Source organism: Bradyrhizobium sp. 2S1 (genome assembly GCF_011516625.5).
GTDB lineage: Bacteria > Pseudomonadota > Alphaproteobacteria > Rhizobiales > Xanthobacteraceae > Bradyrhizobium > Bradyrhizobium septentrionale.
In genome coordinates this window covers 3,950,482-4,180,628 of the sequence record NZ_CP147717.1, presented here as the reverse complement: position 1 = coordinate 4,180,628, position 230,147 = coordinate 3,950,482, and the positions used below count along the sequence as shown (strand labels likewise).

General features: G+C 63.8%; 194 protein-coding genes, 1 tRNA gene and 13 pseudogenes (1 of these 208 running past the window's edge). 72 read left to right on the top strand and 136 right to left on the bottom strand.

The features are described from left to right. Both HAP54_RS19710 and HAP54_RS19705 read right to left on the bottom strand, forming a co-directional pair. Positions 1–1,053 carry the 5' portion of a mucoidy inhibitor MuiA family protein gene (locus HAP54_RS19710; RefSeq protein WP_166302932.1) on the bottom strand. 627 nt of this gene lie to the left of the window's left edge, so the window shows 1,053 of its 1,680 coding nt (coding positions 1–1,053); the start codon lies at positions 1,051–1,053; its stop codon lies off the left edge, out of view. 177 nt (positions 1,054–1,230) lie between these two features. Then, positions 1,231–2,664, bottom strand: a complete 1,434-nt coding sequence (locus HAP54_RS19705) for an MFS transporter (RefSeq protein ID WP_166302929.1) — start codon at positions 2,662–2,664, stop codon at positions 1,231–1,233. 82 nt (positions 2,665–2,746) lie between these two features. On the opposite strand from HAP54_RS19705, the gene HAP54_RS19700 reads away from it, so the two are divergent. Then, positions 2,747–3,205: a MarR family winged helix-turn-helix transcriptional regulator gene (locus tag HAP54_RS19700; protein ID WP_166302926.1), complete on the top strand. Its 459-nt coding sequence runs from the start codon at positions 2,747–2,749 to the stop codon at positions 3,203–3,205. A 72-nt stretch (positions 3,206–3,277) separates the two neighbouring features. Here HAP54_RS19700 and HAP54_RS19695 read toward each other — a convergent pair whose 3' ends face one another. Together HAP54_RS19695 and HAP54_RS19690 are read right to left on the bottom strand one after the other, a co-directional pair. After that, positions 3,278–4,450, bottom strand: coding sequence for a thiolase family protein (locus tag HAP54_RS19695; protein ID WP_166302923.1), 1,173 nt, complete (start codon positions 4,448–4,450; stop codon positions 3,278–3,280). Between the two features lie 193 nt (positions 4,451–4,643). Further along, complete coding sequence (locus tag HAP54_RS19690) at positions 4,644–5,582, bottom strand: acetamidase/formamidase family protein (RefSeq protein WP_166302920.1); 939 nt, start codon at positions 5,580–5,582, stop codon at positions 4,644–4,646. A 130-nt stretch (positions 5,583–5,712) separates the two neighbouring features. On the opposite strand from HAP54_RS19690, the gene HAP54_RS52535 reads away from it, so the two are divergent. Next, on the top strand, positions 5,713–5,946 hold the full coding sequence (locus tag HAP54_RS52535) for a helix-turn-helix domain-containing protein (protein WP_414646205.1): 234 nt from the start codon (positions 5,713–5,715) through the stop codon (positions 5,944–5,946). Positions 5,947–6,081: 135 nt separating this feature from the next. Here the strand turns inward: HAP54_RS52535 and HAP54_RS19685 are convergent, their stop codons facing one another. After that, positions 6,082–7,425, bottom strand: coding sequence for an IS1380-like element ISBdi2 family transposase (locus tag HAP54_RS19685; protein ID WP_166302914.1), 1,344 nt, complete (start codon positions 7,423–7,425; stop codon positions 6,082–6,084). Between the two features lie 137 nt (positions 7,426–7,562). Here HAP54_RS19685 and HAP54_RS19680 point away from each other — a divergent pair, with 137 nt between their 5' ends. From HAP54_RS19680 to HAP54_RS19660, 5 genes are all read left to right on the top strand, one after another. Further along, a complete protein-coding gene (locus tag HAP54_RS19680) occupies positions 7,563–7,796 on the top strand; it encodes a hypothetical protein (RefSeq protein ID WP_166302912.1) in 234 nt (77 codons plus the stop codon). Between the two features lie 267 nt (positions 7,797–8,063). Then, complete coding sequence (locus HAP54_RS19675) at positions 8,064–9,107, top strand: ABC transporter substrate-binding protein (protein ID WP_166302909.1); 1,044 nt, start codon at positions 8,064–8,066, stop codon at positions 9,105–9,107. Beyond that, positions 9,104–9,925 carry an ABC transporter ATP-binding protein gene (locus HAP54_RS19670; RefSeq protein ID WP_166302906.1) on the top strand — a complete coding sequence of 274 codons (822 nt, stop codon included), beginning with the start codon at positions 9,104–9,106 and terminating at the stop codon, positions 9,923–9,925. Before HAP54_RS19675 ends, HAP54_RS19670 begins: the two co-directional genes overlap by 4 nt. After that, positions 9,922–10,761, top strand: coding sequence for an ABC transporter permease (locus HAP54_RS19665; RefSeq protein ID WP_175619459.1), 840 nt, complete (start codon positions 9,922–9,924; stop codon positions 10,759–10,761). The genes HAP54_RS19670 and HAP54_RS19665 overlap by 4 nt, the downstream gene beginning before the upstream one ends. Before the next feature lie 40 nt (positions 10,762–10,801). Further along, a complete protein-coding gene (locus HAP54_RS19660; RefSeq protein ID WP_166302900.1) occupies positions 10,802–11,725 on the top strand; it encodes an acetamidase/formamidase family protein in 924 nt (307 codons plus the stop codon). Between the two features lie 155 nt (positions 11,726–11,880). Here the strand turns inward: HAP54_RS19660 and serA are convergent, their stop codons facing one another. From serA to HAP54_RS19615, 9 genes are all read right to left on the bottom strand, one after another. Next, positions 11,881–13,470: a phosphoglycerate dehydrogenase gene (gene serA / locus HAP54_RS19655; RefSeq protein ID WP_166308073.1), complete on the bottom strand. Its 1,590-nt coding sequence runs from the start codon at positions 13,468–13,470 to the stop codon at positions 11,881–11,883. Positions 13,471–13,547: 77 nt separating this feature from the next. Then, positions 13,548–14,030, bottom strand: coding sequence for a hypothetical protein (locus HAP54_RS19650; RefSeq protein WP_166302897.1), 483 nt, complete (start codon positions 14,028–14,030; stop codon positions 13,548–13,550). Between the two features lie 2 nt (positions 14,031–14,032). Continuing rightward, a complete protein-coding gene (locus tag HAP54_RS19645) occupies positions 14,033–15,205 on the bottom strand; it encodes a phosphoserine transaminase (RefSeq protein ID WP_166302894.1) in 1,173 nt (390 codons plus the stop codon). Between the two features lie 78 nt (positions 15,206–15,283). Then, the gene (locus HAP54_RS19640) at positions 15,284–15,496 is read right to left on the bottom strand and encodes a hypothetical protein (protein ID WP_166302891.1); all 213 of its coding nucleotides are present in this window, start codon (positions 15,494–15,496) and stop codon (positions 15,284–15,286) included. Positions 15,497–15,680: 184 nt separating this feature from the next. Continuing rightward, on the bottom strand, positions 15,681–16,151 hold the full coding sequence (locus HAP54_RS19635; RefSeq protein WP_166302888.1) for a GNAT family N-acetyltransferase: 471 nt from the start codon (positions 16,149–16,151) through the stop codon (positions 15,681–15,683). Between the two features lie 18 nt (positions 16,152–16,169). After that, positions 16,170–16,760, bottom strand: a complete 591-nt coding sequence (locus HAP54_RS19630; RefSeq protein ID WP_166302885.1) for a glutathione S-transferase family protein — start codon at positions 16,758–16,760, stop codon at positions 16,170–16,172. A 72-nt stretch (positions 16,761–16,832) separates the two neighbouring features. Continuing rightward, on the bottom strand, positions 16,833–17,654 hold the full coding sequence (locus tag HAP54_RS19625; RefSeq protein WP_175619457.1) for an outer membrane protein: 822 nt from the start codon (positions 17,652–17,654) through the stop codon (positions 16,833–16,835). A gap of 180 nt (positions 17,655–17,834) precedes the next feature. Continuing rightward, positions 17,835–18,686: an outer membrane beta-barrel protein gene (locus tag HAP54_RS19620; protein ID WP_166302882.1), complete on the bottom strand. Its 852-nt coding sequence runs from the start codon at positions 18,684–18,686 to the stop codon at positions 17,835–17,837. A 295-nt stretch (positions 18,687–18,981) separates the two neighbouring features. Then, complete coding sequence (locus HAP54_RS19615) at positions 18,982–20,238, bottom strand: MFS transporter (RefSeq protein WP_312022828.1); 1,257 nt, start codon at positions 20,236–20,238, stop codon at positions 18,982–18,984. A gap of 352 nt (positions 20,239–20,590) precedes the next feature. Between HAP54_RS19615 and HAP54_RS19610 the strand changes: the two genes are divergently transcribed. After that, a complete protein-coding gene (locus HAP54_RS19610) occupies positions 20,591–21,925 on the top strand; it encodes an IS1182 family transposase (protein ID WP_166202952.1) in 1,335 nt (444 codons plus the stop codon). Positions 21,926–22,147: 222 nt separating this feature from the next. Here the strand turns inward: HAP54_RS19610 and HAP54_RS19605 are convergent, their stop codons facing one another. The 3 genes from HAP54_RS19605 to HAP54_RS19595 all read right to left on the bottom strand — a co-directional run bounded on the left by HAP54_RS19605 (position 22,148) and on the right by HAP54_RS19595 (position 25,362). Next, positions 22,148–23,491 carry an IS1380-like element ISBdi2 family transposase gene (locus tag HAP54_RS19605; RefSeq protein ID WP_166296351.1) on the bottom strand — a complete coding sequence of 448 codons (1,344 nt, stop codon included), beginning with the start codon at positions 23,489–23,491 and terminating at the stop codon, positions 22,148–22,150. A 122-nt stretch (positions 23,492–23,613) separates the two neighbouring features. Next, positions 23,614–24,960, bottom strand: a complete 1,347-nt coding sequence (glmM, locus tag HAP54_RS19600) for a phosphoglucosamine mutase (protein WP_166302879.1) — start codon at positions 24,958–24,960, stop codon at positions 23,614–23,616. A gap of 216 nt (positions 24,961–25,176) precedes the next feature. After that, positions 25,177–25,362, bottom strand: a complete 186-nt coding sequence (locus HAP54_RS19595; protein WP_166302876.1) for a hypothetical protein — start codon at positions 25,360–25,362, stop codon at positions 25,177–25,179. A 176-nt stretch (positions 25,363–25,538) separates the two neighbouring features. Between HAP54_RS19595 and HAP54_RS19590 the strand changes: the two genes are divergently transcribed. Both HAP54_RS19590 and HAP54_RS19585 read left to right on the top strand, forming a co-directional pair. Further along, positions 25,539–26,675 carry an alpha-hydroxy acid oxidase gene (locus HAP54_RS19590; protein ID WP_166302873.1) on the top strand — a complete coding sequence of 379 codons (1,137 nt, stop codon included), beginning with the start codon at positions 25,539–25,541 and terminating at the stop codon, positions 26,673–26,675. 198 nt (positions 26,676–26,873) lie between these two features. Continuing rightward, positions 26,874–27,938, top strand: a complete 1,065-nt coding sequence (locus tag HAP54_RS19585; RefSeq protein WP_166204319.1) for an IS630 family transposase — start codon at positions 26,874–26,876, stop codon at positions 27,936–27,938. 89 nt (positions 27,939–28,027) lie between these two features. Here HAP54_RS19585 and HAP54_RS19580 read toward each other — a convergent pair whose 3' ends face one another. The 7 genes from HAP54_RS19580 to HAP54_RS19550 form a co-directional block, all read right to left on the bottom strand. Further along, on the bottom strand, positions 28,028–28,636 hold the full coding sequence (locus HAP54_RS19580) for a hypothetical protein (protein ID WP_166302870.1): 609 nt from the start codon (positions 28,634–28,636) through the stop codon (positions 28,028–28,030). Positions 28,637–28,941: 305 nt separating this feature from the next. Then, positions 28,942–29,520, bottom strand: a complete 579-nt coding sequence (locus HAP54_RS19575; protein WP_414646224.1) for a hypothetical protein — start codon at positions 29,518–29,520, stop codon at positions 28,942–28,944. Between the two features lie 116 nt (positions 29,521–29,636). Beyond that, on the bottom strand, positions 29,637–30,479 hold the full coding sequence (locus HAP54_RS19570) for a shikimate dehydrogenase (protein WP_166302864.1): 843 nt from the start codon (positions 30,477–30,479) through the stop codon (positions 29,637–29,639). Positions 30,480–30,510: 31 nt separating this feature from the next. Further along, entirely contained in the window at positions 30,511–31,152 is a 642-nt protein-coding gene (locus HAP54_RS19565) for a YoaK family protein (protein ID WP_166302861.1), read from the bottom strand. Positions 31,153–31,236: 84 nt separating this feature from the next. Further along, the gene (locus tag HAP54_RS19560) at positions 31,237–33,279 is read right to left on the bottom strand and encodes a WG repeat-containing protein (protein ID WP_166302858.1); all 2,043 of its coding nucleotides are present in this window, start codon (positions 33,277–33,279) and stop codon (positions 31,237–31,239) included. A 127-nt stretch (positions 33,280–33,406) separates the two neighbouring features. Further along, positions 33,407–35,455: an elongation factor G gene (locus tag HAP54_RS19555; RefSeq protein WP_166302855.1), complete on the bottom strand. Its 2,049-nt coding sequence runs from the start codon at positions 35,453–35,455 to the stop codon at positions 33,407–33,409. A 179-nt stretch (positions 35,456–35,634) separates the two neighbouring features. Next, entirely contained in the window at positions 35,635–36,540 is a 906-nt protein-coding gene (locus HAP54_RS19550) for a LysR substrate-binding domain-containing protein (RefSeq protein ID WP_166302852.1), read from the bottom strand. A gap of 124 nt (positions 36,541–36,664) precedes the next feature. Here HAP54_RS19550 and HAP54_RS19545 point away from each other — a divergent pair, with 124 nt between their 5' ends. After that, entirely contained in the window at positions 36,665–37,591 is a 927-nt protein-coding gene (locus HAP54_RS19545; protein WP_166302849.1) for an alpha/beta fold hydrolase, read from the top strand. A gap of 1 nt (position 37,592) precedes the next feature. Here the strand turns inward: HAP54_RS19545 and HAP54_RS19540 are convergent, their stop codons facing one another. The 3 genes from HAP54_RS19540 to HAP54_RS19530 all read right to left on the bottom strand — a co-directional run bounded on the left by HAP54_RS19540 (position 37,593) and on the right by HAP54_RS19530 (position 40,305). Beyond that, a complete protein-coding gene (locus HAP54_RS19540) occupies positions 37,593–38,072 on the bottom strand; it encodes a DUF992 domain-containing protein (RefSeq protein WP_166302846.1) in 480 nt (159 codons plus the stop codon). A gap of 259 nt (positions 38,073–38,331) precedes the next feature. Further along, complete coding sequence (locus tag HAP54_RS19535; protein WP_166302843.1) at positions 38,332–38,856, bottom strand: DUF992 domain-containing protein; 525 nt, start codon at positions 38,854–38,856, stop codon at positions 38,332–38,334. Between the two features lie 246 nt (positions 38,857–39,102). Further along, positions 39,103–40,305 (bottom strand): pyridoxal phosphate-dependent aminotransferase, encoded by a 1,203-nt coding sequence (locus tag HAP54_RS19530; RefSeq protein ID WP_166302840.1) that lies wholly within the window; start codon positions 40,303–40,305, stop codon positions 39,103–39,105. A gap of 602 nt (positions 40,306–40,907) precedes the next feature. On the opposite strand from HAP54_RS19530, the gene HAP54_RS19525 reads away from it, so the two are divergent. Beyond that, entirely contained in the window at positions 40,908–41,558 is a 651-nt protein-coding gene (locus tag HAP54_RS19525) for a glutathione S-transferase family protein (protein WP_029083466.1), read from the top strand. Between the two features lie 417 nt (positions 41,559–41,975). Continuing rightward, the gene (locus HAP54_RS19520; RefSeq protein ID WP_165127744.1) at positions 41,976–42,131 is read left to right on the top strand and encodes a hypothetical protein; all 156 of its coding nucleotides are present in this window, start codon (positions 41,976–41,978) and stop codon (positions 42,129–42,131) included. Here HAP54_RS19520 and HAP54_RS19515 read toward each other — a convergent pair. After that, on the bottom strand, positions 42,128–42,481 hold the full coding sequence (locus HAP54_RS19515; RefSeq protein ID WP_166302837.1) for a DMT family protein: 354 nt from the start codon (positions 42,479–42,481) through the stop codon (positions 42,128–42,130). The two genes, HAP54_RS19520 and HAP54_RS19515, sit on opposite strands and share 4 nt — an antisense overlap. A gap of 208 nt (positions 42,482–42,689) precedes the next feature. On the opposite strand from HAP54_RS19515, the gene HAP54_RS19510 reads away from it, so the two are divergent. The 3 genes from HAP54_RS19510 to HAP54_RS19500 all read left to right on the top strand — a co-directional run bounded on the left by HAP54_RS19510 (position 42,690) and on the right by HAP54_RS19500 (position 45,210). Continuing rightward, the gene (locus HAP54_RS19510) at positions 42,690–43,505 is read left to right on the top strand and encodes a PAS-domain containing protein (protein ID WP_166302834.1); all 816 of its coding nucleotides are present in this window, start codon (positions 42,690–42,692) and stop codon (positions 43,503–43,505) included. 90 nt (positions 43,506–43,595) lie between these two features. Further along, positions 43,596–44,057, top strand: a complete 462-nt coding sequence (locus HAP54_RS19505; protein WP_166302831.1) for a GNAT family N-acetyltransferase — start codon at positions 43,596–43,598, stop codon at positions 44,055–44,057. A gap of 277 nt (positions 44,058–44,334) precedes the next feature. Continuing rightward, on the top strand, positions 44,335–45,210 hold the full coding sequence (locus tag HAP54_RS19500) for an aldo/keto reductase (protein WP_166302828.1): 876 nt from the start codon (positions 44,335–44,337) through the stop codon (positions 45,208–45,210). A 29-nt stretch (positions 45,211–45,239) separates the two neighbouring features. Here the strand turns inward: HAP54_RS19500 and HAP54_RS19495 are convergent. The 3 genes and pseudogenes from HAP54_RS19495 to HAP54_RS19485 all read right to left on the bottom strand — a co-directional run. Next, positions 45,240–46,226: pseudogene (locus HAP54_RS19495) on the bottom strand (IS30 family transposase); the annotation flags it as partial. A 169-nt stretch (positions 46,227–46,395) separates the two neighbouring features. Next, positions 46,396–47,625: a DUF1501 domain-containing protein gene (locus HAP54_RS19490; protein WP_166302825.1), complete on the bottom strand. Its 1,230-nt coding sequence runs from the start codon at positions 47,623–47,625 to the stop codon at positions 46,396–46,398. 41 nt (positions 47,626–47,666) lie between these two features. Continuing rightward, positions 47,667–49,169, bottom strand: coding sequence for a DUF1800 domain-containing protein (locus HAP54_RS19485; protein WP_224742058.1), 1,503 nt, complete (start codon positions 49,167–49,169; stop codon positions 47,667–47,669). A 351-nt stretch (positions 49,170–49,520) separates the two neighbouring features. Between HAP54_RS19485 and HAP54_RS19475 the strand changes: the two genes are divergently transcribed. Continuing rightward, positions 49,521–50,195 carry an HAD family hydrolase gene (locus tag HAP54_RS19475; RefSeq protein WP_166302822.1) on the top strand — a complete coding sequence of 225 codons (675 nt, stop codon included), beginning with the start codon at positions 49,521–49,523 and terminating at the stop codon, positions 50,193–50,195. A gap of 86 nt (positions 50,196–50,281) precedes the next feature. Here HAP54_RS19475 and HAP54_RS19470 read toward each other — a convergent pair whose 3' ends face one another. The 4 genes and pseudogenes from HAP54_RS19470 to HAP54_RS19455 form a co-directional block, all read right to left on the bottom strand. Continuing rightward, positions 50,282–50,815, bottom strand: coding sequence for a VOC family protein (locus HAP54_RS19470; RefSeq protein WP_248114481.1), 534 nt, complete (start codon positions 50,813–50,815; stop codon positions 50,282–50,284). Positions 50,816–50,923: 108 nt separating this feature from the next. Then, positions 50,924–51,662, bottom strand: a pseudogene (locus tag HAP54_RS19465) (sensor histidine kinase); the annotation flags it as partial. 84 nt (positions 51,663–51,746) lie between these two features. Continuing rightward, positions 51,747–52,427, bottom strand: a pseudogene (locus HAP54_RS19460) (CHASE3 domain-containing protein); the annotation flags it as partial. 876 nt (positions 52,428–53,303) lie between these two features. Then, on the bottom strand, positions 53,304–54,647 hold the full coding sequence (locus tag HAP54_RS19455) for an IS1380-like element ISBdi2 family transposase (RefSeq protein ID WP_166204320.1): 1,344 nt from the start codon (positions 54,645–54,647) through the stop codon (positions 53,304–53,306). Positions 54,648–55,055: 408 nt separating this feature from the next. Between HAP54_RS19455 and HAP54_RS19450 the strand changes: the two genes are divergently transcribed. Then, positions 55,056–57,320, top strand: a complete 2,265-nt coding sequence (locus HAP54_RS19450) for a helicase-related protein (protein ID WP_339156846.1) — start codon at positions 55,056–55,058, stop codon at positions 57,318–57,320. Between the two features lie 794 nt (positions 57,321–58,114). Next, positions 58,115–59,032, top strand: coding sequence for a hypothetical protein (locus HAP54_RS19445; protein ID WP_224741864.1), 918 nt, complete (start codon positions 58,115–58,117; stop codon positions 59,030–59,032). 426 nt (positions 59,033–59,458) lie between these two features. On the opposite strand, the pseudogene tnpC (HAP54_RS19440) reads toward HAP54_RS19445, so the two are convergent. Continuing rightward, positions 59,459–60,199, bottom strand: a pseudogene (tnpC, locus tag HAP54_RS19440) (IS66 family transposase); the annotation flags it as partial. A 57-nt stretch (positions 60,200–60,256) separates the two neighbouring features. On the opposite strand from tnpC (HAP54_RS19440), the gene tnpA (HAP54_RS19435) reads away from it, so the two are divergent. From tnpA (HAP54_RS19435) to tnpC (HAP54_RS19405), 7 genes and pseudogenes are all read left to right on the top strand, one after another. Next, positions 60,257–60,652, top strand: a complete 396-nt coding sequence (tnpA, locus tag HAP54_RS19435; RefSeq protein WP_166202956.1) for an IS66-like element accessory protein TnpA — start codon at positions 60,257–60,259, stop codon at positions 60,650–60,652. After that, positions 60,649–60,996: an IS66 family insertion sequence element accessory protein TnpB gene (gene tnpB / locus HAP54_RS19430; RefSeq protein ID WP_063676425.1), complete on the top strand. Its 348-nt coding sequence runs from the start codon at positions 60,649–60,651 to the stop codon at positions 60,994–60,996. Before tnpA (HAP54_RS19435) ends, tnpB (HAP54_RS19430) begins: the two co-directional genes overlap by 4 nt. A gap of 46 nt (positions 60,997–61,042) precedes the next feature. After that, positions 61,043–61,210: pseudogene (locus HAP54_RS19425) on the top strand (IS66 family transposase); the annotation flags it as partial. A gap of 114 nt (positions 61,211–61,324) precedes the next feature. After that, positions 61,325–62,815 (top strand): annotated as a pseudogene (gene istA / locus HAP54_RS19420) (IS21 family transposase); the annotation flags it as partial. Positions 62,816–62,823: 8 nt separating this feature from the next. Beyond that, positions 62,824–63,666, top strand: a pseudogene (gene istB / locus HAP54_RS19415) (IS21-like element helper ATPase IstB); the annotation flags it as partial. 329 nt (positions 63,667–63,995) lie between these two features. Further along, the gene (locus tag HAP54_RS19410) at positions 63,996–65,405 is read left to right on the top strand and encodes an integrase catalytic domain-containing protein (RefSeq protein ID WP_166293515.1); all 1,410 of its coding nucleotides are present in this window, start codon (positions 63,996–63,998) and stop codon (positions 65,403–65,405) included. A 51-nt stretch (positions 65,406–65,456) separates the two neighbouring features. After that, positions 65,457–66,236 (top strand): annotated as a pseudogene (tnpC, locus tag HAP54_RS19405) (IS66 family transposase); the annotation flags it as partial. Between the two features lie 84 nt (positions 66,237–66,320). On the opposite strand, the gene tnpC (HAP54_RS19400) reads toward tnpC (HAP54_RS19405), so the two are convergent. The 10 genes and pseudogenes from tnpC (HAP54_RS19400) to HAP54_RS19355 all read right to left on the bottom strand — a co-directional run bounded on the left by tnpC (HAP54_RS19400) (position 66,321) and on the right by HAP54_RS19355 (position 74,014). Then, on the bottom strand, positions 66,321–67,994 hold the full coding sequence (tnpC, locus tag HAP54_RS19400; protein WP_166205228.1) for an IS66 family transposase: 1,674 nt from the start codon (positions 67,992–67,994) through the stop codon (positions 66,321–66,323). A gap of 46 nt (positions 67,995–68,040) precedes the next feature. Continuing rightward, positions 68,041–68,235, bottom strand: coding sequence for an IS66 family insertion sequence element accessory protein TnpB (gene tnpB / locus HAP54_RS19395; RefSeq protein WP_166293650.1), 195 nt, complete (start codon positions 68,233–68,235; stop codon positions 68,041–68,043). Positions 68,236–68,268: 33 nt separating this feature from the next. Continuing rightward, the gene (gene ltrA / locus HAP54_RS19390) at positions 68,269–69,495 is read right to left on the bottom strand and encodes a group II intron reverse transcriptase/maturase (protein ID WP_166306448.1); all 1,227 of its coding nucleotides are present in this window, start codon (positions 69,493–69,495) and stop codon (positions 68,269–68,271) included. Positions 69,496–70,056: 561 nt separating this feature from the next. Continuing rightward, entirely contained in the window at positions 70,057–70,275 is a 219-nt protein-coding gene (gene tnpB / locus HAP54_RS19385; protein ID WP_166294299.1) for an IS66 family insertion sequence element accessory protein TnpB, read from the bottom strand. Further along, entirely contained in the window at positions 70,272–70,667 is a 396-nt protein-coding gene (tnpA, locus tag HAP54_RS19380) for an IS66-like element accessory protein TnpA (protein ID WP_166202956.1), read from the bottom strand. The genes tnpB (HAP54_RS19385) and tnpA (HAP54_RS19380) overlap by 4 nt, the downstream gene beginning before the upstream one ends. A 62-nt stretch (positions 70,668–70,729) precedes the next feature. Further along, a pseudogene (locus tag HAP54_RS19375) lies at positions 70,730–71,134 on the bottom strand (transposase); the annotation flags it as partial. Beyond that, positions 71,080–72,543, bottom strand: coding sequence for a hypothetical protein (locus HAP54_RS19370; RefSeq protein WP_166302813.1), 1,464 nt, complete (start codon positions 72,541–72,543; stop codon positions 71,080–71,082). The gene HAP54_RS19370 and the pseudogene HAP54_RS19375, both read right to left, overlap by 55 nt. Before the next feature lie 85 nt (positions 72,544–72,628). Continuing rightward, a tRNA-His gene (locus HAP54_RS19365) sits at positions 72,629–72,705 on the bottom strand. A 193-nt stretch (positions 72,706–72,898) separates the two neighbouring features. Next, positions 72,899–73,333: a phasin gene (locus tag HAP54_RS19360; RefSeq protein WP_166302810.1), complete on the bottom strand. Its 435-nt coding sequence runs from the start codon at positions 73,331–73,333 to the stop codon at positions 72,899–72,901. 282 nt (positions 73,334–73,615) lie between these two features. Then, a complete protein-coding gene (locus HAP54_RS19355; RefSeq protein ID WP_166302807.1) occupies positions 73,616–74,014 on the bottom strand; it encodes a phasin family protein in 399 nt (132 codons plus the stop codon). A gap of 338 nt (positions 74,015–74,352) precedes the next feature. Between HAP54_RS19355 and HAP54_RS19350 the strand changes: the two genes are divergently transcribed. Together HAP54_RS19350 and HAP54_RS19345 are read left to right on the top strand one after the other, a co-directional pair. Beyond that, the gene (locus tag HAP54_RS19350; protein ID WP_166308055.1) at positions 74,353–78,426 is read left to right on the top strand and encodes a PAS domain-containing protein; all 4,074 of its coding nucleotides are present in this window, start codon (positions 74,353–74,355) and stop codon (positions 78,424–78,426) included. A gap of 476 nt (positions 78,427–78,902) precedes the next feature. Next, positions 78,903–79,730, top strand: a complete 828-nt coding sequence (locus HAP54_RS19345) for a metallophosphoesterase family protein (protein ID WP_166302804.1) — start codon at positions 78,903–78,905, stop codon at positions 79,728–79,730. Here HAP54_RS19345 and HAP54_RS19340 read toward each other — a convergent pair. Further along, positions 79,669–80,154 carry a Crp/Fnr family transcriptional regulator gene (locus HAP54_RS19340; RefSeq protein WP_166302801.1) on the bottom strand — a complete coding sequence of 162 codons (486 nt, stop codon included), beginning with the start codon at positions 80,152–80,154 and terminating at the stop codon, positions 79,669–79,671. The genes HAP54_RS19345 and HAP54_RS19340 overlap by 62 nt on opposite strands. Before the next feature lie 119 nt (positions 80,155–80,273). Continuing rightward, positions 80,274–81,071, bottom strand: a complete 798-nt coding sequence (locus tag HAP54_RS19335) for an alpha/beta fold hydrolase (protein ID WP_166302798.1) — start codon at positions 81,069–81,071, stop codon at positions 80,274–80,276. A 143-nt stretch (positions 81,072–81,214) separates the two neighbouring features. Between HAP54_RS19335 and HAP54_RS19330 the strand changes: the two genes are divergently transcribed. Together HAP54_RS19330 and HAP54_RS19325 are read left to right on the top strand one after the other, a co-directional pair. Then, positions 81,215–81,868, top strand: a complete 654-nt coding sequence (locus tag HAP54_RS19330) for a GntR family transcriptional regulator (protein WP_166302795.1) — start codon at positions 81,215–81,217, stop codon at positions 81,866–81,868. Further along, positions 81,865–83,394: an aldehyde dehydrogenase gene (locus tag HAP54_RS19325; protein WP_166302792.1), complete on the top strand. Its 1,530-nt coding sequence runs from the start codon at positions 81,865–81,867 to the stop codon at positions 83,392–83,394. The genes HAP54_RS19330 and HAP54_RS19325 overlap by 4 nt, the downstream gene beginning before the upstream one ends. Before the next feature lie 9 nt (positions 83,395–83,403). Here the strand turns inward: HAP54_RS19325 and HAP54_RS19320 are convergent, their stop codons facing one another. Beyond that, a complete protein-coding gene (locus HAP54_RS19320) occupies positions 83,404–84,468 on the bottom strand; it encodes an IS630 family transposase (RefSeq protein WP_166302789.1) in 1,065 nt (354 codons plus the stop codon). A 122-nt stretch (positions 84,469–84,590) separates the two neighbouring features. Here HAP54_RS19320 and HAP54_RS19315 point away from each other — a divergent pair. Next, a pseudogene (locus HAP54_RS19315) lies at positions 84,591–85,951 on the top strand (MFS transporter). A 205-nt stretch (positions 85,952–86,156) separates the two neighbouring features. Here HAP54_RS19315 and HAP54_RS19310 read toward each other — a convergent pair. From HAP54_RS19310 to HAP54_RS19295, 4 genes are all read right to left on the bottom strand, one after another. Further along, positions 86,157–86,357 (bottom strand): hypothetical protein, encoded by a 201-nt coding sequence (locus HAP54_RS19310; protein WP_166302786.1) that lies wholly within the window; start codon positions 86,355–86,357, stop codon positions 86,157–86,159. Positions 86,358–86,560: 203 nt separating this feature from the next. Then, entirely contained in the window at positions 86,561–87,205 is a 645-nt protein-coding gene (locus HAP54_RS19305; protein ID WP_166302783.1) for a GNAT family N-acetyltransferase, read from the bottom strand. A gap of 1 nt (position 87,206) precedes the next feature. Further along, positions 87,207–87,857 carry a 3-oxoacid CoA-transferase subunit B gene (locus tag HAP54_RS19300; RefSeq protein ID WP_029085538.1) on the bottom strand — a complete coding sequence of 217 codons (651 nt, stop codon included), beginning with the start codon at positions 87,855–87,857 and terminating at the stop codon, positions 87,207–87,209. A 78-nt stretch (positions 87,858–87,935) separates the two neighbouring features. Beyond that, positions 87,936–88,643: a CoA transferase subunit A gene (locus tag HAP54_RS19295; RefSeq protein WP_166302780.1), complete on the bottom strand. Its 708-nt coding sequence runs from the start codon at positions 88,641–88,643 to the stop codon at positions 87,936–87,938. Positions 88,644–88,886: 243 nt separating this feature from the next. Here HAP54_RS19295 and HAP54_RS19290 point away from each other — a divergent pair, with 243 nt between their 5' ends. The 5 genes from HAP54_RS19290 (at position 88,887) to HAP54_RS19270 (ending at position 95,767) form a co-directional block, all read left to right on the top strand. Continuing rightward, on the top strand, positions 88,887–90,848 hold the full coding sequence (locus HAP54_RS19290; RefSeq protein WP_224741865.1) for an AsmA family protein: 1,962 nt from the start codon (positions 88,887–88,889) through the stop codon (positions 90,846–90,848). A gap of 159 nt (positions 90,849–91,007) precedes the next feature. Beyond that, positions 91,008–92,393 (top strand): ABC transporter substrate-binding protein, encoded by a 1,386-nt coding sequence (locus HAP54_RS19285; protein WP_166302777.1) that lies wholly within the window; start codon positions 91,008–91,010, stop codon positions 92,391–92,393. A 220-nt stretch (positions 92,394–92,613) separates the two neighbouring features. Beyond that, a complete protein-coding gene (locus HAP54_RS19280) occupies positions 92,614–93,948 on the top strand; it encodes an IS1182 family transposase (protein ID WP_166202952.1) in 1,335 nt (444 codons plus the stop codon). Positions 93,949–94,049: 101 nt separating this feature from the next. Then, the gene (locus HAP54_RS19275) at positions 94,050–94,919 is read left to right on the top strand and encodes a carbohydrate ABC transporter permease (RefSeq protein ID WP_166302774.1); all 870 of its coding nucleotides are present in this window, start codon (positions 94,050–94,052) and stop codon (positions 94,917–94,919) included. Then, entirely contained in the window at positions 94,916–95,767 is an 852-nt protein-coding gene (locus HAP54_RS19270) for a carbohydrate ABC transporter permease (protein WP_029085533.1), read from the top strand. The genes HAP54_RS19275 and HAP54_RS19270 overlap by 4 nt, the downstream gene beginning before the upstream one ends. A 4-nt stretch (positions 95,768–95,771) precedes the next feature. Here the strand turns inward: HAP54_RS19270 and HAP54_RS19265 are convergent, their stop codons facing one another. Genes HAP54_RS19265 through HAP54_RS19255 form a run of 3 tightly spaced genes read right to left on the bottom strand, consistent with a single transcriptional unit; the run spans position 95,772 to position 98,598 of the window. Continuing rightward, on the bottom strand, positions 95,772–96,587 hold the full coding sequence (locus tag HAP54_RS19265) for an ABC transporter permease (RefSeq protein ID WP_166302771.1): 816 nt from the start codon (positions 96,585–96,587) through the stop codon (positions 95,772–95,774). Beyond that, positions 96,587–97,501 (bottom strand): ABC transporter permease, encoded by a 915-nt coding sequence (locus tag HAP54_RS19260; protein WP_166302768.1) that lies wholly within the window; start codon positions 97,499–97,501, stop codon positions 96,587–96,589. The genes HAP54_RS19265 and HAP54_RS19260 overlap by 1 nt, the downstream gene beginning before the upstream one ends. Then, complete coding sequence (locus tag HAP54_RS19255; protein ID WP_224742060.1) at positions 97,498–98,598, bottom strand: ABC transporter ATP-binding protein; 1,101 nt, start codon at positions 98,596–98,598, stop codon at positions 97,498–97,500. Before HAP54_RS19255 ends, HAP54_RS19260 begins: the two co-directional genes overlap by 4 nt. 296 nt (positions 98,599–98,894) lie before the next feature. On the opposite strand from HAP54_RS19255, the gene HAP54_RS19250 reads away from it, so the two are divergent. Next, positions 98,895–100,124, top strand: a complete 1,230-nt coding sequence (locus HAP54_RS19250; protein WP_166308046.1) for a tetratricopeptide repeat protein — start codon at positions 98,895–98,897, stop codon at positions 100,122–100,124. Positions 100,125–100,357: 233 nt separating this feature from the next. Here the strand turns inward: HAP54_RS19250 and HAP54_RS19245 are convergent, their stop codons facing one another. The 3 genes from HAP54_RS19245 to HAP54_RS19235 form a co-directional block, all read right to left on the bottom strand. Next, positions 100,358–101,824: a glycerol-3-phosphate dehydrogenase gene (locus tag HAP54_RS19245; RefSeq protein WP_166302765.1), complete on the bottom strand. Its 1,467-nt coding sequence runs from the start codon at positions 101,822–101,824 to the stop codon at positions 100,358–100,360. Between the two features lie 57 nt (positions 101,825–101,881). Continuing rightward, positions 101,882–103,450, bottom strand: coding sequence for an ABC-F family ATP-binding cassette domain-containing protein (locus HAP54_RS19240; RefSeq protein ID WP_175619453.1), 1,569 nt, complete (start codon positions 103,448–103,450; stop codon positions 101,882–101,884). A gap of 302 nt (positions 103,451–103,752) precedes the next feature. After that, a complete protein-coding gene (locus HAP54_RS19235) occupies positions 103,753–106,440 on the bottom strand; it encodes a sensor domain-containing protein (protein ID WP_166302762.1) in 2,688 nt (895 codons plus the stop codon). Positions 106,441–106,551: 111 nt separating this feature from the next. Here HAP54_RS19235 and HAP54_RS19230 point away from each other — a divergent pair, with 111 nt between their 5' ends. Then, the gene (locus tag HAP54_RS19230; protein ID WP_283843201.1) at positions 106,552–107,802 is read left to right on the top strand and encodes an NAD(P)/FAD-dependent oxidoreductase; all 1,251 of its coding nucleotides are present in this window, start codon (positions 106,552–106,554) and stop codon (positions 107,800–107,802) included. An 85-nt stretch (positions 107,803–107,887) separates the two neighbouring features. Here HAP54_RS19230 and HAP54_RS19225 read toward each other — a convergent pair whose 3' ends face one another. Next, on the bottom strand, positions 107,888–108,073 hold the full coding sequence (locus HAP54_RS19225; protein WP_029085524.1) for a YdcH family protein: 186 nt from the start codon (positions 108,071–108,073) through the stop codon (positions 107,888–107,890). A 240-nt stretch (positions 108,074–108,313) separates the two neighbouring features. Between HAP54_RS19225 and HAP54_RS19220 the strand changes: the two genes are divergently transcribed. Then, positions 108,314–108,520 carry a YdcH family protein gene (locus HAP54_RS19220; protein ID WP_029085523.1) on the top strand — a complete coding sequence of 69 codons (207 nt, stop codon included), beginning with the start codon at positions 108,314–108,316 and terminating at the stop codon, positions 108,518–108,520. Positions 108,521–108,970: 450 nt separating this feature from the next. Further along, positions 108,971–109,093: a hypothetical protein gene (locus HAP54_RS19215; protein ID WP_283843276.1), complete on the top strand. Its 123-nt coding sequence runs from the start codon at positions 108,971–108,973 to the stop codon at positions 109,091–109,093. A gap of 59 nt (positions 109,094–109,152) precedes the next feature. Here the strand turns inward: HAP54_RS19215 and HAP54_RS19210 are convergent, their stop codons facing one another. Together HAP54_RS19210 and HAP54_RS19205 are read right to left on the bottom strand one after the other, a co-directional pair. Further along, positions 109,153–110,487, bottom strand: coding sequence for an IS1182 family transposase (locus HAP54_RS19210; RefSeq protein WP_166202952.1), 1,335 nt, complete (start codon positions 110,485–110,487; stop codon positions 109,153–109,155). A gap of 57 nt (positions 110,488–110,544) precedes the next feature. After that, on the bottom strand, positions 110,545–111,276 hold the full coding sequence (locus tag HAP54_RS19205; RefSeq protein WP_166302757.1) for a GGDEF domain-containing protein: 732 nt from the start codon (positions 111,274–111,276) through the stop codon (positions 110,545–110,547). 145 nt (positions 111,277–111,421) lie between these two features. On the opposite strand from HAP54_RS19205, the gene purE reads away from it, so the two are divergent. Both purE and HAP54_RS19195 read left to right on the top strand, forming a co-directional pair. Further along, positions 111,422–111,910: a 5-(carboxyamino)imidazole ribonucleotide mutase gene (gene purE / locus HAP54_RS19200; protein WP_166302755.1), complete on the top strand. Its 489-nt coding sequence runs from the start codon at positions 111,422–111,424 to the stop codon at positions 111,908–111,910. Next, a complete protein-coding gene (locus HAP54_RS19195) occupies positions 111,907–113,010 on the top strand; it encodes a 5-(carboxyamino)imidazole ribonucleotide synthase (protein ID WP_166302752.1) in 1,104 nt (367 codons plus the stop codon). Before purE ends, HAP54_RS19195 begins: the two co-directional genes overlap by 4 nt. A gap of 77 nt (positions 113,011–113,087) precedes the next feature. On the opposite strand, the gene aqpZ is transcribed toward HAP54_RS19195, so the two are convergent. Further along, positions 113,088–113,807 carry an aquaporin Z gene (gene aqpZ / locus HAP54_RS19190; protein ID WP_166214015.1) on the bottom strand — a complete coding sequence of 240 codons (720 nt, stop codon included), beginning with the start codon at positions 113,805–113,807 and terminating at the stop codon, positions 113,088–113,090. A gap of 264 nt (positions 113,808–114,071) precedes the next feature. Between aqpZ and rpsU the strand changes: the two genes are divergently transcribed. After that, positions 114,072–114,368 carry a 30S ribosomal protein S21 gene (gene rpsU, locus HAP54_RS19185; protein WP_029085516.1) on the top strand — a complete coding sequence of 99 codons (297 nt, stop codon included), beginning with the start codon at positions 114,072–114,074 and terminating at the stop codon, positions 114,366–114,368. 209 nt (positions 114,369–114,577) lie between these two features. Next, entirely contained in the window at positions 114,578–115,156 is a 579-nt protein-coding gene (locus tag HAP54_RS19180; protein ID WP_224741867.1) for a tetratricopeptide repeat protein, read from the top strand. Between the two features lie 33 nt (positions 115,157–115,189). Here HAP54_RS19180 and HAP54_RS19175 read toward each other — a convergent pair whose 3' ends face one another. The 10 genes from HAP54_RS19175 to HAP54_RS19130 form a co-directional block, all read right to left on the bottom strand. Next, on the bottom strand, positions 115,190–116,116 hold the full coding sequence (locus HAP54_RS19175; RefSeq protein ID WP_166302746.1) for a hypothetical protein: 927 nt from the start codon (positions 116,114–116,116) through the stop codon (positions 115,190–115,192). Between the two features lie 252 nt (positions 116,117–116,368). Further along, complete coding sequence (locus tag HAP54_RS19170) at positions 116,369–116,653, bottom strand: cupin domain-containing protein (RefSeq protein WP_166308040.1); 285 nt, start codon at positions 116,651–116,653, stop codon at positions 116,369–116,371. A 14-nt stretch (positions 116,654–116,667) separates the two neighbouring features. After that, positions 116,668–117,765 carry a calcium:proton antiporter gene (locus HAP54_RS19165; protein WP_166302743.1) on the bottom strand — a complete coding sequence of 366 codons (1,098 nt, stop codon included), beginning with the start codon at positions 117,763–117,765 and terminating at the stop codon, positions 116,668–116,670. A gap of 55 nt (positions 117,766–117,820) precedes the next feature. Next, complete coding sequence (locus HAP54_RS19160; protein WP_166308037.1) at positions 117,821–118,639, bottom strand: alpha/beta hydrolase; 819 nt, start codon at positions 118,637–118,639, stop codon at positions 117,821–117,823. Between the two features lie 14 nt (positions 118,640–118,653). Continuing rightward, entirely contained in the window at positions 118,654–118,788 is a 135-nt protein-coding gene (locus tag HAP54_RS19155) for a hypothetical protein (RefSeq protein ID WP_283843202.1), read from the bottom strand. Between the two features lie 46 nt (positions 118,789–118,834). Continuing rightward, on the bottom strand, positions 118,835–120,232 hold the full coding sequence (locus HAP54_RS19150; RefSeq protein WP_166214012.1) for an NAD(P)(+) transhydrogenase (Re/Si-specific) subunit beta: 1,398 nt from the start codon (positions 120,230–120,232) through the stop codon (positions 118,835–118,837). A 43-nt stretch (positions 120,233–120,275) separates the two neighbouring features. Next, on the bottom strand, positions 120,276–120,593 hold the full coding sequence (locus tag HAP54_RS19145; protein ID WP_016841609.1) for a proton-translocating transhydrogenase family protein: 318 nt from the start codon (positions 120,591–120,593) through the stop codon (positions 120,276–120,278). Between the two features lie 11 nt (positions 120,594–120,604). Then, positions 120,605–121,729 carry a Re/Si-specific NAD(P)(+) transhydrogenase subunit alpha gene (locus HAP54_RS19140; protein WP_029085509.1) on the bottom strand — a complete coding sequence of 375 codons (1,125 nt, stop codon included), beginning with the start codon at positions 121,727–121,729 and terminating at the stop codon, positions 120,605–120,607. A 142-nt stretch (positions 121,730–121,871) separates the two neighbouring features. Next, positions 121,872–122,024, bottom strand: coding sequence for an aa3-type cytochrome c oxidase subunit IV (locus HAP54_RS19135; protein ID WP_029085508.1), 153 nt, complete (start codon positions 122,022–122,024; stop codon positions 121,872–121,874). Between the two features lie 260 nt (positions 122,025–122,284). Beyond that, complete coding sequence (locus HAP54_RS19130) at positions 122,285–124,201, bottom strand: M3 family oligoendopeptidase (protein WP_166302740.1); 1,917 nt, start codon at positions 124,199–124,201, stop codon at positions 122,285–122,287. Between the two features lie 139 nt (positions 124,202–124,340). On the opposite strand from HAP54_RS19130, the gene HAP54_RS19125 reads away from it, so the two are divergent. The 3 genes from HAP54_RS19125 (at position 124,341) to HAP54_RS19115 (ending at position 130,294) form a co-directional block, all read left to right on the top strand. Further along, the gene (locus HAP54_RS19125) at positions 124,341–125,831 is read left to right on the top strand and encodes a sigma-54-dependent transcriptional regulator (RefSeq protein ID WP_166302737.1); all 1,491 of its coding nucleotides are present in this window, start codon (positions 124,341–124,343) and stop codon (positions 125,829–125,831) included. Positions 125,832–126,138: 307 nt separating this feature from the next. Beyond that, the gene (locus tag HAP54_RS19120; protein ID WP_166302734.1) at positions 126,139–128,415 is read left to right on the top strand and encodes a L,D-transpeptidase family protein; all 2,277 of its coding nucleotides are present in this window, start codon (positions 126,139–126,141) and stop codon (positions 128,413–128,415) included. Between the two features lie 268 nt (positions 128,416–128,683). Then, positions 128,684–130,294: a DUF882 domain-containing protein gene (locus HAP54_RS19115; protein WP_224741868.1), complete on the top strand. Its 1,611-nt coding sequence runs from the start codon at positions 128,684–128,686 to the stop codon at positions 130,292–130,294. Between the two features lie 32 nt (positions 130,295–130,326). Here HAP54_RS19115 and HAP54_RS19110 read toward each other — a convergent pair whose 3' ends face one another. The 3 genes from HAP54_RS19110 to HAP54_RS19100 form a co-directional block, all read right to left on the bottom strand. Continuing rightward, entirely contained in the window at positions 130,327–132,087 is a 1,761-nt protein-coding gene (locus HAP54_RS19110) for an adenylate/guanylate cyclase domain-containing protein (RefSeq protein ID WP_166302729.1), read from the bottom strand. A gap of 159 nt (positions 132,088–132,246) precedes the next feature. Then, positions 132,247–132,519 carry a DUF2312 domain-containing protein gene (locus HAP54_RS19105; protein WP_029085502.1) on the bottom strand — a complete coding sequence of 91 codons (273 nt, stop codon included), beginning with the start codon at positions 132,517–132,519 and terminating at the stop codon, positions 132,247–132,249. A gap of 174 nt (positions 132,520–132,693) precedes the next feature. Continuing rightward, on the bottom strand, positions 132,694–132,996 hold the full coding sequence (locus HAP54_RS19100) for a DUF1244 domain-containing protein (RefSeq protein WP_166302726.1): 303 nt from the start codon (positions 132,994–132,996) through the stop codon (positions 132,694–132,696). Positions 132,997–133,193: 197 nt separating this feature from the next. Here HAP54_RS19100 and HAP54_RS19095 point away from each other — a divergent pair, with 197 nt between their 5' ends. Together HAP54_RS19095 and pyk are read left to right on the top strand one after the other, a co-directional pair. Then, positions 133,194–133,802, top strand: a complete 609-nt coding sequence (locus tag HAP54_RS19095; RefSeq protein ID WP_166302723.1) for a DUF1036 domain-containing protein — start codon at positions 133,194–133,196, stop codon at positions 133,800–133,802. Continuing rightward, complete coding sequence (gene pyk, locus HAP54_RS19090; protein WP_166302720.1) at positions 133,799–135,235, top strand: pyruvate kinase; 1,437 nt, start codon at positions 133,799–133,801, stop codon at positions 135,233–135,235. Before HAP54_RS19095 ends, pyk begins: the two co-directional genes overlap by 4 nt. 29 nt (positions 135,236–135,264) lie before the next feature. Here the strand turns inward: pyk and HAP54_RS19085 are convergent, their stop codons facing one another. Then, the gene (locus tag HAP54_RS19085) at positions 135,265–135,693 is read right to left on the bottom strand and encodes an OsmC family protein (protein ID WP_166302717.1); all 429 of its coding nucleotides are present in this window, start codon (positions 135,691–135,693) and stop codon (positions 135,265–135,267) included. A 174-nt stretch (positions 135,694–135,867) separates the two neighbouring features. Further along, positions 135,868–136,542 (bottom strand): TetR/AcrR family transcriptional regulator, encoded by a 675-nt coding sequence (locus HAP54_RS19080; RefSeq protein ID WP_029085497.1) that lies wholly within the window; start codon positions 136,540–136,542, stop codon positions 135,868–135,870. Positions 136,543–136,985: 443 nt separating this feature from the next. Here HAP54_RS19080 and HAP54_RS19075 point away from each other — a divergent pair, with 443 nt between their 5' ends. Beyond that, positions 136,986–138,488: a hypothetical protein gene (locus HAP54_RS19075; protein ID WP_166302714.1), complete on the top strand. Its 1,503-nt coding sequence runs from the start codon at positions 136,986–136,988 to the stop codon at positions 138,486–138,488. 179 nt (positions 138,489–138,667) lie between these two features. Here the strand turns inward: HAP54_RS19075 and HAP54_RS19070 are convergent. From HAP54_RS19070 to HAP54_RS19005, 14 genes and pseudogenes are all read right to left on the bottom strand, one after another. Then, positions 138,668–139,866, bottom strand: a pseudogene (locus tag HAP54_RS19070) (ABC transporter substrate-binding protein). A gap of 121 nt (positions 139,867–139,987) precedes the next feature. After that, entirely contained in the window at positions 139,988–140,401 is a 414-nt protein-coding gene (locus HAP54_RS19065; RefSeq protein WP_166302711.1) for a DUF3052 family protein, read from the bottom strand. Between the two features lie 13 nt (positions 140,402–140,414). Beyond that, positions 140,415–142,337, bottom strand: a complete 1,923-nt coding sequence (gene ftsH, locus HAP54_RS19060; RefSeq protein WP_029085493.1) for an ATP-dependent zinc metalloprotease FtsH — start codon at positions 142,335–142,337, stop codon at positions 140,415–140,417. 258 nt (positions 142,338–142,595) lie between these two features. Further along, entirely contained in the window at positions 142,596–143,618 is a 1,023-nt protein-coding gene (gene tilS, locus HAP54_RS19055) for a tRNA lysidine(34) synthetase TilS (RefSeq protein WP_166302708.1), read from the bottom strand. Between the two features lie 51 nt (positions 143,619–143,669). Next, the gene (ybgF, locus tag HAP54_RS19050; protein WP_166302706.1) at positions 143,670–144,713 is read right to left on the bottom strand and encodes a tol-pal system protein YbgF; all 1,044 of its coding nucleotides are present in this window, start codon (positions 144,711–144,713) and stop codon (positions 143,670–143,672) included. A 249-nt stretch (positions 144,714–144,962) separates the two neighbouring features. Further along, a complete protein-coding gene (pal, locus tag HAP54_RS19045; protein WP_029085490.1) occupies positions 144,963–145,457 on the bottom strand; it encodes a peptidoglycan-associated lipoprotein Pal in 495 nt (164 codons plus the stop codon). 271 nt (positions 145,458–145,728) lie between these two features. Next, the gene (locus HAP54_RS19040; RefSeq protein WP_166302703.1) at positions 145,729–146,463 is read right to left on the bottom strand and encodes an N-acyl amino acid synthase FeeM domain-containing protein; all 735 of its coding nucleotides are present in this window, start codon (positions 146,461–146,463) and stop codon (positions 145,729–145,731) included. A gap of 173 nt (positions 146,464–146,636) precedes the next feature. Next, the gene (locus HAP54_RS19035; protein ID WP_166302700.1) at positions 146,637–148,961 is read right to left on the bottom strand and encodes an EAL domain-containing protein; all 2,325 of its coding nucleotides are present in this window, start codon (positions 148,959–148,961) and stop codon (positions 146,637–146,639) included. A gap of 184 nt (positions 148,962–149,145) precedes the next feature. After that, a complete protein-coding gene (gene tolB / locus HAP54_RS19030; RefSeq protein WP_029085487.1) occupies positions 149,146–150,489 on the bottom strand; it encodes a Tol-Pal system beta propeller repeat protein TolB in 1,344 nt (447 codons plus the stop codon). Between the two features lie 72 nt (positions 150,490–150,561). Further along, complete coding sequence (locus HAP54_RS19025) at positions 150,562–151,533, bottom strand: protein TolA (protein ID WP_166308034.1); 972 nt, start codon at positions 151,531–151,533, stop codon at positions 150,562–150,564. 56 nt (positions 151,534–151,589) lie between these two features. Next, a complete protein-coding gene (locus HAP54_RS19020) occupies positions 151,590–152,060 on the bottom strand; it encodes a biopolymer transporter ExbD (RefSeq protein ID WP_029085485.1) in 471 nt (156 codons plus the stop codon). A gap of 34 nt (positions 152,061–152,094) precedes the next feature. Continuing rightward, positions 152,095–152,808, bottom strand: a complete 714-nt coding sequence (gene tolQ, locus HAP54_RS19015) for a protein TolQ (protein ID WP_029085484.1) — start codon at positions 152,806–152,808, stop codon at positions 152,095–152,097. Between the two features lie 1,127 nt (positions 152,809–153,935). Further along, positions 153,936–154,361: a fluoride efflux transporter CrcB gene (gene crcB, locus HAP54_RS19010; RefSeq protein WP_166302698.1), complete on the bottom strand. Its 426-nt coding sequence runs from the start codon at positions 154,359–154,361 to the stop codon at positions 153,936–153,938. Positions 154,362–154,568: 207 nt separating this feature from the next. Continuing rightward, on the bottom strand, positions 154,569–155,168 hold the full coding sequence (locus HAP54_RS19005; RefSeq protein ID WP_166302696.1) for a superoxide dismutase: 600 nt from the start codon (positions 155,166–155,168) through the stop codon (positions 154,569–154,571). A gap of 142 nt (positions 155,169–155,310) precedes the next feature. Between HAP54_RS19005 and HAP54_RS19000 the strand changes: the two genes are divergently transcribed. Continuing rightward, the gene (locus tag HAP54_RS19000; protein WP_166302693.1) at positions 155,311–155,841 is read left to right on the top strand and encodes a GNAT family N-acetyltransferase; all 531 of its coding nucleotides are present in this window, start codon (positions 155,311–155,313) and stop codon (positions 155,839–155,841) included. A 331-nt stretch (positions 155,842–156,172) separates the two neighbouring features. On the opposite strand, the gene HAP54_RS18995 is transcribed toward HAP54_RS19000, so the two are convergent. Further along, positions 156,173–157,302, bottom strand: a protein-coding gene (locus HAP54_RS18995) for an IS3-like element ISRj2 family transposase (protein WP_166204126.1) whose coding sequence is annotated in 2 segments (ribosomal slippage) — positions 156,173–157,050 and positions 157,050–157,302 — 1,131 coding nt in all. Because the reading frame shifts where the segments join, the coding sequence is not laid out codon by codon here. A gap of 168 nt (positions 157,303–157,470) precedes the next feature. On the opposite strand from HAP54_RS18995, the pseudogene HAP54_RS18990 reads away from it, so the two are divergent. Both HAP54_RS18990 and HAP54_RS18985 read left to right on the top strand, forming a co-directional pair. After that, a pseudogene (locus tag HAP54_RS18990) lies at positions 157,471–158,855 on the top strand (MATE family efflux transporter). Positions 158,856–159,003: 148 nt separating this feature from the next. Beyond that, positions 159,004–159,447: a DUF2147 domain-containing protein gene (locus HAP54_RS18985; protein WP_166302690.1), complete on the top strand. Its 444-nt coding sequence runs from the start codon at positions 159,004–159,006 to the stop codon at positions 159,445–159,447. A 69-nt stretch (positions 159,448–159,516) separates the two neighbouring features. On the opposite strand, the gene HAP54_RS18980 is transcribed toward HAP54_RS18985, so the two are convergent. From HAP54_RS18980 to HAP54_RS18955, 6 genes are all read right to left on the bottom strand, one after another. After that, positions 159,517–159,861, bottom strand: coding sequence for an endonuclease domain-containing protein (locus HAP54_RS18980; protein ID WP_166302688.1), 345 nt, complete (start codon positions 159,859–159,861; stop codon positions 159,517–159,519). A gap of 83 nt (positions 159,862–159,944) precedes the next feature. Then, complete coding sequence (locus HAP54_RS18975) at positions 159,945–161,093, bottom strand: DUF3095 domain-containing protein (RefSeq protein ID WP_166302685.1); 1,149 nt, start codon at positions 161,091–161,093, stop codon at positions 159,945–159,947. Between the two features lie 311 nt (positions 161,094–161,404). Next, entirely contained in the window at positions 161,405–162,610 is a 1,206-nt protein-coding gene (gene zigA / locus HAP54_RS18970) for a zinc metallochaperone GTPase ZigA (RefSeq protein WP_166302682.1), read from the bottom strand. A 349-nt stretch (positions 162,611–162,959) separates the two neighbouring features. After that, positions 162,960–164,822, bottom strand: a complete 1,863-nt coding sequence (htpG, locus tag HAP54_RS18965; protein ID WP_166302679.1) for a molecular chaperone HtpG — start codon at positions 164,820–164,822, stop codon at positions 162,960–162,962. Between the two features lie 84 nt (positions 164,823–164,906). Next, positions 164,907–165,713: an MBL fold metallo-hydrolase gene (locus HAP54_RS18960; RefSeq protein WP_166302676.1), complete on the bottom strand. Its 807-nt coding sequence runs from the start codon at positions 165,711–165,713 to the stop codon at positions 164,907–164,909. Between the two features lie 60 nt (positions 165,714–165,773). Next, complete coding sequence (locus HAP54_RS18955) at positions 165,774–166,754, bottom strand: AraC family transcriptional regulator (RefSeq protein ID WP_224741871.1); 981 nt, start codon at positions 166,752–166,754, stop codon at positions 165,774–165,776. Positions 166,755–166,941: 187 nt separating this feature from the next. Between HAP54_RS18955 and HAP54_RS18950 the strand changes: the two genes are divergently transcribed. Continuing rightward, positions 166,942–167,505 (top strand): sigma factor-like helix-turn-helix DNA-binding protein, encoded by a 564-nt coding sequence (locus HAP54_RS18950; protein ID WP_166302673.1) that lies wholly within the window; start codon positions 166,942–166,944, stop codon positions 167,503–167,505. Here the strand turns inward: HAP54_RS18950 and HAP54_RS18945 are convergent. Continuing rightward, a complete protein-coding gene (locus tag HAP54_RS18945; protein ID WP_224741872.1) occupies positions 167,484–168,578 on the bottom strand; it encodes an asparaginase in 1,095 nt (364 codons plus the stop codon). The genes HAP54_RS18950 and HAP54_RS18945 overlap by 22 nt on opposite strands. Positions 168,579–168,775: 197 nt before the next feature. On the opposite strand from HAP54_RS18945, the gene HAP54_RS18940 reads away from it, so the two are divergent. The 6 genes from HAP54_RS18940 (at position 168,776) to HAP54_RS18915 (ending at position 176,451) form a co-directional block, all read left to right on the top strand. Then, positions 168,776–169,948, top strand: coding sequence for an acyl-CoA dehydrogenase family protein (locus tag HAP54_RS18940; protein WP_166302667.1), 1,173 nt, complete (start codon positions 168,776–168,778; stop codon positions 169,946–169,948). Between the two features lie 175 nt (positions 169,949–170,123). Further along, positions 170,124–170,738: a TetR/AcrR family transcriptional regulator gene (locus tag HAP54_RS18935; RefSeq protein WP_166302664.1), complete on the top strand. Its 615-nt coding sequence runs from the start codon at positions 170,124–170,126 to the stop codon at positions 170,736–170,738. Between the two features lie 249 nt (positions 170,739–170,987). Next, entirely contained in the window at positions 170,988–172,142 is a 1,155-nt protein-coding gene (locus HAP54_RS18930) for an OpgC domain-containing protein (RefSeq protein ID WP_166302662.1), read from the top strand. Positions 172,143–172,461: 319 nt separating this feature from the next. Further along, on the top strand, positions 172,462–174,519 hold the full coding sequence (locus HAP54_RS18925; RefSeq protein ID WP_166302659.1) for a hypothetical protein: 2,058 nt from the start codon (positions 172,462–172,464) through the stop codon (positions 174,517–174,519). A gap of 93 nt (positions 174,520–174,612) precedes the next feature. Continuing rightward, positions 174,613–175,956, top strand: coding sequence for an IS1380-like element ISBdi2 family transposase (locus tag HAP54_RS18920; protein ID WP_166204320.1), 1,344 nt, complete (start codon positions 174,613–174,615; stop codon positions 175,954–175,956). 174 nt (positions 175,957–176,130) lie between these two features. Then, positions 176,131–176,451: a tetratricopeptide repeat protein gene (locus HAP54_RS18915; protein WP_166302656.1), complete on the top strand. Its 321-nt coding sequence runs from the start codon at positions 176,131–176,133 to the stop codon at positions 176,449–176,451. A 31-nt stretch (positions 176,452–176,482) separates the two neighbouring features. Here HAP54_RS18915 and HAP54_RS18910 read toward each other — a convergent pair whose 3' ends face one another. Continuing rightward, a complete protein-coding gene (locus HAP54_RS18910) occupies positions 176,483–179,146 on the bottom strand; it encodes a formylglycine-generating enzyme family protein (protein WP_166302653.1) in 2,664 nt (887 codons plus the stop codon). Between the two features lie 446 nt (positions 179,147–179,592). Here HAP54_RS18910 and HAP54_RS18905 point away from each other — a divergent pair, with 446 nt between their 5' ends. Next, positions 179,593–181,107 carry an ATP-binding protein gene (locus HAP54_RS18905; protein ID WP_166302651.1) on the top strand — a complete coding sequence of 505 codons (1,515 nt, stop codon included), beginning with the start codon at positions 179,593–179,595 and terminating at the stop codon, positions 181,105–181,107. Positions 181,108–181,231: 124 nt separating this feature from the next. Here the strand turns inward: HAP54_RS18905 and HAP54_RS18900 are convergent, their stop codons facing one another. The 4 genes from HAP54_RS18900 to HAP54_RS18885 form a co-directional block, all read right to left on the bottom strand. Continuing rightward, positions 181,232–182,437, bottom strand: coding sequence for an MFS transporter (locus HAP54_RS18900; protein ID WP_166302648.1), 1,206 nt, complete (start codon positions 182,435–182,437; stop codon positions 181,232–181,234). A gap of 109 nt (positions 182,438–182,546) precedes the next feature. Next, positions 182,547–183,038, bottom strand: coding sequence for a cupin domain-containing protein (locus HAP54_RS18895; RefSeq protein WP_166302646.1), 492 nt, complete (start codon positions 183,036–183,038; stop codon positions 182,547–182,549). A gap of 126 nt (positions 183,039–183,164) precedes the next feature. After that, on the bottom strand, positions 183,165–184,526 hold the full coding sequence (locus tag HAP54_RS18890; RefSeq protein WP_166302643.1) for a dihydrolipoyl dehydrogenase family protein: 1,362 nt from the start codon (positions 184,524–184,526) through the stop codon (positions 183,165–183,167). A 40-nt stretch (positions 184,527–184,566) separates the two neighbouring features. Next, entirely contained in the window at positions 184,567–185,061 is a 495-nt protein-coding gene (locus tag HAP54_RS18885; RefSeq protein ID WP_166302641.1) for a DUF302 domain-containing protein, read from the bottom strand. Positions 185,062–185,258: 197 nt separating this feature from the next. Here HAP54_RS18885 and HAP54_RS18880 point away from each other — a divergent pair, with 197 nt between their 5' ends. Beyond that, on the top strand, positions 185,259–185,966 hold the full coding sequence (locus tag HAP54_RS18880; protein WP_166308028.1) for a peroxiredoxin-like family protein: 708 nt from the start codon (positions 185,259–185,261) through the stop codon (positions 185,964–185,966). 34 nt (positions 185,967–186,000) lie between these two features. Here HAP54_RS18880 and HAP54_RS18875 read toward each other — a convergent pair whose 3' ends face one another. Next, on the bottom strand, positions 186,001–186,900 hold the full coding sequence (locus tag HAP54_RS18875; RefSeq protein ID WP_166302638.1) for a LysR family transcriptional regulator: 900 nt from the start codon (positions 186,898–186,900) through the stop codon (positions 186,001–186,003). 168 nt (positions 186,901–187,068) lie between these two features. Here HAP54_RS18875 and HAP54_RS18870 point away from each other — a divergent pair. Continuing rightward, positions 187,069–187,242, top strand: a pseudogene (locus HAP54_RS18870) (3-hydroxybutyrate dehydrogenase); the annotation flags it as partial. A gap of 88 nt (positions 187,243–187,330) precedes the next feature. Next, on the top strand, positions 187,331–188,485 hold the full coding sequence (locus HAP54_RS18865) for a patatin-like phospholipase family protein (RefSeq protein WP_166302635.1): 1,155 nt from the start codon (positions 187,331–187,333) through the stop codon (positions 188,483–188,485). A 239-nt stretch (positions 188,486–188,724) separates the two neighbouring features. On the opposite strand, the gene HAP54_RS18860 is transcribed toward HAP54_RS18865, so the two are convergent. The 19 genes from HAP54_RS18860 to HAP54_RS18770 form a co-directional block, all read right to left on the bottom strand. Beyond that, positions 188,725–190,038 carry an alpha-amylase family glycosyl hydrolase gene (locus tag HAP54_RS18860; protein ID WP_166302633.1) on the bottom strand — a complete coding sequence of 438 codons (1,314 nt, stop codon included), beginning with the start codon at positions 190,036–190,038 and terminating at the stop codon, positions 188,725–188,727. Positions 190,039–190,057: 19 nt separating this feature from the next. Continuing rightward, a complete protein-coding gene (locus HAP54_RS18855) occupies positions 190,058–191,488 on the bottom strand; it encodes an MFS transporter (RefSeq protein WP_166302630.1) in 1,431 nt (476 codons plus the stop codon). A gap of 212 nt (positions 191,489–191,700) precedes the next feature. Continuing rightward, positions 191,701–192,786, bottom strand: coding sequence for an FUSC family protein (locus HAP54_RS18850; protein ID WP_166302627.1), 1,086 nt, complete (start codon positions 192,784–192,786; stop codon positions 191,701–191,703). A gap of 44 nt (positions 192,787–192,830) precedes the next feature. Further along, a complete protein-coding gene (locus HAP54_RS18845) occupies positions 192,831–194,114 on the bottom strand; it encodes a 3-hydroxyacyl-CoA dehydrogenase (protein ID WP_166302624.1) in 1,284 nt (427 codons plus the stop codon). Further along, positions 194,111–195,328, bottom strand: a complete 1,218-nt coding sequence (locus HAP54_RS18840; RefSeq protein WP_166302621.1) for an acetyl-CoA C-acyltransferase — start codon at positions 195,326–195,328, stop codon at positions 194,111–194,113. Before HAP54_RS18840 ends, HAP54_RS18845 begins: the two co-directional genes overlap by 4 nt. 66 nt (positions 195,329–195,394) lie before the next feature. Then, entirely contained in the window at positions 195,395–196,573 is a 1,179-nt protein-coding gene (locus tag HAP54_RS18835) for an acyl-CoA dehydrogenase family protein (RefSeq protein WP_166302618.1), read from the bottom strand. 11 nt (positions 196,574–196,584) lie between these two features. Next, on the bottom strand, positions 196,585–197,694 hold the full coding sequence (locus HAP54_RS18830) for an acyl-CoA dehydrogenase family protein (RefSeq protein ID WP_166302615.1): 1,110 nt from the start codon (positions 197,692–197,694) through the stop codon (positions 196,585–196,587). Beyond that, positions 197,691–199,148 carry a CoA-binding protein gene (locus HAP54_RS18825; RefSeq protein ID WP_166302613.1) on the bottom strand — a complete coding sequence of 486 codons (1,458 nt, stop codon included), beginning with the start codon at positions 199,146–199,148 and terminating at the stop codon, positions 197,691–197,693. The genes HAP54_RS18830 and HAP54_RS18825 overlap by 4 nt, the downstream gene beginning before the upstream one ends. 31 nt (positions 199,149–199,179) lie before the next feature. After that, the gene (locus tag HAP54_RS18820) at positions 199,180–199,758 is read right to left on the bottom strand and encodes an acyl-CoA dehydrogenase family protein (RefSeq protein ID WP_210297532.1); all 579 of its coding nucleotides are present in this window, start codon (positions 199,756–199,758) and stop codon (positions 199,180–199,182) included. Beyond that, complete coding sequence (locus tag HAP54_RS18815) at positions 199,755–200,342, bottom strand: acyl-CoA dehydrogenase (RefSeq protein WP_210297533.1); 588 nt, start codon at positions 200,340–200,342, stop codon at positions 199,755–199,757. Before HAP54_RS18815 ends, HAP54_RS18820 begins: the two co-directional genes overlap by 4 nt. Beyond that, positions 200,339–201,400 carry an acyl-CoA dehydrogenase family protein gene (locus tag HAP54_RS18810; RefSeq protein WP_166302610.1) on the bottom strand — a complete coding sequence of 354 codons (1,062 nt, stop codon included), beginning with the start codon at positions 201,398–201,400 and terminating at the stop codon, positions 200,339–200,341. Before HAP54_RS18810 ends, HAP54_RS18815 begins: the two co-directional genes overlap by 4 nt. Positions 201,401–201,542: 142 nt before the next feature. Continuing rightward, the gene (locus HAP54_RS18805) at positions 201,543–202,301 is read right to left on the bottom strand and encodes an IclR family transcriptional regulator (RefSeq protein ID WP_166302607.1); all 759 of its coding nucleotides are present in this window, start codon (positions 202,299–202,301) and stop codon (positions 201,543–201,545) included. A 289-nt stretch (positions 202,302–202,590) separates the two neighbouring features. Then, positions 202,591–203,013: a hypothetical protein gene (locus HAP54_RS18800; protein ID WP_224741873.1), complete on the bottom strand. Its 423-nt coding sequence runs from the start codon at positions 203,011–203,013 to the stop codon at positions 202,591–202,593. 29 nt (positions 203,014–203,042) lie between these two features. Next, positions 203,043–203,975: a DUF2950 domain-containing protein gene (locus HAP54_RS18795; RefSeq protein ID WP_224741874.1), complete on the bottom strand. Its 933-nt coding sequence runs from the start codon at positions 203,973–203,975 to the stop codon at positions 203,043–203,045. Continuing rightward, the gene (locus HAP54_RS18790; RefSeq protein ID WP_166302604.1) at positions 203,972–205,705 is read right to left on the bottom strand and encodes a DUF3300 domain-containing protein; all 1,734 of its coding nucleotides are present in this window, start codon (positions 205,703–205,705) and stop codon (positions 203,972–203,974) included. Before HAP54_RS18790 ends, HAP54_RS18795 begins: the two co-directional genes overlap by 4 nt. An 82-nt stretch (positions 205,706–205,787) precedes the next feature. Further along, entirely contained in the window at positions 205,788–207,086 is a 1,299-nt protein-coding gene (locus tag HAP54_RS18785; protein ID WP_175619450.1) for a TAXI family TRAP transporter solute-binding subunit, read from the bottom strand. A 120-nt stretch (positions 207,087–207,206) separates the two neighbouring features. Further along, the gene (locus HAP54_RS18780; protein ID WP_224741875.1) at positions 207,207–207,620 is read right to left on the bottom strand and encodes a hypothetical protein; all 414 of its coding nucleotides are present in this window, start codon (positions 207,618–207,620) and stop codon (positions 207,207–207,209) included. Between the two features lie 24 nt (positions 207,621–207,644). Beyond that, positions 207,645–208,877: an HlyD family secretion protein gene (locus HAP54_RS18775; protein WP_166302602.1), complete on the bottom strand. Its 1,233-nt coding sequence runs from the start codon at positions 208,875–208,877 to the stop codon at positions 207,645–207,647. Beyond that, on the bottom strand, positions 208,870–209,313 hold the full coding sequence (locus HAP54_RS18770; protein WP_175619449.1) for a hypothetical protein: 444 nt from the start codon (positions 209,311–209,313) through the stop codon (positions 208,870–208,872). The genes HAP54_RS18775 and HAP54_RS18770 overlap by 8 nt, the downstream gene beginning before the upstream one ends. Positions 209,314–209,468: 155 nt before the next feature. Here HAP54_RS18770 and HAP54_RS18765 point away from each other — a divergent pair, with 155 nt between their 5' ends. After that, the gene (locus HAP54_RS18765; RefSeq protein ID WP_166302599.1) at positions 209,469–209,921 is read left to right on the top strand and encodes a hypothetical protein; all 453 of its coding nucleotides are present in this window, start codon (positions 209,469–209,471) and stop codon (positions 209,919–209,921) included. A 25-nt stretch (positions 209,922–209,946) separates the two neighbouring features. Then, positions 209,947–210,747 (top strand): polyphosphate kinase 2, encoded by an 801-nt coding sequence (gene ppk2 / locus HAP54_RS18760; protein WP_166302597.1) that lies wholly within the window; start codon positions 209,947–209,949, stop codon positions 210,745–210,747. A 42-nt stretch (positions 210,748–210,789) separates the two neighbouring features. Here the strand turns inward: ppk2 and HAP54_RS18755 are convergent, their stop codons facing one another. The 3 genes from HAP54_RS18755 to HAP54_RS18745 form a co-directional block, all read right to left on the bottom strand. Then, positions 210,790–211,224, bottom strand: a complete 435-nt coding sequence (locus tag HAP54_RS18755; protein WP_166302594.1) for a hypothetical protein — start codon at positions 211,222–211,224, stop codon at positions 210,790–210,792. Between the two features lie 34 nt (positions 211,225–211,258). Next, complete coding sequence (locus tag HAP54_RS18750; RefSeq protein WP_166302591.1) at positions 211,259–214,009, bottom strand: decarboxylase; 2,751 nt, start codon at positions 214,007–214,009, stop codon at positions 211,259–211,261. Between the two features lie 196 nt (positions 214,010–214,205). Further along, positions 214,206–215,900: a SulP family inorganic anion transporter gene (locus HAP54_RS18745; RefSeq protein ID WP_166302588.1), complete on the bottom strand. Its 1,695-nt coding sequence runs from the start codon at positions 215,898–215,900 to the stop codon at positions 214,206–214,208. 150 nt (positions 215,901–216,050) lie between these two features. Here HAP54_RS18745 and HAP54_RS18740 point away from each other — a divergent pair, with 150 nt between their 5' ends. Continuing rightward, positions 216,051–216,938 (top strand): alpha/beta hydrolase family protein, encoded by an 888-nt coding sequence (locus HAP54_RS18740; protein WP_166302585.1) that lies wholly within the window; start codon positions 216,051–216,053, stop codon positions 216,936–216,938. 49 nt (positions 216,939–216,987) lie between these two features. After that, entirely contained in the window at positions 216,988–217,542 is a 555-nt protein-coding gene (locus HAP54_RS18735) for an invasion associated locus B family protein (RefSeq protein WP_248114484.1), read from the top strand. 16 nt (positions 217,543–217,558) lie between these two features. Here the strand turns inward: HAP54_RS18735 and HAP54_RS18730 are convergent, their stop codons facing one another. The 3 genes from HAP54_RS18730 to HAP54_RS18720 form a co-directional block, all read right to left on the bottom strand. Further along, positions 217,559–217,906 (bottom strand): response regulator transcription factor, encoded by a 348-nt coding sequence (locus HAP54_RS18730; protein WP_312022829.1) that lies wholly within the window; start codon positions 217,904–217,906, stop codon positions 217,559–217,561. A gap of 216 nt (positions 217,907–218,122) precedes the next feature. After that, positions 218,123–218,755: a response regulator transcription factor gene (locus HAP54_RS18725; protein ID WP_166302576.1), complete on the bottom strand. Its 633-nt coding sequence runs from the start codon at positions 218,753–218,755 to the stop codon at positions 218,123–218,125. Positions 218,756–218,838: 83 nt separating this feature from the next. Continuing rightward, positions 218,839–220,587: an ABC transporter substrate binding protein gene (locus tag HAP54_RS18720; RefSeq protein WP_175619448.1), complete on the bottom strand. Its 1,749-nt coding sequence runs from the start codon at positions 220,585–220,587 to the stop codon at positions 218,839–218,841. A 345-nt stretch (positions 220,588–220,932) separates the two neighbouring features. Between HAP54_RS18720 and HAP54_RS18715 the strand changes: the two genes are divergently transcribed. Then, entirely contained in the window at positions 220,933–221,601 is a 669-nt protein-coding gene (locus tag HAP54_RS18715; protein WP_166302573.1) for a helix-turn-helix domain-containing protein, read from the top strand. An 8-nt stretch (positions 221,602–221,609) separates the two neighbouring features. Here HAP54_RS18715 and HAP54_RS18710 read toward each other — a convergent pair whose 3' ends face one another. Both HAP54_RS18710 and HAP54_RS18705 read right to left on the bottom strand, forming a co-directional pair. Further along, complete coding sequence (locus tag HAP54_RS18710) at positions 221,610–222,050, bottom strand: potassium channel family protein (protein ID WP_166302571.1); 441 nt, start codon at positions 222,048–222,050, stop codon at positions 221,610–221,612. Then, positions 222,047–223,126 (bottom strand): AI-2E family transporter, encoded by a 1,080-nt coding sequence (locus tag HAP54_RS18705; RefSeq protein WP_166302568.1) that lies wholly within the window; start codon positions 223,124–223,126, stop codon positions 222,047–222,049. The genes HAP54_RS18710 and HAP54_RS18705 overlap by 4 nt, the downstream gene beginning before the upstream one ends. Positions 223,127–223,373: 247 nt before the next feature. Between HAP54_RS18705 and HAP54_RS18700 the strand changes: the two genes are divergently transcribed. Next, on the top strand, positions 223,374–223,787 hold the full coding sequence (locus tag HAP54_RS18700) for a hypothetical protein (protein WP_166302566.1): 414 nt from the start codon (positions 223,374–223,376) through the stop codon (positions 223,785–223,787). Between the two features lie 29 nt (positions 223,788–223,816). On the opposite strand, the gene HAP54_RS18695 is transcribed toward HAP54_RS18700, so the two are convergent. From HAP54_RS18695 to aspD, 3 genes are all read right to left on the bottom strand, one after another. Beyond that, positions 223,817–224,134: a hypothetical protein gene (locus HAP54_RS18695; RefSeq protein ID WP_166302563.1), complete on the bottom strand. Its 318-nt coding sequence runs from the start codon at positions 224,132–224,134 to the stop codon at positions 223,817–223,819. Positions 224,135–224,222: 88 nt separating this feature from the next. Continuing rightward, the gene (locus HAP54_RS18690) at positions 224,223–224,366 is read right to left on the bottom strand and encodes a hypothetical protein (protein WP_166302560.1); all 144 of its coding nucleotides are present in this window, start codon (positions 224,364–224,366) and stop codon (positions 224,223–224,225) included. Positions 224,367–224,570: 204 nt separating this feature from the next. Next, on the bottom strand, positions 224,571–226,202 hold the full coding sequence (aspD, locus tag HAP54_RS18685; RefSeq protein ID WP_166302557.1) for an aspartate 4-decarboxylase: 1,632 nt from the start codon (positions 226,200–226,202) through the stop codon (positions 224,571–224,573). 364 nt (positions 226,203–226,566) lie between these two features. On the opposite strand from aspD, the gene aspT (HAP54_RS18680) reads away from it, so the two are divergent. Next, positions 226,567–228,258, top strand: a complete 1,692-nt coding sequence (gene aspT / locus HAP54_RS18680) for an aspartate-alanine antiporter (RefSeq protein ID WP_166302555.1) — start codon at positions 226,567–226,569, stop codon at positions 228,256–228,258. 26 nt (positions 228,259–228,284) lie between these two features. Continuing rightward, complete coding sequence (gene aspT / locus HAP54_RS18675) at positions 228,285–229,979, top strand: aspartate-alanine antiporter (RefSeq protein WP_166302552.1); 1,695 nt, start codon at positions 228,285–228,287, stop codon at positions 229,977–229,979. The last annotated feature ends 168 nt before the right edge of the window (positions 229,980–230,147 follow it).

Below are 230,147 nucleotides of genomic sequence, written 5' to 3'. Positions count from 1 at the left end.
CTGGAACGCGCCGATCTCTGGGGTCGCCTCCAGTTCCCCAAAGGTTGTCCCCCCACCAAAGCGGAATTCCTTGAGCGCGTCCGCGGCCGGAGCGGGTGCCAGGGTCGCCGCGCGCTGTTGCACGCCGTCCTCTCTGCTTCGCGATGCCAGCGGCCGCGGCGGCTGCGGATATTGCACGATCAGCGAATTGAGATCGGGCGCATTGCCGCCGCGGGCGACGCGCACGGTGGAGACGACGAGCGCCACGTTCGACCAGTCCTCGCCGGTCGACTGGGTGATCTCGGCGCGGCGCACCAGTTCGATCGCGGGCTTGCGGTCCTTGGCGCCGGTATCGAGACGGGCATCGTAGAGCGGCGTCCAGCGCGCGTTGCGCACCGCATAGGTCACCCGCAGCGTCGCGCGGGTGGCGGCGGCGGAGGCAAGCTCGATCCGCACCTCGAGCTTGCTCGGCGGCTTGGCGGCGCGATCGGCTTCAAGCAGCGCGATATCGCGGTCGATATCGCGCTGCTTGCGCGTGGCGTCGCGGATCGCGGTGTCGGCCGTTGCGACTTCATCCCCGACCGCCGAGAACGCGGTGCGCCACTCGCTCACCGGGCGCGCCTCGCCCTTCTCGCCGATGCCGACCGGTGCGGCCTCTGCGAAGTGCTCGGCGAATTTGCGCCGCGCCTCGGCGGAAGTGATGATCCCCTGCAGATCCTCGCGCTGATCCCTGAGCGCCTCGATCCGCTTGTCGATCTCGGGCAGGTTGGCCGGCGGCAGCGGGCGCGGCGGCCGGGCGTCGATCGCCCCGATCGTCAGCCTGCCGCCCGCCTCGCCCTCGACCCGCAGCGAGGACGGATCGAGCCCCATCGGGAAGTCGTTGGCAATGAGCGTGTTGTCACCTGCGGGCAGGTCCAGCGTGATGACGCGGGTGACGCTCGCGCCATCGGGATAGACGGTGACGGCGTCGACCTGCGAGGCCGCATCGAGATTGGCCGCATGCAGCGGCTCGGCAACCAGCGCTCCCGCCAGCACCAGGCTGGTGGTCACAAGACAATTCGCAATCTTTCGCATGACATCCCTCCGGGAAAACGTCGCATCGCACGAGCCGAACGGCACGCCGGGCTCGCAGGCGCGCCGTTTCTCGTGGTGAGACGCAGCGAGGAAGGGACTGGTTCGATTGAGGTTTCGGTGCGGCGCCACAATGGCGCCGTCGCGGCTGCGGTATGGCGCGGCCGGGGCTTTCCGCCGTTAGCGATCCGTTTTGCGCCGGATGAACAGGTAATTCGGCACGAAAGCGGCCATGGTGATGGCGATCATGATCCACCATCCGCGCTGAAACGCCGCGATCCGCTCGGCCATCGAGACCGGCGTTGCGAGGATCGCGACGAAGATCGCGACGCCGATCGCTAGCGCCGCCTGCCGGATCATGTTGATGACGGCGGAGCCGGTGGCGAATGACGACGGCGGCAGAGAACCGGCGCCGACGCCCATCAGGGTCGGAAAGGTCAGCCCGACACCGATACCGGTGAACATCATGCCGACCACAGCGGCAGGCACGTTGGCCTCAGGACCCATGCAGGTCGCCCAGATCGCGAGAGCGCCCGCGAAGGACAGGATTCCGGCGGACACGACCGCTGCCGCGCCAAAGCGCGCGATCAGGCGGCCGGCGAACAACAGTGAGGTGAACGGAACAAGCAACGGACCCGGCGCGATCGCAAGTCCGGTCTGCAATGCCGACCAGCCCCATACGGTCTGGTCCCACAGCGCGACCGACAGCAGCATCGCGCCAAACGCCGCCGAGTAAGGCGCCATCACTAGCGTGGCTCCGGTGAAAGGCCTGACCCCGAACAGCGCGGGATCGACGAACGGGTTCTTCGATCTGAGACAGTGCCACGCGAAGGCGGCAAGCGAGACCGCTGCGACGGCAAAGCCGAGGACGACACCGCGCGAACTCCATCCCCAGTCATTGGCCTTCACGATCGCAAATGTCAGCGCGCCGATGCCAGAGGTCGCCAGCAGCGCCGCCCGGAAACTGGGACGCGGCACGTCGTGGCCGGGCACCTCGGGCAATTTCAGCCAGCCGATGATGAGCGCAACCACGCCGATCGGGACGTTGACGATGAAGATCCAGCGCCAGTCGAAGGTCACAAGGACGCCGCCCGCCAGCGGCCCGAGCGCGGCGGCAAGGCCACCGATCGCCGTCCAGGTGCGCACCGCGCCAGGGCGTTGCTCGGGCGGAAACGACGCCAGCAGCAGGCCGATCGAGGTCGGGGTCATCAACGCCGCACCGGCGGCCTGCGCGATGCGGGCGGCGACCAGCAATTCGACGTTGGGCGCAAGCGCGCACGCCGCCGACGCCGCGGTGAACAGCGCAACGCCGAGCAGAAAGCTCAGATTGCGGCTGTGCCGCTCGGCCAGCCGGCCGAAGAACACCAGCAACGCTGCATAAGCGATCGCATAGCCGTTGAGGATCCAGGACAGGTCCTCGAGCGAAGCGCCGCGGAATTCCTGCGCGATGTTCGGCAGCCCGACATTGACGATGAACAGGTCGAGATTGGCGAGGCAGATCCCGACCGATACGATTGCCAGCACCTGGCGTGGGGATGCCGTCGCCGCGCGCGGCCGCGGCTGCGCGTCAGTCCCGACGGCCAGCCCGATCGTCTCCACTTCCACCTCCGACATCATACCCTCCAGATACGTGCATATACATCTATTGCCATTAGGTGCATATGCATGTATATGTCAAGTCCAGTCTGGAGGCAGCATGGCGAAAATCGATACCAGCCGGTGCAATCTCACGGCGTTGCGCAAGGCGACGCGGCGCGTGTCGCAGCTCTACGATTCGATCCTCGCGACGTCAGGCCTGCGCGGCACGCAACGGGCTATCCTGGTCTATGTCAGACGATCGGGCTCGCCGACGATGGGTGAGCTCGCAGCCGCGCTGGTGCTCGACCGCACCGCGCTGAACCACAACCTCAAGCCGCTCGAGCGCGACGGCCTCCTGACCATCACCGTCGACAAGAACGACCGCCGCAGCCGACTGGTGCGGCTGACCAAACGCGGCGAAGCCCGGCTTGACGAGTCGCAGGCCGCCTGGCGTGAGGCACAGGACCGTTTCGAGGCCGCCTTTGGCGCGAAGCAGGCGGCCGATCTCCGGCAGACGCTCGAACTGGTGGCCGCGCTCGAATTTGGCGAACGCGCGGCCGATTTGCCGGCGTCATAGCCTGCTTCAACGAAAAGCAGCCCGGCGTTGCCGCCGGGCCGCTCGTTCTCACGCAATCAGTGTTGATCGCGCTTAGCTGTAGATCTCGAACAGGCCGGCGCCGCCCTGACCACCGCCGATGCACATGGTCACGACGCCCCACTTGGCCTTGCGGCGGCGGCCTTCCTGCAGCAGGTGGCCGGTGAGCCGGGCACCCGTCATGCCGAACGGATGGCCGATCGCGATCGAGCCGCCATTGACGTTGTACTTCTCGGGATCGATGCCGAGCTGGTCGCGCGAATAGAGGCACTGGCTGGCGAAGGCCTCGTTGAGCTCCCAGAGATCGATGTCGTCGATCTTCAGGCCGTGGCGCTTCAAGAGCTTCGGCACGGCGAAGACCGGACCGATGCCCATCTCATCGGGCTCGCAGCCGGCCGAGGCCCAGGCCACGAAACGGCCCAGCGGGTTGAGGCCGCGCTTCTCGGCATCCTTGGCTTCCATCAGCACCACGGCGGCGGCGCCGTCGGACAGCTGGCTGGCATTGCCGGCGGTGACGAACTTGCCCGGGCCCTTGACCGGCTCGAGCTTGGCAAGGCCCTCCAACGTCGTCTCGGGGCGGTTGCACTCGTCGCGATCGACGACGTAATCGACGATCGACTCGGCCTTGGTCGCCTTGTCGACCACCTTCATCCTGGTCTTCATCGGGACGATTTCGTCCTTGAACTTGTTGGCCTGCTGCGCGGCCGCCATGCGGCGCTGCGACTCCAGCGAATACTCGTCCTGGTATTCGCGGCTGAGCTTGTAGCGCTCGGCGACGATGTCGGCGGTATCGATCATCGCCATGAAGATGTCGGGCGCGGTCTTGAGCAGGTCCGGATCGATCGATTCCTTCGGCGAGCCGCCGCCGGGGATCGAGATGCTTTCGACGCCGCCGGCGACGATGCAATCGGAGCCGTCGGAGCGGATCGAGTTGGCGGCCATCGCGATGGTCTGCAGGCCCGACGAGCAGAAGCGGTTCACCGAGACACCCGCGGTGGTCTTCGGCAGGCCGGCGAGCAGCGCCGCTTGACGGCCGATGTTCGGCGCGCCATGCGCGCAATTGCCGAGATAGCAATCCTCGACATAATCCTTGTCGACGCCGGCGCGCTCGACCGCGTGCTTGATGGCGTGCCCAGCCAGCGACATCGGCGGGGTGATGTTGAATCCGCCACGGCCGGACTTCGCCAGGCCGGTGCGCGCGTAGGAAACGATTACGGCTTCACGCATTGTTTTCTCCCTCTGAGTGGATGATTTCAGCTTGGATGCTGTCTTCGTACACATGGGGCGTCAAGGCAACAGAAATAAGCGCCATCAAAATACCGCTCTGCGGAACGGAAGCGGCCCGACGCAACCGACGAAGCAGGATCACGTGGCGGCGCGGATGAAGCCTACAAACGTGCCTGGAATTCCAAGGTGCTCCTCACAGGGCCGATTTCGCGAGCATCATGTGAATTCCCTTATTGCCGTCGACCAATTGCGTTACGCGCAGATTGCCTGCGAGAGAGCACAGCATATACGCCTCGTTGCGCGTGAGATTCGTGCGCGCGCAGATGTGGTTGACCATCTCGCGGACGGCTTGTTTGGCGGCGTCGTCCAGGTCTTCGTCCAGTCCGATCGAGATGAGGTGGGTTGCATTTTCTGCAAACGGCCATTTGACCCGCATGTCCTTCCGCACGGTCAGGCGGACCGTGCCTGTGACTCCGGTCTCCAGGGCCGTGATGCAGACTTCGCCATCACCCTGAACGGCGTGCCCATCGCCGGCGAAAAACAGAGCGCCCTCATTGAATACGGGCAGATACAGCGTGGTGCCCGCGCGAAGCTCCTTGTTGTCCATGTTGCCACCGAACGCGCGCGGGACCGGCGATCCGCACCGGCCCCACGCCGGCGGTGGCGCGGTTGCCAAGATTCCGAAAAACGGACTGAGCTCGATCCTGCTTCCCCAGGGCATCGTACAAAAATTCCCATCGCGGTCGATGGTCGGATGAATGGTTTCGTAGTCGGTGAATTCGTCCGGCAGCGTGCCGAGCAAAGGCAGGATCGAAACAAATCCCCAGTCCTGTCTGACCTTCACGTCGAGAATGTCGACCTGAAGCGTGTCGCCGACCTGGGCACCCTTCACGTAGACCGGCCCGGTGATGAAATGCGGTCCGGGTCCCGGCGGCAGCGTATTCAGCGCATGGAGATAATCGGCAGGGACACGACTGAAATCGTCCGGCAAGGTTTCTTTCCCACCCGCCGGGAAACTATGCAGCGTGACCGCGTCACCGGACTCCACGGTAAGAACCGGTGGACTGGCACTGTCTAGGTACCCCCATACCATGTTCTCAGGAGTGGCGGGAATTTCATGGCGGCGCGGCATCGCTCCTCCAAAGCAGTTGCCCTCGGGAAATGTCGGCCATCATCCTAGGCAAGACTTGGTGTCAAAAACAGCCACAGGCTTGGGCCCTTTGAGCATTCCTGGTCCATGGTAGGGTGGCCCTGGTAACCCGATGCGCGGACGCCATGCGCCACCTTTCCGTGCGGCCGCGCGACAAATGGAGACTCTGATGAGGCGGTCTCAATTCACGGAAAATGAGATCCGGCATCTCCTATACGAGGCGAATACCGGCGTCTCGGTGGCCGAGATTTGCACGACATCCGGCATCTCGCTTCGAACATTCTACCGATGGAGGCGGCGGTATGGCGGTCTAGCCCGTCCTATTCGTGAGAGTGCGTTTTTTTAGTCCGATTGATGTGGCCGCACATCTGCTCTGACGAGGCGCGCGGGATTGCCTTCGGCTTTTCACCGCCTGACGACCGGTACTTTGCAACGCGCTTGAGGTGTAGGTTGGGCGAACGGGGGGCGGACGCCCCGCCGGTCAAGGACCGAGCGGCAGCAGCGCGCTTGGCAAGCCGCGGATCAGGTCGGCTTCGGGACATGCCGCGGCAAACGCAAGGCGAATGCGGCTCGTGGTCTCGACGACACGGGCAGCGAGTTTCAAGAGACGAAGACGCAGCGTCGCGAACTCGGCTGTGGCCAATTCCCGGGCTTTGGGAATCGCGTCGCGCACGGTCAGCATCAGCCAATAAGCGGCGGTGTGGAGAACGAGGCGGACTTGATTGGCGAGCGCCGAACGGCAGCTGGTGCGATCGGAGGCGAGCTGTGTCTTATGCAGCTTGATCAGATTCTCGGCTTGGCCGCGCGCGCAATACAGGCTGTCGTAGATCCACTCGGCCGAGCCGACATCGAGGCTGGTGACGACGAAACGGATGTCGAGGCCGAGCATCGTCGCCTCAATACGGGCGACGGTACGCCGTTCGCGATCCCAGGACTTGGCCTTGTGGCGCGTCTCGGTATAGCCACGCAGAACCGGCAGGTTCTCGATGGCGCGTCGCGTGCGGATGTCGTCGGCGGCCTCGTCGACTTTTCTGGCGAGCGGCTTGGTGCCGGACAGACCGAAGATGTAGTCGATGCCGTTGGTCTCGCACCACGTCATGGCCTCCGGCCGAGCATAGTGCCCGTCGCCACGGAACGTAATTCGCGTGTTGTGCCACCGCGTCCGGATATGCCGTATTAGGCGGCGCAGATGGGCACGCACCTCGACGCCGCCCGGCGTCTTGCCGGGCCGCAGCACGACCGCCACGGGCCGGCTCTTCTCCGTGTCGTAGACGTGGATCGGCAGGAAGCAGCGTTCGTCATAATGAGCGTTGAACAGCGAGAGCTGCTGATGGCCGTGGACGACATCGCAGGTATCATCGATGTCGAGCGTGACGGATGCCGGCTCGCGCGGGTAGCTATCCATCCATGCGTCGACCAAAGTGTAGGTCAGTCGGATCACGTCGCGCAGGCGCGGAGCATTCTCCAGCCGCGACAGCGTCGGTTGGGAACACAGATCGCGACCCGTGTCCGGCAGCCGTCCGCAGGCCAGCTTGAATGCCGGATCGGACCGCAGATGATCGAGGTCGTCGGCGTCCTCGTAGCCGCAGCAGATCGCGAACATGCGCGCGCGGAACATATCGACAAGGCTGTGCACGACCCGCGTCGGATCGCGCCGATCCGGGAACACCCGGGCCAAATTGTCGGCCAAGCCGAGACGCCGCTCGGCCATCGCCAGAAGCATCACGCCCCCGTTCGAGGTCAGCCGACCGCCATCGAAGGCAGCTGTGACTTTCTTGGCGTGAACGGCTGGAAACGAGAAGGGCAGAATCGTATCATCGGTCATGGCGGGCCTGGTGTTCGCGGCTGAAGGTGATGGGGTTGGCTTTGCAACCGAATCCTACGCCGCATCAGCGCTTTACACCACGCTCGCCAGCCTCTCAGGCGCACTCTGACGAATAAGACGGGCTAGACCACCCAGCCGTGCTCGACATGCGCGGACTTGCCGTCGAGAATGTCAGGCTGCGAAACGTCATCGACAATCTATCTGCCTGCCTGAAGGCGACGCCGGCCGGCGAAATAGCAAGCGGCAGCACGCCGCAAACGAACGCGCCGAAGGACGTCGACGGCCGGGGCCGTCGTGCGATCAGCATCGCCGCGGAAAAGTGCGGAGGCGCTGTGACGGGCCGCTTCGCATCAATCCGTGTCAATCGCTGATCTCGACGAGAACAATTCAGGCAGCCATTCTGGCAAAAGTGACATAATGCGCTGCACCGTGGCGGGGATTTGATCAAGCTGCCCCTGCATCGAGCGCAATTTTTCGATCCGGGGGCACACTCCCGGCAAGAACTGGCACGCCGCTGACGCAAATCCAAATCTTGCACAAAACCCGGCAGCAGCTGTCTGTACTTTCTTCTTGTCGCAAATCCGAACGACCGATTACCCTCGCCGCGGACGCCAACGGTCCTGCAGGGAGTTGAGATCATGACTGGCCTTGTCCGCGATTTTACCGACGTCAAGACCGGCGTCAGCCGCCGCAACATCCTGACCACTTCCGCTGGTCTTGCTTGTGGTTTCGCGCTCGGCGGACCGATCGCGATCAGGACGGCCGCGGCGGCCGGCTTGAAAGAAGTTCGTTTCAGCGAAGCAGTCCACAACCTCGGTTACATCAATCTCTACGTCGGCATGCATGCAAAGATCTTCGAAAAGAACGGTCTCGACATGAAGGTCAGCGCCGCTGGAGGCGACACGCAAACGTTCGCTGCAGTGCTTGGCGGATCGGCTGACTTCGCCATCGGCGATGCGACCATGGCGCAGATCTCGCGGGAGAACGGTGGTCCGGGCGTCGTCGTCGGCACGGTCGTCCAGCGCGCACACTATTTCGGCGTCTCAAAGACGTTAAAGCCCATCACCGACCCGAAAGAGTTCAAGGGCCTGAAGATCGTAACCTCGCCGGAACCGAATACGAATTTCAGCGTGGCGAAGCGCCTGCTTGAAAAAGCCGGCCTCAAGGTCGGCGTGGATGCCACCATCGTGCCGGTGAATCCTGGAACCGAAATTGCTGCGATGCTGGCCGGTCAGGCGGATATTGCCATCGCGTATCAGCCCAGCGTGGCCGCGGCCGAGGCCCAGGGAGCCAAGGTGGTGTTCGACTTCTCCACCTACATCGGCCCGTTCTGCAATACGGGAATCATGGTCCTTCCATCGACGATCCAGAAAGACCCCGCGATGGTTCAAGCCCTGGTGACATCGTTCGAGGAGGCCTCGCGCAAGACCTACGCAGACCCCGCCTTCGCAAAGGAAGTCGCCCGCAAGGAATTTCCGGATCTGCCGGGCGAGGTTGTCGACAAGGCGATCGATGCCGAATTGCAGTATCTGATCCCGGCACAGTCCGTGGTGACCAAGCCGGATCAATGGAAGAATCTAATGGAGATGCAGGTCTACCTCGGCAACGCCAAGGGCACGATCCCGTTCGACCAGATCATCGACAATTCCTTTGCCGACAAGGCCGTCGCCAGTCTGAAATGACAGTTGCGATCACCACCGGCCACGGCGGCACCGGAACATCCACAGCGTCCTTGGTGCCGTTGACCGTGGAAGGCGTCGCCAAAGGCTACGATGTTGCGGGGCGATTTGTCCCGGTGATCGGCAATCTTAGCTTGACGCTGAAGAAGGGCGAGATTGTCAGCATCGTTGGTCCATCGGGATGCGGAAAGACGACACTGCTCAATACGCTGTGCGGACTGATACCGGCTGACTCCGGGCGTATCCGCTGGTACGGGCACGAGATCGTCGGCCAGCCGCAGAACGTAGGCTACATGCTGCAGAAGGATCTGCTGTTTCCCTGGCGCACTGCATTGAGCAACGTCAAGCTGGGACTGGAAATCCGCGGCCTTGCGGCGAGCGAAGCGCATGACCGCAGCCGCGCGATGCTGGATCAACTCGGATTGCACGGCTTCTCCGATCACTATCCGTCGACATTGTCAGGCGGCATGCGCCAACGGGTGGCACTCGCCCGCACATTGGTCAATGATCCGGAGGTGCTGCTTCTCGACGAGCCGTTTGCCGCGTTGGACTTTCAGAACAAGCTGCTGATCGAAAGTGACACGGCAAAGCTGGTTCGCGAGCGCGGGCGCTCCTTGTTGCTGATTACCCACGATATCGAGGAGGCCGTCTCTCTGGCGGACAGGGTCATCGTGCTGTCGAAGAGGCCGACAACCGTCAAGGCGACGTACGACATAGATCTGGACGGTGAACGAACTGACATGATCGCCGCTCGCGAAAGCCGGCAATTCAGCGCCTACGTTCGGGAGATATGGGCCGATCTCGACGTCGTACTCCAATGACCGCGAATGCACAGGACGATTTTGGGAACGTTGTGCAAGGATCACCGCCTCCGCCGGCGCACCGCTGGAAGCGTTGGCGCGTAGCCGGACTCGTCCTGCTCACTCAGGTCGCGCTCTTGGCTGCGCTGCTTGTGTTGTGGGAGCGCGCGACAGGGCAGGACAAGCAGGCAGCCTTCATGTTCGGGTCGCCCTCGGCGATCTTCGGCTTTCTGGGCCAGTCGGCGCGCGATGGCTCGCTGTGGCGCGATATCTATGTCACCGGCTTCGAAACCCTGCTCGGCTTCGTGGTCGGTAATTTCTTCGGAACGCTGATCGGGCTTCTGCTCTGGTACTCGCGTTTCGTATCGCGCGTTGTCGAACCCTTCATCATCGCCTTGGGATCGATTCCCATCATCGCGCTTGCGCCGATCATCATCATTTGGTTCGGCACAGGCCTGATCTCGAAAGTCGCGATGTCGACGTTGTCGGTCGTGATCGTGGCGCTCGTGACGTCCTACAAGGGCGCGACGGGCGTTGACGCCGACCAGGTCAACCTGATGCGGACACTGGGAGCCTCGAAGTTCCAGATATTCCGCAAATTGGTGGTGCCCGCATCGCTCACCGATATTTTTGCAGGATTGAAGCTCACCGTCGGATTTGCGCTGATCGGTGCGATCGTCGGCGAATTCATGTCGTCGTCAGAAGGTCTGGGACACGCAATCTTCAAGGCCGGCTCGCTCTACATCATTCCCAAGGTGTTTGCAGCGCTGATTGCAACGATCGGCCTGGCATTGCTGCTGACGTTCGTGGTGGGCCGCCTTGAACGGCTGCTCATGCCCTGGCGCAAGGTTCAATAGATCCCCCTATTTCGGCAACAGCAAGAAAAGGAACGTGGAGATGTCGCAGCGCGTCGCCAAAGAAGGCAATATCAAGTATGCCCTGTCGGGCCTGGACCGTTTCATTGCCAGCGTCTCTCCCGGCGAAACGTTCGTCGTCGAATGCGCGATCAATGCCAACGACGGAACGATCCGTCATCTCGGGCAGCAACTGATCGAAGCCGACATCACCATGCCGTTCGTCAACGGGGCGACGGGGCCCATCGAGGTTCGCGGCGCCAAGGCCGGCGACATGCTGAAGGTCGAGATCGTCAACATGGAGGTTGGGGGGCTTGGATTTACGGCGCTGTGGCCCGGCATCGGTATGTTCCCGGACTGGGTGCGCCGCAGGGAGTTCGGCATCCAGACGCGTGTTGTCGAGGTCAAGGATGGCCTTGTGCACTGGAACGAGCATCTAAAACTTCCGGTCAAACCGATGATAGGCGTGATCGGAGTCGCACCGCTTCATGGCGCGGTTCTCACCGTGGACAACGGCACGCACGGTGGAAACCTGGATGTTCAGGAAATCACCACCGGCAACACCGTCATGCTCCGGGTCCATGCCGACGGTGCACATCTGTTCCTCGGCGACTGCCACGCAATCCAGGGGGACGGGGAATGCAACGGCATGGGCGCCATCGAGATCGCAGCCACCCTCACTGTCAAAGTGTCGCTCGAAAAAGCTCCGGCGCGCCTGAACCATCCCCGGATCGAAACGCCAACCCACATCTGCACGCTCGGCTGTGCGCGTCCGCTCGAAGACGCCATGCGGCTTGCATTCGAAGAAATGGTTTACTGGCTTGAAGACGAATGGAAGATACCCGCAGCCGAAAGCTACATGCTGCTCGGTCAAATCGCGGAGGCGCGATGCACGCAGGTGGTCAATCCGAAATACACCTATATCTGCAAGGTGAATAAGAACATCGTCCGAAAATACTTCGGGTGACCTCATGGAGCGCGCGTAGCCTCGCCGCTGAAATCGATACCGTCGGGCCTGCTCACGCAACCCGATGGAAGGGCGAAACCATCTCGGGACAAGCAAACGTCCATGCAGACCGTCCGCCGACGCCGGACCTGTGGCCCGGCGTCGCCCGAACCGGGTTAAAACGTCAGCGCCTTGGCCTGCTTCACCTGCGGCAGCGCCTGCACCTTGGCAAGCAGCTCGGCCGGCACCGCACCGTCGACCTCGACCAGCGCGATGGCGTCGCCGCCCTGCTTGACGCGGCCGAGATGGAAGGTCGCGATGTTGATCTTGGCATCGCCGAGGAGGCTCGCGAACGCGCCGATGAAGCCCGGCTTGTCCTCGTTGGTCACGTAGATCATCGACTTGCCGAACTCGGCGTCGACGCGGATGCCCTTGATGTCGACGAGGCGCGGCTTGCCGTCGGCGTACACGGTGCCGGACACCGAACGCTCCTGGCGCTCGGTGGTGACGGTGACCGTGATCAGGCTTTCATAGTCGCTCTGCGCGGCGCGGACCACCTCGTCCACCACCATGCCGCGCTCCTTGGCGACAACAGGCGCCGAGACCACGTTGACCTCGCCCAGCATCGGCCGCAGCAGGCCCGAGAGCACCGCCGAGGTGATCGCCTTGATCTTCATCTCGGCGACGTGGCCCTCATAGGTGATCTGGGTCTTGAGGATGCCGCTCTCGGTGAGCTGGCCGGCGAACGAGCCGAGCTTCTCGGCGAGCTCGATGAACGGCTTCAGCTTCGGCGCCTCTTCCGCGGTGATCGACGGGAAGTTGACCGCGTTCGAGATCGCGCCCGACAGCAGGTAATCCGACATCTGCTCGGCGACCTGCAGCGCGACGTTCTCCTGCGCCTCGGTGGTGGACGCGCCGAGATGCGGGGTGCAGATCACGTTGGGATGACCGAACAGCACGTTCGAGGTCGCCGGCTCCTCGACGAACACGTCGAAGGCGGCGCCCGCGACATGCTTGGAATTTAGCGCATCGACCAGCGCCTGCTCGTCGACCAGGCCGCCGCGGGCGCAGTTGATGATGCGCACGCCCTTCTTCATCTTGGCGATCGCGGCCGCGTCGATGACGTTGCGGGTCTTCTCGGTCAGCGGCGTGTGCAGCGTGATGAAATCGGCGCGCTTCAACAGGTCGTCGAGCTCGACCTTCTCGACGCCGATGTCCTTGGCGCGCTCCGGCGACAGGAACGGGTCGAACGCGATCACCTTCATGCGCAGGCCGAGCGCGCGGTCGGCGACGATCGTGCCGATATTGCCGCAGCCGATCACCCCTAACGTCTTGGCGGTGATCTCGACGCCCATGAAGCGGTTCTTCTCCCACTTGCCGGCCTGGGTCGAAGCGTCGGCCTGCGGGATCTCGCGCGCCAGCGCCAGCATCAGGGTGATGGCATGCTCGGCGGTCGTGATCGAATTGCCGAACGGCGTGTTCATCACGATGATGCCCTTGGCGGTCGCGGCCGGAATCTCGACATTATCAACGCCGATGCCGGCGCGGCCGATCACCTTGAGCCTGGTCGCCTTCTCGAGGATTTTTGCGGTCGCCTTGGTGGCCGAGCGGATCGCCAAACCGTCGTAATTGCCGATGATCTCGGCGAGCTTTTCCTTGTCCTTGCCGAGGTTGGGCTGGAAGTCGACCTCGACGCCGCGATCCTTGAAGATCTGCACGGCGGCGGGAGACAGCGCGTCGGAAATCAGAACTTTGGGTGCCATGATTGCAATCCTTGTGATCAGTCCGGTTAAGCCGCGAGCCGCGGCCCTTGAATGGTTGCTTGCAACGAATGCACGGGCGGTCAGCGCAGCCAGCGCACCATGAACGGAAATGGCGGGACGCCGTTCTCGGCGGCCTGCCGCTTTTCGAAGGTCATGCCGTAGTACTGCAACAGCGGCTGACCGAAGGTGCGTTCGGCGTCGAAGTCCGCGACCAGGGCCTTCGAGCTGCCTCGATAGCCGTGCTCGTGGAAGACGATCGCCGGATCGATATCGAGGTGCTTCGCCGCCGCGTAGGACCAGGCAATGGCCGCGATCTCGTCGCCGTCCGACGGCGTTGCCACCTCCGGTGTGTTCCGCATCGACGGATCGGTCACCGCGAGATGACCGGCCTCGTGCAGGAGATCGCCGGGATGAGCGAGCTTCTCCTCATCGACGAAAATGACGCCGCCACTGATGCGAAGTCCGGGCAGGAACGTCGCGTCCGGCAAGTGCGCCGGACGCACGTCGATCCCGATGCCGCAGATGAAATCCGCGAGCCTTTCGGTCAGCGGATTGGCGAACATCGTCAGGCCGCCTTGGGCAACGCTGCCTTGGTTTCGGCGAAGGCCCAGTCGATCCACTGCGTCAGCAGCTCGACGTCCTTTGCCTCGACGGTGGCGCCGCACCAGATCCGCAGGCCGGCCGGCGCATCGCGGTAATACGCGAAGTCGAAGCCGGCGTTCTCCTTCTCCACCAGCGCGACCAGCTTCTTGCAGAAGTCGGCCTGCGCATCTGATGGAAGCGAGGTGATCGCGGGATCGGTGAACTTCAGGCACACCGAGGTGTTGGAGCGTATCGCGGGATCCTTGGCCAGGAAGTCGATCCAGGGCGTCTTCGCCTTCCAGTCGGCGAGCGCCTGGGTGTTGGCGTCGGCGCGCGCGATCAGCGCCTTCAGGCCGCCGATCGACTTCGCCCAGTTCAACGCATCGAGATAATCCTCGACGCAGAGCATCGACGGCGTGTTGATGGTCTCGCCCTCGAAGATGCCCTGGTTGAGCTTGCCGCCCTTGGTGAGGCGGAAGATCTTCGGCAGCGGCCAGGCCGGCTTGTAGGTCTCGAGCCGCTCCACCGCGCGCGGCGACAGGATCAGCATGCCGTGCGCCGCCTCGCCGCCGAGCGCCTTCTGCCAGGAGAAGGTGACGACGTCGAGCTTGGCGAAATCGAGCGGCTGCGCGAAGGCGGCCGAGGTCGCGTCGCAAATCGTCAGGCCTTCACGGGTTGCGCTGATCCAGTCGGCGTTCGGAACGCGCACACCGGAGGTGGTGCCGTTCCAGGTGAAGACGACGTCCGACGCGGGATCGACCTTGGCGAGATCGGGGATTTCACCGTAAGCCGCGTTCAGCTTGGTGACGTCCTTCAGCTTCAATTCCTTGACAATATCGCTGACCCAGCCCTCGCCGAAGGATTCCCAGGCGAGCGTGGTGACGGGCCGCGCACCGAGCAGCGACCACAGCGCCATCTCGACCGCGCCGGTGTCCGACGCCGGCACGATGCCGATCTTGTAATCGGCAGGCACTTCAAGCACTTCACGCGTCAGTTCGATCGCGAGCTTGAGCTTGGCCTTGCCGACCTTCGCACGATGCGAGCGGCCGAGCGCGGCGTCCTTCAGATTGTTGGGGTTCCAGCCGGGGCGCTTGGCACAGGGGCCGGAGGAGAAATGCGGCACATCAGGCCGCGAAGCGGGCTTCGCTGCAGTCATAATCTACCCTTCCAGATAGCTGCCTCTCGGTGGGGAGAGGTTTCCCGCTGCCGGAGATAGTGGACGGGCGCCCAAACGTCAAGGAAGTTCAGAAGGGTCCGGAACGATGGGGGGATCACGGCTGATTGATGGGGAGTCCTCGACCTGCTGCACCGTCTCCTGATCGAGCAAATCTGCCGCGAGAGTCATGATCTTAACCGCCCTGCGCCGGCTCGATATTTTCAAAATGCTCTTCTCGCCGGCCTGCACGATGTACTCGTTGCCGACCCGCACGATCGAATAATCCGACATCGAAATCCCCAGTTGCCCGCGCCCCCGTGGGAGACGTCCGACATAGCGGACTCGTTCCGACCCGTAAATTCGCGGAGGCCGGCTTAGTTTATTGGCTGTTAACCGGATAGCGGAGCAACAGCTACCGCAGGCATTGCCATGTGGATGGCACAACTTCGCGCACACATTTCAGAAGTGCAACGTCTCAGAAGCGCAACGTCATGCCGACATGGCTGCGCGCGAATCCGAGTCGCTCATAGAAGCGCTGCGCATCGACGCGTGTGTGATGCGTCAAGAGCTCGACGAGCATGCAACCTCGCGCACGCGCTTCCGCGACCGCCCACTGCACCAGCTGCTCGCCGATGCCGCGGCTGCGGCAATGGGTTGCGACGCGGACATCCTCGAGCAAGCCGCGCGAGCCGCCCTGCGAGCTGATGCCCGGCAGCACCGCGAGCTGCAGGCAGCCGACCACGGTGCCCTCGCCGTCGACGGCGACCACGAGCTGAAGGTTGGGATCGCGCTCGACCCGCGCGAAGGCCTCGTAATAGCTTTGCGGCAGCGGATCCTCGATCCGCTCGCGCGCGCGGCCGAGCGGATCGTCCGCCAGCATGCCGACGATGACCGCGACATCCTCGCGGCGGGCACGGCGGATCGTGATGGATGAGGCTTCAGTCATATCGATCTTCACCAGAGGTCAGCGGGCCGGCGGCAGGCCGAGCACGCGCTCGGCATCGGAGATCCAGCGGCGGATGACGGGATAGCGTTCGAGCGCGAGGCCGCCATCCTCCGCGACCCGCGTATAGGCAAGCAGCGAAACGTCGGCGAGCGAGAACGCATCACCGACCAAAAATTGCGTCGCCGCAAGATGCCGTTCCAGATGATCGAGCGCCACATAGCCGCGCTTCAACAGGTTCGGATCGATCTCGGAAACGGCCTTGCCGAGATACACGGTCTGAAACCGGCAGACCGCGACATAGGGCTCGTGGCTGTTCTGCTCCCAGAACATCCAGGCATCCATCTGCGCCGCGCGATAGGGATCGCCGGGGATCAGGTCGCTGCCGCGCGCGAGGTAGCGGATGATGGCGTTGGATTGCGCGAGCGTGCGGCCGTCATCCAGCTCCACCGTCGGCACCTGCCCCCAACCGTTGAGCTTGAGGAATTCCGCCGTCCGGCTGCCGCCCTTCATGGTGTCGATCTCGACCCATGTGTAGGGCAGCGCCAGTTTGTCGCACACCCATTTCACCTTCAGGCAATTGCCTGAATTGGAATCGCCGAGGATTTTCATGTGAGGTCGCTCCGCTTGCGGAGCGATATCCGACCAGTCACGCCATGCACTGTCAAGCCGCGCGGCTTGGCCTCAGAACTTGTAACCGAGACCGGCGCGCACTGTATTGATGGTGGTGTCGACGGTCGACGTGAAGCGAACGTATTCCCACTCCGCGCGCATGAACAGCCCGCCCGTGATATTGACGTCGAAGCCGAGACCGCCGGTGTAGCCGTACACCAGGTGATTATGCTGGACGTCGTTCGCGTTCAACGTCGCCAGCGGCGTGAACGGCCCCGAGATGGTGGCACTGACGGCGTCGTGAACCGTGACCGAGCGCGAGATGTCGGCATTGCCGAACGCAACGCCGCCGAAGATATACGGCAGGAAGCAACCCCAGGCGTAGCCGGCGCGGCCGCGGATCGTCGCCATGTCGTTGATCTGGATCGCCGCTGACGAATCGACGCGCACGTCGTGGAACAGGGTGTCGGTCAGCGCGGTGCCGCTGACCAATTCCTTGCTCGCGGTGGACGAGCCGCCGAACTTGCCGTGCATGTAGCTCGCATCGATGCCGACCACGACGTCGTCGTATTGCCAGTTGTAGCCGGCGAACGCACCATAGGCCGCCGAGCGTTGGGACGCCTTGCCGAGCCCGAGATTCCAGTTCGAGACGTCCATCTGCTGGATCACGTTGTGATCGAGCAGGGCCGCGAGCATGTTGGCATTCGTGCCGCTGAAATTCTCATCGGACGAACCGTAGCCGCCCTGGCCCCCGATGTAGAAGCCCCGCCAGTTGACGGGTGCGCTGGGTGCATCGCTGAAGCCGCCGCGCAGAACCGGGAAGTCCGGCAGATCGGCCGCGTGCGCAGCCGTCACCGCGCCCATCATCATCGCCGCCAGCAAGAACCTACGCATCGCAACGCTCCATCCCACTCATCGAATGCGCGCTGATCATCGCCTGTTAACCTTAACCAATCGTTGTCGTCGCACGCTTTCGACCACCCAAGTTGCAGAAGCTCGTGACGTCGCGCGGCAAAGAAAAACGGCGCGGGATGGTCCCGCGCCGTTGCAATCGTTAACCGTGAAGGCTCGAAATTAACCCTTGCGGATCAGCGGGGGCGGCGGCGGCGGGGGCAGCGCGTCGCAGCAGGGCAAGGCGAAGCGCACGCCGAGCTTCACGTCCTGCGAGGTGATGTCGCGGTACTGGAAGCTCGAGGGACCGGCCGGCGTGCCGTCGAAGAAGTGACCCTGGCCCTGGCCGGCGGTGCCCATGTCGAGGTAGCGATAGGCCAGTTCGACCGTGAAGTTGTTGGTGACCCTGTAGGCGACACCGGCATGCACGGCCCAGGCGAAGTTGGTCTTCGTGGCGCCGTCGGCGATGAAGGAGCTGGTCAGGCCAGACCCGCTCGGGAACGTGGCGATGTCCGAGAAGGCCGAGGTCTTGATCGTCGCGGCACCGACACCGGCACCGATGAACGGGGTCAAGCATCCCCAAGTGCCGAGATCAGCGTAGACGTTCACGAGGCCGACCCAGCTCTGCATGCCGCCATGATAGGTGTCGCCCAGCGAGCTCGGCCCGGGGAACGTGAAGAAGTCGGTGCCGTTGAAGCTGACCTTCGAGCGGTACTCACCGGTGATGTCCGCGCGGAACCAGCTGTTGAACTGATAGCCGACGCCGATGCCGAACAGCATGCCGCTGTCGAAGCCGGTGCCGTACTGATTGAACACGGTGCCGGCCGGCAGCGTGTCGTACGCGTTGACGTGCAGCCTGGCCTTGGTGTTGGTCACGCCGATGTCGCCGCGCAGATACCAGCCGCCGAAATCCTGGACCGGCGGGGGAGCATACGCCATCGGGGGCGGCGGCATGATCGGCATGTCGGCAGCGAACGCCACCGACGACAGCAGGGATGCCGCGCCTGCGGCAATCAGGGTCTTTACGCTACGCATTGGCTTCGTCCTTTTGGGCCAAGTGAGGCGACACGAAAGCCCCACGTCTGAAACTCACGGCGGACGATGCCAGCAAATGTTTAAGCGGCACTTAACCCTAATTTTTAAGGTTGATTTTCTCTGACCTTTTTCTGCGGCTGGTGCTTATGGGTCCATCAATACGCGCGTGCAGCAGCGAAAGATGGCGATCCTGCCACAAGTGCTAATGAAGCGTTGATGATTGCGCGCCGTTAGCGGCGCACGCAGGCCGCGTGCGTCAGCGAACGCTTTAATGCGGGGGCCTCGCGACAGAGGTTCAGCGAGCAGCCTTCGGCATCTTCGGCAGGAGCACCGCGAGCAGGCCGATCGCCGGCAGGAATGCGCACAGCTGATAGACGAAGGCGATTGAGGTGTGGTCGGCGAGCTTGCCGAGCACCGCGGCGCCAAGACCGCCGATGCCGAACGCGACGCCGAAGAACACGCCGGAGATCATGCCGAAGCGGTGCGGCATCAGTTCCTGCGCGAACACGATGATCGCCGAGGTCGCCGACGAGATGATCAGGCCGATCACGACCGTCAGCACGGCGCTTGCGAACAGGCCGGCATAGGGCAGCGCCAGCGTGAACGGCAGCGCGCCGAGGATCGAGAACCAGATCACGTATTTGCGGCCGAAGCGGTCGCCGAGCGGGCCGCCGATGAACGCGCCCACGGCGTTGGCGGCAAGGAAGATGAACAGATAGAGCTGCGCCGCCTGCGTCGAGACGCCGAACCTGTCGATCAGATAGAAGATGTAGTAGCTCGACAGGCTCGAGACATAGAGCTGCTTGGAGATTAGCAGCGCGACCAGCACAATCAGCGCAAGCATCACGCGGCGCTGATCTGGATGGTCAGGATGCCGCGCGATGGTGGCCGCCTTCTTGCCTGATATCTGCGGCTTGTACCAGACGCCGATGCGCCAGAGGATCACGATGGCGAGGAACGCGATCGAGGAGAACCAGGCGATCGAGGGCTGGCCGAACGGCACCACGATCAACGCGGCCAGTACCGGTCCCATCGAGGTGCCGAAACTGCCGCCGAGTTGGAACACCGATTGCGCGAAGCCGTAACGACCGCCTGACGCCAGCCGCGCGATGCGCGACGATTCCGGATGAAACACCGCGGAGCCCAATCCGACCAGCGAGGCGGCGATCAGGATGATCCCGTAACTATGCGCGACGCTGAGCAGCAACAGCCCGAAGAAGGTGAAGCCCATGCCGATCGAAAGCGAGAACGGCTGCGCCTTCTTGTCGGTGAAATGACCGACCAGCGGCTGCAGCAGCGAGGCGGTGAACTGGAACGCCAGCGTGATCATGCCGATCTGCGCGAAGTCGAGCGCGTAATTGTCCTTCAGGATCGGATAGACCGAGGCGATCAGCGACTGCATCGTGTCGTTGAGGAAGTGCGAGAAGCTGATGCCGGCGAGCACGACATAGGCCGGTCCCGCGGCAGCCGCCTTCGCGGCCAGCGAGCGCGGCAACTCGGGCACCAGCACCGGTTCGCCCAGTGCCTGTTCGCTCACGACGGGCTTGTTCACGGATTTTTCCCGGACGGATTCGCAGAAATACCTCCGTGTCGTACGACGCGGAGGTCAGGCGGACCAGTTGCATTAGCCGATAGCAGCGATGCGCTGTGTGAACCGCGACGAAAGCCTGCTCCCTCTCCCCGTTCTTCACGGGGAGAGGGTTGGGGTGAGGGGCTGTTTCAGGACGGACGGTGAAAGCTGGATTCGCGGAGAGCCCCCTCACCCGAAATTCAAGCGCAGCTTGAATTCCGGCCTCTCCCCGCACGCGGGGCGAGGCTGGAGCGGCGTTCGTCGATCGATTGACTAGGAGCTTGTCTGGATAGTCGCTGTTCAAATCTGGTCGGGTCTGATTCAACATTGGGCGATGAGCAAGTATTTTCGGCCTTGGAACATCGATCAGACGCTGCTTCTGCCGCCGAATGTGCAGGACTTCGTGCCGAAAGGCCATGTCTCGCGGTTTATGGTTGATCTGGTGCGGGAGAGCCTCGATCTCAGGGAGATCATGGGCAGCTATGTGAGCGGGCTTGGGCAGCCGCCGTTTGATCCGCGGATGATGGTGGCGCTGCTGCTGCATAGCTATGCGAGTGGGCTGTATTCGTCGCGTCGGATTGCCAAGGCCTGCCGGGAGCGGAACGATTTTGTGATGATCGTGGCGCTGGATGCGCCGGATTTTCGGACGATCAGCGACTTTCGCAAGCGACATTTGAAGGCGCTCGGCGCGCTATTCGTGCAGGTTCTGAAGTTGTGCGAGACGGCCGGGCTGGTCAAGCTCGGTCATGTCGCGCTGGATGGTACGAAGATCAAGGCGAACGCGTCGAAACACAAGGCGATGAGTTATGAGCGCATGAAGAAGCGCGAGGCGGAATTGAAGGCCGAGGTCGCTCGCATGCTGGCGGCCGCCGAGGCGGCGGATGCCTCGGAGGATGAGACTTTCGGCAACAGCGACGAACTGCCGGACTGGACCGTCGACAAGCAGAAACGGCTGGCGAAGATCCAGCAAGCGATGGCGGCGCTGGAAGCGGACGCCAAACTGGCGGCGGAGGAAGAGCGCCGCATCGAGGCCGAAAAGGAACAGCAGCGCCAGGCCGAAGGCCGCAAGAAGCCGGGCAAACCGGCGGCGCTGCCATCGGAGGAACCCAATCCCAAGGCGCAACGCAACTTCACCGATCCGGAAAGCCGCATCATGAAGTCGAAGGATGGCTTCGTTCAGGCCTATAATGCCCAGGCGGCCGTCGATGCACATGCCCAGATCATTGTCGCGCAAGAACTGACCCAGCACGGCAGCGATCAGGGCCAGTTGGTGCCCCTGATCGAGGCCATCGAGAGCAATCTTGGCCGCAAGCCGCGGCAGGCCTCAGCGGATTCCGGCTACTGCAGCGAAGCCAATCTCGAAGCGCTCGACACACGCAGCATCGATGGCTATGTCGCGCCCGGACGCGCCAAGCACCCGACAGTAGCGAACGGAAAAGTCGGCGGCCCGCTGACACAGGCCATGCGAAAGAAGATCGACGATGGCGGCTTCGAAACACCCTACCGATTGCGAAAGCAAGTGGTGGAGCCGGTGTTCGGGCAGATCAAACAGGCAAGAGGCTTCCGCCAGTTCCTGTTGCGGGGCATCGAGAAAGTGCGCGCCGAGTGGACAATGATCTGCACCGTCCATAACCTCCTCAAGCTGTTCAACCTCGCAAACGCAGCCTGAGCCTGCTACTCTACAACAAATGCCCGTCACGAAAACATATCTGGACGGGCTCCTAGCCCGTCCTATTCGTGAGAGTGCTTTTTTTAGTCCGATTGATGTGGCCGCACATCTGCTCTGACGAGGCGCGCGGGATTGCCTTCGGCTTTTCACCGCCTGACGACCCGTACTTTGCAACGCGCTTGAGGGATGGGTTGGGCGAACGGGGGGCGGACGCCCCGCCGGTCAAGGACCGAGCGGCAGCAGCGCGCCTGGCAAGCCGCGGATCAGGTCGGCTTCGGGACATGCCGCGGCAAACGCAAGGCGAATGCGGCTCGTGGTCTCGACCACACGGGCAGCGAGTTTCAAGAGACGAAGACGCAGCGTCGCGAACTCGGCTGTGGCCAATTCCCGGGCTTTGGGAATCGCGTCGCGCACGGTCAGCATCAGCCAATAAGCGGCGGTGTGGAGAACGAGGCGGACTTGATTGGCGAGCGCCGAACGGCAGCTGGTGCGATCGGAGGCGAGCTGTGTCTTATGCAGCTTGATCAGATTCTCGGCTTGGCCGCGCGCGCAATACAGGCTGTCGTAGATCCACTCGGCCGAGCCGACATCGAGGCTGGTGACGACGAAACGGATGTCGAGGCCGAGCATCGTCGCCTCAATACGGGCGACGGTACGCCGTTCGCGATCCCAGGACTTGGCCTTGTGGCGCGTCTCGGTATAGCCACGCAGAACCGGCAGGTTCTCGATGGCGCGTCGCGTGCGGATGTCGTCGGCGGCCTCGTCGACTTTTCTGGCGAGCGGCTTGGTGCCGGACAGACCGAAGATGTAGTCGATGCCGTTGGTCTCGCACCACGTCATGGCCTCCGGCCGAGCATAGTGCCCGTCGCCACGGAACGTAATTCGCGTGTTGTGCCACCGCGTCCGGATATGCCGTATCAGGCGGCGCAGATGGGCACGCACCTCGACGCCGCCCGGCGTCTTGCCGGGCCGCAGCACGACCGCCACGGGCCGGCTCTTCTCCGTGTCGTAGACGTGGATCGGCAGGAAGCAGCGTTCGTCATAATGAGCGTTGAACAGCGAGAGCTGCTGATGGCCGTGGACGACATCGCAGGTATCATCGATGTCGAGCGTGACGGATGCCGGCTCGCGCGGGTAGCTATCCATCCATGCGTCGACCAAAGTGTAGGTCAGTCGGATCACGTCGCGCAGGCGCGGAGCATTCTCCAGCCGCGACAGCGTCGGTTGGGAACACAGATCGCGACCCGTGTCCGGCAGCCGTCCGCAGGCCAGCTTGAATGCGGGATCGGACCGCAGATGATCGAGGTCGTCGGCGTCCTCGTAGCCGCAGCAGATCGCGAACATGCGCGCGCGGAACATATCGACAAGGCTGTGCACGACCCGCGTCGGATCGCGCCGATCCGGGAACACCCGGGCCAAATTGTCGGCCAAGCCGAGACGCCGCTCGGCCATCGCCAGAAGCATCACGCCCCCGTTCGAGGTCAGCCGACCGCCATCGAAGGCAGCTGTGACTTTCTTGGCGTGAACGGCTGGAAACGAGAAGGGCAGAATCGTATCATCGGTCATGGCGGGCCTGGTGTTCGCGGCTGAAGGTGATGGGGTTGGCTTTGCAACCGAATCCTACGCCGCATCAGCGCTTTACACCACGCTCGCCAGCCTCTCAGGCGCACTCTGACGAATAAGACGGGCTAGGCCGCCGCGGCGTGGCCGAGCGCGCTGACGATGTTGTCGACGACCTCTTCCACCAGGATGCGATCGTCACCCTCGCCCATGACGCGGATCACCGGCTCGGTGCCGGAGGGACGGATCAGCAGGCGGCCATGGCCGTTGAGACGCTTCTCGCCGTCGGTGATCGCGGACTTGACCTCGGCGTCGTCGAGCGGCTTGCCGCTGCGATAGCGCACGTTCTTCAGGATCTGCGGCAATGGGTCAAAACGCCGGCAGATCTCCGACACCGGGCGGCGCAGCTTCTGCACCACGGCCAGCACCTGCAGCGCGGCGACGAAGCCGTCGCCGGTCGTCGAATAATCCGACATGATGATATGGCCGGACGGCTCGCCGCCGAGATTGTAGCCGCCGCTCAGCATCTGCTCGAGCACGTAGCGGTCGCCGACCGGGGTGCGGACCATCTGCAGCCCGAGGCCCTGCAGGAAGCGCTCCAGCCCGAGATTGGACATCACGGTGGTGACGATACCGGGCTTGGAGAGGCGTCCCTCTTCCTTCCAGCTCTGCGCGATCACCGCGAGCAGCTGGTCGCCGTCGACGATGTGGCCGCGCTCGTCGACCAGGATGACGCGATCGGCGTCGCCGTCGAGCGCGATGCCGATGTCGGCGCGCATCTCGCGCACCTTCCGCGACAGCGCTTCCGGCGAGGTGGAGCCGCATTCCTTGTTGATGTTGAAGCCGTCGGGCTCGACGCCCATCGGCACCACGTCGGCGCCGAGCTCCCACAGCGCTTCCGGCACCACCTTGTAGGCGGCGCCATTGGCGCAATCGACCACGACGCGCAGGCCGTCGAGCGAGAGATCGCGCGGCAGCGTGCGCTTGGCGAATTCGATGTAGCGGTCATGGACGCCGTCAATGCGGCGGGCGCGGCCGAGGCTTGCGCTCTGCGCCAGGCGACGGTCGAGCGATTCGTCGAGCAGCTGCTCGATCTGCTTCTCGACATCGTCGGAGAGCTTGAAGCCCTGCGGGCCGAACAGCTTGATGCCGTTGTCCTCGAAGAGATTGTGCGACGCCGAGATCATGACGCCGAGATCGGCGCGCATCGACTTGGTGAGCATCGCGATCGCCGGCGTCGGCATCGGGCCGACCAGCAGCACGTCCATGCCGACCGAGGTGAAGCCTGCGACCATGGCGTATTCGATCATGTAGCCGGACAGCCGCGTGTCCTTGCCGATCACGACGCGATGGCGATGGTCGCCACGCTGAAACACCAATCCTGCGGCCTGCCCCACCTTGAGCGCGAGCTCCGGCGTGATCAGCCCATTGGCGCGGCCCCGAATTCCATCGGTCCCGAAATATTTGCGGCTCATGGTACCCCCAACACGGACCTCTCGAACCACCCGGCGAGAGAGTCCCGAACGCCCACCAGTCTAGCGTGCATCGGCCTTATAGACTGTCAGGCGCTAAGATGACTTCAAAAAATATGATGAATCATTACCGCCATCGAACCCTATGGTTCGAGCTTAAGACACTAAAAAATATAACATTCTCTCCTTAACCGCAATCCCGTAAAACGCGGGCCGGCCCTAACCCTTGCCGCCTCGCTTGACGTGCTGGTCGCCCTTGCTGGGGGCCGGCTGGGTGACATTGACGGGGTCGGAACCGGGAAACGTCTCCTCCAGCCCCTCTTCCAGGGCCTCGTCGAGCCGGCGCTTCTCGGCGTTGTCGTCTGCTTTCGGCTTGGAGTTCGGCTTAGAGCCTGATTGCGTCATCGTGCTCTCCCATCCGTCTTGGCATTCATCCTGGCATTCGTCTTGGCATTCGTCTTGGATTTGGCAGGCCATCCAACCATGCTAGATGACGGCAAGCGCGAACAGCCGCAAGAGTTCGCTGGATCAAGACTTCGCTGCATACAACTTGCGACATAGAAGAAGGGCCGGGAACGTCCATGAAGCACATTACCTGCATCGAAGATCTGCGCCAGCTGCACAAGCGCCGGGTGCCGAAGGCGTTTTTCGATTATGCGGACCGCGGCTCCTACACCGAGGACACGCTGCGCGCCAATTCCGAGGACCTGCAGCAGATCAAGTTCCGCCAGCGCATCCTGGTCGATGTCTCGAAGCGGACCCTGGCGACCACGATCCTGGGCGAGCCGGCCGCGATGCCGCTGATCCTGGCGCCGGTCGGCCTGCTCGGCATGCAACATGGCGACGGCGAGATCTACGCCTGCCGCGCGGCGCAGGCGGCCGGCATTCCCTTCACCCAGAGCACGATGTCGATCTGCTCGATCGAGGACATCGCGGCTGCCGTCGACAAGCCGTTCTGGTTCCAGCTCTACGTCATGAAGGACCGCGGCTTCATCAAGTCGCTGATCGAGCGCGCGATCGCGGCGAAATGCTCGGCGCTGGTGCTGACCGTCGACCTGCAGGTGATCGGCCAGCGCCACCAGGACATCAAGAACGGCCTGACGGTGCCGCCGGAATGGTCGCTGTCGAAGCTCTTGGACTTCGCGAGCAAGCCGTCATGGGTCGCCGGCGTGCTGCGCGGCAAGCGCCGCAGCTTCGGCAACATCGTCGGTCACGTCAAAGGCACCGAGGATCTGACCAAGCTGTCGGAATGGACGGCATCGCAGTTCGACACCACGCTGAACTGGAAGGACATCGACTGGATCCGCTCGATCTGGCCGGGCAAGCTGATCCTCAAAGGCATCCTCGATGTCGAGGACGCCGAGCTCGCCGCCAAGACCGGCGCACAGGCGATCGTGGTGTCCAACCATGGCGGCCGCCAACTCGACGGCGCACCGTCCTCGATCGAGGTGCTGCCGGAGATCGTCGACGAGGTCGGCTCGAAGCTCGAGATCATGTTCGACGGCGGCATCCGCACCGGCATGGACGTGATGCGCGCGCTGGCGCTCGGCGCCAAGTCCTGCATGATCGGCCGCGCCTATGCCTACGGCCTCGGCGCCGGCGGCCAGGAAGGTGTCGCCAAGGCGCTCGACATCCTGGGCAAGGAGCTCACCACCACGATGGGGCTGTGCGGCGTCAACACCATCGCCGAGATCGACGATCACGTGCTGGCGGTGTGAGGCAATCGCCATCCGGCCCACAAGCGTCGTCCCGGCGCAGGCCGGGACCCATAACCACAGCCGTGCAAGATTAGAACACGACTGTGGCCACAGCTTATCTCAACAAAAACCATCGGTGGTTATGGGTCCCGGCTCCCGTGCGCAATCGCGCACTAGTACCTACTGTTCTTAAAGCGTGAGTCGTGATTCAAGGTCGGGATGATACCCGAAGCAAGAGAAGTCCACCTTTCGAGGAAAGATCGCAAGGTGCTTGAGGCGTGTTGCCGCTCCCCGGTGACGTTGCAGCGCGATTTGAAGCGGGCGCGGATAGTTCTGTTGGCGGCGGATGGACGCAGCACTCGGTCGATCGCCAAGGAAGTTGGGGTCCAGCCGCGGATTGTCAGCCTTTGGCGGCATCGCTATGCCGACCAAGGCCTTGAAGGGCTGCAAGACAAGCCGCGACCGGGCAAGCAGCCAATCTATACGAAGGCCACCGACAAGCGGATTCTGAAGCTGCTGGACAAGCCGCCGCCGGACGGGTTCGCACGCTGGACCGGGCCCCTGCTGGCCGGGGCGCTGGGCGATGTTGACGTCCAATATGTCTGGCGGTTCCTGCGCAGCCACAAGATTGACCTCGCGGCTCGTAAGTCCTGGTGTGAGAGCAACGACCCGAACTTTACGGCCAAAGCCGCCGATGTTGTCGGCCTCTATGTCGCCCCGCCCGCGAAGGCCATTGTGCTGTGCGTGGACGAGAAGCCCTCGATCCAGGCTTTGGAGCGAGCGCAGGGTTATCTGAAGTTGCCCAATGGCCGCGCCTTGACCGGCCAGAGCCACGATTACAAGCGGCATGGCACCACAACATTGTTTGCGGCGCTCGAAGTCGCCACCGGAAAGATCATCGCGGCGCATTCAAAACGCCGACGCCGCGTCGAGTTTCTCGACTTCATGAACAGCGTCACCGCGGCTTTTCCGAACCGGAAGCTTCACGTCATCCTCGACAACCTCAACACCCACAAGAAGAACGAGCATTGGCTCAAGGCCCACCCCAACGTGCAATTTCATTTCACGCCGACAAGTGCGTCTTGGCTCAATCAGGTCGAGGTATGGTTTTCGATCTTGCAGGGGCAGTCGCTCAGCGGCACCTCCTTCACAAGCCTCACGCAGCTTCAGGAGCACATCGATGCCTACGTCAACGCATACAACGACAGAGCCGAGCCCTTCGTCTGGACCAAGAAAAAGGTCCGTCAACGCCGTTTCAAAGGCCGCCGTATCACTCAGCTCTGATTCTGGGTACTAGACCGAGACGACAACGGAGTTTGTCGCTCGATATCCCGGGCTCGATGCTGCGCATCGCCCCGGGATGACGCTTCGCGTCACATCGGCGGTGCGATTCCGTCGCGGCCGACATTGACGCGGTTGGCTTCCAGGGTGCCGTCCTCCTTCTTCGCCGCGCCGAAGATGATGATCTTGGCGCCCGGCTTCAGCTCCGCTTTGTCGCCGGCGACGAAAGTGACGACCGGGGTGCCCGGCGGCACCACGACCTTCTTCTCACCGTCCTTGTATTTCACCGTGATGTTCTGGCCGTCGGTGCCCTCCACCGTTTCGGCGACGGTGGCGTTGGTCATGGTCGAGTTGGCACGCAGGTCCCAGGGACGAAAGCCTTCGGCGGCGCCACGCTGGTTTTCCGGGAAGATGTGAACCGCGATCGCCTTCTGCGTTCCGTCGGGCTCGGGCATCGCGGTGACGCCGATATAGGAACCGGGCTTGATCTGCGACAGATCGGTCTTGGCGACGCCGAACACCGCGACGTTGTCGGTCGTCCGCACCTTCATGTCGGCGCCGTCGCGCGACTTGATCGACAGCATGGCGCCGTCGACGGCCTCGATGGTGCCGCGAATGCGCACCGTCGGCGACTGCTGCGCCGATGCGGTCGAGGCAAAGGCAACGAGAAGCAATGCGGCGAATAGCGTCGATTTCGGCATGATGTCCCTCATGGGTTTGGCTGGCGGAGTCAGGAACACCGGGGAAATGATGGTATTCCGCGCGTCTCGAGTCACCCTCCCTTTGCGGGAGAGGTGCCTCGTTCGACAACTACGTACCGGATAAGGAGTCTGTTACTTCGATCACGAACATGTTCACGCGCGCTCTTCCCTTCTCCCCTTGTGGGAGAAGGTGGCGCGGACGCAGTCCGCGACGGATGAGGGGTCTCTATCCGCGGAGACAGAACCCTCACCCCGCTTCGCTGCGCGAAGCGACCCTCTCCCACAGGGGGAGAGGGTTCTTAAGGTCACATTGGCGGCGTCAGGCCGTCGCGGCCGACGCTGACGCGGTCGGTTTCGAGCGAGCCATCGGGCAGCTTCTTCATGAAGGCGATGATCTTGGCGCCGGCCTTGAGGTCCGCCTTGTCGCCGGGAACATAGGTCACGACAGGCGTATCGGGCGCGACCTCCACCGTCTTCTCGCCGTCCTTGTACTTGACCATCAGGGTATGACCGTCATTGCTGACCACGGATTGCGCGACGGTCGCGTTGGTCATGCTGCTGTTCGGCTTCAGATCATAGGGCCGCGAGCCTTCGCCGGTGCCGCGCATGTGCTCCGGGAAGACATGCACCTCGACCGCCTTCGGCACGCCATCGGGCCCGGGCACCGTGGTCGTGCCGATGAAGGAACCGACCTTGATGTCGGACAGCGCGATCCTGGTGAGGCCGAGCACCAGCATATTGCTCGCCATGTGGAGCTTGACGTCTTCGCCGCTGCGCGACTTCACCTCGAGCGTATCGCCATCGACGCTTTCGACGGTTCCACGCACCCGCGTCGGCGTCGGCGGCTGCTGCGCGAGTGCGTAGAGCGTGGACGCCGTCACCATCGCGAATGCAATGAACGGGCGAATGAGCGAGGAACGGCTGGCAGACATTGGGGGATCTCCGGGAGGGGCGCAGGTGATGTAACACTGACCCCAGCCGTATCACGCTATTCCAGGCCTCAAGTCTTTGTGAGATCGGCTTCAACGAGCGCACGCAGTTCCGGCGTCACTTGCGGACGCTGCCCGAACCACAATTCGAAACCGCGCACCGCCTGGTGCAGCAGCATGCCGAGGCCATCGGCGGTCTTCAGGCCGCGCGCCTGAGCCGCCGCAAGCAATGGCGTCACCAGCGGCACATAGACAAGATCGGTCACAACCGCGCCTTGCGGCAACAGGCCGACATCGATCTCGAGCGCGGGCTGGCCGTGCATGCCGAGCGACGTCGTGTTGACGAGCAGCCCGGCTCGCGGCAGCAGATCGCCGACCGTGTCCCACGTCGCGGGATGAACGCGCGCACCGAACTGATCGGCCAGCGCGCGAGCGCGGTCGATGGTGCGGTTGACCAGATGCACGCGCTTGATGCCGCGCTCGATCAGGCCGAACACCACCGCACGCGCCGCGCCGCCGGCGCCGAGCACCAGCGCATCCTCGGTGTTGTCCCAGCCGGGCGCGCAGGCGTCGAGATTGTTGATGAAGCCTTCGACATCGGTATTGGTCGAGCGCAGCTCGCCATCGGCAAACCACAGCGTGTTGGCGGCGCCGACGGCGCGGGCGCGCTCGTCCGGCGCCGACAGCGCCAGCGCCTGCTCCTTGTGCGGGATGGTGACGTTGGCGCCGACGAAGCCGCGCAGCGACAGGCGGAACAGGAAATCCTTGAAATCCTCCGGCGGCACCGCCTCGATCACATAGCCGCCCTCGATGCCGAGCGTACGCAGCCAGTAGCGATGGATCAGCGGCGAGCGGGAATGCGCCGCCGGCCAGCCGATCAGGCACGCGGCGCGGGTTTTGCTTGATGATGTCATGGCCGTGACATCGGCCAAGGCAGCCGCGCTGTCAATCCGTCCGCTTCGCGGTTGCGGCAACCAGCACGCTGAGCCCGAGCGCCGTGCCCGCGGCAAACCAGATCGCGGCAAGGTTGATCCAGTGGTAGGCCAATGCGCCGGCAAGCGCGCCTGCGACCAGCGCCGCCCACAGCAGGAGGTTCGGCAGCCAGGCCCAGCCGGCTCCGCCGGTCAGCGCGGCGGCGATCAGCTGGCCGGCCTTGACCAGCGCGCCGGTGACATAGGTGAGGCCGAGCCCGGCGCCGCCTTCGAGCTGGAATACGGCGTTCTCGAGCCCCATCGCCAGCACGATGGCGGCGACCGCGGCGTTCGGCAGGCCATAGGCATAGGCATAGGCGGCCGCCGTCAACAACAAGGCCTCGCCGAGCAGGATCAGCGGCTGGCGATGGCCGATGCGGCTGAGCACGATCAGGCTGCCGGCCGCGGCACCCACGACGAACAGCACGATCAGCTCCAGCGCCTCCAGGGCGTGCTGCCAATGCCCCGCGGCCAGCGTCACGCCAAGCCGCGTCGAGTTGCCGCTCATGAAGGAGACGAACAGCCCGCCGAGATGCAGGTAGCCGATGCCGTCGACATAGCCGGCCAGCGCGCTGAGCGCGCAGGCCAGCGCCAGGTTACGGCGGGATTCAAGCATGATGTCCTTGCGCCCCCATCAGGGACGCAAGGCTAGCGGCCTCGGGCCATCTGCCAACGATCACGCCCCCTTGGGGCGTGATCGTTAGCGCTCGACCTTGCACGCGAAGCGGTCATCTCGACCCAGGGGGTTGGTGTCGGCGCAGGCGATGCCCGGGACCGGGTGACCGTGCCGGTCGATGGCGCACCATCTGCCGTCGTGCTTGGCCCACGCCACGCCGCGCTGGCGCGGCATGAAATAAACCGGCTCGTCGTACTGCGGCTCGACCATGACCTGCCCAGCGGTGTCGACCAGCCCCCATTTGCCGTTCCTGAGAAAGGTCACAAGGCCGAAATCGAGGTTGGCCCCAACCCGCTCGGCACCAACATCGATCCAGGTCTCCCCGGTTTGCGACAGGATCGCGCGCTTGCCCGCGGCTTCGGACATGATCACGTGGCTGATACTGACATCGCACAGAACGCCCGGCCGCGGCGGAATGGCCCAGGATTGATCCGCAAGCCGCAGCACGCCGGTCGCGCCGGCAAGCGTCACGAAAGCAGTAGCATTGTCGCGACGCAGCGCGGCAGCATCGAATTTCGACGCGATCAGCCATGATCCGTCCGAGCGCATGAAGCCGCGCTTGCCATCGATCGATGCAACGAAGAGATCGGTGCCGGTTGAGAGGTAGTCGAATTTGGGTTCGAGCACCCAACGTCCATCGGGACCAAGGCGTCCCCATTTGCCATCGAGCTTGGCATTCTTGACGTCTCGTCCAGCTCCGAAGATCGCGTCGTAGAGCACGGGCGTCACAGGGCTTGAGTCAGCATCCACCAAACGGAATTTGTCGCCGATTTTCAGAACGTACGGGGGCGGCGCGCCGCATGACGCGTCGATAATCCTTCCGTCCGGCGGCTGCAGCGGGCTGCCATCCGCTTTGAAGTAGAGCCATTCCTTGTTCTTGTAGGCGTCGAGCCGGCCATCGGCACATTGCTGGATCGGCTGATCGAATTCGGCGCCGATGACCACGTGGCCATCAAGGTCCAGAAGCCCCCACCGGTCGGCCGTCCTGAAGTGCCAGCCGAACACAGTGGCGGGGTGATCGTAGTTGATAGCAAAATGAATCTGCTGATAGTGCGTTTGAAATATCCATGTGCCGGATTTGTCGATCACGCCGAAGCTGCCGTCGCGCTCGGCCGACGTGCGATCGAAACCCGGTACGAACCACCAGGCCTTATCAAACACCGGTTCGATGGCGAAGCTCCCGGTACGGTCGATAAAGCCGATCTTGCCGTTGAGCGTCACCCGCGCGAGCCCGTTCTTCAACGCATCCACCTGCTGGAATTTCGGCTCGACGAGCCAGCTTCCATCGGCCCGTGCCAGCCCCCAAAGCTTCTCCTTTTGCACCCAGCGGAGTGACGGATCGTCCTTGTCGAACCAAGGAATCGGCAGCTTGCGCGACTCGATCAGTCGGCCCTGGATGTCGATGACGTCGGTCAGCATCGGTTCGAAGATAGCGTCGCTCAGTCCGCCGAAGCCGATCCTGCTATTGGAAAAATCCTCCCCGCCAGGCATTCCGCCAAGCCGTCGATCTTCTGATACGGCAAAACGGTCCGGACCGATCGCGCGGATGAACCCATATTTCGGCTCGACCACCATCCTGCCGTCCTCGTCGATCAGGCCGGACTTTCCGTCCACATCGACCTGCGCGAAGCCGAATTTGTAATCGTCGACGATGCGGTATTGCGGCCTGACGATTTCGCGGCCGTCCTCGTCGATGATGCCGTAGAGACCGCCGATGCGGACAGCGGCCCGATGATCCGAGAATGTGCCGACCCAGTCGTACCGCGGAAAGACCGCGACCGTGCCGTCGCGGTGGACCGCACCACACAGGCCGCCAGGAAACATGCACGTCGCGAGAGGGAAAGTCATCGGCTGGCTAGGCCCGGAGCGGCCCAAGAGTGGCCGGCCATCCTGCGCGATCGTGGCCTGCAAATTGGCTTTGCCGGCGGGCGTCAATTCCATCGGCCTGTCTTGCGCAAGTGCGCCGTGCACCAGCATCACGCTAGCCAACCCGGCAAATTTCCAGCACACCCGCACTGCCTTGCCCTCACCGTCCAAACGGCGACCGAGGACGTAGGCGCAATCCATGGCAAGACAGTGTCGGCCGCTTTACAATGTGTAATTGCACATCGTAGCAGGCCGATTTTCAGCAGGATCGAACGTTGACCTTGGGTCCCGGGCGCGCGTTTGGCGCGCCCGGGATGAGATCACATCATCACGCCGCGTCGCGATGCGCGGCGATGATCTGGTCGGCGGCGCGGCCCGTCACTTCGGCCATGCGGTCGAACTGGCGGGTGAACGTGCCGGCGCCGGCGGTGGCCGAGCGCAGCTCGACGATGAGGTCGCCGATCTCGGATTCCGGCATCGTGGCGCGAACGCAATCCCAGCCGCTCCAGCCTTCGCGGGTGTCGAAGCCGAGGATCTGGCCGCGGCGCGCCGACAGGATCGCGTTGACCTTGGCAGTCGCCTCGTTCGGACAGAATATCTCGACCAGATGGATCGGCTCCAGCAGCACCGGCTGGCACTGCGGCAACCCTTCGCTGACCCCGACCCGCGCCGCGGTGCGGAAAGCGAGATCGGACGAGTCGACGCTGTGATAGGAGCCGTCGGTCAGCGTGACATCGAGGTCGATCACGGGGAAGCCGAGCGGTCCACGCGCCAGCGCGTCGACGACGCCCTCTTCCACCGCACCGATATAGTTGCGCGGCACCGCGCCGCCGACCACCTTCTCGTGGAATTCGAAGCCTGAGCCGCGCGGCTTCGGCTTGATGTCGAGCACCACATCGCCGAACTGGCCGTGGCCGCCGGACTGCTTCTTGTGCCGGCCGCGCTGGGTAATGGCTTTGCGGATGGTCTCCTGGTAGCCGATCGCCGGTGGATGCGATTTGACGTTGACGCCGTAGCGGTCCTTGAGCCGCTCCTGCGCCACCCGCAGATGCATCTCGCCCTGCCCCCACAGCACGGTGTCGTGGGTGCGCGGGTTCTGGATCATCGTCAGCGAGGGATCCTCCTCGTTGAGCCGCAGCAGCGCCTGGCCGAGTTTGACGTCGTCCTTGCGGTCGGTCGCGGCGATCGAGATCGACAGCACCGCCGCCACCGGCTCGACCTTGACCAGCGAGGCCGGGGCTGTCTTGCCGCTCGAGACCGTATCGCCGGTCTTGATCGCGTCGAGCTTGCCGAGCGCGACGGTCTCGCCGGCCTCGGCCTGCGGCCGCTTGCTGTCATGCGTGCCCGAGACCGCGAGGATGCCGGAGATGCGCCCGGTCTCGCCGCTTGAGGATTGCAGCGTCGCGCCGTCGTCGAGCCGGCCCGCAAGCACGCGCGCCAGCGACAGCTTGCCGCCGTGCTGCAGATGAACGGTCTTGAACACATAGGCCAGCGCGTCCTTCTGATCCTTGACGCCGAGCCGGCTAGCGGTCTCGGTGACGCCGGGCGCCTCATGGCGCAACGCCTTCATCAGGCGCAGCACGCCGTTCTCGCGGCTCGCCGCGCCAAGCAGCACCGGACAGATCAGCCCTTCGCGCAATTCGCGGGCGAGATCGTCGAACACCGCGTCGCGCGGCGGCTGGATATCCTCCAGCAACTGCTCCATCAGCGCATCGTCATGATCGGCGAGCTTCTCCAGCATCGAGAAGCGCGCTTCCTTCTCGCGGTCGAGATTGCCGCCTTCCAGCGCGACCACCTCCGACGGCTTGTGCTCGCGATAGACGAAGGCGCGCTCCAGCGCGAGATCGACAAAACCTTCGATCAGATCGCCGTTCCAGATCGGGATCTGGCGCAGCACCAGCGGCACGCGCGAGGCCGGCTGCAGCGTCGCAAGCGTCTCGCGGACCCGCTTGTTGGCGCGGTCGATCTTGTTCAGGAACAGGAAACGGGGAATGCCGAGCTCCTCGAGCTCGCGCAGGATGATCTGCAGCTGCGGCAGCTTCTTCTCATCGGCTTCGCAGAGCACGACCGCGGCATCGACGGCCGGCAGCGCGGCACGCATGTCGTGCGCGAATTCGATCGAGCCGGGACAATCGATGAAGGTGTAGCTGTCGCCCATGAAGGTGGTGGTGGCGGCGGTCAGGCCTACGCCCATCTTGTGCTGACGCGCCTCGGGGCTGGCATCGCCGACGGAAGTTCCGGCGTCGACGCTGCCGGCAGTCTTTATGGCGCTTGTACGCGCCAGGATCGCTTCCAGAAGTGTGGTTTTACCGCTTTGGAAAGGGCCCACCAGTGCGATGCACCGTGGACCTCGGGGACTTCTGACGTCTTGTCCCATTGCCGCCTCCTCGTTTTGGAGCTCGGCCCATGATTGGGTCGGCGACCATTCATGCTCTGCCTGCGTTTCGCGTTTGGCAAGCGGGAAAACGTCGCTGCGGTGCGGCGTCGTTTAACCATGGCCACGACGGCGGGAATTACCACTATTGTCCGGACGAACGTATCCGGTGCGCCAGTTCCTTAGGCCGGTGCCGCCGCTGTCTCGCGCCAGCGCGTCGCGATGTCGAGCAGGCGCTGCACGGCAGGCGAGACGTCTTCATCACGCCATGCGATCGTGAGCGGTGCCATCACCGCCGGTGCGGCAAGCGGAACGTAAGCCACGCCGCGACCGGTCTGCGCGCGTGCCGCGGCCTCCGGAACGAGCGACACGCCGACGCCGGCTGCGATCAGACCGATCGCGGTCTGCAGATGAAGCACCTCCTGCGCCAGACGCGGCGTGAATCCCGCAGCCTGGCAGGCGGTCACGATCAGGCCGGTGACCGACGGCTCCGGCCGCGCCGGATAGAGCACGAAGGCATCGTCGGACAATTCGGCGAGCGCGATGTCATCCCGCGCCGCGAGCGGATGCGCGCGCGGCAGCGCTGCGACATAGGGCTCATCGAGGATGAGACGCTGGGCGAGCCCCGCCTCGGCCAGCAGCGCCGGGCGTGCGAAGCCGACGTCGATCCGGCGCCGCCGCAGCGCCTCGGCAATCTCGGCCGCCAGCATCTCGTCAAGCACGAGCTCGACATCGGGAAACGCGTCGCGATAGCTACTGATAATATCGGGAAGGCCGGCAAACATTGCGGAGCCGACGAATCCGATCGCGAGCTTTCCAGCCTGACCGCGGCCGACGCGCCTGGTATCGGCAACCGCGTCCTCGAAATTGGCGAGCAACACACGGGCGCGCGCAAGAAACAGCTCGCCGGCCTCGGTGAGCCTGATAGGACGGTTATTCCGCTGCAGCAGCGTCACGCCGAGTTCGTCCTCGAGCTGGCGAATCTGCTGGCTCAGCGGCGGTTGCGCGATGTGCAGCCGCTCGGCTGCGCGCGTGAAATTCAATTCCTCGCCGAGCGCCACGAAATATCTGAGGTGTCGCAATTCCATGCCGGCGGTATAGCACGGCGGCCGGCGCCTACGGTCATACGCAATAGCTCTGCTACCGTATCGAACGAATATTGGACCGGAGAAGCGAACGCGGACAGCCTGCGGCGAACCACAGGAGGTCTTAATGACGGCGCTGGAAAAGGCTTTCGCGGAAGCGGCCGCGGCAGGCATCGCGCAGGAGAAGATCGATATCGGCGATATCAGCGTCAACGTCGCGCGCTTCGGCAAGGGCCCGCCGCTGCTCCTGCTGCACGGCTGGCCGGAATTCTGGCTGGTGTGGCGTCCGGTGATGCTGCGTCTCAGCGACAGTTTCGAATTGATCGCGCCGGACCTGCGCGGCTGCGGCGACACCGGCAAGCCGGCGGCTGGCCCGGATGCGTCCGCCACCGCGGAGCGCCACGCGCTGGATATGTTCGCGGTGATGGATGCGCTCGGTCACGACAGCTTCGGCGTGATCGGCGGCGATCTCGGCGCCTATGTCATGCAGGCGATGTCGCATCGTCAGCCGCAGCGGCTGACGGGTACGCTCTATCTGTGCACGCCCTATCCGGGCCTCGGCAACCGCTACGGCCAGCCCAGTCACCTGATCGAAGTCTGGTATCAATACTTCCAGCAGCTGCCATGGGCGGCGCAACTGGTCGGAAGCTCGCGCGAGTCATGCCGACTCTATTTCCGCCACTTCCTCGATCACTGGTCGGGCGACAATTCCGCCGTGTTCGGCGACCTGCTGGAAGCCTATGTCGATAACTTCATGAAGCCCGGCAACATCCAGGGCGGCTTCGACTGGTATCTCTCGTCGGCACCCAATCGCCGGCGCTGGCTGGAAGGCAGGCTGCCGGCGCAGCCGCGCATCGAAATCCCGTCGCGCTTTCTCTGGGGCCGCCGCGATCCGCTGATCGCGCCGGAATGGTCGGACCGGCTGGATCAATACTGGACCGAACCTTCGATCAGGTTCGTCGAGGCCGGGCACTATGTCCACGCCGAGGCGCCCGAGGTGGTTGCCGAGGAAGCCCGCAGCTTCTTCGGCGGAATACAAAACGGTGCAGCTTGAGTTAGCGCCCCGGACGCAGCTCCAGGCTCTCGAGCCCGGCGGCGATGTTGACGCCGACCTGACCCTGCACGCTGAGCGGCTGCAAGGCGATGGTGTTGTCGGAACCGCCGACCAGCACGTTACCGCCGACGCCAACGCCGAGCGTCGCGCTGCCCTGCGCGCCGGCGTAGTTGCCGGAGAGCGCGCCAGGCCCAAGCTGGGCCACCGGCGCGTAGACGCCCCAGGCCAGCGCTGACTCCTGGGTGATGCCGAGATCGATGCCGACCTTGCGAATGGTCGCGATGTAACGGTCCTCAGGCGCGCCATCGACGCGCAGCACGCAGCCGAGATTGGTCACGGAGCCGACGATGAATCCGACGCTCGCGCCGCCGCGGCATTCCAGGATACCGACCTGCACGCGCTGGATCGGCTGTTGGGCGTTGGCGCCAACGATCGCCAGCGAGGCGAGGGCGGCACCGGCGAGGAGGATGAAGCGACGCATGTTGGAGGTCTCCGGCTGAAAGGCGTGACGCGAGCAGAGAACAGAACGGCGCCGTGTCTGCGGCGCCTGTCGCTTCCTATGCCATAACATCGGATGCACAGCCAGAATTTGCGGTGTCCGGCCACCGATTGTTACGGGATGTGGCGATGTTGCTATGATCCCGCTGCCGTGCAGAACCTGCCGCGCAAAACACAACAAACGACAGACGCAAAAAAAGAGGCCCGCTTTCGCGGGCCCCTTTGATCAAACACCGACCGGCTTAGTGGTGGTGGTGATGACGGTGGTGATGATGATGACGGCGCGGACCAGCGAGGCTGACCGGCCCGAGATCGATGCCGGCGATGCCCGCCGCGACGTTGAGGCCGGTCTGGCCCTGCACGCTGATCGGCTGCAGCGCGTATGCGTTGTTCGGGCCGCCGAACAGGAAGTTACCGCCGGCGCCGAGGCCGACCGAAGCGTTGACGCCGACGCCGCCGTAGCTGCCGGCGAGCGCACCGCGCGGGAGCTGCGTGGTCGGCGCGCTGACGGCCCAGGCGAGCTGCGTCGTCGCGGTGACGCCGAGGTCGAGACCGATCCGCTTCACGGTCGCAACATACGGCTCCGGCCGGCGGGCGTTGGCGCTCTGGAACACGCATTCGAGGCGGGCGACGGAGCCGACGACGAAGCCGACATTCTCGCCGCCCTGGCATTGCAGGACCCCGGCCTGAACCTCGGGCGCCGCATTGGCGGTGGCGAACGGCGCCAGCAACGCAAGCGCTGCAAGGGTGAGAGTCGAAAGTCGCATTTGGTCTGTCTCCGCAAGATGAACTGAATTAGCGCGGCGGACAGAAGGGAAGGCTCGTGTCCAAAACAAGGCAGTCCGCAAAGACGCCCTAAAAACTTCGCGCGTGTGGCATCGTTGTTCGCGCACACGCGCGTGAGATGAGCGGGATGTGATTTGACTCGTCGAATTTACCGGCGCGCGATCTGCGCACACAAATAGAAACGCTCCCACACCTGGTGCAGGAGCGTTTCCTGAGTTTCGTAACGACTAGCGCAGATTGCCGCAGAAGCGCTGGATGCGCTTGCAGGCGTCCTCGAGATCGGACGTCTTGGTGGCGTAGGAGATGCGGAACGCCGGTCCGAGACCGAACGCCGAACCCTGCACCACGGCGACACCCTCGCTCTCGAGCAGCTCGGTGACGAAGGTCTCGTCGTTGTCGATCACCTTGCCCGACGGCGCCGTCTTGCCGATCGTGCCGGCGCAGGACGGATAGACGTAGAACGCGCCTTCCGGCCGCGGGCACTCGATGCCGCTGGCCTGGTTGAGCATCGACACCACGAGGTCGCGGCGCTCCTTGAACACCTTGTTGTTCGCAGCGATGAAGTCCTGCGGTCCGTTGAGCGCCTCGACCGAAGCCCATTGCGCGATCGACGACGGGTTCGAGGTCGACTGCGACTGGATCGTCGCCATCGCCTTGATCAGTTGCGCCGGGCCGCCGGCGTAGCCGATGCGCCAGCCGGTCATGCAGTAGGCCTTCGACACGCCATTCACGGTCAGCGTGCGATCGTAGAGGCTCGGCTCGACCTGCGCCGCCGTGGTGAAGACGAAGTCGTCATAGACGAGGTGCTCGTACATGTCGTCGGTCATCACCCAGACATGCGGGTGCCTGACCAGCACGTCGGTGATCGCCTTGAGCTCGCTCTTGGTGTAGGCCGAACCGGTCGGGTTCGACGGCGAGCACAGGATCACCCACTTGGTCTTCGGCGTGATCGCCTTCTCGAGATCCTGCGGGCGCAGCTTGAAGCCGCTCGACGCCGGACAGATCACCGGCACCGACTCGCCGCCGGCGAGCGCCACCATCTCGGGGTAGCTGACCCAGTACGGCGCCGGGATGATCACCTCGTCGCCCGGATTGATGGTCGCCATCAGCGCATTGTAGAGCACCTGCTTGCCGCCGGTGCCGACGATGATCTGGTTCGGCTTGTAGCTCAGGCCGTTCTCGCGCGAGAACTTGTTGATGATGGCTTCCTTGAGCTCCGGAATGCCGCCGACATCGGTGTACTTGGTCTTGCCGGCCTCGATGGCGTGGATCGCAGCCAGCTTGATGTTGGCGGGCGTGTCGAAGTCCGGCTCGCCGGCACCGAGGCCGATGACGTTGCGGCCCGCGGCTTTCAGCGCGCGTGCTTTGTCCGTGACCGCGATCGTCGCGGACGGCTTCACACGGTCGAGCGCAGCGGACAGGAAGGCCATAATCATCTCCTGGCAAACGTCGTGAGCCGTTCGGCCACGACTTGATTTGAATGGGATCGCGGCACCCTAGGCCTGTCGCCGCTGCATCGCAAGAAGCTTGGCGGCAAAGCACGAAAACTTTCGCGCTTGGCCCGCAACGCGCGCAACATTCCGCAAGTTCCGGAGCCAAATGGCTCATATCCGGCAAGCCCGACGGCGGCCGCTGCAGCCTCGCCGGCAAGGCTTCCGGCGGCCTGCGCCCGCGCGGATTGCTCCGAGGACAAGGTGCCGCGTGGCGCCCACCTCGCAGAGCTGACGGCGCGCAGTCCGGCGGCCCTGTCGCGCGTTAACGGTTGTGAATTGCCGCGCGTCCGCGACGGCATCGACCGGCACCGTGCACAGCGTCGCGCAGCCGTGATCCGAGTTGTTGCGCCGTGTTGATGGAATCGTTCTGAACGCGTGCAGTGCGGTAGACGTTTCGACTTTTTCCACTGTGCAGGGCTTGCGACGCACCGCTGTCGGCATCATTGTTTAAGCGCGTTGCGGTGTGACAGGCCGCGCAATTTTTCAAGCGTACCGTCTCAGACCAAGTGAACCCGACGCACCGAGTGAACACCGACGCAATGTACAAGCTCTATTCGATGCAGCGCTCCGGCAACAGCTACAAGGTCCGGCTGGCGCTCGCCGTGTTGAACACGCCGTACGAGGCGATCGAGATCGACATCCTGCGCGGCGAGAGCCGCACCCCGGAATTCCTGGCCAAGAATCCGAGCGGCCAGGTGCCGCTGCTGGAAGTCGACGGCCGCCATCTCGCCGAGTCCAATGCCATCCTCTGGTACGTTGCGATCGGCACGCCGCTGGCGCCGGAGTCGCGGATCGAGCGCGCCGAGGCGCTGCAGTGGATGTTCTTCGAACAGCACGCGCTGGAGCCGAACATCGGCGCCGCCTATTTCTGGCTGTCGCTGGTCAAGGGCGGGCGCGACCTGCAGACGCACGCGCTGGAGGACTGGATGGAGCGCGGCTACGCCGCGTTGCAGGTGATGGAAAATCACCTCAAGGGGCACGCCTATTTCGCCGCCGACCAGTTCACGGTCGCCGACATCGCGCTGTACGGCTACACCCATGTCGCCGACCGCTGCGACTTCGACCTCGCGACCTTTCCGTCGGTCCGCGCCTGGCTGAAACGGGTCGAGCAGACCCCCGGATTTGTCTCGATGGATTGGCGGCCCGGGACCGATGCCGAGCCTGAGGCCCGCCTCGCGGCAGGCGTCTGAACAACCGGGTCTGAATATCGGGAATAGCGGGGAAACTGCCCAAATAGCGGGCAAACCCCTCGTCGTTGCCGTATTTCTGCCGTTTTCGGGGGGCGTCACCGCCGCAATCTTGCCGGTGACAACGGGCAGATTTGCTCGGATGTCGCGAGTGATTCGCTCGCGGCCTGAGGGATTTACACCATGACACGGTGGTCCGGCACGGCAGGCTTCCATGGCCGCCCTGCCCCAGTGGCATCGTCCCGGCTGACCCACGCGATCGCGGCGTTGCCGCGCTTGGCGCGCTGACGCTGTGCCTGGTCGTCGCCGTCACGGTGCTGTCGAGCAACATCAGCATGGCAACGGCGTTCCCGGCGTAATCAAGCAATTCCACTTGGCACCTTGATCCGCGGCAAGGCGCGGGAGAGACAGCGGCGCGACATGTTGAAGACCCCCGTCGGACTGGTGACCGTGACGCTGTCGGCGGCGATCCTGCTGGCCGCTTCGCTGTTGATCGTGACCGGCACCCAGGGCGAGGACCGCGCGCACCCTGCGCAGCTCACGGCGCCTGCCGCCAAGCCGGCCCCGCACAACTAACCCCATTTGTGGAAGATAAGGAACGCGCCGGCGGCGATGAAGGCAAAGCCGAGCGCGTGATTCCAGCCCAGCGGCTCCTTCAAATACAGCACCGAGAAGCCGGCGAACACGACCAGCGTGATCACCTCCTGCATGGTCTTGAGCTGCGCCGCCGAGTAGACCGCGCTGCCCCAGCGATTGGCCGGCACCGCAAGCCAGTATTCGAAGAAGGCGATGCCCCAGCTCACCATGATGACGATCGGGAGCGAGTGATCCTTGAACTTGAGATGGCCGTACCAGGCGAAGGTCATGAAGACGTTCGAGGCGAACAGCATCAGGATCGGCAGCAGCGAAGGCGAAATGGTGGGCATCGATGTCCTCTTGAGCAAAGCAGGCGGTAACCCGCAGGCACGAAACCGGGTTCCATGCCGATCTGCATATCATTTGATTTGAAAGCAGCGAAAGCTGGTTCGGATGGGACAAGGCCACCTTAACGGTCGGGGGCAAAATCCCGGCACCATTGCGGCTCTGTCGTCAAACTACGGCTTTATCGTTCGTTTGAGAGACATGAGAACGAGCATGCGGTTCGACTGGCGTGCAATTTCAGGACCGGCCTTGACGGCGATCACGGCGCTCGCCGCCTTCCTGATCGATCGCCTGATCGTCGCCGTCCCCAATCCCGCGCCGCTGTTCGTCTGCATCGTGGCACTGGCGAGCTCCGTCAGCGGCATCACCTCCGGGCTGATCTCCGCCGCGATCGCGGTCGTCGCCTCGGCGCTGTTCTTCCTCGATCATCGTGCGCTGCCCGGTTATGACACCGCCGACGTCGCGCGGATGCTGATGCTGGTCGCGACGACGGCCGGCACCGCCTTGATCACCGGGATGCTGCGGCAGAAATGGATCGATGCCTTTGCCGCGGAGCAGCAGCATCACGCCACCGCGGCCCGGCTCGCCGCCGCGCTCGACCAGGTCGACATCGGCATCGTGCTGCTCGACGTCGACACCCGCGCCGAGTTCATCAACCGCGCCTTCCGCGATTATTTCGCGCTGTCGGATGCGCAGGCCGAGAGCAAGCCGCCCTTCGTCGCGCTGATGTATCACGGCCGCGACACCGGCGCCTATGAATTGCCGGAAGACGAACTGAGTGCATTCGTTGCCAAGCGCATCGAGATGATGCGCGCAGGCGATTCCACGCCGATCAACCTCAATCTCGCCGACGGCCAGGTGCTGCGCTTCAGCTGCACGGCGTTGCCCGACGGCGGCCGCATGCTGAGCTACACGCCGGTGACGGACCTGGTGCGCCACACCGACGATCCCGCCAAGGCCGACGAATACCGGGCGCAGCGCGCCGGGCGCGAACGCCATCTGGCGCGGCTGCTCCGCGCCGCCGAGTGAAGCGCGACTTCCTCCGCAATTGATCCGGCTCCACAGCGACGGTAGAACGTGCCAAGCGATGCGCACGCATCGCGCAACGCGGGATCATTCATGTCCGACGACGTCACCATCCGCTTCGTCACGCGCGACGATTACGCCCAATGGCTTCCTCTGTGGGACGGCTACAATGCCTTCCACGAGCGGTCCGGACCGACGGCGCTCGCGCCCGAGATCACCGCGATGACCTGGGAGCGCTTCTTCGACGCCTATGAGCCGGTGCATGCGCTGGTTGCCGACGCCGGCGGAAAACTGCTAGGGCTGACGCATTATCTGTTTCACCGCTCGACCACGGCGATCGCGCCGACCTGCTATTTGCAGGATCTCTTCACCAGCGAGGCCGCGCGCGGTAAGGGCGTTGGCCGCGCCTTGATCAACGGCGTCTACACGCAGGCGAAGCTGGTGGGTTCGCCGCGCGTCTACTGGCAGACGCATGAGACCAACCACACCGCGATGCAGCTTTATGACAAGGTCGCCGACAGGCCGGGCTTCGTGATCTACCGCAAGATTCTCTGAGCACCGTTGCGCAACCTGTGGATTAACCGGGATGTCACCGGCGCGTTACAAAGCCCGGCTAGGCTTCGCTCGCGTAAGATCAGGCCCCCCGTCTCAGATCCTGCGCCCCGAGCGGTCCCCGTCAGTCGCCGCGTCTGACCGGGACCGCTTTTTTTTTGCGATATTGCCGTGCGTGATAGGTGCCATGCGTCACCCGCGGTAGGTCGGCACCTTGCCGCGCTCCGGCGTGCACGCCACTATGCGCGCCGTCCCCTCGCCTATCCCACAGGATTATCTCATGGAAATTCGTAATCTCGGCGGCTCCGGCCTGCGCGTGTCCGCGGTCGGCATCGGCTGCAACAATTTCGGCCAGCGCACCGATCTGGAAACTTCGCGCAAGGTGATCCACAAGGCGATCGACCTCGGCATCACCCTGTTCGACACCGCCGACATCTATGCCGGCATGGGCGGCTCGGAAACCGTGCTCGGCACCGTGCTGGGCGACCGCCGCAAGGACATCGTGCTCGCCACCAAATACTCGAAGCCGATGGCGACCGACGGCACCAGGCAGGGCGCCTCGCGGCGCTACATCATGGCGGCGGTCGAAGCGAGCCTCACCCGCCTGAAGACCGATTACATCGATCTCTACCAGCAGCACGACTACGATCCGCTGACGCCGATCGACGAGACGCTGCGCGCGCGGATCGCGGAAGCGGAATACGTCGCGCGCCAGATGAACGTGAACCGCTTCGTCTCCTGCCAGGACGAATACAGCCTCGTGGTGCGCGGCATCGAGAAGGATCTGTTGCCCGCGGCGCAGCAGTACAATCTCGGCCTGCTGCCGTTCTTCCCGCTCGCCAGCGGTCTGTTGACCGGAAAGTACCAGCGCGGCACTGCTGCGCCCGCCGACACCCGCTTCGCCAAGGCGCCGGCCCTGAAGGATCGCTACGTCACGCCGCGCAACGAGGACATCGTCGAGCAGCTGCAGGTCTTCGCCAAAGAGCGCGGCCACACCATGCTGGAGCTCGCCTTCTCCTGGCTCGCCGCGCGCCCCCAAGTCGCAAGCGTGATCGCCGGCGCGACGCGTCCCGAGCAGATCGAGCAGAACGTGAAAGCGATCAGCTGGAAGCTGAGCGCGGACGAGATGGCGGAGATCGATAGGATTACGAAGTAATTTCGTCGTCGTCCCGGCGAAGGCCGGGAGGTGGATTCACACTCGAAGTGCAACACTTGGGAGAAGGCCTCGGCGGGAGTTTGGAAGTCAAGAGATTTGCGCGGGGTGTTGTTGTAGGCGTTGAAGGACTGATGGAAGCGGCGGGTCGGGAGGGTTGCGAGGTCGGTTTTGCGCGGGATGAAGCGCCGCATTCGACCGATCGCATTCTCGATGCCGCCCTTCTGCCAGGGCGCGTGCGGATCGCAGAAGAAGGTCTCGATCGCGAGGCGGTGCAGCGCCGTGTGGCAGGCGAACTCGGTGCCATTGTCGAAGGTGACGGTCTGGCACAGGTCCTGTGGCAGGGATGCGAACAAGCGAACGAGATGACGGGCGACCCCGCGCGCAACCTTGCTGGCGAGGCGGATGCCGAGCAGCAGGCGCGAGGTGCGCTCATGCACAGTCAGGACGGCCTGACCGTATTTGGAGAACATCATCAGGTCGGCTTCCCAATGACCGGGAGTGCTGCGATCGGCGGCCTCGATAGGCCGTTGATCCAAGGAAACACGGCCTTCGATGAAGCTTGCGGGGCTGCCGCCCTTCTTGCCGCGGTAACCGCGCTTGCTCTTGCCGCGCGGCAGATAACGCCGCCAGCTGAAGTCCGAGGTGCGTCGGATCTGGGCGTAGATGAAGCGGTAGATGGTCTCGTGGGAGATCACCTTGCGGCCGTGTTCGCGGGCCAGCCGGCCGGCGACCTGCTCGGGCGACCAGCCCCGACCCAGGCGTTCCAACACCGCACGGCGCAGGCCGGGCTCCCGTTCGAGGCGTACGCCCGTCCAGCGCCGTGCTCGCATCTGTTGCTGGGCATAGCTGGGTTTGTAGCCGACCTGGACGCCTCGATTGCGGGTCAGCTCCCGAGAGATCGTTGATGGCGAGCGATCCAGAGCTGCCGCGATTTGCCGGACCGAGCTGCCATTGGCCGAAAGCCGGGCAATCTCGCATCGCTCGTCCAGGGATAGCTGCTCGTAACTCCGCCCCATCGCAACACCTCCTCAAGGAAGTGTTGCACTTCGTTTGTGAACTCAGGGGACCCATAACCACAAATGCGCGTGGTTATGGCGCGCTGTGGCCCCAGCGTGCTCGAAAAATTGCAACGGTGGTTATGGGTCCCGGCCTTCGCCGGGACGACACCGTTGCTGAGGTCAGCCCTTACACCACCAATCCCTTCATCGGCTTCGCCGGTGCGCTGTCGGGAAACACCGTCTCCGCCAGCACCCGCTCGCTGAGGCCGAACTGGTCGTGCAGCACGCCCTTGATCACGGCGCGCAGGTCGGTGGTCGGGGCGAGGTCGCGGGCCTGGTAGAGATTGGCCGGCTTGAGGCCCGGCCAGTCGGTGATCATCCGGCCGCCGTTCACCGCGCCGCCGGCGAGCAGTGCGATGGTGCCGGTGCCGTGATCGGTGCCCTCGGTGCCGTTGATGCGCGCGGTACGGCCGAACTCGGTGGCGACCAGGATCACGGTGTCGCGCCAGCGCGCGCCGAGGCCGCTCTGGAATTCCGCCAGCGCGCCGTCGAGCCCGCCGAGCAGCTGCGCGAGCCGGCCGACCGGCCCGCCTTCGTTGGCATGCGTGTCCCAGCCGTCGAAGGCGAGCGCGCCGATCCGCGGGCCGTCATCGGCCGCCATCAGCTTGGCGGCGCCGCGCGCCACCAGCCGCATCGCCGCCACGCCGCCCGCGCCGGGCTTCGGCTTCATCTCGTCGCCCTGCGCCTGCTTCTCGAGCTGCAGACCTTGCGTCAGCGCGTTCGCCAGCGTCGGATCGCGGTGCTGGTAGAGATCGAGCAGCCGCATCGCGGTGTCGTCGGCGGCCTGTGGCAGCGCGGTCGGCGCCCAGCCGACGGTCGGCGCCGCGCCGCGCAACACCAGCGGCGTGGTCGGGCCGACCGCGAGCGCACTCGTCACCCGCTCGCCTTTCGGCAGCGCCTCCAGCGCGCGATTGAGCCAGCCGGACTGCACCCGGCCGGGCCCGGGGAAACCGCTCTCCAGCACATCCTGGCCATCGAAATGCGAACGGTCGCGATAGGAAGTCGCCACCGCATGGACCACTGCCGCCTGCTTGGCGCGATACATCCGCGCGAATTCCGGCATCGCCGGGTGCAGGCCGAAGAACGGATCCAGCATCACGGCCGCGTTCGGCCCATCGGCCTTCAGCGCGATCGCACCGTGCAGGGCGGCGTAGTCGGGATCGCCAATCGGCGCGACGGTGGCAAGGCCGTCGAGCGCGCCGCGCAGGATCACGACGATGAAGCGGGGATCGCGGCCATCGGCAGCGCGCGCGAATTTCGGCAAATAGGCCCAGGCAGCGAAGGAAGCGCCGCCGAGCAGCAGCGCGCGCCGCGACGTCGCCTGCAGCATCAGGCTCTCGGAGCAATCCATCGTCATCTCCTCTGGAATTCGGGCGACATCAACAGCAGCGCCAGCGCCTACTGCCGCGATTCCGCGCGCTCGATGGTGCGCCGCGTCTCCGGCGAGGCGGCATCCGCCACCACCAGCTCGAGCAGATCGCGCGGATCGAACCGGTCGGCGAGTTGCGAGGCGAGCTGCGCCGAAATATCGAGCCTGAGCTTGAGGCCCTCAGGCGCCGCCCAGGCCGCGCTCGTGTCTGGGAAACCGTTCGGCCCGGCGGGCGACCACAGCGGCTGGCCGAGCACATTGAGCCCGTTGAGATAGCGGCCGGGATCCTCCGGATTGCGCGCCAGCAGGCGGCCGGAGGCGACCAGGAATTCGTAGGGCGAGCGCATCTTCGTCAGCGGCGCCTGCCACGCTTCATTCGACCCGACCAGCGCGGTGGCGAGCGCCCTGAGATCGCCGTCGGTCTTGCTGAACGTATCCTGCAGCTTCGCCACCAGCGCCGGCGGCGGATCATCCGTGACAAAGTGGCGGGCGAACTTGGTCGCGATGTATTTTGCCGTCGACGGATGCCGCGCGATATCGGACAGCACCGCCTCGCCCTGCGCGACGCCGGCCTGCGCATAGGTCTTGCCGAGCACCTGCTGCGGACCGGGCTGGTGCGCATTGGCATTGAACACAAAACTGCCGGGCGTGCCGAGCTGGCCCTGCCGGCCGGCAAAGGTCCAGCCGGTGATGACCCGCGCCAGCGAAGTCACATCGTCCTGGGTGTAGCCGCCGCCGACACCGAGCGTATGCAGCTCCATGATCTCGCGGGCGAGGTTTTCGTTGAGGCCGCGGTTGCGGTTGATGCCGGCGCGCGACTCCGGCCCCAGCGATTGCTGATTGTCGAGGAAGAACAGCATCGCCGGATGCTGCTCGACGGCCTTCAGCATGTCGCCGAAGCGGCCAAGCACATGCGGGCGGATCGCCTCGCGTTCGAACGAACCGGCCCACATCCGCGCCAGCGCGCCCTTGTTGGCGGAGATGCAGAAGTGATTGGACCAGAACACCACGAGCCGCTCGACGAAGCCGCAATCGGCCACCACGCCGCGCTGCAGCCGCGCCAGCGCCTCGGCGCGGAACGTCTTCTGGATGATGTTGAGCGGCTGCCCCGGCGGCTTGGGTGGAGCTGCCGATGGCTGCATCGTCGGAGGCTGCATCGTCGGCGACGGCGTCATCGCCGCATTGGCGTTGTCGACAGCCTGCGCCTGCATCGCAGGATCGATCTCCTTGGCGGCGGAAGAGAGCGACAGATTGCGCCGCTGCTGCGGCTTTGGGTCCGGCCCCTGCGGCGTCTCGCTGGCGCCGGATTGCGCGGCCTTCGCGGCGTTGCGCGCCTGCTGGATCTCGAACTGATAGTCGAACACCTGCTTGCCGAGTTCCGGCGTCGAGAGCAGGCCGGGCACTTCGAGCAGCGCACCGTTCGGACGCGCGAGCTCCGCCAGCACGAATCCGCGCGGATCGGAGGCCGCGTTGATGAAGTCGCCGGCCGCCCCGCCGCGGGCGCCAAATCCAAACCGGTTGAGGGCAACCAGCGCGGCGTGCTAATCACGGGCCATCACAGTGTCCTCAGCAATTCCCTTGGCGGCCGATCCCGGCTATATCAGTGCACGGCATCATTGCGCGGTTCGGGATGAACCCGAGATTAATTCGCGCATTAAATCGCGGTTAGAAATGGACCTCTCGTCGAACGATCGTTCCGAACAAACGTCGCCGCGCCGGCTAGCCTGCACGGCATGTGGCAGCGACTTCTCCTGCTCGCTCGGCGGACCGTGCTGGTGTTCCGACGAAGACTTTCGCCTGCCGTTGCCGACCGACGGCGGCGACTGCCTGTGCCCTTCATGCTTACGGAAACTGGCGAAGCAGCAGGCAACGGTGGGCGCAACGTGAACGCACGCTGGGCCGTCGACGCCGTCCTGCTCGACATGGACGGCACGCTGCTCGACACCGAGAAGGTTTACTTCGACAGCCTGGTCGCGGCGCTGAACGCATGCGGCTACACCGATGACGTCGTTGCGCTGTGCCATTCCATGGTCGGACTGCCCGGCCCGGTCTGCGAGGCGATGCTGCGCGGCCACTACGGCGCGGCGTTTCCGCTCGACGACGTCAATCGCGCCTTCCTCGAACATCGCGATCGGATGATGCGGTCAGGCCTGCCGCTCAAGCCCGGCACGCTCGATCTGCTGGATGCAATCGCCACCGCGGGACGCCCGATGGCGATCGTCACCTCGTCCTCGCGCCGCTCGGCCGAGCGCAACCTGGCGCTTGCCGGCATTCGCGACCGTTTCGAGACGCTGCTGACGCTTGACGACGTCGCCGAAGGCAAGCCGGACCCCGAGCTTTATCTCAAGGCAGCGGCGCGGCTCGGCGTAACGCCACAGGCCTGCATCGCCGTGGAAGATTCCAACCACGGCGTCACTGCCGCCCACGCCGCCGGCGCCATCACGCTGATGGTGCCGGACATGGCGCCGCCGACCGAAGCGACGCGGGCGAAATGCGCAGCCGTGCTGCCGGACCTCAATGCGGTGCTGGTGTTGCTGCAGGAGCGCGGCGCGCTTTAGCCGTCATTGCGAGCGAAGCGAAGCAATCCACCTATCCACTGGATACATGAATTGCTTCGTCGCTTCGCTGCTCGTAATGACGGAGGCTATTCAGCGGGCCCGGCAAACAGCAGCAGATTGCCGTCCGGATCATTGACGATAAAATCCCGCGCGCCCCATGGCTGCCGCTTCAGCGTCTGGAACAAGTTCACATCAGCCGCCTGAAACTCCAGGAACAGCGCCTTGATCTCGTTGGCGCTGGCGACCGTCAGCGACGCCGCCAGCAACTGCTCGCGATCGCGCAGCGCGCCGTCAATCAGCGGCGCCGCGACGCAGCGCAGATTGAGTTTTGCTCCGTCGCGCACGACCTGCGCGTAGAACGGCGGCTCGCCATAGGTGAAGGCGACGGTGAAGCCGAGCTTGCCGACGAAGAAGTCGCACGCCGCATTGATATCGGCCACGAACAGCTGCGGCTCGGCAGCGGTGATGAAGGGTCTGGTCGATTGAACGTCTGCACGATCGGTCATGGTCAAGGATCCTGTCTTGAGCGCCTGCCAGCTCTCGAACCCGTGCTGCCGCGCGACCAATTCCTGCGCATCGCCCAGCTTGAAGCTGTGCGCGAGGATTTCGGAATCTGTCATCTGGCTGAAACGGGACAAGCCCGACCTGATCTGGGCGGCCGAGCGCAAGGCGACCGCAGCAGACATTGCCGTCGCTAACAACGCTTTCGCTCCCCCAGATCCGCAACCTCACCCCACCGGCATTTGGCCATCGTGCTCGGCGGAAGCAGTCCCGGCCTGCTTCGGAGGTAGGGTGAACTGAAATATGGCGCCCCGAGGTTTATTTGCGCATCCGTCCCCCGTGCGCCGCGACGATCGACTGACAGATGGCCAAGCCCATGCCTATGCCATGGGGCTTGGTTGTGTAGAAGGCTTCGAAGATGTGGTCCACGCTCGACGCTTCGAATCCCATGCCGGAATCCAGCGCGCTGACGAGCACGCCGCCAACGGCGTCCGCTTCGGTTCTGATCTGCAGCTCCCGCTCCCCCTCGTCGAGGCTGGCCATGGCTTCGACGGCATTGACGATCAGGTTGAGGATCACCTGCTGCAGCTGAATGCGATCACCTTCGATCTGCGGCAAGTCCCCGGCGAGTTGCGTCTGCAGCGAGACGCGATGCCTCAGCACTTCGTTCCGGACCAGGGCAATGACGTCGAGGACGGCTTCGTTGAGGTCGAAACGGCTCCTGGGCGGTGGCGCCTTCCTGATCAGGGCTCGGATCCGGCTGATGATGTCCCCGGCCCGTTTCCCGTCCGCGGCGATCCAGGTGAGGGCCTGACGGACCTCGTCGAGGTTGGGCGGGTGGGCACCCAACCAGCGCAGAGCCGCCTCGGCGTTGGTGACCGCCGCGGAAATCGGCTGATTGACCTCATGGGCAATCGAGGCCGTCAGCTGCCCCACCGTCGCGATGCGATTGAAGTGCGCGAGCTCTGCCTGGGTCCGCTCGCGTTCGATGATGCGCTCTTTAAACACTTGAACCGCCGCCGCCATCGCACCGATTTCATCGCCCCGGCCAACCCCGGGGACGGCGATGCTGGTGTCGCCCCTGGCCAGTGCTGCCATGGCGCTGGTCATGCGGGTGATCGGCATCGTGATGGTGCGCGTGAGTAGAACGCCCATCAGCACTGCGGTCATGAGCGAGGCTGCGCCGCCGAGAATGGTCATTGCGTATGCAGTCGCGTACGCCTGTTTCTGCACGACGTCGCGTTTTGCCAATAAGTCGCGCTCAACCGTGTCGATTTCGTCCAGCTTGCCGCGGACGAGGTCCATTGCGGTTTTGCTGACCTCCGAGGCCGTCACCGAGTGTGCCTCCTCGCGAGTCTTTGGGTTCGCCATCAGCGCGACCTTCCGCTCGGCGACCTCCGAGCGCCACTTCGTCGCCAGCTCGTTTAATTCATCAAGCCGGCTCTGCTGAGCGCGGTTGTCCGAGGTGAGGTCCCTTAGCCTCCGGATCGCCACGCCGAAGACTTGGCCGCCCTTATGATAGGGCTCCAAAAATTTCTGGTCGCCGGTGAGCAAATAGCCGAGCACACCGATTTCCTGATCCAACATTGCCTCCAGTGCCATGTCTAGCGTGTCCAACACGTCAGTGGTGTGAACCCGCAAAATTTTGGCCGCTTCGATCACGCGAAGCCTGTCGTATACGATCGCGCTGCTCACAAATATGATCGCAACTACTGCGGCAAACGCGACCATGAGCTTGTGTGAGATCTGCAAATTCGGAAAAGCGGACACATGATCCTCGAAAGCCGAAATCCACCGAATGACCAGCTTTTTAGTCGAGATTGTCCCCGAGCGAGGGCATTAGCAATGGAGTGGCCATAGGGCAAAGTGGCGCGTCCGCAAGTTCCGCGCCAGTGGGACGCTTGATGCGATGCGCTCGTTCGGTCTTGGCGACGGGGGCCGTCGTCGTTGGAACTATAGCTTTGCCCATATCTGAGGGGGTGCTGGCGAATCGGCGAGGTGAACACTCCCGTGCCGTTGACCTCATGAAACCGATCCTCGACAGGATGCACCGTCTCGGAGGAAGTCCCGCGCAACAGGACGTTCTGGAGCAAGTCTTTGGCGACGACGTGCGCCTGATACTCGCTCGGGGTACGGCGCGATATCCAATTCCGCCCGAACGCCGGACTGGATATGCCCAAGCAGCACGGCAGTTTCGGCACTAAGTTTGGGCTAAGCCCAACCCGCCTTCGCTGCTTCGACACCACGTAATCGAACGAAGCAGCTATTTGCTGCGGTGCATGAGTCCGGATGTGCCCAAAGTAGACCCGCCCGCATGAGCCGCGAACGTCCGCTTTGGGAAGCAAGGCAGACGAAACTCAGGAACGTCCCATCGGCCCCTACCCCGAAGCGGATATGCCGTGATGGTCATCGCCCGCTTGGGCTTGGGCGGGTGATCTAGCCCGTCCTATTCGTGAGAGTGCTTTTTTTAGTCCGATTGATGTGGCCGCACATCTGCTCTGACGAGGCGCGCGGGATTGCCTTCGGCTTTTCACCGCCTGACCGACCCGTACTTTGCAACGCGCTTGAGGTGTAGGTTGGGCGAACGGGGGGCGGACGCCCCGCCGGTCAAGGACCGAGAGGCAGCAGCGCGCCTGGCAAGCCGCGGATCAGGTCGGCTTCGGGACATGCCGCGGCAAACGCAAGGCGAATGCGGCTCGTGGTCTCGACGACACGGGCAGCGAGTTTCAAGAGACGAAGACGCAGCGTCGCGAACTCGGCTGTGGCCAATTCCCGGGCTTTGGGAATCGCGTCGCGCACGGTCAGCATCAGCCAATAAGCGGCGGTGTGGAGAACGAGGCGGACTTGATTGGCGAGCGCCGAACGGCAGCTGGTGCGATCGGAGGCGAGCTGTGTCTTATGCAGCTTGATCAGATTCTCGGCTTGGCCGCGCGCGCAATACAGGCTGTCGTAGATCCACTCGGCCGAGCCGACATCGAGGCTGGTGACGACGAAACGGATGTCGAGGCCGAGCATCGTCGCCTCAATACGGGCGACGGTACGCCGTTCGCGATCCCAGGACTTGGCCTTGTGGCGCGTCTCGGTATAGCCACGCAGAACCGGCAGGTTCTCGATGGCGCGTCGCGTGCGGATGTCGTCGGCGGCCTCGTCGAGTTTTCTGGCGAGCGGCTTGGTGCCGGACAGACCGAAGATGTAGTCGATGCCGTTGGTCTCGCACCACGCCATTGCCTCCGGCCGGGCATAGTGCCCGTCGCCACGGAACGTAATTCGCGTGTTGTGCCACCGCGTCCGGATATGCCGTATCAGGCGGCGCAGATGGGCACGCACCTCGACGCCGCCCGGCGTCTTGCCGGGCCGCAACACGACCGCCACGGGCCGGCTCTTCTCCGTGTCGTAGACGTGGATCGGCAGGAAGCAGCGTTCGTCATAATGAGCGTTGAACAGCGAGAGCTGCTGATGGCCGTGGACGACATCGCAGGTATCATCGATGTCGAGCGTGACGGATGCCGGCTCGCGCGGGTAGCTATCCATCCATGCGTCGACCAAAGTGTAGGTCAGTCGGATCACGTCGCGCAGGCGCGGAGCATTCTCCAGCCGCGACAGCGTCGGTTGGGAACACAGATCGCGACCCGTGTCCGGCAGCCGTCCGCAGGCCAGCTTGAATGCGGGATCGGACCGCAGATGATCGAGGTCGTCGGCGTCCTCGTAGCCGCAGCAGATCGCGAACATGCGCGCGCGGAACATATCGACAAGGCTGTGCACGACCCGCGTCGGATCGCGCCGATCCGGGAACACCCGGGCCAAATTGTCGGCCAAGCCGAGACGCCGCTCGGCCATCGCCAGAAGCATCACGCCCCCGTTCGAGGTCAGCCGACCGCCATCGAAGGCAGCTGTGACTTTCTTGGCGTGAACGGCTGGAAACGAGAAGGGCAGAATCGTATCATCGGTCATGGCGGGCCTGGCGTTCGCGGTTGAGGTGATGGGGTTGGCTTTGCAACCGAATCCTACGCCGCATCAGCGCTTTACACCACGCTCGCCAGCCTCTCAGGCGCACTCTGACGAATAAGACGGGCTAGTGGCGTCGCTAACGGACGTCTTTTTCAGTGCTCTCTGGCAGTCGAAGGGCTCGATTATGAACCATTTGAACTCGACTCATTGCCTGACAGCTTTCGGTATGACCGACGCGTCTTGGCTTTTGGCATCAACTGCGGGGTTGAAGCTATTGAAAGCGGACTTAGGACCTCTGATGCACCGAACACATCAAGAATGCGCCCATCTTACTGGACCCCTGCTTCACAACCGCCCGACTTAAAGTTCGAAACACTTTCAATTGATCCTATTGGGTCCTGCGAACTGCTCGTGTCCGAGTTCGAAACGTGGGCGATTGGTTCTTGGGCGACTAACGTACTTGAGGCGCGAGCGAACTCCGAAGGCTGGTCCGAGGGCATGCGGAATGAGGCGACAAGAGCGGCTTCTGACTTCGAGAAAGAGATGTCTCGTGTTCAAGAGGGGCTCAGCCTCTTGAAGGGCGATTCCCAACTCCAGCTAGCATTCCGCCTTATGAATCGAGCGATGCAAATCTCCGCAAGAGGTAAGTACGAGAGTTGGCGACCTTTCCAGATTGCATTTTTGCTCGCGAACATACGATGTCTCGTCGAGCCGTCGCAGGAAGCTGATATCGTCGATATCGTTTGGTTTGCCACTGGCGGCGGCAAGACCGAAACTTACCTCGGATTGCTGATTACGGCTGCACTTCTTGATCGCTTACGCGGCAAATCATCCGGAATAACCGCTTGGTCACGGTTTCCCCTAAGGCTTCTCTCCCTGCAACAAACCCAACGTTTTGCAAATGCCCTCGCAGCCGCCGAAACCGTTCGACGCGAAGAGAACATCGATGGCGATCCATTCTCGCTGGGCTTTTTGGTTGGGGGGACGGCAACCCCAAACAGGGTTAGGAAGGAGGCTCTTCGCGAAGGGGAGTGGGATGCAGATAAAATAGACGATACACCCAATGCCTTTCGAATTATTGAGACCTGCCCCTTTTGCCGCTTACGGACGGTGACCACGAGTTTTGATCGAAAGTTCTGGCGATTAGTGCACGTGTGCTCAAACCAACAGTGTGACTCCAAAGAGGAACCGCTTCCTCTCTATGTCGTGGATGATGAGATTTGGCGCTTTCTCCCTACTGTTGTTGTAGGAACACTTGATAAAGCCGCGAATATCGCTCGTCAGTCGGGCATGCGGGGTCTCATTGGGCCACCTTGGGGTCTCTGCACGAAGCCCGGCCACGGTTACACCTATGCCAAAAGGTCTGACCGCAAGAACGGGTGCCTTGTACCCGATTGCGTTGGTGGCGATCCGATAGAACCGCCACTAAATCCAACGCTTTTTGCACCGACCTTCCGGCTTCAAGACGAGCTTCATTTGCTTCGAGACAGCTTGGGAGCGGTCGACGCGCACTACGAAGCTGCACTTGACAGCATGCAGGAAGAGTTGACTGGGACGAGAGCAAAAATTCTCGCGTCTTCTGCGACGTTGACGGGATACGAGAAGCAAGTTTCGGTGCTGTACCGTCGCGCTGCTAGAGTATTTCCGCAACCTGCGCCTCAGGATGGAAAGGGATTCTGGACATCCGATTCTGCGGAACTGATGCGTCGATACATTGCTCTTGCTCCAAGGCAGCTAACCGTGGAGTTCGTGGTCGACCGGCTCATCGTGACGTTGCAGTCTGCCATTCGCAGATTACTGACCGAGCCGGAGACGGTTTGCTCGGAACTTCAGATTGATCCGGCATATCGCGAGTTCCTTGTCAGCACATACGGAACCAACGTCGTTTATGGGAACACTCTACAAGACCTGGACGCGGTAGTTCGTTCTTCCGAAACTCAGTATGCGGGCCTTGAGCCTCCGCCCAACATTGAGTCGCTGACCGGGCGAACAGGTTTTGAGAATGTGAGAGAAATCCTTGATCGATTGGAAAATCCTGAGCAAGAATTCGATAAGCGGCTGCATTTGATCGCTGCCTCGTCAATGATGTCGCACGGTGTCGATATCGATCGACTAAATGTGATGATCATGATGGCTCTGCCGTTAGGCGTTGCTGAATTCATACAAGCAACTGCGCGCGTCGGCCGTCGATGGCCGGCCCTTGTCATCGTTGTGCCAAAAATGACACGCGAACGAGACGCAAGCGTATATCGATCATTTGCGGAATTTGTTTCGCACGGTGACCGATTCGTAGAGGCGATACCGATCACGCGCAAGAGCCGGCGCGTCTTGGAGCGCACGTTGGCAGGCTTGGAACTGGCTCGCCTTCAGCTCATACATGAGCCCAGTTCTTCATCGTCGTTAACGACTCCACGTCATCTAAACGCTTTGGTTAGAGAACGGCCCACTCTCTTAGAAGAAGACTGCGACGCCATAAAGCGGGCGCTGGGATTAGGCGAACTTGACGAATTCTTGAATGATCAGGTGGACATCTGGTTCGAAGGCTTTAGCAGGAACCTTCGAGAGCCCCCTGCCGATACCCGCTTTATTTCCGACTTGTCTCCTACCGGCCAAGCGATGCTGTCTTTACGAGACGTCGAAGAACAATCGCCCGTTTCTGGGGATAGCAGCCAATGAGGGAAACAAGAAGCAATTCACAAATTCTGTTTGGTCATTTACCGGAGCAAACCGTAGACGCCGCCGGCGGGATTTGGAAAGTACGGCGATGGACCGACGCACGCGTCGAGAGCGCAATAGATCCGCAAGCTCTACGCGAGGAACTCATTCGGGCGGCCTATCCTTGGTCGGCCGAGGATGAGGATGGTGGCTTCGTGGCAGACCTGCTCAGGAATCGAGCGGTACGCGTGAAGTCAGTGAACAAGGAGCGTGGAATTTGGTGCGAGCCGTTCCCACGCCTATATCTTTGCCGACGTTGCAAGCGGCTTCACAATACGCCAACCGGCCGGTGCCAATGCGGTTCTACCACACGACGCGGGCAACTGCCTTTCGTCGGCTATCATCAGGCATGCGGCGCGTTGAAGACGCCGTACGTTAGAAGGTGCCCGAAACACGGTGAACGCGCGGTCAGGCTGCCGGGCACAGCTTTGGCAACGGAATTGGTTTTCTATTGCCCGGTTTGCAATGACACGATTCACCGTGGATTTGGGGCAGCATGTGATTGTGATCAGGGCGGCGCCCTCTCATTCACGGTCCACCGTTCCGGCAACGTGTTCAAACCTCGCGGTGTAGTACTTATCAATCCGCCTAAACGAGAGGTCTTACAGCGTGTTGAAGCCGCAGGAGGTGGCGAAAGAGCGTTAGAATGGATTCTGGATGGGATGCGGGGCCGAAGTCTCGTAGATGCGCCCGCCGCTACAGATTCGGACTCTCTGCGTCGAATGCTGAGGGAGCGTGGCTTCGACGAAGCAACAGTGGCCGCCATGGTAGCCGCTATGCCCGCACAGGCTAGGCAGCCGGCATTAGCCGCGAATTTGGCACCACTTGCTAAGGAACGCGCCCAACGCGAAGCGCGTCAAATAGCGTTGGCTAATTTTGAGAGCAGGATCACTGTCTCCGACATGATAGAAGCTGCGGTAGGAGACCAAACAAAGCAGCTCTATGAACGGACCTATCCGGCCATCCTCAGGCGTGCGGGTATCGAACGAGTAGAATTGGTTGATCGATTCCCTGTGCTAACAGGGCAGTTTGGATACACGCGTGGAGAAGCCACTCCTGGAAAAAGCAGATTACGAACCTACCGAGAAACCAACGGCGATTACACCGTCTACGGTGAACTGGTACAAACGGAGGCCCTCTTTGTTCGTTTGGATCCGTTGTACATCCACAAGTGGATGGTTCAACGTGGACGGCAACTGACGACAGCCACCAACTCGAAGGAAGCTGCCATAGCTGTTTTGGAAGATTTGGCAGGGCCTTCCGGTGAATACACCATAACCAATGAGTCGGATCGCCTATTGGTGACATTGGTCCACTCGTTCGCTCACGCTTTCATCAAGAGAGCGGCGGTGTTCTCCGGTATCGAAAGAAGCGCCCTTTCCGAGCTAGTGCTACCTTACTGCTTTGGCTTTTTCGTGTACTCGGCTGCAAAGGGCGATTTCATCTTGGGAGGACTTCAGGCGCTATTTGAAAGCGACTTGCACACATTACTGGACGGGTTGGTCGAAGATGAGCAAAGATGCGCTCTTGATCCTGGCTGCTCCGACAACGGAGGCGCCTGTGCCGTTTGCCTCCACCTTGGAGAGCCTTCTTGCCGCATGTTCAACACGATGCTTGAACGTTCCGTGCTCGCGGGGGGCACCGGCTACTTTGATTTAACAGCGGCCACATGAGTCCAATTCAGGCGTTCCGCTGTTTGCCATGTCCAATAACAACAAGGACAGTTCGAGCACGGCTCATCCCAACATAGGCCAACATCTTCTCTGAGTTAGCGCCTTCGGAGGAATCGAGTAGCAAAACAACTGCCTCTGAATCGAGCCCTTTGAATCGCGCAATAGTTTCAACCGCGATGCCTCGACTGCCCCATTGGCCAAATGAGTAAGGCCCCACTGTGAAGCTTCTTAGCCGGGCGGCCGTATTCGCCGAGGCGCACAGAACCAACAGGTTAGCCGGACCAAATCCTTCGTCTATAAGCCGCTCAACGACGGTGATGACGTCTATTTCTGGGTTCTTGGGTACGCATACGACGGAGGCCGCCTGATTGACGCATGCGCGCGGGCACGGCGAGGTCTATGATGGCATTGGGTGAAGGGTGAAGGTCAGGCGGCCTGCTGATTGGCTGGCTTGTCGGCCTGGCGCAGGAGCTTCCATTCCCAGGGCAAGAGCTCGTGCAGACGCGATGCGGGATGATCGGCGATACGGGCCAGGACGTCGGCGAGCCAGGCCTTGGGATCGACGTCGTTGAGGCGACAGGTCGTGATCATCGTCAGCATGATGGCGGCACGGTCGGCGCCGCGCTGGCTGCCGGCGAAGGTCCAGTTGCGCCTTCCCAAGGCGATGCCCCTCAATGCGCGCTCAGCGCAATTGTTGGTCAAGCAGATCCTGCCGTCGTCGAGGAAGCGGGCGAAGCCGTCCCAGCGCCTGAGCATGTAGTTAATCGGCTTCAGGACCTCGGAGGAACGCGAGAGGGTTTCGCGCTCGCGGAGCAGCCAGGCATGCATGTCCTCGAGAAGTGACTTACTCTGTTCCTGGCGAGCGGCACGCCGCTCGCCGGCACCGCGGCCGTTGATGGCGCGCTCGATCTCGAACAACGTATCGAGGCGTCTGACAGCCTCCAGCGCGATCGGGGAGACCGGTTTGCCTTTCTTGCCTTCCCGAGCATTTTTCTCGATATCAGCCAGCTCGAAGAAGCCCCGCCGCGCATGGGCCACGCAAAACGCCGGCGTAATCGGCAGCGCCTTCTTCTGCGGGTCGAACAGCGGCTCGAAGCCGCTGTAGCAATCCGCCTGCAAGATGCCGGCGAAGGCGGCCAGATGTCTCTGTGGATGCTCGCCTCGTCGTATCCGTCCGAGGGCGGCCGTCTTGCGAGTTTTTCCGATCTGTAGCTGACTGTCCTTATGGACGGACATAAGGACAGTGCGGTGCTGAGCCGCATGGATTTGGTGGAGACCGGTCGGCGGCGACGCTGGACGCGTGCGGAGAAGCTCAGAATCGTAGAGGAGAGCTTCTCGGGGCCACGACTGGTGTCGGCGACGGCTCGCCGGTATGGGATATCACGTCAGCTTCTGCTGAGCTGGCGCAAGGCTTGGACCTGTCATGATCCGGCCGAAGAGGATTCGATCGGCCCGACATTCGTCCCTGCGATAGTTGCGGCAAGTACGCCGCCAACGACGGAAGCTGTCGAGACAGGTCAGATCGAAATCGTGAGCCCTCAGGGGCTGCGCGTGGTCTTCGGCCCCGGTGCGGATATCGAGGCGGTCGTTCGAATTGCTCGGGGCCTGGCGCGCCGATGATCCCGATCCCGACGGGCGTGCGGGTGTGGCTGGCGACGGGCCATACCGACATGCGGTGCGGCTTTCCGAGCCTGGCTCTGCGCGTGCAGGAAGTGCTCAAGCGCGACGCCATGGGCGGCGGTCTTTTCTGCTTCCGGGGCAAACGCGGTGATCTATTGAAGGTCATTTGGCACGATGGCCAGGGCGCCTGCTTGTTCACCAAAAGACTCGAGAGAGGCAGGTTCATCTGGCCATCGGTTGCTGGTGAATCGGTAACGATCTCTCCGGCGCAGTTGAGCTATCTGTTGTCCGGGATCGATTGGCGCAACCCTCAAGAAACCCAGCGTCCGACGCGGGTCGGATAGTCGTTTTACGGTTTGAATCTGCTGCTCGATCTGATTCAATGGCTCCATGATATCGAAGCCGGATGATCTTCCATCGGACCTTGTCAGTGCCCTGGCGGCGCTGCAGGCCGAGCGTGAGGCGCGACAGAAAGCCGAGGCGAAGGCCGCCAACTGGCAGGCGCAAGCCGCGAATGCGCAGGCGAAACTGTCGGATACCGAGGCGCTGATCGCTCATTGTCATTCGGCCTGCAATATTGACCCCCTAAGCCGGGGGATCGGCGTCCAAAATTGACCCCCTACAGATTGATCTGTTGCGCTGCCTGCTTTGGAACGAAGCAGGTGGTGGGGGATGCTGATCGTGGAGACAATTGCCCGGATCCGGCGCGAGCACTTCATCAAGGGCAAGACGATCAAGGAGATCGCCCGTGACCTGAAGGTGTCGCGGAACACGGTCCGGAAGGTGCTGAGGTCGGGAGAGACCTCCTTCGAGTACGAGCGGCAGGTGCAGCCGCGGCCAAAGCTGGGACGATGGGCAGTAGAGCTTGACGGATTGCTGGCGGCGAACGCGGCCAAATCGGCTCGTGAACAGCTGACGTTGATCCGGATCTTCGAAGAGCTGCGCGGCCGCGGCTACGACGGCGGTTACGATGCCGTGCGGCGTTACGCCAGGCGGTGGAGCAAAGAACGCGGGCAATCGACCGCGGCGGCTTATGTCCCGCTGAGCTTTGCCCCAGGCGAAGCCTACCAGTTCGACTGGAGCCACGAGGTGGTCTTGCTGAGCGGGACCACGGTGATGGTGAAGGCCGCCCATGTCCGGCTCTGTCACAGCCGCATGCTGTTCGTGCGGGCCTATCCGCGGGAGACGCAGGAGATGGTGTTCGACGCCCACGACCGGGCGTTCGCTCTGTTCAAAGGCACCTGCACCCGCGGCATCTACGACAACATGAAGACCGCCGTAGAGACGATCTTCGTCGGTAAAGGGCGTCTCTACAATCGCCGCTTCCTGCAGATGTGCAGCCACTATCTGGTCGATCCGGTCGCCTGCACGCCGGCGTCGGGCTGGGAGAAGGGGCAGGTCGAGAACCAGGTCGGGCTGGTCCGGGAGCGCTTCTTCACGCCGCGGCTGCGGTTCAAAAACCTCGACGAGTTAAACGCCTGGCTGCTCGACAAATGCATCGCCTACGCCAAGGCTCATCGCCACCCGGAGCTGGTCGATCAGACGATCTGGGAAGTGTTCGAAGCCGAGCGTCCCAAGCTCGTTCCCTATGCCGGCCGCTTCGACGGCTTCCATGCGGTGACGGCATCGGTCTCGAAGACCTGCCTGGTGCGCTTCGACAACAACAAGTACTCGGTCGCAGCCAGCGCAGTCGGACGGCCGGTCGAAGTCCAGGCTTATGCCGACCGCATCGTGATCCGTCAGGATGGACGCATCGTTGCCGAGCACCCGCGATCCTTTGGCCGCGGCGAGACGACCTATGATCCCTGGCACTATGTGCCGGTGCTGGCTCGCAAACCCGGTGCCTTGCGCAACGGCGCTCCCTTCAAAGACTGGGTGCTGCCGGCCGCGATCGAGCGGATCCGGCGCAAGCTTGCCAGCACCGACGATGGCAATCGGCAGATGGTCGACATCCTCACCGCGGTGCTGACTGACGGTCTGTCCGCGGTGGAAGCGGCCTGTGCCGAAGCGCTCGGTCATGGCGTCCATTCCGCCGATGTCGTGCTCAACATCCTGGCCCGTCAACGTGAACCCGCCCCACCGGCCAACATCATGACGCCGGCCGCACTGACGCTCCGTCATGCACCGATCGCCGATTGTGCCCGCTACGACAACCTCCGGAGGACCATCTGATGGAACGAACCCAAATCTTCGACCTCATGGGCGAGCTCAAGCTCTACGGCATGAAGGCTGCCTTCGACGAGATCATGGCAACTGCCGTCAAGCGCCAGCACGAACCTCAGCGCATTGTCGGCGACCTGCTTAACGCCGAGATCAACGAGAAGCAGGCCCGCTCGATCAAATACCAGCTGACCATTGCCAAGCTGCCGCTTGCCAAGGACATCGCCGACTTCCAGTTCGACGGCACGCCGATCAATCAGACTCTCGTCAATGATCTCGCCAGCGGCGGCTTCATCGCCCAGCAACGCAATGTCGTGCTGGTTGGCGGCACCGGCACAGGCAAGACCCACCTGGCCATTGCCATCGCCAGAAGCTGCATCCGATCCGGTGCCCGCGGCCGCTTCTTCAACGTAGTCGACCTCGTCAATCGCCTCGAGACCGAGACCCGCAACGGACGGCAAGGACGGCTCGCCGAGCATCTGACCCGGATGGACTTCATCGTGCTGGATGAACTCGGCTATTTGCCCTTCGCCCAGTCCGGTGGCCAGCTCCTCTTCCACCTCGTCAGCCGGCTCTATGAGCGCGCCTCCGTCATCGTGACGACCAATCTCGCCTTCGGCGAATGGCCGAGCGTGTTCGGCGACGCCAAAATGACCACAGCGCTGCTCGACCGATTGACCCATCACTGCGACATTGTCGAGACCGGCAACGATAGCTGGCGGTTCAAGAGCCGAGACGACGATCACGCCACCCGCGCTCGTCTCGCCTCCGCTATCCCGGCCAGCTCCGACGAGACGAGCGCTACCAGCAAAGCCCGCCGCACGAAGGGGTCAAAATTGGACGCCGATGAGGGGCGCATTGCCTCATCGAAAATGTTACCGAACAATTCCGCTGATGACTGGGGCGGCGTTACCGAATCAGGTCGGTGGCGCCAATGGCGAGCGGGATCAGCATGGGCGCAAGGCGCGAGGTGTTGGCCGTGGTGGCGAGGCGCTACCGTGCGGCTGGACGAGTTGAGAAGGGACGGATCCTTGACGAGTTGACAGCAACGACGGGTTGGCACCGCAAGCACGCGGTGCGAGCACTGTCGGTTGCCGGAAGGGACAGGCCCAGACCACCACTGGACGAAGGGGCAACGAGCCCAACCGAACCAGCGACAAGTCGGCGACGCAAATACGCCAGCGTGCGCGACGCGCTGATCGCGCTGTGGGAAGCCTCCGATCGCGTCTGCGGTAAGCGCCTCGTATCGATGATCCCAGTGCTGTTGCCCGCACTCGAGCGGCATGGCCGGCTGAAGCCAACGAGCGCAGAGCGTGCGCTGCTGACAACTCTGAGCGCGGCGACGATCGATCGGATGTTGATCGACGTTAAAATTGCGGCTGCTGGGGGGCGCCGGCGGCGAGTCGGATTCTACTCGGCGATTCGACGCGAGGTGCCGATCCGCACTTTCAATGACTGGGCAAACCCGCCGCCAGGCTTTTGCGAGATCGACATGGTCGCGCACGGTGGGACCAGCGTCGCCGGCTCGTTTATCCAGACTTTGACCATGGTGGACATCGCAACAGGATGGACGGAATGCCTGCCCCTGGTGACACGCGATGGCAGCCTCGTCGTGGAAGCGATGACGCGAGCACAGGGCCTGTTCCCGTGGGTGATCTGTGGCGCCGACTTCGATAACGACAGCGCGTTCATGAACGACGTCGTCGTTCCATGGTGCCGAGCACAGAAGATCGAGGTAACGCGGTCACGTGCCTACAAAAAGAACGATCAGGCTTTCGTGGAGCAGAAGAACGGTGCGGTGGTCCGGCGGCTCGTCGGATACGGGCGCTTCGACGGGGTCGAGACGGCCCGCGTGATGGCACGTCTCTACGCGGCGGCGCGCCTGCTGGTGAACTTCTTCCAGCCGTCATTCAAGCTCAAAGAGAAGCGCCGCGAGGGTGCCAAGATCATCAAACGCTATCATCCGCCTGCCACACCATACGAACGTGCACTGGGGCACCCGAAACTCCCATCAGCGGTCAAGCGCCGTCTGCGCCAGACGTATCGGACTCTCGATCCCATACAATTGCTTGCCACGATCCGCACGGCGCAGGAAGAGCTCGGCGAACGGATCGGCAAGCGCGGTCTTGCGAAGGTTCCCACCGTATCGCCGGCTGATCCGCTCTCGTTTGCCCGATCGCTCGGCACGGCGGCAAACACCGCCGAAGTGCGGGCCACGCACCGCCGGCCGAAACGGCGATACAAAAAGCGTATTCGCATGCCCTCGAAGCTCGATCCCCATCTCGCGATCATCGAGAACTGGCTCGCCGTCGAGCCACAGCTCACTGCACTGGCCATCGTGGGCAGGCTCGCCACGATCGATCCTTCGATGTTCAGCGACAAGCAGCATTCGATCGTTCAGCGCCTGCTTCGGTCCCTCCGGCGGAAGGTGGCGGAGACAGCCATCGTATCCATGCCCGTGGATGAAATACGGCCCGAGGCTGTGGACGGCGCTGCGTGTGATGAGCACTCCGCCCCGCCCACAGCCTCTCCACCGAGCTGGCCGCGGCTCGAGACCGGTCTGGGGCAGTTCGTAGACCTTCATCCCGGGTAACATTACTTCCTGAGGCAATACGAGGGGTCAAATTTGCAGGCCGATTGACACGCTCATCTCGAGTTGCGCATCGAGAAGCTGAAACGCGAACTGCACGGGCAGCGATCCGAGCGCTCGGCACGGCTGCTCGAGCAGTTGGAGTTGGAGCTCGAAGAACTCGTCACCACGGCGAGCGAGGATGAGCTTGCCGCACAGGCCGCAGCGGCGAAGACGCAGAACGTCCGCCCCTTCATGCGCAAGCGGCCGGTGCGCAAGCCATGGCCTGACGATATCGAACGCGAGCGCGTCGTCATTGAGACTCCAACGACCTGCGCCTGCTGCGGTGGATCGCGGCTGGCGAAGATCGGTGAGGATGTGACCAAGACGCTGGAGGAGATCCCGCGCCGCTTCAAGCTGATCGAGACGGTACGCGAGAAGTTCACCTGCCGCGATTGCGAGAAGATCAGCCAGCCGCCCGCGCCGTTCCATGCCACGCCGCGCGGCTTCATCGGCCCACAATTGCTGGCGACGATCCTGTTCGACAAGTTCGGCATGCATATCCCGCTCAACCGCCAGAGTGCGCGCTTTAAGGCCGAGGGGATCGACCTGCCGTTGTCGACGCTGGCCGACCAGGTCGGCCACGGGACCTTCGCCGTCATGCCGCTCTTCCACTTGATCGAACGCCACGTGCTCGCTGCCGAGCGCCTTCATGGCGACGACACCACCATCCGTATTCTGGCGAAGGGCAAGTGCACGACCGGGCGGATCTGGACTTATGTGCGGGATGACCGGCCGTTCGCCGGGCCTGCGCCGCCGGCAGCGGTCTATTACGCCTCGAGCGACCGACGAGGCGTACGCATACGACGGAGGCCGCCTGATTGACGCATGCGCGCGGGCACGGCGAGGTCTATGATGGCATTGGGTGAAGGGTGAAGGTCAGGCGGCCTGCTGATTGGCTGGCTTGTCGGCCTGGCGCAGGAGCTTCCATTCCCAGGGCAAGAGCTCGTGCAGACGCGATGCGGGATGATCGGCGATACGGGCCAGGACGTCGGCGAGCCAGGCCTTGGGATCGACGTCGTTGAGGCGACAGGTCGTGATCATCGTCAGCATGATGGCGGCACGGTCGGCGCCGCGCTGGCTGCCGGCGAAGGTCCAGTTGCGCCTTCCCAAGGCGATGCCCCTCAATGCGCGCTCAGCGCAATTGTTGGTCAAGCAGATCCTGCCGTCGTCGAGGAAGCGGGCGAAGCCGTCCCAGCGCCTGAGCATGTAGTTAATCGGCTTCAGGACCTCGGAGGAACGCGAGAGGGTTTCGCGCTCGCGGAGCAGCCAGGCATGCATGTCCTCGAGAAGTGACTTACTCTGTTCCTGGCGAGCGGCACGCCGCTCGCCGGCACCGCGGCCGTTGATGGCGCGCTCGATCTCGAACAACGTATCGAGGCGTCTGACAGCCTCCAGCGCGATCGGGGAGACCGGTTTGCCTTTCTTGCCTTCCCGAGCATTTTTCTCGATATCAGCCAGCTCGAAGAAGCCCCGCCGCGCATGGGCCACGCAAAACGCCGGCGTAATCGGCAGCGCCTTCTTCTGCGGGTCGAACAGCGGCTCGAAGCCGCTGTAGCAATCCGCCTGCAAGATGCCGGCGAAGGCGGCCAGATGTCTCTGTGGATGCTCGCCTCGTCGGTCGCTCGAGGCGTAATAGACCGCTGCCGGCGGCGCAGGCCCGGCGAACGGCCGGTCATCCCGCACATAAGTCCAGATCCGCCCGGTCGTGCACTTGCCCTTCGCCAGAATACGGATGGTGGTGTCGTCGCCATGAAGGCGCTCGGCAGCGAGCACGTGGCGTTCGATCAAGTGGAAGAGCGGCATGACGGCGAAGGTCCCGTGGCCGACCTGGTCGGCCAGCGTCGACAACGGCAGGTCGATCCCCTCGGCCTTAAAGCGCGCACTCTGGCGGTTGAGCGGGATATGCATGCCGAACTTGTCGAACAGGATCGTCGCCAGCAATTGTGGGCCGATGAAGCCGCGCGGCGTGGCATGGAACGGCGCGGGCGGCTGGCTGATCTTCTCGCAATCGCGGCAGGTGAACTTCTCGCGTACCGTCTCGATCAGCTTGAAGCGGCGCGGGATCTCCTCCAGCGTCTTGGTCACATCCTCACCGATCTTCGCCAGCCGCGATCCACCGCAGCAGGCGCAGGTCGTTGGAGTCTCAATGACGACGCGCTCGCGTTCGATATCGTCAGGCCATGGCTTGCGCACCGGCCGCTTGCGCATGAAGGGGCGGACGTTCTGCGTCTTCGCCGCTGCGGCCTGTGCGGCAAGCTCATCCTCGCTCGCCGTGGTGACGAGTTCTTCGAGCTCCAACTCCAACTGCTCGAGCAGCCGTGCCGAGCGCTCGGATCGCTGCCCGTGCAGTTCGCGTTTCAGCTTCTCGATGCGCAACTCGAGATGAGCGATCAGCGCCTCGGTATCCGACAGTTTCGCCTGCGCATTCGCGGCTTGCGCCTGCCAGTTGGCGGCCTTCGCCTCGGCTTTCTGTCGCGCCTCACGCTCGGCCTGCAGCGCCGCCAGGGCACTGACAAGGTCCGATGGAAGATCATCCGGCTTCGATATCATGGAGCCATTGAATCAGATCAAGCCGCAGATTCAAACCGTAAAACGACTATCCGACCCGCGTCGGACGCTGGGTTTCTTGAGGGTTGCGCCAATCGATCCCGGACAACAGATAGCTCAACTGCGCCGGAGAGATCGTTACCGATTCACCAGCAACCGATGGCCAGATGAACCTGCCTCTCTCGAGTCTTTTGGTGAACAAGCAGGCGCCCTGGCCATGGTGAGTCGGCCCCGGGGGTTGCACCCGGAGCCGCTCTCCGAACCGTACGTGACGCTCTCACGTCATACGGCTCTCAACAAGTAACGAGGCAGAACTCAACATCGCCCAATGAGCGAACAGCTTCGGCCTGCGGCAGCGGATCAATCTGAGCCAGGTGGAGGCTCTGACTTTTCCATTCTTCAGCCCTTTGTATTTGCGTCGCGCCCAGCGGTTAAGAGATTCGTCGACATATCGATACAGGTTGTGCATTTCTGACCGCCCATATCTGCCGTAGTACTGCCTCCATCCACGAAGGACGGGGTTCAGTTCCAAGGCAATTGCGTCGACTTCCGTCTGCGAGCGAAGCCTGAGGCGGAGCTGCCGGATCGTCATACGCATAGACGTCATCGCCGCCCTGCTGACCGCTGGCGAGAACGTACAGAAGTTTTCTTTCTTCTGATGGTTTCTTGCCCTGCGCGGTCGAAAGGTAAATCCCAGAAAGTCAAATGACTGACTGGCATGGCTACCCGGGCGATTGCTGTCTTTGCAGTAGACGATCTTGGTCTTGTCGGGATGCATTTCGAGTTCGCATTCCTTAAACCTTGCTTGCAGCGCCGCCTTGATGGCTTCCGCTTCAGCCTTGGTTCGGCAATGAACGAGCCCGTCGTCCGCGTATCGACACCACGGCGACTGCGGGAAGTTCCGCGCCATCCATGTATCGAACGCATAATGCAAGAACAAATTGGCAAGGACGGGACTGATCACGCCGCCTTGGGGTGTGCCCCGGTCGCGAGCGGTGATCGCTCCGTCTCTGTCTTGCATCGGCGCTGTTAGCCAGCGTTCGATGTAGAGCAGAGCCCATTCGTCTTGCACATGCTTCCTGACGGCCTTCATAAGCAACTTGTGGCTGATATTGTCGAACAGGCCTTTGATGTCGAACTCCAGCACCCAGTCCATCCTCCAGCACCGTTGCCGGGTGACGCCGACGGCGTCCAGCGCGGATTTTCCGGGCCGGTAGCCGTAGGAATCGGGAAGGAAGATTTCCTCGAGTGCTTGTTCAATCTGCAGCTTGACGACCGTTTGCGCCACGCGATCTGCTACTGTCGGCACACCTAGAATGCGTTGCCCGCCGTTCTTCTTGGGAATGGAGACAGCCCGAACGGCAGGTGGAAAGTAGCTGCCAGAAGACATTCGATTCCAGACCTTGTAAAGGTTGCCCTTCAAGTCCTTCTCAAAAGCTTCGAGCGACACCTTATCCACGCCGGCCGAGCCCGCATTGGCTTTGACCAATCGGTAGGCCTTCATCACTGTCTGCTTGTCGATATCGTACTGCTTACGTCCGGTTACACTCACATGTCCTCCTGCTCATCACAGTTGCATATGGGAGCAACCCACTTGTTTCGGCCCCTTCGCTCCAGTCCCATTACAGCACCTTCATCACTACTACGAGCCGATCCGCCCCAGTGTTGTGCTTCGGTACTCTCGTCTCGCGGTGTGCGCCGCTTGAACTTCTCCCTTGGCATCACAACGACTGGTTCCTGCAGTTCTCTACAAGAGCCTGTATCCAGATCGCGTCCCCTAAACGCCGGTCGCCATCCGCGCAGTAATCCAGGCGCCTCACGGATTGATCTCAGGGATGGCACGCGCCCCTGATTTTGGCGACGCCTTAGTAATTTTCGACGCGTCATCGGAAGATTCGCTTTCGCTCGCCTTCTGGATACTTACCTGCCCCGTACACCCGGGACTTTTGCAACACTTGCTCATGACCGCGCCTTTTAAGCGAAGCCACAGTGTCGTGGTTTTGCATCTGCGCCTGAAACGCCGATGCAGGAGGGCCATCCTCCATCTCTCATAAAGCTGTACGCATTAAATTCGGTTATTCACCTCCTTCATGCTCTGCAGCACACCGTGCCAAATGACCTTCAATAGATCACCGCGTTTGCCCCGGAAGCAGAAAAGACCGCCGCCCATGGCGTCGCGCTTGAGCACTTCCTGCACGCGCAGAGCCAGGCTCGGAAAGCCGCACCGCATGTCGGTATGGCCCGTCGCCAGCCACACCCGCACGCCCGTCGGGATCGGGATCATCGGCGCGCCAGGCCCCGAGCAATTCGAACGACCGCCTCGATATCCGCACCGGGGCCGAAGACCACGCGCAGCCCCTGAGGGCTCACGATTTCGATCTGACCTGTCTCGACAGCTTCCGTCGTTGGCGGCGTACTTGCCGCAACTATCGCAGGGACGAATGTCGGGCCGATCGAATCCTCTTCGGCCGGATCATGACAGGTCCAAGCCTTGCGCCAGCTCAGCAGAAGCTGACGTGATATCCCATACCGGCGAGCCGTCGCCGACACCAGTCGTGGCCCCGAGAAGCTCTCCTCTACGATTCTGAGCTTCTCCGCACGCGTCCAGCGTCGCCGCCGACCGGTCTCCACCAAATCCATGCGGCTCAGCACCGCACTGTCCTTATGTCCGTCCATAAGGACAGTCAGCTACAGATCGGAAAAACTCGCAAGACGGCCGCCCTCGGACGGATACCCTTCAATTCCGCCTCGCGCTTCTTCATGCGCTCATAACTCATCGCCTTGTGTTTCGACGCGTTCGCCTTGATCTTCGTACCATCCAGCGCGACATGACCGAGCTTGACCAGCCCGGCCGTCTCGCACAACTTCAGAACCTGCACGAATAGCGCGCCGAGCGCCTTCAAATGTCGCTTGCGAAAGTCGCTGATCGTCCGAAAATCCGGCGCATCCAGCGCCACGATCATCACAAAATCGTTCCGCTCCCGGCAGGCCTTGGCAATCCGACGCGACGAATACAGCCCACTCGCATAGCTATGCAGCAGCAGCGCCACCATCATCCGCGGATCAAACGGCGGCTGCCCAAGCCCGCTCACATCCACGCATGGGTTGGGCTCAGTTCTGGGTCGGTGACGCCTTGCGCCCGGACCCATTCCGCCAAGTCTCCGCGCACGTTGCCCGCTCTGCTCCGACTGGGGTTCATCGGATCGCTGCTCGCGCGAGGCGGTGTTTTGTCATCGTAGAATAGTGCGCCCTTCCCGACGGAGCGGACCATTTCGAGAAAGCCCTGAGCGATCAAATGCTCATGGATCGGCACAACTCGGGTTTTCCGCGTCTTGATCGTGCCCGCATCCGGCATGAGCTTCATGTAATGGAAGCTGCCACGCTTCTCGATGTCGTCGCCACGGAGCTGCGTAACCTCGCCCGCACGCGCACCAGAATAAGCGCACAGCCAAGGCACCCACCGCTTCGCCCGATCCAAAGGTGTCTTGGGGTTCTTGATGGCTAATGCAGCCCTCAGGATCGTGCGCGCTTCTTCTTCGGTGAAAGCCTTCGTTTCGCGGCTGCGGGATTGCCTTGGTACATCCACCTTGATGTCGGCGAACGGGTTCCTTCTGACGTGCTTGTGCTCCGCGCCCCAACCGAATACCCGACGCGACGACGAAAGCCACACTTCACGCACGGTGGTCGCGGATCGCTCCTCGGTAACCAAGCCTCTCACCCATGCACGCGCGGCATCCTCGGTGATCCCATCGGCTCCGACATCCGCAAAATGACGCTGCATCTCAAGAAACACGGCACGCCAACGCTGCACTGTGTTGTCTGCGGGTTTGAGGGCTTTCACGAATGCCTCGAACAAATCCCAACAGCTGATGCCCGCACTTCGCGTCGGCCCATCGGTGAATGCCGGGAAGCTGTCCGGGGTATCGTCGCGGGAGTAGTCGCCGTTCGCCCGCCGTTCAAGGAGCGTTATGGCGGGCAAGAGATTGTCGCTAACGGCATCGACAAAGAGCGCGTAGGCGTTGGCGTTCAGCGCCTTACCCTCGCTGGCGAGAAATGTCGCCACACGCGCCAACTCGGCAACCTGCGGCCTTACTGCTTCGCGGACCTCGGGCTCCCTTTGCCATTCCCAGTGAGGATCGGCCTTGGGGTCCTCGTGGTAGCTTTCAGGCGCCTCAGGGTAAATCACGTCCCAGACGAGATGATCGCTCATCTCCCGCCAACGCTTTGGTGGCCCCGGATCGCCTTCGTACTGTCCGACGAACCATGTGTACCACCGTCCAGCAAGAGCTATCGCATTGAGCTTGGTGAGCGGCTGGCCTTCGCCGTTTCGTTCGGCTCGCAACGTGGCGATTTGAGTTTCAACCTCAGAAATCCATTCGGCTAGACGAACCTTGGCCTCGTGTTTGGGCGTGTCCGCAGGCAGCTTTAGATGAACTTCGCGCTTCACCTTGTACAGCCGCGCGTACTCCTCTCGGACATCCTGCGGGATGACCTTCCGAGCAATCCATCTGTTATCAGCAAGTCGATTTAGCGCGACCATCCGCAACGCCATTTGTGCGCCCTTTTGTATTTTGCAAGGCGCAAATCCGTTTGGCTTATCAGTAAGATGCTGAGAGTGCGGGGCATTTGTACTGTTGTGGTACAGTTGGGTGGGCTCGAACCACCGACCTCCTGTTCCACAGACAGGCGCTCTAACCAACTGAGCTACAACTGCATCCTGACGCAACGCCCCAACCCGAAGGGGGGCGGCGATTTCGGGCGGAAACTAGGTGCAACGCCGCGCTTTGGCAAGGCTTTAACGCGGGCTTTCGGCCCGCATTTCGCGCCGTTGGATAACCGATTTTCAAGCAAAAGGGCCCGGACCGCTGCGGGCCCGGGCCTTTCGCTGGTCTCTTGCAGGCTTAGGATCAGGCGGCCGGCTTGTAGAACTTCGAGGCGTTGGCCTTGATCGGCTCGGCGGCCTCGGTGGCGACCTTCTGGCCGAGCTCGGCCAGTTCCTTGGCCTGCGCGGTGTAGGTCTCGAACTGCTTGCGGGCTTGCGACGTCCACAGCTCGACCGCTTCGGTCGGCGACTTCACGCTGAACAGTTCCTGGGCGAAGTCGAGCGACGAGGTGGTGTTGGCCTTGAAGAACTCGATCAGCTTGGCCGAATACTCGCTGGCGCCCTTGCTCACCGAGGTGAACACGGCCTCGACGGTCGAATTGTGGGTCTCGGCGGCGTCCTTGAATTTGGCGTAGCTGTCGCGGGCCTGCAGCACGCCCTTTTCAGCGAACGCACGCATCTGCTCGGGGACCTCGAACGGGATGATCGAGGCGGAAAACGGATCGGACGGGTTGGTCATACGTGTAATCCTTCGCAACGGGTGAGTAGATGTGACCATTGCGGACGCCCCGGAGCCAAAGAGGCCGGGAGCGCAGAAATGGATCACGCTGCCTTCGATTCACGGGAGTGCCCTTTTTGTTGGGCCCGCCTAATAAACACCCATATCATGTCAATTTTGTGCAACGCAACGTAAGATCGTGTGCGACGCGTTATTTTTATGTGGCGGAATATAGGGGTACCGCGGCCGACCGAGGCTGGGTGCACCAAGGTCGGCTGCGGTCCAGCCGCCGTCAGTTCTCCGTCAGTTCTTGGGCTTGACAGCATCCATCGCGGCGCGGCTGACGGCCTGCCCCATCTCGCTGGCCTGCTCGGCGAGCGAGCGCATCTGGCCCTGCACATATTCGCTGTGCAGCCTCATGACCTCGTTGAGGTCGTTGGCCTTGAGCAGCGACTGGGCGTAGTCCAGCGACGACTGCACGTTCCTTTCCGCATAGGACAGCGCCTTGGCGGAAAGGTCCTTGGCGCCGGCCCGCATCTCCGCGTTGCGCTCCTCGATCTTGCCAGCGGTGTCCCTGGCGTTGGTCACGAACTGCTCGAACGCCTTGCGCGCCTGATCAAAGCTCGCCTCGGCCATCGATCGCATGTCCTTGGGGATTTCGAATTTGGGAATCTCGAAATGGTCACGCGCGTTGTCGCTCATGGTCGTTCTCCCTCGCTTGGTGATCGGCCCGCCGGTTGGCTCCGATGGCCTGCGGCAGGTTATATCGTGGACTGCAATCGCAGGTGTGACGCGGAGCCGCCCTGGTTCCGCAATCACCCGCCTCGCAGCAGCCTATTCCGACAACGCCAAACGGCGGTGGATCGTTCAGCCAAGTTAACGTTATCCCGGCTTTGGCTGGCGCACTCTCGCCGCGGACATGGACCTGCCGCCCCCCAGTTGCGATACTAACCTTCTGTTAAGGCTGTCGTCCTGCGGCTGCCGGCCCCTTCGGCAAAGCTAAGGAAGTAAGCCCAACCCATGCGGTCAAATCTGGCGTGATCAGCGACGCGGAATTCCAGATCCAGGCACTCGGCGATGTGAGGCTGATGGATCATGCGACGAGCGCCCAGCCGGCATGGCTGTGGTCGGCTGACGGCGCACGGATCCTGTGGGCCAATCCGGTCGGTGCGCAGGTATTCGGTGCCGCCAATGGCGCCGAATTGGCGAAGCGCGCCTTCGGCCCGGCCGATCCGCATCGCCGCCAGGTCGCCCGCCTTGGCCGCAGCCTCGCCGCGACCGGCGCCATCAGGCTGGAGCGGCTGCCCGGGTTCGGCGCAGCGCCTGGAATGCTTGCGACCTGCGGCTGCGCGCGGCTCGAGCTATCAGACGGCAGCCACGGCATCCTGGTTTCGGCGCTCAATGCCAGCGGCCGCGGCATGCCGCTCGCCGAGCGATTGCTGCGGCTGGTGCAGGGGCTCGACCGGCCGGCGGCCGCCTTCAACGGCGACGGATTGTTGATCGCAGCCAACGAGGCGGCGCGGCCTCTGCACGATCTCACCGAGGCCGGCCTCGATGCCGCGCGCGGCGAGGCGCTGGCGCAGGGCCGCGCGTCGGCCAGCGTCGCGATCGGCCGCGTCGTGCTGCAGCGGATCGGCCGCGGCGCGGATCGCGCATTGGTCGCGCTGATCAAGCCGGCGCCGCATCTCGCCGCAAAACCGGCGGCGCCGATCGTGCCTGAGCCGGTTGCGCCGGTGACAGCAGCACCCGAAACGCCAGCGCCCGCGGCGGCGACGGCGCAAGAGGCAGCGGCAGTGGAGCCGCCGCCAGCGTCGGCCGTTGTCGAACAACCTGTTGCGCAGGACGAAGTCCCCGCGCCGGCCAGCGAAGCGCCGGCCACCATCACGCTGTTCGATGCGCTGGATCCGCCGCCCGACGAAGCAGCCACAGCCGAGCCGATCATCAGCGTGGCTGAAGCCGAACCAGCGGCGACTGCGCCCACTCTCGCATCAGCAGAACAGGCGCAGGCGGAAACACCACCCGTCGATACGGTGGCCTTCGACACCACGCCTGACGCAACTCCTGCGGTAGAGGAGCCGCTGTCGGAAGCGCTCATCGAGATGCCCGCTGAGGCGCAGGCCGAACAGCCCGCGGATGTTGCGACGTCTCCCGCGCCAGCAGAACAGGCGCACGCAGAGCCCGCGCCCGTCGAGACCGCGCATCCCGAGACCGCGCCGGACGAAACTCCCGCCATCGAGGAGCCGCTGTCGGAAGCGCTGATCGAGGTGCCCACTGAGGCGCAGGTCGAACAGCCTGCGGACGTTCCGGCGTCACCCGTGGTGGCAGAACAGGCGCACGCAGAGGAGCCGGCGCTCGTTGTCGAACCTGCGCATCTCGACACCGCGTCAGCCGACACTCGCACCATCGAAGAGCCGCTGTCGGAAGCGCTTATCGAGGTGCCCGCTGAGGCGCAGGTCGAACCGCCTGCGCCTGCCCCCCCGCGCGATCTCGAGGGGACGGCAACCGCGCCGGCCGCCGCGATATCATCCCCGCCGGCCGATCACGCGCCCTCGCCCTATGCGATCGCGGATGCGCCCCTTCCGCCGCCCGCCGCCGAGCCGGAGCCCGCGACGCAGGCGGCGGTGAAGCCATCATGGCTCGACGAACCCTTGCCGGTACGGCGGCATCCGCTGCGCTTCATGTGGCAGATGGACCATGAGGCGCGCTTCTCGCTCGGCTCCGACGAATTCACCCGCCTGATCGGCCTGCACACTGCCGCCGGCTTCGGCCGGCTGTGGAGCGACATCGCCGCGAGCTTTGGCCTCGATCCCGAGGGCCGCGTCATGCAGGCGTTCGCCAGCCACGACACCTGGAGCGGCATTACGCTGCATTGGCCGGTCGACGGCGGCGGCCGGCTGCCGGTGGAACTGTCCGGCCTGCCGGTGTTCGACCGCAACCGGAATTTCGCCGGCTATCGCGGCTTTGGTGTGTGTCGCGACCTCGACGGGCTTGCGCGACTCGCAGCAATGCGCCGCTATGAGTTCTTCAGCGGCGCGATCGCGCCGCAATCCTTGTCGGCCGATGTCGCGCCTGCGCCGCGCACCGATGCGCCGCCCGGGCCCGCCGCCCCGCCGCATGACAATCCTCCGCCGCACGCGGAGCCGCCGCCCGACACGACCGCAGCCGCACCACCCGAGGAATTGACCGAGCCGACAGCAACAAAGACTTCACACCAAGCCGATCCGGATCACGCCGTGGAAACGAACGAGGAAACGCGCGAAGTGCGTCACGACCCGCCACCGAACGTGGTGCAGTTCCGCCCCGCCGGCGACACCCGGCCGCCGTCGCTGACGCCGGTCGAGAACAACGCCTTCAACGAGCTCGCCCGCCAATTGTCGGCGCGGCTCGAGAGCGAGGCGGGGCTCACCGCGACAACGAATGAGAGCGCCGCCGCGGAGCCGGTTCCCGAGGAGCCCGACCCGACCGAGCCGCCACAGGAGGCGACGCCGCAGCAAGAGACGGTCGCGCAGCAAGCGCCGCCGACCGACCCGCAAAAGGCCAGCTGGCTCGCTGCGGCCGAGCCGGCGCCGCGCGCCGACTCCCGGCGCGACCGCGCGCTGCTCGATCTTTTGCCGGTCGGCATCCTGATCTACCGGCTCGACCGCCTGCTCTATGCCAACCACGCCTTCCTCACCCGCGTGGGCTATGACAGCCTGCACGGGCTGGAAGCTGCTGGCGGGCTCGACGCGCTCTATGTCGAGCCAGGCGTCTCGCAGGCGAGCAGCACCTCCGGGACCGGCACGCCGGTCACGATCTCGGCGAACCAGAACGGCGGCAGCGACGCAGAGTCGGTATCTGCGGAAGCGCGGCTGCACACCATCACCTGGGACGATGATTCCGCGCTGGCGCTGATCTTCTCGCGCACGCTCGAGGAAGATGCCGCGGTCGCCGCCGCGCTGTCCGATCCCGAGCCTGCGGCCGCGATCGCGGAGCCGGTGCTTGCGCCACCTGAGCCGCAGGCCGGCCACGCCGACGCCGAGGAACTCGGCGCGATCCTCGACACCGCAGCCGAGGGCATCATCATGTTCGATGCCGAGGGCAACATCCATTCCTGCAACCGAAGCGCCGAGGCGCTGTTCGGCTATGACGGCGACGAGTTCATCGCGCACAACCTCGCCGATTTGTTTGCGCCGGAGAGCCAGCACGGCATCCTCGACTATCTCGCCAGCGTGAAATCGGCCGGCGTCGCCAGCCTGCTCGACCACGACCGTGAGACGCTCGGCCGCGTCCGCCAGGGCGGCATCATCCCGCTGTCGGTGACGATGGGCCGCACCCGCGCCGACGGGCCGAACTTCTTCGCGGTGTTCCGCGATCTCTCGCAGGCGAAGCGAAGCGAGGTCGAGCTGCGCGAGGCGCGACGGCTCGCCGAACGCGCGGGGAACGCCAAGACCGACATGCTGGCGCGGATCAGCCATGAGCTCCGCACCCCGCTCAACGCCATCATCGGCTTTTCCGAGGTGATGATCGGCGAACGGTTCGGCGTGCTCGGCAACGAGCGCTATGTCGAATACATGAAGGACATCCGCGCCTCCGGCGAGCGGGTGATCGCGATCGTCAACGACCTGCTCGACCTGTCGCGGATCGAGACCGGCAAGCTCGACCTCGCCTTCACCAACCAGAACCTCAACGAGATGGTGGAGAGCTGCGTCGCGGTGATGCAGCCGCAGGCCAACCGCGAGCGCATCATCATCCGCACCTCGCTCGCGCACACGCTGCCGCCTGTGGTCGCCGACGCCCGCGCGCTGCGCCAGATTACGCTGAACCTGATCGGCAACTCGATCCATCTCGCCAATGCCGGCGGCCAGGTGATCGTCTCGACCGCGCTGTCGGATTTCGGCGAAGTGATGCTGCGCGTGCGCGACACCGGGCAGAGCCTCAACGACAACGAGGTCGCCGCCGCGCTCGAACCGTTCCGCGCGCCGACGCCGTCGGATCAGGCCGGCTCCGGCGGCGTCAGCCTGTCGCTGACCAAAGCACTGGTCGAAGCCAACCGCGCCAAATTCCAGATCAAGACCGGCGGCCGCACCGGCACGCTGATCGAGATCGTGTTCTCCCACGCCACCGCAAGGGCGTGAGGGGGCAAGTGCGTGCTGCTGAGGTCTTCAGCGCGCGCGTGACACTTATCGTCTCCCGCCAGTTACGTGAGGGACGCACCGGCGGAAGGGTTCCCTCTCCCCTTGTGGGAGAGGGTTAGGGAGAGGGGTGCCACACGGCGTGCTCTCTCAGTTGGCAATTCAACGACACGAGCAGATTTGCGCGCGCGACGCTTCCGTCAAGCATCTCTCCCGGGGCCACCCCTCCCTCTCCCGCAAGGGGAGAGGGAGCCTGACAAGCGTGCCCTCCTTACTTGGCCGAGCGGCGCATCCGCGTGAATTCAAATCACGCTCCAGTTCGAGCCCCTCCACCCAAGTAGGACCAATGCACGACACTGCGAAGATTTGTCGCGCTTAATCCGCGCCGAACGGCATAAATCTTGCTGCAATTCAGATTGTTTGAAATTCATTGCCTTACCAATTCACCGCCGTTGTCCCCAAGCATTTGGATTTGCCGGATGCGCTGCCTCGTCGTCGCCGACTTGCATTACTCGTTGCCGCAGTTCGACTGGCTGCTGGCGGCCGCGCCGCAATTCGATCTGGTGATCTTCGCGGGCGATGCGCTCAACCTCGGCTCGGCGGTCGATTTCCGCGCCCAGATCGTGGTCGTCACGAAATACCTGTCGCGCCTCGCCGGCCTCACGCGCGTGATCTTCTGCTCGGGCAATCATGACCTCGACGAGCGCAACGCAGAGGGCGAGAAGATCGCGCGATGGGTCGCCGGCATCAGGGAATCCGGCGTGGCCTGCGACGGCGACAATCTGACCATCGGCGACACGCTGTTCACGGTGTGCCCGTGGTGGGACGGCCCGCTGGTCAAGGCGCGGATCGACGACCAGCTGCGCGAGGCGGCCGCCGTCCCGCACCGCCGCTGGGTCTGGGTGCATCACGCCCCGCCGGCGGATTCCCCGATCAGCTGGGGCGGCAAGCGCTTCTTCGGCGACGTCGAGCTGCTGCGCTGGATCGAGCGCCACCATCCGGCGATGGTGATCTCCGGCCATGTGCATCAATCGCCGTTCATCCCGAGCGGCTCGTGGTTCGACCGCATCGGCACCACCTGGGTGTTCAATACCGGCCTGCAGCCCGGCCGGCCGCCGGTCTACATCGTGCTCGATCTCACCCAGGACAAGGCGTTCTGGCTCGCCGCCGGCGATGCGCAGATCGTCGATCTCAACGCCCCCCTGCATCGGCCGGCAACGCCGCTCAGCGAGGCGCCGGACTGGCTCACATCCTTGGATCGGATTGCCGATCCGAGCCTGGCGCGACCTGCATCGGCGGCAGGTTGATCATGCTCTGCAGCACCTCGCCGACCATCGCCAGATGGGTGCCGTGGTCAGCATATTGGTGCATCAGGTCGGCCAGATAGGTCGTGGCGACGTGCAGCCGCTGCGCCAGGAGCTGCGCGATCAGCAGCGCGACCGCAGGCTGCTCGCGCAGGAACGACGCCGCGTCGTCGAATTCATACAGCACGCAATCGGACACCGTGCGCACCTTCGCGCTGTGCGGCCGGTCGAGCAGGACACTCATCTCGCCGAACACCGCGCCGGGCTCGTCGATCACGGCCACCAGACTGTCGCCCTTCACAACCTCCACCTTGCCCTCGAGCAGCACGAACAAATGACCTGTCTTGCCGCCCTCCTCGATGAAATCCGTGCCGGCCGGCAGGCTCCGTTGCGTTGCTCCGCTGCAGTGATCAAGGATCGCGCGCATCTGGCTTCGTCTCCGTGTCCGCCAGACTAGGCAGAGATGCCGTCGAGGTGAAACGGATTAGCTGGGCGTTCTGCCCAAATTGTCGGCAGGCCGCGGTGCGGGCGCGAGGGGCGGCGCCGTCACGCAGTGGGCGCGGCATGCTTGATCGACAGGAAATCGCCGATCGTATCGAGGAACAGTTTTGGCGATTGCAGCTGCGGGACGTGCGCACATCCCGGAACGACCCTGAGTTCGGCCCGCGGCAGTCCGGCGGCCAATTCGTATGACATCGGTGGCGGCGTCGCCTCGTCGTATTCGCCGACCACCACAAGTGCCGGGACGGTCACGCGGCCGAGTTCGGCACGAAGATCGAGGCTCGCCAGCGCATCGCAGGCCGCGCAGAACACGTCGGGATCGGTGCGCAGGAAAGCTTCGCGGCGATCCTGCATCAGCGCCGGATGCTGTGCCTGGAAATCCGGTGCGAACAGCCGGCGCATCGCAACGTCGGTGATCGCGGCGAGCCCCTTCTCGCGGGAGACCCTTGCCATGGTGCGGAACGCCTCGCGGCCCGGCTCGGAGAACGCAGCTCCGGTGTCGGCGAGGATCAGCCGGCTCGCGAGCGCCGGGTGGCGGATCGCCATCTGCAGCGCGACGAACCCGCCATAGCCGTTGCCAAGCACGATCGCCGGCATGCCGTCAGCCGCATCATGCACCGCCTTCGCCATCCGGTCGGCGATGGCAGCAAGGCCGCCTTCGACGGCGGCCGATCGGCCAAATCCCGGGAGTTCCGGCACGATGGTCCGAAACGACCGGGCAAGCTCCGGCACGATCGCATCGAAGCTCGCGCGGTCCGACAGCAGGGAGTGAAACAGGAGCAGCGGCGGCCCCTCGCCCGACTGGGCTGCGTTGACGGTGCGGTTGGCGAAAAGCCTGTCCATTGCCGGTCTCTTTCCAAATCGGGCCGAGGGCTCCGAGGCCCCTTTCGCGACGATTGATAAATCAAATCGGGCTGATTTCAAGCATTTTGGACTTGATGTGATATTTCACAGACTGCAATTTAATAGCAGGAGTCTTGAGAAGAATGATCCTTTTGCGCGACAATATCTACGAAAACCTGCGGTCTGATATTTTATCATGCCACTTCGCGCCAGGTGATGAAATGCGGGAGCAGGAACTGGCGGAGCGCTATGCGGTCAGCCGCCAGCCCGTCCGGGACGCCCTGCTGCGGCTCGAACGCGAGCATCTGGTGACGGTGCAGCCCCGCCAGGGCTACCGGGTAAATCCGATCTCGCTGTCCGACGCGCGTGACCTGCTGCGCTTTCGGCTGGCGCTCGAGCCGGCCTGCGTCGCCGAGGCGATCGAGAGCGCGCCCGACAGAATCCTGAAATCACTCGATGAATTCCGCCGCTTCTCCGGCAGCCATGAGGACTTCATCGCCTACAATCGCGGCTTCCACTCCGCGCTGGCGCACGCATCGGGCAACCGCCGGATGGCGGCGACGCTCTGCGACCTGATCGGTCAGGCCGACCGGCTGGTGCGCGTCAGCGTCTCCAACCTGAAGGGCCACGATCCGGCGAAGCTCGTGGCCGAACACGTCGCCCTGATCGACGCCATGCAGCAGCGCGAGGCCCGCACCGCGGCCCGCATCATCAAGGCGCACATCGCCGCCACCGAAAAGCGGGTCCTGCCGGCGCTCAAGCGCAACGCCATCATCGTCGAAGAGAGGTCATCATGAATATTTCGTCGAAGCCCGCGACGATCGAGGTCGAGATCCACGGCAATTTCATCGACGGACGCGAGGTCGAGGCCGGAAGCGGCGAGCTGCTGGACGTCCGCAATCCCGCGACCGGCGACGTCATCGCCCGGATCCCGAATTCGACCGCTGAAGACATCGACCGCGCGATGAAGAGCGCGCGCGCGGCGTTCGAAGGCAAGGCATGGGGCGGAATGGATACCCGCGCGCGTGCCCGGCTCGTCAACAGGCTCGCCGACGCGTTCGTAGCCAATCTCGATACGCTGTACCGGCTGGAGACGTTGAACAACGGACGGCCCGTCAACGAGACCCGCGCGCAGCTGTCGCGGCTGCCGGATTTCTTCCGCTATTTCGCTGGCGTGGCGCTGTCGCGTCGCGATTCCGTGATCCCGGTCGAAGGCTCCTATCTGAACTACACGCTGCGCACGCCGATCGGAATCGTCGCCAACTGCACGCCGTTCAATCATCCGCTGATGATCCTGTGCAAGTCGCTTGCCGTGGTGCTGGCGACCGGCTGCGTCACCGTGGTCAAACCGTCGGAATACACGCCACTGACGACGCTGAAGCTCGCCCAGATCTTCAGCGAGGCGGGCTTGCCTCCCGGCGTCTTCAACATCGTGCTTGGGTTGGGCCATAGCGCGGGCAAGATGCTGGCCGAGCACGGCGACATCAACAAGCTCGTGCTGACCGGCGGCACCGAGGCGGGCCGCATCGCGGGCAGCGCCGCGGCGAAGGTGTTCGCGCACCAGACCATGGAGCTCGGCGGCAAGACGCCGGTGATGATATTCGATGATTTCGACGTCGATCGCGCCGTCAACTACGCCGCATTCGGCGCCTTCATCGGCGCCGGACAGACCTGCGTTTGCGCGTCGCGCCACATCGTGCAGGCCTCGATCTACGACGAGTTCGTCGAAAAGCTGAAGGCCAAGACCCGCACCATCCGCATTGGCGATCCCTTCGATCCGAACACCCAGCTTGGGCCCGTGATCTCGGCGCGGCAGCGCGACCGCGTGCTCACCTATACGCGCTATGGCCATGAAGACGGCGCGCGGCTGCTCACCGGCGGCGTCGCCGCCAAGGTCGCGGGTCACGACAACGGCTATTTCGTCGAGCCGACGGTGTTCGCAGACGTCAAATCCGACATGCGGATTTTCCAGGAGGAGGTGTTCGGTCCCTTCACCTCGGTGACGCCGTTCGAGGACGAGGCCGACGCGCTCCGGCTCGCCAACGACTCGCCGTTTGGCCTCGCCGCCGCGATTCGCACCCGCGACGTCGCGCGCGCCCATCGCGTCGCCGCCGCGGTCAAGGCCGGCATCGTCTGGATCAACGACCACCACCGGCTCGATCCGGCCTCGCCCTGGGGCGGCGTCGACGATTCCGGCATTGGCCGCGAATGCGGCACCGAGAGTTTTGACGACCATTTCAACACCAAGAGCGTGATGGTCGCGACCCACGAACAGCCGTTCGATTGGTACCGCGACACGGCCAGCCAGCGCCGTTTGAACTAGTACCCAGAATCAGAGCTGAGTGATACGGCGGCCTTTGAAACGGCGTTGACGGACCTTTTTCTTGGTCCAGACGAAGGGCTCGGCTCTGTCGTTGTATGCGTTGACGTAGGCATCGATGTGCTCCTGAAGCTGCGTGAGGCTTGTGAAGGAGGTGCCGCTGAGCGACTGCCCCTGCAAGATCGAAAACCATACCTCGACCTGATTGAGCCAAGACGCACTTGTCGGCGTGAAATGAAATTGCACGTTGGGGTGGGCCTTGAGCCAATGCTCGTTCTTCTTGTGGGTGTTGAGGTTGTCGAGGATGACGTGAAGCTTCCGGTTCGGAAAAGCCGCGGTGACGCTGTTCATGAAGTCGAGAAACTCGACGCGGCGTCGGCGTTTTGAATGCGCCGCGATGATCTTTCCGGTGGCGACTTCGAGCGCCGCAAACAATGTTGTGGTGCCATGCCGCTTGTAATCGTGGCTCTGGCCGGTCAAGGCGCGGCCATTGGGCAACTTCAGATAACCCTGCGCTCGCTCCAAAGCCTGGATCGAGGGCTTCTCGTCCACGCACAGCACAATGGCCTTCGCGGGCGGGGCGACATAGAGGCCGACAACATCGGCGGCTTTGGCCGTAAAGTTCGGGTCGTTGCTCTCACACCAGGACTTACGAGCCGCGAGGTCAATCTTGTGGCTGCGCAGGAACCGCCAGACATTTTGGACGTCAACATCGCCCAGCGCCCCGGCCAGCAGGGGCCCGGTCCAGCGTGCGAACCCGTCCGGCGGCGGCTTGTCCAGCAGCTTCAGAATCCGCTTGTCGGTGGCCTTCGTATAGATTGGCTGCTTGCCCGGTCGCGGCTTGTCTTGCAGCCCTTCAAGGCCTTGGTCGGCATAGCGATGCCGCCAAAGGCTGACAATCCGCGGCTGGACCCCAACTTCCTTGGCGATCGACCGAGTGCTGCGTCCATCCGCCGCCAACAGAACTATCCGCGCCCGCTTCAAATCGCGCTGCAACGTCACCGGGGAGCGGCAACACGCCTCAAGCACCTTGCGATCTTTCCTCGAAAGGTGGACTTCTCTTGCTTCGGGTATCATCCCGACCTTGAATCACGACTCACGCTTTAAGAACAGTAGGTACTAGCCACAGTCAGGCAAGCGGCAATCGCCCACAGATGGCGGGCCGCATCCACGAGGAAACAGTCAAGGGGAGAGCGTACATGTCCACATCGGTCAACGCGGGGAGCCGTCTCGATCGGCTGCCGATCGGACCATTCCATCGCCGCATCATGATCCTGATCGGGATCGGGATGTTCTTCGACGGCTTCGACATCTACATCGCCGGCACCGTGCTCGGCGTAACGCTGAAGACCGGGTTCTCGACGCTCGCCGAGAACGCCGCGTTCATCTCCGCAACCTTTGTCGGCATGATGCTCGGATCATTCGGCACCGGCTTCCTCGGCGACCGTTACGGCCGGCGCTTCACCTACCAGTTCAATTTGCTCCTTTTCGGCATCGCGTCTCTGGCGGCGGCGTTTGCGCCGAGCATGGCTTTCCTGATTGCCTGCCGTTTCGTGATGGGCGTCGGTCTCGGCGCCGAGAACGTCGTCGGCTATTCCACGATGACCGAGTTCGTGCCGGCGCGCAGCCGCGGCAAATGGCTCGGCTTCACCGCCGTCTGCGTCGTGACCGGCCTGCCGGTGGCGCTGTTGGTGGCGTCCGTCGTCGTCCCGCTGTTTGGCTGGCGCGCGATGTTCGTGATGGGCGGCGTTGGCGCCTTGATCGTGTGGTACCTGCGCAAGTCGCTGCCGGAATCGCCGCGCTGGCTTGAGGCGGTGGGACGCACCGCCGAGGCCGAGGCGCTGATGCAGTCGATCGAGAAGGAGGCAGCCCAAGGCCGCCCCTTGCCGGCCCCGGCCGCGGCAACGAAGGCGCCGGTGTCGCCCGATCTCGCCACCCTGTTCACCGCGCCGCTGCTGTCGCGCATGATCGTCGGCTCGATCTGCCTGATCACCATCAATACGCTGCTCTACGGCTTCGTGACCTGGCTGCCGGTGTTCTTCATCAAGCAGGGCCTCTCGGTCGCGACCTCGTTCGGCTACTCGCTGCTGATGGCGCTCGGCGCGCCGATCGGCTCGGCGATCGGCGCCCTCACCGCCGACCGCTGGGGCCGCAAGCCCACGATCATCGGCGCGTCGCTGATCACGATCATCCTCGGCGTGATCTATCCGATGATCTCGGATCCATTCCTGCGGTCGGCTTCGCGCTGACCGTGCCTATCTATGTTTTGGTCGCGCTGTTGTTCGGCATCTATATTCCCGAACTGTTCCCGACCGAGGTGCGGCTGCGGGCGTCCGGTATCGTCAATACGCTCGGCCGCGGCGCCACCATCGTGACGCCGTTCCTGGTCGTGATGCTGTTCGAAGCGCGCGGCGTCGCCGGTGTGATGGCTCTGATGATCGGGCTGCTCGTCGTGCAGATCATCACGGTGTGGGCGCTCGGCATCGAGCCGCGGCACCGCAGCCTCGAGGAGCTCAAGGGCGAGGAAGCGCCATCCGCGGTCCCGCAGGAAGCGTCGTGAAACGGTGGGTGCTCCTGCAGCCCACCGCCTGATCGTCAAGCATTCCGGCGCCAGACCATGATCCGGAAAAGTGCGAAGCGGTTTTCCGAAAAGATCATGCTCAGACAAAGAGCGAAAGCGCGATGACGATTCAACCCAATCTCATCGCGCTTTAGGCCGGAATGCTTGAACCGAGATTACGCGCGACGAGCAACGCCGTATCGCTCTACGGCTTGATCTCCAGCGTTTGGCGTTTGCCGGCAGCGACGGAGAACGGCTTTTTCTGGCCGTCGGCATAGGTCGCGACCGCGACGTTATCGCCGGCGCCGAGCGCGACATTGACGGCTGCGTCATAGGTCACCGAGACGCGCTTGCGCTCGTCATTGATGTCACGCTCGGTCGCGAGAATGCGAAGTTGCGTCCTCATCAACACCTGTCATCGCCCGGTTCGACCGGGCGATCCAGTACGCCGCGGCCTCTCGGCTCATGCAGCGGCGTCTCTGGAATACTGGATCACCCGCTTTCGCGGGTGATGACACTGAACAGGCTGTTTGACATGTGAATCGGAATCCCATTGTCGTCCTGGCGAAAGCCAGGACGACGGCGGTGTGTGTGGCCGCGCGCCGCCCCTCACATCCCGCGCGCAAATCTGCGGAAGCCCGGCGCGCCGGTCAGTGCCTCGAATGCGGTGTCGCGCTTCTCTTCGGCGAAGGAAAAACCGGCCTGGGCGTAGCAGCGCTCGGCCGCTTCGTTGCCGATCACGAACGAGATCGACGCCTGCCCAAAGCCCGCGGCCTTGCCGTCGGCGAGTGCGCGCCCGATCAAGGCCTGCACCAGGCCGCCGCCACGATGCGACGCTTCGGTTGCGACATGCTCGATCAGCCAGTCGCCCTCGCCGCCCTGAACCCAGCAATTGCGGGCATAACCGCCGCGCGCGACGATGGCGGCCGGATCGGCCCCGATCTGTGGCGCCACCTCCTCGATCGCGGCGCGGGCTGCGACGACGGTGCCGGAGGCGGGCAGCGCGCACAGCGCGGCGGCCGGCACGCCATCGACCTCGGCGATCAGGAAATGGGCGACGTGGTACCATGACCGCACCCGCGCAATGGCGAGCCGCGCCATGAAGTCGAGGCATTCCGGTTCGGGACGATCCAGCGCGATGTCGGTCCAGCCGCGCGACAACGGGCCGCGCTGCGCGGCCAGCACGATACGGGCGATGAAGCCGGCGTCGGCGGATCGTGCGGGACGGATCGAGGATCGTCCCGCGCCGATCATCTCAGGTGTTCTTCAACGCGACGCGGAATTCGGCCTCGGTCTTGGCCTTGACCTCGTCGAGCGTGACGCCGTCGGCGAGCTCGATCAGCGCCATGCCGTCCTTGCCGTGCTTGTCGATGGTGAACACCGCAAGATCGGTGACCACCATGTCGACCACGCGCTCGCCGGTCAGCGGCAGGTTGCACTGCTTGAGCAGCTTCGCGCCGTCCTTGGCGGAATGCTCCATCACGACGACGACGCGCTTGACGCCGGCGACGAGGTCCATGGCACCGCCCATGCCCTTCACCATCTTGCCGGGGATCATCCAGTTGGCAAGGTCGCCATTCTGCGCCACCTGCATGGCGCCGAGGATCGACAAGTCGATATGGCCGCCGCGCACCATGCCGAAGGATTCGGCCGAGGAGAAATAGCTGGTCGAGGGCAGCTCGCTCACCGTCTGCTTGCCGGCGTTGATGAGGTCGGCGTCAACCTCGTCCTCATAGGGGAACGGGCCCATGCCGAGCATGCCGTTCTCGCTCTGCAGGCTGACGTCGATGCCGTCGGGGATGAAGTTCGAGACCAGCGTCGGAATGCCGATGCCGAGATTGACGTAATAGCCGTCGCGCAACTCCTTGGCGGCGCGGGCGGCCATCTGTTCACGGGTCCAGGCCATGAGGCTCTCCTGAAGAGTTATGTCTTAGTTGCGCATGATCTTGTCGGAAAACCGGTTCCCGCTTTTCCGGATCATGCGTTAAGCGGCGGGACGCGGGCGGGTGTTGCGGAATTCGATCCGCTTCTTGCCGGTCACGACCTCGATGATGCGTTTGACGAAGATGCCGGGGGTGTGGATGTGGTCCGGGTCAATCTCGCCGGCCGGCACCAGATGCTCGACCTCGGCGACGGTGACCTTGGCGGCGGTGGCCATCATCGGGTTAAAGTTACGCGCGGTCTTGCGGTAGACCAAATTGCCGGCGGTGTCGCCCTTCCAGGCGTGGACGATGGCGACGTCGGCGAACAGGCCGCGTTCCATGATGTACTTCTCGCCGTCGAATTCCTTCACTTCCTTGCCTTCAGCGATCAGCGTGCCGACGCCGGTCTTGGTGTAGAAGGCCGGGATGCCGGCGCCGCCGGCGCGGATGCGCTCGGCCAGCGTGCCCTGCGGGTTGAACTCGAGCTCGAGCTCGCCGGCGAGATATTGCTGGGCGAACAGCTTGTTCTCGCCGACATAGGACGAGATCATCTTCTTGATCTGGCGCGTTTCCAGCAGCCGGCTGAGGCCGATGCCATCGACGCCGGCATTGTTGGAGACGACCGTCAGCCCCTTCACGCCGGAGTCGCGGATCGCGTCCGACAGGGTTTCGGCAATGCCGCAGAGGCCGAAGCCCCCCGACATGATCATGATGCCGTCCTTGAGGAGACCATCGAGTGCCGATTTGGCGTCGGGATAAACCTTGTTCATGCAGCAAATACCTGATGGAGGGCGCGGAACGGCTGTGACCAGCGGATTATTAGGCGGAATCTTCGCAGCGCGTCAATCACGGCCCGTACGGCGACCGGCGGCGGCCCGCGGCAGCAACATGGCCTTGAAAGCGACAAGAAAACCCTTCAAGTTGCGTGGGTTGGCACCGGCTACCATTGCGCAGCCGGCAGTGTTCGACGACGACCCCACAAAACTCAATCCGACCCGGATATGTCATTGACGATGGCCCAAGGAATTAAGCGCCTGGGGATGCCGATCGCGGCTCTTTTAGGCTTGGTGCTCGTCGGGCTGGTGGGAACGTCGTGGTTCCTCAACCGGGACGCGCTGCAGCGCGCGGTGGAAGCGCAGATTCGAGCCGTGACCGGGCTTGAGCTGGTGGTCAACGGCCCGATCGATGTTTCGGTCTTTCCCGGCAGTTATGTCTCCTTTCATAATGTCGGGCTGAAGGGCGCCGACACCATCGGTCCCGCCCTGCAGGTCGATGTGCTGACCGCCAATCTGCGCCTGCTGCCGCTGTTGCTGCGGCGGTTTGAGATTGCCGACGTCATGATGCTGCGCCCGCATATCCGTGTGGTCCGCGACGGCGCCGGCGAGAGCAACTGGACACCGTTCGTCGAGACCATCGCCAAGGCGATGACGCCCGGCGCCGAGAACCAGGTGTCGTTCTCCGAAATCCGGATCCAGGACGGCGAGCTGAATTACCAGGATGGGACCAACAACATCTCCGAGCAACTCGGCGATATCGATCTTTCGTTGGCTTGGTCCTCCATATCGCGATCCTTTGCCGCAACCGGCCAGTTCGACTGGCGCGGCGAGCGCGTCGACGGCTCGATCAGCGCTAGCGATTTCGTCGCGCTGCTGTCGGGCGACCGTTCCGGCCTCAAGGCCCGGCTCGCCAGCGCACCGCTGAAGGTCGCATTCGACGGAACCGTCGCCAACCGTACCAGCCTGATGATGGAAGGCGTCGCCACCATGGACTCACCGTCGCTGCGCAACGCGTTGCGCTGGATGGGGCAGGCGCCGCCCGGCGGCGGTGGCGGGTTCGGCCGCTTCGCCCTGAAGGCCCGCGCCAATGTGGTCGGCGGCTCGGTCGCGCTCACCAATGTCAATGTCGAGCTCGACGGCAATGTCGCCGAGGGCGTGATGACCTATGCCAATAACGGCCGCCAGACGCTGCAGGCGACGCTTGCCGCCGGCAATCTCGATTTCACGCCCTACATCTCGACGTTCCGCCTGCTCGCCAGCGGCCAGCGCGACTGGAACAGGCAGCTGTTCGACCTGACCTCGCTGTCGTCGACCGATCTCGACATGCGCCTGTCGGCCGCCAAGGTGACGGTCGGCCCGTCGAAGCTCGGCCGCACCGCGTTCGGCGCCAATCTGCGCGGCGGCGCGCTCGCACTCAGCGTCGGCGAGGCGCAGATGTATGGCGGCATCGCCAAGGGCTCGTTCGCGATCGCGCGCTCGGATGCGGTCGCCGACGTCAGGGCCCAGTTCCAGTTCACCGATGTCGATTTGCAGGCCTGCGCCAGCGAATTGTTCGGCATCAACAAGCTGTCCGGCCGCGGCAACCTCAACGTCTCGCTGACGGCCTCCGGCTCGAGCCCGTTCGGGCTCGCGTCGTCGCTGGACGGCACCGCCACGCTGAACGGGCATGACGGCGCCATCGCCGGCTTCAATGTCGAGCAGCTGTTGAAGCGGCTGGAGAAGCGGCCGCTGTCCGGCGGCGGCAATTTCCGCTCCGGCTCGACGCCCTATGACAATCTCAGCATCTCGGTGAAATTCGCCGACGGCGTCGCCACCGCTGATGACATCCGGGTCGAGAGCCCCACCGCGAAGATCACGCTGACCGGCACCGCATCGGTGCCGTCGCGCGAATACGATCTCAAGGGCGTCGCCAGCCTGACCTCGACATCCGCCGGCGGCAACGCATTCGATCTGCCGTTCGTGATCCAGGGCCCGTGGGACGATCCGCTGATCTTCCCCGATCCGGAAAGCCTGATCCGCCGCTCGCCTGCATCCGCCCCGCTGCTCGATGCGGTGAAGGATCGCAAGACCCGCGACGCGGTGCGCTCGGTGATCGAGCGCTTCACCGGCGGAGCCGCGCGGCAGCCGGCAGCGGATGCAGCGACCGGCGCGCCCGCCGGCGCACCGGCGACAGCAGCCGACAATGCGAAGTCGAACTGATCGATCCATTCACTTTCCGCATCGATGCACCGGGACTGATCCACGCCCTGCCGCGAGCCCCCTACAGAAGTCGTCGGTGCGACATCTTTATCAGGTCACGGGCATGCGCTAGTGTTTTATCCAACCGGTTAAAAAACCGGCGCCATGAGGGAGAACAACGTGAGATCCAAGGTTATCGGTGCGCTATCACTCGCGGTCGCTGCGGTCGGTCTGTTCGCGGCCACGGCACCTGCTTTGGCCCAGGGCAAGACCATCACGGTCTGGTGGGGCAAGGGATTCTACAAGTCCGAAGACGACGCGCTGCTCGAGACGATCAAGACATTCGAAGCCAAGACCGGCATCAAGGTCGAACTGTCGCAATACGCGATTCAGGACATGATTCCGAAGACGGTCGCCGCGCTCGATTCCGGCACCGTGCCCGACGTCGCCTATTCCGACACTTACGATGTGCAGGCGCAGGGCAAGTGGGCCTTCGAGGGCAAGCTCGAGGACCTCTCCGACATCATGCTGCCGATGAAGGACGCGTTCGCGCCGAACACGCTGGAAGCGGCCCTGCTCTACAATGACGTCACCAAGAAGAAATCCTATTACGGCTTCCCGCTGAAGCAGCAGAGCATGCACGTGCAGATCTGGGGCGACATGCTGGACAAGGCCGGCTTCAAGGCCGCCGACATCCCGACCAAGTGGGAGGATTACTGGACGTTCTGGTGCGACAAGGTGCAGCCGGCGATCCGCAAGGCGACCGGCCAGCGCACCTACGGCGTCGGCCAGCCGATGGGCGTGGAATCCACCGACTCGTTCCAGTCGTTCTACACCTTCATGGACGCCTATCACGTCAAGCTGGTCGACGACGACGGCAAGCTCCTGGTCGACGATCCCAAGGTGCGCGACGGTCTGATCCACGCGCTGAAGGATTACACCGACACCTACATCAAGGGCTGCACGCCACCCTCCTCGACGACCTGGAAGGACCCCGACAACAACGTCGCGTTCCACAACAAGACGATCGTGATGACCCACAATTTCACGATCTCGATCGCGGCGAAGTGGTTCGAGGATTCCACCAACCCGGCGCTGACCGACGCGCAGCGCGCGGCCGGCAAGCAGGCCTATGAGCAGGACATCATCACGGCGTCCTTCCCGAAGGCACCGGACGGCTCGACCATCAAGTACCGCTCCGACGTCAAGACCGGGCTGATCTTCGCCAACGCCAAGAACAAGGCCGAGGGCAAGCAGTTCATCGCGTTCCTGATGCAGGAAGACAATGTGCGGCCCTATGTCGAGGGCGCGCTCGGCCGCTGGTTCCCGGTGACCAAGGCAAGCCAGGCGAGCCCGTTCTGGCAGGCCGACCGGCATCGCAAGGCGGTGTGGAATCAGTTCACCGGCGGCACCGCGCCGTTCGACTTTACCAAGAACTGGAAGTTCACCATCCTGAACAACGAGAACGTCTGGGCCAAGGCCATGAACCGCGTGGTCAGCGAGAAGGTGCCGGTCGACAAGGCCGTCGACGAACTGATCGCCCGCATCAAGCAGGTCGCGGGTTGAGGCAGTGACGCCAACCGCTACCAAGCTGTCTCCGCGTCGTCCCGGCGAAAGCCGGGACCCATACGCCGAGGCAGTCATTTGGGAGCAGGCTGGTCGACGGCTTTCGCGCAACGGCTGGGCCCTGTGATTATGGGTCCCGGCTCCGTGCGCAACTGCGCACTAGGAGCTTGTCTGGATAGTCGCTGTTCAAATCTGGTCGGGTCTGATTCAACATTGGGCGATGAGCAAGTATTTTCGGCCTTGGAACATCGATCAGACGCTGCTTCTGCCGCCGAATGTGCAGGACTTCGTGCCGAAAGGCCATGTCTCGCGGTTTATGGTTGATCTGGTGCGGGAGAGCCTCGATCTCAGGGAGATCATGGGCAGCTATGTGAGCGGGCTTGGGCAGCCGCCGTTTGATCCGCGGATGATGGTGGCGCTGCTGCTGCATAGCTATGCGAGTGGGCTGTATTCGTCGCGTCGGATTGCCAAGGCCTGCCGGGAGCGGAACGATTTTGTGATGATCGTGGCGCTGGATGCGCCGGATTTTCGGACGATCAGCGACTTTCGCAAGCGACATTTGAAGGCGCTCGGCGCGCTATTCGTGCAGGTTCTGAAGTTGTGCGAGACGGCCGGGCTGGTCAAGCTCGGTCATGTCGCGCTGGATGGTACGAAGATCAAGGCGAACGCGTCGAAACACAAGGCGATGAGTTATGAGCGCATGAAGAAGCGCGAGGCGGAATTGAAGGCCGAGGTCGCTCGCATGCTGGCGGCCGCCGAGGCGGCGGATGCCTCGGAGGATGAGACTTTCGGCAACAGCGACGAACTGCCGGACTGGACCGTCGACAAGCAGAAACGGCTGGCGAAGATCCAGCAAGCGATGGCGGCGCTGGAAGCGGACGCCAAACTGGCGGCGGAGGAAGAGCGCCGCATCGAGGCCGAAAAGGAACAGCAGCGCCAGGCCGAAGGCCGCAAGAAGCCGGGCAAACCGGCGGCGCTGCCATCGGAGGAACCCAATCCCAAGGCGCAACGCAACTTCACCGATCCGGAAAGCCGCATCATGAAGTCGAAGGATGGCTTCGTTCAGGCCTATAATGCCCAGGCGGCCGTCGATGCACATGCCCAGATCATTGTCGCGCAAGAACTGACCCAGCACGGCAGCGATCAGGGCCAGTTGGTGCCCCTGATCGAGGCCATCGAGAGCAATCTTGGCCGCAAGCCGCGGCAGGCCTCAGCGGATTCCGGCTACTGCAGCGAAGCCAATCTCGAAGCGCTCGACACACGCAGCATCGATGGCTATGTCGCGCCCGGACGCGCCAAGCACCCGACAGTAGCGAACGGAAAAGTCGGCGGCCCGCTGACACAGGCCATGCGAAAGAAGATCGACGATGGCGGCTTCGAAACACCCTACCGATTGCGAAAGCAAGTGGTGGAGCCGGTGTTCGGGCAGATCAAACAGGCAAGAGGCTTCCGCCAGTTCCTGTTGCGGGGCATCGAGAAAGTGCGCGCCGAGTGGACAATGATCTGCACCGTCCATAACCTCCTCAAGCTGTTCAACCTCGCAAACGCAGCCTGAGCCTGCTACTCTACAACAAATGCCCGTCACGAAAACATATCTGGACGGGCTCCTAGGCCGGGACGACGACGTAGGCGATATCTCGTTCTTAGAGTAACCATATGGCGATCACACTCTCCGCATCCGACGTCCCCTCGCCGCCACTGTCGGCGCGGCTGTCGCCGCCGCAGATCTGGGGCATCGCGCTGCTCGCGCCCTATCTGCTCGTCTTCCTCGCCTTCGTGGTCTATCCGGTCTGCTACGGCCTGTGGCTGGCGCGCCATCCGTCGAGCTATGTCGCGCTCTATCACGACCCGATCTTCGCGCGTGCCGCCGTCAATACGCTGATCTTCCTGGTCATCGGCATCAACATCAAGATGCTGATCGCGCTGTTCCTGTCCGGTTTCTTCGCCCAGCAGCGGCCGTGGATCAGGTGGCTGTCGGTGATCTTCATCCTGCCCTGGGCGGTGCCGTCGATCCCGACCATTCTCTCCGTGCGCTTCATGCTCAATCCGGAATGGGGCGTGGTCAACCAGTTGATCTTCAAGTTCACCGGCGACGACGGCCCGAACTGGCTGAACGATCCAGCGGTCGCGCTCGCGATGGCGATCGGGGTGCACATCTGGAAGTCGCTGCCGTTCTGGACGCTGATCCTGCTGACCGGCCGGCTCGCCATCTCGCACGATCTGTACGAGGCATCCGACGTCGACGGCGCCAATTGGTGGCAGAAATTCCGCTACATCACCTGGCCCTCGATGCAGACGCTCTACATCACCTGCACGCTGCTCTCGATGATCTGGACGCTGGGCGACTTCAACAGCGTCTATCTGCTCACCGGCGGCGGGCCCGCCGACCTCACCCACGTGCTGTCGACGCTCGGCATCCGCTATCTCAGGCTCGACCAGCTCTCGCTGGCGATGGCCTCGATCGTCTGCGCGATGCCGTTCGTGCTGCCGCTGGTCTATTTCATGATGAAACGGTTGTCGCGATGAAGCTGCCCACCCTCCGCGAAGTCGGCACCGAGGCCAAGCTGCTGTTGATCGGCATCCCGGTCTTCATCTGGACCATGATCCCGATCTACCACATGTTCGTGTTCGCGATCTCGCCGAAGGAGGACGCGTTCGCCGGCAAGCTGTGGCCGGCGCATCCGACGTTCCACAATTTCTCGATCGTGTTCCACCAGCAGCATTACTTCCTGCGCGACTTCTGGATCCAGTTCTGGAATTCGACCGTGATTGCGCTCGCGGTCGGCGCACTGACGCTGTTCGTCGCCACCGCCGCCGCCTTCTCGATTTCGCGGCTGCGCGTGCCGGGCGGCCGCGCGGTGATGAACCTGGCGCTGTTCACCTATTTCATCCCGGCGGCGTTCCTCGCCGTGCCGATGTACCGCACCATGGGCACCTACGGCCTGCTCAACAATCACTGGTCGCTGATTCTGGCGATGGTGACGATCGCCGCGCCCTACGCGATCTGGGTCCTGAAACAGGCCTCCGACAAGCTGCCGGTCGAGCTCGACGAGGCCGCGACGATGGACGGCGCCACCACGCTGCAGCTGTTCCGCCTGGTCTACGTGCCCTTGATGATGCCCTCGCTGGTCGCGGTCGGCACCTATGCGATCCTGCTCGCCTGGAACGAATATCTCTACGCGTTCCTCTTGCTGTCGAAGGACACCGACATCACCCTGCCGGTCGCGCTCGGCAACTTCCTCGCCGCCGACGATTCGCCGTGGGAGCTTCTGATGACCACCGGCTTCATCTACGCGCTGCCGCCGGCCGCGGTGTATTACGCCTTCAAGCGCTACATGGTGGGCGGGCTGACGGCAGGCGCCGTCAAGTCGTGACGGCTCACAGCGGCGCAGCGCTCTCGCCGCGCGCGCTCGACAGTTTCGAGGCGAACGAGGCGATCACGATGATGACCGCAATCAGCGCGATCACCAGCGTGCAGATCGCGTTGATCTCGGGCTTCACGCCGAGCCGCACTTCCGAATAGATCCGGATCGGCAGCGTCGCAGAGCCGGGGCCGGTGGTGAAGCTCGCGATCACGACGTCGTCGAGCGACAGCGTGAAGGCGAGCATCCAGCCGGCGACGATCGCCGGCACGATCAGCGGCAGCGTCACCAGCAGGAACGCGCGTACCGGATCGCAGCCGAGGTCCATCGCGGCTTCCTCGAAGCTGCGGTCGAGCGCGGTCAGGCGCGACTGCACCACCACGGCGACGAAGCACATCGTCAGCGTGGTGTGGGCGATCGTCACGGTCCAGAAGCCGCGCTCGGCGTTGAGCGCCACGAACAGCAACAGCAGCGACAGGCCGGAGATCACCTCCGGCATGACCAGCGGCGAATACAGCATGCCGGAGAACAGCGCCCGCCCCCGGAACCGTTCGCCGCGCGCCAGCCCGATCGCCGCCAGCGTGCCCAGCAGTGTCGCCAGCGTCGCCGACACCGCGGCGACCGACAGGCTCATCCAGGCCGCCTCCAGCATGGCGCGGTCGTTGAAGAACTCGTGGTACCAGCGCAGCGACCAGCCGCCCCACACCGTCACCAGCCGCGAGGCGTTGAACGAGTAGATCACGAGGATGACGATCGGCAGATAGAGGAACGCCAGCCCGAGCGCCAGCGACGTCATGTTGAAGCGCGTCAGCCTGGTGACGGTGCGCGCCATCAGCGATTACTCTCGAGCTGACGGCGTTGCAGGCGGTCGTAGAGCACGAGCGGCGGCACCAGCAAAAGCAGCAGCGCGACCGCCGCGGCGGAGGCCACCGGCCAGTCCTTGTTGGTGAAGAACTCGAGCCACAGCGTCTGCCCGATCATCAGCGAATTGGAACCGGCGAGCAGATCGGGGATCACGAACTCCCCAATAATGGGAATGAAGCAGAGCAGCGCGCCGGCGCCGACGCCCGGCAGCGACAGCGGGAACGTCACCAGCCAGAACGCCTGCCGCGGCGAGGCGCCGAGATCACCGGCGGCCTCCAGCAGCGACGCATCCATCTTCGACAGCGTGGCATAGAGCGGCAGGATCATGAACGGCAGATAGGAATAGACGATGCCGAGATACATCGCGCTGTCGGTCGACAGCCAGACCACCGGCGCGGACACGATATGCAGCGCCAGCAGGATCTGGTTGAGCAGACCGTCATGCTGCAGGATGTTGATCCAGGCATAGATGCGGATCAAAAACGAGGTCCAGAACGGCACGATGACCAGCATCATCGCCACGCCCTGCCAGCGCTGCGGCAGCCGCGCCATGCCATACGCGATGGGGTAGCCGATCACGAGCAGGATCAGCGTCGAGGTCACTGCGACGACGAGGCTGCGCAAATAGGACAGGATGTACAGATTGTCCTGCAGCAGCAGGCGGAAATTGTCGAACGACAATTGCGCGAACGCGGCGGCCAGCGCCGCGGGGCCCTCGGTGAAATCGAACACCGGCGTATAGGGCGGCTGCGCGATCGCGGTCTGCGACAGGCTGATCTTCAGCACGAAGCCGAACGGCACCAGGAAGAACAGCACCATCCAGAGATAGGGCGCGATTGCGGCAAGCCGCGCCGGCCGGGCGAAGATGCGGCGCGCGCTCATTGCTCGAGCACCAGGCAATCGTCGGCGGTGAACCACGCCACCACGCGCTGGCCGGCGAGATAGGCATCGACATCGAGCCGCGCTGTATTGGCCATCGACGAGCGCACCACCGCGCCCGTCTCCAGCTTCACCCGATAGCTCGTCACGCCACCGAGATAGTTGACGTCAACGACGACGCCCTCCAGCCGGTTGATCGCGTGAGAGCCGCCCTCATCCGTTGCTGGCGCGCGGCGCGACAGCTTCACCTTCTCGGGACGGATCGCGACGCTGACGGCCTCCTTGGTCACCGGCGGCCACAGCTCGCTGACCACGAGCCGGCCCGCCTCCGCGGTCGAGACCGTCAGGCGGCCATGCTCGCGGGCGGCGACCTGGCCGTCGAACAAATTGATGTCGCCGACGAACTCGGCGATCCAGCGCGAGGCCGGCGCCTCATAGAGATTGCGCGGGGTGGCGACCTGGACCAGACGGCCGGCATCCATCACGCCGATCCGGCCCGCCATCGTCATCGCCTCTTCCTGATCGTGGGTGACGATGATGAAGGTCATGCCGAGCCTGCGCTGCAGCTCCATCAGCTCTCCTTGCGTGCTTTCGCGCAGCTTCTTGTCGAGCGCGGCGAGCGGTTCGTCGAGCAGCAGCACCTGAGGGCGCCGCGCCAGCGAGCGCGCCAGCGCGACGCGCTGCCGCTGTCCGCCGGAGAGCTGGTCCGGCTTGCGCCTCTCGAGCCCCTCGAGCTTGACGAGCGCCATCATCTCCGCAACACGGGCCGCGATGTCGCGACGCGCCATGCCGGCGCGCTTCAGCCCGAACGCGATATTGTCGCGCACCGACAGATGCGGGAACAGCGCATAGTTCTGGAACATCATGTTGACGGGCCGCTCGTGCGGCAGCACCTGGGCGATGTCATTGCCGCCGAGCAGGATACGGCCCTCGTCCGGCGTCTCGAAGCCCGCGAGCATGCGGAGCAGCGTGGTCTTGCCGCAGCCGCTCGGGCCGAGCAGCGCGAAGAACTCGCCGGCGCGGATATCGAGCGAGAGCTGGTCGACCGCACGGAAATTGCCGAACGATTTGGCGACGCCCTCGATCCGCAGCAGCGGCATGTCCGAGACGGCCGGTTCAGGCAACGGCTTTGCCGCCTCCGCACTCGCTTCGCCTGATGTCACGTCCACCAGCCCCGATTCCCCGTAGGGTCCAATCCCGGCCGCAAGCTAGCGGCGGATCGCTGCCGGCTCAACCGCCTCACGGACATCTCCCGCAATATTGTCGGCTCCCATGCCTCTGCTAAACTTCGTAGTCAAATTCGGGAGGACAACCGATGATTCACGACCGTTATGGCCTGCCATTGACCACCGCTTCGGACCGCGCCGCCGCATATTATGTCGACGGCGTCGATCGCATGCTGGCGGCACTGCACGGCGCCGATGCGGCGTTCGATGCGGCGATCGCCGAGGACCCCGACTTCGCGTCGGCCGATATCGGGCGCGCCCGCGTGCACCAGCTGAACATGGAGGGGACCGCGGCCCGCGCCAAGGCCGCCGATGCAAGGCAGCTGGCCGCGGCCGCGAGCCCGCGCGAGCGCCGGCATATCGACATCATCGCCTCCGTGATCGAGGGCCAGGGTAAGAAGGCGATGACATCAGCCGAGCAGCATCTCACCGAATATCCGCGCGATGCGCAGGTGCTGTCTCTGCTGCTCGGCGCCTTCGGCCTCTATGCCTTCTCCGGCCGGCCCGACCACGACGCCGCGCGGCTTGCCATCTGCGAACGCTACGTCAGCGACTATGGCAATGACTGGTGGTTCCTGACCTATCTCGGCTGGTCGAAGACCGAGGCCGGCGATGTCGTCTCGGGCCGCGCCGTCACCGAGCGCGGCTATGCGCTGAAGCCGGAAAACGCCGGCGCCGCGCACGCCGTGGCCCATGCGCTGTTCGAACAGGGGGACGCAGCGGAAGGCCGTAGCTTCCTCTCCAGCTGGCTGCCGGCGAATGATCGCACCAGCTTCCTGCAGGGCCATCTCGCCTGGCACCTTGCCCTGATCGCGATCGAGGAAGGCGACGCCGACGGTGCGCTCGCCATCTACGAGCAGCACATCAAGCCGGCGGGCCGGCCCTATCCGCCGCTCAATATCTACACCGACACGGCCTCGCTGCTGTGGCGGCTGTCGGTCGCCGGCAAGACCGGCCTCGAGTCGCACTGGAAGGATGTCGCCGCCTATGGCGACGGCTATTTCCCGAAGGCCGGCGCGCATTTCGCCGATGTGCACCACGCGCTGGTCTCGGCCACGACCAACAATGACGCGCTCGAGGCGCGGCTGGCCGAGATGGCGGCGCGCGACGCCGACGGCAAACTGGCGCCCGGGCCTGCCGCGATCGGGCTCGGCCGGGGCGTTGCGGCCTTCGCCGCCGGCGACCACGAAAACGCCGTGCGCATCCTTGCCCCGCTGATGCCCGAGCTGGTGCGGATCGGCGGCAGCCATGCGCAACGCGAATTGTGGGAGGACACCTTCATCGTCGCGTGCCTGCGTGCCGGTCAGGGCCGGCAAGCGACAGGCCTGATCTCGGAGCGGCTGCATCGCCGTCCGTCCCGGCGCGACTTCGCCTGGTCGCAGGAGGCAGCAAGGCAATAGCCGCTGTTGCGGTTGGTGACTGTCTGGTCGCCTGTTCCCGGATTTCGCTGCGCTCCATTCGGGCTACGCTGTCGCGCGGCCGGGAGCTGTTCTCCTTCCCCCCGAAAGGGGGAAGGTCGGGATGGGGGTCGGCCACAAGCGACACCGGTTGTCACTGAGGCAGGATTCCCACCCGCTTTGCTCTGGCGAGCAAAGCGACCTCCCCTTTGCAAGGGGAGGTTTGAGAGTTGCGCTCAATCCACCTTCGCCATGAACGCCGCGAGCGCGTCGCGATCGGCTGGCGCCATGGTCAGCCCTCGCTTCGAGCGCCGCCACAGCACATCGTCGGGAAAGCGCGCCCATTCCTTGCGCATGAGGTAGCGCACCTCCGCGCCGGTGAGCTCAGCACCGAAGGCCGGGCCGAGATCGGCCTTGTCCCTGGCATCTCCGAGAACGTCCTTGACGTTCAACCCATAGGCGGCCACCAGCCGCCGCGCCTGTGCCTCGCCGAGAGAGCGCCAGCGGTCGCGGGCGATGTCGACCTCGGTCTCAAACCGTTGCCAGACGAATTCGCCGCCCGGCAGCGGCGCGGTCGCGCTCCAGCGCGGCGTCATCGGATAGAACCGCGTGAACTCGGAGACCGCCCGCTCGGCGCGGCGCCGCGAGGTGGTGACGTCGCCGCCGAAGATCGTGAGCAGCGGCGCCTTGCCGCGCCTGAGATCGAGCGACGCGGCCCCGTCGCTGGCGCGCCGGTGCGCTGACGCGACAACGGAGTTGGCGCCGGAGACCGTTCGCAGCACATCGACCGGCGCGATCTGTTCGCGAAAGTAGCGATTGGCTGCGTCGCAGAGATAGGCCACCTCTCGCACGCCCATCGCGACAATAGCCGGATCCCCCTTGAAGGGATGGCTGACGCTGCCGATCAGGGTGAAGTCGCGCTCATAGGGACTGGCGAAGATCAGTTGCCCGTCGCTGTTCTGGAACGCATAGACGTTGTCGCAGTCGAACAGGCGGCGCACCACGATCTGGCTGATCTGCACCGTCGCAAGCGGTGGCGCCGGCACGCGCAACACGGTGTCGGCGACGGAAGCGGTCCAGGCGCCGGTCGCGTTGACCAGCGACCGCGCCGTGATCACCCGGCGATAGCCGCGGTCGATCGCGACCAGCCGCCAGGTCTCGCCACGCTCGGCCCGGGTCAGGCGCGCGCCGGTGCGGATATCGGCGCCGCGCGCCGCGGCATCGACGGCGGTGAGCACGACGAGCCGGGAATCGTCGACGATGCAATCGGAATATTCAAACGCGGTTCCGAACGGCCGCTTCAACGCATTGCCAACCGGATGATGGGTGACGTCGAGCGTCGCCGAGCGCGGCAGGCCGCTGCGCGAGGCGAGACGCTCGTAGAGCAGCAGCAACGACCGCAATTGCCATGGCGGCCGCTCCTCGGCATGCGCCGGGATTGCGAAGCGCGCCGGCCGCACCAGATGCGGCGCAATGCGCAGCAACACGTCGCGTTCCCTGAGCGCGCGACGGACGCGGAAGAACTCGCGCCGCTCCAGCCCCGCCAGATCGCCGTGGACCAGTCGCGGCGACGCCTGCGACGCGCCGGAGCCGAGATCGCCCTGCTCCAGCAGGATCACGCGCAAGCCGCGGCCGGCCGCATCACGCGCAATGCTCGTGCCGTTCAGGCCACCGCCGATGATCGCGACGTCGTAGTCCGCCATGCGCAACGCCTATCGCATTTCCATGCGAACGGAATATGTGCTCGTACAAAAAAGGCGTCAGCTTGCGCCGACCGAGGCGAAGAAGTGTTCGGGGCCATCGACCTCGATCAGCTTCTTGCCTTCGATCACCCAGAACCGGTTGGCGACCGTCCGCACGAACTGGCGGTCGTGCGACACCAACAGGCAGCTGGCCTGCTGTTCCATCAGTTCGTCCTCCAGCGTCTCCTGGCCCTCGATGTCGAGGTGGTTGGTCGGCTCGTCGAGCAGATAGAAGTTGGGCTGCGTGAGCCGCAGCACCAGCATGCCGAGGCGCGCCTTCTGCCCGCCCGACAGCCGCCCGATGGGACGGCCCTGCATCTCGATCGAGAGCCCGGCGCCGGCGAGCAGGCCGCGCGCACGCTGGTCGCCGACCTCGAAGCGCCGGGTCAGCATGCGCATCGGCGTGTCGCTATCGACGAGATCGGCCAGCGCCTGATCGCAATAGCCGAGCACGAACGACTCCGTGGCGCGAATCTCGGCGATTGCAGCCTCAGGACTCTCGATCACCAGCCGCAGCGCCGCGACGAACCTGGTCTTGCCCGCGCCGTTCGGTCCAAGCAGCGCGATGCGATCGCCTTTGCAGATGAACTGCTGCCCGGTCCGGAACAGCGGCCTGCCGTCGGGCGCGGCGATCATGGCGTTATTCAGCCTGATCAGCACCTTGGCATGGGTGTCGCGGTTGGCGAGCCGGATGGTTCCGGCCGACCGTTCCAGATGCGCCGGCTTCGCCGTCTCCTCCAGTCTCTCGGCGCGCTGCTTCAGTTGCTTGGTCTTTGACAGCAGAAGGTCGCTGCCCGAATTGATGCCGAGGTTGTTCAGCTTCGCGGCCTGCTGCCGGAGCTGCCGGACGGTCTTCATGTCGCGCTGAAAGCGCCGCTCGTCCGCTGCATCGAATTCGTCGAGCGCCGCGCGCGCCGGCGTGTAGGGCAACGAGAACAGCTGCGACCGCTCCGGGCGCAGGAACAGCGTCCGGTTGGTGGTCGCATCGAGAAAGGCGCGGTCGTGGCTTGCGATCACCACCGGCATCTCGCGCGGCAGCGTGTTCAGCCAAGCCTCGAGCCGGCCGATCTTGGCGAGGTCGAGATGGTTGGTCGGCTCGTCGAGCAGCAGCACATCCGGCTCGGTCACCAGCACGCGGGCGAGCAGCGCAAGCCGCAGCCAGCCGCCGCTCAGTTGCTTCAGCGGCCTCGCCCACAGCTCCTCGGGCACGTCGAGCGACTGCAAGGCGACATCGACCCGCCAGCCCTCGCCCGCGCGTTGCTCGGCGGGCAGCGCCCCAAGCACTGCGGCATGGAACGGCGCATCCAATAACCTTGCCGGCGCATCCTGCTCGACATGGCCGATGGTCAGTCCGCGCGCGCGGGCGATATCGCCCTCGTTGAGCTCCATCGTGTCAGCGATACAGCGCAGCAGCGTGGATTTGCCGCGGCCGTTGGCGGCCACCAGCCCGATCCGGTCACCGGCATTGACGACAAAATTCAGTTCGGAAAACAGCGGCGCGTTCAGCGTCACGCCGAGATTGCGTACATTGATGATGGTCACGGTCAATTCTCTGGTCTTGCCGGCAATCACGACATCCGGAGGCATCCAGCCATCATCGGATGTGCGTGTCGAAGCGCGGCGAGGGATTCAAGTGCAGGCGCAAACGTTCAAACGTTCGACGCCGCACGGCCACGAAGGGCAGACCAGAGATTTTACGCGAGTTTCCGGTCAGCCCTGCAAACGCATTTGCAGGGCGTTGACGGGGCCACGCTTGAGGTGGGGATCGGTGAATCTCGCCATGACGCAGCCCTCCTTTCTCGGCTGAAATGATGCGGTGTGTCGACGGTAGCCGGAGGTGCAATGAATGGCAAGCCAGCCGGCAACCGGCTCCAAAGGTTCAGGCCCGGCTACCCGGCTTTGCGCACGGATTCCGCAAGATGGTCGCCGCCGACCAGCGCGGCAAATTGACCGATCGGGGCCGGCCTGCCGATCAGATAGCCCTGCACCGCGTCGCAGCCTTCTTCCGACAGGAAGAGGAGCTGCGCCTCGGTCTCGACGCCTTCGGCGACGATCGACATTTCGAGGCCGTGGCCGAGATCGATGACCGCGCGGACGATCGCGGCCGATTGCGGATTGCGGCCGAGATTGATGACGAAGGCGCGGTCGATCTTGATCTTGTCGAACGGGAACGCCTGCAGGTAGCTCAGCGAGGAGTAGCCGCTGCCGAAATCGTCCATCGAGATGCGGACGCCGAGCGCCTTCAGCCGCCGCAGCAGCGACAGGCCGCGGTCGAAATCCTCGATCAGCACGCCTTCCGTGATTTCGAGCTCGAGCCGGTCGGGCGTCAGCCCGGTCTCGAGCAGGATCGAATGGACGAGGCCGACGAGGTCGCCATGGGTGAATTGTGCCGGCGACAGGTTGACCGCGACCTGCAGCGGAGCCGCCCAGGAGGCCGCTTCCCGGCAGGCTTCGCGCAGGATCCATTCGCCCATCTCGACGATCAGGCCGCTTTCTTCCGCGAGCGGAATGAAGTCGCTGGGCGGCACGAAGCCGCGCACCGGATGGTGCCAGCGCGCCAGCGCCTCAAAGCCGATGATCTCGCTGCCCGCAACGCTCGCGCCAGTAGCCGCTTGCGGCTGGTAGTAGAGCGACAATTCGCCGTTCTTGATCGCGACCGACAGCTCCTGGTGCAACACCCGGCGATCGCGAATCTGCTGATCCATCTCCGGCTCGAAGATCGAGATCGTACCGCGCGATTTCGCCTTGGCGCGGAACAGCGCCGCGCCGGAATTGGCCAGCAGCGAGGCAGCGTCGGATCCGTTGTGCGGAAACACCGCGATGCCGGTGGTGAGGCCGGTGCGCACCGACTTGCTATCGATCGCAAAATCCTCCGCGAGGGCCTCGGCGGCCTGCTCGGCCAGCGCAATGCCGGCGGCAGGCTGCTTGCCGTCGATGATGAGGCCGAATTCGTCGCCGGACAGGCGTGCGACCACGCCGCCGCGCGCCGCGCTTTGCAGGCGTTGCGCGACCTCGATCAGCACCTTGTCGCCCATCGCATGGCCGTAGACGTCGTTGATCTCCTTCAGCCCGTCGAGGTCGACGCAGAGCACCGCGAACTCCTCGTCGGTGCCGGCGCAGGCCTCGATCATCTGGGTCAGCGCCTGCAGGAAGGCGGCGCGATTCGGCAGATCGGTCAGGCCGTCGTGATAGGCCATATGCGCCATGCGCGACTCGGTCTGGCGCCGATCGGTGACGTCCTCATGGGTCTTGATCAGATATTGCGGCTCACCGACATCGTCGAGCACGGTCATGCGGCGGGTCAGGAACAGCCGCAGGCCGTCCTTGGTCGAGATCGGGTGCTCCTCGGCGATCATGCTGCGCTTCCTGATCGCGGCCTCGTCGCGGGCGACGATCAGCTTGGCTTCGCGCGCGTTGAAGATGTCGGACGCGGTCAGGCCGGCGGCGTCCTCGCGGCGGCGATTGAGGATCGTCTCGGCGCTGCGGTTGGCAAGCAGATAGCGGCCGTCGCTGACGCGCTGGACGATCAGCGAGACCGGGATGTTGTCGACCACGAGCTCGAGGAATTTCTTGTTGTTCTCGAGCTCGCGCGACAGCGAGCGGCGGTCGGTGACGTCCTCGAACAGCGCGATCAGGAATTCCGGTTCGCCGGCCTCGTTGCGGGCGATCACCCGGTTCGAGGCCAGGATGCGCTTCTCCGAACCGCGTTCCACGAAGAATTCGCTGCGGTGATAGCCTTCCGGCGCGTTCAGCGCCGCACGGTCGGCGGTGTCGATGCTGACCGCGGTCTCGGGACGGAAGATCTCGTCGGCGCGCTTGCCCACGATGTGCTCGCGCGAGAAACGCGAGAAGCGCTCGAATGCGCGGTTGGCGAAGATGTAGCGGCCGTCCTCGATGTTCTTGGCCGCAACGCAGACCGGAACGTTGTCGAGCACCGATTCCAGGAATTGCGTGGTCGAGGCGAGCTTGCGCGACAGCTTGCGCTGGTCGGTGCAATCGAGATCCGTTGCGACCGAGCCGCCGTTCGGCAGCGGAAAATATCTCACCAGCACCGACCTGCCGCCGGGCAGTTCGGTGACCAGCCCCTCCGGTGCGGCTGCCCTGGCGAAGAAATCCCCGGAGCTGATGTCGAGCACGCCGCGGCTGCGGCGCAGCTCCAGCAGCTCGGTGCCGGTCATGTTGCGGCGGATATCGGCGCGCGACAGGCCATAGATTTCCAGATAGCGGTCGTTGCAGAACACGATGCGCGCGCGCGCATCCGTCATCACGACGCCCTGGTTCAGATGGTTGAGCGCCGACGAGACGAAGGCGTTGCGCCGCAGCTGCGCGCGCTTGGCCTTGCGCAGGGCCGAGAGGATCCAGAGCCCGACCGCACCGAAGAAGGACGCGAGCACCACGCTGCCGATCAAAAGCTCCCAGACCACGCCGGGGTCGAGGTCACCGAGATAGGTCAACGGCGCGAATGCGCCGGTGCCGGCTCGGGCTGAAGCGCACGGCGCGACGGCGGCAATCAGGCAAAGCACGGCCGTTGCCGGAATCGAATTCTTCCCGCCCGCCTGCCACTTCCTGTGAGCCATCATTCACCCGCGGATTTCCGGTGCGAGTGTCCGGCTCCGGCGGTTTGGATCGGGTAAACGCGTAGGGATGCAACCGGAAAATGCGACTTAATATGCGGCAATTGCCCTGACATGATTAATGCTCCACTAACAGGGCATGGCTCCCCAACTATTCGAGATGGCCCAAGCACTTGCTCAAATGCGCGGGATCGGCTGAACGATGCTGGCGCGGGGCGGCAAGCCTGCAATGCGCAGAAATATTCGGACCTGAAGGACGAGATGGACAGGGTTGATTGCGTGATCGTCGGTGCGGGGGTGATCGGCCTCGCCGTGGCGCGCCGGCTGGCACAGGCCGGCCGCGAAGTGATTGTGATCGAGGAGGCCGAGGCGATCGGCACCGTGACCTCGTCGCGAAACAGCGAGGTGATCCACGCCGGCATCTACTACCGCGCCGGCAGCCTGATGGCGCGGATGTGCGTCAGCGGCAAGCGGGCGCTTTATCGCTACTGCGCCGAGCACGGCGTGCCGCACAAGAATTGCGGCAAGCTGATCGTCGCCACCACAGCTGCGGAGACCGAGAAGCTGCAGTCGATCCGCTCGCATGCCGAGGCCAACGGCGTCGACGACATGCAGCTGTTGTCAGGCGAAGCCGCGCGTGCGCTGGAGCCGGCGCTGAATTGCGACGCCGCGCTGTTGTCGCCCTCGACCGGGATCATCGACAGCCATGCCTATATGCTGGCGCTGCGTGGCGACGCCGAGGCCGCCGGCGCGGCATTCGCGTTCCACACGCCGCTGCTGCACGCCCGGGCCACCGCCAACGGGTTCGAGATCGAGGCCGGCGGCGCAGCGCCGATGACGCTCGCCTGCGACCTCCTGGTCAATGCCGCCGGCCTCGGCGCCACGGCGGTCGCCCGCGGTGTCGAGGGCATGCCGATCGAATTGATTCCAACGGCATATTTGGCCAAGGGCAATTACTTCAGCTGCAGCGCCCGTGCGCCGTTCTCGCGCCTGATCTATCCGGTGCCGGAGCCCGGCGGGCTCGGCGTGCACCTGACGCTCGACATGGCCGGACAGGCAAGGTTCGGCCCTGACGTCGAATGGATCGATCACATTGACTACGCCGTCGATCCGGCGCGGGCCGAGCGGTTCTATCCGGCGATCCGGAAATACTGGCCGACCCTGCCGGATGGCGCGCTGATGCCGAGCTATTCGGGAATCCGGCCCAAGATCGTGCCGCCCGCGGTGGCGACCCAGGATTTCCTGATCCAGGGGCCGGCCGACCACGGCGTCGCCGGCCTGATCAACCTGTTCGGGATTGAATCACCCGGACTAACGTCATCGCTCGCGGTCGCCGATCATGTCGGCGACCTGGCCGAGCTCTGAGCATACGCAGCATAGCCTGCCGGGGGATGGTCGCGCTCAAGCGTCCATCCGGCGGCAGATAAGCTTGGTTGATGTTGGTGGGGAACTAGTGGACCGTATCGTCCGCGGAACTCTTCAACCGCTCGATTTGATCCTTGACCATCAACTTGCGGCGCTTCAGCTCGCAAATATGCAGGTCGTCGACTGAGGGGTGCACGAGCGCTTCGTGCAGTTCGTTTTCGAGTATTTTGTGCTTACGCTCCAACTCAACGAGATGGGCCTGTATTGCCATTGCGAACACTCCTCGGTGCGTTAAACCTCAGGTTCGATCCGGACTCCCGAGTGTACACAAGTGGACGGCGCTGTCGACGGGGAAAGCGAAATGCCGCATGCACGTGTTTCGGTTTATCTGTAACCAATCGTGACTATGGAACCGGTTCGGCTTGCGCGGCGCGCGCGCAGGGAGGATATTCCAGCAAGCGGCTGCTTCGGCCGCAGCAATCTCATCGTGCTTATCAGTTAATACACAACCATGAACGATCAGGATGAGCGCGAACTCCACGCCGAGCTCGCGCGTCTGCAACAAGAGCACCGCGACCTCGATGCCGCGATCGACGCGCTGCATCAGTCTCCGGCGCCGGATCTCCTGATGCTGCAACGCTTGAAGAAGCGGAAGCTGCAATTGCGCGATCGCATCGCCTTCATCGAAGACCAGATCACGCCCGACATCATCGCCTGATGCGCGCGGCGCGCGGTTCGGCGACCCGATTCAAAATCAGACGGCAGTTTTCCCCGTCATCCACAGTTCGCGTGCCGGCTTCACATTCGTGGCACCGGCGGGGAATGAGGATAGATCAGGACGGGCCGCTTCGCGGTCGCTTCGGCCGTGGCACCACGAGCCGCAGGATCGACTTGCACCCCGGGCACTGGAGGGCCATCGCCTCGTAGTCGCTGTTCAGCATCTCGGCGCCGATCCAGCGCCTCGTGAGATCGCAGGACTCGCAGCGTTGCTCTAAGTCGTCCATACGCCGTGCTTCCGAACTGTGCGGGCGGTGTGCACGCTATCGTGCATATGAAGTCTACATCGTTAAGAAGCGATTAGGAAAGCGGCTGTCCGGGCCGTTGCGGGCGATCACTCGCGAAGGCGGAAGCATGCTTGACTCTGCGCCGTGCGGAGACGATGTCGCGAATGCCCGGCAGCATCGGCGCGGTCGCATTCAGCCGCACCGGCGATCCTGCGATCGGCGAATTCGGCGACGCCAAGCTGTTACGGGCCTACGGCAACGTGCCGGAGGATCTGAGCGCGCTCTAATCCCTAGGAGCCCGTCCAGATATGTTTTCGTGACGGGCATTTGTTGTAGAGTAGCAGGCTCAGGCTGCGTTTGCGAGGTTGAACAGCTTGAGGAGGTTATGGACGGTGCAGATCATTGTCCACTCGGCGCGCACTTTCTCGATGCCCCGCAACAGGAACTGGCGGAAGCCTCTTGCCTGTTTGATCTGCCCGAACACCGGCTCCACCACTTGCTTTCGCAATCGGTAGGGTGTTTCGAAGCCGCCATCGTCGATCTTCTTTCGCATGGCCTGTGTCAGCGGGCCGCCGACTTTTCCGTTCGCTACTGTCGGGTGCTTGGCGCGTCCGGGCGCGACATAGCCATCGATGCTGCGTGTGTCGAGCGCTTCGAGATTGGCTTCGCTGCAGTAGCCGGAATCCGCTGAGGCCTGCCGCGGCTTGCGGCCAAGATTGCTCTCGATGGCCTCGATCAGGGGCACCAACTGGCCCTGATCGCTGCCGTGCTGGGTCAGTTCTTGCGCGACAATGATCTGGGCATGTGCATCGACGGCCGCCTGGGCATTATAGGCCTGAACGAAGCCATCCTTCGACTTCATGATGCGGCTTTCCGGATCGGTGAAGTTGCGTTGCGCCTTGGGATTGGGTTCCTCCGATGGCAGCGCCGCCGGTTTGCCCGGCTTCTTGCGGCCTTCGGCCTGGCGCTGCTGTTCCTTTTCGGCCTCGATGCGGCGCTCTTCCTCCGCCGCCAGTTTGGCGTCCGCTTCCAGCGCCGCCATCGCTTGCTGGATCTTCGCCAGCCGTTTCTGCTTGTCGACGGTCCAGTCCGGCAGTTCGTCGCTGTTGCCGAAAGTCTCATCCTCCGAGGCATCCGCCGCCTCGGCGGCCGCCAGCATGCGAGCGACCTCGGCCTTCAATTCCGCCTCGCGCTTCTTCATGCGCTCATAACTCATCGCCTTGTGTTTCGACGCGTTCGCCTTGATCTTCGTACCATCCAGCGCGACATGACCGAGCTTGACCAGCCCGGCCGTCTCGCACAACTTCAGAACCTGCACGAATAGCGCGCCGAGCGCCTTCAAATGTCGCTTGCGAAAGTCGCTGATCGTCCGAAAATCCGGCGCATCCAGCGCCACGATCATCACAAAATCGTTCCGCTCCCGGCAGGCCTTGGCAATCCGACGCGACGAATACAGCCCACTCGCATAGCTATGCAGCAGCAGCGCCACCATCATCCGCGGATCAAACGGCGGCTGCCCAAGCCCGCTCACATAGCTGCCCATGATCTCCCTGAGATCGAGGCTCTCCCGCACCAGATCAACCATAAACCGCGAGACATGGCCTTTCGGCACGAAGTCCTGCACATTCGGCGGCAGAAGCAGCGTCTGATCGATGTTCCAAGGCCGAAAATACTTGCTCATCGCCCAATGTTGAATCAGACCCGACCAGATTTGAACAGCGACTATCCAGACAAGCTCCTAGGATTCGTGGCGCCGCTGCGCCTTGCGCACATACATCGCCCGGTCGGCCTCATCGAGGACGCGCTCGACATCCGAATGTGTGGTGAGGATCGCCACCCCTGCGGAGGCGCCAGCAGAAACGTGGTTGCCACGGAACATGAAGGTCAGGCGGTCGATCGCCTCCTCCAGCGCCGCGGCCTTGGCCCTCGCATCGGTCTCGCTGAGATTCCACAGCAGCACGGCAAACTCGTCGCCGCCGAGACGGCCGACCACGTCGGACGCACGCACCTGATCCGATATCGCGGCAACGATCGCCTTCAGCACCTCGTCGCCCGCTGCATGCCCGAAGCTGTCGTTGATCGGCTTGAGACGGTCGACGTCGAGCACGATCAGCGCGCCGGAGGCGTGATAGCGCTTGATGAAGGAGAGCGAACGGGCGAGCTCGCGCTCGAAGCCGCGCCGGTTCAGGATGTCGAGCAGGAAGTCGGTCTCGGACGAGGCCTGCAGCTCCTCGATCCGGGCCTGGGCCCGCGCCAGCTGTGCCCTCAGCCTGCGGATCGTCGATTTGTCGCCGGATGCGACCGCCCCGCGCGTGGACGCTTCGGTTCCAGCCCGTTTTGTTCCAGCCTGTTCGCTTCCAGCCTGCTTGCTTCCAGCCCTGCCCGGCCCGGATTTGCGCGCGGCCGTCGTGCCTTTGCGTCGTTTCGATGCCCCCGAGGCGGCCGCCGTCGTCTTCTTCTTCATGCGCATCCTTGTTGAGGCCTGCTTATGAAGGCTTGCCGGGATTCACCAAGACAGGATAGTCCATTCTAACTCCCTTGCCACGCCTTGGATGACGCCCGGGCCGCCCCTATAATCGGCCTATGCTTTTGGATTCCTGCACAGAATTGAAGAGATGACCGCTCCGATCGCCATCATCATGGGAAGTCAGTCCGACTGGGGGACCATGCGCCACGCCGCCGACACGCTGGCTGCGCTCGGCATTGCCTGCGAAACGCGCATTGTTTCGGCCCACCGCACCCCCGATCGGCTCTATGCCTTCGCCAAGGGCGCCAAGGCTGCCGGCCACAAGGTGATCATCGCCGGCGCCGGCGGCGCGGCCCATCTGCCGGGCATGGCGGCCGCGCTGACGGAGCTGCCGGTGTTCGGGGTTCCCGTCGAGTCGAAGGCGCTGTCCGGTGTCGATTCGCTCTATTCGATCGTACAGATGCCGGCCGGGATCCCGGTCGGAACGCTCGCGATCGGCAAGGCCGGCGCGATCAATGCCGCCTTGCTCGCGGCAAGCGTGCTCGCGCTCAACGATGCTGCTTTGGCCGGCCGGCTTGCGGCCTGGCGACAGCTGCAGACCGACGCGGTCAAGGACCATCCGGAGGGCACGGCGTGACGGCTTCAAACGCAGTGAAGCTGAAGCCGGGCGACACCATTGGAATCCTCGGCGGCGGACAATTGGGCCGGATGCTGGCGATGGCCGCAGCGCGCCTCGGGCTCCGCTGCCAGGTGTTTTCGCCGGACCCGGACTCGCCCGCCTTCGACGTGGTGCAGAACGCGACTTGCGCGGAATATGCCGACGTCGAGGCGCTCGAACTGTTCGCCAACGACGTCGACGTCGTCACCTATGAGTTCGAGAACGTCCCGGCCGCGACCGCGATGGTGCTCGCCGCGCGACGCCCTGTGCTGCCGGCGCAGAAGATCCTCGAGACCACGCAGGACCGGCTGATCGAGAAGGATTTCGTCAGCAAGCTCGGCATCGGCACCGCTGATTATGCCGACGTCTCCTCGGTCGCGACGCTGCGCGCGGCGATCGAAGGGATCGGCCTGCCCGCGGTGATCAAGACCCGCCGCTTCGGCTATGACGGCAAGGGCCAGGCGATCATCCGCGACGGCGACGACCTCGAACAGGTCTGGCAGGACCTCGGCACCAAGTCGGCGATCCTCGAGGCCTTTGTGCCGTTCGAGCGCGAGATCTCGGTGATCGCGGCGCGCTCCGCTTCCGGCGAGGTCGAGTGCTTCGACGTCACCGAGAACGAGCATCGCGACCACATCCTGAAAATTTCCCGCGCGCCCGCCGCAATCCCCAAGGAGCTTGCTGCACAGGCGCGGGCGATCGCCGAAAAGATCGCCACGGCACTCGACTATGTCGGCGTGCTTGCAGTGGAGATGTTTGTCGTGCCTGGCAATGGCGCGGCGACGGTGCTGGTCAACGAGATCGCGCCACGCGTGCACAATTCCGGCCACTGGACGCTCGACGGCGCCTCGATCTCACAGTTCGAGCAGCACATCCGCGCGATTGCCGGCTGGCCGCTCGGCAAGCCGGTGCGCCATGGCGAGGTCACCATGACCAACCTGATCGGCGACGATATCCTGAGCTACGAGCAGTGGCTCACCGTCCCCGGCGCCACCGTGCATCTCTATGGCAAGGGCACGCCGCGCCCCGGCCGCAAGATGGGGCACGTCATCGAAGTGACGCCGCCCCGCAAGCCTTGATCCGCCACGCTTCGCAGCGGCATTCGCGACAGATCGATGGAACCGGGATCGTGGCAGCCACGATCCCGTTTTGCCGGTCAGGTCTTGACGCCGGCGACGACACCGGTCGGCTCGTCGCTGAGCCAGCGATAGATCACGCCGCCCAAGGCACCGCCGATCAGCGGTGCGACCCAGAACATCCAGAGCTGCGCCACCGCCCAGCCGCCGACGAACAGTGCCGGCCCGGTGCTGCGCGCCGGGTTCACCGAGGTGTTGGTGACGGGAATGCTGACCAGATGGATCATCACCAGCGCAAGGCCGATCGCGAGCGGCGCGAAGCCGGCAGGCGCCTTGCCATGGGTCGATCCCATGATGATGAACAGGAACATCATGGTCATCACCACTTCGGTGATGAAGCACACCACCATGCTGTACTGGCCGGGTGAATGCGCGTCATAGCCGTTGGAGGCGAAGCCCTTGCTGACGTCGAAGCCGGGCGCGCCGCTGGCGATCACATAGAGCAGCCAGGCCGCGATGATGGCACCCACGACCTGCGCGATGATGTAGGGCAGCACCTGGCCGCCCGGAAAACGCCCGCCCGCAGCCAGCCCGACCGTGACAGCCGGGTTGAGGTGGCAGCCCGAGATATGGCCAATCGCATAGGCCATGGTGACCACGCTGAGCCCGAACGCCAGTGACACGCCGACCAGGCCGATGCCGACCTGCGGAAAGCCGGCCGCGATCACCGCGCTGCCGCAGCCGGCAAATGTGAGCCAGAACGTACCGATGGCCTCGGCCGCGTATTTCTTCATCGCCATGTGGCATCTCCCCTATTTCCAATGTCCGAAGTTCTCAAAACTCCGGGAACGGCCCCCATCCCGGCGCCAAATCACCCAAATCAGGGCCGCACAAAGGCATTTTCGCCCCATTTCGTGGCTTTACTAGGCCCGAAAGTCACTCGACCGGTGGACATCTGCGCGTTTGTCTGATACATGCGCGCGCCTAGGGTTAAGAGGCAGGCCTTTTGCCGCCCCTTCACCTCGCCAGAATTCCGAACCGATCAATTCAAAAGAGGATGCCGCGTGCAGGTTCTCGTCCGCGATAACAATGTCGACCAAGCTCTCAAGGCGCTGAAGAAGAAGATGCAGCGCGAGGGCATTTTCCGCGAGATGAAGCTCCGCGGTCACTACGAAAAGCCCTCTGAGAAGAAGGCTCGCGAAAAGGCCGAAGCCGTGCGCCGTGCACGCAAGCTGGCGCGCAAGAAGCTGCAGCGCGAAGGCCTGCTGCCGATGAAGCCGAAGCCGGTGTTTGGCGCTGGTCCGGGTGGCGATCGCGGTGGCCGTCCTGGTGGTCCGGGCGCTGGTCGCGGCCCCCGCTGAACCGTTTTGCAGATTTGGAAGTCTAACAGCGCGGGCCCCGGGCCCGCGTTGTCGTTTTGAAGCGAGCCTCGTTCCGGGGTACCAATGCAAAATTACCGGCAGGAGCGTTTTGCATAATGGCTGCTTCGGCGCTCCGCCCCCTTCCCCCAGGACCAGTACATCCAGGGACTGCGCACCGCCGTCGCGCATCGCAACTCATCATCGTTGCAGTGGCTCTCGGCCTGCCGCTCGGAGGCTGCTCCTTCGGCTTGGGATCATGGGGCTCGAACGACAAGCCGAAACCGGCTGCCACCGCCGACAAGCCGGCTGCCGACAAGATCACGCCGCAGGACATCAACAGCGCCAAGGATCACGCCACGCGCGGCCAGATGCTGGCGCATTCCGGCAAGCTCGACGAGGCGCAGGCCGAATTTGAGCAAGCGCTGACGACCGATCCCTACAACATCCAGGCTCTGTACGGCCGTGGCCTGATCTATCAGGGCCGCGGGCAACATCAGCAGGCGATCGACGATTTCACGGCGGCCAGCGGGCTGTCGCCGCAGAAGGCCGAGCCTCTGGTCAGCCGCGCCACCAGCTACCTCGCGCTCGACAAGGCCAACCAGGCCGTCGCCGATCTCGACGAGGCCGTGCAGGCTGATCCCAACAATGTTGCGGCGTGGAGCGCGCGCGGCCAAGCCTATGAGCGTCTCGGCGACAAGGCCAAGGCGGCGGTGTCCTATAATCGCGCGCTGGCGCTGCGGCCAAGGGACGAGACCGCGCGCAGCGGGCTGGCGCGCACCGGCGGATAATTGAATTGTTCGGCTTACTTCGGCGAGTTCGGCTTACTTCGGCAAGACGGCGTGGAACATCGACTTCATGCCGGAGAACATGTCGTCGGTCACCGAGGTGCGCTCGTTGGTCCGCTCGTTCTTGGGCGCCGGCATGGCGGCGTCGGCACGCAGGTCGAGCGGGGCCTGCAGCACCGGAACAGGAATATCGGCCGGCGGCGTCAGCCGGTTCGAATCCCGGTTCGAATCTCGGTTAGAATCTTGGGCGCTGGCGGCGTAGGGCGGACGCGGCTGCGAGGATTGATCGGCATTCTCGCCGGACGGGTTCGACACCATGATCGGCGGCGGCAACGGCCGGATCGCCGACGCGGCGGCCGGACGCTGCTGGTCAGGCAGCCGGGCAAGATCGGTGCGTGCAGCGTCCTGCGGACGCTCCTTGCGCAACCGCTCGATGGCGGCGCGGGCAAGATCGTTGGCGTCGCGGTTTTCCTCAGGCGTGACCGCGGCCTCGGCCGGCGCGGCTGACGTCGCAGGAGCGGAAGGCTGCGGCGCGGCAGCTGGCGCCGCCTTCGCGACCGCCTTCGGCGCCACTGGATGATGGCGCGTATCGGCAGGGATGCTGGCGGTATCGGCCGGCGCATCAGGCTTTACGTCAGCAGCCTTGGGGTCAGCAGATTTGGGGTCGGCCGGCTTCTCGGTGACGGTGGCCTTCTCGGACGCGGAGCGCTCGATCAGCGTGCGCTCGGACATGCCCTTGGCCTTCACGCCGGCTTCCGGGAGACTGCTGACCACGGTGGACTTTTCGGCGGGCTTGGCGGCGGCCTTCGGATCGGCTTTGGGATCCACGGCGGCGGTCACGGCTGCGGCCGCCGGCGCTTCCGGCCTGGCCACGATGTAGTGATTAACGATGTACGCCCCGATGATGGTCGCTGCCACCGAGGGTAAGATGTCCATCACGAATTTCTTCAGGTAACTCAGCATGACCTGCCACTCCCCGCCCCGGTATTTCATGCTGGAACTTTGAGGCACATTCAGGGATCAACTGCGACGGATCGGTGGCCCCCCCCCGTTCCGCCGTCACCTTTGGTGTCATCTTGGTTTCAGCCGGAGGCGCCCCCTGCGCAGGCCGCATCCACCTGCTAGATCATCGTGCAGCCGTTAACGGGTTATGAATTTCCACAGCCCCGCAGGCTCGGACCTGCCATTCGGCGCGCGCAGGGTTAAGGCGCCGCGTCAGGGCTTGAGTTCGACCTCGAGGAACACGATCTCGCTGGCCGTCTCGTTGAGCACGTCGTGCTGGACCCCGGCCTTGCGGAAATAGGACTTGCCGGCGGCGAGCTGCGCCTTGGAGCGCTCGCCGTTCGGCGCCACGATCGTCATCTCGCCCGCCGTGATCGGAACGATGACGTAGTCCATCTCATGGGTGTGGTGGCCAGTGGCGCTGCCCGGCGCGAGCCGCCACTCGGTCACGCGGACCTCCACCGTATCCACCTGAACGTCCGATTTGGCGCTGAGCATCGTCATTCTCTCCACTACGGTACGAAAACCATGAACACGAACACGGCGAACACCACCATGTGAACGAGCCCGAACAGGATGTTGGTGCGGCCGGTTCCGAAGGTGAGCATGCTGACCATGAAGGTGAGCAGCAGGATCAGCATATGCTGGTTGCTGAGCCCGAGCACCAACTGCTTGTCGAGCGCATAGGCGGCAACGGCCACGGCGGGAACGGTGAGCCCGATGGTGGCGATCGACGAGCCGAGCGCGAGGTTGATGCTCTTCTGCAGGTCGTTCTTGCGCGCCGCCGCCACCGCGGCAACGCTTTCCGGCAACAGGATCAGCGCCGCCACGACCAGGCCGGCAAAGGCCGGCGGCGCCCCGATCTTGACGGTGACGACATCGACCACCAGCGAGAACTTCTTGGCCAGCAGCACCACCGCCAGCAGGGAAGCCAGCAGCAGGACAACGCTGATCACCGTCATGCGGTCCGACATCACCTCGCCATGCGCCGCCGCCTCATTGGCGCCGCTGACGAAGTAGTCGCGGTGGCGGATGGTCTGGGTGTACAGGAACACCGCATAGAGCAGCAGGGTCACGACGCTGATGACGGCGAGCTGGGCCGTGGAATAGACCGGCCCCGGCGCCGTGAGCGTGAAGTTCGGCATATCCAGCGTGATGGTCGCGAGCACGAACAGCACGCTGAGGTAAAGGTTGGCGCCGGTGATCTGGAAATCCTGCTCGCGGTAGCGCAAGCCGCCGATGAAGATGCAGAGCCCGACCAGGCCGTTGCAGACGATCATCACGACCGCGAACACGGTGTCGCGCGCCAGGGTCGGGGCCGGCGTGTCGCCCAGCATGATGGTCGAGATCAGCGCCACCTCGATGATCGTCACCGCAAGCGTCAGCAGCAGCGTGCCGAACGGCTCGCCGATCCGTTCGGCAATCATCTCGGCGTGGTGGACGGCCGCAAACACGGTGCCGAACAGGATCACGAGCAGCACGGCCGCGAACAGCCAGCCAGCCGCGGACGGCGCGAAGGCGTAGCCCGACGCTGTGACCGCGACGAACAACAGCATCGCCAGAACGGGATACAGCCAGGACGACCGTGGCATCGGTGCGTGTGCGCTCATGTCGTCAGCCCCCTCAATTCGACCGGCCCGATTATGCGACAGACGATCGCCGCCGTCAGCCTTTTGCGGCGTCGATAAACCGCCTCGCCGTCTCCATCGCACCGAAATCGTCGAGATTGTCGTGCCCGCCCCCGGGTAAACGCACGAACTGCTTGGGCTCACGGGCGAGACCGAACAGGCGCTCGCCGAAGCGGATCGGGATCACCGGATCGCTGCTGCCGTGCATGATCAGGAGCGGCGCGGTGACGCCGGTGATTCGCCGGTCGGAATGGAATTGATCGCGCATCAACAGACTGACCGGCACATACCAGAAGTGCGCGCCGGCGACGTCGGCGGTCGATGTGTAGGGCGCCTCCAGGATCAGGCTGCCGATCGGATGTTCGGCGGCGAGCGCGACCGCGACACCGGTGCCGAGCGAGAATCCCCAGGCCACGATCTGCTCGGCGCGGTAGCGCGCGGTGGTGAACGCGTAGGCCGCCGCGGCGTCCTGCAGCAACCCCTGCTCGCTCGGAGATCCGCTCGACCCGGCGTAGCCGCGAAACGACAGCGCCACCAGCCCGGTGCCGTCGGCCGTGACGGCCTTGAAGCGCGCCACGCGGCCGGCAAGGAAATCGCCATTGCCATGAAAGAACAGCACCACAGGCCGGCCCGGCTTCGCCGGCACATGCCAGACGATGACCTTCTCGCCGTCGGCCGTGGTCAGGACATGCTCTTCCGCCTCGGGAAACCCTGCGGCTGCCGGCGCAGTGCGCCCGACCGGTGGGATCGGAAACAGCAATTCGCGCTGCTTGACGAACAGCACCAAGAGCCCGCCGAGATAGACGACGACCGCGGCGATCACGAGCCATTTCAGGATTGCGAGTGCCAGCGCCATCACGGTGGCCGCTTCTATGTCTTGCCGCGGCGCTTGCGCAGTTTCTCGACGTCCACCTTGATGCTGTCGGGCACCGGCCGGCATGAACACGCCGCCGCATGCGCGACATGCCACTTGATGCGCTGCTCGCGCGTGGCCCGGGGCGGCATGCGATGGGTTCGATGCCACTCCCGGTTCAGCACCATTGCGCCCGCCCTACATCGCCTTGACGATGTTCTCGGTGACCTTCTTGGCGTCGCCGAGCAACATCATGGTGTTGTCGCGGTAGAACAGCGGGTTGTCGATGCCGGCATAGCCGGATGCCAGCGAGCGCTTGATGAACATCACGGTGCCGGCCTTCCAGACCTGCAGCACCGGCATGCCGTAGATCGGCGAGGTCTTGTCCTCTTCCGCCGCCGGGTTGGTGACGTCGTTGGCGCCGATCACGAAGGCGATGTCGGCCTGGGCGAACTCGGAGTTGATGTCCTCGAGCTCGAACACCTCGTCATAGGGCACGTTGGCCTCGGCCAGCAGCACGTTCATGTGGCCGGGCATGCGCCCCGCCACCGGGTGAATGGCGTATTTCACCTCGACGCCTTCCTTCTTCAGGATGTCGCCCATCTCGCGCAGCGCGTGCTGGGCCTGCGCCACCGCCATGCCGTAGCCGGGCACGATGATGACCTTGGAGGCGTTCTTCATGATGAAGGCGGCATCGTCAGCCGAGCCGAGCTTGGCGGGCTTCTGCTCGCCCGAGCCGCCGCCCGCGGCCGCGGTCTCGCCGCCGAAGCCGCCGAGGATCACCGAGATGAACGAGCGGTTCATCGCGTGGCACATGATGTAGGACAGGATCGCGCCGGAGGAGCCGACCAGCGCGCCGGTGATGATCAGCGCCGAGTTGCCGAGCGTGAAGCCGATGCCGGCCGCGGCCCAGCCGGAATAGGAGTTCAGCATCGAGATCACGACCGGCATGTCGGCGCCGCCGATCGGGATGATCATCAGCACGCCGAGCGCCAGCGCGATGATGGTGATCAGCCAGAAGTCGAGCGCGCTGCCCGACAACACGAGGCCGACGATGAAGAACACCAGCGCCAGCGCCAGCACGATGTTGATGACGTGGCGGAACGGCAGGATGATCGGCGCGCCGCTCATCCGGGCCGACAGCTTCAGGAATGCGATCACCGAGCCGGTGAAGGTCAGCGCGCCGATCGCGACGCCGAGCGACATCTCGACCAGGCTCTGCGGATGGATGTTGCCGGGCGTGCCGATGTCGAAGGCTTCAGGCGCATAGAACGCGCCGGCGGCGACCAGCACCGCGGCCATGCCGACCAGCGAGTGGAACGCGGCGACGAGCTCGGGCATCGAGGTCATCGGCACGCGGCGCGCGATCACCGCGCCGATGCCGCCGCCGATCGCGATCGCGACGATGACCAGCAGCCAGGCCACGCCGTCGGCCGGCGGATGGCTGGCCAGCGTGGTGGCGACGGCGATCGCCATGCCGATCATGCCGAACATGTTGCCCTGGCGCGACGACGCCGGGCTCGACAGGCCGCGCAGCGACAGGATGAACAGCACCCCCGCCACGAGATACAGAGCAGCAGCCAGATTGGCGTTCATCTCAGGTCCCCCTTTGTCTTCGTCACCCCGAGGTGCACGCCGCTCACTTTGCTTTCTTCTTGTACATCGCCAGCATGCGCTGGGTGACAAGGAAGCCGCCGAAGATGTTCACGCAGGCGAAGATCAGCGCGACAAAGCCGAAGCCGCGGGCCCAGCCCGAGCCGCTCGACACCATGCCGACGCCGACCGCGAGCAGCGCACCGACCACGATCACCGACGAGATCGCATTGGTCACGCTCATCAGCGGCGTGTGCAGCGCAGGCGTCACCGACCACACCACGAAATAGCCGACGAACACGGCGAGAACGAAAATCGACAGCCGGAACACGAACGGATCGACGGCCTGCGCGAGATGCTCCATGGCTTCTCTCCTTACTTCGGCTGGAAGTTGGGATGGATGACGGCGCCGTCTTTGGTCAGCGCGGTGGCCTTCACCAGCTCGTCGTCCCAGTTGACCGCGAGCGCCTTGTTGGCCTTGTCGACCATCGTCTCGATGAACGAGAACAGATTGCGCGCGTACAGGCTCGAGGCCGAAGCGGCGACGCGGCCGGCGACATTGGTGTAGCCGACGATCTTGATGCCATCCGTCTCGACGACCTCGCCGGGCCTGGCGCCCTCGACATTGCCGCCGCGCTCGACCGCGAGATCGACCAGCACCGAGCCCGGCTTCATCGATTTCACCATCTCACCGGTGACCAGCTTCGGCGCCGGACGGCCCGGGATCAGCGCGGTCGTGATGACGATATCCTGCTTCTTGATGTGCTCGGCGGTCAGCGCGGCCTGCTTGGCCTGGTACTCCTTGGACATTTCCTTGGCGTAGCCGCCGGCGGTCTGCGCGTTCTTGAACTCCTCGTCCTCGACGGCGAGGAATTTGGCGCCGAGCGATTCGACCTGCTCCTTGGTGGCGGGGCGCACGTCGGTCGCGGTGACGACGGCACCGAGCCGCCGCGCGGTCGCGATCGCCTGCAGGCCGGCAACGCCGACGCCCATCACGAACACTTTCGCGGCCGGAATGGTTCCGGCGGCGGTCATCATCATCGGGAAGGCACGGCCGAAGGCTTCGGCGCCCTCGATCACAGCCCGGTAGCCGGCCAGGTTGGCCTGCGAGGACAAGACGTCCATCACCTGGGCGCGGGTGATGCGCGGCATCAATTCCATCGCGAAGGCGGCAATGCCGGCATCGGCCATCGCCTTCAGCGCGGCATCATTGCCGTAGGGATCCATGATCGCGATGACCAGCGCACCGCGCCTGTACTTCGACAGTTCGGAGGCCTCGGGCCGCTTCACCTTGATGATGATGTCGGCGTCCTTGAGCGCATCGGCGCTGACGGTGGCGCCAACCGCGGTGAACTCCGAATCGGGTAGGCCGGACTTGATGCCCGCGCCCGGCTCGACCGCGACCTCGGCGCCGATCGCCTTGAACTTCTTGATGGTGTCAGGCGAGACCGCAACCCGCGGCTCGGACGGATCAATTTCCTTGGCAACGGCAATCTTCATGGGCCCTCCGGCGGCGCGAGCCGCGCACGCGTCTTCAAACTAGCGTTATTTTCGCCAGATTGGATACCCGGTTTTTACATCCGGGTTCGATCAGGAATTCTGGCACCGCCGCGGGACGGCGATGCCGGTAGCCGATCAGGGATCAAACCAGGAAATACGCCATCAGGGCGAGAATGATGGCGACGGTGATGCTGCCGTATTTGACCAGGATGAGAAACCCCTCATAGGTCTGCTCATGCGCCACGTAGTCGTTGCCGTCGGCCGTCGTGTAGGCCACTTCGCTATGGTCTGCCATCGCTGTCCCCAGTCAGAAATTCGCGTTCTGCGAGCCATTACCGCAAACGGGTTGGCAGGGCAACGGCGCGGTCCCGATCGGGTGATTTGAAGCGCAAATCGTCCCCGGCCCGGACGGTCGAGCGACGGCCAGCGCCGCCGCGGGGGCAGGACTGATCTCCCAAACGCGGGCGTCATGGAAAGATCATGCCGTCAGGCGCAAAAACGCCGAATGACCCTGCCCGAAGCACGGCCAACCGTGCGGCGGAAGGCCGTTTGGCTTCATCCCATCGCCTCCAGCTCGTCGATCATGCCGGCGATGACGGACAGGCCGCCGTCCCAGAATTTGGGGTCCTTGGCGTCGAGCCCGAACGGCCTCAGCAGCTCGGAATAATGCTTGGTGCCGCCGGCCGCGAGCATGTCGAGATAGCGCTCGGCGAATCCGTCGGACGCATGCTCGTAGACCGCATAGAGCGAGTTCACCAGGCAATCGCCGAACGCGTAGGCATAGACGTAGAACGGCGAGTGGATGAAATGCGGGATGTACATCCAGAACGTCTCGTAGCCCGGCTTGATCTCGATCGCCGGCCCCAGGCTCTCGCCCTGCACGCTGAGCCAGATCTGGCCGATCCGCTCGGCGGTGAGCTCGCCGTTCTTGCGCTCGGTATGAACCGCGCGCTCGAATGAATAGAACGCGATCTGCCGCACCACCGTGTTGATCATGTCCTCGACCTTGCCCGCGAGCAGCGCCTGGCGCTGCTTCGCGTTCCTGGTCTGGGACAACAGCCGCCTGAAGGTCAGCATCTCGCCGAACACGCTCGCGGTTTCCGCCAGCGTCAGCGGCGTCGGCGCCATCAGCGCGCCGTTCTTCGCCGCCAGCACCTGATGCACGCCATGGCCGAGCTCATGCGCCAGCGTCATCACGTCGCGCGGCTTGCCCTGATAATTCATCAGCACATAGGGATGCGCCGACGGCGTGGTCGGATGCGAGAACGCGCCGGGCGCCTTGCCGGGACGGACCGGCGCATCGATCCAGCGATCGGCGAAGAAGCGCTCCGCGATCTCGGCCATCCGGGGCGAGAAGCCGTTATAGGCCGACAGCACCATGTTGCGCGCCTCGGGCCAGGCGATGGTGCCGGTCGCGGCAAACGGCAGCGGCGCGTTGCGGTCCCAATGCGGCAGCTTCTTCTTTTTGAACCAGCCGGCCTTCAACGCGTAATAGCGGTGCGACAGTTTCGGATAGGCCGCGCGCACCGAGGCGACCAGCGCATCGACCACCTCGCGCTCGACGCGATTGTTGAGATGGCGGGAGTCCGCGACGTCCTGGAAGCCGCGCCAGCGGTCGGAAATTTCCTTGTCCTTGGCGAGCGTGTTGGTGATCAGCGCGAAGGTGCGCTCATTGTCCTTGAAGGTCTTGGCGAGCGCCTGCGCGGCGGACTTGCGCTTGTCCCCCGCCTTGTCCTGCAACAGGTTCAGCGTCGGCTCGATCGCGAGCTCCTTGCCTGAGACCTTGAAACGCAGGCCGGAGATGGTCTGGTCGAACAGCCGGTTCCAGGCGGCGTAGCCGCTCTGCGCCTTTTCGTGGAACAGCTGCTCGACGCGATCCTCGAGCTGGTACGGCTTGTCCTTGCGCAGATCCTCGATCCACGGCCGGTAATGGCCGAGCGCGGGTTCGGCCATCGCGCGCTCGATCACGTCATCGTCAACGCGATTGAGCTCCAGCGCGAAGAACAAGAGATGCACCGACGCCGCCGTCAGCCGCTCGGACACATCGCCATAGAATTTCGAAATCGCGGGATCGACGCTGTCGCCGGCATGGACGAGGCCGGCATAGGAGCCGAGACGGCCAGCCAGGTCGTCGATCGCCTCGTAGCGCCTGACTGCCTCGGCAAGCCACCTCCCGCCGCCCTCTTTGGCGGTATTTTCGGCAAGCTTGCCCTTGTAATCGGTCTCAAACGCGACGCAATCTGCATCCATTTTCTGCAGGTCGCGGGCGACTTCAGGCGCGTCGATACCGGAGTAGAGATCTGCCAGATTCCATTCCGGCAGCTTGCCGGTCTTGCCGGCCGGCTGTTTCGCCGCCGGTCCGGTTGCGGCCGGCTTGCGTTGCGCGACCGTCTTGCGCAACGCGGATTCCTTGCGGAGGGCTGCCTTGCTGAGAGCAGACTTGTTCGGAGCAGATTTGGAGCGCGAGGTCATCTTGTTCGAAACCTTAGTTCAGTCGGAAAGATGTCGGCGGCGGAATGAAAGCGGGTTTGCAACGTTTAAGAGTGCGTTAATCGGCATCGGCGACAGTGCCCCGATTCGAGACAAATAAACGTAGCGTGCGGGGAAAACCATGACTGCCACCATTTTGATCGCCGATGATGACGCCGTACAGCGTCGTTTGGTAGAAAACATGGTGCAGAAGTGCGGCTATGAGCCCCTCGTCGTGGACAGTGGCGACGCGGCGATAGCGGCACTGACCGCATCCGAGACGCAGGCGATCGACGCCGTCGTGCTCGACCTCGTGATGCCGGGCCTTGACGGTCTCGGAGTCCTCGCAAAAATTCGTGAAGCTGGTTTGACCATCCCGGTCATCGTGCAGACCGCGCATGGCGGGATCGACAATGTGGTATCGGCGATGCGCGCCGGCGCCCAGGATTTCGTCGTCAAGCCGGTCGGCTTCGAGCGGCTGCAGGTATCCCTGCGCAACGCGCTCAACGCCTCCGCCCTGAAGGGCGAATTGCAGCGCATCCGCCACAGCCGCGAGGGCCGGCTGACCTTTTCCGACATCATCACCCGCAGCGAGGCCATGGCCGGGGTGCTGCGCACCGCGCAGAAGGCCGCCTCCTCGACGATCCCGGTGCTGATCGAGGGTGAGTCCGGCGTCGGCAAGGAACTGTTCGCGCGCGCCATCCACGGCAGCAGCGAACGCAAGGCCAGGCCGTTCGTCGCGGTGAACTGCGGTGCGATCCCGGACAATCTCGTCGAATCGATCCTGTTCGGCCATGAGAAGGGCGCCTTCACCGGCGCCACCGAGCGCCACCAGGGCAAGTTCGTCGAAGCCCATGGCGGCACGCTGTTCCTCGACGAGGTCGGCGAATTGCCGCTGGCGACGCAGGTGAAACTGCTGCGCGCGCTGCAGGAAGGCACCGTCGAGGCGGTCGGCGGCCGCAAGCCGGTCAAGGTCGATGTCCGCATCATCTCGGCGACCAACCGCAAGCTGCTCGATCTCGTGAAGGGCGGCCAGTTCCGCGAGGACCTGTTCTATCGGCTGCACGTGCTGCCGCTGACCATTCCCGCGCTGCGGCAGCGCCGCGAGGACATTCCGCATCTGCTGCGGCATTTCCTGGCGCGGTTCTGCGCCGAGGAAAACCGCAACATCACCGGCATCAGCGGCGAGGCGATGGCGCATCTCGCCCAGCTCGATTGGCCGGGCAACATCCGCCAGCTCGAGAACACGGTGTACCGCGCCGTGGTGATGAGCGATGCCGACCAACTCGGGCTCGCCGATTTCCCGCAGGGGTCGGCGCATCCGGTACCGGAGGGCAAATCCTTGCAGGGCGAGCCGCTGGTGGTGTCGCCGTCCACGGCACCCGCCATGATATCCGGTAGCGAAATACCGGTCGCGCTCCCCCTCCCGACCGCGGGTGGCCTCCCGATGCTCAATGCCGCGGGCGAGGTGCGTCCCTTGGAAGATCTCGAGAACGAGATCATCCGCTTCGCGATTTCGCATTATCGCGGACAGATGTCGGAGGTCGCGCGCCGCCTCAAGATCGGCCGCTCGACCCTCTACCGCAAGCTCGACGAAGCCGCGGCCGGCACGCGCGCAAGCGACGTCACCTAGGCCTTGAGGCCGGCAGGGCCTTACCAGGGAACCTTTTGAACCGTGTCGTGGCGGTGACAGACAAAGGCTGTGCCGCGTGGCAAAAACGCACGGCCCGAGCGAAATCAGCTGCTTCGAGGTCAGTTTGTCGTGAGTTGCCCCGCATGGCGCTGGCTGCATAAGAGGGGCAAATGTATCGTCTGCGTCAATTGCGTTGCAGGCGTGCGAGTCGATCGAAGAGCCGGCGCTTTCGCGCAAGCTATGAAACCAAATACTGACTTGAACTGTTCCAGAGAGCGAGGGGCAGTTCCACCCAGGGGGTGCGATAATGCGTGACTGTTCGAACCACCGTCGAGGATTTGACCGCGTATTGATGGCCGTCGCGGCGACCTTCCTCACGGTGTCCGCGACCTCAGCCTTCGCGCAGGACACGCCTCGCTCCAGCGCCTCGGAACTCGCGATCGACGCCGCGATCCCGCGCCCCGAACCGGCCAATGTGCCGCCGCCCACCGCAAGCGATTTCAAGGCCGACACCACCGCCGCGCTGCCCGACGCAGCCAAGCCGGCAGATGTGAAACCGGCCGGCGTGCAGGCCACCGAGGCCAAACCTGCCGATGCCAAGCCGGTTGACGCCAAACCGGCAGAGCCCAGCACGGCCAAGGCCGCCGAGCCGAAGCCCGCCGATGTCGCCACGACGCCGGCGACGACGCCCGCCGAAGCGCCCAAGACGGATACTGCGAAGACCGATCCTGCGGTCGCGCCGCCTGCGGCAGCACCCGCCCCTGCAACCGCAACAGCGCCTTCGGCAAGCCCCGCGCCGGCGACGGCCGCGGCTCCGGCTGCCGAGCCCGCGAAGGCTGCGAGCAACGTTGCCGCCGAGGATCAGCCGGTTGCCGACAGACTGCGCGAACAGCTCGCCAGCAAGTCGCTGCGCACCTTCGATCGCAAGAACGAGCGCGCGGCGGCCGAGAAATTCTATTCGGCCCGCGACTACGCGCCGGTCTTCACCAAAGCCGGCAAGCTGACCGAAGCTGGCAAGGGCGTGATCGCTCGCCTCAAGGACGCGGCCGCCGACGGCCTCGATGTTTCAGACTATCCGGTGCCGGATTTGGCCGCGGCCACGACATCAGATGCGCTGGCCGACGCCGAGCTGAAGCTCGCGGCCAGCATGCTGGACTATGCACGCCAGGCCCAAAGCGGTCGCATGCACTGGTCGCAGGTGTCGGCTGATATCCTTTATCCGGAGCACCCGATCGATCCGGCGGAAGTTTTCGCGCATGTGACCTCCGCCAAGGACGCCTCCGCCGCGCTCGACAGCTACAATCCGCCGCAGAAGCTCTACAAGGAGCTGAAGCAGAAGCTCGCCGAGCTGCGCGGCCAGAGCGACGGCCCGGTCATCACGATCGCCGACGGCCCCGCGCTGAAGTACGTGCCGGCGCGCAAGAAGCAGGCCGCGGTCGAGGTGGACGATCCGCGCGTGCCTGACCTGCGCAGCAAGCTCGGCGTCACCGAGAATGCCGACAGCACCAAGTATGACGCGACGGTCGCGCGTGCCGTGGAGAAGTTCCAGAACAGCGTCGACCTCAAGCCATCAGGCGTGCTCGACGAGCGCACGGTCAAGGCGCTGAACAGTCCGAAGCGTGACCGCCAGATCGACACCGTGATCGTCAACATGGAGCGCTGGCGCTGGCTGCCGCGCCAGCTTGGCGCCGCCAATGTCGGCAACGCCTATGTGATCCTCAACATCCCCGACTACACGCTGAAGGTGATGCAGAACGGCGCGCAGGTCTGGACCACGCGCGTCGTGACCGGCAAGCCCGGCCAGCACGCGACGCCGCTTCTGACCGAGACGATGAAGTACATCACGGTCAACCCGACCTGGAACGTGCCGCCGTCGATCATCTACAACGAGTATCTGCCGGCCCTGCAGCAGGATCCGACGGTGCTGCAGCGCATGGGCCTGAAGCTCGAGCGCAACCGCGACGGCTCGATCCACATCTCGCAGCCGCCGGGTGAAGCCAACGCGCTCGGCCGCATCCGCTTCAACTTCCCGAACAAGTTCCTGGTCTATCAGCACGACACGCCGGACAAGAACCTGTTCGCCAGGGACGAGCGCGCCTTCAGCCACGGCTGCATGCGCGTGCAGAACCCGGATCAGTACGCTTCGGTGCTGCTCAACATCGCGATGCCGAACGACCATTACACGCCGGAGAAGATCCGCAGCATGTACGGCTCGAGCGAGATCGACCTGAAATTCGCGACGCCGATCCCGGTCAACATCACCTACCAGACCGCGTTCGTGGACGACGCCGGCAAGCTGCAAATCCGCCGGGACGTCTACGGCCGCGACGCCACCATGCTGTCGCTGCTCAAGAACAGCCGCGGCAAGGATCTCGAGACGGTGGTGGCGCACGCCCAGCCGAGCTATTCGCGTCCGCCGAGCAGCAGCCTGCCCCCGGGCGTCAATGTCGCCGGCGACAACAGCGGCTTTAATTCCTCTGGACCGAACTTTTTCGAGCGCCTGTTCGGGGGATTCGGACAGCCGGAGCCGCAGCCGGTCCGCCGCGGCCAGGCCCAGCAGCAGCGCCGGGTGATCACCCGCTAAGCTGTTTCTCTGGCCAGATTGAGATAAATTTTGAAGTAAAATCAACGATCTCGCTCAAAAAGCGGGATCGTTTATGTTAACCATTACCCACCTCTGCCGCGGAACTGGGCTATCTTTTGCCACAGTCGCCCAGTTAGTTAAGCCTAACTTGGGGGCGGGTCGGTAAACCTCGGTTAACCGTCCCGCTTTAAGAAAGCGTTCACCGTCTTTCGCGGGGGGTCTGCGAAAGGTGCCGACCGAACGCTCGTCGACTTGGGTGGGCTCATTAGTGCTGGCTGTCTTCGCACGCCGCTGCAATCTGCTGTCGCTGCCTAAGGCCGGGTACCAAGTCGGCCTGAGCGCGCTATTGCTATTGGCGGGCGCGGGATCGGTGCACGACGCGACGGCGCTGAACCAGACCCGCACCCTCTCGTTCCACCACACCCATTCCGGCGAAGACCTCACCGTCACCTTCAAGCGCGACGGCCGCTACGACGAAGCCGCGCTGAAGCAGCTCAATCACTTCCTGCGCGACTGGCGCTCCCAGGATGAGACGGTGATGGACCGTCACTTGTTCGACATTCTCTGGGAAGTCTATAGCGACGTCGGCGGCAAGCAGCCGATCCAGATCATCTCCGCCTACCGTGCCCCCGCCACCAACGCCATGCTCCGCCGCCGCTCCTCGGGCGTTGCGCGCCACAGCCAGCACATGCTGGGCCATGCGATGGACTTCTTCATCCCGGGCGTACCGCTGGAGCAGATTCGCTTCGCCGGCCTCCGCCTGCAGCGTGGCGGCGTCGGCTTTTATCCGACCTCGGGCTCGCCGTTCGTCCATCTCGACACCGGCAGCATTCGCCACTGGCCCCGCATGACCCGCGAGCAGCTGGTCCGGGTGTTCCCCGATGGCCGCACCGTCCATGTCCCGACCGACGGCACGCCGCTGAAGGGCTATGAGCTCGCCAGGGCCGACATCGAGCGCCGCGGCGATGGTGACAATGCAGCGACCGTTAGCAAACCGAACCTGTTCGCGAAACTGTTCGGCGCCGGCAAGTCGGGCGACGACGAGGACGAAGGTTCGTCTGCTGTGAACGACAAGCCCGCGGCCAATACCGTGGTCGCGGCCGCAGCGCCTGCCAAGTCTGCAGATACCAAGGCCGCCGATCCGATTCCTCTGCCGCGCTCCAAGCCGCAGCAGTTCGCCGCCGCCATCCAGCTTGCCGCCGCCGACGCGCAGCTGGTCCCGATGCCGAAGGCCAAGCCCGCGGTGCAAGTGGTGCAGACGGCCGAGAGCACCGCGCCGCAATCGCCCGCCGACATCATCAACGCCCGCGGCTTTTGGGGTGACGATTCAGCGGCGCCGAAGCAGGCATCGGCGGCGCAGATCGCCGCGCTGAAGGCCCGTGAAGCCGTCGGTGCCGCCGATCCGCAGACCACCGCCAGCGCGACCGAGAACTTCAACAAGGCGCTGGCCTACGTTCCGACCAGCTCGCCGGTCGATCGCGCCAACATCGTCGCGGCGACAGCGCCGATCCCGCGCAATGTACGCCCGACCCGCAATGCGGCAGCGCCAACCACCGAAATCAACACCGTCGTTGCGAAGGGCGCGCCCGGCCAGGGCGTGATCACCACGTCGGCGCGGATCTCGGCCGCCAAAGGCAACGACGTCTGGATGCGCGTGGTGATGCTGGCGCCGAGCGCGAGCACCGGCATGCTGACGACGGTGCTCGGCGATACCGACATGAGCCTGATGCGCGCGCACTTCGTGAAGCCGCAGGCCGCCGTCGCCATGACCTTCTCGGAAGATCCGATGATGGGCATGACCTGCGACCGCTTCTCGGGCTCGGCGACAAGTCTGCTGACGACCCAGTCGTTCGTGCTGCGCACCGCCTCGCTGCGGTAGGCTCTACCCACAATATCCCTTCATCAAGCCGGTCAGGCCGGCAGTCCCGCCTTGAGCAGGCCGGCCTCGTAGCGCGCCCGGTCGGGTTCGCGCTTGTAGTGCTGGGTTGTCAGATGGGCGGCGACCGTGAAGGCCGGCTCGCGCTTCATCACCTCGGCGGCGTGCGCCGAGGCCGCCACCGGGTTGCCCATCTGCGCCAGGGTCGCTGCGAGGAAGGCGTGATGGGTGTGGTCGGGCCGCGTGATCCGCGAGAACGCCTCGGCCGCATCGGCGTATTTCTCGGCACAATAGCAGGCGCGGCCGAGATGGCTCCAGAAGCGCTCCGGATGGAACGGATTGAGGCGCATCGCCCGCTTGATCCAGTCAATGCCCTCCTCCGGCCGCCCGAGCCAGGTCAGGAGTTCGCCCTGCTGCACCACAACGAGGTCGTAGTTCGGGTTGAGCGCGAGCGCGCGCTCCTGATGGAAGGTTGCCTTGTCATGGTCGTCGCGGTTGAGGTTCAGCGCGGCGAGGATCCGGTGCACGTCGCTGTCGTTGTCGTCGAGCTTGAGAGCGATCTCGAGCTCGGCGGCCACCTGCGCGAAGGTCGCGTCGCGATCCTCGCACCAGTTGTAGACCCAGGTCTGCCCGAGCACGCAAGCCCGCCAGGCGTGCGCGTGCGCATAGTTGGGATCCAGCACGATGGCGCGCTCGAGCAGGCGCTGCGCCTCCGCATTGTCGTCGCGCGCCGAACGATGATGCAGCACCTTGGCGGCCAGCACGCACTCATAGGCCGCCATGTTGTCGGTCGGCTTGCGCTTGACGCGGTCATGCGCGGCGGCCTCGACGCGCCCCGGCAGCGTCGCCACGATCGCGCGCGTCATCTCGTCCTGGATGGCGAAGATATCGGCCAGCTCGCGGTCGTAGCGCTCGGCCCAGACGTGCCTGTCCGCCTCGGCATCGATCAGCTGCACCGTGACGCGGATCCGGCCACCCGCCTTGCGCACGCTGCCCTCCAGCACATAGTCGACGGCGAATTCCTTCGCGACGTCCTGCACCTTCACGGCCTTGCCCTTGTACACAAAGGCCGAGTTGCGCGAGATCACGAGCAAATCGTGGAAGCGCGACAGCTCGGTGATGATGTCCTCGGTGAGCCCGTCGGCGAAGAATTCCTGCTCCGGATCGCCGCTCATGTTGACCAGCGGCAGCACCGCAATCGACGGCTTCCTGGCGATGACGGGCGCGGCCGCCGCCCCCTTCGACTGCTCGGCCCTGGCATCTGCTCGGAGATGGACGCGGAAGACCCGGATCGGGCGCGCGATGTTCTTGACGGTCTGATCGCCGAGATCCTCGAAGCTCAAATCTTCCAGGCGATCGCCGACCTGATCGCGTACCGCGCCGGAAATGCAGATGCCGCCGGGCTCGGCCAGCACCTCGAGGCGGGACGCGACATTGACGCCGTCGCCGAAGATGTCGGCGCCGTCAACGATCACATCGCCGAGATTGATGCCGATGCGAAACTGCATCCACCGCGCCGGCGCGACGTCGGCGTTGCGTTTGGCCATCCGGCGCTGCACCTCGGCCGCGCACAGCACCGCATCGACGACGCTGTGGAACTCGACCAGCAGGCCGTCGCCGGTGGTCTTGATGATGCGGCCGCGATTCTTGGTGATGGCCGGATCGATCAGTTCGATCCGATGGGTCTTGAGGCGCGCAAGGGTGCCCGTCTCGTCAGCCTCCATGAGCCGACTAAAGCCGACCATATCGGCGGCGAGCACCGCAGCGAGCCGGCGCTCTGGTCCTGGCACGTCCATTTGAACGATCTGCCCGGTTACCTCGCCGGGCAGTCTAGCAGTTCACGGGATTTCACCCAAGCCTTGTTCATCCAAGCCATGTTCGCCGAAGCCATGAACGCGCCTCGGGCGCCCGAAGGGCCGCCCGGCGCCGCTTGCCGGCCGAAAACGCCGGCCGCCTCAGAGCATCCCAAGCGCCTGCATGTAGGTCTCCAGGATGGTCTCCTGCTCCTGGCGCTCGTTGGCGTCCTGCTTGCGCAGGCGCACGATGGTGCGCAGCGCCTTGACGTCGAAGCCGTTGCCCTTGGCCTCGGCATAGACGTCACGGATGTCGTCCGAGATCGTCTTCTTTTCTTCTTCCAGCCGCTCGATGCGCTCGATGATGGACTTGAGCTGGTCCTTGGCAAATCGCGTTGCGGGCTCATCCTGAACGGCGGCAGACGTGGTGGCCATCGCGTACTCCTGAAATGGCAATGAAATGTCGCGCGAATACGCGCCACGCGCACCGCTTGCTGCGGGCGACCCTCGATTTTGGCGCACGTTCCGTCAAGGAAACATCGCGCTCATCCACAGCGCGCCCACAGGAGATGCAGGCGGCCACGGAACTGACGCCACACAGGCTGAGATTTAATGCCCGCTTTGGGCCTTCTTCATCGCCGCGAGCTGCTCCGGCGTCGCGTTGCCCTGATACTTCGCCTTCCATTCCTCATAGGGCATGCCGTAGACCGCTTCGCGGCTCTCGTCCTTGCTCACGGCAAGGCCCTTGGCGTCGGCCTCTTCCTTCATCCAGTTGGACAGGCAGTTGCGGCAGAAGCCGGCCAGGTTCATCAGGTCGATGTTCTGGACATCGGTCCGGTTGCGCAGATGATCGACGAGGCGCCGGAAGACCGCGGCCTCGAGTTCTGTTCTGGTTTTGTCGTCAATGCTCATCTTCGTGATCCCGGTGTGTCGCGCTCACCATATTGATATCAAGTGGGAATTGTCACAGATTTTGCCATATCGGCGCGCAAAACGGACCTCGCCGGCCGGATTTGCCATGGTCCCGCAGCATGGCAGACGGGCGCCCGCCCGTTGACAGCGCCCGCCGGGCACGCGAAATCGATAATGATTTGATATAGCTTCGCCGCATGAGCCCAATAGATTCTCCCGCCTCAGCTCCCCGCACCATCCGCCTGATCCTGGCCGGCATCCTGCCGGTGCTGGCGCTTGTCGCGACATGCCTGTGGACGAGCCCGGCGGCCGCCGATTTCCGGCTCTGCAACAACACGTCGAGCCGGGTCGGGATCGCGCTCGGCTACAAGGACGCCGAGGGCTGGACCACCGAAGGCTGGTGGAACGTGTCCTCGCGGACCTGCGAGACCTTGCTGCGCGGCAACCTTGTGGCGCGCTACTACTACATCTACGCTCTCGACTATGATCGCGGCGGCGAATGGTCCGGCCAGGCCTTCATGTGCTCGCGCGACAAGGAATTCACCATCAAGGGTACCGAGAATTGCCTAGCGCGCGGCTTTGACCGCACCGGCTTCTTCGAGGTCGACACCGGCGAGCAGCGTGCATGGACCGTCCAACTGACCGAAGCCAACGAGCAACAGCCGCAGAAAGTACCGGGAATGCCGGGCGGCGTGGGCCCAGGAAGCCCCGGAGCGATGCCGGGCCTGCCGAACCCGCCGCCGGGCGCAGCGCCTCCGGGCGCGTCTGGTCTGCCGCCAGCCGCACCACCCGGAAACAAACAATGAGACGACTGCGTCGAATCAAGATCCTCGCAACGCTCGGCCCGGCCTCCTCAGACAGTGCGATGATCCGCAAGCTGTTCGAGGCGGGCGCCGACGTCTTCCGCATCAACATGAGCCACACCCCGCATGACAAGATGCGGGAGCTGGTCAAGACCATCCGCAATGTCGAATCGAGCTACGGCCGGCCGATCGGCATCCTGGTCGACCTGCAAGGGCCGAAGCTGCGGGTCGGCGCGTTCGCGGAAGGGTCGACCCAGCTGAAGAACGGCCAGAGCTTCATTCTGGATTCCGACAAGTCGCCGGGCGACAACAGCCGCGTCCAGCTCCCGCATCCGGAAATCCTCGCCGCGCTCCGGCCCGGGCATGCGCTGCTGCTCGACGACGGCAAGGTACGGCTGATCGCCGAGGAAACCTCGCCCGACCGCGCGGTGACGCGCGTCGTGATCGGCGGCAAGATGTCGGACCGCAAGGGCGTCAGCCTGCCCGACACTGATCTGCCCGTCTCCGCGATGACCGCAAAGGACCGCGCCGATCTGGAGGCCGCGCTGCCGGAGGGGATCGACTGGGTCGCGCTGTCCTTCGTGCAGCGTGCCGAGGACGTGATCGAGGCCAAGAAGATGATCCGCGGCCGTGCCGCCGTGATGGCCAAGATCGAGAAGCCGCAGGCGATCGACCGCCTCGCCGACATCATCGATGCGGCGGACGCGCTGATGGTGGCGCGCGGCGATCTCGGTGTCGAGCTGCCGCTGGAGCGGGTGCCGAGCCTGCAGAAGCAGATGATCCGGATGGCGCGGCGCGCCGGCCGGCCGGTGGTGGTCGCGACCCAGATGCTGGAATCGATGATCCAGGCGCCGGTGCCGACGCGCGCCGAAGTCTCCGACGTCGCCACCGCCGTCTACGAGGGCGCCGACGCCATCATGCTGTCGGCGGAATCGGCCGCCGGCAAATTCCCGGTCGAGGCGGTCTCGACCATGAACCGCATCGGCGAGGAAGTGGAGCGCGACCCGACCTATCGCAGCGTGCTCAACGCGCAGCGCGTCGATCCGGAGCCGACGGTGGGCGACGCCATTGCCGACGCCGCGCGGCAGATCGCCGAGACGCTCGATCTGTCGGCGATCATCTGCTGGACCTCTTCGGGTTCGACCGCGATCCGTGTGGCGCGCGAGCGGCCGAAGGTCCCGGTGGTCGCGATCACGCCGAACCTCGTCACCGGCCGAAAGCTGGCGGTGGTGTGGGGCGTGCATTGCGTGGTCGCCGAGGACGCCCATGATCTCGACGACATGGTCGACCGCGCCGGCTCGATTGCGTTCCGCGACGGCTTTGCCAAGGCCGGCCAGCGCGTCATCATCGTCGCCGGGGTGCCGCTGCGCGCGCCCGGTACCACCAACATGCTGCGCATCGCCTCGGTCGGCCCGAACGGCGACGCGCAGCTCTAACGTGCTCCGCCGTGCTTGGGGCGCGGCGCTCAGCCCTGCAACGACGCGTCGAGCGTGATCTTGGTGTTGAGCAGTTTCGACACCGGACATCCGGCCTTCGCCTTGCCGGCGAGTTCCTGGAACGCCGCGTTGTCGGTGCCCGGAATCTTCGCCGACAGCGTCAGGTGCACCGCGGTGATGGCAAAGCCGTCGCCGACCTTCTCCAGCGTCACATCGGCCCTGGTCTCCATGTGCTCGGCCGTGAGCTTGGCTTCGCCCAGGATCAGCGACAGCGCCATCGTGAAGCAGGCGGCGTGCGCCGCGCCGATCAGCTCCTCGGGGTTCGAACCGGGCTTGCCCTCGAAGCGGCTGGCGAAGCCATAGGGGTAATCCGAGAGCGCGCCGCTCTTGGTCGAGATCGCGCCCTTGCCGTCCTTGATGCCGCCCTGCCATTTGGCCGAGCCGTGGGTCGTCGTCATGCGTTGCTCCGTGAGGTGGTTGTGCCCAGCCCCGAAACTACAACGCCAATGCGACAGAAGCGTTCGCTGTGCTCCCGGCGCCAGAGCGTTTTCGAGCGCAGTGGACGCCGGTTCGCGTGAAGAAAACGCGTCAAAATAACAATCCAGAGCTTCGGTTCGATCAGAACCGAAGTGCTAGGCGCCGACCAGCGCCTTCGCCGGGGTTGTCGCCTGCACCACGAGGCCGCGGGCGCGCGCATCCATGACGCCGACCGCGCGCAGCGCGAGCAGCGTCACGGTTTGCACCGCATCGCGCAGCTTGATCGGATCGTCGAGATTGGCCGGCGCCAGCGGGCCGAGCAGCGCTTCGTGCAGCGCGCCGAGCAAGGCCGTGGCGGCCAGCGCCGTATCCTGTGCCGGCAGATGCCCGGCACGCACGGCGGCGTCGATGCGCATGGCAAGCTCGCCGGAAATATCGCGGCGGCTGGCGAGGCGCGAGGCGGTGACGTCGACATCGACAGGCTCGGCCAGGATGCCCCAGGCGAGCTTGCGCTGCGACAGCACGTGGACCGCAATCGTCGTCACCGCGGTGGCCAGCGCCGACGACGGTCCGGGCGCGGCATCAGCGGCGCGCCGGATCGCGGACAATTCGTCGCGCGAGACTTCCGTGATCAACTCCGAGATCAGCTCGGCCTTCGACGGGAAATAGCGATAGACCGTCCCGGCCGCGACGTTAGCCCGCACCGCAACGGGTGCGATCTGGACCGCCGCCATGCCGCCCGCTGCCGCCGCGTCCCGCGCCGCCGACAGGATGGCGCTGCGCCGGGCGGCCAGCCGTTTCACGACCTGATGAGTTCGCCGGTAGACCATGGCGTTCCGTCCCCCCACCGTGCGCTTGGCCGGCGCCCACCGGCAGAACACACGCGTCTTCAATGTTTTGAACGATTGATCCCGCAATCGTCTGAAGAAGTGAACAACTATTCAGACTGGTTGACAAGCTGGAATTGTAGGGATTTTTTACAACCGCCGATGCCACCTCTGATTGAGCCGGCGGCACTACGGCCGGCAGGCCAGCGTCGGCCACGGGATGTGGTGACCCGCTGCTCGCGGTTGGCGGCTGCGATCACGTCGGAGCATGATCGAGATGGTAAATCGCGCGCTAACATGATCGCTCGAAATCGAGACGTCTGATCGCGCTGGTCCACGATGTCGTGGCCGCATTTACCCGAATTTATCGGTAGCCATGGTCGAGTGCGCATAAGCGCCACGCGTGGCGTTGTCTCTCGATGCATCGGGCCGAAACCAGAAAGCGCATGTCACTCTCCATCACCAGCAGCGTGATCAGCCGCAATGCGGCGCGAGGACTGGTGCCGCTATGCGCCGCCGTGGGCGCCTATCTGTTTTACCTCTCGGCCGGCGAAATCCTGCTGCGCGATTCCGATACGATGTGGCAGATCAGGATCGGGCAGTGGATCCTCGAACACGGCGCGATGCCGACCACTGACGTGTTCTCGTTCACCCGCTATGGCGAGGCCTGGATCTCGAGTTCGTGGCTGTCGCAAGTGGTGTTTGCGCTGGTGTACGGCGGAGATTGGGCCGGGCCAGAGATCCTGACGTCGATCGCGATCGGCGCGACGGTCGCGATCTTTCTCAATCTCCTGAGCCCGTATTTCGATCCGGCACGTGCAGTCCTGATCACGGCGCTGGCGCTGCTGCTGTCGACGATCCACTTCTTCGCGCGGCCCCACGTACTGGCGCTGCCGGTGCTGCTGGCGTTCATCGGCGGCCTGATGGCGGCCGCCGACCGCCGCACCTCACCGTCATGGTGGCTGCTGCCGCTGATGGCGCTGTGGGCCAATCTGCATGGCGGCTTCGTTCTCGGCCTGGCGCTGATCGGACCGATCGGGCTGGAGGCCATCTGGAACGTGGAGCCCAGCCGCCGCCGTCAGCTCATCGTGCGATGGGGACTGTTCGGCCTCGCCGCGCTGGTCGCGAGCTGCGTGACGCCCTACGGCTGGAATAGCCTCCTGGGTGCGACCAAGATCCTCAGCCTCGGCAAGCTGCTGACCCTGATCGGGGAGTGGAAGCCCGCGGATTTCAGCAAGCCCAGCTTCTTCGAAGCCACGCTGCTCGGCCTGATCGGCCTGATCTGCTATCGCAGGCTGACCCTGTCGGTGCCGCGAATCCTGCTGCTGCTCGGCCTGATCTGGATGGCGCTGAGCCATGTCCGCAACATCGAGGTGTTCGCGTTCATCGCCCCCTTGGTGCTCGCCAAGCCGATCGCCGAACAATGGGGAACGGCGGGCGCTGCCGCGTCCCGCTTCGAGGAGACCCGCGCGATCCCCGTCGTCACGATCCTGGCTGCGATCGCGATGGTGATCGGAGCATGGGTGACGACGACGATGTTCGTCGCGCAGCATCAGTTCAAGTTCCTGCCGCAGTTCTCGCCCGTGGCCGCGGTCGATGTCCTTCAGCAGCACAAGGCGCAGCGCGTCTTCAGCACCGCGCCGTTCGGCGGCTACATGGTGAGCCGCGACATGAAGGTGTTCATCGACGGCCGCGCCGAGCTCTATGGCGAGCAATTCGTGCTCGACTATTACGACGCGCTGGATGCCCGCGACGTCGGCCAGCTGCTTGGCCTGCTCGACAAATACCGGATCGACACCACGCTGCTGAGCTCGGACTCTCCCGCCGGAAACGTGCTGGACCACCTCAAGGGCTGGAAGCGGCTCTACAAGGACGACATCGCCGTCATCCATGTGCGATCGGACGAGACGAAGGCTGGCGCGGTCCCGGCAGGCGAGAGCGCCAAGTAGGCTGCGCTGTCGCGTTCTCCTGAAGCGCAGTTCCGTCACCCTGAGGAGCGCGAAGCGCGTCTCGAAGGGTCGACGGCCACCGGCCGGGCCGTGCATCCTTCGAGACGCGCGCAAGAGCGCGCTCCTCAGGATGACGGGGATGGTGTGGAGCGCGAGTTCACGTGTATTCGACTCAGCCCTCAATTCCCCGTCTGAAGCTCGCCGAAGCGATCCCAGGTCTTGCCGTTGAAGCGCATCAGCTGCATCTGGTCGACCGGCACGTGGTCGGACGGCGACGTGTTGACCTTGATGCCCGGCAGCAGCATCGGCAATTGCAAGTCCTTGATCGCAAACGCCTGGCGCAGGATGTTCTCGGTCGAGAGATCGTCGCCGCAGGCCTTCAGCACCGCCTCCAGCACCATCGCGCTGTTGTAGGCGTTGACATAGTTGGTGTCGTGCTGATCGCCATCGGGCAAATATCTGGTCATGAATTCGCCCCAGCCCTTCACCCCGGAATCGTCCTTCCACGCCGGATCGTCCGGGTCCTTGACATAGGCCGTCGAGATAATGCCGGTGCCGGCTTCGACGCCGGCCGGCTGCATCACGGTCGAAATCCACACCGCGGTGTTGGAGAGGAAGGCCATCGGCCGCCAGCCGATCTCATAGGCCTTGCGGATCGACTGCGCCGCGAATTTCGGCGTCGCGGCGATCACGAAGACATCGGCGTTGGTCGCCTTCAGCTGAACGATCTGCGAGTCGATGGTTGGCTCAGTGATCTCGTATTTCGCAACGGTGACGACGGAATCATATTTCTCGCCGAGCACGTCCTTCAGGCCGGCGAGATAGTCGCCGCCGTAATCGTCGTTCTGCGAGATCACCGCAAATCTCGCATTCGGATTCTTCGCCAGCGCATAGCGCGCGTAGAGCCGCGCCTCGTAGCGGAACGGCGCCTGCACGCCCATCGTCGCCTGCGGGAATTGCGTGATGTCGCCGAATTTCGAGGCGTGGAGGCCAGGAACAGCTGCGGGATGTTCTTGCCCTGCAGGTACTTTGCGATCGCGGTGTTGTGCGCGGTGCCGATCGAGGAGAAGATCAGCGCGACCACGTCGCTCTCGACGAGGCGGCGGGTCTGCTCCACCGTCTTCGGCGGCGCGTAGGAATCGTCGAGCGAGATGAAGTTGATCTTGCGGCCATTGATGCCGCCGCGCTCGTTCAGCATCCTGAAATAGCCGGCTTCGCCCTTGCCCAGCGCACCGAACGCCGACACCGGCCCGCTATAGGGCATAGTCTGGCCGATCCTGATTTCGGTCGATGTGACGCCGCGCATCTCGGCGGCGAATGAAACGGTGGGCAGCAGCAGGAATGAAATGGCGCCAAGCGCGCCGAATGCCTTGCGCATCAGCCTCCCTTCCCCTTTTTGTTGCCGCGCGTCTCGGAGGACGCGGACGTGCCGTTGAACGGCTTGGCGCGAAGATGCCACGGCGCCCCGACGGAGGCCAAGCATATTCGCCGCGACGATCTCAGCGCTTGCCGCGCTCCTTGAGGGGGATCACGAATTTCAGTCCCGACCAAACCGCATCGACGGCGCAGACCTTGACGTCGACCAGGCCGGATGCGAGCCCCGCTTCGCGTACGACCGTATCGTTGAGGTCTGTCACGACGCCGGACGCCTTCTTCGGCCACGACACCCAGATCATGCCGCGAGGTGCGATCGCCTCGCGGTAGCGCCGCAGCTTGGCGGCGAGCCCTTTGGCCTCGGCGGCGAACAGATGCACGGCATCGAGCGGCGCCCGCGCGGTCTTCGCGATCCGCATATCGGCCGGCAGTTCGCCGACGATGTCGCTGTAGGGGACGGACAACCCGTCGACAAAAATACAAAAGCCCGGCTTGAGGCCGAGCTTTTGCACAATCGGTTTGCCGGAGTAGCCGGCCATCGCTGGCTAAGGCTTATGCCTGCGGCTGCGGCTCCATGCCAGTGTCCGGATCGGGACGCGGGCGCGGCTTGCCGGCCGGCGGCACGGCGGAGGCGCGCGGCGTCGAGGGCTCCAGCACCGACTCGCGGTTGGGCTTCTTGCCCTTCAGCAGGTCGATGATTTCGTCGCCGGTTAGCGTCTCGAACTCGAGCAGGCCCTTGGCGAGCGCCTCGAGATCTTGCCGCTTCTCGGTGAGGATCTTGGTCGCCTCGTTGTAGCCTTCCTCGACCAGACGCCTGATCTCGGAGTCGATCTTCTGGACGGTCGCCTCGGACGCATTCTGGGTGCGCGAGACCGACATGCCCAGGAACACCTCGTCCTGGTTCTCGCCGTAGGAGACGGTGCCGAGCTCTTCCGACAGGCCCCAGCGCGTCACCATCATGCGGGCCAGGCGGGTCGCCTGCTCGATGTCGGAGGCGGCGCCCGAGGTCACCTTCTCGCGGCCGAAGATCAGCTCTTCCGCGACACGGCCACCCATCATGATGGCGAGGCGCGAGGTCATCTGCTCCAGCGACATCGACAGCTTGTCGCGCTCCGGCAGCTGCATCACCATGCCGAGCGCACGGCCGCGCGGAATGATGGTCGCCTTGTGGATCGGATCGGTCGCGACGACGTTGAGGCCGACGATGGCATGGCCGCCCTCGTGATAGGCCGTCAGCAACTTCTCTTCCTCGGTCATGACGAGCGACTTGCGCTCGGCACCCATCATCACCTTGTCCTTGGCCTCTTCGAACTCGGCCTGCGTCACCATCCGCTTGTTGCGGCGGGCGGCGGTCAGCGCAGCCTCGTTGACGAGGTTCATCAGGTCGGCGCCCGAGAAGCCCGGTGTGCCGCGCGCGATGGTCTTGAGGTTGATATCCGGCGCCAGCGGCACCTTGCGGACGTGAACCTTGAGGATCTGCTCGCGGCCGACGACGTCCGGATTCGGCACCACGACCTGGCGGTCGAAGCGGCCGGGGCGCAGCAGCGCGGGATCGAGCACGTCGGGACGGTTGGTCGCCGCGATCAGGATCACGCCCTCGTTGGCCTCGAAGCCGTCCATCTCGACCAGCAACTGGTTCAGCGTCTGCTCGCGCTCGTCATTGCCGCCGCCGAGACCGGCGCCGCGATGACGGCCGACCGCGTCGATTTCGTCGATGAAGATGATGCAAGGCGCGTTCTTCTTGGCCTGCTCGAACATGTCGCGGACACGGCTCGCGCCGACGCCGACGAACATCTCGACGAAGTCAGAACCGGAGATGGTGAAGAACGGCACATTGGCTTCGCCCGCGACCGCGCGCGCGATCAGCGTCTTGCCGGTGCCGGGAGGGCCGACCAAGAGCACGCCGCGCGGAATGCGTCCGCCGAGCCGCTGGAACTTGCCGGGGTCGCGGAGGAATTCGACGATCTCCTGCAGATCCTGCTTGGCCTCGTCGACACCCGCGACGTCCTCGAAGGTGACGCGGCCATGCGCCTCGGTCAGCATCTTGGCGCGCGACTTGCCGAAGCCCATCGCCTTGCCGGCGCCGCCCTGCATCTGCCGCGACAGGAAGATCCAGACGCCGATCAGCGCGATGAACGGCAACCATGAGACGAGCAGCGAGACGAACCACGGCACGTTGTCGCCGGGCGCCTTCGCGGTGATCTGCACCTTGGCGTCATAGAGGCGCTTCACGAGCGTCGGATCGCTCGGCGCGTAGGTCTGGAAGCTCGTGCCATTGTTGAAGGTGCCGTGAATATCGGGCCCCTGGATCACGACATCACGGACATGGCCCTGATCGACTTCAGTCAGAAGTTGCGAGAACGAGATGTCCGAGGACGACGAGCGCTGGCCAGGATTCTGGAAAAGCGTGAACAACGCCAGCAACAGCAGGACAATGATGACCCAGAGGGCGAAATTCCGCAGATTGGCGTTCATGGTCTTCCTTCGTGGTCGCGCGGATCGCGGCCTCTCTCTATCCTTGGGCAGGCTCTGTTGGAATCCCCAGGGAATCCATCCCGTCGATGGCATACAATCTAGGTGCCGCTGGGGTCGATGCCAAGGGAACCACGCATGACTATTTACCGCATCCTAGCGCGATTCCCGGTCAAAAAATGGCGCTAAATCCCGTGTTTTCCGGGGGTGGTTAAGCCTCTTTGCCGGATTATGACAGCGATTGAAACAATCGAACCCGGCTCAGCGGGAACGCGCCCGGCGCGGCGGCGCCGGCCCGATCCTGATACGACCGCCGCCGACGCTGATAACGGCTCCGGCAAGCGTCTGTTTCAGCTTCGGTTCGCGCTTCCCGAGGGCCTCATCGACGGCGGCGAGCAGGGTTTCGACCTTGCCGAGTTCGGCCGGGCCCTCATGTCCGATCCGGTCGATCGCGCGCTTGAGGAGGCGAAGCCGGATTTCCTCAGGCATCGCCGCGAACAGCGCCGCGTCGAAGCCATTGCGCGGGTTATCCTCGCTTTTCAATGCAAGATTGTGCTCGGCGTCGTCGACCAGCACCTCCAGGGCGGTGTTGGCGCGCGCGATCCGCGCGGCAAGCCGCGCCAGGCTCCGCGCATCGCCGCCCTCCTCCGCCAGCATCGGCATCAACGCGCGCAGCCGCGGACGCGTGAAAGCGGGATCGCGATTGGTCGGATCGTCGGCAAAGCCGATGCGCGCCTTCTTCAGCGTTGCGATCAGCTCTGCCTTGGAGATTTCGAGTAGTGGCCGCGTCAGCCAAACGCCGTCGCGCGCGGTCTCGCGCGCCATCGCCGAGAGGCCTGCGATGCCGCTGCCGCGCAGCAGCCGCATCAACAGCGTCTCGGCCTGATCGTCGCGGGTGTGTGCGGTCAGGATGTGCGTGGCGCCATGCTTGCGCGCAGCCTGCGCGAGCAGGCGGTAGCGGGCCTCGCGCGCGGCCGCCGGCAGGCCGGTCCCGGGTTTGGGCCCGCTCCAGCGCAGCGTTTGATGTGGCAGGTCGAGGCTGTGCGCCAGCCGCTTGACGTCGCGCGCCTCGCGCGCCGCTTCAGGACGCAGGCCGTGATCGACAGTGACCGCCACCAGCCGCGGTCCCCGCGCGAGCGCGCGGCGCCAGCGCGCGGCCAGCCACATCAGCGCAACTGAATCGGGACCGCCTGATACCGCGAGCACGATCGCCGGCGCGGACGAAAGCCCTGCGAACAGGCGCTTGGCGTCCCTTGCCGGGATGGCGGATTGATCGTCGGGCATCGCAAAACCAGCATGTCACGAGGAGGCCGGACGTGGCCTCCCGCATCTGGTTTAGCACTTCACGCGCTTCTGCTCGCGGTCAACCGCGGCTTTAACCCCGCCGGATGCGCGCGGATACTTCCGCGTCACCTCGCCGAACGCGGCGCAGGCAGCTTCCTTCTCCTTCAGCGCCGCCAGCGACTGCCCGAGCCGCAACAGGGCGTCGGGCGCCTTCGCGGACTTGTCGAACTTGGTGGTCACGCCGAGGAAGGTTTCGGCAGCGTCGCGATACTGCTGGCGCTGGAAATAGCTTTCGCCGAGCCAGTATTGCGAGTCCGCCACCAAGGGATCGCTCGGATACTTCGTGGCGAAGTTCTTCATCGTCTCTTCGGCGAGCGCATAGTCCTTGCGCTGCATGTAGCCGATGCCGAGGTCGAAATCGTCCTTCGACGTGGCCGACGGCGGCAATGTGGTCAGGGCCGCGCTCGCGCCGGGCGCCCGCGGCGGGCTGGTGTTGCCGAGATCGAGCGGCTCGCCCGCCCCGCGGCCGCCGGGAGCACCGACCGCCGCTTCGCCTTGCATTGGCATCTGACCACCGCCAAGCGCGCGCGGGGCGCCCGGGGCGTTCGGGTTCTGGCTCGGATCAAAGGCGTCACCGCGACCGCGTCGGCCCGCCGCCGCCGACGGCGCAGCCTCCTGCACGATCGGCGCGGGTGCCGCGATCTGCTGCTGGTCGTAGCCGCCCTGCGGCTGCCGGCCATAGCCTGGCTGCGGCTGGCCATATCCCTGCCGCGGCTGGGCGTAGCCAGGCTGAGCTTGCGGATAGGCCTGCGGCTGCTGCGCCGGCGGCACCGCCGCGACGCCGGGCTGGGCCGCCGGAGGCTGTCCGCCCGGGCCGGGCGGCTGGCCGCCGAGCTGGCGCAGCCGCTCCTCGAGCTGGCGGTTGCGGTACTGCAACTCCTCGTTCTGCCCGGTCAGCTGCCGCAGCTGATTCTCGAGCCGCTCGATCCGCATTTCGGCATCGGAATCGTCGGATTGGGCAAACACTGGCGAGGAAACGGCGAACAGCGCCGCGATCGCCGTGGCGGTGGAAAGGAAATGAAGCCTGGATGACATTTTGCCCTGACGACGAGATCGACGTGAAAAGCGAGCGACATTGAGGGACGGAGTACGCCAGAATTGTGACTGGCACTTCAAATCCGGGACAGCGCCGCGGACACCGGTTTAGTACGGACGCCGGAACAAGCAAGCGGCCAATTGCGCGCAGCTTCGTTCATCAAGATGACGGCGCCTCAGTGTTTCCTGCGGCCAAAACAAAACCGGCGCCCGAAGGCGCCGGCTTGGAAGAATTCATTCAGACTCGCGTCAGGAGCTGGCGTTCAGCACGGTGACGGCGCGGCGGTTCTGCGACCAGCAAGAGATGTCGTTGCAGACCGCGACCGGGCGCTCCTTGCCGTAGGAGATGGTGCGCATGCGGCTCGGATCGATGCCGCGCGAAGCGAGATAGGAGCGGACCGACTGGGCCCGGCGGGCACCGAGCGCGATGTTGTATTCGCGCGTGCCGCGTTCGTCGGCGTGACCTTCGATGGTGAAGGAATAGCGGTTATAGGTCTGCAGCCACTGCGCCTGCTTGTCCAGCGTCGCGGTCGCCTGCGGGCTCAGATCGGTCTGATCGCTCTCGAAAAACACGCGGTCGCCGACATTGACCACAAAATCCTGCTGGCTGCCCGGGGTCGCGGCGCCCCCAATTGCGCCATTGGCGTCCAGCGGGTTCTTGTTGGCGCAGGCACCCATCGACAGCGCCACCGCCAGAACCGCGGCCAGCTTCATACCCTGGAGGATACGCATCTGATATTTCATTCGGGAGCCTCCACGCTCACGCTCTTCGTACTGGTCCATTGGGTCTACAGGGCGATGGTTAAGCGAACGTTCCGTCAACCTTGACGAGACCTTGCTGGACCCCATCAAATGCCGCGCAATGCCGAAAAGCGCCCCCGATGGTTAATGGGTGGCAAATGTGGCGCGATGGTGAAGGGAAGGCAAGGTTCGCGGGAACCGGCCGCTTTTGCAGGACAATTTGGCCTGCGCGCAACAGTCGATGGACGCCAGATCGATCAGATCGCCGGTGTGCTCAGGGATTCGGCACGATCGAGGCGCGCTCGAACGGCCGGACGATGCCGTCGGGCTGCAACTGGCCTTCCCGGTCGAACAGCATCCGCCGCTCGAACGCGCTGGAGCGCAGAAACGGATAGCGGGCGAGCACACGCTCTCGCACCGACGGCAGATGCGAGGCCATCAAGCCGACGGGCTTCACGAGCCCGGGATAGAGCCGCGCCTCCGACCAGGTTTCGTGCAGGAACACCCGCCGGTAGAACGCCATGTGCTCGGGCCGGACCGGCGCCAGGCCGTAATCGGCATTGAAATGCACGCCGGCGGTCGAGCCGAGACGCACCGTGACGTAGGGCAGTTCCGGATTGTTCCGCGCCTTCTCGGGATCGGCAACGAAGCGTGTCGAATCGATGAAGACCAGACCCTGATCGAGCTTCGGTTGCAATATATCGCCGAACACGTCGAGCGTCGGCGAGGCGCGCCACTCCGGCGTCACCACGGTGATGCGAATCGAGCTGCAGAGTTCGCCGTGAAGATAGACACCGAACACCCAGGCGTTCGGGGCCTCATCGAACCGATCGACCACGCGCTCGTCCGCCGACGGCCGGATCGCGCCTTCGCGCAGATAGGCGCGATAGCGGAGGCGGTAGATCTCGTCTTTCTGTTCCGGGGTCTGAGCGAGACGGTAGTCGACTTGATCCAGAGGGTCCGCAAGCCTTCCTGTCGCGGGCTTGATGGCTTCGGCCGCGGACCTCATTTAGTACTCCCCTGAACAACCCAACAACTTCAACGCGAGCCAAAAGATTAACAGCTTCTTAATTTTCGTCAAAGCAATCGCGGCAATACAGTTAACCCCTGACCGCAAGGGTGCACTTCGAATCGTGCAGTCGAAGGTTCTCACAACTATCGATTGAAGGCCTTGGCGCCGGATCAAGCGATCGAGCGCGACGGAACCACGTGCAACTGCTCGTCGGGGCGGCGGCCGTGCGAAGCGTTGAGCAGCTGGCGGATGCGCACCGCGGGAACCGGCCGGCTGAACAGGTAGCCCTGTGCTTCGGTCACCGCGCCGTCGGCACTGATCAGTTCCAGCTGCTCGTTGGTCTCGATGCCCTCGACCACGACCGACATGCCGAGATCCGCCGACAGCCGCGCCACGCCGCGCAGCAAGGTGAGCGGGCGATCGCTGTCGATGCCTTCGAGGAAGGAGCGGTCGATCTTGACCTTCTGCAGCGGGAAATTGTGCAGGTAGCTGAGCGACGAGTAGCCGGTGCCGAAATCATCCAGCGAGATCCGCACGCCGAGCGAACGCAGCTGCGACAGCACGTCGTGGGTCAGCTCGGTGTTGTGCAGCAGCGAAGATTCGGTGATCTCGATCTCGAGACGGTGCGCCGGCAGGCCGGAGACCTCGAGCGCGTAGCGCACCTCGCTCAGCACATCGCGCTGATGGAACTGCTGCGGCGAGAAATTGACCGCGACGCTGACCGCCTCGGGCCACTTCATGCACTCCATGCAGGCCTTGCGCAGGATCCAGCGGCCGAGATCGACGATCAGGCCCATGTCCTCGGCGACCGGGATGATGTCGACGGGAGAGACGGTGCCGCGCGCCGGATGGTTCCAGCGCAACAGCGCCTCGCAGGTCGAGACCTTGCCGGACTTGAGGTTGATCAGCGGCTGGTAGAACAGCTCGAATTCCTCGTTGGCGAGCGCCTTGCGCAGATCGAGCTCGAGGATGCGGCGGGCCTCGACGGTTTGCGCCATCTCGTCGCGGAAGAAGCAGAAGGTGCCGCGGCCGTCGGCCTTGGCGCGGTAGAGCGCCATGTCGGCGTTCTTCAGCAGCGTATCGGCGCCGACGCCGGGCGCGGTCATCGCGATGCCGACGCTGGCGCCGATCTCGACCAGATGGTTGTCGATCTTGTAGCGCTCGCTGAGGCGGTCGACGATGCGCCGCGCCAATGCGGCGGCGTCCTCGTGCGAGTGGATGTTCTGCTGGAACACGACGAACTCGTCGCCGCCGAACCGCGCCACGAAATCCTCCGGCCGCAGCATCTCGCGCAGCCGTTCGGCAACCGCGCAGAGCAGCTGGTCGCCGCAGGGATGGCCGAGCGTATCGTTGACCTGCTTGAACTGGTCGAGGTCGACGAACAGCAGCGCGGAGCGGTGCTCGCCGTGCTGCATGGTGAGCAGCCGGCCGATCTCGTCGCGGAAATTGACGCGGTTGGGCAGTGCGGTCAGCTCGTCGTAGCGCGCGAGGTGGCTGATCCGGGCCTCGGCGTCCTTGCGCTCGGTGATGTCCTCGACCAGCACGACGGTGCCGCCGCCGGCCATCGGCTGGAAGGTCCAGTCCAGCGAGCGGTTCTTGGCGGAATCGGGGTCGCTGATGACGATATCGCCGCGCTGCGAACTCTCGATCTCGTACAGGATCTGCTGCGCGGCCGCGGCCGAGATCGAGCCGGACAGGACGCAGGCATTGCAGATGTCGGTCGCGCTGGCGCCGCGCTGCACGAAGTCGTCCGACAGCTGCATCATCTCGATGAAGCGGTGGTTCATCACCGCAAGGCGGCCGTCGGCGCTGAACATGCACAGGCCGTGCGGCATGTTGTTCAGCGCGGTATCGAACTGGCCCGCCAGCGCGGCCTCGCGCTCCTTGGCGATCCAGGCGTTGACGTAGATCCGCTGCAGGCTGGTCGTGAGGTGGCGAATGGCGCTGAAGAACACCAGGCTGAGCAGCGCAAGCGCGATGTGATAGGGACCGCCGACATACATCAGCGCCGCGATCAGGGGACCGATCGACATCAATAGATGCAGGTGGAATATCTGCGGCCGGCCGAAGGTCCGTCCGACCCCCGCCGAGGTGTAGGCGACCACCGTGGTCACGCACAGCATGTGGGCGGCGGCATCCTTGGTCGTGAGCAGCACGGCGGAGCCCCACAGGCCGAGCGCAATGCCGTAGGCGAGGCTGCCGATCCGGTAGCGCTTCTCCCACGCCTCGGACTCTTCGACCGTGAGCCGGGAATTGCGCTGCTGGTAGCGGTACATCTGCCACGCGCGCGCCAGACCGACCACGATGAACAGCGGCACGCACAGCCAGGACAAGAGATTGCCGGTGACAAACGCAATCACGGCGCCCGCAATGGCGGGGCCGAAGGCGCCGAAGATCATGGGCGCGGGGTTCATGAACAGGGAATCGACCAGCGCCGCGGAGATCGTCGGCGACATCGATCGGTCCGGTTCTCCCGTCTGACTTGCAAACTGCATTGTGAGAGCGCGCGTCCTTTTCAGCTCGCACTCTTACTGATCGCAGGTGAAGTCTTTCTGAGGGAATATCGTTAGCAAGTCCTTGCCGTGCCCCATTGACGATCGAAATTCGGCATAGGATTCAGTGCGCTAGGTGAGAACCGCCGACCAGCCCCGGGGTTCCGCGGAGCAGGTCTGCGCCGGCTCACGACAACAGCGGCGACCAGGCGGGATCGGAGGCAAATCCGGGCGTCGGCACCCGCAGCTCGTTGCGGCCGGAAACGTCGATCGTGTACAGCGACGGCCCGCTGTTGCCGCCGGGATCGCGGAAGAACATCACGACGCGCCCGTTCGGCGCAAAGGTCGGGCCTTCATTGTGGAAGCCCGAGGTCAGGATGCGCTCGCCCGAGCCGTCCGGCTTCATGATGCCGATCGCGAACTGCCCGCCGCCCTGCTTGGTGAAGGCGATGTAGTCGCCGCGCGGCGACCACACCGGCGTCGAATAGGTGCCGTCGCCGAACGAGATGCGCTGGGCCGCGCCGCCGGTCGCCGGCATCACATAAATCTGTGGCTTGCCGCCGCGATCGGATTCGAAACAGAGCCGCGTGCCATCTGGCGCATAAGACGGAGAAGTGTCGATCGCCGGCGTGTCGGTCAGCCGCGTCATCGACTTCGAGCGCAGATCCATCACGAACAGGTTGGAATTGCCGCCCTGCTGCAGGCTCATGATGACGCGCTGGCCGTCGGGCGAGAAGCGTGGCGAGAACGACATGCCCGGGAAGTTGCCGACGATCTCGCGCTGGCCGGTCTCGATGTTGAGCAGATAGACCCGCGGGTCGCCCTGCCCAAACTCCATATAGGTGATTTCCTGGGTCGACGGCGAGAAACGCGGCGTCAGCACCAGATCCGTGCCGCGGGTCAGATAGCGCACATTGGCGCCGTCCTGATCCATCAGCGCCAGCCGCTTGACGCGGCGATCCGCCGAGCCGCTCTCGTCGACGAACACGACGCGGGTGTCGAAATAGCCCTTCTCGCCGGTCATCCGCTCATAGATCTGGTCGGAGATGATGTGGGCGATGCGGCGCCAGTATTCCGCCGAGGTGTCGTATGACTGGCCGGCGAGCTGCTGGCCGGTGCCGACGTCCCAGAGCCGGAATTCGGCTTTCACGCGGCCGTTGCCCTGGCGGGTCATGCGGCCGACCACCAGCGCCTGTGCCTTGATGCTCGTCCAGTTATTCAGGTTCGGCGGCGCGTCGATGTTGACCTGCTTCTCGAGAAAAGCCGCTTGGTCGATCGGCGCGAACAATCCGCTGCGCTTCAAGTTGTTGGTGATGACTTGCGCAACACCGACGCCGACTTCGGTATCGCCGGGCGTGCCGGCCGAAAAATTCGGAATCGCGATCGGCACCGGCGCGAACTCGCCCCCCGGGACGGGAATCTGCTTGCGGCCGCCTTCCTGCCCGATGGCTTGACGGAAGGGTGCACCCGCAAGCGCGCCAAAGGCGGCCATTCCGGAAATCATCTGTCGGCGGTTGAGGCGAAACATCATTTCACGCAAATCATTGTTGTCGGTCATTGTCGGTAGACTTTGTCTGCTATTGGCCAAACGTCGCAGCTGATCTCACGTATTATTCTCTTTGAACACCGGTGCGAATGCCTTCCATTCGTCGAACCAGCCCACGGGCAGATTATAGGGCTGACATGCGATAATCGCGCGCAAGGCACTCTCCTGATAGACGCGCATGTAGGGCGTGCTTGGCGAGCCTTCCGCCACCGGCATGCGCGCGAGCGTGCCATCGCGCTTCAGATCGACATCGATCACCACCTGGGTCCGCTGCTCCTCGATGCTACCGTAGGGCTTGTTCTTCCAGCAGCGTTCGACTTGCTGCCTGAACATCGCGCCCCAGGTCGCGGAGTTGTCGGCGGCCTTGCCCTTCGCCGTGCCGAGCGCAGCGTTGGCGTTGAGCGTATCGCCGGTCGCCGCGGCGCGCGTCGGGTCTCGCTTGTCGAGCAGCGCTGCGATCTTGCTCTGGTCGAACACGCGATCCTTCGGCTTCTGCTCCGGCGGCGGCTTGGCGGCCTGCTCAACCGGCTTCTGCGGCTTCTTCTCTTCCTTCTTGATCGCTTCCGCGATCGGGTCGGGCTTCGTCGGATCGGGTTTCTTTTCGACCGGCTTCGGCTCTTCCTTCGGCTTGTTCTCGACCTTCTTCGGCGGATCCGGCTTCTTGTCTTCCGGCTTCTCCACCTTCGGCGTCGGCTGCGGCGCGGTTTCCGTCACCACCGGCGGCTTCTTATCTTCGACCTTACCGACCATGTCGTCGACCGGCTTGGCTTCGGCGACCTTGTCGACCAGCGGCTTGGGATTTTCCTTCTTGCCGTCCTTCTGGCCGGTCATGACATGGGACAGCTGATCGGCCGAAATGACGTCAACAGCGACGGACTCTTCTTCCGGCATCACGTACGCCCTGGTCGAAAACGACACGAGGCCCCACCCGATCACGAGGACGTGCAGGACAATCGATGCCGCCAGAGTCTTGTCGACCTTGACCTTCAATTCAGGCTTCCTCGTGCCGCTTGCCGCACATGGACTCATCATGTTGGAGCATGATCTGGCCGGAAAACCGGTTTCCACTTTTCCGGATCATGCTCCTAGCCACCTTCAGGGATGATGACGATATTCGCCTTGAACCCCGCGGTCCTGATCTCCCCGAGCAATTTCATCATATCCGTGTAACAGACGTCCTTGTCGCCACGCAGATAGACCACTCGTTCGGCCTCCGACCGGGCCTCGCCGATGGCCTTGATCTTGGGCAGAAGATCGGCCGCCGCGATCGACGCGTCACCCAGATAGAGCTCGATGTTCGAGTTGCAGCCGCCACCGGTGCGCTTGACCGACAGCGTCAAGGGCGGCGCGTTAGACGACATCGACTTGCCGCCGCTCGCGACCGGCAGATCGATGTCGATGTTCGAGGTCATCAGCGGCGCCGCCACCATGAAGATGATCAAGAGCACCAGCATCACGTCGACCATCGGCGTGACGTTGATCTCGGCCATGACAGGCTTGCGCCCGCCGCGACGACGCCCACCGCCACCGCCGGACCCTGCCATGCTCATCGCCATGATCGCACACTCGCCAAAGTGACTATCATCTGTCTCAGCCCCGCTCGTCGATCTGACGCGACAGGATGGCGGAGAACTCGTCGGCGAACCCCTCCAGGCGCTGGGCCTGCCGGTTCACCTCCGAAGTGAACTTATTGTAGAAAATAGTCGCCGGAATTGCGGCAATCAGGCCGATTGCGGTGGCAAATAGCGCCTCCGCGATGCCCGGCGCCACCACCGCCAGGGAGGTGTTTTTCGAGGCCGCGATCGACTGGAAGCTCGACATGATGCCCCAGACGGTGCCGAACAGGCCGACAAAGGGGCCGGCCGAGCCCACGGTGGCGAGCACCAAAAGCCGCCGTTCCAGCCGCTCCACCTCCCGGGCGATCGAGACGTTCATGACCTTGTCGATCCGGGCCTGCAGGCCGGCAAAGGACCGCGACTGGCTCTCGAAGGAGCGCTTCCACTCCCGCATCGCCGCCACGAAACAGGCCGCCATCGACTGGGTCGGCTTGGCCGACAGCGCCCGGTAGAGTTCCTCGATCGACTGGCCGGACCAGAAGGCCTGCTCGAACTTGTCCATCGCCCGTTTGGTGCGGGCATAGAGCAGGATCTTGTCGATCGCGATCGCCCAGACCCAGACCGAGCAGGACAGAAGTCCCAACATCACGCATTTGACGACCCAATGGGCCTGCCAAAACAATGCGATCAGCGACACATCGCTCGATGCCAGTGGCAGCGTTGACTGAGCCACGTCGGCGGGATTCATCGGCAATATCCTCTCAACGCAAGTGTCCCTATCAGGCGGGCCGCCAATCGGCACCGGTTCCACGGCCGCGTATCAGGCGCGGCAAAACTGCGCGAGAGCCTCTTACATCTGTCGCATGGGGGGCCCGTCCAAAAGCCGGGCCCTGCTTCCCCTGCCAACATGTCAAAACGAGGGCTTTTCGCGCGGCATTCCGACCCTAACCAAACGCTAATCATGGTTAAGGCGAGGTTACCAAAGGGAAATTTGGAGGCGGGAAATGCCGCCGGCCGAGCGGGTTGGCGGGTTCCCGGGATGAACGGTTTCCGCTGGAGGGGATGACCCCTTCCCCATGTCGTCCCGGCGCAGGCCGGGACCCATAACCCAGCATTGGGCTGGTGAGGAAAGCTGTGGCCCCAGCGTCGCGCAACAATCACCTTCAGTGGTTATGGGTCCCGGCCTGCGCCGGGACGACACTGAGTTTGTTGCGTCACTTGTGAGTCAGACATCCGCGTTCTCGCGACATGATCCGCCCGAGCTTTGCTCTTCGTTCCGCCCGCCTCGATCAGAGGGCGCAGGGAAAGCCGGGTGCCGATTGCACCCATGGGCCCCGAGCAAAGGTAGAAAGCTCGGGGGTAGGACCACAGGTGTAACCGGAGCAGTCCGGCTTTCCCTGCGCGATGGGTTACGGCTTACTTCGTGCTCTCCCCGGCGAGACTGGGCTTTTTTGTCACCGCCCTCGCAAAACGCCTTCGCGTCTTGCGACGAGACACCTGCCGCTAGGGCGTCAGGACCACACGACTTCACCGTCCGCTTCGCGTGCTCTCGTCAGTTCCACGCTCGGCGTCCACCGCATCCCACACCGCGTTCGTGACGATCGCGAAGCGCCCCTCAATCGGGTGAGACGGACGAACCATACAACTATTCCGATAAACCGAAATATTTTTGCGCCTGGGGCTTGCGCCGTCGGGCAACTCAGTGGCACGCGCGCGTGAGGGAGCCACCGGCGGCAGGGTTCCCTCCCCCCTCTTGTCCGCCGAAGCCTCTTGACGAAGGCGGATGCGGGGGAGGGAGCCTGAGAAGCGTGCTCACCTCACCGTCATTTCTGACTCACACTGTACGCGCCCCGGAATGACGGAGATATGCGCGCCTCAGCTCAAATGCCTGATGATCGCGAGGCCGGCGAACAGGCCCGCGATCGACAACACGACCGAGCCCGCGACATACAGCGCCGCAAGTCCGAGCTCGCCGCGTTCATAGAGCACCGCGGTGTCGAGCGAGAAGGCCGAGAAGGTGGTGTAGCCGCCGAGGATGCCGGTCATCAGGAACAGCCGCCAGGGCTGCGAGGCCTCGCCCTTGAAGGCGAGATAGCCGGCGATCAGGCCCATCACGGTCGAGCCCGTGATGTTGATGATGAAAGTGCCGTAGGGAAACGCGGTGCCGATGCAGCGCGCGCAGGTGACGTTGATCAACTGGCGCAAGGTTGCGCCGAGACCGCCACCGAAGAAGACCAGGAGATAGCTTGCCGCGTTACCCACCAATGCCCCCGCTGGTGTGTGGTCAGGGTGGCGGCGCATTTACCGCACACTCGAATCACCCACCCCTGAAAGGGGAGGGGCGACGCGAATGAAATGAGTGGCGGGGCGGGGTCACAGTCTCTCCGGTGAGAGACCGCGTGTTGAGAGAGTTGACCCCTCCCCGTTTCGCATTTCGCTTCGCTTCATGCGAAACGACCCTCCCCTTTCCGGGGAGGGTGAAGAGTCGTGCGACGACCGAATCCGCGCTTAGCCAGCCTTGCCGAACAGCTCGTCGACGTAGTCCCAGTTGACGAGGCTGTCGACGAACGCCTTCAGATAGTCCGGACGGCGGTTGCGGTAGTCGATGTAGTAGGAGTGCTCCCAAACGTCGACGCCGAGGATCGGCACCGCGCCGTGGACCAGCGGGTTCTCGCCGTTCGGGGTCTTGGCGATCTCGAGCTTGCCGCCCTTGACCTGCAGCCAGGCCCAGCCGGAGCCGAACTGACCGACGCCGGCAGCGGCGAAGTCGGTCTTGAACTTCTCGAAGCCGCCGAAATCCTCGTTGATCTTCTTCTCGAGCCGGCCGGGCAGCTTGCTGCCGCCGCCATTCGGCTTCATCCACTTCCAGAAGTGGATGTGGTTGTAGTGCTGGCCGGCATTGTTGAAGACGGCCGCGTTCTTACCGAACGAGCCCTTCACGATCTCCTCGAGGGACTTGCCTTCGAATTCGGTCCCCTTGATCGCGTTGTTGCCGTTGGTGACGTAGGCTTGGTGATGCTTGTCGTGGTGAAACTCCAGCGTTTCCTTGGACATGTAGGGCGCAAGGGCGTCGTGGGCGTAGGGCAGATCGGGTAGCGTGAAGGTCATGGGGTAATGTCCAACAGAGGGTGGGAGACTACACTTAACGGGTCCCCCTTATAGAAGGTTCCATCGCGGAGAAACACCGCATTTTCGGATCGTGTATGACAGATCGGCACAGCCGAGTCACCCAAGGCCCAGGACCCCCGCGATGAGCATCGAAATCGACATTCTCAACGGAGATGCGTCATGGCGGCGCGCCGAGCCGCTGCTCCGGTCGGTGTGGAGCCCAGATATCGTCGAGAAACAGCCCTGGGCCGACATCAAATGGGCTCACGCGGATTTGCGCGTGCTGCTCGACGCGCCCGACGACAGCGGGCTGGCCTGCCATGTCGGTATCTACTTCCGGACCATCACCTGGAACGGCCACAAGGTGCATGTCGGCGGCATCGGCGGGGTCTCGACCCGCGAGGACTGCCGGCGGCGCGGCTATGCGTCGCTCGCGCTCGACGCCGCTGTGCACACCATTCGTGCCAATGATGCGGTGAAATTTGCAATCTTATTCTGCGAGCCGCACAATTTCGCGTTCTACCAGGCGCGCGGCTGGCATCCCTTCACCGGCGAGGTCACTTGCGAACAGCCGTCGGGGCAGATCCGCTTCGAGGCGATGGCGCCGTTCGTCAACGACATCGTCCGCGCGCCGCGCCAAGGCAAGATCGACCTATGCGGCCTGCCGTGGTGACCCCTGCGCGCGCGGCGGTGGCGAGAGGTGCCTGCGCGCCTTAACATGTCACTCATCATTTATTGATTGCAGGCTTTCACAAGGTGACCTCGAACTACGGCCGCAAGCATACTGCGCCCCCTCTCCCGCTTGCGGGGGAGGGTTGGGGTGGGGGCTCTCTCCACGAGTCGCACCGTGGAGAGAACAGAGCTGGCGCCGGTTGTTTGGACAGCGCCCCGCGGGATTTAAGTGGATTCCTGCCGGGTTATGCTGAACGCGGGGCCTTACGATTTTGTCGTTGCGTCGGGAGGGCGTAGCCCGACCAGAGCGACGACAAAATCGTCGGCGACGGTCATGCGGCCATCACCATAGCTTGCGTGCCGAAGTAAGCCTCGTCGGGCGTGCGCCCGTCAAGGCTCGAGTGAGGGCGTCCCTGATTGTAGAAGGCCAGATACTTGGCAATTGACGCTCGCGCCTCGGACACGCTGTCGTAGGCGCGGAGATAAACTTCTTCGTATTTGACCGTGCGCCAGAGCCGCTCGACAAACACGTTGTCGCGCCAGGCGCCCTTGCCGTCCATGCTGATGGCGATCTTCGCGTCCAGCAGCACATCGGTGAACTCGAGGCTGGTGAACTGGCTGCCCTGGTCCGTGTTGAAAATCTCGGGCCTGCCGTGCTTCGCCAACGCCTCCTGGACCGCTTCGACGCAGAAGGCCGCCTCCATTGTGATCGAGACGCGATGGGCCAGGACCCGTCGGCTGAACACATCGACGACCGCCGCGAGATAGACGAAGCCACGCCGCATCGGAATGTAGGTGATGTCCATTGCCCACGCCTGGTCGGGCCGCTCGATCTTCAATCCGCGCAACAGGTACGGGTAGATCTTGTGACCCGGTGCCGGCTTACTCGTGTTCGGGCGACGATAGACCGCCTCGATCCCCATGCGCTTCATCAGCGTCGCGATGTGGCGGCGACCGGCGTATACGCCCTCCCGCCGCAGCAACGATCGCTGCATACGCGCTCCCGCGAAGGGATAATCGAGATGCAGCTCATCGAGCCGACGCATCAAGGCAAGGTCCTCGGCCGAAACTGGCCGAGGTTCATAGTAGACCGTGCTGCGAGCCAGCTTCAGGACCTTCGCCTGGCGCACGATAGAAAGATCATGACCGCGGTCGATCATCGCTTTGCGCTCAGCAGGCCCGCCTTGGTGAGCGCGCCGGACAAAAAATCGTTTTCCAACGCCAGCTCGCCGATCTTGGCATGTAACGCCTTCAAATCGACCGGCGTCTCGGCCGACGCCTTGTCATGCCCAAACACGCCGGCGGCGCCTTCCAGGAGCTGGTTTTTCCAGATCGTGATCTGGTTCGGATGAACATCAAACAGTTGCGCCAGCTCCGCCAGCGTCTTGTCGCCTTTGACCGCAGCCAAAGCAACCTTCGCCTTGAATGCCGGAGAATGCATCCGGCGGCTCTTCTTCGTCATCTTCGCTCCTGATTCGCAGCAAGAATCCTCGCCGCTGTCAGGCAGAAAATCCACTCAAGCTACTGTCCGAATTTGCGGAGCCAGCTCTAACCCCCACCCGCCCCGCGCTGCGCGCGTGTCGGCCTCCCCCGCAAGCGGGAGAGGCGAAGCAAGGCAAAGCCTCTTCGCATGACCATTGACGCCTCGATCGACGACGTCAGGCCCGCCGCAGTCGCGCCTGCGGTACCGGTCGATCATTTGCTGACGGCGCCGATCCTGCCGACGCTGCTGACGCTCGCGATCCCCAACACCATCGCGATGTTCGGCTCGACCCTGGTCGCGGTTGCCGAGACCTCCTATATCGGCCGGCTCGGCACCGAGCCGCTGGCGGGCATTGCGCTGGTGTTTCCGTTCGCGATGCTGACGCAGATGATGTCGGCGGGCGCGATGGGCGGCGGCGTCTCGTCGGCGATCAGCCGCGCGCTCGGCGCCGGCGACCGCGACCGTGCCGCCGATCTGGCGCTGCATGCGGCGATCATCGGCGCCTGCGCCGGACTGTTCTTCACCGTGATGATGCTCGGCTTCGGCCAAAGCTTCTACGCGTTGCTCGGCGGACGCGGCGGCGTGCTCGAGCAATCGATGCATTACTCGCAGGTGCTGTTCTCCGGCGCGATCTCGATCTGGCTGGTCAACACGCTGGCGTCCGTGGTGCGCGGCACCGGCGACATGCGGATTCCGTCGATGACGCTGATCACCGTCTCGATCATCCAGATCGCGGTCGGCGGCGTGCTCGGTCTCGGCCTGTTCGGCATGCCCGGTCTCGGCATGCGTGGCGTCGCCGCGGGCCAGCTCACGGCCTTCACGTGTGGTGCGATCTTCCTCGCCTGGTATCTCGCCAGCGGCCACAGCCCCTCAAACTCGACTTCGCCGCGTTCAGCTTTCAGCGCGCGATGTTTCTCGACATCCTCAAGGTCGGCGCGATCTCCTGCCTGTCGCCGCTGCAGAGCGTGCTGACCATCCTGATCTTCACCAAAATCCTGGCAGGCTTCGGCACCGAGACGCTGGCCGGATACGGCATGGGCTCGCGGCTGGAATTCCTGCTGATCCCGATTGCATTCGCGGTCGGCGTCGCCTCGGTGCCGATGGTCGGCATGGCGATCGGCGCGGGCCTCGTGACGCGCGCGCGCAAGGTGGCGTGGACCGCCGGCACCGTCGCTGGCCTCGTCGTCGGGCTGGTCGGGCTTGTGGTCGCAGTCAAACCGACGCTGTGGATCGCGCTGTTCACCCGCGATCCCGGCGTGACCGCGGCCGCCTCCTCCTACTTCGCGCTGGCCGGCCCGGCCTTCGGCTTCTTCGGCGTCGGCGTCTGCCTTTATTTCTCGTCGCAAGGCGCGGCCAAGGTCGGCGGGCCGGTGCTGGCCGGGACCATCCGCCTGCTGCTGGTCGGCATCGGCGGCTGGTGGTTCGCTACCGTGAGCGCGCCGGCCTGGACGCTGTTTGCGCTGGTCGGCGGTGCCATGGTGGCGTTCGGCGTCGCCACCATCATATCGATCAAGGTCACCCGCTGGGGATAAACAACCACGCATCTGCGCGTTGCCTGAGCATGACCGTCCCGGAAAAGAGCAAGAAAATTTTCCAGACGGCGCGCGCCTGATCGCGCGAAAATGACATTGCAGAAATCTTTCGACTTGTTATGCAGGCCGGCCTTCTGGGGGATCAATCATGGCCTGCCGATTCGGATTCGTGATCGCACTCGTCGCGACGGCGCTTGCCGTGCCTGCCGCGCATGCGCAGAGCGCGCCTGAGCCGGCCGGCGTCTGGCAGACCCAGGCGGGCGATGCCCGCGTCAAGATCAGCAAATGCGGCGGCGGCATCTGCGGCGTGGTGGTGAGCCTGCGCGACCCGATCGATCCGATGACCGGCAAGCCGCAGGTCGACAACAAGAATCCCAATCCGTCGCTGGCCAACCGGCCGATCATCGGGCTGCCGCTGTTCGCCGGCATGCATCCGGTCGCGGCGGGCAAATGGTCGGGCCAGATCTACAACGCCGACGATGGCGGCACCTATGCAAGCAGCGTCACGGTGACCGGCGAGAGCACGCTGCGCGTCGAAGGCTGCGTCGGCGCGCTGTGCGGCGGCGAGACCTGGACCCGGGTCGGACGGTAAAGAGCAAGAGTTGGTCTCTCCGCTCCCTCTCCCCGCTCTTTCGCGGGGAGAGGGTTGGGGTGAGGGGCTCTATCCGCGTAGCCCGGCCTGAATTGTCGTCAACACACCCTCGATGTTACCGAGAACGTCGTTGTTCCAGAAGCGAAGCACGCGATATCCCTCATCAGCGAGATATCGGTCACGAATTGCATCTGCTGCCGACTCCGCATGCTGACCGCCATCGACCTCGATGACGAGTTGCTTCTCGCGGCAGGCGAAATCGCAGATGTAGTTTCCAATAGGGACCTGCCGCGCGAACTTGTGGCCATCGATCTGACGATTGCGGAGGCGCTTCCAAAGAGCGGTTTCTGCATCCGTTTGATTGGCGCGCAATCGTCTCGCGAGTCGGATGGATACTTCCTTGCGGCCACGCATTGCCCTGCCCCTCACCCGGAAGCCACGCGATGCGTGGCTTCCGACCTCTCCCCGCAGAAGAGCGGGGAGAGGTTAGAAAATAGCTACGCCGCCCGCGTCTTCAGCACGGTGGCCGCCGAGGCGTAGCCGCCGCGGGCGCCGTCGATGAAGTGGACGTGGTCGGCGCGCATCACCGACGGCGTGAAGCAGGTCATCATCGCGGCATCCTGTTCGTGCAGGCCGTAGCGCACGACGCCCTGCGCGGCCGCGGCGACCAGGCGCTGTTCGAGCTCGGCGGCGAGCTCCGGCGTGCAATCCAGGATCATGCGCAGGCCGTCGTCGAACTTGCGGAAGTCGGAATTCTCGACCACCTGCTGCACATAGTTTTTCGGCACGAACTTGCCGACCGGGATATTGAACCGCATCAGCGTGTAGGCCCACAGCGTGAACGCGAGCACCGTGGCACGGCGCAGCGCGAGCGAGCCGCCGCGCCGCGCGCGGGCCTCGTATTCAATCCCCTGCGGCGGCCAGCGCAGCGGCGGGCCGCTTGCAGGCACCGGCCGTCCGGCCTCCGGGCTCTTCTCGACCAGCACGACGATGTCCTCGATCACCTTGCGGAAGGCTGCGGGATCGGCGTCCCTCGCCGGCAGCACCAGGACCGAGAGGATGACGCCGCGCACTGAAGGCATCACCTCGAAGCGGCAGGACAGGCCGGACAGATCGGGCTGCGTGCCCGACGGCGCCGGATCGACCGCGAACTCGCCGCGCTTCATTGCGGCATCGGCGTAAGCCAACCCACCGCCGGAGAACATCGCATAGGACAGATTGGCCGACGGCCCGAAGCGCGCAATGCGGACATCGACGCCCGCGGCGCGGATCGCCGCCATCGGCACCAGCGCCACCCGCAGCACCAGATCGAGGTCGTCCTGAACCCAGCGCGCGGTCGCGGCCAGCGCCTCGCGCGCTTTGTCCAGATCGGCGGGGGAGATCGCGAAGCTCGCGCCGTCGCCGCCGAACACGAAGGGGAATTCGCGGCCATCGAGCGCATTGGTGACGGAGGCGACCACCGCGGCGCCGGCCATGTTGACCGCCTTGTAGCGCTGCGCCGCGATCGCCTTGGTCGACTCGACGATATCCGCGACGCCGACCGTCCAGTCACCGGGCAGCCGCGCATATAGCGCCGGATCCATCAGGCGCGCGAAGCCGCGAAACACCGGAATGCCGCCGTAAAAGATCTCGCTGCCGCCCGCCATCGCAACGCCGCGCCGTTGTTCGCCACCGTAGGACTCTCTAGCAGATACGTGGCGGTTTGGGATCGGGTTTTGCCTCGCAGCCCCCGCCCTCCGTGACCGTCACCCTGAGGAGCGCGCCTTGGCGCGCGTCTCGAAGGGTCGACGGCCGGCTGTCGGCACGAGCGGATGGTGCCCCGTGAAAACATTCGGGGCCGATTCATCCTTCGAGGCTCGCGCAGCGGCGCAAGTGCGCCGCAAGGCTCGCACCTCCAGCGACAAAGGCGGAGCCTTTGCGCGGGGATGACGGGGATAGAGGGCGCGTCCCTATCACTTCACGCCGCCTCGCCTGCCCTTCTCCACGGCGGAAACGGATCGCGCAGTTTTTTCCAGGCCTGCGGGTCCATGCCCGGCCGGCCGGTGACCAGGCAGGCATCGAGCCGGCGGCGGATGTCGTCGTCGTTCATATCAGCGCCGATGAACACCAGCTCCTGGCGGCGATCGCCATAGAGGTCATTCCAGCTCCGCTGCATCATCAGCTGCCAATCCGGATGATCCGGCCAGCGCTCGCGCGGGATCGCCGCCCACCACGAGCCGAGGCCTTCGGTGCGGACGATCGCGCCGGCCTGGCTCATCTCGCCGCACCAATCCGGGCGCGTCGCGATCCAGAAATGGCCCTTGGCGCGGATCACACCGCCCCAACTCTCGCACAGGAAGCCGTGGAAGCGCACCGGATCGAACGGGCGCCGCGCGCGATAAACGAAGCTCGTGATGCCGTATTCCTCGGTCTCCGGCACATGCTCGGCAAAGCCGTAGAGCTCCTTGTGCCAGAGCGGATGCTGCTGCGCGCGCTCATAGGCGAAGCGGCCGGTGTCGAGCACGCGGTCGAACGGGACTTTTGCAAAACTCGCCTCGACGATATCGGCGTCGGGATTGAGCGCGCGCACGATGGTCGCCGCGGCCTCGCGCTCGGCCGGTGTCGCGGCGTCGATCTTGTTCAGCACGACGACGTCGGCGAACTCGATCTGCTCGACCAGCAAATCGACCAGCGTGCGCTTGTCGCCGTCGAGCGCCTCGCCGCGCTGGCTCAGGAAATCGGTCGAGGCATAGTCCTTCAGGAGATTGGCGGCGTCGACCACCGTGACCATGGTGTCGAGCCGCGCGACGTCGGACAGGCTTTGGCCATCTTCATCGCGAAACTCGAAGGTCGCGGCGACCGGCAGCGGCTCGGAAATGCCGGTCGATTCGATCAAGAGATAGTCGAACCGGCCACTCTCGGCCAGCGCGCGCACCTCCTTCAACAGATCGTCGCGCAGCGTGCAGCAGATGCAGCCATTGCTCATCTCGACCAGTTTTTCGTCAGTCCGGGACAGGTTCGCACCGCCATCGCGAACCAGGTCGGCGTCGATGTTCAGCTCGCTCATGTCGTTCACAATCACCGCAACCTTCAGGCCGTGGCGGTTGTTCAGCACGTGGTTCAGCAAAGTGGTCTTTCCAGCCCCGAGGAAGCCGGACAAGATGGTGACGGGGAGTTTTTGCATCGAGATCAAACAGTTGCTGAAGGGATGGGCGGCGGCGGGACATGGGTCACAGGGTATGTAATGTTATAACATAACATAATTGAGGCAACGACCTGTCAAGCGCGGGATGCGGGGCAGTCGGTTTATGTCTCCATGAAAGCGAAGCCCGGATGAACGGAGCGATATCCGGGGTCAACTCGCGCCTACGGCGATGCTCCTGGTCCCGTCATGCTGAGGAGCCGCGAAGCGGCATCTCGAAGCACGACGGCCCGGCTCTTTCCGCGTTGATGCATCGAGGCCGTGCATCCTTCGAGACGCGCGCAAGTGCGCGCTCCTCAGGATGACGGGGATAGAGAGCTACGAACCTTCCCTACTTCGCCACACCGCGCAGCACGAGCTGGTTCATGCGGCTCGCGAAAGCGGCCGGATCGTCGGGTATCTCGCCGTCGAGGATCTGCGCCTGCTCGAACAGCAACAGCGACAGGTCCTTGGCCTGCGCGGTGTCGGTCGCGAGCGCTGCGACCAATGGGTGGCGCAGATTGATCTCGAGGATCGGTTTAGTGATCGCGCCGCGGTTCTGCTGGGCGAGCAGCCGCTCCAGCGCGCGGTCGCGCGCGTCACCGCCGGCGACCAGACACGACGCGCTCGCGGTCAGCCGCTGCGAGGCGCGGACGTCAGAGACGCGCTCGCCGAGCGCATCCTTGATGACAGCGATCGTGGTCGCGGCATCGGCTGCGGGCTCGTCCTTGTTGTCGTCCGTGTCATCGGCCAGCGGAATCAGGCCGAAATCGACGTCGCCCTGGCTCAGCGACTTCAGCGGCTTGCCGCCGAAATCGAGCGGCGCCGAGGTCCAGAACGCGTCAACCGGATCGGTCAAAAGCAGCACCTCGATGCCGCGGGCGCGCGCCGATTCCAGCTTCGGGTTCGACTTCAGGCGCTCGACGCTGTCGCCGACCAGATAATAGATCTCGGTCTGGTTCGGCTTGAGATCGTCGACATACTGCTTCAGCGAGCGGTTCTCGCCCGACGTCGTGGTGAAGCGCGCCAGCGCCAGCAGTTTTTCGCGGCGCTCGAAATCCTCGTAGAGGCCTTCCTTGATGACCGGGCCGAACGCATCCCAGATCTTGGCAAACGTCTCCGGCTCCTTCTCGCCTATCGTTTCCAACTCGCCGATCACGCGGCCGGTGATTGCCTTGCGGATCTGCGCGAGCTGCGGATTGTTCTGCAGCATCTCGCGCGAGATGTTGAGCGGCAGGTCCTCGCTGTCGATCACGCCGCGGATGAAGCGGAGATAAGCCGGCAACAGCTCGGCATCGTCGGCGATGAAGACGCGGCGGACATAGAGCTTGACCTTGCCCTTGCGCTCGACCTGGAACAGGTCGAACGGCTTTGTCGATGGCGCAAACAGCAGCACGGCGTAGGACTGCCGGCCTTCGGCACGGTAGTGCAGCGTCATCGCCGGCTCGTCGAAGGCGCCTGCGATCTGCTTGTAGGCCTGCGCATAGTCTTCCGGCGAAAGCTCCGACTTCGAGCGCTGCCACAGCGCGCTCGCCGAGTTGATCTGGCGCGGCTCGCCCTCCTCCGGCACCAAAAGAATCGGAAACTGGATGTTGTCGGAATATTCGCGGACGATGCGCTCGATCTCGTAAGCCTCGAGATATTTGGCGGCGTCCTTTTTCAGATGCAGCACGATCTCGGTGCCGCGCACGACGCGCTTTGCCGCCTCCTCGCTGGCCGGCGCGATCTCGAAGCCGCTGCCGCCTTCCGACGACCACACCCACACTTCATCCGAGCCGGCGCGGCGGCTGGTGACGACGATCTTGTCGGCGACCATGAAGGCGGCGTAGAAGCCGACGCCGAACTGGCCGATCAGATTGGCGCCGTCCTTGGCCTCGGTCAGCTTCGACAGGAACGATTTGGTGCCGGAGCGCGCGATGGTGCCGAGATTATCGATCAGCTCCGCACGCTCCATGCCTATGCCGGTATCGACCACGGCGAGCGTATCGGCCGCCTTGTTCGGGATGATCCTGATCTCCGGCGGCGTGCCGTCGGTGATCAGGCCGGGATTGGCGATCGCCTCGTAGCGCAGCTTGTCGCAGGCATCGGATGCGTTCGAGATCAGTTCGCGCAGGAAGATATCGGTCTCGGAATAGACCGAATGCACCATCAGGTGCAGCAATTCGGCAACCTCGGCCTGGAACGGCTGGGATTCGGCGGCAGCAGTTGATGTCATGCGGAAACTCGGACAATCGCAGGTGGCGGGAAAGCCCTGATATAGCGCGATCGCACCGCCTGGCAAGCCAAGCGGCCGGAACCGTCAGTCCGAGATCGCCGCGAGATAGCGCTCGACCGAACGGTCGAACGCCGCTTTGGCGTCGGAAGCGATGTTCTTGCCCCACCAGGCGCCGTAGATCCGCTCAAAGGCCAGCGGCGCGACCGCGTGCGCGACGCGGCGGACCGCGGATGCATTGAGCGGGATGTAGTTCGGGTAGGAATACATGAAGCTGACCGAACGGCGGTCCATCGCGACCATCGCGATGTCGCCGGTCAGCAGCGCGCCGCGCCCGTCCGCCCCCTTGCGCCAATGCAGCATGGTGGCGCCGGCAAAATGGCCGCCGGCCCGCACCAAAAGGATATCGTCGGAGATGCGATGGCTGTCGCCCTGCCATGGCACGATCGACGGATGAGGCCGCGTCACCCATTGCGCATCGTCGCCATGCAGATAGACCGGCGCATTGTCGAACGCCACGCTCCAGTCGGCGACCGCGCCATAGTAATGCGGATGCGAGATCGCGATCGCCTTCAGCCCGCCGAGCGACCTGACATGTGCGATCGCCTCGTCCGTCGCCAGCGGCACGCAATCCCACATCACGCAGCCGCCGCGGTCAGGCACCAGGAGCGCGCGCTGCCCGATCGCAAATGCCGGCTCGAGCGCTATCCCGACCAGATCGAGATCGTCGCGCCAGACCAGCCGATGCCGCGCGGCGAGCTCCGCGCGCGTCAGCCACGTCTGCCCCTTCCAGTTCACATATTGCCGCTCGTCCTCACAGATCGGGCAGGACGGCGGCGGCCCCGCGGTTTCAGGAAATTGCGCGCCGCATTGTTCGCAGGTCCAGATAGGCATTGGGAGAAGCCACGTGTTGGAATGAAGCCGGTCTCGCTCTACGTCAGCAGCGCGAGGCGTTCAATGCCGGCGCCCCAGTTCCATCTGCATCTCTGCCGGAGCTGTGCCGAACTTCCGGCGGAACGCGCGATGGAAATAGGACAGGTCGTTGAAGCCGGCCGTATAGGCGATGTCGCTGACCTTGCGGCCGGCGCCCTGCTCCTGCAGCAGCAGCCGGCGCGCCAATAGCAGACGCTGCTCGAGCACGAATTCCGAGAACGTGGTCCCGGCGGAGGCAAACAGGCGCTGCGCCTGCCGCGTGCTCAGCGCATTCGCCCGCGCGACCACCTGGATCGTGAGGTTGCCGTTGTCGAGATTCTTCAGCACGTCGGCCTTCATCAGATCGAGCCGCGTCTTCGCCACGCCGTCGCCTGCGGCCAGTTCCTTGTGCTCGGCACTGCTGCCGAGCACGAGACCGACCAGATCGGCCAAATGATGCGCCGCCGCCTGCTGGCCCGGCACGTCGAGATCGCCGGCAAGGTCGGTGCAGAGCGCAGAATAGCGTTCGATCATCGCGCTCAGGGCCGGGTCGCGCCCGAGCGTCCGCGCCAGCTGCGTCTCCACGGACGGCGTCACCTGGAGCAGGAGGCGGCGCGGAAACCTTGTCGTCGTGAAGCTGCCAGACTGGGTGAGATCGGCCGTGCCGACGATATTCATTTCGGTCAGGCACATCTGGCCGCGCGCCAGCTCGATCGCCTTGCTGCCCTGTGTGACCTGCACCTTGCCGCGCGTCGCGAAGATCAGGACGAGGTCGTCACAGCCGTCGTCCAGCAGGGCGCGGGTGCGGGCAAAGCGGGCCGAACCGCCGTGTGGCGTCGCGATCGCGACCGTATGCAGCAGCGTGAACTCGTTGTGGCAATCGATGCGATTGTCGTCGGTCGGTCCGACATCGAGCCGGCAGAAGCCGCGGCAAATGCCCTCGCGCCACGCCTCATAGGCCGGCCCCCTGGCCAGCCCGTGATGGAAAATCGAGAACCGGTTGGGCACCTGCGTCTCGGACATGATCCGTGCTCCGAAAGCGCGATCGATCGAAACGAGGCGATGAACGATCGCGTTCTACCAGATATGCGCAGGTCGGGTGCGCTTGTCGTTCCTGTCCCTACGCTTGGCGCGACGGTCCACGACTCCGGCGGGGAGCCTGATACCACTCCGCCGATTGCTGGTAAAGCTATTCACGAGATGCAACCCTATGATGCGAAGTGCGGAAGCCGGGAATAAAACCGCGCAGCAGTTTCGTGACGCGGCACTGCCGTGCCTCGACGATGCCTATGCGTTCGCCCAGGTCCTGATGCGAACCCCGGCGGAGGCCGAACAGGCCGTGCAGGAATGCTATCAGCGCGCACTGCGCCAGTTCGACGGCTTGCGTGGACCGGCCGTGCGGCCGTGGCTGCTCGCGATCCTCAAAGCTGTCTGTCAGGAGAAGCTCGGCGAGAAACCCGGCCGCCGCGGCACGCCGGCGGATGCTGCCGGCACGAATGGAACTCCCGCCCCGCGTGGCACCCCGACCATCCAACAACTCGTCGACGAACTGCCCGCGCCGCTCGGCGAGGTCATCGCGCTGCGCGAAGTTATCGATCTCTCCTACAAGGAGATAGCCGAGGTCACCGGCGTTCCGGTGACCACCGTGATGTCGCGCCTCGCAGAGGCCCGCGCACGGCTGCTCGCGGCGCGCCGCGCCGCAAAGGCAGCGCCGGAGGCGAGACCCGCAGGCGGCGCGTCAAAGCTGACGGTCTACCGCGCGAACGCCTGTTGAACCGCCGAGGACTCAGTGACGCCGTTGGCGATCAGGAGCTGAAGCAGTACGCGGGCCTTCTGCGGATTGAGATCGAGCGCGACCGCAAAGCCGAGCTTGTCGTCCTCGACCTCGACGTTGCGGTTCACGAAGCCGGAGCCGACGCGGCTCGAGCGCACGACCACGACGCCCTGCTTCGCCGCGGCCGCCAGCGCATCGATCGCGCCCTTCGATGAATTGCCGTCGCCGACGCCGGCGAGCACGATGCCCTTGGCGCCGCGCTTGACCGCGTCCTCGATCTCGGCGGCATCCATGTTGGCATGCGAATAGATGATGTCGACCCGCGGCAGCGGCGGCGCATCCGGCAGCTTCAGCTTGGCACCCTTGGCTGGAACGGCCGGCTGCAGGAAGCGCAGCGAGCCGGTGTCGACATAGCCGACCGGCCCGGCATCGGGCGAGCGGAACGTCTCGACGCTGGTCGTGTTGGTCTTCTGCACCCAGCGCGCCGCATGGACGGTGTCGTTGAGCACCACGAGCACGCCGCGGCCGCGGGATTCCGGCGCCGAGGCGACCCGCATCGCCTCATAGAGATTGGCCGGACCGTCGGCACCGATCGCAGTCGAGGGCCGCATCGACCCGACCAGCACAACCGGGATGTCGGTGTCCAGCACGTTCTGCAGGAAGAACGCCGTCTCCTCCATCGTGTCGGTACCATGGGTGATGACGACGCCATCGACCTCCTTGTTGTCGATCGCGGCGCGGATCCGCTTGACCAGATCGAACCAGACCTTGTCGTTCATGTCCTGCGAGCCGATCGACGAAATCTGCTCGGCCGAGATCTGGGCAAGATTCTCGATGCCCGGAATGGCCGCGACCAGATTCGCCGAGCTGACCTTGCCCGAGTCGTAGGCATTGCCGGCGCGTGCGCTGGCCTGGCCCGCGATGGTGCCGCCGGTGCCGAGCACGAGCACCCGGGCGAGCGTGGTGTCGGTGGCCCTTTGAGCGGCCGCCGGCGACGCGAGCCCGATGACAAGGGCGGCGGCAAGGCCGGCGATCCATCGTGCGGAATAGTTCGATTGACCCGAGTGCAGCATCATTTTCTTTCCCCAGTGACAATTTTCCTACCCACAACTCGTGGTTTATCCCGCAACAAATCGACGAAGTTGCGGCGGAAAATGTCGTGGACGAAATCCCGGCTCTCGCCGTGTTTCTCCGCCACTCCCGCAAAATCTTGACATCTCCTGGATGACGGCGCACATTTTTCGAAGATTATTCGAATTTTGGTGAGGCCATGCATTTCGAGCTTCCCGACGATCTCCGCGTTCTGCAGAGCCGCCTGCGCGAATTCGTGTGCAGCGAGCTTAAGCCCCACGATGCCGCGATCGAGGCGACCGGCGAGGTGCCCGAGAGCGCCATGGCCGGCCTGCGCAGGATGGGACTGTTCGGAACCAACACGCCAAAACAATTCGGCGGCCTCGGCCTCTCGATGCTGGGCAGCTGCATCGCGATCGAGGAGCTCGCGAAGGCCCACACCGCCTTCTACTATCTGAGCGGGGTGAACGTTCATATCGGCTCGAAGGCGATCGAGTTCTACGCACAGCCCGCCGTTCGCGACCGATGGTTGCCCGAGCTTGCCAGCGGACGCGTGATCGGCGCCTTCGCGCTGACCGAGCCGAACGCCGGATCCGACGCCGCCCGCATCCAGACCCGGGCGCGGCGGGACGGCGATTATTACGTGCTCAACGGAAGCAAGACCTACATCACCAATGCGCCGGTCGCCGGCGTCTTCACCGTGTTCGCCACGCTCGACCCGTCCGCCGGCGCGAAGGGCATCGCTGCCTTTGTCGTCGATGCGAGGACGCCGGGCCTGAGCATCGGCCGCCTGGTCGAGATGGCCGCCGGGCGCGGCTCCGATCATGCCGAGGTGATCTTCGAGGGCTGCCGCGTGCCGCGCGAGAATCTGCTTGGCCAGGAGGGCGAAGGCTTTGCCATCGCGATGCGGTGCCTGGATGCCGGACGCACGCATTGGGGCGCCTATTGCGTCGGCGCGGCGAGCCAGCTGCTGGACTATGCGCTCGATCATGTTTCCGAGCGGGAAACATTCGGACGCAAACTGCGCGACCATCAGGGCATCGAGTGGCAGATCGCCGACATGGCGAGTTCGCTGCACGCCGCGCGCCTCGTCGCCTATGAGGCGGCCTGGCGTTACGACCAGGGCGACGCGGCCGCGCGCACCGCCGCCGCGGCGCTCTCCAAATATACCGGCGCCGACATGGTGCAGCGCGTCGCCGACACAACCATGCAGCTGTTCGGCGGTGCCGGTTATTCCAAGGACCTGCCGCTCGAACGTATCTGGCGGGAAACACGGGTGGTGCGGATTCTGGATGGCACATCCGAGATCATGCGCCAGATCATCGCCCGCAATGCGTTCCGCAGCCATGAACGGCGCAACACAACCATCTGACAACGGCCTCTTCCACTTTATGTTGCAATTGTCCTTGGTGATCCGCTTCCGCTGTCTTAGTGTTTTGCGGGGGATGGGAGATTCTTGTTCTGACGCGTTTTCTTTGCGCGAACCGGTATCCATCCCGGATCAAGTCCGGGACAGGCTTCGCTCGAAAGCGCTCTTGGAGAAGGAAGTGGCTTCGGGGACGACACTCAAGCTCAAGCAACAACGCAGCCGCGACCGGCGCGAGCAGATTCTCTCGGCAGCCACCAGGCTGTTTGGCGAGAGAGGCATTGACGGCACCTCGCTCACCGACATCGCCGCGGCGGCCAAGGTGCCGCTCTCCAGCCTCTATGATTATTTCGAGGACAAGCGCGCGCTGGTGCTCGATGTGCCCGCGGGCAATTTCGAGGCGCTGTATCAGAAGACCGAACCGCTGCTGGTCAAGGGTGGCGACCCGGTCGAGCAGCTCCGCATCATCTTCCTGACCAACTTCCAGTACATCAAGGACAACCCGGGCTGGGGCCGCGTGTTCTTCCTGGAGATATGGCCGAGCGTGCTTGCCGCCGAGCCGCGGGTGAAGAAGGCCGTCGACAAATACGCGCTGCTCTATGTGCAGCTGCTGAAGCAGGCGAGCCGCGCCGGCACCTATCGCAGGAATCTCGACCCCTACACGGCGATGTCGCTGATGATGGGCGGGATGTGCCACCTCACCGCGGTCTGGCTGCTCTACGGCCACAAATACGATCTGGTGAAGAAGGGCAAGGCACTGTTCACCACGCTGCACAACGGGTTCGTTCGGCGTTAGCGGCTGCCCTGTCCCGGCTCTCGTAGGATGGGTGGAGCGAAGCGATACCCATCGAACTGGTGGCGAAATGATGGGTATCGCTGCGCTCCACCCATCCTACGCACTACGCACAGAACGAACCGGCATGGCGGTTCTCATCCGAGCATGATCTTTCTAAAACCGTTACACAACTATGCTGATCCTGCTCTACTATGACGCTGTGTGCGCGCGCTGTGCGGAATGCGCGGGGTTGGGGAAGGGAACGAACCGATGGACGTCAAGGCTGTCCTGCCGCCGCGTGGCCGCGACTATCGCCTGGATCTCTTGCGTGGCTTCGCCAACTGGGCGATCTATCTCGATCATATCCCGAACAACGCGGTGAACTGGGTCACCCAGAAGAATTTCGGCTTCAGCGACGCGGCCGATCTGTTCGTGTTCATCTCCGGCTACACTGCGTCATTCGTCTACGCGCGGATGATGCTCGAGCGCGGCACCGTGATCGGCGCCACCCGCCTGATCAAGCGGGCCTGGCAGATCTACGTCGCGCACGTCCTCTTGTTCGTGATCTATATCGCCGAGATCGGCTATCTCGCCCAGCGCTACCACGACCCCAACCTGGAGAACGAATTCAACGTCGCGGGCTTCATGCACAACCCGGCCGAGACGCTCTATCAGGGCCTGCTGCTGGCGTTCAAGCCGGTCAACATGGACGTGCTGCCGCTCTACATCGCCCTGATGGTTTGCTATCCGCTGGTGCTGTGGGCAATGCTGCGCAAGCTCAATCTGACGCTGCTGGCCTCGTTCCTGCTCTATCTCGCCGCACGGCATTTCGGCTGGAACCTGCCGGCCTATCCGTCCGGTACATGGTATTTCAACCCGTTCTGCTGGCAGTTCCTGTTCGTGTTCGGCGGATGGTTCGCGCTCGGCGGCGCCAGCGAGTCGATCTCGTTCATCCGCTCGCGCGCCTTCCTTTGGCTCGGCGGCGCCTATCTGTTGTTCGCGCTCGTGATGACGCTGGCGGGCCGCTTCCCGGAGCTCGGGCAGGCGATGCCGGCCTGGCTCTATGATGCGTTCAACCCGAACGACAAGACCAACCTCGCGCCCTATCGCGTGCTGCACTTCGTCGTGCTCGCCTTCTTCGTCACGCGCTTCCTGCCGCGCGAGTGGCCCGGATACGAATGGCCGATGTTCCAGCCGTTGCTCAAATGCGGCCAGCAATCGCTCGAGGTGTTCTGCTCCGGCGTCTTCCTCGCCGTCATCGCGCATGTCTTGCTGGTCGAGGTCTCCGGCAGCATCTGGATGCAGATCCTGGTCAGCATTGTCGGCATCGTGCTGATGACCGCGCTGGCCTACTACCGCTCGTGGTCGAAGAAGGTCGACAAGGCGCCGGCGAAAGCGCCGGCCGCCGCTAAGCCGGCGGAATAGCCCCTTCGGGTGTTACAGAGCTCAGCCGAGCTGGCCGCGTCCGAGATCCGACGCGTTCGCCAGGCGATGCCGATGACAGCTGGCTGAGTTGCTGACGTCGATTTTGCGAGCGCCCTCGCGCTGGGAGAAACGCGAAGCAATTGACAGCAAAAGACCTCGCCGCTGGCGCGTCTGGCGCGACAACGGATTCGCATCTGCGCTGCGAGACTGCCCATCCGGAATATTCAGGTCGCGAGACCATTGAAATGGGCACTCGCAAGAGTAGTATCACTATTATTAATCGCCCTTCTTTGCAATTATTTTCGATTGGGAGATTTCAATGCTTCGCGTCTTCAGAGCTTGCGTCATAGCAATACTGCTGACGGTCTGCGTTCAAGGCGGCGAAGCGGCACCGGATTTCCTGGTCGATGGATGGACGCTTGGGACGCCCGTTTCGGCCACAGATTCCAGGCTGAAATCATTCACCTGCAATTCGAGTCCGGACTTTGCGCGTCTTACATCCTGCAATCGCACTCAGACCAGAAACAGAGGCTACAGTTACACTGCTGACAGCATATTGCTGTTCGGCGAAGATCGGAATCTTCTGCTCGTCGCAATCAAGGTAGCTCCTGTCCAACTGACCAAGAAGGAGATCGCACGAGAGATTGAAGAGCTCTCGTGCGAACGCGGCGGCGCACCGGAGTCAACGGAGTGGACTAACGATGGTCAATCCGTAATCGTAAAATGGGGAGATCTGAAGTTCGAGCAACTCACGCTTGCCTCTCTTGAATACGGCGCGCTGGGAGAAGGACGAGACATACACTCCGGCGTACTCGTCGACCCTCTCGGCGACGCTCAGGCGTCTGCAAACAAGGGCCTATCTGTCTATCGTGCGGGCGGCGGCAAAGGCTATGTTTATACGGCGAGCTTCGACAAGAAGGGACAAGGACACCGGCAATATATCGCGATCAACGGCACGGAAATCAGCCAAAGGCTGCTGGAAACAGCCGTATCTTCGGCGCTCGACAAGGACCGGCGCCTATCAGGCAACGACTATTCTCTTTGGCCTGAGGTCGCGTTGGCATTCCGACGATTTGCGCGGGATACTTCGGTGGAAACAGCCATTGCGAGCGTCGACACCGTTTTCGATCGATATCCGTCAAAAAAGTATCGCACGCACGTTTGGCCGATGCTTCCGTCCGGTGCCATCGGGCACCTTGCCGATCATATGCACTATGCGTTGGACATCTACGGACCGAAAACCGATTTCCCGGAAGTCCGGAAATCGATCGAAGCCTTTCTTGCGAAAAATCCTTCAGATCGCTTCGTCGAGTGTCTTCACTATGTGGTCGGCGATCTCGACGAAGCACTCAAGAAGAGCTCCGACGACTCTCCGATAAGAGCGGTTTTGCACTATGCAATCGGCTTGAGAGAATTGGGCAATGTACTGCACGATGTTTATGCGACCCTGAAGAAAAAGCAGACCGATATTGAGGAGCCGGATACGGTGGTCGAGCGGGTAAGCGATCTGATACGAGATACCGATCTCATGAACGGCAAGTACATAGTCGACGTATTACCTGACTACTCCGCGCGCGTCAGCCGGATCTACCCCCATTTTGAAGCCGTTCTCGCCGATCCAAAAACACCTCACGCCGATGATTCCGCCTTCATGCTGGGTTGGCTGAAAATCAACGAAGGGAAGCTCGATCAAGCACTGCCCTATCTATCCAAGGCGATGATTGTCGGAAACGGAGACTATAAGGATCCGGGCGCAAGGAGGACGGTCCTTCGCGCCGTCTCGGGTCTTCCAACGACCGAAATGCGATCAATCGTCGACAAGGATGCCAACTTCCCGAAGCAGCCGATCCTCGCTTACGTCGCCGCCAGATCGGCATATCGAGAGTACCTGAAGCTGATGGGCATCACGCCTGAAAGCTTACCGTCAACGACAAGCCCGGAACGGATAGACGCGGCCCTTCAGAAGTTCGACACCGAGGAGCGAGACGATCCGAATCTTGTTGAATTGCCATACTTGCTTCAGGCGTCGAGAGAATTTATCGACTTCATCAATTTCACCACGACGATTCAGAGCAAACAACCGGCCGAGGTAATACGGCGGACCCGAACCATAGTCATAAAGTACTCAACGATCATCGACGATGAGAATCCCAAGCGGAAGAATCTGAAGAAGTATGGCTTGTTGGAATTCACGCATCGCGACCTGCGGCAAGCAATCCATATGGCCGATATTGCTCTCTCCATCACACCGAAGGCTCCTTCATACAACAAGCTGCGCGAATGGCTTTACTATCGGAAGGTGCGCTTGTCGGCCACTTTTGCCCCGGACAGCGTCGCGGCGACCGTTAACCCGTCTTATTCGTCAGAGTGCGCCTGAGAGGCTGGCGAGCGTGGTGTAAAGCGCTGATGCGGCGTAGGATTCGGTTGCAAAGCCAACCCCATCACCTCAACCGCGAACGCCAGGCCCGCCATGACCGATGATACGATTCTGCCCTTCTCGTTTCCAGCCGTTCACGCCAAGAAAGTCACAGCTGCCTTCGATGGCGGTCGGCTGACCTCGAACGGGGGCGTGATGCTTCTGGCGATGGCCGAGCGGCGTCTCGGCTTGGCCGACAATTTGGCCCGGGTGTTCCCGGATCGGCGCGATCCGACGCGGGTCGTGCACAGCCTTGTCGATATGTTCCGCGCGCGCATGTTCGCGATCTGCTGCGGCTACGAGGACGCCGACGACCTCGATCATCTGCGGTCCGATCCCGCATTCAAGCTGGCCTGCGGACGGCTGCCGGACACGGGTCGCGATCTGTGTTCCCAACCGACGCTGTCGCGGCTGGAGAATGCTCCGCGCCTGCGCGACGTGATCCGACTGACCTACACTTTGGTCGACGCATGGATGGATAGCTACCCGCGCGAGCCGGCATCCGTCACGCTCGACATCGATGATACCTGCGATGTCGTCCACGGCCATCAGCAGCTCTCGCTGTTCAACGCTCATTATGACGAACGCTGCTTCCTGCCGATCCACGTCTACGACACGGAGAAGAGCCGGCCCGTGGCGGTCGTGTTGCGGCCCGGCAAGACGCCGGGCGGCGTCGAGGTGCGTGCCCATCTGCGCCGCCTGATACGGCATATCCGGACGCGGTGGCACAACACGCGAATTACGTTCCGTGGCGACGGGCACTATGCCCGGCCGGAGGCAATGGCGTGGTGCGAGACCAACGGCATCGACTACATCTTCGGTCTGTCCGGCACCAAGCCGCTCGCCAGAAAACTCGACGAGGCCGCCGACGACATCCGCACGCGACGCGCCATCGAGAACCTGCCGGTTCTGCGTGGCTATACCGAGACGCGCCACAAGGCCAAGTCCTGGGATCGCGAACGGCGTACCGTCGCCCGTATTGAGGCGACGATGCTCGGCCTCGACATCCGTTTCGTCGTCACCAGCCTCGATGTCGGCTCGGCCGAGTGGATCTACGACAGCCTGTATTGCGCGCGCGGCCAAGCCGAGAATCTGATCAAGCTGCATAAGACACAGCTCGCCTCCGATCGCACCAGCTGCCGTTCGGCGCTCGCCAATCAAGTCCGCCTCGTTCTCCACACCGCCGCTTATTGGCTGATGCTGACCGTGCGCGACGCGATTCCCAAAGCCCGGGAATTGGCCACAGCCGAGTTCGCGACGCTGCGTCTTCGTCTCTTGAAACTCGCTGCCCGTGTCGTCGAGACCACGAGCCGCATTCGCCTTGCGTTTGCCGCGGCATGTCCCGAAGCCGACCTGATCCGCGGCTTGCCAGGCGCGCTGCTGCCGCTCGGTCCTTGACCGGCGGGGCGTCCGCCCCCCGTTCGCCCAACCCATCCCTCAAGCGCGTTGCAAAGTACGGGTCGTCAGGCGGTGAAAAGCCGAAGGCAATCCCGCGCGCCTCGTCAGAGCAGATGTGCGGCCACATCAATCGGACTAAAAAAAGCACTCTCACGAATAGGACGGGTTAATAGCATGCAGGCCGAATTCCCGAACTCCAACCTGTTGGACGATGCGTTAGCGGAGCAGCTTTATGCCGAGGGTCTTGGCAAGAAGGACTTGGCGGCGGCGCAAGCGACCTTCAAGCGACTCCTCGAAGTCTCACCGAATGGAAACGCCGTCGACAACGCCTACTCGATCATGGCCCAAACACTTGCATGCGCCGGCAAGGGTGAGGAAGCAAAGAAGATGGACCAGGAAATCGTCAGGCGATTTACTTTCACACGCCACGCGGACGATGCGCGAGGACGGTTAGCGGGAGACTACAGCGTGCGCACCTGCGACGATGACGAATGACAGGACGCATCGAAAGCAGAAGAAATACGCTTCAATCGGCCAGATCACGCGCGACACGCATCCCGCGATCGTCATCGAATGTATCGATCCCTGCGGAATCACGTGCCGCCGACCTTAGCGCAAACGGTCCGTAGCGCCAGGATCCTCCGCGTATCACCCGCTTGCCACAATTCGCCGCCACCCATGGCGAGCCGTCCCGCTCTTTCGTGGAGTATTCATAGAAGGCACAATCCTCGACCCATTCGGCGACATTTCCATGCATGTCGTGCAGGCCGAAGGCATTGGCCTTTTTGCTGCCCACGGGATTGGTGCGCCCATCCGAATTGGCATCGTACCAGGCATATAGCTTCAGAAGCGCGTCATCGTCGTTGCCAAAGGAAAAGAGGCCTTGCCCCCCGGCGCGCGCGCTGTATTCCCATTCGGCCTCCGAGAGCAGTCGATATCGCTGCCTGGTAACCCGCGAAAGCCAGCTCACGTATCGTTTTGCGTCATTCCAGGTGATGTTGATGACCGGCCGGTTGCCGTCCTCCCATGCGCCATGACGCGGCTCGCAGTCGCCATTCGCAACACAGAGATTCCATTCATCAAAGCTGATCTCGTTTCTGGAGACGGCGAACGGCCTTGTAAGGGATACCTTGTGCTGGGGATGCTCGCGAGCAAGGCCTTGCGTTCCGGGCGCCCCCATCAAGAATGACTCGACCGGTATCGCGACCATCTCCGGACAACCGGCACAGTCCGCAAATGGCTGCCCTCGGTCCAGCGAGAGGACTTGCTGATCGGTCTTTGCTGATGCCTTCGCAAATCGAAAGTAAGCCTCCCTTATGGTCGTCAGGTATTCGCTCCTGCCGTATTCCCACAAGCCAACGGCCGAAAGTATCAGCGCCACCGTCCCGACGAGTGCCGCTTGCGCACGAAGCCTTGGTGATCTCAGGGAGCTTCGGCTGCGCGTGATGAACTCGCGATCCTTGACGGGAATATCCTCCGAGCGGCTAGCCAACCAGGTGAGAGCCTGCTTCAGCGCCAGGCCAAGGAGCAAAGCCTCATCCTTGGAGTCGGAAGGCGCGGAATCCCACGCGCGACGCGCCAGCTCAAGTCCCGTCCGCCATGTCAAGAACTCTCGTTCCGATGAAATCCACGAGCGAAGCTTGTCCCATCTCCGAAAGATCGCTTCGTGAGCGACCTCGGCGTAGAAACTTCTGCCGAGAACGCGCTCCCCGTCCTGCGGCTCGGACGCAGTGGTCGTCATTTCCGGGGTAAAGGTACTCAACAGCCGATATGGATCGTTTGCAAGTTGAGTAACCAGGCGCCATTCGGCATCCAAGAATTCCGAGCGGGACGCGCGCCTGCGCGTCGGCTCGCCGTCTTCGCGAACCGTTGCAAGCCGGAGTGTAAAGATTCGACGGAGGTCGTCTTCCGACCCCGGATTGGACGAAATGAACAGATTGGCTCGATCCACCAAGACACGTCCCAGATCGATCGACTGGTGCGGAAGCCGGAGGATCCCGTCGCCGCGCTCAACCATCTGCTTCCACATTCCGTCGAGCAGGTATGACAGGAGCGGCAAGGCGCCGGCATCCTTTATCGAATCATCGGCAGCGCGCTTTGCAAGATCATCAGGCAGGGTATCGCTCTCGAAGCGGGCGGAGAGCAATTTGGCCGGCCCGCCGACCACCTGAAGAAGCTGATCTTCCCGAAGAGGAGGAACGTTGATCTGAATATGAGCCCGATACAGAGAAGCGTCGCTCTGCAGTTCGCCCAGGAAATCCGATCTCATGCTCATGAGGGCACGGATACGTCCGTCGACAACTCCCCTTTCCAGCAATTTCGAGAAACATTGACGTTGCTTGGGGTCCGAACGCAAATACAACTCTTCACCTTGATCGACGTAGAGAAAGAAGGACGCAGGTGGGGCCTGGTTCAATTCGACATATCGACGGCAGGTCTGGTCGATCAGGTCTTGCAGATCGAGCTTCTCCTCAAGCAGCTTCTCGATCCATAGCTTCCGACGATCGGGCCAATCGGTCGTTGTGCCATCCAGTTGCCAGGTCGCCAGGAATGCTTCGACCAGCGATTTGATCGGCGTGGCGCCCGGCCGAAGCGACAAGACGCACCAGCGCCGGCTGTTGTTGAAGCTGGCTGGCCATGCTTCAGCGCTCTCTTCCGGCCACCGCTGCCTGACCATCGCAGCGAGCACCCCCGCCTGGGCTACAGACGACTTTCCAACTCCAGAGTTACCGAGCAGAATTGGCACCTTGTCCGGATGATTGTGCAAGGATCGAAGGACCTGAGTTGTTTCCTTGGCACGGCCAAAGAAATAGTCGCTGTCCTTTTGCTCCATCGCGGAAAGGCCTCGATATGGAGACGTGTAGCGCCAGAGGGCTTCCGGGGTTTCGGCGGAGTTTGCGGCTGCTCCAAACAACAGTGCTATGGTGGCTTGCGACGATAGATTCGCACTCACAATCCAATGCAGTCTTCGCAGGAACGGCAGTCCCGGCGCGGTCTGTCCCTCCTGCAACAGAACGATAATCGGCAAATCGTCATGCGTTACCTTTCTATCGAGCGCTTCACCGTATTCCAGCACTTGCCATGGCCCGATTCCGCACTCTCCCAAGACCAGAACAAAAACGGTTGCAGTAGCGATTTCCTGCGCAAGCTGGTTGGTCCAATCCTCCGGCCCGCATACTTGCCGGGGCAAAAAAAAATGCTGGCACTCGCATCGTGCCTTTCAATCCCCTCCTTGATGCGTTCGGCAAGCGGGCGTTCCGGTGAGTGATAACTGATGAACCAGCGCTGCACCTGCACCTCCCTTGGAGCGACTGCTCTGGGTGTATTCGCTATATAGTTGTACCTCTAAAACAGTGTGCGTAAAGACTGTGATTTCCCCGATCAGTGGCGACGTCTGAGGCTCCCTGTTGTCTCGCCGACCGACAAAGGTGCCTGCGTACAATTGATTTCGGACTTCTGCTCGCGACCTGCGAGCTCATATCGTCGGCTTCGACCTGGCGGCGGCATCCGAGCGCAACCCTTTCGAAGATGGGTCGACGTCCCGGCCGCGCCTGGGGATGATGTCGCGGTTCGCTCGACGGGACGCGATCGGCTTGTTAAGCCGCGTCTCCGCAAGGATGATTTGAGTCGGGGCAGATGACCGTAGCGATCGAGATGGGACAAACGACGGCCGGCGCTTCGGCGGCCATCGACCTCGAGGAGCTGTTGGCCACGCGCCTCCTGGTGCAGGGCAATTCGGGTTCCGGCAAATCCCATCTGCTGCGCCGGCTGCTGGAACAGAGCGCGCCCTGGGTGCAGCAGACCATCATCGACCCCGAAGGCGACTTCGTCACCTTGGCCGAGCGCTTCGGCCACCTCGTCATCGACGCCGAGGACCATACCGAGCGCAGCCTGCAGGTCGCCGGCGAGCGCGTGCGCATCCACCGCGTCTCCACCGTGCTCAATCTCGAAGGGCTCGACGCCGAGAACCAGATGCGGCGGGCGGCGGCTTTCCTCGGCGGTATGTTCGAGGTCCCACGCGACCACTGGTATCCGATGCTGGTGGTGGTGGACGAGGCGCAGCTGTTCGCGCCGGCGGTTGCGGGCGAAGTGACCGACGAGGCGCGCAAGCTCTCGCTCGGCGCGATGACCAACCTGATGTGCCGCGGCCGCAAGCGCGGCCTTGCCGGGATCATCGCAACCCAGCGGCTCGCCAAGCTCGCCAAGAATGTGGCGGCCGAGGCGTCCAACTTCCTGATGGGCCGCACCTTCCTCGATATCGACATGGCGCGCGCCGCCGACCTGCTCGGCATGGAGCGGCGGCAGGCGGAAGCCTTCCGCGACCTCGAGCGCGGCCAATTCATGGCGCTCGGGCCTGCGCTCTCGCGCCGTCCGCTCGGCTTGCGCATCGGTCCAACGGATACCCAGCCGCGCAACGCGGCACCGCGGCTGATGCCGCTGCCGGAAGCCGCACTGAAGGACGCGCGCGCCATCATCCTGGCAGCGCCGCCGCCCGAGACCGTGCGGCCACAGCGCCGGGCGCCGTCGCCGGACCTGCTCAGCCAGCTGATGGCCGCCAAGCAGCCAGCGCCGGAGCCAAATCCCGAAGCCGCGGAGCAACCACTCAGCGCCGAGCAATTGGCCGAGCGGCGGGAACGGCTGGACCGCATCCTGCGCGCCATCCTCGCCGAACCCGATGCCGGCTTCCGCGCCATCGGCGTGCTCTATCAGGAGTTCGTGGTCCGCTGCCGCATCGAAGGGCTCGGTGCTGTCGTGCCGGAGCTGACCGATTTCCGCCGCATGCTGACGCGCGCCCGCGCCGGGCTCGGCACCGAGATGGCGGAAGACGACGCGTGGCAGGATGTCTCGATGCGCGCCGCGCTGCTGCCCGAGGACATGCAGGGCGTCTTCATGATGATCGCCCGCGCCGCGAAGGAAGGCTGGCCCTGCCCGAGCGATGCCGCGATCGCCCGCGCCTACGGCACCCACTCGCTGCGCCGCGCCCGGCATCTTTTGACCTATATCGAGGAACAGGGCCTGATCGTCTGCCAGCTCGACGGCGCCGGCCGACGGACCGTGACCCTCGTCGAACTCGCCTGGGCGACGGCGGCGGCCGATCCGAATGCGGATGAGGCGACGGCGGAAGCGGCGTACAACAGCTCAACCCTGTGATCCAATCGGTCAAGCAGCGAAGCCCACGATCGAGACGTGCCGTTCAACACGAAAAAGCCCGCCGAGAGGCGGGCCTTTTCCTCTCTTCCGGTCGAGAGATCGGGGTCCGTTTGGAGCGCACCTGCTAGCTTCGCAACCGAAGCTTGGCGGTAAGGCAGCTACCCGCCGCAAGGGCCGCACCGACGCCTGCAACGCAGGCGACCCATCCGAATTGGTCGAACACTTGGCCAAGCACAGCACTGCCGACCAGGCCGCCGAAGAAATAGCAGGCAAGGTAGGTGCCGCTGGCAACCCCGCGGTTTGTTCGTGCCGCCTGCCCGACAAAGCCGGTGGCGCAGGCTTGTGCAAAGAAGGTGCCGACCCCGACCAGCACCATCCCGGCGAGCACAGCCGCCAGATGCGACGAGAGCATCAGCGGCAAACCCAGCATCGCGATTGCAAGACCGCCCCAAAGCGAGGGACGCATGCCAAACAGTGCCACGGCCTTGCCCGCCAGCAGCGTCGTGACGATCGAGGGCAGGAATACGAAATAGACAAGGCCCACCCCCATCATGCCGAGCGACAGCGGAGCGCGGACCAGGATGAAGTTGACGTAGGTAAAGGTGCCAATGAAGGCGAACAAGACGCAGAAGCCCAGGCCAAAAGCGGCGCGCAAGGCGGGATCGCGCCAATGCTCGGCCATGGCCGAAAGCGGCGATTGTGCCGGACCGATCGCTCGCATGGGCTGGACGCGCCGGATGGTGAAATAGACCAGCAGCGCGCCTGCGAGATTAAGCAGGGCAAAGAAATAGAAATTCGTCGCCAGGCCCAGATTGTCCGACACAGTCGCCGAGACGAGGCGCCCGATCAGATTGCCGGCGACGTTCCCGGTGATATAGGCCGCGAAGGCGCCGCTGGCATCCATCGCGCTGCACTGCTCTCCGAGATAGGCGAGCGTGAGCGTGAAGGCCGAAGCCATGCAGAGACCCTGCATGATGCGAAGAATGGTGAAGACGGCCAGGTTCGGCGCCGCCGCAAGCAGGGCTGTCGGGATCGCGAGCAGAAGCAGGCTTGCCAGAATGCCCGTCCTGCGGTCGATATGCGGGCTGAACGACCCGACCACCAGCCCTGCGACGGCCATGCCGATCGTGCTGGCGTTGACCGCAAAGCCCATCGCTCCGGGCGTTACGCCGTAATGCCGCGTCAGAGCCGGCAGGATCGCTTGAGTCGCGAACAGATCGACCACGGTCAGGAATGCGGTGAGGCCGATCAGCAGAGATCGCATCGCTACGCCGGGCGAATGACCGTGCGCTTGCATTGCCTTCGCCGTTTCCATCGGCATGTCGGTCATGGCGATAACTCCGGTGATGGAAAAGGGGGATGTGACGCCCGGGCGTGCGGGGCCAACACGGGAGTCCCGGCCGTCACATGCGGTAACGAGGCGTGGGGGTCGGCACTCGTTACATGTTGTGGTCGGCCGGATCCTTGCGGAGGTCGCCGACATAGAGAATGACGGTCTCCTTGCCGAGGTTCTTCCACCAATGAGAAGTTCCGAAGACCTCCGGTCGTAGGTCGCCGGCCTTGTGCACGATCGGATCGACGCAGTTGCTGGCGTACTCCACGATCTCGCCCTGCTGGACAAAGATCAGCGCCGGCCGGTCGTCATGGCTGTGCCAGGGCACGATGCCACCAGGCTCGATGGTCAGTCTGCGGAAGCGCAGTTCGCGGCCCTCGATATGCGCGGGCTGCTTGCCAAGCTCGATGGAGCCAAGCGTCACGTCCGCGACGCCGACCGGCTTGTAGTCCACCATCGAGCGGGCGTTGGGCTTCATCTTGTCGGCGGGACATTCGCCGGCGAAAGCGGCGGGCGATGTCGCAAGCGAAACGGCAATAGCGCCGGCGACGCCGAGAGCTTGCCAGATCTTGCGCGAGGTTGCGACGTCTTTGAACATGTCGTGGTCTCCTTGCTTGTTGTCGCGGCCCCGAAAGGCTGGCCGGCATGTCATCAGCATCGCGCAGAGCGTTTACTTCTGGAAATGCCGGTTGGCTGTTGAGTCGATAGCGGTGGGCTATGCGGCTCACGCGTGGCCGAGCATGTGCTTGATGTCGGAAGCGAAGGTCGGGTAGGCGTAGACGTGCTCGCGAAGCTCGCTTGCGCGGATGCCGAACTTCATGGCCAGGCCGAAGATGTTGACGAGCTCGTGACCGGCGTGGCCGACGAAACGGGCACCGAGGATGCGGTCGCTGTCACGATCGACGATGATCTTCGACCAGGCGACAGTTTCGGCGTAGGTTCGCGCCGAAAACCACTCCTGCATGTCGTTGACATGGACTTCCGCCGGCAGACCCTTGGCTTTTGCAGCGGCCTCGGTCAAGCCGACGGCGGCAAGGGCGGGAACGGTATAGACCGCGGTCGCGATGGCGGCATAGTCGGGGCTGTGCTTCGGTCCATCGACGATATTGCGGCCGACCAGATCGCCTTCGTAAGTCGCGATCGGCGAAAGCTGCGGTGAGGTTGGAACGACATCGCCGCAAATATAGACGCGCGGATTGGAGATCGAGCGCAGATGGCTGTCGGCGGCAATGCGGCCGTTGTCGTGATCGACCTGGCCGGCGGCAAGACCGAGCGCATCGACGTCGGCAATGCGGCCCGCGCCGTTGACGACCCAGTCTGCTTCGGCCGCTTTCTCGATGCCCTCGTGAGTAAAGACAACGCGAAACCGGCCGCCACTCTCCTCGATACGCTCGATTCCAACACCCGTGCTGATCTGCAACCCGATACGCTCGCTCTCCGCCTGGAGCCTGGCTACCGCATCGGTGTCAATCGCAGGCAAGAGTTGCGGCAGCGCCTCCAGGATCGTGACCGAACTGCCGGCTCGCGCATAGACATGGCCGAACTCGAGAGAGATCACGCCGCCGCCGATGAAGATCACGGAGTCGGGGCGCTTGCTTTCGCGCAACATGTCGTCCGAGGTCACCATGTGTCGGGCGCCGGGAATGGACAGCGGCCGGGGCTTTGACCCTCCGGCAATCACGATGTGGCCGGCGTGAAGCGTGCGATCCGCGACTCGAATTGTGTCCGGTCCGACGAAGGTGCCGTACCCCTTGATCACCTCAACGTCGCGCCGCGCCATGGCGCGCGCAAGGTTTTCCGGGATGTCCTTGATCATGTCCTTCTCGCGCGCGATCAGGGCTGCCCAGTCGAGTTTTGGTCGGCCTACTGAAATCCGGTGTACGTCGGCGCGCTCGATGTCGTGAAGGGCCTGCCCGGCGGCGACCAACACCTTCTTGGGCGTGCAGCCGCGGTTCGGACAGGTGCCGCCGAGGTCGAGCGCTTCGATCATCGCGACCGACAATCCCGCACGCCGGACCGGGCCGGTCACGCCGATCCCGGCATTGCCGCCGCCGATGATCACGACGTCGTATTCTTGAGCGCTCATCGGCCCCTTCCTTCGTCAGCGACTGGAAATTGTCGGGCCATCATTTGGCAGTGATGGTAGAGGTGATCGATTTGACGACCATCGTCGCCATGTCGAATTGGGCGTCACGATCCCGGATGTTGTGACGTCGCGCGATCCAGGCGAAATCGGTCCAGACCGCCCAGAGGTCACCGTTGTCGTCCTGCGTCAGCAGCAGGCGGACCGGCCAGTCCAGCCCTGCATCGGGATTGGACGTGATGAATTGCGTGCCGAGCGGCGGATTGCCGAAGACAAGCAGGGTGGAAGGACGTAGCTTGATTCCAGCGGCGGCGGCGAGTTTCGATTGGTCGATCTCGTCAACGAACTTGATGCCCTTTGCGGCAATATCGGCCTTGATCCGGACGATTGCCTCGGACATCGGAACGGCGCTCTTGACGCGAACGATGCCGTTGTTGCGCTCGATCCTGGCATCGATCGGCGCCGCAGAGGCCCAGAGAAGCATCAAGACGAGAAAGGTGCCAAATCTGCCGAGGCGCAAGGTGTTGTGGCGGGACATGGACGCTCCTGTCGGGTAGGCGGTTTCCGCGACAGAATCACCGCTTGAGCTTCCGAAATGAAATGCCGGCCCGCTCTGGTATCGATAGCCCAATGCTATTGTGCTTCGTGCAATGCTGCTGGCAGAGAGAAAACGCCCCTTGTGGGGAGTTTACGTGGGAACTTACTATGTGAAGGTCCGACATGCCGGAGCAAGGGATGACATCGCTTTCGCCAGCCGACGCCGAGCGGCTCAAGCTCGCCTTTGAGCGCTGCCGGGAGATGGAAGGCACTCTCAAAGAGCAGCTCCAGGCCTATGCGGAGGCAGGTCGGGAGATCTTTCCCGCCTATGGCGATGCCGTCGACCGCCTCGTCGTCAGGATCAACGAGAATGGCGGTGGAGAAAACGCGCCGCGTCCCGGCGAGCCGATGCCATCTTTTCTCCTCCCCGATGACAGCGGTCGCCTGGTTGCCTTACCGTCTCTGCTCGAGCGGGGTCCCATGGCCGTGATGTTCTTCCGCGGCCATTGGTGCCCCTATTGCCGGCTCAATGTCAGGGCTGTGATCAAGGCTTATGACCGCATCAAGGCCCTGGGCGCGGACGTCGTCGCCATCATGCCCGAAACGCAGGAATATGCAGTTAAATTCAAGACCGAGTCGGACGCACCGTTTCCGGTGCTGACCGATCTCGACAACGGCTATTCGCTGTCGCTCAATCTGGCGATCTGGCTCGGCGCAGAGATTGAGCGTCTGCTCTCCTATCTCGACATGGCGAGCTTTCATGGCAACGACGGTTGGGTGTTGCCGATTCCGGCGGCTTTTGTCATCGGGCGCGACGGCATGGTCAAGGCGCGCTTTGTCGATCCCGACTTCCGGCGCCGCATGGCGATCGAGGATCTGCTCGCAGCTCTAAGGGATGCGAGGTAGGCTCGTCCAGGCGACCCGCGCGCGCCTCATGCTCTCATGCGGCAGCGCTCTTCTCCAAAAACTGCCGCCAGTCGGAACCGCGCAGCATACGCATCACGGCAGATGCCACCGCGGTGCGTTCGCGGCCAGCAACGCCATAAAGATTGACCGCGCGTCGCGCATCGAGCCCCTCGACCGAAGCACGCTTGAGCGTCCGCGGTATCCGTGAGGTGTCGGGAACTATCGCGACGCCGATACCGGCCTCCAGCAGCGCAATGAGATCGCGCTCGCTCGAGATTTCATGACAGTGATCGACATCTACGCCGTGTTCCCGCAGGACGGCATTCAAGCGCGAGGCATGCTCGCAATATCCGCGAGACAAGAGCTGCTCGGAACGCAGATCATCGAGGTCGATCCCATCTCGCCCGGCAAGCCGGTGGTCAGCGTTGACGACGAGTCGAAAGTCCTCCGTAAACAGCGGCCAGGCGTCGAGCCGGTCCCAATCCGGGTCGAGTTCAGTCGCGATGCCGAGCTCGGCGTCGCCTTTCTTTAGCATTTCCCCGACTTCGCGGCCGTTGCCACGGAGAAAGCGAAATTCCAGTCGATTGAACTGGCGCTTGATCTGATCAAGGAAGGGAATCAGCAGGGACAGATCGATCGAGTGGGTGAGCGCGATCCTGAGCGCTCCGATCTCGCCGCTCTTGAACGACGAGGCGAGCGAGCGCGCACCGACGGCGGCCTCGTAGCATTGTTTCAGCAAGGGGTGCATGCGCTGACCGAGCTCGGTCAATCCGGCCGGACGCTCGCGGCGAAACAGGTCGCCGCCAAGCTCAAACTCGAGCTGCTTGATCGCCCGCGTCAGCGATGGCTGGGTGACATTGCACTCATCAGCCGCACGCGTGAAATTGAGCGTGCGCACGACCGCGAGGAAATACCGAACCTGATGCATTTCCATGGTCGAACTCCCCTGATCCGGTCAGCAGTCTAGCCGATTGAGGGCCAAGGCGGCCATAGCGCACACCTATGGTTTTGGAAGCCAAAAGGCATTTCCGCAAATGCGTTTAGCGATGCAGATTTTGGCGACCGTCGGACACTGCCGACGATGCAAGCGGGATTTCAGAAGATGAATATCCAGGTCAAATCGCACGCCACCGTCGACGCCAGAATACTCTGTGGCAGGGTAGCCCTGGTGACCGGCTCAACCAGCGGGATCGGACTCGGCATCGCCCGCGCGCATGCCGCGGTGGGCGCAAACGTGATGCTCAATGGCTTCGGAGTCGCAGCCGAGATCGCCAGGATCAACGAGGACGGCACATTAAGACAACGCCGGTAACAAAGCCGGGTGCGCTTGCGAATATTAAGCCGGGCTCAAATGGGAGCAGGACATGCAGGACAGGACTTCGTCGCGACGCCTCAAATCGCTCGCCAAGGATCTCCCCGGCCAGGTGGTGCTTGTGTTGCAGGGCGGCGGCGCCTTGGGCTCGTACCAGGCCGGCGTTTACCAAGCCTTGCACGAGGCGGGCATCGAGCCCGACTGGATCGTCGGTACATCGATCGGCGCCATCAATGCCAGCCTTATCGCCGGCAATCGGGTCGAGGACCGGGTTTCGAGACTGAAGGAGTTCTGGAAGCGGATGGAGCAAAATCCCGTCTGGAATATCCGCACCGCCTTTCCCGACTTCAATGAGCGGCTGACCTACTGGGCGACCATTACACACGGAATTCCGGGCTTCTTCCGGCCAAATGCTCTGGCCCATGCGGGTGACAGCTATCCGTTGGGTGCCGAACGGGCCGGCTATTACTCGACCGCGCCACTCGAGCAGACCCTGAGCGAACTCGTCGATGTCAACTTGCTCAACAGCTGTTCGCCCCGCCTTACGATCGGGGCCGCCCACGTGCGGACCAGCCAGATGCGCTATTTCGACAGCCGCGACGGCGAACTCACCATCAGGCACATCATGGCCTCCGGCGCCTTGCCACCGGCGTTTCCCGCCATCCGCATCGACGGCGAACTCTATTGGGACGGCGGTATTCTGTCCAACACGCCGACCGAAGTCGTGTTCGACGACAATCCCCGCAAGAACTCGCTGATCTTCGCCGTCCACCTGTGGAATCCGGCTGGTCTCGAGCCGACGACGATGTCGGAGGCGCTGAATCGGCACAAGGATGTGCAATATTCTAGCCGCATCATGAGCCACGTCGCGCGCCAGCAGCAGGCGCATCGGTTGCGTCACATCATCAACCAGCTGGCCGAACGGCTCCCCGACAGCGAACGCAACACTCCCGAGGTGCGCGAGCTGATCGGTTACGGCTGTCAAACGCGCATGCACGTCGTGCGTCTGCTTGCGCCGCAGTTGGATCGCGAAACCCATACCAAGGACATCGATTTCAGCCCGCGCGGCATCATGCAACGCTGGGACGCAGGCTACTCGCACACCGCGGCAGCCCTCGAACACGCTCCGTGGACGGGCGAATTTGATCCGCTCTCAGGCGTTATCCTGCATGAACAAATGGAGCTGATGCCGGTCGCAGCGGAGTGAGGCGCGTTCCACAGCGCCGTGAGCGCCGACGCGAGGTCAAAAAACAACCCCAACAACCCTTTCGGATTGCTGGGATTTTTCACTAACTTGGTTGCGGGACATGCAACCATCTCGAATTGCTATTTCAGGCGGTCGCCTAGGCATCGCGAGCCCATCGGAAAATGGAGTTTCGTCTGCTGAAGCGGTGAGCGGGCATAGCACAAGCTTGCATTTTGCGGAGCCTGCCCAGCAAACTGTCGCTAACCCAGGATAGCCCACCCATGCGGTGGCAGCGTAAGCTCGGTCCTGACGCCCGTCCTGCGCACCGCGCCTGATCCTGCGAGCCTGTCGACGCCGGAATCGACGGTACGACCGACCGCCGCGTCGGCCAGGTTCAGAGCAACCCATAGCCGATTGCCTTCATCGAATGCTTCGAAGACAATGTCCGTGTTGCGAAGCGCGACCATACGGGACTTCGCTCGATGGAGCCATGGATGCCTCCGCCGCAGTCCAATCAGCTCCTGATGCAGCCGGTATGTTGGCCAGCCGAATGGCGCCAGTTCGGCTGGCGCCGCCGGAAAGCTTGGGCGGATCGCGTCGTCACCTCCGGCACGGCGCTCCTTGATCCCGCGGAACGCCTGTTCGTCACCGGCGTAGATCGAGGGCGTGCCGCCACAGGTCATGAGAATGACCAGCGCGTGCGGGATATGCCGTTCGTCCAGAACCTGGCTCGCGATCCGCGTGACATCGTGATTGCCGATGAACGTCTGCGGCACGAACCGGTCGATCATCGCATTGTGCCGCGCGAGCGCCCATGCGAGCTCATGGAAGTTGCGATCGTTCAGGGCGCTCCAGATCGCCTTCCAAAGCTCGTATTGCGTGACCGCATCGACACCGGTCTCGTCGACGAAGCCGGCGTAGTCACCGTGGATCACCTCGCCGAAGATATAGGCGTCGGCATGCCGCGCGCGAACCGCGGGCAAGACGTGCCTCCAGAATTGCCGCGGGACAGCATAGGCCGCGTCGAGGCGCCAACCATCGGCACCGCGATCAAACCAGTGATTCATCACCCGGATGACATAGTCGGCGACTGCGGGTTCGTCATGGTCGAGCGTCACAAGCTGGTGGTGACCTTCGAAGGTCGCGCAATCGGGCTCCCTTCCGTCCGCCGGCCAGGTCAGACGAAACCACGATGCATCCGGCGATAGCGGACCGCTGGCGACGGCGCGCCGGAAGCGCGGCGATTCGCGGCCGACATGATTGAAAACACCATCCAGGATGATGCGCAGGCCGCGGCGACGGGCTGCTGCGACCAATGCATCGAAGTCCGCGTCGTCCCCAAGCCGCCTGTCGATCAGGAGGTGATCGATCGTATCGTATCCATGGGTCGACGAGGCAAAGATCGGGCCCAGCAGGATACCGGATGCGCCGAGCTCCACGGCGTAATCGAGCCACCGGACAAGGTGGTCGAGGCGATGCACGACACCGGCACACGCGCCGGCCTCGCGTTCGGCGCCAACGAAGCCGAGCGGATATACATGCCACCAGACGGCGTGCTTGATCCAGTTGCTCACCCGACCACCCGCGCCACATTCACTCCTCAAGCCGGTCGCCACCCTTGACGAAGAGCATGCCGATCGCGCCGAGGGTCAACAGCACGGCGATCGGAGCGAGACCGACGGCCTGGGACTGAAAGCGCGCCGTCAGGATACCGACCAGCATCGGGGCGATCCAGACCGTCGTGCTGGCGGTCAGGCCGAACAGCCCGAAATAGGAGCCGACGCGCATCGGTGGCACGATCTGAATGATCATGGCGCGCCCCGACGCGATCGAGGCCACCGCAAACGCCGTCATCGAACCTGACAGCAGCATGAAGGCGACCTCGGGCAGGGTTCGAAACACCGGGCCGCTCCAGAGCGGCTGCGCCGCCGGGTCATGGGGCCAGAAAAAGATCATCCGGTCCGGCGTAATGCCGAGGACCATGACCAACAGAACGACCGTGATCGATATCTGAAGGATGATGGCGCGGCGCGTGCCAAGTCGCGCGTTCAGGCTTGCCGCCAGCAAGCCACCGAGAGCGGCGAATGCGATCTTGACGACGGCAAAACTCAGCAGCTTGAAGCCGTGCCATCCCATCACACCCGAGGCATAGATACCTTCGAAGATGATGAGGGTGTGAAAGCCGTCGGCATAGAGGGTCCGGGCGATCAGGAATTTCAGCATATCCGGCTGCTTTCGCAGACCGGCGATCAGGGCGAACACGTCCCTCGAGCCGAGGCGCACGGCCCTCGAAAAGGTCTCGCCCGATGCCGGCGCGTCGACGGTGAAGCGAAGCAGCATGAACAGACCGGCGCAGGCGAGCGCTGCGATCAGAGGCCCGATCAGTCGCTCCATCTCGTGGCTTGCCTGCGACAAGCCAAACAGCGGTTCGTCAGGAACCCCGAACCAATGCAACTGCCCGGGAAGGGCAAATCCCCACAACAGGAACGTCATGATGGCGACGGACACGAGATTTGCGACACCCAGGCTGACACCAGAGTAGCGGCCAACCCGCGACATCCCGACCGCCGGTCCCAGCATCGCGTTATGCAGGATTTCGGAATAGACGAACAGCAGATTGAGCGCCATCACGATCACCAGTACGGCATGGACCGACAGTCCGCTGCGGTCCGGCTTCGCCCACCACAGGCTGACCAGCAGCGGCAGCGAGATCAGGATGCAGGCGGTGATCCACGGCTTTCGCGGGCCCATCCGGTCGAGCGAGGCGCCGAGAAACGGCACTGTCACGGCTCCGACCAGACCTGCAACAAAGCCGTATCGGGCAAACAGCGTCTGCCCGAGCACGGGATCGCCGATCATGACTTTGCTGACATAGGGCGCAAAGATGTAGATCTTGAGCAGAACGAGATACGGGATCCGCGTCGCCTCGTAGCCGATCCAGGACCACGCGCTGAGCGTCAGGGCGCGAGAGCCAGAGCTCGCGGCCGTGGCAGGTCGCGATACGGCGATAACATCTTCAGACATCCGGTGCGTTTCCCTGTGGCGTGACTGCTACGATCACGCGCAGTTGTTACGACGGGCTCATTGCGATCAGGCACCACAAACCAGGTGACCAATGCCGGCCACTGCATCGATCCTATCGTCACTGCTCGCGAACCGCCTCATCTGCGCGGGACGTACGCGCACTTCCATGGATGTGGAAATACCCGTCGGCCCGGAGATCTTGCGCAGTCCGGTCATGGCTGCTGCCGTGCGAGCCGCGTCGCGATCCGCTCGCCGGCAAGGTTTGCAACAATGACGAGGCCACCGCCGATCAGCGTCGCGATCGTCCGGTCCACCAGCACCGATGCTTCGAGCGGCTGCTCGAAATCCATCATCAGCACGATCAGGGTCGTCATCATCGCCGAATAGGAGAGGTAGTGGCGCATCTTCAGCAGCGGGCGTGTGCCGGCGATCAATCCAATGCCGGCAATCAGGAGCCCCACGGGCGGATGGGCCGCGACGCCGAGGCCGGCGACGATCCCTCCGAGCGCGGCGCCCAGCGCACGCTGGGTGATCTTGACCGGCATGAGGTCGGTGCGCCGCTGCGCAAGAAGGACGACGGTCAACGAAATCCAGTGCAAGTGATGGCCGGGATAGGCGATATCGAACAGCGCGGCCGCCGCGAGACAGAACACAAGCTTCAACGCATATTGCAGACCGGAGAATTGCCGGATCGACGCCGACCAGCGCGCGAACTTCTCCGCCCTTGTCGAAGACGGCCGGACTTCCTCCACCACCTGACTGCCCCGCATCGTCCGCGCGAACATGCCGAACAGCAGCCAGAGCAGCGCCGTCCAGACCGCGCCACCGGTGAGCAGCAGCATCAGGAGCAGGCGGTGGGACATCGTCGCGGCAAGGCTCAGCGTGATGATGAGAAACAGGGTGAAGCGCGTGGTGACGATGGCGGCGGTGCGGCTGTAACCGCCGACGATCGCCGCGCCACCCGCCAGCAGAACCACCAGGATCCGTCCTGCACAGCCTGCGTCGGTCAGGGCGACGGCAAGGCCCGCCGCACCGATCGTTGGCAACAGCGCGAGCGCAATGCCGCGGGCCTGTTCGCCCGCACGGCGTCCGGCCGCCTGCGGTGCGATCGGCAGGCTGCCGGCGGAGGCGGCAAGACCAAGCGACAGGTTTCCGAGCATGGCTGCGAGTATGATCGGTCCGACGAAGCCGAGGCCGGCAACGATACCCTCACCGAATTCGATCTCGGTCTCCGGATTCCAGCGAAGCGCCTCGCCGAGGTGAGCCTTTGCGCGGGCCTTGTAACTGTCATTCAACATGGCAATCCGCTTGGCTTCACCCGGCCACGATGATGCTCCGGGGATCAGTTCGCTTGCCCATCCGACGCCGCGATGTGTGCGAGCCGCTGCGACAGCGCGCCATCCGGGCCGAGCTTGCCGGCATGGGACTGAAGACGCGTAGCGATGCGGCCGAGCCCGACGCCCTCCGCCCAGAACATCGGGCCTCCCGTGCGCGCAGGCCAACCGTAGCCATTGAGCCAGACCACATCGATGTCAGAGGCGCGCTGCGCGATACCTTCATCGAGGATCTTCATGCCTTCGTCGATCATCGGATAGAGCAGCCGCTCCAGGATCTCATCGTCCGTGACCTGACGCGAACGATAGCCGCGGCTCCTTGCAAACTCGGCAATGAGCGCCTCGACTTCCGGCGAGGGCGTCGCGACACGCTCGGCGTCGTAGTCGTAGTAGCCCTTCGACGTCTTCTGTCCGCGGCGGTCACGTTCACACAACAGATCGCGAATGCTTTCGCCCTTCGAGGTCTCGCGCCGCCAGCCGAGATCGAGGCCCGCCAGATCGCTCATCTGGAACGGCCCCATCGGGAACCCGAATTCGGTCAGCACGCGATCGACATCCCAGGGTCTTGCGCCTTCGAGGATCAGCCTTTGCGCCTGCGCCTGTCGTCGGCCCAGCATGCGGTTGCCGATGAAGCCCGGGCAGACGCCCGAGACGACGGCGATCTTGCCGATCCGCCCGGCGAGGTCCATGGCCGTCGCAAGCTGCGACGGCCCGGTCTTCGCCCCACGCACGATCTCCAGCATGCGCATGACGTTCGCCGGCGAGAAGAAGTGCAGGCCGATCACCGCCTCGGGCCGGCGTGTCTCCGCCGCAATCACGTCGATGTCGAGCCGGCTGGTGTTCGACGCAAGGATCGCGCCCGGCTTAGCGATCGCATCGAGCTTGCGAAACACATCCTTCTTGACCGCCATGTTCTCGAACACGGCCTCGATGATGAGATCGCTTTCGGCAAGGTCGTCGATGACGAGGCCCGGCGTCAGCAATGCCAGCGCGCGCTCGACGTCTTCCGCGGCAAGGCGGCCGCGGCTTGCGGCGCGCTCGTAGTTTCGGCGGATCGTAGCGATGCCCCGTTCCAGCGGAGCCCGGTCACGCTCGACGATCGTCACGGGAATGCCAATCGACAGGAAGTTCATGGCGATGCCGCCCCCCATCGTACCGGCGCCGAGGATGCCGACGCGTTCGATCGGAATCCGCTGCGTATCGGCACTCACACCATCGATCCTCGCCGCATCGCGTTCGGCGGCGAGGATGTGCTGCTGCACCTCCGGCAGATCGGCCTCGCGCTTGCTCATGCAGTCCCTCCATGAAAAATCTCGAACAGGCCGGCAGCACCGATGCCGCCTGCGCAGCACATCGTCACCACGCCGTAGCGGGCCTTGCGGCGCCTCCCCTCCCGCATCAGATGTCCGACGCAGCGCGCGCCCGTCATGCCATAGGGATGACCGATCGCGATCGCGCCGCCCGAGACGTTGAGCCGCTCGTCGGGAATGCCGAGCCGGTCGCGGCAATACAGCAGCTGCGACGCGAACGCCTCATTCAGCTCCCAGAGGTCGATATCGTCGATGCGCAGTCCGTTGCGCTCGAGCAGCTTGGGCACCGCGAAAACCGGACCGATGCCCATCTCCTCCGGCGCACAGCCGGCAACCGCCATGCCGCGATAGGCGCCGAGCGGCTCGAGACCGCGCCGCTCCGCCTCCGCGGCCTCCATCAGGAGCACCGCCGCGGCGCCGTCAGACAGCTGCGAGGCGTTTCCGGCGGTGACAAATCGTCCCTGCTTGACAAAGCGCCCGCCTGCGAACACGGGCTTGAGCTTCGCGAGATCCTCCAGGGTGGTTTGCGGACGATTGCCCTCGTCCCGCGTCAGCGTAACCTCCCTGACGGTGGTTTCGCCGCTGGCGTGATCTGTGACCGCCATCTCGGTCTTGAGCGGCGCGATTTCCCGGTCGAAGCGGCCTTCGGCCTGCGCTATCGCCGTCCGTTGCTGCGATCGCAGGGCATAGTCGTCCTGCGCTTCGCGACTGATGCCGTAACGCTCCGCGACGAGCTCGGCCGTCTCGATCATCGAGCTCGTGAGACCCGTCGCATGGCGGACAATCCAATCGTCCCACACCCGATAACGATTGACCTTGTCGTTCTGCACCAGGCTGATCGATTCCAGGCCGCCGCCGATCGCGACCGGTGCACCGTCATTGATGATGTACTTCGCGGCGGTCGCGATCGCCATCAGACCGGACGAGCATTTGCGATCGATCGACATTGCGGCGACGCTGTCGGGAAGTCCGGCGCGCAGCGCGGCGTGACGAGCTACATTGTTGCCCGAGGTCCCCTGTTGCTGGGCGGCGCCCATCACCACGTCGTCGACCTCGGCTGGATCGAGCCCGGCGCGCTCGACGACCGCGCGAATGACGTGGCCGCCCAGCGTCGGCGCCGTCGTGTTGTTGAACGCGCCTCGATAGGCCTTGCCGATCGGCGTCCGCGCCGTCGAAACGATCACAGCTTCGCGCATCAAAACTTCTCCTGTCGGGAACTTGCCGTCGATCAACCGCCCCGGGCTTTGGTCTGTGTCCTGCGTTCAACTGAGCTCAGCCGACGAATATCCGAGGATGGCGCGGGCGATGACGAGCCGCTGGATCTGGCCGGTCCCTTCATAGATGTCGGTGATGCGGCCATCGCGCAGGAATTGCTCGACCGGATGATCGTGGCTGAGGCTCATTGCCCCCAGCAGCTCCATCGCGCGCTGCGGACCGCTGCGGCAGAGCTCGCCGCCCTTCGCCTTTGCGACCGATGCCTCAAGATTGTTGGGTTCGCCGCGCGCCGCGAGCCAGGCTGCGCGCAGCACCGTCAGCGTCGCGGCCTCGATGTCGGCCTCGAGCTCCAGCAGCGTCTGCTCCGTGGCGGTCCGATCGTGCGGCCCCTTGTCCCAGTCGACCGCGATCCCTTCCGCGGCCAGGTGATCCCGCGCATACCGGAAAGCGCCGAGCGCCTTTCCGATGCCGCCCGCGGCGACGGTCGGACGGGTGATGTTGAACGTCTTGAGGACCCCTTTGTAGGAGGCGGAGCCCTCGTCCGCGCTTTGCGGCACGCGCTCGTCGCCACCGATCAGATGGTCACGCGGGATGCGGCAATCGCGAAACGCGTAGGCTGCGGTATCGCTGCTGCGAATTCCGAGCTTCTTTTCCTTGCGGACCAGCTCGAACCCGGCCGTACCCTTCAGCACCAGGAACGATTTGATGCCGCCGCGACCGGCCGCCTTGCTGACGGTCGCCCAGACGATCGTGCCGTGGCACCGCACGCCATTGGTGACGAAGATCTTGTCGCCATTCAGCACCCACTCGTCGCCGTCGAGCACGGCGGTCGCCTGGATCGCCTTGGTATCGGATCCGGCACCCGGCTCGGTGATCGACATCGCCAGCATCAGATGCCCCCACCGTTTCTGCTGCGCGGGCGTGCCGGCCGCGCCCAGCGCCGCATTGCCTAGCGCCGATGGCGCCTGGCGCAACGGCACGCCGTTGTGTGCCTCGCGCTCGATCTTGATCAGCATCTGCATGATCACAGATGGCGTGTCGTCGCTCGGCCGACGTCGCATCCGTTCGAGCAGCGAGGGGAACGCCGCGGCCTCGGCGAACGCCTTGGGCAGGATTTCGTCCTCGTGCGCGTCGTAGTGCCGCGCGTATTTCTCGCTGGCCTTTGCCTCTTCGGCTACTCCCGAAAGAATTTCCCGATCAGTGTCGGAAAGCGTGAAATCCACCATGCTCTGCTCCTTCACGCCGCCGCAAGCGCGCCGTGGATGGTCAGCATCCGCGCGTTGCGCAGCCACATCTCGAGCGGAAGGTCGCGGATATAGCCGTGACCGCCGAATATCTGCAGCCCGTCATCGGCGATCCTGATCGCGCGGCGGTTGACGTAGTTCTGCGCAAGGACGGCCGTTTTCGAAACATCGACTCCCCGATCGAACGCGGCAGCCGCCTTCCAGACCAGCCAGCGCATCGCGTCGCACTCGACATGCATGTCGGCGAGCATGAAGGCGATCGACTGCTTCTTCGCGATCGGCTCACCGAACGCGATCCGTTCCCTGGCGTATGGAATCGCGAAATCGGTCACCGCGCGCGCCAGCCCCACGGCGAGTGCCGCACCGCCGATCCGCAGGCTGGCCAGCAGGGGACGGATATCCGCGCCACCGCCCTCGCCGAGGATCGCGTCAGCCGGAAGCGACACGCCGGCAAGCTCGACCCGGGCAAATCCCATCGGCGTCAGGCCGATGGTGCCGCTCTCGCGGGCGATCGTGACGCCCGGGGCACGCGGAGGGACGATGAAGGCCTTGATCCCGTCGATCCCCGGCGCGTCGGATGCCCGCGCGAGCACGAGCATGTCCTCGGCCTGCTCGCCCAGAGGGACCAGCCGCTTGACGCCGGTGATCCGCCAACCGTCCTGATCCGGTTCGGCGCGAGTGACGATCCGCGACGGATCGAACGCAAGCGCGTCCTCATGCAGCGCAAGCGTCGCCACGCGGCGTGAGGTCCCGCAGAATTTCGGCAGGTCACGCTTCCTCTGCTCTTCCGTCCCGAGGTCAATCAGCGGGTTGACAAACAGCGACGACGCAACGGCGGTGCCGCCGAGCCCGGCGCATCCGGAGCCCATCGCTTCCAGCATCAACGCGCCCGTCAGGGCCGAGCGCGGCGCACCGCCGCCGCCATAGGCCTCCGGAATCGCAAGTGAGGCCAGCCCCAGGGACCACGCTTCGTCGAGCACGTCAGCCGGCGCGGCGCACGCTTCGTCGGCCTGCCGTGCCCGCGGCGCCAGCTCGTTGTTCGCGAACGCGAGGAGCATGTCGCGAATCTGGCGTTGTTCGTCAGTGACATCAAAGCTGATCATGACGCCACGGCTTCGCCGCCGAATGCGCGCGTATGGTCGTCGCCGCCGACCGTGCTCAGTGCGCGCATGGCGACGACAAGGTCCCGGGCTCGCTCGAACACCGCAAATCCCGCAGCCGTGAGCGCTTCGCGCGCGAGGGGCGACAGCAAGGTGTAGCTGTAGATCAGAACGGGCTTTGATCGGCGCGAGCGGAGCGCGCTGAGCGCCTCCACGTCCAGCGAGATGCTGCGGTCGTTCGACAGGGACAGGGCAAGCACGACGGAATCGACCTCCTCGCCGTCGAGCAGCACTTCGAGCGACTGAAGAACACCACCCGTGAAGATGCCCTGCGCGGTGACGTCGATCGGGTTTGCCGCGGAGCCGTAGGAGGGGAACGTCGGTCGAAGCCGCGCCTGCAGCTTCTGATCCAATACGGGAACGTTAAACCCTGCTTCCGTGAGGCATTCGCTCAGGACAGTTCCGGCGCCTCCCGCTGTCGTGACAATGCCGACGCGACGACCCGCAGCAACCGGGTTGGTCAAGCGTCCGAGCGCTGCCGCAACCGCATCGTCCGGATCGGCGACCGCGATCACGCCGGTGGCCGCGAACATCGTATCAAAATCCACAGCCACGCCGGTATCGCTTGCGGTGTGTGCGACAGCCGCGCGACGGCCAGCTTCGGAGCGGCCATTCTTGATCACGATCACCGGCCTGCCCGCCGCACGCGCCTTACCCGCCGCGACAGCGAACCGTTCGAAGTCACGAACCTCCTCAAGGTAGGCAATGATGGCCGCGCAATCGGGATCGCCTGCAAAATGCATGATGAAGTCGACCGCGGTGAGATCGCACTCATTGCCCGTCGTGACGACATGGCCGATCTCAAGGCCGGCGGCGCGCCCGCGACTGAACAACGAGAAGCCGAGGCCCCCGCTCTGCGCCACGATCGCCACGCGATCGGCAGTCGCGTTTTGCGCCGCGCCCGGATGCAAGGGCTCCGTGGCCGCGCTGAATGTCGCCGCGACGCGTCCGCCGACATTATAGAATCCCTCGCAATTCGGACCGCAGATACGAATCCCGGTGCGTCGCGCGATCTCCGACAACCGCGACTGGCGCTCGGCCTTCGCAACGCTTTCTTCGGCAAATCCCGAGGAAATAATGATCGCCGCACGAACGCCAGCCGCGGCGCATTGCCCAACGACGTCGCAGACCAACTCCGCCGGGAGGGCGATGATGGCGAGATCGATCGGGAACTCGACCGCGGCAATGGCGGGATAGCAGGGCAAGCCGTTGACCTCGCGGTAGCTCGGATTGACCGGTGCAATCGGTCCGGTGAATCCGGCGCGGCGCAGCACCCGCAGCAACATGCCGCGGATCGAGCGCTGTTCGGCGGGCGCGGCGCCGATGACCGCGATCGAGCGAGGTGCCAGAAAGGCGGCGATCGACGCCGCGTCCGATGGGCGAAGGATTTTGTTCAAGGGACCATCCATGCAAATGTTTCGGATCGCGTCAGCGCGGCAGTCCGACGAGATTTCTCGCCATGATGATGCGCTGGATTTGCCCGGTGCCCTCGACGATGTTGAGCGCCTTCGCATCGCGAAACAGCTTCTCGACGAGGTGATGACCGGCCCCCGCCTCGAGCCCGACGATCTCCATGCCCGCACTGGCGAGATCCTGGGCGGTCTCCGCGGCAAACACCTTGGCCATCGAGGCGTCCACGATGTTGGGAATCCTGTTGTCGGCCTTCCAGGCCGCGCGCAGTGTCATGAGCCAGGCCGCGCGAAGCTGCCGGTACATCGCCTCCAGCCGGTCGCGCACCCGTATCGACCTGAACGCGCCCGACTGCGTCGCAAAATTCAACGCCTCGTCATAGGCGGAGCGCGCCAAGCCGACGGCGCTCGCCGCGACGCCGACGCGCGTGGTGTTGAGCGTCCCCATCGTTGCGCCGTAGGCGCTCGACTTCGACGTCCGTTCGGGCCGCTCGCCGCCCAGGATGTTGTCGTGCGGGACCTCGCAATCCTCGAGGATAAACGAGACCGACTCATAGGCGCGAAGCCCCATCTTCTTCTCGATCTTGATCCCGGTCATGCCGCGGTTGCCACGCTCGACGAAAAACGACCGCTGCCGGCCCGCCCCTTGTCGGGATCGAGATTGGCCTGCACCAGCACCCAGTCGGCGCGCGCGGCATTGCCGATGAAGCACTTGGCGCCATTGAGCAGATAACCGCGATCGGTGCGTGTCGCGCGGGTGCGGAACGCCGCCGTGTCGGAGCCTCCGCTCGGCTCCGTCAGCGCGAAGCTGCCCCAGCGCGGAATGTCAGTGCCGCGGAATGGCCCAAGGAAGCGCTCGCGCTGCTCCGGCGTGCCGGCGGCGGTGACGATCGGCGCCGGCAGTCCCGGTCCTGGCGCAGCGACGCCCATGCCGCGATCCCAATAGGCATTCTCCTCATTGATTGCGGCCATTCGGACCGCGGGACCTTCAGGCATCGCGCCGTCGTCGGCCGGCACGGGATGCCTCCTCCGGAAATCGACATACGCGGCAAAATAGGGATGATCAGGCGGCAACGGCGCGCCGTTGCGATCGGCCTCGAGTCCGGCGCGCCGTACCTCGCGCTGCCCCCACTCCCGAACCTGTTCGATATACGCATTGAGCGCGGCGCTGAAATTGTTCACGCGGCGATCCTCTCCGAGATGGTAGCCGCGAGCGCGGCACCGGCCTGCTCGCGCGCGGCATCGCATCCACCCGCGAGCAGGCCGAGCGCACGACAGTCCCGCATCGCCTTCTCGACAGGGAAGTCACGCATGAAGCCGTGCCCGCCGAGGATCTGAACGCCATTCGGACCGACGAAGCGGCTCGCCTCAATGGCATCGACGAAAGCCGCCGCCGCCGCACCGACGGCGCGTCCTTCGCCGGCATCGATCGCCAGCGCCGCATCTTCGATCAGAAGCCCCAACCGCTCGACGGCGACGTACATATCGACGATCAGGAATGCGAGCGCCTGGTGATGGGCAATCGGCTTGCCGAACGCGACGCGGTCGAGCGCGTAGCTGCGCGAAAACCCGGCAGCATCGGAGAGCACACCCCAGATCAGCGACGCGTAGTAGACCCTGATCCTGGCCAGCGCGCGCGCCGCACGCGCCGGATCATGCCATGCCAGAATGGGCGTGCCGTCAAACGTCACGCTGCTTGCGCCTGCGGCGTGCAGGGCCGAGCCACCGACGGGCTCGAACGCAAAACCTTGCCTCAACAGCCACGCGCCCTGCGGACCAAGGCCGACGAGCACGTCCGTTCCTGCGGCAGGTATCCAGGCCACCCGGCCTGCAACGCGGGCACCGGCAACATCCCCGGCACCAGGATCCATCACCAGGGCGAAGCGAACGTCAGACTGCCCGAGGTTCAGCTGAAGCGACTTCAGGGCTTCAACCCCGCCGAAGGCCTCGATCACGTAGATCGCCGGCGCGAACCGGTCCAGCGCAAGCGCGGCGCCGGCGTCGGCTTCAGCGAGCAAACGGTTGGTCCTGACACGATGGAGCAGACCGAGGCCGGCACCACCGGCTTCCTCGGCGACATCCAGCGCCTCGAAGCCCAGCGCGGCGAAGCGCTCCCGCACGCTTTCGCTGACCGTGCGCGCACTTTCGAACTCGCGAAGACGGGGACGCAACTCGTCAGCCGCGAATCGCCCGATCGTCCCGGCGATGATCTCGTCGCCTTCTCCCCGCGCAAAGTCCACGCTTAACCTCCCGTGCCGATTGTGCCGGGCGATCTGCAAGCCGGCTCGTCATTCGCCGGCAAGTTAGATCGGGGAGGTCGCGCCTCGCAATCCGTTACAGGGATATGCCTTGCACTTCCATATCCATGGAAATGGAAGGCGATCAGCTTCTCGCATTCCTTGGCAGGAATCGACGGATCGCGCCGTGCAGCGCCGCGACGTTCTGATCGAGATGCCGCTCGAGGCGGTACACCGGCCCGCCAAGCGCTATGACGAAGCTGCGGGTGAACGGCGCTTGCGGCAGTGGCATCGCGATCACGCCGATGCCTTCACTGTAGATGCCGCGGGAGAAGAAGTAGCCCTGCTTGCGGATGCGCTCGATGTTCGCCATCACGTCTTTCAGCGCCACGCGGTGGCTACGCGTCGGCTCCGCATGATTGCTGCGGTAGACAAGCGTGTCGATCTCCTCATCCGACTTGCTGCTGAGCAATGTCAAACCGACACCGCAGCGTGCCAGCGGGCGCAGCGATCCCGGCTCGGCCGAATAGGCGAGCGCCTGGTTTGAGCGCAGCACGTGCACATATTGGGCGCTGATGTCGCTCTGGGTCCCCACGATCACCGTTTCGCGGGTGCGGTCGCGCAATTCCTCCATCAGCGGCAGCATCCTGATTTCGCCGAACAGCTGCTCCGACACCCATCGCCCCAATACCGCGATCCGCATCGTCGGCAGATAGGTCTGCGTCTTGCGATCGTACTCCAGATAGCCCAGCGTCACGAGACTCTTCAGCATCGCCGCGCCGCTTGAGACGGGGTAGCGTAGTTCGTCGCAGATCGCCTTGAGGCCGAGCGGGCGACGCGCGCGATCGAAGAATTCCATGATCTCGAACACGCGCCGTGCCGACTTGATCGCGGCATCCGCCATCGCACCCTCCAGGACGTCGATCCGTGTATGTGGAAGAGGCTTTCATATACGTGTTTGCAAACGAACGCCACTCCCTGGCGCCTGTGAGGCCGGCTCGTCGGCAGGGATGCCGATGCTGCGGGGAACGGATCTCCCCTCACGCGCTCGGATTCGAACGATCGGAAACAGTGGAGAACAGTGCAGCGGCGGTTTCAAACCAATCGTGGCTCGCCCGAGTTAGCAGGGCGACGCCGGAGTGCTTTCGCTTTTCCAGGCCTATCGTCAGCGACAGGCCGAATACAGCTTGAGTTCACCGCAGCGAAATGGTGAGCCCGCCGAGGTTTGCGGCAAATTCCAGTCCTGCTTTCGGCCCTTTGAGCGTAAGCAGAACACCGCGTTCATTTCGCATACTCACGCCGCCCACGCCGGCAGCCCATGCGCCACCTCCCCCGACCAGCGTATAGCTGCCGGCGAAATCGTTGACCTCCCTGATGCCAGAGGCGGAGCCTTCCAGCCAGTTCACCGACGCGCCCGCGCTTAAGCCGAGGCTGAAGCCGGACACGATGAACCGATAGTGCCGCCCACGGTAGGTGAGCGTGCCGCTCCCGCCGCCACCACCCAAGACGAGAGCCGCCTTCACGAACTTGACCTGGACATGGCCGGTCGCCTGTGCGGAGCATGGCGTGACCGACAGGACCATCGCCGCAAGCGCCAGTATGACGGGACGGATCATGGATCGCATCGCTGCGGCCCCCTCTGAGCTCAGGGATTTGTAAGGTCGATCTTCTTCCAGGTGTGATCCGGATCGAAAACGATCATGCGCGAGGCGAGGAAATCGGTGCGTGAGCCGAGATCCTTTTGATAGACAGTGCCTGCGTGGTTGACCAGGAACGTCATGACGCCGGAATTGGCGTATTCGGCGGGATAGGCGACCAGTGCAAATCCACCGATCATCTTGCCCTTCACGACATAGTTCAGCGCGCCGCCCGGGGCGTCGGAGCCCTGCGCTTTCAGGATCCGATAGTAGTATCCGTGATACGGCGCGCTCTGCTCGCCGACCTTGTAGCCCTCCGCCGCGGCCTGGGCCGCCAGCTCACCGAGCGGACTCGGGTCCTTGTCGTCGCGCCAGAACAATCCGTCGGTCTTGCCTGGCCTGCTGACGATGCGCTGGGCATAGGCGCCCACACCCTCGCCGCGATCCTTCTCGGCATATTCATTCTGAGCGTCGACATAGGCGAGACAGGTCTGGATCGCGGCAAGTTCGTTATTGCCAATCCTGCGGTAGAGGATTTCGCGACGTCCCGCAGCCGCGTCAAAGCTCCAGCCGTCACGGTTGTTGACGAGGGGAATCGGGAACGGGAAGTCGTCGGGCCCCAGAATCAGGGTGGCCTTCTTATTGTCGTCGGCCTTGATCGAATGCTTGGCGTCGTAGGCCGAAAGGAAGCGCTGTCGCGCATTGGCGTCGGCGACATCGTCGCCCGACTCAATGATATCGGCTGCATCGCGGCCCAGCACCTTCAGCACGGCCCGGCTGGTGCCGGTCTTGACGGCGGTCGCCAAGGCGGACGCTGCGTCTTCGGGATTGGGGAAGCCCTGCTGGGCGCGAGCCGGAGACAGCAGCAGAGCGAGTGCTGCTGCCGCAGCGATGCTGACGGAAGCAATGCGATTCAATCGCAAGGACGAAAAGCCTGTCATCGTGATGCCTCCGACCGAGATGGAATCTTCGCACCAGTGGCACGCCATTCGTCGTAGCTGCGAAGCTTGAGACCGAGCCTGTCGTAATAGACCCTGAGATAGCCGTCGGCGCCGCGCGTCACCGCCGCTGGCATGACGTGCTCGACTTCCTGCGCCATCACGCCGACATAGGATTTGCTGCTGCCGAGATAGCTGAAGCGGTAATAGCCGAGGCCGTTGGCGAGATATCCAAGCAGTTCGATATCGTGCTTGAGCGCGATGTCGGAACGCCGTCCGCCGCCACCGCCGCCGCGGAAGCCGCCGCCTCCTCCACCACCACGGAAGCCGCCTCCGCCGCCGCCCTGGAATCCACCGCCCCCACGACCGGCGAAGCTTGCTCCGCCGCCGCCGCGCGGCATGCTGGCCATGCTCGATCGCCCCCGCGCCGATGCCGCCGCAGCTGCCCGTCCGGACGACACGTTCATGGCGCCGCCGCGATTGCCGCCGCCACCGCGATTGGCCGCAGCTGCGCGGTTACCGGCATTGCCGCGGTTGGCGGCCTTTGCGCGATCGCCGCTCCCCTTTGCTCCGGCTCGATCGCCGCCACCCTTTGCTCCAGCTCGATCGCCGCCGCCCTTTGCACGATCTGAAGCACCTGCGCGATCACCGCCGCCGGGCCGATCGCGCGTGCCGGCACGATCTCCGCCGCGGTCACCACCACGGTCACCCGCACGATCCGCCGCACGATCTCCTGCTCGGTCGCCCGCCCGATCTCCGGCGCCCTGGTCAGGACGCAGCACTTGCTGTCCGTCACGGCCGCGGAAATCCATCCGGTCCGAGACGCCGGCCTTCACATTGTTGCCGCCGAACCGCTGCTGGACGTTGGTGTTGCTGTAGCGGACGCCCTGGCGATGCGCCGGGTTGTGCTGCCAGCTGTTGCCGATGTTGTTCACCCGGTTGTAGTGGTTGACGTAGACGTTGCGGTTGCCCCAGTTGCACCCGCCGCCCCAGTAGTTGCCCCAACGGCCGATTGCCCATCCCGCGCCGAACGCCAGGCCGGTCGCGATGACGCCCGCGCCGATATAGGACGGATACCCGAAGTAGTCAGGCGGATATTCCGCGTATGGCCAGGTGCCGTAGACTGTAGCCGGTTCATAATAGGGCACGTACATCGTATTTGGATCTGCCGACTCGATCACGACCACCTGCTTGTTCTCTTGTGTTTGAACGCTGACCTTCTGCTGCTTGGTCGTCACCAGCTTCTTGTTGTCATAGGCCTTCGAGCGCAACCGCTGAATCGCATCCATCACATCCGGTTGTTGCGCGAGCACCGCATCGCCCAGATTTTTGGTCCAATCGATCTTTTCGCTCATCATCGAAATAACGTCGGGCGTGCTCGCAAGCGCCTTCACGCTGTCGTCCCAGGCCTGCTTCTCGACCTCCGTCTTCAACGCATCGCCTTTTAGATTCTTGCGCTCCTTCAGCCAGCGATCGGCCTGCACAATTTCCAGCGGGTATGTCGACGCCGCCAGCACGTTGGCCAGCAGCTCGTCGGGATAGAGCGCAATCGGCGCGACCAGCGCTTCGAGCTGCTCGGGCTTCAACAACTTGTCAGCCGGCTGCGTTGTCGGCGCAGCTGCCTGTGGCTGACTACTCTGCGCAGGCGGCTTGTCGGCGGTTTGCGCCACCGCAGCGACGGGGATGGCTGATACCAGCGCAATCGCAACCAGAGTCTTGCCCCAACGGAACATCGCGACCTCCATCGACACCGACGGTCGACAGCATCGGTCACGGCCGCGTCCCTCCTTTGATCGAGATCAAGGAAAGCGTCGCTCAGCTTCCGGCCGGGCCCGGCTGCTGCGATGCAAGATAGGCACGGCGATCATGGATCAGGTTCTCGAGCCGATGGGCTGCAACGTTCACCGCGGTGACGGCACGCTCGGCCTGGTCGTCCGCGACCGGCTGCTTACGCTGCGTCCGCAGCACCTGGTCGATTTCGCGCTCGATCTCTTCCAGCTCCGGCATTTGCTCAGCCGCCCGGATCCGAGGCCCCGGCGTATAAAGCATGTCGAGCGCCTCCTGTCGGCTCTGGGTCTCGACCGGCCGGAGAAATTTCCAGGCCGCGGCGAGCACCGATGCGAGGCCGCCCGCGATCATCGGCGCCAGGAAAATCGCATTTCCCCATTGATCGAGAAAGCTCTCCCGGGTCCCCTCGTAGAATGCGGCGGCGCCCGGATGCACGGGGATGTGTGCATCTGCATCGGTGTCGGGCGTCGCGATCTGCGCCAGTCCCGGCAACTCAGCGAGCAAATCGTGGCGCGCGGTCATGATCGACTGGGTCAAGTCGCCAATCAGGTCGTTGCCAAGCTTCTTCTGCGCCACCAGGTAGAATGAGGTCCGCAGCGTCGTCAGGTCGTCGGGGGGAATTGGTGGCGAGCCCCGCAATGTTCCCTTGGGCACGTCGAAGCTTTCGTAGGCCCGCTCCCTTTCGGCGATCGCGCCCGCCGACTCGATGGCAATCATCAGGGGGCCGGTTCGCGCGGTGTGCGGGAGAACGCCGCGCAGCAGGGACAGATATTTCTCGGTCAGAGGCATCACGACCAGGATGGCGCGGACCTCCTTGGCCTCCAGCGCCCGGCGCGCGTCCGAGGGCAACAGCGGCTTGAACGTCACGCCCGCGCGCGCGAGATCGTATTCGTCCGACAACACCTTGATCAGCTTCTGATTGGCCTCGAACCCGATCACGCCGAGCGTGGCGCGCTTCAGCTCCGTCACGTCAGATATCGAAGTACCGGGCGGAGCAATGATCAGTGCGACGGCGTGGGCCAGCACGATCACGACCTGGGCCTGCGACAGGTCGCCGACATCGCCGCGCACCACCGCGAGATCGACCTTTCCGGACGCGAACGCAGCGGCAGACTCGAGCGGCCCCGTGGTCTGGACCAAGCGCAGCCGGACCGTCGCCTTCGACTCCGTGAGCTTGCCCGCGATCGCCGAAATGAGCTTGTTCGCTTCGCCATCGAGCGAACCGACGGCGACGGTGAGCGTTGTCGGCCGAAGATACCAGCGATAGGCCAACAAGCTGGCGCCCCCGAGCATCAGAACGAGCCCGGCCACCAGGGCGATGCGCAACGACCTTGGTAAACTGCGAGGATCCACGGAGCGTCACTCGGTCAATCCGGCGTTGACCGGATTCTGCTTCACAACGCTCAATATATCGGGCCGCAGAAATTGGTCAAAGGCTGCATTCCGCTAGAGCTTGCAACGATGATAGGAAACCTGCATCCCCTCGACGCCCGGAAACTCGCGCGTGATGGTGTCGTCGTCGACAACCTTGAGGAAGAACTGCACGTTGGACACCATGATCCCCGAAGCGCAACTCACAATGATATTGAGGTCCTTGCCATCATCCTTGTGCGACTTGATCTTGCAGTTCTCGAACTTGCCCCTGAGGCGATCGGACTCGGCGATGAACCCGCCGCCATAGATCCCGGAGAAATTCGTGAATGTGACCTGGTTCGCCCTGCCCTTGCGGGCGAACACCTTGCCGCATTGGTCCGCACTGGTGGCCCAGGCGCCGGCGAGATCGAACGCGTGCGCGGAGTCCGGCAATCCGAGGATCATGCCCACCACCACGATTGCGCGAAGGTTGCCGTCCGGTTTCATCTGCCGTCTCCCTGTTCGCGCCCGTCAGTGACCACTCAAGACCAGCGTCTGGATCGGCAGCAGCAGCGCCTGGATCCGAAGCAGCAATGCATGAACGAGCGCGGTCGCGTCGACGACGTGCAGGGCAAAACCCTTCAAGGCGCCGGTTTTCGGATCGGCGATCACGTCATGGTTGCTGGTGTAGGCATTGACGATGCAACTGCTGCCCGGTGTCACGCCGTCAAGGCCGCCCTTGTAGAGCGGCTCAAGGAACACGAGGATCGAGCCGGGCTTTTGCAGGCTCTGCGGGTCGATCAACAGCTCGGTGGCCCGAAACTGGCCGGCGGCGATGAAATCCTGCACGCTGGTGACGACCAGCGGAATGATCACCCAGGGCTTCGACATACACGCGGCTTCCGCGACCATGCCGGGCTTCATGACCTGCGCCTCGATCTGCCCGAACCCCGCCTGCAAACTGTTCCGGCCGGCTTGGTCGGGTATCAGGATTCCGGCCGGCCGCATGATCTGGGCCACAAGATCTCCGGGGCGAACGAGGAATTGCTCGACGCGGCCATCGACGCCGGCACGGATGAAAGTCTTGTCGAGATCCACTTGCGCCTGCGCCTGCGCGGCCTCGGCACTTGCCTTCTCGGCCGGCAGAAGCGTAGTGACGCGCAACGTCGCCGATTGCTTGACGGCGCTAGCGGCATCGACGCCGGACTGCCGCTGATCAACCAGCACCTGCAGCTTCTCGATGTCGCGTTGCGGCACAATGCCGGGATTGCGGCGTTGCAATTCGCTCTTCACATCAAGCTCGTCCTTGGCTTGCTGCAAGGAGGCTTTCGCCTCCCCGATCTGAGCGTCCGCCTTGACGACATCGGCCTGCGCCGAGATCAGCGACGCATCCACCTCGGCGATCTTTCGCCTGGCTGTCTCGAGCGCAGCTTCTTGCCTCGAACTATCGAGCCGGAACAGGACGTCCCCCTTCTTCACCGATTCCGTGAAGCCGACATTGACCTCGACGACGCGGCCGGAGCCCTCGGGCAGGATCGGCACGGTCCTGAAGTAGATCGCCGCGGAGGTCGTCGAGGGATGAAAGTAGAAGATCATCGTGATCAGCGAGATCGTGAGCATCAGGCAGCCGGTGATACCCCACCTCAATTCGTACCAGACGGAGAAGAACGTGATCTCCTTGCCGAACCGCTTGCCTTGCCGATAGCGGCGGTAGAGGTAATCCGGCAGGATCGTCACCAGCGAGCAGATCATCAGCTCAAGCATGGTTGTGCACCTCTTGCTTCGCGGGCGTCCGGACGTCGGGACTGCCGCCAGATACGGATTCGGCTTCCGGTTCGGCAGCGGGCGCGCCCGGCGTAGCGTCGGCAATGCGCTCGACGGAATCGGCAATGCTGCGCATCGGCGTGCCGAAATCCGGCAGGTCGATGAGTGCCAGCAGCAGGCCGGCGACCCAGAAGATATGCATGTGGGTGAAAAGCGATATCAGGCCGAGGACGGCGACGATCTCAAACTGCAGCTTCTGCGACTTGTGCGCCATGCGCTCCGGCAGGCTGTGCAGCTTCCAGTAGAGGGTACCAACCCAGAAGACTGTAGCTACAAGGAAAATGCCCATCACCACCATCAGGGTGTCCGACCCGTCGACGCCGGGAATGAAGAACGGCAGATGATGGGGAGCTGCCGGATGCATCTGTTCGCTCAAATTTCATCTCCCGTCCGGGCGCCTGGCGCTTCGCAGCCGTGCCTCGCACCGTGCCTTTCTTCCGTGCGGCTTGCTTGATTTGGATCAAAGAAGACGGTCGGCTTGCTCCTACCGTTCTCGGGCAAGGCTCAAGATCGATCCCAGGAGTCCCGGCCATGCGAGACAAAATCGATGACCTGATCCCGAAGGCGCATGAAATCCAGAAGCAGGCGGCGTTCAAGGAAGCGGAGAAGGCCGAGGAACATGCCAAGCGTGCGGCTGCTGTGGAGGCCGAGAAGCGCGCCTTGATCGAGCGGTTGAGCAAGCCGTCCGGTCTCAGCGAAGACGAGAAAGTCAAACTGGCCTCGACAGTGATTCAGCGTGCGGTGCGCAACGGGCTGACCGAAGTGCAGGTCTATCGCTTCCCCAACACGCTGTGCACCGACAAGGGGCGGGCCATCAATCAGATGGAGGCGGGATGGGAGAAGACGCTGACAGGCATACCCAAGGAAATATACCAGCTCTGGGCGGACTATCTGCAACCGCGTGGCTACCGCATCCGCTACCAGGTCGTTGAATACCCCGGCGGCATGCCCGGCGACATCGGCATCGTCATTGCCTGGGGCTGACAGCTCAAACGATGGACGGGGATCGATGGCGAAGGAAAACTCCTCCGGAAAGATGAAGCGCAAGCAGTATGAGGAAGAGCTGCACAAGCTGCAGATACAGCTCTGCCATCTCCAGGAATGGGTGGTAGCGAACAAGCTCAGGGTCATCGTCCTGTTCGAGGGGCGCGATGCGGCCGGCAAGGGCGGAACCATCAAGGCCTTGACCGAGAAGGTCAGCCCGCGTGTATTTCGGGTGGTCGCCCTGCCCGCGCCATCCGATCGTGAGAAGTCCCAGCTCTTCATCCAGCGCTACATGCAGCAGTTCCCTGCCGCCGGCGAAATCGTCATCTTCGATCGCAGCTGGTACAATCGCGCTGGCGTCGAATATGTGATGGGATTCTGCACACCGGCGGAGCACAAGCGGTTTCTCTCGCTCTGTCCGCAGATGGAGCAGTACATCATCGAGGGCGGCATCATCCTGATCAAGCTGTGGCTCGAGGTCGGAATGGACGAGCAGGAACGCCGCTTCAGGGCCCGGATCGACGATCCGCTGCGGCAGTGGAAACTGAGCCCGATGGACACGGAGTCGTACCGGCGCTGGTACGACTACTCCCGGGCACGCGACCTGATGTTCAAGGCGACGAGCTCGAAGCACGCGCCCTGGCACATCATCCGCTCCGATGACAAGCGGCGGGCGCGACTGAACTGCATTTCGCACCTCCTGAAGACGATCCCCTACGGACGGGTGAAGCGCGACAAGGTGAAACTGCCCAGGCGCTCCGACAAAGGGCGCTACAACGATCAGGCCGGTCTGCGGGGAATGAAGTTCGTCGAGGAACGCTACTGAAAGACCAGGCCGCACCGGATGCGCGGCCTGGGCCCTTCCGGCCTATTTCAGGCGGATCGTGACACCCCCCACGGCGGCCGAGACTTCGGCGCCGACCTTCGGACCGCTGAGCTGCAGGATCACGCCATTGGCGTTCTGCAGCTGCACGCCTCCGGCGCCCGCGGCGATCGCACCTCCAGCGCCTGCGGCGCTGTAGGAACCTTCGATTGAGCCGGGCCCCCTCAGGTTGATCGCGCGCCCGACAAGCTTGGTGGTCGAGGCGCCGATCGTGAAGCCGACGCTCATGCCCGACACGGTGAACGGATAATGCTTGCCGCGCAGGGTCAATACGCCCTCGCCGCCTCCGACACCAACGATGAAGCCACCCTTGGTGAAGATGACGGCGACCGCGCCGGTTTCGGCCAGCGACGGCATGCCGAAGCCAGCCAATCCGATTGCCAGCGCGGCAAGAGCTCCAAGCAAATCCACTTTCCTCATGATTTCCCTCCAGGGATCGGTTGCGCTAACGGATCTATGATGCAGCCTTGAGCTTCGGCGCTGACGCCTTCGGCTTGCCCATCCTAGCGAGAGCCTCGGTCGTCACGAGCTTCAGGCCCTCGGCCGCGTCGTAGCCATGGATCTCCTTCACATCGAGCTTGCGCATAAAGTCGATCGTCTCCTGCGTGATGACCTGGCCAGGGACCATGATCGGGAAGCCCGGCGGATACGGGATCACGAAGCTCGCGGACACGAGAGCGGGCCCGTTCTTCAGGCGCCTGTCGATCTCGGGGTCGTTCAGGCGAATGTATTCGCATCCAGCGGGGTCATAGGCCGAATAGAACCCGCTGCGGATGTCGCCTTCGTTCGTCCTGGTGCCGGCATCGCCGCGATAGGTCTCGTGGAAATGCGAGAAGTTCGGCAGGTCGGGCACGTCCTTCATCAGGCTGTTGACCCGCACGTCGAAAGCGACCTTGGCGTTCGCTCCGCCTTTGGCCAAGGCCTGATCGATTTCACCGGAGATTTCGGCCAACACCCGGACAAGATGCGCGACATCGCTGCGCGTATTGTTGATGTTGGACTGGATCAGGACCGAGTTGCGCGACGTCTTGTTGACCTGGATGTTGTAGCGGTTGGCGAGCAGACCCTTGAACTGCGTTCCGTCGTACCCGGCCGTGCCGCAGACCAGCGTCATGCGGGTCGGATCGAGGCAGAACTCGTCGTCGTTCAGGCTCTTCAGGGCGCTCGCCCAGTTGGTACCGGCCGCCAGATAGTCGGTGAAGCCGCTCTGGCGATACTCCTTGGGGACCATCGCATCCGCACCCAGGACGCGGAAATACCGGGAAATCAGCGGATTGGTGTTGACCGCATTGCGGATGGCGAACGCGATCTCCATTGCATTGGCCACCAGTCCATAACCCTCGAGCTCCATCTGGCGGCGCGAGACGTCGAGGCTTGCGATCAGCTGCTGGTTCGGGCTGGTCGAAGCGTGCGTGAATACGGCCTCCTTGAACTGCGCTTCGACCGTGTGAAATTCGATGTCCTTGACGGACAGCATCGAGCCCTGCCGGATTGCCGACATCGACTTGTGCGTCGAGTTGGTCTGGTAGACCCGCAACCGGATCTGACGCGGATCGGGGATGAGCCGGGTCTTGAGCAGCACCTCCTCCGACGGGTTCTTGCCGAGTTCGGCCTGCTGCTTCTCGTAGGCCGCAACCGATTTGGGATCGCGCATCCAGGCTTCGATCTCGTTCGCCGCGCCCATCGCGGTTCGTCGCCTCAGGAATGGCGAGAACCGCGCGAAGCCGAACCAGGCCTCGTCCCAGAGGAAGATCAGGTCAGGCTTGATCGCGAGGCATTCCTCCATCACCCGCCGCGTGTTGTAGATGTGACCATCGAAGGTACAATTGGTCAGGTCGATCATCTTGACCCGGTCGAGCCGGCCATCCGCCTTCGCGTTCAGAAGCGCCTGCTTGATCGTCTTCAGCGGCACCGCGCCGTACATCGAGTATTCCGTCATCGGGAATGCCTCGACGTAGAGCGGCTGCGCGCCCGCCAGCACCATGCCGTAATGGTGCGACTTGTGGCAGTTGCGATCGACGATCGCGATGTCGCCGGGACCCAGCAGCGCCTGCACCGCCATCTTGTTGGAGGTCGAGGTACCGTTGGTCACGAAGTAGACGCGGTCGGCACCGAGTGCGCGCGCGGCCTTCTCCTGCGCCTTCTTGATGTTGCCGGTCGGCTCCAGCATGCTATCGAGGCCGCCGGTGGTGGCGCTGCTCTCGGCAAGGAACAGGTTCAGCCCGTAGAATTCGCCCATGTCGCGGATCCAGTCCGACTTGAACACGGACTTGCCGCGCGCGATCGGCAGCGCGTGGAAGGTGCCGATCGGCCGCTGCGCGTATTTCTTCAGATTGTCGAAAAACGGCGTGTCGAAGCGGTCCTGCACGCCTTCCAGAATTGAAAGGTGCAGTTCGAGGATATCCTCGACCGAGTAGAACACCCGTCGCACCACGTCGGCCTCAGGATTGCCGGCCAACTCCTCGACGTCGCGATTGGACATGAGGTAGAGATCAAGCTCGGGACGGATCCGCTTCAAGATATGGGCCAGCCGTAGCGCGGAAGCATCGGACTCTTCGTTGAGCCCCATGGCGCCAGTCATGGCACGAAGCACAGGCGCATCGTGGCGCGAGCGCAACCCGAAGCCTTCATTGATCACCACCGCCGCAATGTTGGGGTTCAGCATTGCCGCACAGAAGGCGTCCTCGAGACTGCCCACCATCACGGGCTCATAGATGAAGGCGTCGACCGGACGCCGCAGCCTGCGCCATTCCGCCAGGAGTCCCGGCCAGTTGCTGGCTGGCACCCCGGTCACGATCAGGGTCTCGAAGTAAGGACGGCGCGCCGCCGATTGTCCGAGAGTTGGCGGGAGCAAATCGGGAACGTCACCATTGCCCTCGTCCTGCGTGCTCCAGTCACTGCCATGCTGGCGGAAGGATTTTGTCTGAAGTGCCTGCGCGATCCGCGTCGAAAGCATATGCGAGGTGGCGGCATCGCCCGCCGCCGCGGCTTCCTTCAGCGCCGCCATCAAACGAAGGCCCGGGTAGCCGTGAAACTCCTCGGTGACCGCAAGCGCCGACAGCGCCTTGTCGTACGGCGCACGGTCACCGCCCCGGCTCCACGCCTTTGCCGCCTCGACCAGATCTCGCCAATTGTCGGCGCGTCCGCCGGGTCCGGAGAAGAATTGGTCGATACGCTGCTGGGCCTGCTTCGCGTCGTTGGCCATGAATGTCTCCCGATCTTAGCGGTGTTCCGATCTTGACGGTGTTCCCCGTCCGAGCGTACGAACCGCGCACACCGCCCCCTTTGATCCAAGTCAATCCGCAGCGGTTGAGACAAACCTTGTCGCCACCGAGCGATCGCGACGTCTTGCGATGCAACAAGGCTCGAATGTTAGGGAACGGTCCGCGGGACAGCGCACGTCAGTCGTTTGCCTGCGGCTTCCTGCTGCTCAATACGCTGTCGAGCGTCCGCATCCAGTCGCCGCTGTCGGTCTTGTCGGCGAGACCATCCGCCTGAAGCAGATCCCGCAACTGCGCGTGCGCGCCGACGATGCAGAATTTGATGCCGCGCGAGGCGAGTTCCTGGTGCAGATCGTGTAGCATGCGCGACCCCGCCAGGTCGATGAACGGCGAGGCCGACAGGTCGCAGGCCACCAGCTTGACGTCGGGGGACGTCTGCAGTGCAGCCAGCACAGTTTCGAAAATCGTCTCGGCATTGACATAAAGCAGCGAGGTTTCCGGGCGGAAGGCGATGATCCCGGTCAGCGGTTCCACGTCGTCATGGCGCGCCCGGTCGGAATAGCGGCCGCTGCCAGGAAGGCGGCCAAGAAATGCGACATTGGGCTGCGACGCACGCAACAGCAGCAGGAAGATAGAGGCGGCGGCCGCCAGCAGTACGCCCTGCAGGATCCCGAGGAACAGCACGGAGACGAGCGCGATGACCGCCGCATAGAAGTCGATCCGGCTGATCCGCCACATTCGGGCAAGCGCCGGAATATCGACCAATTTGTAGACGGCCGAAAAGACGATCGCGGCAAGCACGGTCTTCGGCAGATTGGTCAGGAGACCCGTGAAAAACAGCAGGCAGAGCGCAAGGGTTGCCGAACAGAACACGAGAGCCAGCGGCGTTCGCGCGCCGGCTGCGTCATTCACGGCCGACTGCGACAGCCCGCCGGCGACGGGATAGCCATGCCCGAAGGCTGCGGCGAGATTGGCCGCGCCGAGCCCCAGAAACTCCTGCCGGACATCCAGTGCATAGCCGTGCTTTGCCGCGAAGCTTCGCGCCGCGGACACGCCCTCTACGTAAGCCAGCACGAGACATCCGGCGGCGATGGGAAACAGATCGTCAAATTCGAGCAGGCCGAACGTCGGTACCGCAAGGGTCGGCAATCCGGTCGGGATCTTTCCGGTCACGGGCAATCCCATTTCCGCAAGCCCAAGGACGGAGACCGTGAGGATCGACAGCGCGACCACGGCGAGACCAACAGGCTTTCCGGGCAGCCTGCGCTCGCCGAGCAGGAGCAGCACGGTCGCAGCCACACCAATGCCGAGCACCAGCGGCCTGGTATCGCCCAACTGGCCGGCAAGCTTGATCGCACGGTCGAAAAAATTGTGGCCGCCGCCTGCCACGCCGAACAGGCTCGGCAGCTGGCTCATGATGATGGTGAGCCCTGCCCCGGCCTTGAAGCCCACCAGAATGCTGTCGCTGATCAACCGCACCAGCAGGCTGAGCCTGAACAGCCAGGCAATCAGGCAGAGCAGCGCCACGCTGAAGGCAACGAGGCTGACGATCTGCCCGTAACGTGTGGCGTCGCCGCCGGCCAGCACGCCGACGGCGCCGGCGATCATCAGCGAGATCGCCGAGGTCGGTCCCACCGCGAGTTGCCGCGACGAGCCGAGCAAGGCGTAACCCACGCCGCCAAGCAGGTAACCGTAGACGCCGACCTGCGGCGGCAGCCCGGCGAGCCCGGCATAGGCCAGCGACACCGGGATCGCGTAGGCGGCCAGCGTGACCCCGGCGATTGCGTCCGCACCAAGCCAGGATGCGCGATAGTCGGCAAGCCAACTCGCCGGCGGAAACCGTCGGACCCAACTCGTCTCGCTCAGGATTGACATCAAGCCCGCCGTATCAAGCCGCATTGGACGCATGTGGTTGCGCCGGGGCGGACCGATCCACGTTGATTCAGATCAAGCGTCGCCCTCGCAGATCAGCACTAGGATTGCCATGACCTGCACATTTGTCCGCGGACCGCCGGAGGGCATGACATGCGTCAGCACGGCTTACGAGCCCTCGCAGCTGCAACACTTCTGTTGCTCGGTCTGGCCACCCCGGCACGCGCCGACGACAACGGCGCGCCCCAGCGCATCCAGGAAGAAATCTGGGCCTTGCCGCTCCCGCTACCCATGTTCGCTTATCTGGTTCGACCGCTCGGCGACGGCCCCTTCCCGCTGGTCATCATGAACCACGGCGTGTCGCTGAACGCCCGGGATCGCAGCTTCTTCCCGCTGGTCGAATTTCGCGACGCCGCAATGTGGTTTGCACGGCGCGGTTATCTCGTGGTCGCGCCCGTCGGCACCGGCTATGGCGCAGCGGCCATCGATATTCCCGAACGCGGTCTTTATGGCCCGTTCTTCTCCAAGATCGGGAAATGCACCAATCCCAATTTCCTCGATCCCGGCCTCGCCGTCGCGCAGGTCGATCTCTGGATCATTGACTACATGGCCGCCGAAAAACGCACCCTGCCGGACGGCGTCATCGTCGTCGGGCAGTCGGCCGGCGGCTGGGCCGCGATCGCCCTGTCGAGCCTCAACCCGCCGCAGGTCAAGGCCATCATCACCTTCGCGGCAGGCCGCGGCGGCCGCGTCGATGGCAAGCCCAACAACAATTGTGGCCCGGACAAACTGGTCGAAGCGACCGGCGTGTTCGGCCACACGTCGCGGGTGCCCATGCTGTGGCTCTACATCGAGAACGACACATTCTTCGGCCCGGCCCTGTCGAAGCGAATGTACGAGGCTTTCACGCGCGCCGGCGGCAAGGCCGAGTACCATCTACTGCCGCCGTTCGGCGACGAAGGACATTTCCTGATCGGCTCTCCCGATTCCATTCCCACCTGGTCGCCATTGGTCGAGCGATTTCTGGACAAGGTTCGCTAGGCGCAATCTCGCTGGAGGAGTACCCATGGTCCGATATGGTCCCTTGGCGATGTCGGTGCTGTTTGCGGTCAGCATCGGTGCTTCGCACGGCCAACAGACGCCCTCGCCGCCCGCCGCGGTCAAGGACGGCGCCGAGGTAGCCCCGCGGGGGGCACGCGCGGCGCGGGACGTCAAGTATGGCGAATGGCGAAAGGTCTGCTTCACCGCCGCCGGCGCCAGGACACTATGCCGAACGACGATCACCGGCACCCTCGGGACCGGCCAGACGGCCGTTCGCGTCGATCTGATCGAGCGCGAAGACGGGACCTCCCGCCTCCAGCTATTCCTGCCGGTCGGGATGTACCTGCAAGCCGGCGTCAAGCTGTCGGTCGACCAACAGAAGGTCCATCGCCTGCCCTATACCTGGTGCGTGACCAACATGTGCATCGCGGCCGATGTTGCCGATCCCAAGCTGCTCGAGGAAATGGATGGCGGAAAGGCGCTCTCGGTCGACGTCGTCGACACCAGCATTTTGACGGTGACGACGTCGGTGCCGCTCGACCGCTTTGCAACTGTCCGCAAGGGAGCACCCGCACTGACGCTCGACCAAGCCATTGACGAATGATTGAGACCCGCGATCGCTAGACTGCGCCCGCCAACAATTGTTCGATCGGCTGCATCAGCGATTTTGCCGTGAACGGCTTGGTCAGATAGGCCACGCAGCCCGATGCCATTGCGGCCATCCGTGTCGCCGGGTTGTCATTTCCGGTGATGTAGATGACCGGGACGTCGATGCCCTGATCCGCCAGGCGGTGCCGCAGTTCGATCCCTGAACCATCGCTGAGATTGATGTCCAGGATCAGACACAGCGCGCCATCGAAGCTGCCATCTCTCAGCAAGGCATTTCCGGTCTCGAATAATCTGGATGCAAATCCATATTCCCGCAGCAGCCGTCCGATTCCACGGAGCATGGAGGGGTTGTCATCCACGACGAAAACTAGTTTCGCGGTCGGCAAATCCTGCGGGCCTCTACCCTATCGAGAAGCAAAATCTCGACTTGTTGCCCAACGTCGGTGCCTGGACGAAGGACACATTGAAATCTCACCGGCGCGCGACATCGCCGTGGCCAATATCGGAGATACGCGCCGTCACAGAGCTTTCATATTGTACCATGGGACAGGAGGCCACAGCTGCCTCCGGGCGGATTAACCCTTAACTTCGCCATCAAGCTCGCGCATGCCGAGCCGCTCCGCGATCGAGACGAGCTCGGCAAGTGACTGCACCTGCATCTTCTCCATGACCTGGTGACGATGCGCCTTGATCGTGCGTTCCGTCGTGCCGAGTTCATAGCCGACCTGCTTGTTGATCCGACCGCGTACAATCAGATCGAACACCTGCCGCTCGCGTGGGGTCAACTTCGCCAGCAGCGCGCGGAGGGAGTCGAGCCTGGTCCGCTGGCTGCGGGCCAATTCGTGCCGCGCAACGGCGCGATTGATTGCCTCGATCAGCTGCTCTGATGCAATCGGCTTGGTCAGAAAATCCTCGGCTCCGGCCTTGATCGCCTGCACGGTCGTCGCTGTGTCCGCATGTCCGGTGAGGAATACGATCGGAAGCGTCGACTCCAGCTCGTTGAGACGGATCTGCAGCTCCGGACCGCTCATTCCGGGAATGCGCACGTCCAGCAGGATACAGCCGGCGTCTTCGTCGCTTGGCAATTGATCGAGCAGTTGCCGGGCCGATGCATACGTCGCCACACGGTAGCCGGCGAGCTTGAGCCTGCGCTCAAGTGCTGTGCGAAACAAGGCGTCGTCGTCGACAATATGCACGTAAGCGTGCATTACGCTCCCTCCTTCGCGACCGACGGCAAATCCTGCGTTCGTTAAATTAGCACTGCCTGCTGCCAAAGTAAGACCCAAACGCGCTATGCCGCCAGCGGCAATGAAAGATGGAAAACCGCTCCACCACCGGACTGGTTCTCGGCCCAGATCTGACCGCTATGCGCCAGAACGATGGTCCGCGCGATTGACAGGCCAATGCCCATTCCCTGCTCCTTTGTGGTGAAGAACGGATCGAAAATCTCGTTCAGCCTGTCCTGGGGAATTCCCGGACCGGAATCGCAGATCGAAATCACAGCCGACGCCCCTCCATTGACTTCGGTACGGCCGATGATCGTGCGTCCGTAGGGCATCCTGGCCATCGCGTCCATGCTGTTGACCACGAGGTTAAGAATGACCTGCTGCAACTGAACCGGATCACCTTCCACCAGCAGGGTCTGCGGCGACGTCTGCAGGTAGATCGCGACGTTGCGCGTCGAGGCCTGCAGCTTGAGGAAATCGAATGCCTCCCGCATGGTTTGGTTGAGGTCGATCTCCCTTTTCTCAAATGGCGCACGCTTCAGCAGGCTGCGCATCCGGCGGATCACCTCGCTCGCACGCAAATCATCGCGCTTGATGTCGGAAATGATCTCCCGCACCTCCTGGAGGTCGGGCGTCGGCGAACCGAGGATCAACTCCGCCGTCTCGGCATTGGTCAGGATCGAGCCAAGCGGCTGATTGAGCTCATGGGCTATCGAGGACGACAGCTCTCCGGCGGTCGCCTGCCGATTGCTGTGAGCAAGCTGGGACAGGCGATTGCGGGCCTCGACCTCGGCCTTTCGTCGCATGTACCGCTCGTGCAGCAGGAACGCGATCAGCATGGTCTGAAGCAGCAACGCCGCAGTGAACGCAACGGCCGGCCAGCGATATTTTTCCAGGAAGGTCGGCTCCTCGAAGCGGATTTCGCTGCCTTGCGGCAGACTGGCTTCGCTGACATTCCAGCGCTGCATCTGCCGCCAGTTGAGGATCGGCTTCACGGCATTGATGACCGACGGCGGCAGGTTTTCCGGCGCCTCTCCATCCAGGATCCGCAGCGCCCTATGTGCTGCTTCGGCACCGATCAAGGACGGTACGATCGTGAATCCGCCTATGCCACCCGGCTCGAGGAAGGTTTCCGCCGCGACCACGATGGGACGATTGGCCTTCGCCGCGACAAATGCGAGGGCATCCGAGGGCGGATAGTAGTTGCCCTTGCCGTCGCTATAGAGGCCCGTGTAGATGATCGCGCTGTGGTCGGGAAGCGCGGTAACCCGCTCGACGACCTCAGGCATCGGACGTCCGATAATCTCGATAATGTCGAGGCCCGGAATGCCGGCCGCAGCCTGGTCTTTCCAGTTGCGAAACAGAACTTGCCGTTCCCAATCCGCACCGACAAGCACAACGGTTTTGAGGTCTGGTACCACGGCGCGGGCGGCCGAGACGGCATCCTTGAACTTCAAGGTCACGATGCCGCCGGTGACATAGGCAGGCGGTCGCATTCGCTTGAAATCATTCTCTTCGACCAGCGCAAACACGATTGGCGTGTCGGGCCAAAGTTGCGGGCGCCAGCGGAGCACAAGCTCGAGCGCAGCCGCTCCAACGGCAACCACGACACCGATCGGTCGATCGCGATATTTCGTCTCGAGAAACCGCCGAAAGCCCTCCTGATAGGCCTCACCGCCGAAGCGATTGAGATCGAGACTTTCCGAGTAGATTGTCGTCGGAGCGTGACCGTGCGCGCTCACGGCATCCCGCAATCCAACAAAGACCTGATAGAAGAACGGGCCGCGTCGATCGGACTGGTCCAGCACCAGCATGGAATGCGGACGCATCTCTTGCGCCCGGAGACCGGCCGGCCACAGCAAGCTAGCCAGCAGAACAATCAATCCAGAGAGCCGAATTGCCTTGCCCATAGCGCTCGGAGCCGGAGACCAACGGGTTCAAGAAAAACTAGCACGGTTATCGTCGTAAATGCTGAAAAGTAATCCAACACTCGCGTACCAATTGCGAACAAATTGCCGCATTTCCGGGCCCCCTGTCCTTTGGGACAATGGCCTCAAGACCAATAGAGCCTGGTCGGGCCGTGTCGTAGTCATTGCACGCGGACAAGCATTTTCGAACCACTACGGACGCCGCAAGGTCATAGTGAAGAGGGTTGGTCCATGTTCGCTCGCGTCAATGTCAGACCGGCCAATGTACCGAGCGTCCTCGGTGGGCTGACCGCCCCGCATGCCAACTTCATCACCAGCGAATTCCACTACAGAAGGGGCGCCGAGATCTACGGCGAGGCGGAGCCCGCGGAGTACGTCTACCAGGTCGTTTCAGGGGCTGTCCGCAGCTACAAGCTCCTCTCCGACGGACGACGTCAGATCGGTGCTTTTCACCTCGTCGGGGACATTTTCGGCCTTGAGAACGCCGAAACCCATCGCTTCACAGCCGAAGCCGTCGTCGACACGGACGTGCGCCTGATCAAGCGGATGAGCCTCGAACGGGTGGCCCATTCTGACTCCGTCCTGGCTCGCAACCTGCTGATCATGACCACCAGCAACCTGCAGCATGCCGAAGACCATATGCTGCTGCTCGGCCGCAAGACCGCGTTGGAGCGGGTCGCCGCGTTTCTGCTCGAGATGGATCGACGGCTGACCGGCGTCGGCGTCGTCGCCCTGCCGATGTGCCGGCGCGATATCGCCGACTATCTCGGGCTGACCCTCGAAACCGTATCGCGAGCACTATCCAAGCTGCACGCCTACGGAGCCCTCGACTTCCTCGGCTCGAACCAGCGCGAAATCATGCTGGTTGACCGCGACCAGCTGTCCAGGCTGGACAACTGACCGGCACATTACGAGGATTTCGTGAGCGTCCCCTGGCGTTCGATGGTCTTTTGCAGCACCTCGAACAGGACCGCAGTCGACCAGCCGAACATCAGGATGCCGTTCATGGCGGCCATCGGGCCGACCAGCAGCCACTGCTTGACCGGAACGACGTCGCCATAGCCGAGCGTGGTGTAGTTCACAAAGGCGAAATAGAGCAGATTGCTGGCCGCGGGCGCTGCACCAATCACAAGATAGGCCAGTGACCACACCACGATCTCCAAGGTATGAGCCACCATCAGAATCAGCGCGGTCGCGACCATCACGCCGCTGAGCTGCAGCTCAAACCGGCCTGCGGCGCTCAGGGCGATATTCCGCATCAGTCCGATCACCACGACGGTGAACAACGAATGCAGCGCAATATTGATCGCACTCACCGCCAATCCCGCGAGGAGCTGAAACAGTATCATCGCTCACCCGCCAGCCGGGCACGGTCGTCCCGGATCCACGCGGTGATCAACTCCCAGGCGACCGCGAGAATGATTGGGCCGATGAACAGGCCCACGATGCCGTGGGCAAGCGTGCCTCCGATCACGCCGACGAAGATGACGAGCGCCGGCGTGGTCAGGCCCCGCCCCATGACCAGCGGCTTCAGCACATTGTCGAGGACGCCGACCACCAGGAAGAACAACGTCAGCGCGAGTGCCGTCGTGAAGTCCTTGGCCAACCAGAGCCAGATGATGACGGGGAACAGCACGATCGCCGCCCCAATCTGCACGATCGCCAACAGCATCACGACAAACGCCAGCAGGCCCGCGTTCGAGATCCCCGCCAGCTTGAACCCAATGCCGGCGAGCAGCGATTGCAGGACGGCAACGCCGATGACGCCCTGGGAGACCGCCCGAATTGTCGCGCCTGCGAGGTCGAGGAAGTGCTCGCTCTGCTCCGGCACGATACGGGACAGGAAACCCCTGCATGCCGCGGCAAGCTGCCGGCCGTGGGGAAACAGGAACCCCGCGAGCACGACCGCCAGCAGAAACTTCAGCATCCCGACGCCGGCATTGCCGGCAAACGCAAACAGGACCCCGGCCAGCGGCTTCAGATGCGGCACGACCTCGCGCAGCACGGCGCGCAGATTGGTCGACGCCCGATCCCAGAAGTCATAGAGCGGGCCACCGATCAGCGGCCAATCCTTGATCTCCGGCATCGGCGATGGCACGACAACGTTACCGGCGCTCAGTTGTCCAGCGAGCTCTCTCACCCCCTCCACCGCCCCGATCCCGAGCCAGGCCGCCGGTCCGATGACGACAGCCAATGCGATCAGGGTCAGGACCAGGGCGGCGATGCCCGCATGGCCGCCGAGCATCCCTGTGAGCCAGTTGAAGACCGGATAGAGCGCGACCGCGAGCACGACGCTCCAGGCCAGGATCGGCACGAACGGGCGGACCAGGACGAACGACCAGTAGATCAGCAGCGCCAGCAATCCGAGACGAATTGCGAGCTGGATGAATTCGTCTCCGGCCACGAGCTGGCGAAGGGTTTTCAAGAACGTGCTCTCGATTGAGCGTCAACAGGCACGCAGAAAGCGGTGCCATCGCCCTGGCACGCATCGCTTGATCCAGATCAAGCGTCACGCGTCCGCCACGCCAAAGACGCCCTCATGGTCACATTGATTCAAATCAAGCATCAGCCGCTGGCAGCTGACAGGCTTGGCTGCACCTGATCCGGAAGTCGGCCGTGATTTGTCTGTCGTTGGATCACGACTGCCCTGTCACCCCGCTGTGGAGGACGTGATGAAGAACACCAAAACCCTGCTGGCCTTGATCCTGCTTGCGAGCACGGTGGACGCGGGTCATGCAGCCCCGCTGCCGACCAACATCGCTGCCATGAAAGGCATGGTCGACAATGGCGCCGTTCAAGTCCGTTGGGGCGGCTGGGGCGGCGGCTATCGCGGTGGCTGGGGCTATCGCGGTTGGAGAGGAGGCTACGGCGGTTGGGGTTATCGAGGATGGGGCGCCGCCGCTGCTGGTGCGATCGTTGGCGGAGCCATCGCAAGCGCGGCCTATGGCGGGTATCCCTACTACGGCGGCGGATATGGCTATGGCTCCGGATACGGCTACGGCTCCGCATACGGCTATTGCCCGCCTGGCGGAGGTTACGGCTATTCGCCGGCCTACTACGCCCAGCCGCGCTATTACGGTTGGTAGGTCGGCCGTGGAACTGGCCTTCAGTGACGTCACCGGAGGCCGAGCAACGAACGCCGATAGCCGCTATCGCGCGCTTCGTTCCTGCACACGAAACTGCCGTCAAAGCCCCTGCCATAGCGGCTCTGGCCTTTGAGATAATAGCGTCCGCGGCGGAAATCGAGCCAGACCACGGCATCGCCAGGGCAATGCCGCTGAGCCTGGGCTTCATAACGGAAGGACGTTAGCGGCAGTGCGACCGTTTGTTGTGCAAAGCAGAACAGGACAATCGCGGCCGAGAGCCCGATTCCGAACCTTGCTGCCAGATGGCCTCGACGTCCGGTCGAATTTGCAACTACTTTGAAGCGCATTTCTTGCCGCCCGGACTGGTGCTTCCGGTTGCAGGCGCCTGGACTCGTCGCCGACATCAATTCGGCCAGCTTCAGATGACGGGCTCGCTCAGAGCGACAGCAATCCAAAGGCAAACGCGACAGTCGACAGCATCCCGGCCGTCATGACCATCAACCTGAAGGCAAAATCGCCATCGAACGCTTCAAGCCAGCGATGAAACGCTCGCCGAAATATGTCGCCGCCGTTCCCCATGATGGTCATGGTAGATCACGGAGAAAATCGAGTGACCAGTGCAGCTTGTGCCAGACAATTGGAATTGCGTGCGACAAGCTGGCTCACCCAATCGGACTATAATAGCCCGGTTGACCGCGCGGCGCCCTGAATGGCGAATGACCTGGCAGCCTTGTCAGCGACAGCTCGCGCGCCGGAGATCAAAGTTCCAACCGCGTGGAAAGCTCAGCGCTTTGCGCCTCCCTTATTCCCGGTCGCCGCTTCGTAGGCATCGCGATAGCCTCTGGCGATGGCCCGGACACCTCGTCCGATATCGTCGTAGACATCGTCGGGCAGGTTCGCGAGCGATACCCGAAGCGACCATTCGGGTGCATCGAAGCCGCCTCCGTTCAGCAGCACGATTCCGTGGGCTTCGGCCAGCCTGAACGCGAGATCCAACGGGTGGACATTCTTCTTCAAGTGTTCAACGGCATCGTCGCCGATGTTCTTTCGAGCCCAGAACTCGAAATCGATAAGGCCGTAATAGGCATCGTAGTTCGGGTTGGGGGTTAGCTTGTCGGCAAGCCCGAGCCCGTCGAGCAGCGACCACAGGCGTTTGTTGACGATTTCCATGCAGGCCGCCTGATAGGCCTTTTTCACGTCCAGCATCTCCGAGAGCGAGAACAGGCTCATCATCACCTGCTGCGGCAACGATAGTCCCGCGGTGTGATTGAGTGCCACGTCGCGGCTGTCGGCCACGATGCGGTCGATCAGCTTGAGCTTGCGCGGCTCCAGCGTCAGCGGCCCGTAGCGCTTGTCGAGCGCTTTCACGGCGGCATCTGGAAGCTTGGCGATCATCTTGTCGAAGATGTTGTCTTCGTGGATGGCGATGGCCCCGAGCCGCCATCCCGTGCAGCCGAAATACTTCGAATAGGAGTAGACGCCGATGGTGTTGTGCGGCAGCTCGCCCAGCAGCGAACGGAAGTTGTGTACGAAGGTTCCGTAGACGTCGTCGGTGAGGATCATCAGGTCGGGGCGCTTGGTCTTGACCAAATTGGCCAACTTGGCAATCGTCTCCTTGCTCAACGCCATCCCCGGAGGATTGGACGGATTGACGACGAAGAAGGCCTTAACCTTCGGATCTTCCAGCTTCTTGATTTCCTCGTCGGTGAACTGGAATTTGTTTTCCTGCGGAGCCCTGATCTGAACGACCTTCAGATCGTAGTCTTCCAGGTGCGTCATCTCGATGTAGGGCGTGAAAATCGGCGTCGCCAGCGCAATCGTATCCCCAGGCACGAGCAGCCGGTTGGCTTTCAACGACTTGAAGAGATAGCACATCGCCGCCGTGCCGCCCTCGACCGCATAGATGTCGAATTTTCCGGCCGGCCGCGGCTCGCCGCAAACCGCCCACATCAGATATTCGTGCACGATCTTTTCGTTATGCACCAGCATGCGGTCCGGCACCGGGTAATTGTCGCCGATGATCGAATCGACGAGTTCGTGGACGAAGGCGTCGGGCTCGAAGCCGAATTTCTTGACCGCAAAGGGCAGCATCTCGGTCAGGAAGCTCGCGCCCGGCATGTCCTTGTGCTGGGCGAGCCAGGCCTCGAACCGCCCGGCAATGCCCTTTGCCTGCGGCATGCCGCCGATGCCCGCCGGGTGCTCCATCACCCGCTTGCTCTCGGTGAGGGCGAATTGTCCGAGCAGGAAGAAGCCCTCGCGCGGCGTGGTGGCGATCCAGTTGGGATTGCCCCGCCCGGCGTTCAGAAAGGCCATCTGACTCTGCTTCGAAGCGCTCTTCGCGAGGTTGATCAGCTCATCCTTGATCTCGAAGGGGCTCAACGCCTCGAATTTCTTTAAGGTCAGAAGATCGGCCATTTGACACTCCCGGGGACGGTGCGAGCGGTTGGAGCGCAGGCGGACTGGCGCCTTACCTGCGCGATCGCGGTCAGCTTGATCCGCAACCGGTGACGAGCCTTGATCTATGTCAACGGTCTCGTGCAGGCGGTGCGATCGCAGCGCCGGTGGGCCCGTCACGACTTAAATCGCGAACCGCGCGTGAGTTGTCGGCAAGACGATGAAATCGCAGCGCTCTCGCAGTTGCGATTGACATAGATCAACATCCCTCTCGCCAATCGCCGTCTGATGTCGGTCGATACAGTTGCTCGCCCTTTTCGGCCCCCTGCGCGAGATCGAAGCGGGTGCATGCCGAAGCCCCGGGACAGCATGAACGGGTGACATCATGATCGATTGGTTCTTCCAGACGCTCCGCACCTACCCCGAAATCGCGATCTTCCTCTCTTTGGCCCTTGGCTACTATTTCGGATCCTTCACCTATAAGGGCCTCGGTCTCGGCGCCGTTACCGCGACGCTGGTCGCCGCGGTCATCATCGGCCAGATCGGAATCACCATTTCGGGTCCGCTCAAGCCGTTCTTCTTTCTGATGTTCCTGTTTGCAATCGGTTATGGCGTCGGACCGCAATTCGTGCGTGGCATCGCGCAGGACGGCATTCCGCAGGCGATTTTCGCGGCCGTGGTTTGTGTGTTCTGTCTTCTCGCTCCGTATCTCGGCGCAAAGATCGCCGGCTACGACGTCGGATCGGCCGTCGGGCTCTATGCCGGCTCACAGACGATCTCCGCGTCGATGGGACTTGCAACCGACGCCGTCAATCGCCTCGGTCTGCCCGCAGACGAAGCCAAGAAGCTGCTGGACGCCATGCCGGTCGCTTATGCCGTGACCTATATTTTCGGCACGGTCGGATCGGCGATCGTGCTGGCCCTGATCGGGCCCGCGCTGCTCGGCATCGATCTCGAGACCGCGTGCAAGAAATATGAGGAAGAGCATGGCGGCAAGAAGCAGCTGGGCGGCCCGGGGACCGGCTGGCACCAGTTCGATTTGCGTGCCTACCGCGTTCGCGAGCGCGGGCCTGTCGTCGGCAAGACGGTCGAGCAGGCCGAGGCGCTGATCCCCGATCAGCGCGTCTTCGTCCTCCGGCTGCGGCAAGGCGGAACGATCGTGGAGGCGACCTCCGACACCGTGATTCATGCCGGCGACGTCGTCGCCGTAGCCGGCCGCCGCGATGTGCTCGTGCAGCTGATCGGCGAGCAGGCGGAGGAAGTTGACGATCGTGAGCTGCTGGCGGTGCCGATCGAGGGCGTCGACGTTTATGTGACCAGCAAGGACGTCGATGGCAAGACGCTGGAGCAACTGGCGAAAGCGCCGGGCGCGCGCGGCGTATTCCTGCGCAAGATCACCCGGGGCGCGATCGCCACCGAGATCCCGATCCTGCCGAACACGAAGATAAACCGGGGCGACATCGTCACCCTGGTGGGCCGCACGGCCGATGTCGCTGCCGCGACGACCATGCTGGGCCGGCCGGATCGTGCCACCGACGTTGCCGACGTCGCGTTCATCGGCGCAGCCATTGCGATCGGCGCGCTTGTCGGCGCCTTCGTCTACAAGATCGGAAGCGTGCCGCTCACGCTGTCCACCTCCGGCGGCGCGCTGATCTCCGGTCTGTTCTTCGGCTGGCTGCGATCCGTGCACCCGACGTTCGGGCGGATCCCGTCACCCACGGTATGGTTCATGAACTCGGTCGGCTTGAACGTCTTCATCGCCATAGTCGGCATCTCCTCGGGACCGGGATTTGTCGCCGGATTGCAAAAGCTCGGCTTCAGCCTGTTCCTCTGGGGCGTCGTCGTGACCACAGTGCCGCTGATCCTGGCGATGTTCGTCGGCAAATACGTGTTCCGCTTCCACGACGCGATCGTGCTCGGATGCTGCTCCGGCGCGCGCACGACGACCGCCTCGCTGGGCATGGTCAATGACCGCGCGAAAAGCCAGATTCCCGGCCTCGGCTATACCGTCACCTACGCGGTCGGAAACACGCTGCTGACGATCTGGGGCATGGTGCTGGTGATGATGATGACGTAGCCGCGGCGAGCGACGATGTTGAAACGATGGTGATTTGGCTGCAGCAGTTTCTCGTCCGTTATCCGGAACTCGCACTGTTCCTGGTGATCGCGGCGGGCTACTGGATCGGAAGCTTCAGGATCGGCGCCTTCAGCCTTGGCCCGGTGACGGGCGCGCTGTTCGCCGGCCTCGCGGTCGGCGATTTCGCGCATGTGCCGGTCTCCAGCATGACCAAATCGTTCCTGTTCCTGCTGTTCCTGTTCGGGGTGGGCTATTCGGTCGGTCCGCAATTCGTGCTGGCGATGAAGCGTGACGGGCTGAAGCCGATGCTGATGGCCATTGTCGTGAGCCTCACCGGTCTTGCGGCGGCAATCGTCGTGGCACGCGTGTTGAAACTTGACCCGGGCCTCGCGGCCGGACTTATGTCGGGAGCCCTGAGCCAGAGCGCCGCAATGGGAACGGCGACCGACGCAATCAATGGGCTGCCCGTGTCCGAGGCACAGCGCGCATTGCTTGTCTCGCACATCGCGGTGGCCGATGCGGTCTGCTACATCTTCGGCTATGCTGGCGTGATTACATTCTGCACGATCATTGTTCCGGCGCTGCTGAAGATCGATCTGAAGACGGAAGCGCTCAAGCTGGAGCAAACCCTGGGCATCACGCGCGCCAAGCCCGGCCTGGCGTCCGCCTGGCGCAAGTTCGAGCTGCGCGCCTACCGGCTGGATGACGACGCGGCGATCGCCAGGCTAACCGTTGCCGCGGCCGAAGCTCGCGTGCCCGGGCAGCGCGTGTTCATCCACCGCATTCGCCGCGGAGAGCGCATCCTCGAGGCGGAGCCTGGAACGATGCTCGCGGCGGGCGATGTCGTCGCACTGTCCGCACCGCGCCAGATCATCGTGGAGCTGGTCGAACCGCGCGGCGAGGAGGTCGAAGACCAGGAGCTGCTCGATATCCCTCTGATCTCGGCCGACGTGTTCCTGATCAACCCGAAGCTCGCGGGCAGCAATCTCCAGCAGGCCTCGGAACAGACTTGGGCGCGCGGCCTCTATTTGCGCTCGCTGAGCCGGGGTGGCGAGGCACTTCCCATTGCTGCCGGCGTCGTCCTGCAGCGCGGCGATCTGCTTCGCGTCGTGGGTCCTGAACCGGTCGTGCAAAATGCAGCCAAGAGCATCGGCGTTATCGTTGCGCCGAGCACCAGCATCGATTTCGTGGTGCTGGGGCTAGCGATTTTCCTCGGCGGCCTCGTTGGCGTTCTCCTGAGCTTTTCGGTTGGTGGTGCCACGATCTCGCTGAGCACCAGCGTCGGCACCTTGCTCGCCGGACTTCTGGTCGGCTATCTCCGCACCCGTCTGCCAACTTTCGGCCGGATCCCCGACGGCGCGATCAGCCTGATGACGTCGCTCGGACTGGCGGCTTTTGTCGGTCTTACCGGGATTCATGCCGGACCGATCTTCCTTTCCGCGATACGGGAGTCGGGCATCGGCCTGCTTCTGGGCGGCATGATCGTAACCCTGCTGCCCCAGATCGTCGGCTTCTGCTTTGGCCATTTCATCTTGCGCATGAATCCGATCCTCTTGCTGGGGGCGTTGACTGGAGCACAGACGGTCACGGCGGCGATGGCTGCCATTCAGGAGCGCTCGGGTAGCTCTGTGGTGGTGCTCGGCTATACGCCCGCCTATCCGATCTCGAACATTCTGCTGACGACTTGGGGATCGGTGATGGTGGTCGTTTTCGCTGGATGATCCGTGAGCGCCCAACCCTCCGCGCCATTGATCTTGTCGGGGCGACTGCTCGACCTCAAAAACAAAAACCCAGCAATTCATTGAGATTGCTGGGTTTCCATTGTCGATCTTGGTTGCGGGGACCGGCTCAAATCTGAACTTGCGCCGGCCGCAAGTTGAAGTGGTTGC

Excerpts from the sequence above, each read along its gene's own strand:
- HAP54_RS19035 (WP_166302700.1), bottom strand. The coding sequence starts at position 148,961 with ATGCAGTTTGCAAGTCAGACGGGAGAACCGGACCGATCGATGTCGCCG.
- HAP54_RS19535 (WP_166302843.1), bottom strand. The coding sequence starts at position 38,856 with ATGCGACTTTCGACTCTCACCCTTGCAGCGCTTGCGTTGCTGGCGCCG.
- HAP54_RS19605 (WP_166296351.1), bottom strand. The coding sequence starts at position 23,491 with ATGACCGATGATACGATTCTGCCCTTCTCGTTTCCAGCCGTTCACGCC.
- HAP54_RS19145 (WP_016841609.1), bottom strand. The coding sequence starts at position 120,593 with ATGGAGCATCTCGCGCAGGCCGTCGATCCGTTCGTGTTCCGGCTGTCG.
- HAP54_RS19320 (WP_166302789.1), bottom strand. The coding sequence starts at position 84,468 with ATGATACCCGAAGCAAGAGAAGTCCACCTTTCGAGGAAAGATCGCAAG.
- HAP54_RS18765 (WP_166302599.1), top strand. The coding sequence starts at position 209,469 with ATGCGAGACAAAATCGATGACCTGATCCCGAAGGCGCATGAAATCCAG.
- HAP54_RS19565 (WP_166302861.1), bottom strand. The coding sequence starts at position 31,152 with ATGCTTGAATCCCGCCGTAACCTGGCGCTGGCCTGCGCGCTCAGCGCG.
- HAP54_RS19705 (WP_166302929.1), bottom strand. The coding sequence starts at position 2,664 with ATGTCGGAGGTGGAAGTGGAGACGATCGGGCTGGCCGTCGGGACTGAC.
- HAP54_RS18945 (WP_224741872.1), bottom strand. The coding sequence starts at position 168,578 with ATGCTGCACTCGGGTCAATCGAACTATTCCGCACGATGGATCGCCGGC.
- tnpB (WP_166294299.1), bottom strand. The coding sequence starts at position 70,275 with ATGATCCCGATCCCGACGGGCGTGCGGGTGTGGCTGGCGACGGGCCAT.
- HAP54_RS18775 (WP_166302602.1), bottom strand. The coding sequence starts at position 208,877 with ATGCTTGAGCTGATGATCTGCTCGCTGGTGACGATCCTGCCGGATTAC.
- HAP54_RS19355 (WP_166302807.1), bottom strand. The coding sequence starts at position 74,014 with ATGAGCGACAACGCGCGTGACCATTTCGAGATTCCCAAATTCGAAATC.
- pyk (WP_166302720.1), top strand. The coding sequence starts at position 133,799 with ATGAGACGACTGCGTCGAATCAAGATCCTCGCAACGCTCGGCCCGGCC.
- HAP54_RS19550 (WP_166302852.1), bottom strand. The coding sequence starts at position 36,540 with ATGGAATTGCGACACCTCAGATATTTCGTGGCGCTCGGCGAGGAATTG.
- aspT (WP_166302555.1), top strand. The coding sequence starts at position 226,567 with ATGATCGATTGGTTCTTCCAGACGCTCCGCACCTACCCCGAAATCGCG.
- HAP54_RS19345 (WP_166302804.1), top strand. The coding sequence starts at position 78,903 with ATGCGCTGCCTCGTCGTCGCCGACTTGCATTACTCGTTGCCGCAGTTC.
- HAP54_RS18820 (WP_210297532.1), bottom strand. The coding sequence starts at position 199,758 with ATGACCGGGATCAAGATCGAGAAGAAGATGGGGCTTCGCGCCTATGAG.
- HAP54_RS18830 (WP_166302615.1), bottom strand. The coding sequence starts at position 197,694 with ATGATCAGCTTTGATGTCACTGACGAACAACGCCAGATTCGCGACATG.
- HAP54_RS19080 (WP_029085497.1), bottom strand. The coding sequence starts at position 136,542 with ATGGTCTACCGGCGAACTCATCAGGTCGTGAAACGGCTGGCCGCCCGG.
- HAP54_RS18700 (WP_166302566.1), top strand. The coding sequence starts at position 223,374 with ATGAAGAACACCAAAACCCTGCTGGCCTTGATCCTGCTTGCGAGCACG.
- HAP54_RS19300 (WP_029085538.1), bottom strand. The coding sequence starts at position 87,857 with ATGGCCTGGACCCGTGAACAGATGGCCGCCCGCGCCGCCAAGGAGTTG.
- HAP54_RS18850 (WP_166302627.1), bottom strand. The coding sequence starts at position 192,786 with ATGTTGAATGACAGTTACAAGGCCCGCGCAAAGGCTCACCTCGGCGAG.
- HAP54_RS19555 (WP_166302855.1), bottom strand. The coding sequence starts at position 35,455 with ATGGGACAAGACGTCAGAAGTCCCCGAGGTCCACGGTGCATCGCACTG.
- HAP54_RS19560 (WP_166302858.1), bottom strand. The coding sequence starts at position 33,279 with ATGGATTGCGCCTACGTCCTCGGTCGCCGTTTGGACGGTGAGGGCAAG.
- HAP54_RS18695 (WP_166302563.1), bottom strand. The coding sequence starts at position 224,134 with ATGCGCTTCAAAGTAGTTGCAAATTCGACCGGACGTCGAGGCCATCTG.
- HAP54_RS19570 (WP_166302864.1), bottom strand. The coding sequence starts at position 30,479 with ATGACATCATCAAGCAAAACCCGCGCCGCGTGCCTGATCGGCTGGCCG.
- HAP54_RS19105 (WP_029085502.1), bottom strand. The coding sequence starts at position 132,519 with ATGGCCACCACGTCTGCCGCCGTTCAGGATGAGCCCGCAACGCGATTT.
- HAP54_RS19695 (WP_166302923.1), bottom strand. The coding sequence starts at position 4,450 with ATGCGTGAAGCCGTAATCGTTTCCTACGCGCGCACCGGCCTGGCGAAG.
- HAP54_RS18980 (WP_166302688.1), bottom strand. The coding sequence starts at position 159,861 with ATGCGTGGCCGCAAGGAAGTATCCATCCGACTCGCGAGACGATTGCGC.
- HAP54_RS19305 (WP_166302783.1), bottom strand. The coding sequence starts at position 87,205 with ATGATCGGCGCGGGACGATCCTCGATCCGTCCCGCACGATCCGCCGAC.
- HAP54_RS18890 (WP_166302643.1), bottom strand. The coding sequence starts at position 184,526 with ATGAGCGCTCAAGAATACGACGTCGTGATCATCGGCGGCGGCAATGCC.
- ybgF (WP_166302706.1), bottom strand. The coding sequence starts at position 144,713 with ATGTCATCCAGGCTTCATTTCCTTTCCACCGCCACGGCGATCGCGGCG.
- HAP54_RS19630 (WP_166302885.1), bottom strand. The coding sequence starts at position 16,760 with ATGAAAATCCTCGGCGATTCCAATTCAGGCAATTGCCTGAAGGTGAAA.
- zigA (WP_166302682.1), bottom strand. The coding sequence starts at position 162,610 with ATGCAAAAACTCCCCGTCACCATCTTGTCCGGCTTCCTCGGGGCTGGA.
- tilS (WP_166302708.1), bottom strand. The coding sequence starts at position 143,618 with ATGCCCGACGATCAATCCGCCATCCCGGCAAGGGACGCCAAGCGCCTG.
- HAP54_RS18920 (WP_166204320.1), top strand. The coding sequence starts at position 174,613 with ATGACCGATGATACGATTCTGCCCTTCTCGTTTCCAGCCGTTCACGCC.
- HAP54_RS19140 (WP_029085509.1), bottom strand. The coding sequence starts at position 121,729 with ATGAAGATTGCCGTTGCCAAGGAAATTGATCCGTCCGAGCCGCGGGTT.
- HAP54_RS19675 (WP_166302909.1), top strand. The coding sequence starts at position 8,064 with ATGACTGGCCTTGTCCGCGATTTTACCGACGTCAAGACCGGCGTCAGC.
- aqpZ (WP_166214015.1), bottom strand. The coding sequence starts at position 113,807 with ATGGCGATGAAGAAATACGCGGCCGAGGCCATCGGTACGTTCTGGCTC.
- HAP54_RS19215 (WP_283843276.1), top strand. The coding sequence starts at position 108,971 with ATGCCCGGCAGCATCGGCGCGGTCGCATTCAGCCGCACCGGCGATCCT.
- HAP54_RS18740 (WP_166302585.1), top strand. The coding sequence starts at position 216,051 with ATGCGTCAGCACGGCTTACGAGCCCTCGCAGCTGCAACACTTCTGTTG.
- HAP54_RS19275 (WP_166302774.1), top strand. The coding sequence starts at position 94,050 with ATGGCGATCACACTCTCCGCATCCGACGTCCCCTCGCCGCCACTGTCG.
- HAP54_RS19325 (WP_166302792.1), top strand. The coding sequence starts at position 81,865 with ATGAATATTTCGTCGAAGCCCGCGACGATCGAGGTCGAGATCCACGGC.
- HAP54_RS19150 (WP_166214012.1), bottom strand. The coding sequence starts at position 120,232 with ATGAACGCCAATCTGGCTGCTGCTCTGTATCTCGTGGCGGGGGTGCTG.
- HAP54_RS19120 (WP_166302734.1), top strand. The coding sequence starts at position 126,139 with ATGCGTGACTGTTCGAACCACCGTCGAGGATTTGACCGCGTATTGATG.
- HAP54_RS19280 (WP_166202952.1), top strand. The coding sequence starts at position 92,614 with ATGAGCAAGTATTTTCGGCCTTGGAACATCGATCAGACGCTGCTTCTG.
- HAP54_RS19340 (WP_166302801.1), bottom strand. The coding sequence starts at position 80,154 with ATGCGCGCGATCCTTGATCACTGCAGCGGAGCAACGCAACGGAGCCTG.
- HAP54_RS19645 (WP_166302894.1), bottom strand. The coding sequence starts at position 15,205 with ATGACTGCAGCGAAGCCCGCTTCGCGGCCTGATGTGCCGCATTTCTCC.
- HAP54_RS18845 (WP_166302624.1), bottom strand. The coding sequence starts at position 194,114 with ATGAGCAAGCGCGAGGCCGATCTGCCGGAGGTGCAGCAGCACATCCTC.
- HAP54_RS18715 (WP_166302573.1), top strand. The coding sequence starts at position 220,933 with ATGTTCGCTCGCGTCAATGTCAGACCGGCCAATGTACCGAGCGTCCTC.
- HAP54_RS19165 (WP_166302743.1), bottom strand. The coding sequence starts at position 117,765 with ATGAGCGCACACGCACCGATGCCACGGTCGTCCTGGCTGTATCCCGTT.
- HAP54_RS18865 (WP_166302635.1), top strand. The coding sequence starts at position 187,331 with ATGCAGGACAGGACTTCGTCGCGACGCCTCAAATCGCTCGCCAAGGAT.
- HAP54_RS19230 (WP_283843201.1), top strand. The coding sequence starts at position 106,552 with ATGATTAATGCTCCACTAACAGGGCATGGCTCCCCAACTATTCGAGAT.
- HAP54_RS19020 (WP_029085485.1), bottom strand. The coding sequence starts at position 152,060 with ATGGCGATGAGCATGGCAGGGTCCGGCGGTGGCGGTGGGCGTCGTCGC.
- HAP54_RS19620 (WP_166302882.1), bottom strand. The coding sequence starts at position 18,686 with ATGCGTAGCGTAAAGACCCTGATTGCCGCAGGCGCGGCATCCCTGCTG.
- HAP54_RS18880 (WP_166308028.1), top strand. The coding sequence starts at position 185,259 with ATGACATCGCTTTCGCCAGCCGACGCCGAGCGGCTCAAGCTCGCCTTT.
- HAP54_RS19205 (WP_166302757.1), bottom strand. The coding sequence starts at position 111,276 with ATGCGCATGAAGAAGAAGACGACGGCGGCCGCCTCGGGGGCATCGAAA.
- HAP54_RS19370 (WP_166302813.1), bottom strand. The coding sequence starts at position 72,543 with ATGGCGTTGCGGATGGTCGCGCTAAATCGACTTGCTGATAACAGATGG.
- HAP54_RS19500 (WP_166302828.1), top strand. The coding sequence starts at position 44,335 with ATGGAAATTCGTAATCTCGGCGGCTCCGGCCTGCGCGTGTCCGCGGTC.
- HAP54_RS19125 (WP_166302737.1), top strand. The coding sequence starts at position 124,341 with ATGACTGCCACCATTTTGATCGCCGATGATGACGCCGTACAGCGTCGT.
- HAP54_RS19310 (WP_166302786.1), bottom strand. The coding sequence starts at position 86,357 with ATGAGGACGCAACTTCGCATTCTCGCGACCGAGCGTGACATCAATGAC.
- htpG (WP_166302679.1), bottom strand. The coding sequence starts at position 164,822 with ATGACATCAACTGCTGCCGCCGAATCCCAGCCGTTCCAGGCCGAGGTT.
- HAP54_RS18905 (WP_166302651.1), top strand. The coding sequence starts at position 179,593 with ATGACCGTAGCGATCGAGATGGGACAAACGACGGCCGGCGCTTCGGCG.
- HAP54_RS18955 (WP_224741871.1), bottom strand. The coding sequence starts at position 166,754 with ATGTCCGAGACGCAGGTGCCCAACCGGTTCTCGATTTTCCATCACGGG.
- HAP54_RS19590 (WP_166302873.1), top strand. The coding sequence starts at position 25,539 with ATGAAGCACATTACCTGCATCGAAGATCTGCGCCAGCTGCACAAGCGC.
- tolQ (WP_029085484.1), bottom strand. The coding sequence starts at position 152,808 with ATGAATCCCGCCGACGTGGCTCAGTCAACGCTGCCACTGGCATCGAGC.
- HAP54_RS19635 (WP_166302888.1), bottom strand. The coding sequence starts at position 16,151 with ATGACTGAAGCCTCATCCATCACGATCCGCCGTGCCCGCCGCGAGGAT.
- HAP54_RS18875 (WP_166302638.1), bottom strand. The coding sequence starts at position 186,900 with ATGGAAATGCATCAGGTTCGGTATTTCCTCGCGGTCGTGCGCACGCTC.
- HAP54_RS19490 (WP_166302825.1), bottom strand. The coding sequence starts at position 47,625 with ATGACGATGGATTGCTCCGAGAGCCTGATGCTGCAGGCGACGTCGCGG.
- HAP54_RS19260 (WP_166302768.1), bottom strand. The coding sequence starts at position 97,501 with ATGAGCGCGCGCCGCATCTTCGCCCGGCCGGCGCGGCTTGCCGCAATC.
- HAP54_RS19625 (WP_175619457.1), bottom strand. The coding sequence starts at position 17,654 with ATGCGTAGGTTCTTGCTGGCGGCGATGATGATGGGCGCGGTGACGGCT.
- HAP54_RS18690 (WP_166302560.1), bottom strand. The coding sequence starts at position 224,366 with ATGGGGAACGGCGGCGACATATTTCGGCGAGCGTTTCATCGCTGGCTT.
- HAP54_RS18835 (WP_166302618.1), bottom strand. The coding sequence starts at position 196,573 with ATGGTGGATTTCACGCTTTCCGACACTGATCGGGAAATTCTTTCGGGA.
- HAP54_RS19595 (WP_166302876.1), bottom strand. The coding sequence starts at position 25,362 with ATGACGCAATCAGGCTCTAAGCCGAACTCCAAGCCGAAAGCAGACGAC.
- HAP54_RS18780 (WP_224741875.1), bottom strand. The coding sequence starts at position 207,620 with ATGAAACCGGACGGCAACCTTCGCGCAATCGTGGTGGTGGGCATGATC.
- HAP54_RS19250 (WP_166308046.1), top strand. The coding sequence starts at position 98,895 with ATGCTGGCGGCACTGCACGGCGCCGATGCGGCGTTCGATGCGGCGATC.
- HAP54_RS19095 (WP_166302723.1), top strand. The coding sequence starts at position 133,194 with ATGAGCCCAATAGATTCTCCCGCCTCAGCTCCCCGCACCATCCGCCTG.
- HAP54_RS19170 (WP_166308040.1), bottom strand. The coding sequence starts at position 116,653 with ATGCTCAGCGCCAAATCGGACGTTCAGGTGGATACGGTGGAGGTCCGC.
- HAP54_RS19100 (WP_166302726.1), bottom strand. The coding sequence starts at position 132,996 with ATGAGCATTGACGACAAAACCAGAACAGAACTCGAGGCCGCGGTCTTC.
- tolB (WP_029085487.1), bottom strand. The coding sequence starts at position 150,489 with ATGATGTTTCGCCTCAACCGCCGACAGATGATTTCCGGAATGGCCGCC.
- HAP54_RS19455 (WP_166204320.1), bottom strand. The coding sequence starts at position 54,647 with ATGACCGATGATACGATTCTGCCCTTCTCGTTTCCAGCCGTTCACGCC.
- tnpA (WP_166202956.1), bottom strand. The coding sequence starts at position 70,667 with ATGGACGGACATAAGGACAGTGCGGTGCTGAGCCGCATGGATTTGGTG.
- HAP54_RS19610 (WP_166202952.1), top strand. The coding sequence starts at position 20,591 with ATGAGCAAGTATTTTCGGCCTTGGAACATCGATCAGACGCTGCTTCTG.
- HAP54_RS19000 (WP_166302693.1), top strand. The coding sequence starts at position 155,311 with ATGAGCATCGAAATCGACATTCTCAACGGAGATGCGTCATGGCGGCGC.
- HAP54_RS19085 (WP_166302717.1), bottom strand. The coding sequence starts at position 135,693 with ATGACGACGACCCACGGCTCGGCCAAATGGCAGGGCGGCATCAAGGAC.
- HAP54_RS18855 (WP_166302630.1), bottom strand. The coding sequence starts at position 191,488 with ATGTCTGAAGATGTTATCGCCGTATCGCGACCTGCCACGGCCGCGAGC.
- HAP54_RS18750 (WP_166302591.1), bottom strand. The coding sequence starts at position 214,009 with ATGGCCAACGACGCGAAGCAGGCCCAGCAGCGTATCGACCAATTCTTC.
- HAP54_RS19540 (WP_166302846.1), bottom strand. The coding sequence starts at position 38,072 with ATGCGTCGCTTCATCCTCCTCGCCGGTGCCGCCCTCGCCTCGCTGGCG.
- HAP54_RS19220 (WP_029085523.1), top strand. The coding sequence starts at position 108,314 with ATGAACGATCAGGATGAGCGCGAACTCCACGCCGAGCTCGCGCGTCTG.
- HAP54_RS19505 (WP_166302831.1), top strand. The coding sequence starts at position 43,596 with ATGTCCGACGACGTCACCATCCGCTTCGTCACGCGCGACGATTACGCC.
- HAP54_RS19155 (WP_283843202.1), bottom strand. The coding sequence starts at position 118,788 with ATGCCGCCCCGGGCCACGCGCGAGCAGCGCATCAAGTGGCATGTCGCG.
- HAP54_RS19255 (WP_224742060.1), bottom strand. The coding sequence starts at position 98,598 with ATGCCGCTGCTGCGGATCGAGGGCGTCGCCAAATCGTTCGGCAATTTC.
- tnpB (WP_063676425.1), top strand. The coding sequence starts at position 60,649 with ATGATCCCGATCCCGACGGGCGTGCGGGTGTGGCTGGCGACGGGCCAT.
- HAP54_RS19640 (WP_166302891.1), bottom strand. The coding sequence starts at position 15,496 with ATGTCGGATTATTCGATCGTGCGGGTCGGCAACGAGTACATCGTGCAG.
- HAP54_RS19520 (WP_165127744.1), top strand. The coding sequence starts at position 41,976 with ATGTTGAAGACCCCCGTCGGACTGGTGACCGTGACGCTGTCGGCGGCG.
- HAP54_RS19160 (WP_166308037.1), bottom strand. The coding sequence starts at position 118,639 with ATGGCGCTGGCACTCGCAATCCTGAAATGGCTCGTGATCGCCGCGGTC.
- HAP54_RS19665 (WP_175619459.1), top strand. The coding sequence starts at position 9,922 with ATGACCGCGAATGCACAGGACGATTTTGGGAACGTTGTGCAAGGATCA.
- HAP54_RS52535 (WP_414646205.1), top strand. The coding sequence starts at position 5,713 with ATGCGCGGACGCCATGCGCCACCTTTCCGTGCGGCCGCGCGACAAATG.
- HAP54_RS19470 (WP_248114481.1), bottom strand. The coding sequence starts at position 50,815 with ATGACAGATTCCGAAATCCTCGCGCACAGCTTCAAGCTGGGCGATGCG.
- HAP54_RS19690 (WP_166302920.1), bottom strand. The coding sequence starts at position 5,582 with ATGCCGCGCCGCCATGAAATTCCCGCCACTCCTGAGAACATGGTATGG.
- HAP54_RS19025 (WP_166308034.1), bottom strand. The coding sequence starts at position 151,533 with ATGAGTCCATGTGCGGCAAGCGGCACGAGGAAGCCTGAATTGAAGGTC.
- HAP54_RS19265 (WP_166302771.1), bottom strand. The coding sequence starts at position 96,587 with ATGGCGCGCACCGTCACCAGGCTGACGCGCTTCAACATGACGTCGCTG.
- HAP54_RS18975 (WP_166302685.1), bottom strand. The coding sequence starts at position 161,093 with ATGGCGGGCGGCAGCGAGATCTTTTACGGCGGCATTCCGGTGTTTCGC.
- HAP54_RS18735 (WP_248114484.1), top strand. The coding sequence starts at position 216,988 with ATGTCGGTGCTGTTTGCGGTCAGCATCGGTGCTTCGCACGGCCAACAG.
- HAP54_RS18720 (WP_175619448.1), bottom strand. The coding sequence starts at position 220,587 with ATGCTGGTGCTGGACCAGTCCGATCGACGCGGCCCGTTCTTCTATCAG.
- purE (WP_166302755.1), top strand. The coding sequence starts at position 111,422 with ATGACCGCTCCGATCGCCATCATCATGGGAAGTCAGTCCGACTGGGGG.
- aspT (WP_166302552.1), top strand. The coding sequence starts at position 228,285 with ATGGTGATTTGGCTGCAGCAGTTTCTCGTCCGTTATCCGGAACTCGCA.
- HAP54_RS18985 (WP_166302690.1), top strand. The coding sequence starts at position 159,004 with ATGGCCTGCCGATTCGGATTCGTGATCGCACTCGTCGCGACGGCGCTT.
- HAP54_RS18950 (WP_166302673.1), top strand. The coding sequence starts at position 166,942 with ATGATGCGAAGTGCGGAAGCCGGGAATAAAACCGCGCAGCAGTTTCGT.
- tnpC (WP_166205228.1), bottom strand. The coding sequence starts at position 67,994 with ATGATATCGAAGCCGGATGATCTTCCATCGGACCTTGTCAGTGCCCTG.
- HAP54_RS19175 (WP_166302746.1), bottom strand. The coding sequence starts at position 116,116 with ATGCTGAGTTACCTGAAGAAATTCGTGATGGACATCTTACCCTCGGTG.
- HAP54_RS19545 (WP_166302849.1), top strand. The coding sequence starts at position 36,665 with ATGACGGCGCTGGAAAAGGCTTTCGCGGAAGCGGCCGCGGCAGGCATC.
- HAP54_RS18795 (WP_224741874.1), bottom strand. The coding sequence starts at position 203,975 with ATGACAGGCTTTTCGTCCTTGCGATTGAATCGCATTGCTTCCGTCAGC.
- HAP54_RS19525 (WP_029083466.1), top strand. The coding sequence starts at position 40,908 with ATGTACAAGCTCTATTCGATGCAGCGCTCCGGCAACAGCTACAAGGTC.
- HAP54_RS18925 (WP_166302659.1), top strand. The coding sequence starts at position 172,462 with ATGCTTCGCGTCTTCAGAGCTTGCGTCATAGCAATACTGCTGACGGTC.
- HAP54_RS19660 (WP_166302900.1), top strand. The coding sequence starts at position 10,802 with ATGTCGCAGCGCGTCGCCAAAGAAGGCAATATCAAGTATGCCCTGTCG.
- tnpA (WP_166202956.1), top strand. The coding sequence starts at position 60,257 with ATGGACGGACATAAGGACAGTGCGGTGCTGAGCCGCATGGATTTGGTG.
- ppk2 (WP_166302597.1), top strand. The coding sequence starts at position 209,947 with ATGGCGAAGGAAAACTCCTCCGGAAAGATGAAGCGCAAGCAGTATGAG.
- HAP54_RS18940 (WP_166302667.1), top strand. The coding sequence starts at position 168,776 with ATGCATTTCGAGCTTCCCGACGATCTCCGCGTTCTGCAGAGCCGCCTG.
- HAP54_RS19575 (WP_414646224.1), bottom strand. The coding sequence starts at position 29,520 with ATGGTGACGGCGTCCACGCTCTACGCACTCGCGCAGCAGCCGCCGACG.
- HAP54_RS19225 (WP_029085524.1), bottom strand. The coding sequence starts at position 108,073 with ATGGCAATACAGGCCCATCTCGTTGAGTTGGAGCGTAAGCACAAAATA.
- HAP54_RS18930 (WP_166302662.1), top strand. The coding sequence starts at position 170,988 with ATGGACGTCAAGGCTGTCCTGCCGCCGCGTGGCCGCGACTATCGCCTG.
- glmM (WP_166302879.1), bottom strand. The coding sequence starts at position 24,960 with ATGAGCCGCAAATATTTCGGGACCGATGGAATTCGGGGCCGCGCCAAT.
- HAP54_RS19065 (WP_166302711.1), bottom strand. The coding sequence starts at position 140,401 with ATGGCCGGCTACTCCGGCAAACCGATTGTGCAAAAGCTCGGCCTCAAG.
- HAP54_RS19240 (WP_175619453.1), bottom strand. The coding sequence starts at position 103,450 with ATGCCTCCGGATGTCGTGATTGCCGGCAAGACCAGAGAATTGACCGTG.
- pal (WP_029085490.1), bottom strand. The coding sequence starts at position 145,457 with ATGAAATATCAGATGCGTATCCTCCAGGGTATGAAGCTGGCCGCGGTT.
- HAP54_RS18915 (WP_166302656.1), top strand. The coding sequence starts at position 176,131 with ATGCAGGCCGAATTCCCGAACTCCAACCTGTTGGACGATGCGTTAGCG.
- ftsH (WP_029085493.1), bottom strand. The coding sequence starts at position 142,337 with ATGAACGCCAATCTGCGGAATTTCGCCCTCTGGGTCATCATTGTCCTG.
- HAP54_RS19245 (WP_166302765.1), bottom strand. The coding sequence starts at position 101,824 with ATGGCGGACTACGACGTCGCGATCATCGGCGGTGGCCTGAACGGCACG.
- HAP54_RS19530 (WP_166302840.1), bottom strand. The coding sequence starts at position 40,305 with ATGGCCTTCCTGTCCGCTGCGCTCGACCGTGTGAAGCCGTCCGCGACG.
- HAP54_RS19670 (WP_166302906.1), top strand. The coding sequence starts at position 9,104 with ATGACAGTTGCGATCACCACCGGCCACGGCGGCACCGGAACATCCACA.
- HAP54_RS19290 (WP_224741865.1), top strand. The coding sequence starts at position 88,887 with ATGGCCCAAGGAATTAAGCGCCTGGGGATGCCGATCGCGGCTCTTTTA.
- aspD (WP_166302557.1), bottom strand. The coding sequence starts at position 226,202 with ATGGCCGATCTTCTGACCTTAAAGAAATTCGAGGCGTTGAGCCCCTTC.
- HAP54_RS19580 (WP_166302870.1), bottom strand. The coding sequence starts at position 28,636 with ATGCCGAAATCGACGCTATTCGCCGCATTGCTTCTCGTTGCCTTTGCC.
- HAP54_RS18840 (WP_166302621.1), bottom strand. The coding sequence starts at position 195,328 with ATGCGCGAAGCTGTGATCGTTTCGACGGCGCGGACGCCGATCGGCAAG.
- HAP54_RS19295 (WP_166302780.1), bottom strand. The coding sequence starts at position 88,643 with ATGAACAAGGTTTATCCCGACGCCAAATCGGCACTCGATGGTCTCCTC.
- HAP54_RS19685 (WP_166302914.1), bottom strand. The coding sequence starts at position 7,425 with ATGACCGATGATACGATTCTGCCCTTCTCGTTTCCAGCCGTTCACGCC.
- HAP54_RS18745 (WP_166302588.1), bottom strand. The coding sequence starts at position 215,900 with ATGTCAATCCTGAGCGAGACGAGTTGGGTCCGACGGTTTCCGCCGGCG.
- HAP54_RS18755 (WP_166302594.1), bottom strand. The coding sequence starts at position 211,224 with ATGAGGAAAGTGGATTTGCTTGGAGCTCTTGCCGCGCTGGCAATCGGA.
- HAP54_RS18800 (WP_224741873.1), bottom strand. The coding sequence starts at position 203,013 with ATGATCCGTCCCGTCATACTGGCGCTTGCGGCGATGGTCCTGTCGGTC.
- HAP54_RS18790 (WP_166302604.1), bottom strand. The coding sequence starts at position 205,705 with ATGTTCCGTTGGGGCAAGACTCTGGTTGCGATTGCGCTGGTATCAGCC.
- HAP54_RS18895 (WP_166302646.1), bottom strand. The coding sequence starts at position 183,038 with ATGTTCAAAGACGTCGCAACCTCGCGCAAGATCTGGCAAGCTCTCGGC.
- HAP54_RS18900 (WP_166302648.1), bottom strand. The coding sequence starts at position 182,437 with ATGACCGACATGCCGATGGAAACGGCGAAGGCAATGCAAGCGCACGGT.
- HAP54_RS18710 (WP_166302571.1), bottom strand. The coding sequence starts at position 222,050 with ATGATACTGTTTCAGCTCCTCGCGGGATTGGCGGTGAGTGCGATCAAT.
- HAP54_RS18725 (WP_166302576.1), bottom strand. The coding sequence starts at position 218,755 with ATGCACGCTTACGTGCATATTGTCGACGACGACGCCTTGTTTCGCACA.
- HAP54_RS18885 (WP_166302641.1), bottom strand. The coding sequence starts at position 185,061 with ATGTCCCGCCACAACACCTTGCGCCTCGGCAGATTTGGCACCTTTCTC.
- HAP54_RS19510 (WP_166302834.1), top strand. The coding sequence starts at position 42,690 with ATGCGGTTCGACTGGCGTGCAATTTCAGGACCGGCCTTGACGGCGATC.
- HAP54_RS19110 (WP_166302729.1), bottom strand. The coding sequence starts at position 132,087 with ATGGACGTGCCAGGACCAGAGCGCCGGCTCGCTGCGGTGCTCGCCGCC.
- HAP54_RS19330 (WP_166302795.1), top strand. The coding sequence starts at position 81,215 with ATGATCCTTTTGCGCGACAATATCTACGAAAACCTGCGGTCTGATATT.
- HAP54_RS19235 (WP_166302762.1), bottom strand. The coding sequence starts at position 106,440 with ATGGCTCACAGGAAGTGGCAGGCGGGCGGGAAGAATTCGATTCCGGCA.
- HAP54_RS19075 (WP_166302714.1), top strand. The coding sequence starts at position 136,986 with ATGTCACTCTCCATCACCAGCAGCGTGATCAGCCGCAATGCGGCGCGA.
- HAP54_RS19005 (WP_166302696.1), bottom strand. The coding sequence starts at position 155,168 with ATGACCTTCACGCTACCCGATCTGCCCTACGCCCACGACGCCCTTGCG.
- crcB (WP_166302698.1), bottom strand. The coding sequence starts at position 154,361 with ATGCGCCGCCACCCTGACCACACACCAGCGGGGGCATTGGTGGGTAAC.
- HAP54_RS19210 (WP_166202952.1), bottom strand. The coding sequence starts at position 110,487 with ATGAGCAAGTATTTTCGGCCTTGGAACATCGATCAGACGCTGCTTCTG.
- HAP54_RS19270 (WP_029085533.1), top strand. The coding sequence starts at position 94,916 with ATGAAGCTGCCCACCCTCCGCGAAGTCGGCACCGAGGCCAAGCTGCTG.
- HAP54_RS18960 (WP_166302676.1), bottom strand. The coding sequence starts at position 165,713 with ATGCCTATCTGGACCTGCGAACAATGCGGCGCGCAATTTCCTGAAACC.
- HAP54_RS19700 (WP_166302926.1), top strand. The coding sequence starts at position 2,747 with ATGGCGAAAATCGATACCAGCCGGTGCAATCTCACGGCGTTGCGCAAG.
- HAP54_RS19130 (WP_166302740.1), bottom strand. The coding sequence starts at position 124,201 with ATGACCTCGCGCTCCAAATCTGCTCCGAACAAGTCTGCTCTCAGCAAG.
- HAP54_RS19650 (WP_166302897.1), bottom strand. The coding sequence starts at position 14,030 with ATGTTCGCCAATCCGCTGACCGAAAGGCTCGCGGATTTCATCTGCGGC.
- HAP54_RS19135 (WP_029085508.1), bottom strand. The coding sequence starts at position 122,024 with ATGGCAGACCATAGCGAAGTGGCCTACACGACGGCCGACGGCAACGAC.
- HAP54_RS19515 (WP_166302837.1), bottom strand. The coding sequence starts at position 42,481 with ATGCCCACCATTTCGCCTTCGCTGCTGCCGATCCTGATGCTGTTCGCC.
- HAP54_RS19040 (WP_166302703.1), bottom strand. The coding sequence starts at position 146,463 with ATGAGGTCCGCGGCCGAAGCCATCAAGCCCGCGACAGGAAGGCTTGCG.
- ltrA (WP_166306448.1), bottom strand. The coding sequence starts at position 69,495 with ATGAAGGCCTACCGATTGGTCAAAGCCAATGCGGGCTCGGCCGGCGTG.
- HAP54_RS19335 (WP_166302798.1), bottom strand. The coding sequence starts at position 81,071 with ATGGACAGGCTTTTCGCCAACCGCACCGTCAACGCAGCCCAGTCGGGC.
- HAP54_RS19360 (WP_166302810.1), bottom strand. The coding sequence starts at position 73,333 with ATGACCAACCCGTCCGATCCGTTTTCCGCCTCGATCATCCCGTTCGAG.
- HAP54_RS18805 (WP_166302607.1), bottom strand. The coding sequence starts at position 202,301 with ATGGCGGATGCCGCGATCAAGTCGGCACGGCGCGTGTTCGAGATCATG.
- HAP54_RS19585 (WP_166204319.1), top strand. The coding sequence starts at position 26,874 with ATGATACCCGAAGCAAGAGAAGTCCACCTTTCGAGGAAAGATCGCAAG.